A 227,178-nucleotide genomic window follows, 5' to 3' on the forward strand; every position below is an offset into this window, starting at 1 on the left:
GAAATGCGCGACCAGCTCAGCCAGTTTGCCGGCGTCGCTGTTGAGCATGTGGCCGGCCGCGGTGGCCTGTTCCACCATCGCCGCATTCTGCTGGGTCACCTGGTCCAGCTGGGTCACGCCGGTGTTGATCTCGTGCAGGCCGGTGGACTGTTCCGACGCGCCCTCGGCAATGTCGGAAACCAGCTGCGAGATATGGGCGACCTGCGACACGATGCTTTGCAACGCCTCGCCCGCCTTGCCGACCAGATCGACGCCACGCTCCACCTGTTTGGAGCTGTCGGAGATCAGCGTCTTGATCTCCATCGCCGCATCCGATGACCGCTGCGCCAGCGCCCGCACCTCAGAGGCGACCACGGCAAAGCCCTTGCCGGCTTCGCCCGCCCGCGCCGCCTCGACGCCGGCGTTCAGCGCCAGCAGGTTGGTCTGAAAGGCAATGTCGTCGATCACGCTGATGATCTGGCTGATATGGGTCGAGGACTGCTCGATCTCGGTCATCGCCGCAACCGCGCTTTGCACCACGGCGTCGCTGGTCTCGGCCTCGTTGCGGGCCTGCTGCATCGTCGCCTCGACGCTGCGCGCGCCCTCGGCGGCGGATTTCACGCTGGCCGTCAGCTCATCCAGCGCGGCGGCGGTCTGTTCCAGCGTTGCGGCCTGGCTTTCGGTGCGATGCGACAGGTCGTCGGAGGCCTGGCTGATCTCGGCGGCGCCGCTGCGGATGCTGCCAGAGGCCTCGATCACCTGCTGCACGGTGGCGTTCAGATTGCTGACGGTGCTGTTGAAGTTCTGCCGCAGCTGTTCGTATTCCTGCGGGAAGGTGTCCTCGATGGGCTGCGAAAAGTCGCCGTCTGCCAGCCGCACCAGACCATTGCTGAGGCTGTCGACGACCTCCTGCTGCTGACGCTGCATCTCGGCGCGCTCCTCTTCGGCGGCGCGGGCCAGTTTCAGGTCGTCCTGCATCGACAGGAGCGTCTTGCCGATCTTGCCGATCTCGTCGCGGCGCTGCGCGGCCTCGACCTCAGTGTCCAGATCGCCCCCGGCGACCGCTTCCATGTTGTCGCAGATGCGGTTGATCGGCTTGGTGATCGAACGCGCGAACAGCCAGCCCAGCAGGGACATGGCGGCCGCAAAGACCATGGAGACCAGCAGCAGCTTGTTGCGCTGCTGAACGGCCGGGGCCATCAGTTCCTGCCAGTCCTGTTCGGCAACAATTGCCCAATTGGCAAAGGCCAGCGGCAAGGGTTCGGAATACGCCAGAACGGTTTGACCGTTCAGCCCTACCGCCTGCGGCAAAACATGGATTTTTCCATCGAAGGCCTGGCGCATCTGAACGCTGTCGGGAAGCTCGGACAAAACCTGGTAGCCGCTGTCGAACCGCGATGAGCTGCGCGCCGTGCCGTCAGAACCTGCCAGATAAATCTGGGTGGTTTCGCCCATGCCTTGCGCATTGTTGACAATGGCACTCAGCAGATCCACCGGAATTTGGACCGCCAGCACCCCCACCGTGAGGTTCGCATCATTCACGACCGGCGCTGCTGCAAAACCGGCCGCCACCCCCTGGCTCGGCGCATACGGGGTCAGATCAGCGTAGAAAACCTCGCCTCTTTTGCCCTCGACGGCTTGGCGGTAGACATCGGCAAGACCGCTGTCCTGAAGCGGACCGGTCAAAATGTTGGCACCGAAGTCGTCTTCCTTGAAGACGGAATAGACGACATCGCCGGCCAGGTTGATCAGGAAGGCATCGTAGTAGCCCTTGCTTTCGATCAGGGTCTGGTAGGCGGGATGAAAGCTCTCGTGGTGCATATGATAGGGTGACTCGCCCGCGCCGCGTGCCAACAGGTGTTTCTTGCCGACCGGGTTGGGGTTGTCCTTGATGTATGCCTTGCGCAGGATCTCGCCCGGTTCCCCTTCGAGATCGTTCCAAGTCATGGTCAACCACTCGATGGCGGTCGCAGTGGAAGGAACCGCCGCCAGGGTCCGGACATCGGCCTGGATGGTGTCGAACAGGTTTGTAATCGAGTACTTCCGGTCCGCGACCATCGAGCGGAATTGGTCTTCGGCGCTTTGTCTCACGCTGTTTTGGGAACTGATCGTACTGATCGTCACGAGGACAGCCGTCATGGCCAGGCCAAAGCCGACAACAAAGAGCGGTAACCTGTAGGCAAGGTTGAGCGATTGAAACGCTTTCATTCGATTCTCCAAGGGTATGCGGGTCGGGCCACCGCAGATGTTCGTGCGGGGCAGATTGGCCAACAGTTCTTAATTTGCCGCTTACGCTGCCGCGATTTGCCTGGCCTGGGGGCGGTTTCCGCCGCGCGCCTCCGCCCTGAAACCCGGATTGATACTTTCAGGAAGCCTTCGCGAGGGTGGCCGGTCAGGCGCGCGCGCGAGCCGTCGCGCCGATTCGCAGGCGCCGGGGTTCGACGTTTATTCGACCGGCGTCCGGCACCGCTAAAAATTGATCGGATTTCGCCGAATGGATTGCGCGTATTGTCCTTATGAATCCCTGCTGCGGCGCTGTAACCGGCAATCAAATGTTAAGGCCCGCTGCCTATGACTGTCTGCATCGAAATCGAAATGATCGCCGACAACGGGGGTGCGAATCGCCGAAATGACAACGGAAACGCAAAAGCACAATTTGGATCTGCCGAACGCCTTTGCAGAGCTCGACCCATTGGTCGCCTTCCTGCAGGGAGCGCGATCCAAGGCGGTCGAGATTGACTGTAGCCGTGTGGCCCTGATGCCCTCGCGCTGCCTGCAACTCCTGCTTGGCGCCGAGCAGCAATGGCGCTCCGAGGGCGTCGGCTTCTCGGTCACCAATATCACCGAATCCTGCCGCAAGTCCCTGACCCTTCTGGGGCTGGAGCCCAACCGCTTTGAAGACGAGGAAACAGCATGAAGACCAAAGTCCTGGCAATCGACGATTCCCGCACCATCCGGAATCTGCTGGCCGCAACCCTGGAAGAGGCCGGATTCGAGTATCACTGCGCTGTCGACGGCCGTGAGGGCGTGGACATGTACCCAGACGTTGATCCGGATGTGGTCATCACAGACATCAACATGCCCAACCTCGACGGTTTCGGCGTGATCGAGGAGCTGCGTGGCCATGACATCAATTCCAAGGTGCCGATCCTGGTGCTGACCACCGAAAGCGCGCCCGAGTTGAAAGCCCGCGCCCGCGGCGCCGGTGCCACCGGCTGGATCACCAAACCCTTCGACGACGCCTCGCTGATCTTTGCGCTGAAGCGCGTGACCGGAGCTGCGGCCTGAGATGTCGGGGTCGATTCAGGATACCTTCTTTGAGGAGTGCGAAGAGCTCCTTGAAGCTACGGATGAGGGGCTGACCGCTATCGAAGGAGGCGATCACAACCCCGAAGTTGTCAATGCAATCTTCCGCGCCGTGCACTCGATCAAAGGTGGCGCAGGTGCATTTGGGCTAGATGATCTGGTGGCTTTTGCGCACCGGTTCGAAACTGTCTTTGACGAAGTGCGCGCCGGCCGGATGGAGCTGGACGAGAAGCTGATTCAGCTGCTCCTGCGCTCCAGTGACCACCTGTCAGCGCTGGTCGAAGTGGCCCGCGATGGCGGTCAGGTTGATGAGGCGCATCACGACACACTGCTTGCGGCGCTGGATGAATATATCCCCGAAGGCGAGGAAGACCTCTCCTTTGAGCCCATGGGCCTTGGCGGCCCGGCCCCGATCGGCGATCTGGGCGGTTTTGCTGCCGCGCCGGTGGTGCCGCAGGAGGAAACCTACCGGATCCGCTTCCATCCTCTCAAGGAGATGTATGGTACCGGCAACGAGCCGTTTTTCCTGTTCCAGGCGCTCAGGGATATGGGCGAGCTGACCGTCACGCTGGACGAAAACGAACTGCCCGGTTTTGACGCGATGGATGTCAATGACAGCTATCTCGCCTGGGATCTGGTGCTGGTCACCAAGGAGCCGCGTTCGGTTGTTGAAGCTGTCTTTGAGTTTGTCGAAGGCCTGTGCGAGCTGTCCATCGCTGGCGATCACGACGCGGAGGCCGAGGCGAGAGCTCTTGCCGCCTTGGACGCCATGTTCAGCGCCCCGCCCGCGGATGGCGCCGCCCTGCCCGACCCGCTGCCGGAAGCAGAGTCCGGGTCAGCTGCCGCCCCTTTTGAGCCGCCGGTCCCCGCACCAGAACCCGAAGCCGCACCGGCAGCCGCCGTGGAAAAGGCATCGGCCCCGAAAGCCGAGAGCGGCAAACAGGAGCAGCGTGGCGGTCCCAAGCCAACGCTCCGTGTCGAGCTTGAGCGGGTGGACCGGCTGATCAATGCTGTCGGGGAGCTTATCATCAACCATTCGATGCTGGCGCAGCAGATTGCCAATCTGAATGTGGCGGATCTGCGCGATGTCGAGACCGAGCTGGAAGGCTTCAAGAATCTGGCCCGCGACATCCAGGAAGGTGTCATGGCCATTCGTGCGCAGCCGGTGAAACCGCTGTTCCAGCGCATGGCCCGGATCGTGCGGGAGGCCTCAGCCGCCACCGGCAAGACCTGCAAGCTGGTCAACGAAGGCGAGAACACCGAAGTCGACAAAACGGTGATCGAACGGCTGTCCGACCCGCTGACGCATATCCTGCGCAACGCGGTCGACCACGGCATCGAAAAGCCCGAGGACCGGGAAGCGGCGGGCAAGCCCGCCACCGGCGAGATCCGCCTGTCGGCCTCGCACCGGTCCGGTTCGGTCTGCATCGAGATCAAGGACGACGGCGCCGGTGTGAACCGGCCGCGCGTCAAACAGATCGCGATCGAAAAGGGGCTGATCCCGGAAAACGCCGAGCTGACCGATAGCGAAATCGACAACCTGCTGTTCATGCCCGGATTTTCCACCGCCAAGGAGATCTCGAACCTCTCCGGCCGCGGCGTCGGGATGGATGTTGTAAAAAATGCGGTCACCGGACTTGGCGGGCGCATCAACATCTCCTCCGCACCGGGCAAGGGCTCGACCTTTACCATCATCCTGCCGCTGACCCTGGCAGTGATGGACGGCATGGTGGTGTCGGTGGCCGACCAGACCATGGTGGTTCCGATCACCTCGATCGTGGAGACCATGCGCGGCAGCGACGACATGATCAACAATCTGGGCGCCGACGGCACCCTGCTGTCGATCCGCGGCAACTTCGTGCCGATCTGCGATGTCGCCGGTGCCCTGGGGTTGTACCGGACCAGCGAGCAGCAGGCAGGCGTCTATCTGCTGGTGGAAACCGAAACCGGCCAGCGCTGCGCCCTGGCAGTGGATGACATCCACGACCAGCGCCAGGTGGTCATCAAGAGCCTCGACGGCGTCTGCGGGGAAATCCCCGGTGTCGCCGCCGCAACCATCCTCGGAGACGGCAAGATCGCCATGATCCTGGACCCTGAAAGCATCATTGCGGCCTCGCCCACGGCAGCCGCCTTTGACACCGAGCGGAGACTGAGCAATGCAAGCTGAAGTTAAGCAAACCGACCAGGAAGTGAAGCACGCCGAACACAGCGAGTTTGTCAGCTTCACCGTGGCGGGCCAGGCGTTCTGCCTGAAAATCACCCAGATCCGCGAGATACGACGCTGGTCGCCGGTGACCATCCTGCCGCATGCCCCCGCCGATGTGCTGGGGGTGATGAACTTGCGCGGCGCGGTGATCCCGATCTACGACCTGTCCGCCCGCTTCGGCCTGCAGCAGACCGAAGCCAGCGAGCGCAACGTGGTGATCGTCGTCTCGGTGCATGGCAAGCCCGTGGGTCTGCTGGCAGAATCGGTGTCCGAGATCATCTCGATCAATCCCGACGATATCCAAGACACGCCGCCAGTCGATAGCCGAAACACGATGGAGTACATCCAGGGCATCATCTCGCATGATGACACCATGGTGCGCATCATCAATCTGGATGCAGTGATTTCGGCACCGGAGCAAGTACTGCCGTGAGCGCGGAGGGTTCCATCTCCCCTGCGGCCGAAGGGTTTACGCTGTCGGACCAGGATTTCGAAGCCGTTGCGCAGTTTGCGCACAAGCACTTCGGCCTGGCGATGGCGAAAAGCAAGAAGCCTTTGGTGTCGTCGCGGCTGGCGCGCAAGCTACGCAAGCGCAACATCACCAATTTCAAGGACTATCTTGCCTGTCTGGATGGCCCCAATGCGGAACAGGAGCGCAGCGGGCTGCTGTCACTGCTGACAACGAACGTGACCCACTTCTTTCGGGAGCCGCATCATTTCGAGACCCTGCGCAACGATGTGCTGCCGGGGCTGATCGAACGCGCCCGTAGCGGCGGGCGGGTGCGGATCTGGTCGGCGGGTTGCTCCAACGGGCAGGAACCCTATTCCATCGCCATGACGGTGCTGGAGCAATGCCCCGAGGCGGCGCGTCTGGATTTCAAGATCCTGGGGACGGACATCGACCCTGTGGTGGTGCGCACGGCCCAGGCCGCGCAATACCCCGAGGACGAGCTGGCGCAGATCGATGCGAAGTATCGCACCTTGCTACCCGCTCGCGATGCCGAAGGGCGACTGCCGGACAGCCTGCGCCAGATGATCACATTTGGGGTGCTGAACCTGATTGAACCGTTCCCATTCCGTGGGAAGTTCGATGTTATCTTCTGCCGGAACGTTGCGATCTATTTCGACAACCCGACCCAGCAGAAGGTCTGGAGCGCCTTTCAAAACGTCCTCAACCCGGGCGGTTACCTCTTCATCGGTCATTCCGAGCGCATGTCAGGCCCGGCAGCGCAGCACCTGAAGACGGCCGGGATCACAACCTACCTAAACTCACCCGCAGGCAGGACAAACTGACCGCGGCTGCAAGCAGAGCAGAAGGAAAGAAAAATGAGCTTGAAAGACTCACTTCGCGTCATGGTGGTGGATGATATGTCGACCAGCCGAGGGATCATCACGCAGAGCCTCGACGAAATCGGCATCAAGAACTACATGGTCGAAAACTCTGGCCAGGGCGCCTATCAGAAACTGGTTCAGACCCCGGTCCATATGGTGCTGTCCGACTACAACATGCCGGGCATGGATGGTTTGGGCCTGCTGAAGGCGCTGCGCAGCCATCAGGTGACCCAGCGCGTTGGCTTTATCCTGGTGACTGGCAAACCGACACCGGAGATGATCCAGGTTGGAAAACAGCTTGGCCTGAACAACATCGTCCGCAAACCGTTTACGGTGGCGACGATGAAACAGGCCATCGAACAGGTCGTCGGGCGGCTATAAAGATGGAGCGTCCCGGCAAAGCCCTGAGCGAACTTTGCGCCGCATCGGCGTGGGAAATGGAGCAGCTGGGGCGCCAGATGCAGGCCTTGGAAGACGTTGTTCTCGACGTGCTGGAGCGGGGCACCGCCCCAACCGGCCAGGAGCTGCGATCCTTACAGGATTTTGATCTGGTGATTCAGACATTGGCTGGACTCTCGGGCTTTTACAAACGTGTGCAGGCCCAGGCGGAAAGCTCCGGACCGGCCGACCTTCCCGCGGCTGCGGCTGGCGTCACGCTGGAAAAGCTGCGCGACCGGCTCCGCGCCGCCAGTGACATGGCCAATACCTGATGATCGCGTTCCCGCCCGACACCGGGCGGGGCTGCACGACCGTGCATCGCAGAAATTTCTGTTCCTTTGCCAATTCGGCAGACTACACTGGGCACAGCACGCACAGCCAGTCCGGATGTATCGATGTTGTTCCTGTTTCGATCCCTGTTTTGCATTGCAATCCTGATGACGGCCGCGGTCGCGCAGGCCAGCAGTGATCGTATTGCCCTGGTGATCGGGGTCGCGGACTACCGGTTCCTGCCCCCGCTTGAGAATACCCGCAATGATGCCGTTGCGATGGCCGATACCCTCGAAGGTATTGGCTTCGACGTCAGCCTGGCGCTGGACCCCGGCACCCGTGATATTGAGCGGATGCTGGACGAGTTTGCTTTTCGCTCCGAGGTTGCAGACCTCGCGCTGGTCTACTTTGCCGGCCACGGTATCGAGGTTCAGGGCGAGAACTTTCTGATCCCAGCCGACGCCAAGGTGACCAGTAACCGGGATGTTCAGCGCCAGTCGTTGTCCTTGAAACAATTGCTGGCCGCGGTGGACCGGGCCCGCAAGATGCGTATCGTGATCCTCGATAGCTGCCGCGATAATCCGTTGGGCGATTCCATCGTGCTGGACCAAACCAGCGCGCCGCAAGGCGAAAGCGCACAAACCACGCGTGGCGGCGGCGGCATGGCGCCCGCGGATCCCGACCGCGGCACATTGGTCGCCTTTGCCGCCAGGGACGGCCAGGTGGCGCTGGATGGTAGCGGCAGCAACTCACCCTACGCCACTGCGCTGATGGAAAAGATGGTGCAGCCGGGGTTGGAGATCAGCCTGATGTTCCGCCAGGTGCGCGATCGTGTGTTGGAAACCACCGCCAATTTGCAAGAACCACATACCTATGGCTCGCTCACCGGTGTGCCGTTTTATCTCGCCGGCCCGGGCAAGGACGATGCGCCGGTGGCCGTGGCGGACGCCTCTGAGGCTTGGGCCGCACTGAAACCGGATCAGGAGGAGCAGCTTCTGGCCCTTGCCGAACTGGGCGATACGCGGTCCATGCTGGGGCTTGCCTATATTCGGCTTAATCCAAATCAGGGTCGTTTCGACCCCGCCGCGGCGGTCAGCTTTCTACAACGCGCCGCCAGTGCCGGCTCGCCCGAGGCGCAGTTCGAACTGGCAAAGCTATATGAGCGCGGCACCGGTGTTGCCGCGGACCCGGCGAAGGCGCTGGAGCTGTATCAGGCCGCTGCGGCACAGGATTTCGCCGATGCGATCAATGATCTGGGCTTTCTGCACTATCAGGGCGGGCTGGGCTTGCCCGCCAACCCGCAAAAGGCGCTGCGCCTGTTTGAACGTGCCGCCGACCTGCGCCACCCGCAAGCGCAGTTCAACTTTGCCGCGTTGATCGACGATGGGCTGATCCCGTCAAAAGGCCCCAAGGAATCAGCCCACTACCTCTATGCCGCATTGCGCAGTGGCAGTGCGGACGTGCTGAACTTGTTGAGCGAACGCCCCAATATGTTCACCCCGCAAACCCGCCGTGCGCTTCAGGAAAAACTGAAGGAGAACAGTTTTTACGCTGGCGCAATCGACGGCGACTTCGGGCCCGGCACCCAGCGCGGCATCCGCCAGGCTTATGGGCTGGAAGGCTGACCCCCGCAGGGCCACCACTTGCCGCGGTTTCGCCCGCGCCCCTCAGGCCGCTTTCACAACAGCCCGTCGGCAATCCAACTGTCCAGCTGGCGGCGGCTTATTTCGAAATGCATGCTGTCCTCTCGTCGGAACCCTGCGCCCCAGACCCAGCCCTGATCATAAAAGAAATCCGCCATGATGGTGAGCCCCAGCTGAGTCTTGCCATCCGTGAAATTGTCCAGCTTCCCATCAATGTTCAGATCCACAGCCAAGCCGTAGCTGTGCGTTGAAAGGGAATTGGTGGTGCCACGAATGCGGCGCACGCAAAGCGCGCCGGCGGTATTTATGCGCGCATAAAGATCGGGATCCGCCTGACGGATGTTTTCGAAGACCACTTTCAGGCTTTCGATTGCCGGGCGAAGCATGCTGACCCGGATCGGCCCGACCTGCTCTGTGACCAGTTTGTTTTTCAGCGCGGGGTTGGTCATTGATTGGCACGTATCGTTCAGGTCCTCTCGCGGTAGACCCAGCCTTTCGGTCAGATACCGCCCCCCCGTCACCCGAAGCCCGCGGTTCACGTTCAACCGGTCGGCAATCAATACGACCTGCGCATAATCCAGATCCGTGCCTCCCGTCTGGTTCCAGATTGCGGCCTCACCTGCCGCGTCATCGGTAAAAGGGCTTGTGGCGCCCGTCCCCCCGACCGGCAGGTTTGCGATCTGGCTCTGCAGCTCCGTCATGCGCGCTTGCAGGTCCTCAATCTGCTGCCGCAACATCTCTATCTCGATCCGTGCGGTTGAATCGACGCCGCCCGCACTCTGATAGTCCTCCTCGCTCAGCAGCCAGCTAAGCGCAAACCATATCGCCGGGGCCAACATCAGGCCGATGGCAATAATAACAGCTGGCAGAACCCGCATGTTTCCTCCCGGAGCAGTTTCGTTCATTTCAATCTCTGCCTGCCACTAGGTAAACCCCCTTAATGCAACTTGTCGGGAACAGCGTTGTTTTTTCCTACGCTTCGGCCACCGCCGCCATTGGCAGGTTGCAGGGGCTGGTATAAGCTGACTGTCATGTTGTAACGGTAGGGGAGGGCGCTGAGCATGATCCGCCTGATAAGTATTTTTTGCACAGCTCTGAGCGCGGGTCTGATTTTGGCTCCGATTGCTCAGGCGCAATCCGCCAGCGATGAACTGTCGGTGGAAGAGATAACCGAAGCCTTCAAGAAACAGAAAACCAGAGGCCTGGTCATTGTGCCAGGCAATGATAGCGCGACCGATACGGCTGCTGAGAACACCGCGACGGTTGCTGCCGCCGCGGAGGAATACAGCCCTGTCGACCGCCAGACCCAGATCAACGTCCAAATTTCTTTTGATTTCGACAGCGCCGCGCTGCGCGAGGATCAGGCCCCCAAGCTGGCCAATATGTGCCAGTCGATGAAGCTGATGGATGGAACCGTGTTTCAGATCATCGGGCACACCGACAGCTCCGGCTCGGCTGCCTATAATGAGCGGCTGTCATTGCTCCGTGCCCAGGAAGTGCGCCGCCACCTGATCAGCTCCTGTGGGGTGCCCGAAGATAAGCTCAAGGCGATCGGTATGGGGGAAACGGCTCCGTTCGATCAGAACAACCCCCGAGCAGATGAAAATCGCCGCGTTGAATTTCAGGCCCTGGGCTGACCTCAGCTTGAGCGCCCGCGTCACATGACAGGCCAGGGAGACCTCCATGCTTGAATCGCGCCCTGGCGACCTGTTTCAGCCGGGTGATTTGCTGAACAATACCTACCGGATCGAAGGCTTGTTGGGTCGCGGCGGCACCTCCGATGTTTACAAAGCACGATCAGAGATCTCCGGAAATCTCGTGGCGCTGAAGGTTTTGAAACAGGAACTGGCCGCCAATGAGGATTTCACCGTCCTGATGGCGCGCGAGGAAAACATCCGGGAAATCCGCCACGCAGCGGTGGTGCGCTACTCCGAGAACCACCGCACACCGGATGGGCACATCTATCTGCTGATGGATTACGTCGACGGTCCAGGGCTGGACAAACGGCTGAAACAAGGGCCGATGGCCGCCGAGGATCTGCTGGTAATCTGCCGCCGCGTGGCTGAGGGATTGCAGGCGGCACATGCGCGTAACATCGTGCACCGCGACCTCAGCCCGGACAACATCATCCTGCGCGGCGGCGATCCGGCCGAGGCCGTCATCATCGATTTCGGCATCGCCAAGGATACCAACCCCGGCGCGCAAACCATCGTCGGAAACGAGTTCGCCGGCAAGTATTCCTATGCCGCACCCGAACAGATGAGCGGCAACACCGATGCGCGCTCTGACATCTACTCCTTGGGTGCGCTGCTGTTGGCCAACTTCCGCGGTGAGGCTCCGCAACTAGGCGCAAACCCGATGGAAGTGGTTGAGAACAAACAAAAGCCACTGAACACGGAAGACCTTCCTGAACCGTTCAGGTCCCTGATTGATCGGATGTGCGCCCCCGATCCCGCCGATCGGTTCCAGACCGCAGGCGAAGTTCTGGAGTTTCTTGATACCACCAATACCGGCGCATGTGCGGACCCTGGATTGGCCGCGCTGGCGGAAGAGGAAGCCACTGTCATCGTGCCGCACACCGTCCGTACCGCACCGCCGTCGGGCCATCCGCCTGCGGACAAGGGCGGCAGGCGCCGTACCGGCTTGTGGATGACCCTGGCTGTTCTACTCCTTCTGGGCGGCGGCGGAGTCGGCGCCTATTTTTCCGGCGTGCTGGATGGGGTAATAGGACCTCGCTATCCGGTTGCGCAGCCCTATTCGCTCATCGCGGAAAAACCTGCGGACGGGCCGGTGCAAATCGTTGGCAACGTGCCATCGGAAACCCTGCGCGACGCCCTTTTGGCGGTGTCGCCGGAAGCCGATCTGACCCTTGCCAGCGGCGAGATTGCCGACAGCTGGGGAGCGGATGTGCTGAATGTCGTCGAACCGCTGGATGGGCTGCGCGAATGGCGGTTGGTCGTCAGCAACAACCGAGCCAGGCTAACCGGGACGACCGATGACACCAATGTCGCTGAACTGCTGAACAGGCGCTTTCGCGATGGCTTGCCCGGCGCCTTGGAGGGCGATGTGGATATCCGCTTCGAGCTGCCCATGCTCCCGGTCGCAGAGGTCACCGCGGTGATAAACGACCTTGCTGATTGCGGTCCGCTGATCCGTAACGGAAATGGCCAGTTCGACGGCTATGCGCCGGGTGATCCAATTATGATCAGCGGCCGCGTGGCCAGCACGGCAACGCGGCTGGAGCTGTTTGACGCGCTGCGCACACTGGCCCCAGATCGACAGGTGGTGCTGGATGTCGAAGTCCTGAACGACCCACTATGTGTGATCGAGCAGCACTTGCCGAAGGCCCCATCAGGCGGCACCGGGGTGCAGTTCTCCGTCGGCGGCGACACGGTGGAACCGAACCCGTCGGGACGGTTTTTTGTCGGTGAAAACCCAGTAATTGACGTGGTTTTGCCCGACGACGTCACCGACGGGTTTCTGACCGTGTCAATCCTGGATGTTTCGGGCAATGTGTTTCACCTGCTGCCTAATATCACCCGTAACGAACATGCCGTTGCCAGCCTGCGGGACGGGGCCCCTGGTGAAGTTCCCGTCCGCGTGGCCTATAGCCTGAAAGAGGCCGCCAATAATGGTCGGCTGGCGTTCAAGGTCGATGACAGCACCCTGGGCAAAAGCAAGGTTCTGGTGCTCCATTCCAGCGCACCGCTGTTCGAGGGCATGCGCCCCACATCAGAAAGTGCCGTGGGCTTTGCCGAGGCACTGGAGGCCAGCTACGAGGCCGATTCCAGCCGGATCCTCTCGTTGGACAGCCGTATCTTGGTGACCACGGAGCCCTGAAACCGCAACACCACTCCGCAGTGCGTCAACTGTCACGCTGTGAACAACCATGCCCCCAGCCGGTTGCCCACCCACGGGCCTGTCATACAACGTCGATCACCACGACGGTGATATTGTCGGCGCCGCCACCGGTTAGCGCGATCTGGATCAATCTGTCCCCGACTGTCTCCAGCGGCGTATTGCTCAGCTCAGCCTCCAGCATCTGGAACGTTGCATATTTGGTCAACCCGTCAGAGCAGACCAGAAACCGGTCACCGGGCCGCGTATCTCCGCGTATCTTGTCAATTTCCAGATCCTCGCCCACGCCGACAGCCCGTGTTATCGCATTGGCCTGCGGATGCTGATCCGCCTCGTCCCAAGTCATCTTTCCCGACAGGACATAATCCGCCACAGCCGAATGATCGACGCTCAGCAAGTCTATATGCCCATCGCGGAGCCGGTAGATGCGGCTGTCACCGGCCCACAGCCCGACAAAGTGCTGGTTGGCAATAATCAAGGCTGCCACGGTCGACCCGATCGTGCCGCCGCCGCGTGTCTCCGCTTCGGCGCGAATGGCGTTGTGAGCAGCCATGATCGCATCTCGTAGCGCCCGCATTCTGGCCGCCGGCTCCAGCCCGATCGGAATTGTGGCAACGGCGTCGGCAATCAAACGACTGGCAAAATCACCGGCGTCATGCCCCCCCATGCCGTCGGCCACCAGCCAGATGTCGTGCTCTGGCAGCGCCAAAACCGCGTCTTCGTTGATCTTGCGTTTCAACCCTACGTGGGTTTTTGCGACATAGCGAAATTTTCCCATTTGGTTTGTCATGACAGTGTCGCCCCGTTCCAGATCGGCGCCCCAAGATCAAACAAGCCCATCGCCGCCGGACCGGCGGGCAAGCCCGGACAGGCCAACGTGCGAAGCTTGCCGCCCAAGCACGCGGACCACAGGCTGCACCCCCGAAGCCGCGACTCCGACTGCCCGGTGACGACTTCGATGTCGGCCAACGGCGCTCCGCCCGCGGAGCCGACCAGCCTCAATCCGTGGCACTCCGCGACGGGATTACCACCTGGTGGGTCCGGCAGCGGGCAGGCGGCCAAGGCCGCAGCAAAGCTTTCGCGGGTCATTGTGTCCTCCAGCGCATTCAACGCCACCTCCTCCAGCTGAGCGAACATGCGCGCCCGCAGAAAGTGTGTCTCGCCCGCCGCGCCCGGCGAGCGCTCCGCCAGCATCAACGTCAGCGGATAGCGGCGCCCCACCCGATCAACAGATGGCATCAGAACCCCCATGACCGGCCATGCACCTGCCAGCCCTGCCGGAAGGCTGAACCGCCAGATGGGTGCCGACATGTAATGCGCATCAAAGTCGGCCCCATAGGCCCCCTGCCCCTCCAGCATAACCTGTTGCAGCCAACGATCCCAAACCCGCACAAATCCCGCAGGAGGGTTCAAGCGCAAGAAATCGCCGACCGCGGGCATTTTTCCAAAGGCACCGTATCCCGGCATCACATCGACTTCGGACAGCTGAATTTCGCCATCGCCGGCAGGGCAAAGGGGTTGATGACCGACCCCGATTGCAATTCGAACAGGGCCAGCCGTCCGCCGACGCGGAAATTCACCCGACGGCGGTCCGACACATTGGTACGCCGCACCTCGGCTGCGTCCAACAGCCGGAACCAGGCCCAAGGCCCGTCACGCGACATCACGTTTTCCGCGTCACGTTTCTTTGGCAGCAAGGTGATCCGCGCCAGGCCCACGGATCCCGGCCAGGTCACCGCCACTGGCGTTGGCGCGCCGGAGCGGTGGTTGTAAGCGACCTTGGTACCGTCAATCTCCAGCAGCACCTCCTTGGCCTTGGGATCCAGCGCGTTGACCGTAATCTGAAAGTTCACCGCAGGCTGGGTGCCGCCAGCAAAAAACGCCTCCTTGATCTCCGACGCATATTGCATTTGTTGCAGGACCGCCGGACTGATCCCCAGATCCACGTCATTCACTCGTTTCCAGGCCCAGGGACGACTGCGGGTATCGACATACTTCATCAGCTGCTCGTTGAAGAAACTGTCGATCATGCCACCCGGCGCGAACAGCTTGGCAAAATCCGCCATCGCCACATCAGCGCGGGCCGCACGGTTGAACGGATACCGATTGGCAAGAGCCTGTTCGCAAAATGGCAATACGGTGGCCTGCCAGCGGGCATTGATGGATGCTCGGGTACCTTCTGATGTGATCCCGGACGATCCGGCGGAGATCTGAGTGGCCCAGCGGGGAAGCGGCCCACCCAGGCGACTGGCGGTCTGCTGGAACTGCAACAGCGCCTGGCCGCTCTGCCCGCCTGTTGCCACGCCGGAAAAGGACATTTTGTTCAGCTCTTGGTATACCAATTGCAACTGCCCCATCAAATTGTCCAATTGCGAGGGTTGGCCTTCAGGGCGATTGACCAGGTCATACAGCCACTGGAAACGCTCTTGGACATAAGCGCCAGGAGGTTTGGCCGGCTGCCCCGGCGCGTTCTCCGCCGAGCTGACCAACGCCTCCAGCAGGATCTGGCCCTGGATCGACAAGGTCGAACGGGCTTCGATCGCCGCCACGCTCTGCGCACCGGCGCTTAGCGCGCCTGCATCCAGCACGGACTTGTCCTCATTCAGGCGGGTCTCATTGCTGATCTCCGTCAGGATGTTGACGATGGGAGAGGTCGGACCGGACAGGACATTGGTCACTTCCACCGCGTGTGACAGCGATTCCAACGGGACGATATCGATATCTCCCAGCATCTGATCGTAGCGACTGATGAAGTCGTTGTAGTAAAGGTCCAGCACATCACGGCTGAGCTTGAGCAGAACCGCCTCATTCTGGGAGGCCTCGTTCCGCTCTCCCAGCACCCAAGCCTCACGGTGGACCCGTTCAGCCACGCTCACGGCCTCCGGCAGGAACACTGTGTGGAACCCGTCGTAAGTGAAGATGCCTTCGATTCCCTCGTTCAGAGCCTTGCCAGAGCTGCGCACCAAGACCCGCTTGACCGAAGGCCCGCCGACATCGGTGAGCCGCCATTTCGGCAAGCTGCTGGCCTTCTGCGAATTCAGAATGCCGTTGTAGACCCGCTGCGCCAGAGGCATTTCCGACAGTATGTTCTGCGCCTGTTCGATCAATGGGCCGTTCAGGGCGATCTCCTCCATCGGTTGCGACAGCAATGCATTCAGATGGTCCATCAGATCAGCGCGAAGCTGACTGCGGGCGATGCCTGGATAGGCGATGTTTTCCCAGTCCAGCCGCATCCACTCCTGAACGAGATCGGGGTTCATCGGTCCTTGAAGTCCTAGCATCAGATAGATTTTCAGCGCTTCGTACAGGGTGTCGGGATTGTTTATATTGCCTTCGATCTGCTGTTCCAGCCGCACCAGCAACCGTGGCAACAGCCGCTGGTTCAACGCCGCACGGTAGGTCTGCGCCGCTTGGGTGCCGATAACCTCGCCCTGATACAGGCCATAGGTCATCGCCCGCTCAGGCTCAGGATCCGACAGCACCGGGTTGCCCGGCATGTCCCGCAAGTTGTTGAGAGCCGCGGCCACCGGCACGAGATCGGTATCCCCAACCGGACTGGGGGGCAGCTGGGCCGCCGCCGCCTGGTAGGCGGACACCTGGCCTTCGGCGCGGGCGATAAGATCGGTATTCATCAGGTAGGAACGGACCCAAAGCGCGCCCATGGCAATCGCCAACAGAACGGTGGCCGTGATTGCAATTCGCCGGGTCCATCTATAGCGGCGTTCTACCTTGTCGTCCGCCGAAACCAGCCCAGCCTCGGGAAACATCACCCCTTCGAACAGCCGCGTCAGAAAGAAACTGCGCCCGGTGCCCTGCCCGGTGCCAATCGCCTGTCGCCCAATGCCGAATGTCTGCGCCATGCCCAGCATCAGCCGGTCGATCGGCGTGCCCTCCTGCGTGCCAGAGGTGAAATACACCCCGCGCAGCATCTGCCGTTGCTCATACCGGTTGTCCTGGAACACCTCCGTCAGGAACTCGCGCGCCACCCCGCGCATCGAGGCCACCTGCGCGGGGAAACCTGCGATCAGCGCGCGGCGCTGATGGTCGGTCTCATTCTGCATCTTCTCCAAAAGTTGCGCGTTGACCTGACCCAGCAACAAGCCAAATTCCTCATCAAAGCCAACAAACGGCGGCTGCTCCTTCTTGCCCTTGGGCAATGGCAGCGTGAAGCCCCAGACCTGTTCGCGGTCTTCCTTGCCCAGAGAGTCGTGGAACTCCTGAAAGCCGGCGATCAGGTCCGCCTTGGTGAACAATACATAGACCGGAAAGAGCACTCCCAGCCGCTCGCGCAGCTCTCCCAGGCGGCGACGAACAGCAGCGGCATGGCTTTTCTGGGTGATCTCGTCCTGCAAGGACAGATCCGACAGCGAAATGGCAATAATCGCGCCGTTGATCGGCTGCCGCTTGCGGTATTTCTTAAGAAGGCCGAGAAAGCCCAGCCAAGCGGCAGTGTCGGCCTCGACGTCGCTTTCCTGGGTGGTATAGCGGCCGGCGGTGTCGATCAGCACGGCTTCGTTGGTGAACCACCAGTCGCAGTTACGGGTGCCGCCAACGCCGCCGATGGCAGCCTTGCCCATTTTCTCCGCCAGCGGGAACTGAAGTCCCGAATTGACAATCGCAGTGGTTTTGCCCGCGCCCGGCGGACCGATCATGATGTACCAGGGCAGGTCATTCAGATGGCGGCGACCGCCCTTGGACTTGCGCAGCTCTTTCATGGCGTCCTTGAACTTGCCGCGCAGCTCGCCGATTTCTTCGGACAGCACGTCATCCTCGGACGTGTCGACCGCCTCGGCGATCTCCTCGGTCATCTCCTTGTCCTTGCGGCGGCGACGCCAGAAAATGAGGGCAGCAACGATGACGTACAACAGTAAGACAACACCGATAGCGATCAGACGCGTCCCGACCCCATCAAACGGGCGCCAGGTCTCGCTGCCGATGAACGGGGAAAAGTACCATATGCAGGCCGACAGCACCGCCGCCAGGATCAGCAGGATCGTGTAAATCGACCGAAACAGGGGACCGATGTAGCGACGGATCATCCTTCAACCTCCTGAACCAGCAGAATTTCGATCCTCCGGTTCTTGGCCCGCCCGGCGCGGGTGCCATTGTCTGCAATCGGTTCCTTGTCGGCGCGGCCCTCGGCCGACAGCCGGTCCGTATCGGTCATCACTCTGGCCATGCCAGCCATCACCGATTTCGCCCGCGCCAGCGACAGCGCCATGTTGGACGGAAACCTCGAGGAGCGGATCGGCACATTGTCGGAATGTCCGGCCACGATAATTCGCCCTTTCTCGTCATTCAGCGCCGCGGCAACCCGGTTCACCGGAGAACGGAATGCCGTGCTCAGCTGGTCAGAGCCGGAGCCGAACATCCCAGAGCCCGCCAGACGGATAATCAGCGTGTTGCCCTTCTGGAAAACCTGCACGATGCCGTCCTTGATCTCCGGCTCCAGGAAGCCGGACACTTTGGCCACCTGCTCCTCTGTCGTGGGGGCGGGCGGTGGCGGCGGTGGCGGCGGTGCCCGCCGCTCCAACGCCACACGCGGGCCGGAATCGATGATCGACAGCTGTCCGACGACGTTTTCGGTCTGGTTCGACAGCATCCAGCTGAGAACCAGGAACTGCAGCGCCAGCACCGCACAGGCGGTGGCAAGAGTGATCCAGACCAGCCGCCACACGGACAGCGCCTTGAACGGCTTCACAAGACCTTTCCAATGCGGCGACAGATCGCGCTCGATCGGGCCGCGCTGGTTGCGGATGATCCGCGCCAGGGCGCCGCGGATCTGCAAGTGTTTCTCAGTCCCGCCCTGTTCGACCCGCAATCGGCCCTCGAACCCCAGCGAGAGGCACATATACAGAAACTCCAGCATGTCGATATTCGCGCCCGGCTCCTTCTCCAGCCGCGCCAGCAGGTCATAGAAGCGATCGCCGCCAACAACCTCGCGGTGGAAGGTGGCCACCATCGACTGCAACCCCCAGGAGGATTGCCCGCCCCAGGGCGTATTAAGCACCACGTCGTCCAGGGTCGCGCACAAGGCATAGCGGGCAACCTTCACGGTCTGCGCCGATACCCCTGCTTGCAGGGCCCGATTTTCGAAAGCACGAACCTCGGCCACCACGTTTTTGCGCAAGCCGTCCGGGTCCATGTGCTGGGCACGGTTGCGGATGCGCGAAATCAGCGCAAACAAGGTCGAGGCGCAGGCGGTCAGCTGGTTCATCCCGGTCAGCGCCATCTTCGGCGCCTTGGCCCCACCCGGTGACTGCTGTGGTTTAGGCGCAGCCGCCTGCGGCACGCCATAAGCATCCAGACCAGCTTCGCCAGCAGCGGCATCGGGTTGTTCAGACACAGGCTGCGCCGTCGACACCTGCGGCTGCGCTGAGGCCGAACGACGTCCGCCGGGGTTCGGCTTGATCACCGTCTTGTCGGTATCCCCCGGCTCGGCAAAGGGATCGTCATAATCAGCCATCTCAGCGCCTTCCCTTATGCGTTACGGATCGCCCAAAGCTCCATTTTGAGCCCCGGATACTGGCCAGACACATGGACCGCGATGCCACCCGACGTGGTCATCTTGCGCCAATAGGGGCTGTCTGCATCCAACTCGAAATACACCACGCCGGAATGATAGGGGATCTGCCGCGGTGCCACCGGCAAGGGGCGCAGAGTGATGCCCGGCAACGCGGAGTTCACCAACTGGCGGATTTCTTCCACCGGTCCGATCTTGGCCTGCCCCGAGAAATGCTTGCGCACGTCCTCCGCCGGAATGTCTGCACCGACGGCAAGTACGAACCCTGCATTGCCTAGCAATTTGCGGTCAGCAATGACCCCGACGGAGATTCCGTACTTGCGCGCCTCCAGCTTGATCGGGATCGCAGTCTGCTCCAGCACCGAGCTGAGGTATTGGCGCAGCACCCGTATCACCGGCGCGAAACACGCCATCAGGTTGTCATGGGTATAGGGAGGAAATTCGGGAGCCTGTTTCTCCGTCGACATGAAAACCGACAATTCCCCGGCCAGCCCCGCACAGATGGTGAACAGGCGTTCAGGGTGCAGATTCTCGATGTTGCGCAGGTGGCCCACCTGCGGCAGCATCCGGTTGACCACCGCCAGCAGCATGAAATCCGATACATCCGCGACCCCGCGGGCGCCGCCTGCCTCTGACAGGCGGCCTGCCAGCGCCTCCATCCGGTGCGACAAAAGCCCCTCCAACTCGCGCAGAAACCCGGCGAGCGCAGGCGCGGCGCGAATATCCAGACAAGAGGGTATAAACGCCTGATCCAGAACGATCTCCTTGTCGGGGCGCACCTCGATGATGCGGGCCACCGGGATCGCCAGCAGGTCCGCCAGATCGTCTACCTCCAAGGCGAATTGCAGCCGCATTTTGCCCACGTCCAGACCCACCGGCTTACGCTCGGTGGAGGTGACATCCGTGACCTCCACCTTGTGCGGTCGCAACCGGCTGGCCGACCGTTCCGCACCGCTGAGATCAACCTCTGTCGCTCCCTGGCGGCGCTGTGGCACGGTCAGGTAGACAATGCAGTCCTTGACGGTTGAGGGCACCTCCATCGCAGGCGGATGCGGATCCGCCATCGGCACACGGAACACAGTGCCGTCATGGGTCAGCCCCTCGCAAGATTTCACTGTGAACTGACCGATCTTGAGGGCCTCATGATCGATTTCCAGTCCGCTGACACCCCATGCATAAGGGCTGAGCCGCCGCGCAAGCCCGGCTACCAGCGCCTCGGTATAGCGGTCGGACTGTTGAAAATGATGCGGCTGCAGAAACAGCCCTTCCGTCCAAAGTACCTTGCTGTCCCAGGACACCGGGATCTCCTCTTACTTGCTGGCGCACCTCAGGCCGTGCCGCCGATCATTCCTTGAGCCTGTCCAACTGTTCCTTGTAAGCCCGCGCAAATTCGCGGCTGAACAGGTCCTGAAAATCATTCTCAGCCTGGTCGGAAATCTCCGAATACAGCTGCGCGTAGACATCCCAATAGCGCGCTTTCTTGCCGCGCAAGAGATCGGTGAAGCCGCCTTTGTCTTCGATCTGCGCCTCCAGAGCCTTGGGATCGAGGCGTTTCAGAACACCTTTCAGTGCCGCTTCCATGCCCGTGACCATCGCGACCTCATGCGCCTTGATGTCCCGCAACGCCTCCTCGGCCGCGGTTTCAGGGCTGAGGTAACCCTTGGTCACCGGGCGTACCATGGCCTCGATCGCCTGCTCCGGCGTGATGGAAAATTTGAGCGGATTGTTCCCGCCCGCGGAAATCATCGTCTGGTCGATGCGAAACTCCGATTTGATCGATGTCCGCGTCATGAGGATTTCGCGCAAGCCCGTGACAAGCGTTTTCATCACGCGGCCTATGCGAGCCATCGTGCTGGCGTGATCCGCTGGAGCGATGGTGATCTCTGCTCCCGCCCCGTTGAGGAAGGCAGCAACCGCATCCTGCGATGTGCCCGGCGGAGGGGCAGCGCCCGGAGATGCCGCCGGGTCAGGGTCCTGAAACGGCGGGAGCTCGCGAGGGGGCGTCGGCGGCGCCTCTGGCGGCGGTGCAACGGGCGGCACTTCCGAGGGCGGCGGAGGCACTTCGCGCGGAGGTTGGGCTGGCGGCGGGTCCTGCGGTGGCGGCGGGTTTTCCGGTTCCCCGATACCCGACAGAAAATCATCATCCCAATCATCCGGGATCACGCTGGTTTGCGCCGCCGGGGCGGCGAAACCGTCCGAGGCCGACGGATTATGCTGGGCGAGGCTGGCTCCCGCGCCCTCTCGCCCATCACTCGGTTTCTGAAAGAACGGATCCTCCTCCTCTCCCAGCGGTGGCAGCAACTCGTCAATCGGATCTACCGGGTTCAGTTGGGCAGGCCCCTTTGGCCCTTCCCCCAGAAGATCGTCCAGAAAATCCCCCCCCGGTCCTGCGTCCTCCAGCAATTGCAGTGGATCGGGGGCATTGGCGGCATTGCCGGGCGAGACCGCCCCCTGCGCCGCCGGGGCGGCGATCATGTCGTCCAGCCCTGCCAGTTCATCGGCGATTTCCACCACCAGTTCATAGTTCCCGATACATAGAACGTCCCCATTGTTGAGCGGCGTCGGCGTGCGCCCCAGCGGGATCTTGGAATAGTTCAGAAAGGTGCCATTCGCGCTGAGGTCGACCACCACCACATTGCCGTTGTGATCCTCGATCACGAAGTGATTGCGCGACAATTGCTGATCCGGGTCCGGCAGAACCAGATCACAACCAGCACCGCGCCCCACCGTAAGGCTGGGGCCACGCATCGGAACGGGTGCGGCATTGCCGGGCATGGCGCCTGAACTTTGAAACTTCAGTGTCACTCCCATTGCTGCGGTCACCCTCCCACCAACACGGTGAATTCACCCAAGGTTATCATCCCGCCGCAGGCGGTGTTGTCCATCACCCGCGCCGCTGGCATGTTGTTGATCAGAACGGTCATGGACCCTTTGATGATCGGATGCGGCGGCACGGCGGTGCACAGATCGCCCAGCCTTGCAGCCGGTTTCTTGCCCACCAGCACCGTGACCGCGCAGGGCGGCAGGATTGGCGTTGGCACCGGCAGCAATGGCGGCGGTGGCGTTGACGGCAGCATGCAGGCATGCAGATCAGCCAGACGGGCCTGAGGCATTCCCATGACTTCTGTCCTCCCCTTCAGGTCTCTGTGGCCGGTTCCGGCACCTTGACCATCTGGCCATTGCCGCCGCGCGCGATGTCCAGCGCACGTTCCACCAAGACACCGGCATGTTCTTCAAACCTATCAGACAATTGCCCCAAGGCTACCATATTCATGGCAAAGGCGGCGGCCTCGGATGCGCCTGCGGGGGCCGGGTATTGGTTCAACTCTCCCGGTCCGAGGGTGCCCGCCGCATAGAGCACCGCCAACGCGCAGTTCACCGTGTCATCATCGACATAGGCATGGTCCAGGGTGATCCGGGCCTTGTCGCGGTTTTCCTCGTTGGGGTCGAAAACCCATGTCTCAGAGGCTGTCAGAGAGGGCGGATCCTTGTCCGAGCGCGGTCCGATGTAATCGCGCGCCGCAAGGCAAGCCCACCATACCCGCTCCCTCGGCGGCAGAAGAACCGCGAGGGTGCGCAAAATGTCCACCAGGGCGCCTTTGTGGTCCAACTCCTCCAGCACCACACCGGCCGGCGCCGTGGGCGGCGCCTCCAGTGGCGTTTTGAGGATGACGTTTGCCCGCGACAGCAGCTTGGCCACCGGGTCGACAGGCATTTTCACCAGCTTTTCAAATCTTGCCGACATCCGCACCACCTAGTTGATCATCGTGAAGCCACCCTTCAGGGTCAGCAACGCCTCGCCCTTCACGGTGGTCATCGGTGCTTTGGCCTCGATCATGCCGGTGCCTTCGATTTTGATCATCGGTCCCTTGATCGACACGCCCGAATTGTCGATCTTGACCTCCGAGGCGCCCACGGTCAGCTTGATTTCCTGACCGGCGCTCATCGCGATCTTGCCTGCCGTCACATCGACGGTCAGATCGCCCAGAGACACTGTTTCACTGTGGTTGCCCTGGGCAATCGTTTCGGTCAGGTTCCCGGTGTCAACGTCCAAGGTCATGTTGCCGGTCTGAATGGTCTCGGATTTGTCACCCTTCTCCACCACTTCGGTGCGGTCGCCCTCATGCACCGTTTCGGTCATGTGCTGCTGAACCGTAAAGACATAGCTCTTTTCGTCCGCGTTGGTCACTTCGGGGTCGGGCGCATCCATGCCCACCGTCACCGTCGAGCGGTCCTTGACCAGCATCTGATGGTCTTTCTCCGCCTGGACCCGCATCAGCTCGCTGTCTTTCTTGTCGTCGAACATCAGCTCGTTGTAACCACCCCCGCCCTTGGACGAGTTGGTCTTGATCCCCAGCTGGGTCTGGTCGTCCGGGTATGTGTAGGGCGGCATGGTTTCCGCGTTATACAACATACCGGTGCAGATCGGCCGGTCCGGGTTGCCGTCCTCGAACTGGATCACCACTTCCTGGCCGATCCGAGGAACCGCCACCATCCCCCAGTTCTTGCCCGACCAGGGTGTCATCACCCGCACGAAGCAGGATGAGGTTTCATTGTCCTTGCCCTCTCGGTCCCAATGAAACTGGATCTTGATGCGGCCATGTTCATCGGTCCAGATTTCCTCGCCGCTCTTGCCGACGACGGTGGCGGTCTGCAAACCCTGCACCTCGGGCCAGGGTGTAACCAGCGGCGCGCGGAACTGATCCGCCTTGGAAATCGCCGAAAAGGTGCCCGCGTAGACATCGTGAGCCATTTCCTCCGGCACGTCCATGTTGCGCGGCTTCAAGTCCCGCCGCATCGCCTTGCCCTGTTCAGATGGTTTCTTCTGGGTCTCGCGCTCGCCATAATCCCACGCCACCTTGATGTGGTGCTCCGCGTCGGTCACCAGATATTCCCGGTTGTTCTCCTTCACCGGGTGCCCCTGCATCTTGAAGGTATACCCGGTGCCGAGTGTCGCCACGCTCGACGCTCCGCGCCAGCGCTTGTGGCGGATCGCCTCCGCTTCCATCTGGACCCGCGCCCGCTTGGCGCCCAGTCCGTCTTCCTTGCGGTAATGCCCCTGATAGTCATAGACCTCGTAGTCCTTGTAGGCGTGCTTGCCCTTGGGAATGGCCGACGGCGCCTTGAGATCCGCGGTTGGCGTCAGAAAGTCAAAGTCGTTGAGTGTCACCTTGCCACGGGTCAGGCGTTCCTCGTGGGTCCATTCTGAAATATGCTCCTCACGCCGCCTGTCGTGGTCGTCGCGGGCGTGAAATTCGATCTCGGCGCCACCCTGAACCTGGGCATGGCCGCTGATGCCATCACACAACACCAGTTTTTCCGGACTACCGGGGCTGCTGGTGCTGTCGAAGTAGAAGTAAATCCCCTCTTCTTCCATCAGCCGGCAAAGAAAGGCGTAGTCGCTCTCGCGGTATTGCAGGCAATACTCGCGCGCGGTGTAGCTGTCGCTCAGCTTATCGGTAAAGTCGCTGAAACCGTATTCGCTGAACAACTGCTTGATGATATCCACCGTGGACTTGTCCTGAAACACCCTCAGATCGCTGGTGCGGGTCAGCAACCAAAACCAGGGACGAACCTCCGCCACATACATTTCGTACCCGTTGCGAAATCCCAGATACTCAACTGAGACACAGAGCCCGGAAAACTGCTGCTCTGTCTCCGGGTTGCGCATGACATGCACATTCATCCGCTTGCCAACCAGATCCTCCAGCTTGGGCTGGGCCTTGGTTGCGGCAAATTCGATGGTGGTCTCTGTCAGCTTGTTCAGTCCTTCGCGGACAATGGCACGGCTCATCATCAGGCCGTCGGAACTGTAACTCCCCGACATCCAGGCGAGGTCATTCTCATGGCCCTTGCTTACAACCATGTCTCCTCCTTTCCGCTGCGCGGACGGGACCGAGGTCCAACGGCACTGCGTTCAATCACTTGCATCATAAATCTTCCAACAGCGCGGCCAGCTCCGCGTCCATGTCCTCGTCGCCGCCATCGTCGCCACCGTCGCCGTCCTGGAATGACGACAGCAGCTCGTCCAGACCGTCATCCTCCCCGTCATCCTCCAGACCCAGATCCGACAGATCCAGCTCAGCCGCGTCCTGGCCGGTGTCCGCCGCATCTCCCGCCTCAGGCTGTCGCGCTTCGCGCGGGTCCGCTGGCGAGGGCTCCGGTGCGGGCACGCCTGTCCATGGCCCCAGGATCTCTTCCCCCTTCATCGAGTTGAAGGACGTCAGTCGCAGTTCGTCTCGTCCCTTGACCGCGCTCACCGCCATGATGCCACGTTCCTGCGCAAGCGTGATTTTATCGAGGTCGATATTGCGCTCCGTGCAGGGCAACGCCACCTGGTCGCCGAACCTGTCAGTCACGTAATGATAAGGCATGCCGCCGAGGGTCATGATCTGTCCCAGCTGCATTGACGGACCGTTCTGTTTGAAAGATCGCGCCAACAGGATCGCCACAAGCACTACCGGATTGGCCCAGAGCATACCCTTCAGACCCTCGCGCTCTGTGAACTCTTCGAAATCAAAGGTGTGACAGGGGTCGCTCTTCTGCCCATAGGGACGGCGCAGCAGGAAGCGCGGGCTGACCAGCCCCAGGTGCCCGGCCTCTGGCATCTGCCGCAACGTGTCCCAGGCTTCCGCGACCAACCGAGGGCGTTCGACCTTGGGCACCGTCAGAAATTCCGGGGAAATTCCTGCAAAGAACGGCGCATCCACATGCGCCGCCACCCGCGCGATCCGGCCCAACAGTTCGGCGTGGGGCGGGGTTTCCTCGAACTGATACATACCGATCAGCGCCGAATAGCCGCCGCGGCCATTGTCCTCGTCCAGCGGCTCCTCCGTCAAAAGCCGCACCAGCCCGGTGCCAGACAGGTCAGCATTCGCGGCCAGATCCGCCGCCAGTTCCTCGGCCGAGATGTCATAAAGCATTACGTCCAGCGTGTCGTCATCCTCGATCGAGCGCGCGATCAGATCCAATGACCGCCACTGTGCCTCCAGCAACTGAAACTCCGGGTGATGCAGCACCAGCCGCATCGCATCCGACAGCGCCTCGTCCACGGCAGTCTGCATCGCCGCCGCATCTGGGTCCGGCAGAGCGCGGACATGGGGGCCGACAACGCGCGCCAGCAGGTCCTCCACCGGCGAGGGCTCCCGCAGCGAATTGCCGCTGTCACCGATCAGTTTCTGAAAGGCGCTGAGACGCCGGTCTGCCGGCACCGCGTTTCCCGCCGACGTCCTCTTGGGTGCCCGCGCCCGCGTGCCGTGTTTCTCGGCCCAGGCTCTTAGGGTCGCGGCGGCATGGTCGGCAGTCGCGCCGCTTTGCAGCTGTTTGCGCAGCCCCGAAAGCTCCGAGAAGATCGCAACATTCTCATAAAGCTCATCCGGGTGCAGAGCGTCCAAGTCCGCCAATTTCACCGCAATGCCGGCACCGCCCTTTCCGATCGGCAGTACCAGTTCCGTGGCAAAGCCTTCGATCACGTCATCGACAGTGTCTGCATCCAAAAGGATCGCCCGGCGCGTCGCCAAGGCCTCCCCGGTTTCCAACAGCCCCTTGGCTGCGCGCCCGGAGAAATCTCCCAGCACCGCCAACCGAAAGCGCTTGCGCGCCAGCTTTTGCGGCTCGGGCCGTTCCGCCGCCAGCGTACCATAGGCAAATTCCGGGCCCCGTGACAGATCAGACATCTGCGCTGTGGCGTCCGCTTCAGCACTACCTTCATTGGCATCAATATCCAGGTCGCCCGACAGAGCATCGAGATCATCGCCGGTTCCGCTGTCCTCATCCTCATCCTCATCCTCATCCAGATCTGTCAGCAAATCCTCCAGGTCCAAATCACTGTCGTCGTCTGGCGCAGCATCGGTTGCCATTTCTCCCAGCAGCGCCTCCAGATCGCCATCCTGCGCAGTCGCTGTGCTTTCCGCTTCGACATCGGCCTCCAGATCTGTCAGCAAATCGTCCAGACCCAAATCACTACCGTCGTCTGGCGCAGCATCAGTTTCCAGAGCTCCCAACAGCGCATCCAGATCGCTGTCCGCCGCCGCCGCTGTGTTTTCCGCTTCGGTATCCGCCCCCAGATCTGCCAGGAGATCATCGAGGGTTTCTGCACTCTCGCCCTCGCCCACTTCGCCCAATAGCGCATCGAGAACATCGACGGCATCCGTCGTGCCCGAATCCACTTGCTCCACCGTGGGCGCGTTCTCGCCTTCCTCGCCAAGCAGCTCCGCCATATCGGCTTCCTCAGCAGTCTCAGTCCGCGCATCGCCTGCCGGCATCAAGCTCTCCAGCGCGGCTTCTCCCGCTGTTGCGGCTTCTACCTGCGGCCCCTCGGCGCCGAGATCCGCCAACAGATCATCTAGAGTTTCAGCTTCGTCCTCTGTCTCGGCCAGCGGCTCCAGCGTGTTCAAGGCGTCATCAGGGTCCGGCTCCTCCACGGTGTCTTCAGTGCGCTCCAACTCACCGAGGATCACGTCCAGATCGTCCGTATTCTGCGCATCTTCTTTGGGCTGCGCTGCTGACAGGTCCGCTAGGACATCCTCGGACCGGTCAGGTTCGTCCGGCGCAAACTCCGCGGCCGCGAGGCTTTCCAATGTCTCATCAAGCGCGCGCCCGGCATCCGCCTGCTGGGGAACCTCCCACGCCAGCGTTCCCAAGAGCGCGTCCAGATCCTCGACCTCCTCTGGATCGGATGGCGCGGACTCTGCCAGATCATTCAGAACCGAGGTTGCGTCGTCATCGTCATCCGCCTCTGGCATCGCGGCCCCGGCCAGGCTGTCCAGCGCAGCGGCGGCGGGATCATCGCTGACCGCCTCCGGCGCCTCGTCACGTTCGACGGCAGCCAGGGTTTTCAAGGTTTCAGCCGTGTCGTCCTCACGCTCCGGAGTGGAACCGCTTTCAGCCAGCGCATCCAGAATGTCGGTGGGGTCTGCAGCATCCGTATCCGGCTCTGGCCCGCCGCCCTGGGGAAGCGAAGACAGCGCCGTTTCAGTTTGATCGGGACCTTCTGACACGTCCGGGGCGGTGCTTTGTAACCCGGCCAGCACCTCGGCCGAGCTGTCGTCGCCAGGACCCTCCTCCGGGGTGTGCGATCTCAGCACGTCCAGCACATCATCCGCCGTGTCTGCCGCCTCCTGCGGCAGCGCAAGGTCACGCAGACTGTCCAGCGCCGCAGCATTTTCGGAATCCTGCGGCGGCGCGGAGACCGCCGCGAGCAAACCGGGGTCGTTCAGGATCGCTTCAATCAAAGCCTCGGCGCCGCTCTTGCCGTCCATATAGGCCATCAGGTTTTGCAGTTGGGAGCGCGCCTCCAGCAGCGGACGCAGGGCGTCTACCTTGGCGGCAATGGCACCGGGAGAAAAATCCGACATGCTTTCGAATGTGAGATCCACCGCCAGATTGCCCTCTCCGGTCAGCGTGTTGGGCACAGAAAAGGCCGCCCGAGGCGCCAGAGCCTTCATGCGTTCGTCGAAGTTGTCGACGTCGATCTCCAAAAACTTTCGGTCTGCCACCGCCGGCTGTTCCACTCGCGAGTTGCAGGTCAGATCGCTCATCACCCCCATGACGAACGGCAGTTGAACCTTTTTTTCGGAGCCATAAAGCTCCACGTCGTATTCGATCTGCACCCGCGGCGCGCGGTTGCGGGATATGAATTTCTGCGAACTGTCAGCCATTACCCTGCCCTCTCAACTGCGCGACCTCTGACCGAAGAGCTTTGATTTCTTCGTGCAGGGCCAGAACATGTGCATCCACCACGTCGGTTTCCGATTTCACCAGATCGCGTAGTTTCTCAAACTCGGCCTCGGCTTCCGCTTCCACCGCCGTTTGCATGGTGTTCACCAAAAGGCCGATGAACAGGTTCAGCACTGAAAAAGCCGTAATCACGATGAACGGAACGAAGAAGGCCCATGCAAATGGGAAAGCTTCCATCACCGGGCGCACGATCCCCATCGACCAGCTTTCCAGCGTCATGATCTGGAACAGCGAATACAACGACCGGCCCAGGGTTCCGAACCATTCGTCAAACATGGCGCCGTACATCATCGTCGCCATCACCCCGAACACGTAAAACACGATCGAGATCATCACGATCACCGCGCCCATGCCCGGCAGCGCGTCAAGCAGTGCCTGCACCACCGCACGCATCTGCGGGATAACCGACAATAACCGTAGCGCCCGCACCACCCGCAGCCCGCGCAATGCCGACAGCCCCTGGCTGTCCGGGAACAGTCCGAAGGAGACCACCATCAGGTCAAAGATGTTCCAGGCCGAGGCAAAGAAGCGCAGCCCGTAGGCAAAAAGTTTCAGAGCCAACTCCAGCACAAAAATGGTCAGAACGGCAGTATCGATCACATCCAGAAGCCCGCCAGCATGCGCCCGCATCGCGGCAGACGTACCCAGACCCAGAGTGATGGCATTGAAAATGATGATGCCCAGAATGGCATTGGTCACCCACGGGCGCTCGACGAATTCGCGGGCCCTGTCCCGAAGCGTCACGGTCGTTTGCGCGCTGCTGTCCAATGTGCTTCTCCAGCCGGTCTTTCCAAGTGGCCGGGCGCCGCCTGTTGCGCCCGGCGGTGGTCTTTCAGTTCAGGCAGCGTCGAACACAGTTCCGTCCAGCGCCTTGCTGGTTATCTTGTCATAGGCATAACCACCGGCCGCACCGCCCACGCCAAGTGCCAGATCCTTCGCCCCGGTGGCGATCGAGTTGCCATCAATCGGCGACAGTGCCAGAGCAGCAAACTTCAACCCTTCGCGGAAAACCTTCAGCGCCTTCGGGTCCTTGATCGTCAGGGCCTTCACCCGCTTCATCAGGTCCTTGATGTTGTTGGCCCAGCCGCGTGCTTCGGCATACATCGTCTGGATCTTGTCGATGGCTTTCTGAACCTCGGCATAGTTGCCCGCCAACGCCGCATCCAGCGCCTTGCTGACCATCACCAACTGCGTTTTCTTATCCTTCACCGGGTGCTTCTTCAGCTTCTTGCCAACCTCGGCGAGAAACTCTTTCTTCAGCTTTTCCTGCTCCTTCAGGATCTTGTTCAGGGTTTTCGACAGGTCATGCATTTTAACGATCATCTGGGCATATTTTGCCTTCAGCGTATCCGCCGCATCCTCCACGGTCTTGACCGACGGCTGCGATATGCCGAGGAATTCCTGAAACACTGCTGCTGAAACCTCGTTGGTGGCATTCAGCGCCTTGTTGGAGGCCGCTTTTTCCACCACCAACAGGTTCTTGACCAGGATTGTCTTGGACTGGTCGATGTTGATCGCCAACTTGCCGATATCCTTTGCCAGCGAGACGCCGGATTTGATCAGGCCCATAATTCCAAAAACCGCACCTGCACCGCCCGAAAACGGCGAGGTCGCCATCGCCGCGATACTCACCGCAAGCCCGGCCAGGGTGCCCCCGATCGACACGCCAACCTTGATCTTGAACTTGGACCACTCTTTTTTCTTCTTCTGTAGACTGGTCCAAGCCTTCAGGACGGCCAGTTCCGCCGCCTTTTCGCCGACCTTGATGTCGTTCTTGATCGCGTCGTTCAGCCCTTTCAGCTGTTTTTCCATGTCTTTCTTGTCGGCGCCCTTGCTGACCATCTGAACAAAGGCCTTGTCAAAAACCTTGCACTTCTTCTCGATGGTATCACGGGTCTGCTCGAAAACTTCGCTGGCGGCGGCATGGAACTCCTGCTGCAGCAGCGGGTCCTTCTCGACGCCCTTTTCCATCTTCTTGTCCAGCTCGACCACGACCTTGAAGGACAGTTTGGGCGGCTTGACCGTTTCCAGCCCCGAAGCGCCGATATCGACGTTCTTCATGTCCATGACAGTATGCTTAACCATATAAATTGCTCCCGCTAATTACCCTGTGCTCTCGTCAATCAAATCCGTAGGTGAATGCGCCCTCCGTCACGTCCACGGCCACGCGGCGCACCTGCGCGCCGTCCATCAGGCGGCGCAGGAACTCGTTGGAAATCTCCGGCAGCATGGTGTTGGTGACAATCGCGTCGATCATGCGGCCGCCGCTGTCCAGCTCCTGACAGCGGTTGACGATTTCCTCGACCACGGCGTCCGAATATTCGAAAGGCACCCCATGCGCCTCCTGTACCCGCTTTTGAATGCGGCCCAACTGCAGCTTGGTGATCTGGCCAATCATCTCCGGGCTGAGCGGGTAATAGGGGATCGCCACCAGCCGTCCCAACAACGCGGGCGGAAAGACCTTCAACAGCGGTTCACGCAGGGCCTTGGCCATGCCGTCCGGATCCGGCATCAGCTCCGGGTCGGCGCATAGATCCATGATGGTTTCCGTACCGACGTTGGAGGTGAGCAGGATCAGCGTGTTCTTGAAATCAATGATGCGGCCCTCTCCGTCCTCCATCACGCCCTTGTCGAACACCTGAAAGAAAATCTCATGCACATCGGGGTGCGCTTTCTCGACCTCGTCCAGCAGCACGACGGAATAGGGCTTGCGCCGCACCGCCTCTGTCAGAACGCCGCCTTCACCATAGCCGACATAGCCCGGCGGCGCACCTTTCAAGGAGCTGACTGTGTGGGCCTCCTGGTATTCCGACATATTGATGGTGATCACGTTTTGCTCACCGCCGTACAGGACCTCGGCCAGCGCCAGCGCGGTCTCGGTTTTACCGACGCCAGAGGTGCCCGCCAACATGAACACCCCGATCGGCTTGTTCGGATTGTCGAGCCCCGCGCGGCTTGTCTGGATACGCTTGGCGATCATCTTCATCGCGTGATCCTGGCCAATCACCCGTTTTGCCAAACGTTCCTCAAGGTTCAGGATCGTCTCGATCTCATCCTTGACCATGCGGCCCACCGGGATGCCGGTCCAGTCGCCGACGACGCCGGCAATGGCCTGATGGTCGACAATGGGCAAAATCAATGCGCTGTCACCCTGCAAAGCGTCCAGCTCGGCGTTCTTGTCCTTCAGCTGCTGCATCAATGCCGCGCGCTCGTCCTCCGGCGGCTGGCTGTCGGCGGCGCCCTCCGCGCCGTCCTGTCCAGCATCGGGCGCAGCGTCAACGGGCGCGGCCCCCTCCCGCAGCTTAGCGCGCAGGTCCAGGATTTCCTGCACCACCGCCTTTTCCTTGTCCCACTGGGCCGTCAGCCCTTGCAGCCGTTCCTCCTCGCTCTCCTTTGCGGCTTCAGCCAATGCGCGCCGTTCTGCTACATCGTACCCTGCGGTTTCATCGCGGCTGATGATCTCCAGCTCCGTGGTCAGCGCCTCAATTCGACGCTGGCTGTCGTCCACCTCGGCAGGTACTGCGTGCTGGCTGACCGCGACACGCGCGCAGGCGGTGTCCAGCAGGCTGACCGATTTGTCTGGCAGCTGGCGTGCGGGGATATAGCGCGCCGACAGGCTCACCGCCGCCTCGATTCCTTCGTCCAGCACCTGAACGCGGTGGTGATTTTCCAACATCGAAGCAATGCCGCGCATCATCAGAACCGCTTTCTTGATACCCGGCTCATCAACCTTGACCACCTGGAAGCGGCGAGTTAGGGCGGGGTCTTTCTCAATGTACTTCTTGTACTCGGCCCAGGTCGTGGCCCCGATGGTACGCAGCGTGCCGCGCGCCAGGGCCGGCTTCAACAGGTTTGCCGCGTCGCCAGTGCCAGCCGCGCCCCCTGCCCCCACCAGCGTGTGGGTTTCATCGACGAACATCACGATCGGCACCGGGCTGGCCTGCACCTCGTCAATGACCTGGCGCAGGCGGTTTTCGAACTCGCCTTTCATGCTGGCACCGGCCTGCAACAGGCCAACATCCAGCATCAAGAGCCGCACATCCTGCAAGCTGGGCGGTACGTCACCACGGGCAATGCGCAGGGCAAAGCCCTCGACCACCGCGGTCTTGCCCACACCCGCCTCGCCGGTCAGGATCGGGTTGTTCTGCCGCCGTCGCATCAGGATGTCGACGATCTGGCGGATTTCCTCGTCTCGGCCGACGATCGGGTCAATCTCGCCGGTGCGGGCCTGTTCGGTCAGGTCGGTGCAGAACTGCTGCAGCGCTTCACCCTTGCCCATGGCCCCCGGCGACATCGCACCGGACGCTTCGCCCGGCTCCGCGCCGCCGCCGCTGACGTTGGAGCCGTCCTGCGCGCCCAGTCGTTCCTCGGGCGACCCATCGGTGGCCTCAGCAAAATGATCGGCCAGATCATCCGCGCCGATCTTTGCCAGTTCTGGCGACATCGAGGACAGGATATTGCGCAATGCCGGAGTCTTCAGCATGCCCAGAAGCAGATGCCCGCTGCGCACCTGTCCCGAAGAATAGAGCAACGACCCCCAGACCCAGCCGCGTTCCATCGCATCCATCAGATGATCCGACAGGTCCGAGATAGTCGAGGCCCCCCGCGGCAGCATATCCAGCGCACGCGTGAGTTCAGCAGCGATCTTGCCGGTGTCCAATTTGTAATGCTGGATAATCCGGTGCAGATCACTGTCTTGCTGGGCCAGTAGCTGATGCAGCCAGTGCACCAGCTCGACATAAGGGTTTCCGCGCATCTTGCAGAACACGGTTGCGCTTTCAACGGCCTGGTACCCCAGCTTGTTCAGCTTGCCGAACAACGCCACACGGCTAATCTCGGTCATCTCAAATCCCTCCCTCTACTCGCTCATCCGTCTCGGCGCTCGACCCCGGATACAGGTACAAATCGCTCGCATCCGGCTGGTCCGCATCCGGGTCGGGCCGAGAGCGGATCCAGCTGGTATGGCCCAGCCGTGTTCCGCCCCCCAAAGACGCGCGCGGCACCTCATCCCCCGCCAGGATAAGGTTCACATCCCAGTCCAGAAAATCGCCGGCATAAGACCGAACAATCGACCGCAGTCGGGTCAGCGCGGCTCCGCCCGGCAGCAACCGCTCATAATCCTTGAGTACCAGCGGTCCGATGCGGATGCGGAATTTCGCAGAGCGGCTCCAGACCTTGGTGCCGATGCTGGTGCTCCGTCCCAACGCGCCAAAACCCAGCCCCCAACGGTCGTCCGGCTCCAACTCCAGCCAGCTGCCGACAAACTCCTCCAAATGCACCGGCACCCCGAAAAAGGCGGACAGGATCGAGACCAGCCCTTCGGGGTTCTTGGCACCTTTGGCCAGGTGGCCCGCAAAATGCAGCTTGGCCAGATCCGGCATTTCATCCCGGTTGCCGAATTTGAACCCGTTGTAGCCGATCAGCGACGCGATCTTGCGCGCCATCGGATCATCAGCCCGGTCAAAACTGGCGGCGGGCGATCCTTGGGTCCAGGCCCGGTACAACAGGCTCATCATCCGGTGCGTCAGCATGTCGGCAAAGGCCACCATTGTCGGATCACGATGATTGCGTTTTCGGTCGCGGGCGTATTCGGTCAGATGCAGTGGCAACGGCCCTTGCGGTCCGAACAGGCCAAAAAACCGGTTGGTCAGAACCGCGGGTCTGCCATCCGCTGCCGGATTGAAATCGGCAATGGTTGTGGGCGGAAACGCCAGCTCGGCCTCTTGACCAAGGCGCAACCTATCTTCGCGTGGTCGGCGGCTCTCGCCGAGGCGCGGGGCTTCGGAAAAATGCGCCTCCAATACCCGGAGCGCCTGAAAAACATGGTGTTTTTCGGGCTCTCTGGCCAGGCGACCATAGAGGCTCAGATCATCCGGCCCAGGCCGGTTTCCGGTTGCCATCTGGCAATTTCCCCGCGTTTCTCGGTTGTCAGGACAGTCTCCGTGAAAGAATTGATGCTGGCGTATCCGCGAAAGAACCGTTCCAGCACGGCCCCCAGTGCGTAGATGTTGCTGCCCTCGAAAAAGCTCTCATCAAAGCCAAGGGTGATCTCCAGCCCGCGCACGGCAGTCGAGAGGATCTCGTCGCTCATCCGGCGCACGATAGGGCGTGCGCCCACCGACAGGATCCCTTCCAGCTGTTTTTCGGTGACCCGGTCGCCCAGTGGCGCATAAAGGCCAACCAGCTCGCGCAGTGCCTCCGCCGACTGGCCCTTACCGGTGTCGGCAATCGAAACATAATTGAGACTGAGATGCGAAATCAGCCGCCAGGCCGTGTCGCCCTGGGCCAGCGTCGGATGCGGTCGCGTGGGGGAGACCGGCAAGGTCACTTTCAGGACCGGACCACCTTCGGGCAGGTGAAACACGTCGTCGTTTCCGGTGGCCAGCAGCATCGGCAGATCGCGGTTGGTACACAGCGCATTCACGGCCAGCTGCTCCAGCCCGGCGGCATAGGGCGCCTGCGCCCGGTCCACCAGGGTCACAAAGACCTCCGAGCCGAGATAGGAGCTGCGTACCCCGCGCAGCCGTTCCTTTTCGGACCGCTGACGCATGCGACGTTTGACCGTGTAATAGGCCGGGTGGGTTTCACCGGCAGCGGTGAAATCGCTGGCCGAATAAAACGGACGAAACACCACGTCATTTGCGCCCTCGCCGCTGATGCCGACCACGTTTTGCAGGGCATAGATCTCAAAATCCAATCCGGCGGTGCGGTTGGGAATGACGTGATGTTCGGTATCCATCGGCGTGATCCGCACCCGGTCACAGCGTTTCTCGAACAGATTGACCGCAGGCACCGCGTTCAGCTGAAACACCTCCGGCACCACGATCGGGGCAATTTCCGGCATGCCTTCACGCAAAAGGATATAAATGTCGACCTCATTGCCCGCGGATTTCTCCAGGCCCGCCCGCAGCCCCTGCAATTCGACAAATCGAAACCGCTCCGGCATTGCAAAATACTCCTGCAACAGCCGGTAGCCTTCGTAGACGCGGCGTGGCAGGGGCAGCAGCGCCTCATTCGGGCCGAACCCTTTTTGCACCACTTTGGCCCCGCGCAGAGGCAAATGCCAATCGGCCCGCCGGTCGGTGGAGCGCGCAACGATTCCCTGAACCTGGGTGCAAAGCAGCTCCAGCAGCGGCCAGCTGTTGCCCGCAGCGCCGGACAGGTACAGCGACAGGTGGTCCATCTCCAGCTTGTTGATCGGGTCGCCATCTATACGCTTGAGCCGCAGTCGGATCCCGGCCCGCGCGTCATAGCCTGTTGCCACGCCCGCAGCGACCAGTTCACCGCGCCCATCGATGTATTGCGCTTCGGAAATCTTGATCGGCCACATGGTCAGATCGGCGGCGGTTCGAAAATCGCAGGGGGTCTGCTCCCCTTCGGTCAGTCGCGAGCGCAGGGTCGAGCCCCGCGGCAGCACATAGCCGCTCTTGATCGCCGAGTTTGCGGTGTCCGGCTCAAACGCCGCGATCATCATCGAGGGGGTCGGTGCCAGGTAATGGGGGTAGATGATTTCCAGCAGGTTGGAGGTGAAATTCGGGTATTGCAGTTCCAGCTCTAACTGCACCCTTGCCGACAGAAAGGCGACACCTTCCAGCAGGCGTTCCACATAGGGGTCCAGAACCTCGACCCCTTCCATGCCCAGCCGGGCAGCGATCTTGGGATAGGCGGCGGCAAATTCCGCGCCCATGTCACGCAGATAATTCAACTCGTTTTCATAATGGGTCAGCAGCCGCGTATCCATGTCAGCGTGCCCTTTCCATTTCGACCTCGCCAGTGGTCAGATCGACCTTGCTGCGCAGATACAACTCCATCGGCATTGGCTGCGCCCACATGTCGGCCCGGATTTCCAGCCCCACGGTCATCTCGGTTGCATCCGTGCCATCCTGCAAGCGGACATCAACCGATCCGTCGATAATCCGCGGCTCGTAGGTGGCAATGGCCTGCCTGATCGAGCGTCGGATCGCTTCGGCCTTCTCGGAGGTGGAGGCCTCGCCCGCCACTTCGCGAAGGCCAAAATTCAGAACCGACTCCGACACCGAGGGAAAACGTTCCGCGTCAAAGTGGCTCTCGCCGTTCTGCGTGTTCAACAGCCAAGACAGATCCCGCTGGATGATCTCGCGCAGACGCACAAGGTCGATCACCCGGCTTTCGCGGGTTTCTTTCAGGTCGCCGGGCGCATTGTCGGTCAGGCGGTCCAGCAGCGAGGGCTGCAGGCGCTCGGCCAGTGTCTTGTCAGCCATTCTCTATTTCATGCCCATCCATCCGCAGCGAACGTACATCCATGATGGCAATATCCTGTTCGCCAATCGTCAGCAGCCGCTGGCCAAGACCAGTGTAGGTTTCCTCTCCGGCATCCTGCCAGACCGTCGCACGCGCCAGCATCGACAGCCCGTCGGCCTGCTCGCTGCCCGGGTAGCGGGTGGGGATCATTGCCGCCACCGCACCGCCGCCTGCCAGGGTCAAGGTGCCCGCAGTCCAGACGGCATCCCGCAGGTCACAGGGTTCGTCAGCTTCAAACGAAACGATCTGCGAAAAAGGCAACCAATAGTATTTGCCGTTCACGACCGCTTCCAGCACCGGGCCAAGCCGCATGTCTGCATCGGCAATCCAATCGAACCGCGTGCCGTTGATCACTCCCGAACTGGTCGGTGCTGCGTCAAACGCCTGCTGGCGCAGCGCGGCGGCCTGTTTGGGATTGCCCTGCGCCAGCAGTTTCTGCGCCTCGATCAGATGCGCCAGCCAGGACTCCGGCTCGCCCAGGATCAACGGAGACTTCTCCCCGGCAAAGACCTTCTCGCGGTAGACCTCACAGATGATCGCCTCCCGGTAGGCCTGCGCCATCATGGTGGCCCCCTCATCCAACCCGGCCGCGGCCTTCAGCTGGGCAATCGCCCGGTTCCAATCCCCCAGCACGCACAGCAGCTGAAACAGGAAGACCCGCAGTTTCGCGTTGCTCGCATCGGCGCGAACCTTGGCCTGCAACGCCTCCAGCGCCGCCCTGGGATCACCAGCTTTGAGATGCTCTTCCGGGGTCATGAGGCCTTACTCCGCGACTGGGACTGATTGCAGCGGTCCGCTGCAGGACGCCACCCCCAGGGCGCAGCGGCCCAAGGGTGGCGGCCGTTCTTATTCGACCTTGCCGGTCTGAACGTTCCAGGTGAAGTTCGGCTTCTGCGCGCTGAGCTTGCCGGACTTCTGGTCGGTCGCCTTATATTCATGCACGATCGAGGCATAGGCCATTGACCAGGTTTCTTCCGGAATGCCGTCCTCGCTGGAGGAGATCGCGTAGCTGTCGATCACTACGTCCTTCAGGGTCCAGGTCGAATAGGCCTGCAAGCCTTCCGACGCGCTTTCCCCCGACCGGCACCAGAACATTTTGATTTCCGGGCGCACCGTGCCGTTGGCCACCGCCAGCGCCAGATCGTTGGACGCCTTGCCCATCTGGGAGGTGACCTCGATCTTGCCGAAATTCGAGTTGGCGTGCATCCGCTGGGTGGAGCCCAGATCGGTCATTTCAACCGCGCGCTCCACGTTCCAGCTGGCCGATTGGATGACGATCATCTTCTCGAAGCCGGTTACCGTCGAGTCGCCCGTAATGTCCTTGATCTCGATAAACATATTCGCAGCCATGGCTGTATCCTTTCACAATAGATTTGCGCGTCGTTCCGGTCTCAGGAGACATTGGAGTGGAAATTAGCCTCCTTTTTCCGAGGGCAGCTTCGATACCAGACGGAGGGAGACCGAAAGTCCTTCCAGTTGGTAGTGCGGCCGGAGAAAGAACTTCGAGCTGTAGTAGCCCGGATTGCCCTCAACCTCCTCCACCACCACTTCGGCCGCGGCCAGAGGCTTGCGCGCCTTCTGGTTTTCCGAAGAGATGTCCGCATTGAAGTCGACGTAATTGTTGATCCATTCCTGAAGCCAGGACTCCATGTCCTGTCGGCTTCGGAAGGAGCCGACCTTATCCCGCACCATGCATTTCAGGTAATGCGCAAAACGGCAGGTGGCGAAGAGGTAAGGCAGCCGTGCGCTGAGATTGGCATTGGCGGTTGCATCCGGGTCGTCATATTCGGCCGGCTTGTGCAGCGATTGGGCGCCGATGAAGGTCGCAACATCGGTGTTCTTGCGGTGAATCAGCGGCATCATGCCGTTCTTCGCCAGCTCCGCCTCGCGCCGGTCATCAATTGCGATTTCCGTGGGGCATTTCTGATCGACGCCGCCGTCGGTGGTCGGGAAGGTGTGGCTGGGCAAATTTTCCAGCGTGCCACCGCTTTCGACCCCGCGGATACGCGAGCACCAGCCGTACATCTTGAAGGAGCGGGTGATGTTGACAGCCATGCCGTAAGCCGCGTTGACCCAGCTGTATTTCTCGCTGGTGGCGCCGGCGGTGTCTTCTTCGAAGGCGAACTCCTCGACCGGGTCGGTCTTGGAACCATAGGGCAGACGGCCCAGGAAACGCGGCATCGCCAGGCCGACATATTTGGCGTCCTCGCTGTCACGCAGGCTGCGCCAGGCGGCATATTCCGGGGTCTGGAAGATTTTGGTCAGATCCCGCGGGTTCGACAATTCCGCCCAGCTGTCCATTTGGAACAGGGTCGGTTTGGCACCGGTGATCAGCGGTGCATGCGCGGCGGCTGCGATCTTGGACATCTCGCCCAACAGTTCGATGTCCGGCGGCGAGTGGTCGAAATGGTAATCGGCAACGAGCGATCCATAAGGCTCGCCGCCCAGCTGGCTGAACTCCTCGGTATAGATCTTCTTGAAGATCGGCGACTGGTCCCAGGCCGTGCCCTTGAATTTCTTCAGGGTCTTCGACATTTCCTTCTTGGTGATCGGCAGCACCCGAATTTTCAGCTGCTCATCGGTCTCGGTGTTGTTGACCAGGTAATGCAGACCGCGCCAGGCGCTTTCCAGCTGCTGAAAGTCCTCATTATGAAGGATCAGGTTGACCTGCTCGGTCAGTTTCTTGTCGATTTGCGCCACGATGCTTTCGATGGACCGCAACGCGTCGTCTGAAATCAGCGCCGAATTGGCCAGCGCCTGTTCGGCCAACGTCTTGACCGCGCTTTCAACGGCCGTCTTGGCCTGGTCCGACTTGGGGCGAAATTCCTTTTGCAGCAGGTTGGCAAATTCAGCCGAACCAAAAGCGGCTTCACCGGCAGCGGCTTCCGCCTGGAGTTCTTCATCAGCCATCTTTGTCCTCCCCTATTACTCTTCGCTCTCGGCATCGCTGCCGGGCTTGGGCTGTGCGGCCAGGGTTTTCAGCAGGCTCGGATCCTGGATAATCTTCGAGATCAGATCCTCTGCGCCGGTCTTGCCATCCATGTAGGTCATCAGGTTGCTGAGCTGGCTGCGAGCCTCCAGCAGTTCACGCAGCGGCTCCACCTTGGCGGCGATAGCGGCAGGTTTGAAATCGTCCATACTCTCGAAGGTGATGTCGACCGCCAGATTGCCCTCGCCGGTCAGCGTATTCGGCACGGTGAACGCCGCCCGCGGCGCTAGGGATTTCATCCGGTCATCGAAATTGTCGACGTCGATTTCCAGGAACTTGCGGTCCGCAACCGCGGGCTGTTCGACCTCGGATTTGCCGACAAGGTCGCTCATCACCCCCATCACAAACGGCAACTGCACCTTCTTTTCGGCGCCATACAGCTCCACGTCGTATTCGATCTGGACCCTTGGTGCCCGGTTGCGGGCAATGAATTTCTGTGAACTTCCGGCCATCTAGGTCTCCTTACTCGTCTTGCATGCATGGGTGCCGCGACCAGTGCCGCAGCGACAGGGCCCATGTTTGTCAGTCGTCGTCGTCGATGCCTCCGATCAGGTGGACGTTGTCCACCCCCTGCGGCGCCATGTCGTTCATGATGGTGAGGAAATCAGCCCCCACCAACCGTTTGGCTCGCTCCAGCAGCAGCGGCAGCGGGCTGGAAGGCTCCGCGCGGCGGTAATACCCGATGATCCGATCCAGCGCGTTGGACACGTCAGCAGGCGAATTTATCGTCCCCGGTGCAGCCGCCGCCGCCCGGCCCCCAACCGCCGAGGGCTCTGCCTCGCCAGTGTCGTCAGCCACCTCGTCACCACGGTCATCGGCGGCGGTTTCACCGCTCAGTTCGCCATAGTCGCGCATCCGCTTGGCGATCTGTTGCAGCAGTTTAATCAGGGCCCCGAGGTCAGGCCCCTGCCCCGGCGTCTGTTCGTCAAACACCCCCGATATGGCCCGCAGATTGTCTGCCGCCGTTTCGACCGCCTGCAACCGTGTCCGCACCACATCCGCATCGCTGTCCTGGAAAGCCGCGCCGATGGTGGACCTGTCGGGCACGTGTTCCATGTTCGTCGGCGCCGCGATCAGCCCTTCGGCGATCTCGATGTCGCGAAAACAGAAGCGTCCAAAGCCGCGGCTCTCACTCAACGGGGCGCGGCGCACCGACCGGTACACGGGCGACGGGCCGCCCATGCCGTCGGGCTGGCCGCAAAGATCCTGAATTGCATTGATCCGCATCGTCGGATCACCGTCATCTTCGTCCAGCTCCGGATGGCACGTCGCCCAATAGGTTTCGAGACACCCGCGGATATAGGTGGTCACATCGGCGAACCCGGTCAGCCCCTCGGTATGCAGCAGAGCATCCCCCAGAAACACCGCCGCGCGCAGATCGTGGCTGCGCTCCAGAACCTCTTGCGCCTTTTTCTGAACTTCACGGTAATCGGGGTCCGTGGCCTCGATCTTTTCGTCGCCGACCACGGACTCTTCACCGGGTTGGGCCGCCAGCTCCATCTCTGTGAAAGCCGGATCATATTCGAGATTATCGCCGCTGGGTGCGTCGTCTCCTTTGGACTGCAGTAACACTGCCGGATCCATCTATCCCCCCGCTATACCAACCGCTTTGCGGTCTAACTAACGTAACGTTAAGAACCCCCGCTCTTGTTTGCCCAAGCGGTTAAGGCTGCCCAATCTCAAACTAAAAACTTGACCCCAAGTGAGCCTTATCGGCATCCTCAAGTCAAATGTTTTCACAGATTGTCATGGTCTGGTTGTGATGAGTGTTCAGCAAATTACCGGCAAGGACGTCAAAATTCTCGTCCGAGAAGGCGCCAAAAAACGCATGAGTTTCGCATTTTGCCAGGACCAGAGCAAAGACCCGTTGCTGATGATTCAGCCCGGCAAAAAGCCCGAAGCTCTGCGCGCACCGCTGAAGCAACAAGGCGGCGCGGCACCAATGGCCTGGGGCACCTATGTGGTGCGCAACGGCGATATGGAAATGATCTGCGAAAGCGCTCCCGCGCGCATGGTCACCGAGCTGAAAAGGTTTCTTAGGCGCAACAAGCCCAAGGTGAACGTGCTGTTCTATGACGATGGCGGCAACCTTCTGGACAGTCTGAAACCCGAACCCGCCGGGGATCAGCAGACGGAGAAGACCGCTGCAGACATCGCCGCCCCCGAAATCGACCAAGATGCCATTGCGCCCCTGAAACGACGGCTGAAGCGCATACAGCTCCGTATTTCGCTGGCTCCGGGGGCGCTGGAACTGAAACTCAAACGCGCGCTTGCCAAGGCCGTCGGCCTTATCAACGACGGACGCCTGCAGGAGGCTGAGACGATGGTCGTGGTGATCGAACGCGCCGTGGCCCGTATCGGCCAGGACCGCGAGGGCGAGGCCGCCTCGATGCAACGTGCTCAGCGGGAAATGGACCAGCGGTCCCTTGGTGCCCAGGTCAAACGCGCCCAGTCATTGCAGGCCAATGTCGCCCGCGCGCCGGGCCCTGCACGCGACCGTCTGGGCCGCGCCCTGCACGTCGCCGCGCGTCACCTGAAACGCCGCGACCTCGACTCGGCCCGCGCCGCCATGGACAGGATCGAAAAGGCGTTGACCAGCCTTGTCTGACCTCTTGCCAATCCGCACGTCGCGGGCTGGCAACACTTACATCGCACCTCGGAGACAGTGATGCCCGTGACCCGCCTGCTGACTGCCCTCATCCTCACCTGCCTGCCACTGGCCGCCGCCTCGCAGACCGCTATGCTTCGGGTTGAACTGAACAAGACCGAAGACATCGACGTCGGCGGGTGCCGGGCATTCTTTCTGTTTCGCAACCAGACCGGAAAGAGCTTCGAAGCCTTCGAGATGTCACTGGCAATTCTTGACGGTTCGGGCGTGATCGACCGGCTCTTGTCGGTTGACGCCGCGCCCCTGCCCGTTCAGCGCACCACGCTGAAACTATTCGAAATACCGGACATCGCCTGCGGCGACATCTCGGAAATTCTCCTGCATGACATCACGGCCTGCCAACCCCAGAACGAGGAACAGATGGACTGCTTCCCGCTTCTCGAGCTCGGCTCCCGCGCCGCCGCTCAGCTGGTCAAGTAAGCCATGAGCGGAACCTGGAATATGCTCGGCACCGGCGGGCCCGTGATCGTGACCCTGGCGCTGATGTCGTTGCTGTCGCTGACGGTGATTGCCGTCAAACTGATTGAGCTCTGGCCGGTGCAGTCCGGCACTGCGGCCCGCGAACAGGCGCTGACCCAATGGCGGGATGGCGACCGAAAACAGGCGCAGGATAGCCTTGCAGGGGGTAAGTCCCCTGCTGACCGGGTGATGCGCTTTGCCATGCAGGCAATTCAGGACGGGTTGCGCGGCCCGCTGTTACAGGATGAGCTTGCCCGGCGGGGCAACGAAGAGGTGAGCCGGATGAACAGGCTCATCCGGCTTCTGGAGCTCATCGCCATGGTTTCTCCCCTTTTGGGCCTTCTGGGCACCGTGCTTGGTATGATCCAGTCCTTCCAAGAGTTGGAACTGGCGCAAGGCGCCGCCAATGCATCGGTGCTGGCCGGCGGGATCTGGCAGGCGCTGCTGACCACCGCCGCGGGCTTGCTGGTCGCCATCCCGGCCGCCGTTGCCGCGGGCCTGTTCGCCGCCCGGATCGACGCCGCGGCCCAAACCATCGAAAGCGCCGCAGGCCGCCTGTTGATGATAGACGGGTCGCGCTGACGAAAGGGGCAATCGCCATGAGGATCAACCGGCCAGCACGCCCCCGCGCCCTGATCTCGCTGGTGCCGATGATTGATGTGATGCTGATCCTTCTGGTGTTCTTCATGGTGACGTCCACCTATTTGAACCTCGACATGATCCCGGCGGTGAAACCCAGCGGGCAAGGTGCAACTCAAGCCTCTGCGCCCACCGCAGCGACCCTGTTGATCCGGCTGGGCGCTGACGGCATGCCGGTATTGCGCGGTGCTGCGCTGGATGCTCAAAACCTTCGCGCCACCCTCTCTGCGGCGGTGGCGGAGGACCCGCTGATGCAGGTGGTCGTTCTCCCCTCTGGTGCAGCGCAGACACAGGCGTTGATCACCCTGCTCGACGCCGCGGCGCTGGCGGGCGTCACGCGTCTGCGGGTGTTGCGACTGGAGGCGGGGCAGTGAAACTCAACCGCCCGGTTCGCACCGCCCAGTCCGAAACCATCATCGCGCTGATCGATGTGGTGTTCTTTCTTCTCGTGTTCTTCATGCTGATCGGTCGGATGGACGCCACCGCCCCATTCGATGTCCAGCCCGCGACCGCTGTCACCGGGCAGGACATGCCGGCGGGTGGCCTGACGCTGGCGGTTTCCGCTGACGGCGCACTGGCCCTTGACGGCATTGAGATCTCCCGTGCCACGCTGTCCGCCGCACTGTCCGAGCACTTGGGGAACAGTGCCGAACTGCGTCTGCGCATCAACGCCCACAAGGCCGCAGAACTGCGCCAGGTGCTGCCGCTGGTGACCGAAGCAGAAGCGCTGGGGTTCTCCGATGTTGTGCTTGTCGTCACCCCGGACTCGGGGGGATGAGGCACGCTGCTGCCACATGGCCGCTGGGCCTTGCCATATCGGTTCTGGTACACGCCGGAGGCGCCGCCGCCCTGCTGCTTTCGCTGGTCCCGGACCCGCCGCAGCAGCAGCCTGCCCCGCAGAGCCGTCTGAATCTCGAGGCGCACCGCGTCCCGCGTTCGACCGCAGTGCCGCAGGCGGCGAAGGGACCGCAAGCGCGTGAAAGCAGGGCGCAGGGCCAACGACTGGCCTCGGAACGGATTCCGCGTTCCAACGCCGCTGCCAGCGCGCCGCAAAGCCAGGCACTGGCCCCGACACCGCCGCCGACGTCACCGCTCGCAAGCGCCCGCGCAGAGTCGGACGCGGCCCTCTCGGTTCCTGCTGCGGGCCGCAGGATCGACGGCGTCGCGGCGTTGTCGCAACACGTGCGCCCTGCCCGCCCGCGACCGAAGCCCGCGCGGGTTTCCCCCGCCACTGCCACGGCTCTGCCAGAGGCCGTGACAGTGGCGCAGCCAACAGCGCAAGCCGTGGCCAAACCCGAACCGCTGGCACCGGTATTGGCGGCGCTGCGCCCCCAACCCGCCGCTGCACCGGAAATGACCACAGCCACGGCGGCGACGCCGACCGCAGCGTCGCTCCCCGCCACCGCCCCATCACTGCAGGTGGCATCTGCCGCCATACCGGATGCGCCACGCATCAAGGCGGCATTGGCCTTTCAGGGCGGCGGCGAAGACATCGACCCGGTCTCGCTAGCCGCGTTCCAAAGTTTCATGCAGCCCGGCGATGCCACTACTGGCGGCGATCCGCTGCGCGACGGTGTCTCCGGCATTCTGGGCGCTGTTCCCTGCGCGCGGCTACAGGCTAGCTTTGTCCCGGAAACGGCGACGCTGGAAATCCGTGGACACTTGCCCGAAGACAGTCTCAGGACACCGGTGCTGGCCGCACTTCAAACGCAGATGGGGGACGATATCGCCGTGTCTGACAAGATGCGGCTGTTGCCCCGACCGCAATGTGGTGCCCTGGCAGGGATCGCCACCATCGGCTTGCCACAAAGCACGGATCAAATGACCAACCCGTTGCTGATCGGCGATGACGCCCATGCGCGGGTTCTGGACTATTCCGGCGGTGATCGACTGTTCTTCGACCTGACCGCACCGGACTACGCGGCCTATGTCTATGTCGATTACTTCGATGCTGAGGGCACAGTTCTGCACCTCCGCCCGACTGGGTCTGAACCGATGGCATTGTCCCCGGCAAAAAGCGCGCTGCGCGTCGGCACCCGCGCCCCCGGCGACCCGGGCCTGAACCTGACCATCGGCCCGCCCTATGGCCAGGAAATCGCCGTTGCATTCGCCGCCTCACACCCGCTTTATGGCAGCCGCAGACCTCTGACAGAACCGGCTGGTCCCTACTTGGACTTTCTCCGCGCCCGCGTGGCGGAGACGCGTGCGAAGCACCCCGATTTCAAGGGCGAATGGGTCTATTTCCTGATCACGACACGGGCACCACGGGACGCTGACTGATGCGCCGCACGATAGGCATTACTTGCAACCGCCCGCGGCCCAGTTCTTCAACGCGCGTTTGAACGCACCGCCAAACGGGTGTTGCTTGCCAAGAGACCGCTGCATGTTGAGGCTCAGATAGGTATTCCCCTGCGTACACAGTCGCTCACGGGTCCATTGGTGGCAGTTGCTGCAAGACTGTTCCTTCCAGAGATTTTCGGGCAACCCCTCTATTGGCGGAAACACCGGGGCGCGGGTTACGGCCTCTGCCAGTGTCAGCCCAGAAATCGATGCCATTTCGCCGACCAATGGGCTGGTAAAGGTCACCTGTGCTGCCGGTTCAGGCGTCTCCCTAGCTACCCGGGCCACGGTCTCGGCCTCCGATGGCGCCGGTGTTTCTTCCTTCGGAGACCCCTCGTTCAGTTCTTCAGCCATCAGATCCGCCAGCAACGTGCGGGCCTCATCGGCAAACCGTCCCTGCCCGTAGCCACGCAGGAACAGCATGATCTGCATCGCATCACGCGACGACCGAACCGATTGCCAAACCTGCGCCTCTTCCGATTCTGCCGAACCCAATGCGACCGAAGGCGCGTGCGCCTCCGCCGGGGCGAAAACAAAATCACTGACCAAAGAGGACGTATCCCACGGGGTCTGCTTGCCTCGGCTTTGCTCGAGAACCGCGCGGCGGACCTGCTTGAAGGCCTGCTCAACCGGCTGCCCCGGCACGGTAATTTCGCGTGCCAGTGCCTGGGTGAAAGGGCTGTTCTGCCCCTCCCCGTCCAGCGCCACATCGCCCGGCGCCGTGGCATAGGCCAGGAATGTCCCGGTGGGTGCCTTCATTTCTGCGAGGCCACTTTCGTCCAGGTCCGGCACCGTTTCAAACGGGTTGTTGCGGCAGGCGTCGAGGATCACGATATTCGTACGGTTCCGGGCCGAGGCCATCTGGCGCAGGACTGACTGCGCCTCGATTGCCAGGAGATCCAGATCGGCGGCATCCGCCAGCGCCACATCCACCGGCAACAGATAGTTGCTGCCAAAGCTCTGCACACCGTGACCGGCGTAATAGAACAGCCCCGTCGCGTCTTCGCCCGCCTGACGCAGGCGACGTCCGAACTGCGCAATGCTGCGCTTCATCGCGATCTGGGTTGTGTTCTCTGCCAGCGTGACTTCAAATCCCAGGCTCTCCAACGTCGTCGCGATCAGGCGTGCATCGCGCACCGGATTATCCAGATGGGACACCGCGGCATAGTTCGAGTTGCCAATGATGAGGGCCAACCGCTCCTCCGCCCGCGCGCTGGTTGCTGGTGTCAGCAACGCGATTGCCAGTACCAAGAAGCTCAGCAATGCACCCAAGAACGGTGGTCGGCGGGTCCGGTACGTTCTGCTCTCCACTTTGTCGCTCCTGCTCAACGCCGCCCCAGAGGCGGAAGTCACTTAACAAGTGTATTCGTCTCTCAGGCTATCGCGCCCTTGCCTTTGCCAGCAAGTCTTCTGTTATCTTGAAGTGTCTGCCGGTTTGCGCGTGGCGCACCGGGGCGGCAATAACCAGTGAGGGCACCGGATGAAACGCTTAACCAATTATATTTTAACACTTTTCTTTCTTACGGCCAGCTCCGTTCTGGCCGCGGACCCTTTTGAACATGGGTGGCGACTGGATCCGGACACCTCGGCCATTCGCTTCATCTCCATCAAAAAAGGCAGCATCGCCGAATCCAGCCGTTTTGACGCCTTCTCCGGGGAAATCTCAGAAAAAGGAAATGTGAAAATCAATATCGCGCTGGATTCCGTCGATACATCCGTTGATTTACGAAACGTCCGTATGCGGTTTCTCTTCTTTGAGACCTTCACCTACCCGGAGGCGGTGGTGACGGCCACACTGGCCCCCGATCAGCTGACCGATTTGGCGGCGCTGCGGCGCAAGTTGCTGGACGTGCCCGTGACGCTGTCGCTGCGCGGCATCGAGTCCGCGATCACCGCACCGGTCGCGGTCACCGCGCTTGGCCAGGACCAGGTCAATGTCGCGACGGTACAACCGATTATTCTGCGACTTGAGGATTTTGGCCTGAATCCGGGTCGCGAAAAGCTGGAGGAGGCCGCCGGGGTCACAATTACACCTGTCGGGCTGGTCAGCCTGGATCTGACCTTCAACCGGAATGCGCCCGGCACCCCCCCTGTCCCCGCGGGAACAAATGAGGTCGGCGCGGCCACAGCGCTGGAAGTTAGTGGGGATTTCAGCCGGGAAGCCTGTACGGGGCGTTTTGACATTCTGTCGCGCAGCCGTAGCGTGAACTTTGCCCCCTCGACGGCACGGCTGAACGCCAACTCCCGCGACTTCCTCGACAGCCTGTCGGACATCATCCGCCGCTGTCCCGGGATGATCGTCGAAATTGGTGGCCACACCGACAGCCAGGGCAAGGCAGCTTGGAACATGCAGCTGAGCGAGCAACGTGCAGCAGCCGTGCATCGCTACCTGCTGGACAAAGCCATCCCATCCGACAGGCTGGTCGCGGTGGGCTATGGCGAGACCACACCACTGGTCTCCAACGACACGGTACAGAACCGGGCCAAGAACCGGCGCATTGAATTCAAGGTACTGAACTGACCGTCAAGAATAAGGCCCGGCGTCTCAGCCGGGCCTGACAGCGGTTGGGCACGGCCCGTTTGCATACAGCGTCAGCTGTCTTCCAAGGCCGCGAAGAACGCCGCAATGGCATCTTCCAGCTTGTGCCGATCAATCTCGGAAAAGTCGCGATCCATGGCCATCTCGATCTTCCCATCGCGGGCCTGACAGCGGACTGTCCCCGCGGGGACAATGCACCGCAGCGTGGTCTTGGCCAGCCCTGACCTCGGCGCTGCGGGGCTGCGGGGGGGCACGGGCCGCGCTTGTTCCACAAAGCCACGCAGCACAGCCAGTTCCGCCTCGGCCGTTTCAGCCTGCGCGGCGCGCAGGGCATCCCGCAGTGTTTCTGCGCTGTCAGGGTCTGCCTCCAACCGCTTGCGCAAGTCCAGCCCCAAGGCGCGTGGGATTGCATCGGCAAAGTTCAACGATTGGCCGATGGCCTCCAACAGCTGCGCGAAGTGCCGGATGTAAATCTTCTTCTGCCGTCCGGCAGACGCATAAAGGTGGTTTACAGCGTCTTCGACACTGTCGGCGCCGGTCTGGCTGTCCTCTGCATAGCGCAGCGCCAGCTGGGCCATTTCCGCAAAAGAGATGTCGCGGCGCACAAGGTTTTCGTCGACCATGCGGCGATACAGCGCCTGCAAATCGTCCCCGCGAGCCACCAGCCCGGCCGGAATCGTCGCGTAGATCTCATCATCGGTCTGTTCGCGAAGTTCTTGATAGGCCCGTATACGGCGGTAGCCCTGGATCAGCTCAAAGGAACCGTCGTCACGCTCCTCGACCCGGATCGGGTTCGACAGACCGACCGACATGATGGAGGCCTTCAGCTCTTCCAACTCCGGATCGCGCGTTTCATTGCGGTCGCGGATCAGCTTCTCCATGCGGATTTTATCAAGCGGGATCCGGTCAACCACCAGCCCCAGCTTTTTCAGCCGTACGAACTCATGCGCCAAACGGTCATTTTCCGCACGGATGTTCTGTTCCGCTTCGGCGCGCGCGCGCAGCGCATCGGCGTTTTCCGAAATTGCGGTCGCCATCGGCCCGCGCCTGCCTTCTGCCGGTTTCTCTGGATTCGCAGCGGTGCTGGAGGGTTTCGTCCCCGCGGGGACAGGGGTAGGGTCAGCGGGAAAATCGATGTCAAAAACTCTGCGCTTGCTCATGCCTCATCCTCCAGGTTCTCCCAGGCTTCCAGCGCGTAGGACTTGAACTCATCATAGGCCTGATCGAATGATCCCCGCGCCCGGCGCCAGGTCTCACGGGTCATGTCGCGGTAATCGATCTCGTAAATCGAGCTTAGGAAACGCCCGGACTGTTCCACCGCGCGGGTCATCTCGATCGGGTGCTCGGTCATCCGCCCCTCGAAAACCTTCATGAACGCCGAACGCATCGCCCGGTGCAGGTCATTGCCGGATTCATAGCGGGTCAGCAGAAAGCGCACATCCTGAAACACTTTGGGCAACGCGAATGTCCCCGCGGGGACAACCCCGTTAAACGCCGACAGATCCTCCAACGCTTCGGACAGCTGGCCAATAAATGACGTCGTGGAGTCATACTCCCAATAGCCCGGACCGGACGGGATGTAGAGCATGTCGGCGGCAAAGACCGCGTTCATTGACTGGTAGCCGATGGCCGGCGGGCAATCAAAGATCATCATGTCGTAGTCTTCGGCCGGCAACTGGTCGAGATACCGCGACACCGCCGCAAAGAAGGACCACTCCGGATTCAGATGGCGGTACTGCGCCGACGCAAATTCGACGAACGCCGCGTTGGCGCAGGACGGGATGATGTCGATGGTGGGCCAGCTGGTAGGTTTGACAAAGTCGCTGACCCGCAGATCCTGAAGCCCCATGCCGGTGATCGCCTCGGGCAGTTGGCGCTGGGGCAGGGCGGTGCCTGACTCGGCGCCTGACAATGTGGCGTTCATCCGTTCAGTCTCGCGCACAAGGTCGCGGGCCATGATGCCCCAGACGGTATAGTCCTCAGTAATATCGCTGAGCCCCATGGAATGCGACAGGGTGGCCTGCGGATCGAAATCAACGCAGAGCACCCGATACCCATCCAGTGCCGCGGCGTGGGCAAAATGCAGCGCGACGGTGGATTTGCCAGCGCCCCCCTTGAAGTTTGAAATGGCCACCCGCAGCGCCCGCTTGCCAGCCGGACGCTTGGGCAGCAGCGATTTGCGATTGATCTTGATGCGGCGGCGCAACTCGTTGATTTCATCAAGCGAATACCAGCGCTGGCGACCATCCTCTTCGACGTGGCCCTGCGGCAACGAAGGATCCGCTGACAGACGTCCGCGCAGGGTGGACTGGTTGACCCGGAAGATCAGCTCCGCCACCTCCCAGGATGAAAACCGCCGCAGCGTCTTTTCCATTTCCGGAGAGAACGTCTGCTGGCGAATCCAGCTTTGCATCTTGAGAGATTGGGCCTGCATTTTTGACAGGTCTTCGTGCGTAAACATCGCTGCTCCTTGCCTGGCACGTTGTTGTTATTGGCAGCGCGCCCGGACGGCGGACGCAAATTCAGCCTCAACATCCATTTACGCCGAATTTGCAAAAAACGCAAAAGCAAATATGATTTGTATCAGCGTCCTGTCCCCGCGGGGACACAGCGCCCGATGGCCCAGGAAAACATGGCCCCAAGCGATTCGCGCCGCAGCCGCCAAACGATTCGAATCACGGGCTTTTTCCTGGAGACCAACGCCAGATTTTGGGGGACAAGCCCAGTAGGCACACTGTGTATAGGGGGACATTTTTGCCCTATTAGGGGACAAACTAGACGTCCCCCTATACCATTGATACCCATTTTTCATTGGAAAAAGGGTTTGGGACTGAAATCAATTTAGCTCAGTCCTTGACAGAATCGCATTCCCGGACGCAAATCAGATACAACGAGCAAATAGCGTTGAGTTCGGACCATCCACCAACGCAAATGGCGAAACGCCAGACGACTTGAGGCAGCCTATTCCCGCACATAATAGCGGGAAACCAAGAAACGGGGGCAGCAATGCTTGCCAAACGGCCTGCGGGGCGAAATGCCTCTGCGCTGAAATACGACATCCTCACGGCGATGGGGGCTTTTGCGCTGGGTCAGGCCAAAGGCCCGCAAAGGCTGGTGTTGCGTTTCATGACCCTGATGACCGCCCGCTATAACTGGCAGCGGGATGAACTGGCGGTCGGACAGCGTGAGATCGCCCGGCTCTGGAGTGTTGATGAGCGCACCGTGAAGCGCGAGATGGCGAAACTGCGCAGCATGGGTTGGCTGGTGGTCAAACGCCAGGGCGCGCGCGGTCGGGTGACGGAATATGGCATCGATCTACCCCGTGTCCTGCATGATACTGAAAGCCGCTGGGCCGCTGTTGGTCCTGATTTCGAACACCGGATGAAAGCCGATGATGCACCATCGGCAAATGTGGTGCCATTGCGCCCCGACGTCGCGCCCGCGGCGCCGGATGTCTCTGACGGTCAGGAATGGAGCCTGGCCAAAGCATTGCTGCATGCCGAGGATCCGGCGAACTACGCCTCCTGGGTGCAGGCGCTGAAACGGTCGGGCAGGGCAGGGGGACGGCTGGTGTTGACCGCGCCGAGCCGCTTCCATGCCAATTACGTGATGGCACACCTGATGCCACGCCTGCTGGCAGCCTGTCGCGATGTGGACGGTGACATTTCCTCAATCGTGATCGAAACGTGACCCCGACTTGCAGGCGATAGCGGTTGAACCATCCTGGCGTCGCGCATTATGTGCGGCTTGCAGGCAATAGGAGCGGCAGGGACATGAGCGGCGCGCAGGAAAAGATATGTGTCATCGGGCTCGGCTATGTTGGCCTGCCACTGGCCGCGGCATTCGGCCGTCACCGCGACGTGATCGGATTCGATATCGACCCTGGCCGCATAGCCGAGCTGCGTGACGGTCGCGACCGGACACGTGAACTGGACCCCGAGGAACTGACCTCTGCGCGGCATTTGCAGTTTACTTGTGATCCGGCAGACATCGCTGATTGCGGCATCTATATCGTGACGGTGCCGACCCCGGTGGATGCCAGCCACCGGCCGGATCTGTCGCCGCTACTGGCGGCCTCAGCTGTGGTTGGCGGTGTGTTGAAACCCGGTGATCTGGTGATTTACGAGTCGACAGTCTACCCCGGCGCAACCGAGGAAGACTGCGTGCCGGTGCTGGAAGCACGGTCCGGGTTGACCTATAATGTCGACTTTTTCGCGGGTTACAGTCCTGAAAGGATCAACCCCGGAGACAAGGCGCGGCGGCTTCGCGACATCATCAAGGTCACTTCCGGCTCGACGCCGCACGTGGCGGAGCGCGTAGATGCGCTTTATCGCGAGGTCGTCGCAGCGGGCACCCACAAGGCCGCCAGCATCCGGGTGGCCGAAGCTGCCAAGGTGATTGAAAACAGTCAACGCGACATCAACATCGCGCTGGTCAATGAGCTGGCAAAGATCTTCAACCGGATGGGAATTGACACGCAGGCGGTGCTGGAGGCAGCGGGCACCAAGTGGAACTTTCTACCGTTCCGCCCCGGTCTGGTCGGCGGCCACTGTATCGGCGTCGACCCTTATTATTTGACCCACAAGGCGGAAAAGCTGGGCTATCACCCCGAGATTCTACTGGCCGGACGGCGGCTGAATGACGGCATGGGCGCCTACGTCGCCGGTGAGATGGTCAAGGCCATGCTGAAACGTGGCCTGCCGGTTGCCGGTGCACGTGTGCTGGTCATGGGGCTGACCTTCAAGGAAAACTGTCCCGACCTGCGCAACACGCGGGTGATCGACGTGGTGCGCGGGTTGGAGGACTACGGCGTCACCGTCGATGTTTATGACCCCCATGCCGCTCCAAACGAAGCGCAGGCGGAATATGGGATCGCACTGGTCGAGACGTTGGAGCAGCGGCACTATGCCGGGGTTGTGCTGGCCGTGGCCCATACCGAATTTCGAGAGATGGGTGCCAAAGCCATCCGGGAACTTGGCGCGGAGGGAGCGCTGGTCTACGACCTGAAGTACCTGCTGGACCAGAGTGAGGCAGACCTTCGTCTGTGATCGCAGTTCCGTCGCGCCAGAGACCAGAATGGTGTAGAATGCTGTCTCCAGAAAATCTGCGAGGAGCCACATGGTCGACACTCTGCAAGGCCGCTGTCTGTGCGGCGCGGTCAGGATCGAGGTTGCGGGTGCGCATGATCCGGCGTCCGGTGCCTGCCATTGCCGCATGTGTCAGCGCTGGACCGGCGGTGTGTTCCTGTGTTTCGAAGCGGCGGCCGAGGCGGTGACCGTTGAAGGCCCGGTTCGCCGCTATCACTCCTCCAGCTTTGCCGAGCGCGCGTTTTGTGCAACCTGCGGCTCACACCTGTGGATGCGGGATCTGCATGGGGAGCGAACCGCCTATGACTTGATGCCAGGGTTGTTCGACGCGGCACTGGCCTGGCCCTTGCGCTCGGAGATCTACGCCGACCGGGCAATGGCGGCTGTTGCGTTACAGGGCGATCACCCTCGGATCCGCCGCGAGGCGTATGAAGGTGACAACCCTTTCGTCGATGGCGACGGAGAAGAGCGCGGTTAAAGCAACCTGTCCTCAAAGACGGGTACGCGGCAGTTTCGGACCGCTCCAGTAGGCACCGCTGTTCTGGCGCAAGGCGTCATAGGCCTCCATCCGGTTTTGCGTTTCCTGGCCGCCGGCCTCGATCAGATGGGTCAAAAGACACTCCAGTACCGCCATTGCGCCGCCAATGGCACCAAAGGGATGCAGCGAATTGGCCGCGACTGCCAGAGTGTGATCGGCGCGGATACCGGGGGCGATGACCTCGCTGTCAGCAATCAGGATCACCGTGGCGCCGCGTTCGCCCGCAAGGCGCAACGCCTGGATGGTGCCGGCAGAGTAAGGCGCAAAGGTCAGTGCAATCAGGCAATCCTGCGCGCCAATATCCACCAGATCGTCCAAAGCGGCCCCCATGTGGCGGGGCACCAACTCCAGCGTCGGCAACGCCATGCGGCCGACGTAGTGAAAATAATAGGCCAACGCATAGGACGACCGGGTGGCTGTTACATAGCTGCGCCGCGCCCCGAGCAGGGCGGCGGTAATCGCCTGGGTGCGTTCAGCGGTCATCAGACGCAGCGACCGCGACACGATGTTTATCTGGTTGCGCGCCGCGTCTGCCTGCATCTGGCCGACGGTGCCTTGCCGCGCCATTGCGTCCAGCCAGTCGGACCCCAGATCGGTGTCCCGAGCGGTCGTCAATGCCGCCCGGAACGGCGCCCGAAAACTGTCGTAGCTATCATAGCCAAGTCCCTGTGCCAGGCGCACAAAACTGTTCGCGCTGATCCCGGCCTTGCGGGCGGAGTCCCGCACTGTGTCCAGTCCAAAGTCGCCGGGGTTGTCGATCACGTATTTGGCTGCGGCTTTGAGCCGTGGCGGCAGTTGCTCCATGCGCTCCTTCAGGTGCTGAAGGAGACGGGCGGTCTTATGCGGTGCGAGATGCGGGTCCATTAACGCATCAGAACAGATGTGCGACGAATAGCAATAGCAGAACGCATGTCTTCATTCGGACAGGGTGCACCATAGCGGACTTTGCGTCGCCGGCTGTAGAATCGAAAACTGCCCCCGAACCGATTCGGCGCGGGGGCAGTCGTGCTGAATGGTGGTGCGCAGTTCGGGGTTTACGCTGAAATGACCTTCAATTCGGAGTCTGCCTCCAGCTCGATACTGCCGTCGTCGCTGACGGTAATTTTGTCGCCATGGTTCAGGTTGTTCAGACCTTTGCAGGCGACCAGCATCAGGATGTCCTTTTCACGCGCAACAATTGCCATATGGCTCAGCCACCCGCCGACTTCGCTCAACACTGCACCGGAGCGTTGAACCCAGGGTAGCCAGGCTGGGTTGATCATCCGACAAACCAGGATGTCACCATCCCTGAAATCAGCAAAGGCCGCGGGATCGATGACGCTGTTGTCTTCCATCCAGAACACGCGGGCCGTCATGCTGCCGCTGCCGGACACACAGGTTCCGCTCAGGTCGCCGTCGCCGGTTTGAACGGCAGTGCCGAGCGACAGCATTTCGCAGTCGCGCAAGCTCAGCGACACGGCGGTGGGCGCGGACTGTTTGCGCAGTGCTTCGGTGTCGGCGCGGGCTTCGGCAACCGCGCGCAAGGAGGCAGCGTTGGTCCAGTCGCCGGACAGCACCTCCTCAAAGGTGAGGCTGAACACAAGATCTCCCAACCCGCTGATTTCACCGAGCGCCAGCAACGCCCGACGCAGTTCCGCCAGAATGCGCAGGGCCTCGTGTTTGGCTTGCTCTTTCAGGTCTTGGTACGCGATGGCGAGGCTGATGACATTGTCCAGCTCATCCGGGAGGTTGGCGGGGGTCGGCACCCCGCCGATAGGTGCCACGGTCCCGACCAACAGCGAGTTCAGTAAACTCGGCGCTTCGCTGTAGCGGGGCGACGAAAGCTCGTAGTCAAAGATCGATCGGTGCCCCATAAGCCGCAGCGCGCGCGTCTCGGCATCCTTGCCGGTGCAAGAGGCCAGCAGGCTTGAGGGCGCGTTTGGTAGCTCGGCATGCATCAGATGGGCGCGCAGCGCGGGGTCACCCGCGGTGGCCGCACTGGCCTCTCCCATGGTGAAACCGGCCAGAATGTTGATTTTCTCGGCCTCCAGATAAATGTCATGAACAAACAACTGGCGCAGCGTGGCTATGCTTTCGATCAGTTTGGCCTGCGGAAGCGCCGCATAGTTCATTGCCTGCCAGACCGCCAGTTCGTCTGTCAGCCTTGGCATCACCTCGTTGCGGAAGTGCGCGATCATCGGCCGGGCCTTCCTGCGCAATTGCTTGGCCTTCGTGGCTGTCAGCTTCAGGGTCATGTCCTGTTTCAGGGCCACATCGACATAGGTCTTTCCGAACAGGTTGACGAGATGGCCATCGCGCCCCTCAGGCAGACCGTAGGGAACACCCAACTCACGGCAGGCGAGGTCGACGCTGCCGCCGGGGGCCCATAGCGCGCTCATCAAGGAAAATGACAGCGGGGTGGGGCGGGGCAGAACCTCCGACATCTCATCCTGTTCCAGAATGGTCTGGTCCGGATCGGCGTCCGCGTAGCGGTCGAGAAGGTCACGCCATTCGGCCAGTCGGACCCGCTCTTGCTCGCTGCCCAGCGACAGGGTGGTAATGTCGCGACTTTGCACGATCTGGAACTGGCCGTTTGCATAGGCCCATTCCACGTCCTGCGGCGCGCCAAACTTTTCCTCGATACGTTTGCCCAGGGTCAGCAGCGGGCCCATGTTTAGGGTCTGGTCCTGCCCAGGATCGGCAGGCAGCCCGGTGTAGCGGCCAAAGCGCAGCGATGTCGGAGTGACGCGGCCTGATACCAGATCTTCGCCGCAGCCCCTGACCCATTCTATCATGCTCATACCGGGGGCCGTCGGGTCCTGGGTAAACAGGACGCCTGCGTATTCCGCCTGCACCATTTCCTGCACCACGATATTGCCCTGACTGCTGCTGTCGCCCTCCGCCGCATAGCTGGCGGCGCGGTCGGAGGAAAAGCTGGCCACCACTGCGTCCAGAGCTGCGCGCATCGTTTCAACGGTTACATCCAGAACGGAGTCGAACACGCCGGCAAAGCTCTGATCGGCGCCGTCTTCGTTGCTGGCAGAGGAGCGCACAGCCACCGGCCTGCCGCCTGCGAGTTGAAAGACCTGCGCCGCGAATGCATCTTTCTGCGTATCCGTCATGGCGCGATAATCCTGAATGGCATCCGTGCGCAGGATGACGCCGCCGGGCACGGGCAGGCCCGCGTTTTTCAACAATGACAGGCGCAGCGCCTTGTTGCCGGCCTCTGCCAGTTCTTCGGTATAGCCCATGGGAATGACACCGCGGGGCAGCCTGGCCAGTTGGGCCTGATGCGCGCGGCGCGCACAGGACCCAGCCAAGCTGCGGTGCAAGCCCGTCACATAGGCCCGTTGCGCCAGCAGCAGCGTCAGGCTGAAACAAAGGTAGATATTGGCAGCGCCCGACAGGCTGAAGACCATGGCAAACAGCGCGGGCAGGCCGAGCACCATCCACAGCTGTTTCTGGCGCTTGGTCTTGGCCACAGCCCAGAGCAAGTACACGGCCGCGAGGGCGCAGAACAGAATTGGCATGACAAACAGCGGATCAGGCGCGCCCAGATCGGGCATCCACAGGAATGGCGTCCCGAGGCTGGTGCTGGCCTGTTGCGCGGCAGAGACCCCCAGCATCATCACCGGCAGGAACAGCAGCGCGGTGAGATTCTTCATGGGGGTCAGGCCTTTGTCGGCATAAAATGCCTGAACGGCCCGCGCCTTGCGCACGGGATCATCAGCCAGGCGCACTTTCAGCGCCTTCAGTTCATCGGCGGTCGCAGCTGTGATGAGCTGGTCACGTTCCGATTTCAGCGCAACGGGCAGCACAAGGATGCGTGTGATGATGGACAGCCCGAGAAGGCCGAGCAGGATATGGCTGCGTTCATGCACCCACAGAAGGGCGGTGGACAGGGCGGAGATCGCCTGATCCCAAAGCCCTGTTTGCTGGTCGGCCAGCCAGTCCTGCACATGCGGTTTGGGCGCAGGCGCGACGAAATATTCCCATGGCAGGGTGTAGCGACCTCGAAAATCAATGCCTTGCTGCGACAGCTCCAGCCCCAGGACCTGGCTCATGAAGCAGCTGCGACGGTCATAGCAAGCGGCTATCGTGGGCTTTTCGGGGTCCAGCGCAGCGATTTTCTGCATTAGATCGGCGGTTGTCATCTTGCGAATCGGGATGTTGATGGCGCCGGGCAGGCGGCCCGCAGCAAAGTCTCCGGGATAGCGGGTATCAACGATTTGCAGGTCTTCGGTCGCCAGCAAAGATTTGAAGTCATCGGTGCTCAGCAACACGTCCTTACCCGGATATTCGGGGATCGCACGCAAATCGGACAAGGATTTCACGTCCTTGTCGGAAAAGTCGCGCCCTTCGACGATCCATTTCTCGATACCGCCCTTGATGAAGCTGCAATCGATGCCCATCGCCGCAAGCCGGGCGCAGGTCTCGGAGCTGCGGTTGCCGTTGTGGCAGAACAACACGACCTTTTGTCCGGGCTGCACCGGGCGACTTTGGAGAAAATCCGGAAACCGGATGTGGGTCGCGCCAGGCAGGGTGCCCATGGCATTTTCACCGGTCTCGCGGATGTCATAGAACAGTGTCGTGCCATCCTCCAGCGCCGCGGCGGCGTCGGCTGTGCTGATCCCCAGTGGGTGGTCTTCCTGCTTGGAGAAGCTGGTCTCCTTGAGGCTGCTGTCCTTGATGGCGGTGCCGTCGAACTGGGCCGGCCGGGTCAGCGTTGCCTGGAGACGCGTCAGCTCTGCCTGCTTGTACGTTGAGTACTGCCAATAGTTGCCCGCTGTCAGAGCCACTACCACCAGCGCCAGCCCAAAGATCAGCTTGACCGGGTAGCGCGCCGCCGTTTTGCCCTTCTTGGGCGTATAACCCAGCTTTGCGGCGACTACGGCCCCAAGTCCGGAAATCATGGCAATCCCGACAGCAAACACCTGCGACAAGGAAGATACCGACCCGATGACAAGTTCAGGGGAGGGGATGGCAAGCGCCGCCACCGGAAGAGTCGAAAAAAGCGACGCAAGAACAAGAAGCTGGGTTTTGTTCTTGCGGTTCAGCTTGGACGGGCGGGACATAAGCGGAGTTTTCACAGCGGTTCCTGCTGAGCCATGGAAGACTGGCGGTTTGAATTGTGGCGAATTTGTCTAAAAGATTACGTAATTATTACTGAACCATTAACATAATATCCGGAGGATAAAAGAAGCGCAAATTTTTCCGATAAAATTTGGTGCGTTAACATTGTCTTTTTTGCAATGTGAGATGAAACAGAGGTCGATGGTCATGCGATGCGTTGGCCACGGTCTGTTAGGAGACATATCCCGTGAAGCTGTTTCAGTTGCTCCGCCCTGTTCTATCTCTTGTCTGCGGGCGGGGGCGATTGGCGCTGTGTCTTGCAGCGGCGCTGGTGCAGGTGGCTCCGCTGCAGGCGGACACCGAACTGGTGTTTGGGACCTACGCCGCGGACAAACCGACCGCGACGGTCCGCCAGTATCAACCCTTTTTGTCCTTCCTGTCTGAGCGCATGACCGAAAGACTGGGCGAACAGGTCACGATCCGATTGACAATTGCCAAGGAATATGGCGAAGGCATCCGGCAGCTGGCCGCGGGGGAGGTCGATTTTGCCCGGTTCGGCCCTGCCTCCTATGTCCATGTGATGAAGGAAAACCCGAACATCCGCATTGTTGCGATCGAGTCCAAGGACGGCGGCAAGCGGTTCAATGGGGTGATTGTGGTCCACGCCGATAGCCCGGTTCAGTCGGTTGCAGAGCTGGCGGGTCGGAGTTTTGCCTTTGGCGATGAGCTGTCGACGATCGGGCGCTACCTTGCACAGGAATATCTGCTGGAAGCGGGTATCAGCAGCGCGGAGCTGACAGAGTTTGCCTATCTCGGCCGCCATGACCTGGTCGGCGAAGCCGTTGGCGCGGGCAAGTATGCAGCCGGGGCGCTGAAGGAAAGCACCTACAAGAAATTGGCGGCAAAGGGGGTGCCGATCAGGGTCCTGGCCTCCTTTGAGAACGTGACCAAACCCTGGTTGGCCGCTGATGACATGGCGCCTGAGGTGCTGGAGGCGATGCGCCAGGTCATGCTGTCCTCGGAGAACGAGGACCGCGTGCGGGAGATTTCCAAGAACGGCTTCCTGACCGGGGCCGATACGGATTACGACATCATACGCCGGGCGATGGAGCGCAGCCTGGCATTCTGAGGCAGCTACGACGGCGATGAAACATACAAGCATCCTTTTCCAGATCGTATTGTCCCTGTTGGTCGTGGCCACAGTGGTCGGTCTGGCCGTGGGTGAACTGGCCAAGCGTCAGGAGGTGCACCGCCTGGAGAAGCATCTCGAAGAGAACGCCGACATGACGGTGTCATTGCTGAGCGGTCTGATGTTGGAGTCCATCATCGTGCAGGATGTCCCGGTGCTGGAAAGCGGGCTGACCGAGGCCGTCACCCGGATGCCGCAGCTCCTGGCCATCGAGATCCGCAATCCGTCGGGCCGGGTTCTAGGCTCCGCGGCGGTACCCGGTCAGGAAAATTCCGACACATATGTGATGTACGAGCGTCCTATCGAACTGGAGGGGGCGTCTTTCGGGACGATGGTCGTCAAGTGGTCCACCCGAGACGGCGAGGCCCTGGTGCGCGCCAGGGTGCGTCAGATCATGGTCTGGACTGTGGTGCCGGTGCTGGCGTTGTCGCTGCTGGTGTTGCTGCTGGTGAATGTGCTGGCTCTGCGCCCACTTCACCGTATCCACAAACGAATGTCAGGGGCCATCGCAGGGCTGCGCAGCCCGATCCGGCGGTTGCCATGGTATGCCTCCCGCGAGTTTCAGGCGCTGGATTTTTCCGTTGGCGTCCTGGAGGAAACCTTTGCGGAGCGCGATGAGCGCGAATATGCGATGGAGCAGGCGCGCGAGGCCGCCGACATTGCCAACCGGGCCAAATCCGAATTCCTTGCCAATATGAGCCATGAAATCCGCACACCGATGAACGGGGTGATTGGCATGGCGGAACTGTTGCAGGAAACCCCGCTCGACGATGACCAGAAGTTGTACTCTGAAACCATCGCAAAGTCGGGGTCAGCGCTGCTGACGATCATCAATGATATTCTGAACTTCTCCAAGATCGAGGCTGGAAAGGTTGAGCTCGCCCAGGCGCCGTTCAATCTTCAGACGGCGCTGGAGGACGTAGTCACCTTGCTGTCACCGCGCGCGGCCGAAAAGGGTGTTGAGATCACCATGCGCTATGACCCGGCTCTGCCCGAAGTGTTCGAGGGGGACGCGGGCCGGATCCGCCAGGTGATTACCAACATCGCCGGTAATGCGGTCAAGTTTACCAGTGAAGGATATGTCTACATCGATGTGACCGGCCGCCCGGGTCCGGACGGCCGGTATGCGCTGCGGCTGCGAATCTCCGACACCGGTATCGGCATTGCGCAGGAGCGTTTGGGTCGGATCTTCCGGGCCTTCGAACAGGCTGATTCCGCCGCCACCCGCAATTTTGAAGGCACGGGCCTGGGTTTGGCGATTTCCGCGCGGCTGCTGGAGTTGATGGGTGGGACCGTCAAGGTGAATTCCGAACCGGGCAAGGGGTCCGAGTTCGTGCTGGAGATCCCGCTGCCGGAAGGTGGTGCGCTGGAGACACCGAAATCGGACTGCAAGATCAACCTCTCGGGGCATTGCGGGCTGGTGGTCGATGATCTGGAACTGAACAGAACGATCCTCTCCGAACGGCTGAGCAGCTGGGGCGTGCAGTCGGTCTGCGCAGCCTCAGCCCGCGATGCGCTGGAAATCCTTTCGGATTCGCAGCTCACCGGGCGCCGGTTTGACTTCATCCTTCTGGATTTCCAGATGCCGGAGGTTGATGGGCGCGAACTGGCGGAACGTATTCGCGCCCTGCCGGAGTTTCGTAACGTTCCCGTCGTCATCCTGTCATCGGTTGAACATGCTCTGAACCGCAGCGAATGCGATAGCATCGGCGCCTGCGAGTTTGTACTCAAACCGGTACGCGCCGCCCAGCTGCGGCAGGTTATTTCCCGCATGCTGAAGGGCGTGGAGACAGACGCGGTGCGGCCAGTTGGCGCCGACGCGCAGCTGGCCGCAGAGGGCAAGATGGTCCGTGTGCTCCTGGCGGAAGACAACCGGACCAACCAGGTGGTCGTGACCAAGATGCTGAAAGATTATCAGCTTGATATCCGCATTGCCAAAAATGGCGTCGAAGCTGTCGAGATGTTCCGCGTCCAGCGCCCCGACATTGTGCTGATGGACATGATGATGCCGGAGATGGACGGTTTGGAAGCCACGGCTGAAATGCGTCGGATAGAGGCGAATGCAGGCGACGACAGCTGCCCGATTGTGGCGCTGACCGCCAATGCGCTGCGAAGTCATCAGGAAAAATGCCTGCGGGCCGGCATGGATGATTTTTTGAGCAAGCCGATAAACAAGAAAGCGTTGATCGATACCATCCGAAAATGGACCGGTGTCGAGGATCGGGGCGCGCTGCAAAGCACCGGAACTTGACGCGCGCGCAAGCCCGGTGTTGGGTATCTTCTCTCTGAGAGGCGGGTGCAGGCGTCCTCGGAAAAGCCTTGGGGATAACACGCTCCTGTTCAGCCGCGGGGACGGAGCAGAAGCCCTCCCAGGCTACAAGCGGCAAAGAAAGCTGCGGCCAGGCAAACGATGCTGGGGCCGGCCGGGGTGTCGAACACAAAGGCCAGCTGCAAGCCACCGGTGGCGGCCAGCATCCCCAACACTGCGGCAACAATGGCCATGCGCTCAGGTGTGCGGGCGAAGGGACGGGCGGCAGCTGCCGGGATCAAAAGCATGGCCGCGATCAGCAAAACCCCCACAACCTTGATGGCGACCGCGACAACCAGCGCCAGCGCCAGCGTTAAAACCATCTGCTCGCGGCGTGGATCGATACCGGCGGCATGAGCAAGGTCGGGGTTCAGCGTTGCGGTCAGCAAGGCCGACCACCGCCACCACAGCAGAAAAAGAACCAATAGGGCGCCGCTCCAGATCACCGCAAGGTCGCCGCGCCCAACGGCAAGAATGTCGCCGAAAAGATAGGCCATCAAATCAATCCGCACCCCGGACAGGAACGACACCGCAACCAGGCCAAAGGCGAGTGAGGAATGCGCCAGCACCCCCAACAACGTGTCCATCGCATAGCCGCGCCCGGCCAAGGCCGACACCGTGGTGGCCATCGCCATCGCCATCGCCAACACCCCGGCGAAGATCGATACGTCAAAACTGAGCGCCAGCGCCACACCCAGGATCGAGGCATGTGCGGTGGCATCGCCGAAATAGGCCATCCGCCGCCAGACCACGAAACACCCCAGCGGCGCCGCAGCAAGCGCCACGCCGATGCCTGCCAAAGCGGCGCGGATCAGGAAATCGTCGAGCAGGTCCGTCATTCTGCGGCCTCTTGCGGTTGGCCATGGGAACAGCCCTGCCCATCGTGGTCGTGACTGTGGTTGTGTTCGTGCCGATACAGCGCCAGCGCACCTTGGGTGCCGGTGCCAAACAGGGCGCGATATTCCGGGGCGGAGGCGACATGCTCCGGCGCGCCCTCGCAGCAGACGTGCCCATTGAGGCACACAACCCGGTCCGAGGCCGCCATCACCACATGTAGCTCGTGACTGACCATCAGCACCGCGCAGCCCAGTTCCTGTCGGACTTTTGCGATGCGCTGGTAGAACGCAGCTGAGCCAGGCTGGTCCAAACCCTGCGTGGCCTCATCCAGGATCAGCAGTTGGGGGTCGCACAACAAAGCGCGCGCCAGCAAGACGCGCTGAAACTGACCGCCGGATAAATCCGACATCTGCCGCGCGGCCAGGTTCTGCGCGCCTGCCTGGTCCAGCGCTTCCTGTGCGCGGCACGCGCTGACCCGCTGCGGCAGGCTGAGAAAGCGGCGCACCGTCAACGGCAGCGTCGGGTCGATATGCAGCTTTTGCGGCACATAACCAATGCGCAAACCCGGCGCCCGCTGCACCGTGCCCGCCGACGCGCGTTGCGCACCGATGATGCTGCGCAGAAGCGTTGATTTGCCCGACCCGTTCGGGCCCACCACGGTTACGATCTCGCCCGGGTCGATTTGCAGGTTTACACGGGACAAAACCGTGTTTCCGCCGTGGCGCACGGACAGGTTTTGCAGGGAAATCAGGCTCATGCGGGGGGAGCCTTCTGGCATTTGGGGCACAAGCCCTCGGCCTCTACCACCGCGCGCTCAATGATGAAGCCCGCGTCGCGAGCGGCTTGTCCCAGCTGCCCCTCGGCGGGTTCGCGCTGGGTTTCGGCAACCGCGTCGCAGGCGCGGCAGATCAAAAAGGACGCAGCGTGGCTTTCGCCCGGATGGGTGCAGGCAATAAAGGCATTCAGCCGCTCGATTTTGTGCGCAAAGCCGTTCTTTACCAGGAAATCCAGTGCCCGATAGGCCACAGGCGGCTGCGACCCCAACCCTTCTTCGCGCAGTTTGTCCAACACCTCGTAGGCGCCGAGCGCCCGGTGCTGCTGCAGCAGGATTTCCAACACCCGTCGCCGCACCGGAGTGAATTGCAGCCCGTTGGTCTGACAAAAGCGATCGACCGTGGCGATGCAGTCGTGGATGCAGCTCTTGTGGTCGTGCGGGGCAAAGCCGATGGGGTCCATGGCGCCAGATCCTTTGGGACAGGTGATTTGCCTCTTGATATGTTATGTTATGACGTTTATCAACTGCGTGATGTTATAAGATTACATGGGGCCGATATGCGGATTGCAGGCAGGAAGAAGATTGGTGCGGCAGCAGTGGCACTGCTGGCGGGGGCAGGCAACTCTTGGGCGGAGGTGCCACAGGTGGCTACCGATATTGCACCGGTGCACGGCTTGGTCGCGCGGGTGATGCAGGGGCTGGGCGACCCGGCGCTGGTTGTGCCTCCGGGTGCCTCGCCGCATGGCTATTCCCTGCGCCCCTCGCAGGCGCGGGCACTGGATCAGGCGGACCTGGTATTCTGGCTCGGCACACCGCTGACCCCCTGGCTGGCTGGCCCGCTGGAGGAGTTGGCCACGGATGCCCATCGCGTTGAGTTGTTGAAAACCGCGGGCACCACGGTGCTGCCCTTCCGCGAAGGCGCGCGGTTCGAAGCCCATGATCATGATGAGCATGACGACGAACATGGCGAAAAGGACCATGGGGACCACGACGACCATGGGCATGGCGATGACCATTCGGATCACGCAGGCCAAGACCATGGCCATGATGACCATGACGGTCACGGGCATGATGACCATGGCCACACCGATCACGACCATGCGGAACACGGCGATGACGGGCACGATCATGAAGAGCACGCTGACCATGGTCACGACGATCAGGGTCACGCGGATCACGAGCATGATGACCATGGTCATGCCCATCACGGTGATGACCCGCATGCCTGGCTGCTGCCGAGCAATGCGCAGGCCTGGCTCGACGTGATCGCGGCGGAACTGTCAGAGGTGGATCCGGAGAATGCAGCCACCTATCGCGCCAATGCGGATGCAGGTAGGCAGGAGATCGCCGCTGCCGTCGAGACTGTTACCCAGCAGTTGGACGCCTTCCGCGATCGGCAGTTCATCGTGTTCCACGACGCCTATCAATACTTTGAGCAGGGCTTTGACCTGTCCGCGGCAGGGGCGATTTCCCTAAGCGATGCAACCAAGCCGAGCCCGGCCCGGCTGGCCGAGGTGCGCGACGTGGTGGCGGAGCTGAACGTGTCCTGTGTCTTCTCGGAACCCCAGTTCAATCCAGGACTGGTGGCCACGGTGCTGGACGGAACCGGTGCTGGCACCGCGGTGCTCGATCCGCTGGGTGCCGGGTTGGAGCCGGGGCCGCAGTTCTACCCGGCACTGCTCAGCCAGTTGGGGACGGCGATCGCCGGATGCAAGTAACACTCTGAGACAGGGGAGCGGGCCGCAGTTGCCCGCTCCTTTTACCGGTTGCCAATCAGGTGGGTCAGCGTGGCACCGGTTTCGTAGTAGGCGCTGCGCAGCCCGGCACAAGGTAGCCTGTGGTCTTGGGTCAGCGGCACGGGCAGAGACGCCGGATCGCCACTCAGCAGCGCGTCAGCCATTGCGGTACCAAACAGGGTGCCAGGACCGATGCCGCGACCGGAATATCCAAAGCAGGCGTAGCCGTCCTTCAGGTCCAGGATCTTCGGCAGGTGTTCGGTGGTCATGGCAATCCGCCCATGCCAGTGATTGCGCAAGGCGATGTCGCCCAGTTCCGGAAAAACAGCCGCCAACTTGCGGCGCAGCCAGCTGCGGTGCAGGGCGCTGCCCACATGATTCAGTGATCCCATGCCGCCGATCACAAGCCGCCCGGCCTGATCCAGCCGCCAGGACGACATCACCAATGCGGTGTCCCAACACCCCTCGCGTCCCGGCAGGATCTGGTCGCGCAGTACAGCCGGAAGCGGGTCGGTCGCGGCCTGGAAATAATGCACCGGAATCAACTGCGGCGCGTCATAGCCGGGAATGGCGCGGGCATAGGCATTCGTTGCCATAATCAGTTGGCGGGCGCGGATCTGGCCGCGCGGCGTGGTCACGCGCCAGCCTCCCGCGTCGCGGCTTAACCCTGTGGCGGGGGTATGGCAGGCCAGCTTCGCGCCGGCCTCGGCGGCGGCGCGGGCCAGGCCGCGGGCATAGGCCATCGGCTGGATGGTTCCTGCGCGCGGGTCGAACAGCGCGCCATGCACCGCCCTGCTGCCGACCCGCGCTTGAGCCTCGCCGCTGTCCAGCAACGTGACCGGCGCGCCGATCGCAGTCAATTGAGCGTGGCGCCGGTGCAGATCCTTCATACCGGACGGAGCATGGGCGCAGTGCAATGTGCCCCGGTGCATCGGCTCGCAGGCGATACGGTGCTTCTCAATTAGCGAAAACACCATGTTCGGGGCCTCGGCCAGCCGCGCCGACAGGCGGTTGCCTGCTTCTGCGCCCAGGTGGGCGTTGATGTCCTCGGGCGGCAGCCAGAGGCCGGCGTTGACCAGCCCTACGTTGCGGCCGGACCCACCGCTGCCGATCTCACCAGCTTCGATCAGCTGCACCGACGCGCCCCGTTCGGCCGCCCGCAGCGCCGCCGCGCAGCCCGTATAGCCACCGCCGATCACCGCCAGATCGACCGTGACCTCCCCGGACAGGTCCGGGAAGGATGGGGTTTCCTGACAGGTTTGTTGCCACAGGCAGGATGCCAGATCAGATGTCAAACGTGATCCCCTGAGCAAGCGGCAGCGCGCGTGAATAATTCACCGTGTTGGTCTGCCGACGCATGTAACCTTTCCAGGCGTCGGAGCCGCTTTCACGTCCGCCGCCGGTTTCCTTTTCGCCCCCAAAGGCGCCGCCGATTTCAGCGCCGGAAGGACCGATGTTCACATTGGCAATACCGCAGTCCGAGCCCGCTGCCGAGAGGAAAAATTCGCATTCGCGCACATCGGTCGAGAAGATGCAGGACGATAATCCCTGGGGGACTTCGTTCTGCATTTCAATGGCTTGCTCCAGATCTTTGTATTTCACAACGTAGAGGATCGGCGCAAAGGTCTCCGTGTGCACGATAGCACTCTGCGCAGGCATCTCGACGATCGCCGGATGGGCATAAGCCGCATCGCTGTGGCTCTGTGCGAGCGCCTGTCCGCCGCCATGGATGGTGCCGCCTTCGGACTTGGCCTGCTCCAGCGCGCTTGTCATCGTGTCGAGCGCGGCGCGGTCGATCAGCGGGCCGACCAGAGTGCCGTCTGCCAGCGGGTCGCCGATCGGCAGGCCCTCGTAGGCCTTGATCAGTCGCGGGATCAGCGCGTCGTAGATGTCTTCATGCACGATCAGGCGGCGCAGAGAGGTGCAGCGCTGACCCGCGGTGCCCACGGCAGAGAACACGATGGCGCGCAGGGCCATTTCCAGATCAGCCGAGGGGGCGACGATCATCGCGTTGTTGCCACCAAGTTCCAGAATGGTGCGGCCCAGACGGCGCGACATGTCAGCGGCGACCGCCTTGCCCATCGGCACAGACCCGGTGGCAGAAATGATGGCAACATCATCAGAGGCCGTCAACACCTGGCCCAGATCGCGTTCGCCGATCAGCACCTGGATCAGCCCCTCCGGCGCGTCGTCGCCAAAGGTCGCCATGGCGCGGTCGCAGATCTTCTGCACTGCCAGCGCGGTGAGCGGCGTCTTTTCCGACGGTTTCCAGATCACCGGATCACCGCAGACCAGCGCCAGGGCCGCATTCCAGCACCACGGCGCCACGGGAAAGTTGAAAGCGGTGATGATGCCGCAGGTGCCCATCGGGTGCCAGCTTTCGCGCATCGCGTGGCCGGGGCGCTCCGACGCGATGGTCAGACCATAGAGCTGGCGCGACAGGCCGACGGCAAAGTCGCAGATGTCGATCATCTCCTGCACTTCGCCCAGACCCTCCTGATAGATCTTGCCGCATTCCAGGGTGACCAGTCGGCCCAGGTTTTCCTTTTCCCGGCGCAGCTCGTCGCCCAGCAGGCGCACCAATTCGCCGCGGCGTGGGGCGGGCACCGCGCGCCAGGATTTAAAGGCGGTCTTGGCGGCGGCGATGCGGGTTTCTGCGTCCGCCACGCTGTGCATCTTCAACCGGGCGATTTCACTGCCATCCACCGGCGTTGTCACGGAAAGATGCCCGCCGGTGAGTTCACTTTCGGTCAGGCCAGCAGCGGCGAGGATTTGGGAATGGGACATGGTGTGTTCCTTGTGATGCGAAGGCGTGTCATGAGGAAAAATCAGGTGGCGTCTTTCGCTCAGCTTTGCCAAACATAGCTATGATATAGAAATTGCACCGGTCGCGCGGGATTGCTAATGAAAGTAAATCCTGACCTCATGAGTTCTTATCATATGATCGCGCCGCGTCGCTTCCTGCCGTCCATCCCTTCTCTGCTGGCGCTGGAGGCGGTGGACAGGCTGGGCAGTGCTTCCGCCGCGGCGGAGGATTTGTCGCTGACCCAAAGTGCGATCAGCCGTCAGTTGAAACAGCTGGAGGAGCAGATGGGCGTGGACCTGATTGCCCGCGACCAGATGCGCATGCAGTTGACACCCGCGGGTGCAGGTTTCGCGCGGGAGGCGCGGGCAATCCTCACACGGCTGGCGCAAGCTTCGGTCAAATTGCGCGCCAATCCGGACGGGGGCAGTCTGACCTTATCGATCCTGCCGTCCTTTGGACTGCACTGGCTGGCGCCGCGACTGCGAGATTTTGCCGCGCTGCATCCGGGTATCACCGTCAACCTGCACACCCACAACCTGCCGTTTCAATTTGATGCGGGCAGCGCCCAGGCGGCGATCCACTACGGCGTGCGGGACTGGCCGGGCGTCGCCTATATGCCTTTGATGCCAAAGCATGTGTTGCCGGTCTGCGCGCCGGGGCTGATGGCAAAGTCGGCGGACAGCGCTGCGGCGCTGCTTGACTATCCGCTCCTGCATCTGGAAACCCACCCCGACTGCTGGGAGCAGTGGTTCCGGCTGCACGACGTTGCAGCACCCAAGCTGAAGGGCATGTTGTTCGACCAGTCCTCGGCGATGACGCAGGCGGCTGTGCATGGGCTGGGGGTGGCCCTGCTGCCGAATTTCCTGGCCGAGAACGAAATTACCCAAGGTCGGCTGATGCTGGCGATGCAGGGCGCGGCTGTTCGCCTGGGGGAGTATTTCCTGGTGTGGCCCGCCGAACATGCAGAGGATTACCCGCTGATCAAGTTTCGCGAGTGGCTGACTACGCAATTAGAACAGGAGGTTTGAGATGCGGCTCCCGAGCTTGACACATCTGCGCTGTTTCGAAAGCGCGGCCCGCCATCAAAGCTTTACCGCCGCCGCCGAGGAGCTGGGCCTGACCCAGAGCGCGGTCAGCAAGAAGGTCAAGGAGCTGGAGGCGGACCTCGGCTTTGACCTGTTCCAGCGCGTAGGGCGCGGTGTGGTGCTGACGGCGGCTGGGCAGGGGCTGTCCGCAGATCTGGAGTTGGATCTGGCCGGCCTGCGCGCCACCCTGCAAAAGGCGGCCGCCGCAGGGGCGGGGCGCTCGGCGCTACGGTTGGCGGTGTTGCCCGGCTTTGCGAACCATTGGCTGATCCCGCGGCTTCCGGATTTCTTTGATCGCCATCCAGAGATCGAGCTGAGTTTTTCCACCCGGTTGGAGCCCTTTGATTTCGCGCGTGAAAACTTTGACCTTGCGGTACATTTCGGGTTCGACAACTGGCCGGGCACCCAGATGACGCCGCTGTTTGGCGAGGAAATGGTACCGGTCTGCGCCCCCGGTTTCCACGCGGCCCATCAGCTGCGGCAGGCTGGAAACCTGGCGGCTGTACCGCTGCTGCATCTGGACAGCCGCGCAGGCGCCTGGGCCGAGTGGTTTGAACGCGCGGGTCTCGACGGGCCGCCGCGACAGGACGGGCGCTACTTCGATCAGCATTCCATGGTGATTGCCGCGGCAGCGGCCGGATTGGGTGCGGCGATCGTACCCTATGACATGGTCGCGCGTGACATCGCCGCTGGCACGTTGCTGCGCATTGACGGCCCCGCCCTGGTGTCGCGTAAGCGGTACTTTCTGGTTCGGCCACACGGGCCGCTGCCGGAGGCCGCGCAAAAGCTCGACGGCTGGATACGCAGGCAACTGCGCCTCAGCGCCCGGTGACGCCATCCGCTAGGCGGTATGAGGAAACGGAATGGGTGCTGTCCCAAACAGCAGCTGTTTCAGGCGCCTCTGCCGTTTCATGCTGAGGGCGCCATCCATCCAGCAGGGAGCCTTCGTTCATGGCCCAATTCCGCCGCGCCCGCCGTCTTGACCCAATCGGGGTTTCCGAAATTCTGACCATCGGTGCCCGCGCGGCCAAGATGAAGCGTCAGGGCGCGCCGGTCATCATCCTGGGCGCGGGAGAGCCGGACTTTGACACGCCGGACCACATCAAGACCGCTGCGGCGGACGCGATGCAGGCGGGCGAGACGAAATATACCGCTCTTGGCGGCTCGGACGCGATGAAGCGGGCGATCCAGGAGAAGTTCAAACGTGACAATGGATTGGACTATGATCTGGACCAGATCATCGCCGGTACCGGCGCCAAGGAGATCCTGTTTGATGCCTTCATGGCCAGTCTCGATCCAGGCGATGAGGTCATCATTCCGACACCGTACTGGACCTCTTATGCCGACATCATCCGCATTGCGGGCGGCGAGCCGGTTTTGGTCCCCTGCGGCAGTGACGTCGGCTTCCGCCTGTCGGCGGCGCAGCTGGACGCGGCGATCACGCCGCGCACCCGCTGGCTGCTGCTGAATTCACCTTCGAATCCGGCAGGTGCGGGCTATGGCGCGGCGGACTATCGGCCGTTGCTCGATGTCTTGTTGCGCCACCCGGATGTCTGGCTGATGGCTGACGACATGTATGAGCATATCACCTATGACGGGTTCGATTTTGTCACCCCCGCCCAATTGGAGCCGCGGCTGAAAGACCGGGTGCTGACCGTCAATGGGGTCTCCAAGGCCTACGCGATGACCGGATGGCGGCTGGGCTATGCCGGTGGCCCGCGCGACCTGATCGCGGCGATGAAAGTGGTGCAGTCGCAGTCGACATCGCATCCTTCATCGATCAGTCAGGCGGCTGCGGTGGCAGCTTTGACCGGTCCGCAGAACGTGCTGGCGGAACGCCGTGCCAGCTTTGAGGCACGGCGGGATCTGGTGGTGGAGGCGCTGAACGGCATGGAGGGCATTAGCTGCCCGGTGCCGCAAGGCGCATTTTATACCTTTGCCAATTGTGCAGGCGTTCTGGGCAGACGCACGCCGGAAGGGACGGTTCTGGAAACCGATGTGGATTTCTGTGCCTATCTGCTGGAACAGCACTATGTGGCGGTGGTGCCGGGGCGGGCCTTTGGCATATCGCCCTATTTTCGGATTTCTTATGCCACCTCGCAGGCTGAGCTTCGGCAGGCGTTGGAGCGGATTGAAACCGCTGTGGCGGCGCTGGTCTGAACCCGAACGGTTCTGCATGGGCGTCAGCACACTCGGCCGCGTGTCGGAGGTGACGGATATTACTGGGCCTGATACGCTGGGCGTGCGGTCATATAAGACATAGATGCCTATGCGGTATTCGGTTGTGGCGCACACGGAAGTGCAGACGCGGGTCAGATTCTCTAACGGGTCGGTTATTGGTGTCGTGGCCGAATTTGTTGATCCCGCCTGCCGGAGCGGTGCATGCAATCAGCGGCACCAGCGCAGTGGCCTGGGTAAGCTGGTTCCCGGTGATATCCATCACGCTGCCGACGACCAGCAATAGCCCGATGATGATCGCGTAACGGTTGTTCGAAAGCCTCAGCACCGTGCCGGAAAATTGCTGCGGGCCGCGATGCTAACGTTGGGGGATGTCATGTTGCTGGTCTCCGCCAGCGGCGACGTAAATGCCATAATCGGCGCACCGGAAATTAACGCCGGTTTCGGCGCTACGACACTTTGCATCACCCGGCCCGGAACCCGGTTTGCCGCGGCCTGCACGGTGCCCATTTGGCTGGACATGCCCACGGATCGCGACATCCACAAACCTAACGCCGCGCGTTATATGCAAATGATCGTAGTGGAGGCGCTGACAATGGCGGCGGCGCGGGTGTTGGTAGAGACCACGGAATACCTGCGCCGCATCCACGCGTCTCTCATGGCCTACCACGGTGGCACTGGGCCGCCGCCGCCGGGCGGCTAAGCCCGACTTCTGCGGGCGTTCAGCTCAGAATGCGCCGGGGGCGCATTGCAGACAGACCAGCCCCTCGCTGCGCCAGAAATCGACGACGCAGGCGCGGTCGTCGAACACGATCCAGGGGTCGAACCCGTCGAGCCGCATCTGTTGCAGCAGATCCCGTTTCACCTCCGGGTCGCTCAGCCCGTCGGCGTCGCCGGGGCGCAGGTAGATGCCGTCATAGGGCAGGTCGTTTGCATGCAGCCAGGCCACGGTCTGCGCGACCCAGCCTGCAGGGCGGCCAGAGCACATGACGATCTGTTCGCCACCGGCTTTCAGCTGACGAAGCACGCGCGCCACCGGCGCGATCACCGCGGTTTCGGCCATGGCATCGTGGAAGGCGTCCCAATGTTTTTGCGGCCCATGGACCAGCGGACCCACCCGCTGGGCGTCGAATTCTGCCAGCGTGCCGTCGATATCGAATACGGCACAGGGGCGGCGCGCTGGCGTGTCAAAGCTCATCTATAACTTCCTCATGGGTCAGGGGGGCGCCACCGGGCAAGGGGCGGTAAAGGATAGGGCGCGCATTGGGCGCGCGGGCGCCGGTGCCGGGTTGGCCGGTCAGCAGCCGGGCGGCGCGAATAACGCCGGAGTGGCAGACGATCACCGGCAGCGCCGGTCCGGCCTGCTGGACGCAGGTGGTGAGTGCGGAATGGACGCGCAGGATCATGTCGCGCCAGCCTTCCCCGTCTTGTGGTGTGTCCGTACGCGGGGGCAGGTCGGGCAGGGGGCGGCCTTCGAATTGGCCCCAGTCACGTTCCCGCAGCCCGTCCAGCGAAACTGCGACATGCTGCGGAAATCCCAGGTGGGCGGTGTCGCGCGCCCGTGTCATCGGGCTGGTGAACAAGGTCAGTGGATGGGACCAGTTCAGTTCCGCCAGCGCACGGGCCTGGCGGCGGCCCGTGTCTGTCAGCGCCACGTCCAGGCGGCCAGCGATAATGCTGTCGCGGTTGGCCGTGGTCTCGCCGTGGCGGATCAGGCAGAACCGGCGCGGCGGCAGCGCGGGCAGACCCTTCATCACAGCGCCACCGTTTCATGCAGGAACACTTGTGCATCAAAACCGGGCTCCAGCAGGTAATCCTCTGGCAGGGTGCAAAACGCGGGCGCGAAACGCCGTGCGCCGAGGCGGCGGATCATGGTGATCTGATCCGGCAGCGGTGGATGCACGTTCCATCGACAAAAATGGCCGCCCTCGACGGCCTCGATGCCGCGGGCATGGGCGGTCATGTGGCCGGTAAAGATCACATGCGCGTCGCGTCCCAGCCGACCGCTCTCGCGCCAGGCGCGCACATAGGCCCAGGCCGCGCCGCCATCTGCGTTGGGGGTATCGCAGATCAGAAAGCGGGCCGCGTCCAGCGGGCCGCGCTCCAGAAGCGGCGCAATCTCTTGCGCGCCGGGAGCAACCCCGCCGGAGGTCAGTGCCGCGCGCAAGGCGGTGGCGCATTCCGGGTCCAGCAGCACCGCTTCGGGGCCAAAGCGGCGCATCAGATGCAAAGCCAGCTCGCCCGCCCGGCCCGAGGGCGGCACCGGCAGCAGGATCTGCCCCGGCAGGCTGTCGATCAGTGCGTCCAGCTCGGCCAGCCGCTGGGCCTGCGGCACCGGGTTCAGATGGTAGGAACAGTCGATAATCGCGGTCTGCGCAGGCGGCGGCGTGTCAAAGGCGAACCAGCTGGATTCCTCTGACCAGTCGCCGGAATAGAACAGCCCGCCGCCGAGATCGAAGTGGAACCACACGCCGCCAAGCGCATGGCCGTTGCGCCCGGTGGTCAGGCGCACGCCGTCCAGCAGGGTTTCGCCCTGTTCCGGGAGCTCATGCACCTGCGCCGAGGGCGGCAGCGCCTGGGCGGTGCGGCGGGTGGCGTGGATCGGCAGGCCTGCCTCTACTGCGTAGGCCGCGCCGCCGATGTGGTCGACATGGTCATGGGTGACAAAGACCGCGTCGACTCCCTCCAGCCAGGTTGGGTCAAACTTGGCGTTGGCCTCGGGGCCAAATCCACAGTCCAGCAGCCAGCGCTGGTGTCTGGTGTCCAGCCGCATCGCGGCTGGCCCTTTGTCTCCGATGCCGGAGAGAACGGTGATGGTGCTCATTTGTCTTTCCAGGTCAGGCGGCCGCAAAGGCCCAGGGGGAGGTCAGCGTCAATCCGATCTGGCTGCCGGGCGCGTACCGGTTGCTGCTTTGGGCCACCAGCGCATCGCCGCTCGTGGCCACCAGGTCCAGCCGGTAGCGCCCCCCCAGATAGGTGACACGCTCGACCCGCGCGCGGATATCGCCGGTTTCGGCGATGGCGAGGTTTTCGGGCCTGAGGCAGGCTAGTGTCGGGCTGGGGCTGTCGGTTTCCACCGGCAGACGGGTGCCCAGCAGGCTGGCTTCGCAGCCGGCGCCGTCACGGCTGGCGCCTGTCAGCGGCACCACTGTGCCGTCGCCGATGAACTCGGCGACGAAGCGGCTGCGCGGTCGGGCATACAGCGCCTCCGGCGTGTCGAGCTGGACCATCCGGCCCTCGTTCATCACGGCGATGCGGTCAGCCATCGCCATCGCTTCGCCTTGATCATGGGTGACATAGACCATCGTCGCGCCGGTGCGCTGGTGGAAGTCGCAGAAGACGTCCTGCATCGAGGCGCGCAGGGCCACGTCCAGATTGGCCAGCGGCTCATCCAGCAGCACCGCGGTGGGGTCAGAGACCAGACAGCGCGCCAGCGCCACCCGTTGTCGCTGGCCGCCCGACAGGTCTGATGGCATCCGGTCGGCATAGGCGTGCAGTGCAGTGGCCTCCAGCGCGGCGTCAATGCGGGTGTCGCGCTGTGCCTTTGATAGTTTGCGGATCTCCAGCGGGTAGCCAATGTTGCGTCGCACGCTCATATGGGGCCACAGCGCGTAAGACTGGAACACGAAACCGATGTTGCGGTTTTCGGGTGCCACGTGGCGACCGGTCGCGGCATCGGCCACCTCCTGCGCGCCGATGCGGATGCTGCCCTGGGTCGGCTGCTCAAACCCGGCCAGCAGCCGCAACAGGGTGGACTTGCCGCAGCCCGAGGGGCCGAGCAGGGCGAGAAACTCGCCGTCTTGCACCGTAGTGGTGACGGATTGCAGCGCCGGGGTCTTGTCAAAATGCTTGGCGAGTCCGGTGAGGGTCAGCTCTGCCATGGGACAACTCCTTTGGGCAGGTGGCGGGAGGTCAGCTGGATCACCGCCATCAGGAACATGACAACCAGCACGATGGTCATGGCCACAGCCGAAGCCATCACCGTCTCGCCGCTGTCGTCGAGGTTGAAGATCACCACGCCCAGCGTTTCGGTTCCCGAAGACCACAGGAGCGCCGAGACGGTGAGTTCATTGAAGGCGGTGAGGAACACCAGAATCGCGCCTGCCGCGGCGGCGGGGGCCGAGAGCGGCAGAATGATGTCCCGCAACCGCCGCCACAGCGGCGCACCGGCAGCGCGTGCGGCCTCGTCCATGGCGGGATCCAGTTGCCGCAGGCTGGATTGCACCGGGCGGAACATCACCGCAAGGAAGCGCGCGAGATAGGCCAGAAAGATGATCCAGATCGTGCCGTAGAGCGTGGCATCGGTGAAGGGCAGGTTGATCAGAAGAAGGATCATGGCAATCGCCAGCACCACACCGGGCAGCGCATAAGGCAGGTCCAACAAACTGTCGAAAACCTGCCCCACACGGGTTTTGTGCCGCTCCATCAGCCAGGCCAGCGGCAGGCACAGGGCCATCAACAGAACCGCCGCACCGGTCGACAGCAGGAAGGAGTTCGCAAAGGCGCGACGAGTAGCGGGCTGGCGCAACAGTGCCTCGTGCCAAGCGTCCAGCGACAGGGTGTCCAGCCGCAGCGGGACACCATAGGCGGGCACCAGAGAGGTCGCCAGCAGCCCCGCCATCGGCAGCACTAGGATTGCGGCGATCACCAGCCACAGGGTCATTTCGACTGGCAGCCGGGCGCGGCCCAGCGGGATCATCAGCGCGCGGCCGCCGCTGCCGGTCAGATGCAGCCGTTGGCGGCGCTGGAAGAACCGCTGCAGCAGGATGCCCGCGATGGCGACGGCGCCGATCAGCATAGCCAGCACCGCAACCTCGGCCAGCACCGCGGTGCCTAGTCCCGCCAGCCGCTGGTAGATCAGTGTCGGCAGGGTGGCATAGCCCGCCGGAATGCCCAGCATGGCGGGGATGCCGAAATTGCCAAGGGCTGTGACAAAGGTGATCGCGATGCCCCCCAGCAGGCTGGGCAGGGTCAGCGGCAGCACCACCTGCCACCAGATCCGCAGCCCGCGGGCGCCGGAAATGCGGGCGGCCTCCACCGCGTCCTGCGGGATCGCGCGCAGCCCGGCGCGCAGGGTCAGAAAGATGATCGAAGTATGCTGGATGCCTAGGAGCAGGATGATGCCGCCGGGGGAATACAGGGGCTGCGGCGCGCCAAGGGGCGGTGCCAGACCCAGCGTTTTCAGGAAGACCGACGACGGTCCCATCACCTGGGTCCAGGACAGGGCGGTGATCTGCGGCGGGATCATCATCGGGATCATCAGGCAGAACACCAGCGCCGCCTTGCGCCGCAGGTCGGTGAGCGCCACCAGGAAGGCAAAGACGCCGCCGATCAGGACCGATATCACGGTCCCGAGGCCCGCCGTCACCAGTGAATGCCACAGCGCCGCGCGGGTCGCGGGTTTCGCCAGCACGTCTGCCAGAAAGCCGGGGTTGAGGCTTCCGCCAGCAGTCAGCCCTTCGTGAAACAACCGCGCAACCGGCGCCAGCGTGACCAGAATGGCCAGCCCCAGAACCAGCGTCAGCAGCCGGTCCTCGGACCGGCTGCTGCAGGGGTATGTGAGCGTCCGTGTCATTCCGCGCCAAAGAGATCAGCGAATTTTGCCTTGTTGCTGTCGGCGGCCTGCAATGCCGTGGCCGGGTCGAAGGACATCAGTTTGATCTCTTCGCGTGCCGGGAAACCCTCGGGGACGCCCATGCCATTGCGGGCCGGGATATAGCCCATGTCCAGCACCAGTTTCTGGCCTTGCTGCGACAGCACGAAGTCGACGAACTTCTGAGCCGCATCGACATTCTTGGCGGTCTCCAGAATGGCTACGGGTTCAGTCACGTAGGATACGCCTTCCTCGGGGAAGACAAATTCCACCGGTGAGCCGTCGGCCTTGTTGCGGATCGCGAGGAAGTCGACCACGACGCCATAGGGTTTCTCGCCCGAGGCAACCGCCTTGAAGGTGCCGCCGTTGCCGCCTTGTGCGCGCGCCTCGTTGGCGGCCAGATCGCCGTAGTAATCCCAGCCCAGTTTTTCGTCACCCGTCAGGGTCGCCAAATGGATCAGCGCGGCGCCGGAATAGAGCGGCGATGGCATCGCCAGCTGGCCTTTCAATGCCGGATCCGCCAAGTCTCCCCAGGAAGTGGGCTGGCTGGCGGCACCGGTGTTGTAGACGATGCCGGTGGTGATGAGCTTGGTCGAATGATAATAACCGTCAGCACTGTAAAGCGCCGGATCATAGGCCTGCGCCTCGGGCGACTGATAGGCTTTCAGGTGGCCTGCCTGGGCCATGCCTTCCAGCGTCACAGTGTCGGCGATCAGCAGGACGTCGGGCTGCGGGCTGCCGGCTTCGATCTCAGCGGTCAGGCGGGCCATCAGCTTGGTGGTGCCATCGCGCACCCAGTCGACCTCGATGCCGGGGTGGGCGGCCATGAAGGCGTCGACGGTCTTTTGCGCATCCGCGTTGGGCTGCGACGTGTAAAGGGTCAGGGTGTCAGCAAAGGACGCCGTGGTGGCGAGGGCCAGGGTGGCGGCGGACAGAAGGGTTTTCATCCGAAATCTCCGGTTTTGGCTTTCGTTCGAAAGTTATCGCGCCGCCGTTATTTCCGAAGTCTGAAACCGTTTTGTGACGATTTTCCAACAATATTATTAACTTGCCCTGTCGATCTGGCGCTTGCTAGGACACGGCGCGGCGTGCCCATTTTCAAAGGAAAACCGATGCGCAAGGAGGACATGACACGGCGGCGCGATGCGATTATCGCGCTTTTGTGCGAGGTAGGAGAGCTGTCTGCTGCAGCGCTGGCCGCGCGTCTGGGTGTGTCGGTGCAGACCATTCGCAGCGATCTGCGGCAGCTGGACGAGGCCACGCTGGTGCAGCGGCGCAGCGGCGTTGTGCGATTGCGCCAACCATCGGAGAACATCGGCTATGCGCCCAGAGCCAGCTTGGCGCGGGCGGAAAAGCAGCAGATTGCCATAGCGGTGCGTGACTTGGTCCCGAATGGCGCCCGGCTGGCGCTTGGCACCGGTTCCACGGTCGAGACCTGCGCGCGGATGCTGGCGGCCAGCCGCGCGGGGCTGTTCGTGGCCACCAACAGCCTTCACGCGGTCATCGCCCTGCAAGGTGCCAGAGACGTCCGGGTTATGCTGGCCGGCGGTGCGGTGCGGCTCCGCGACCTTGATGTGATCGGGGCCGCTTCCGAGAGCTTTTTTGACGGGGTGCTGGCCGATATCGCGGTCTTTAGCTGTGGCGGGCTGTCATCGTGTGGCGAGGTGCTGGATTACAACGCGGAGGAAATCGCTGCCCGTAGAGCGGTTGTGGCCTGCGCCCGCCGCAAGGTGCTGGTGATGGAGGCCGCCAAACTGGGCCGCGATCTGCCTTTCAGCAAACACCATGTGTGGGAGTACGACGTGGTAGTCACCGGTGCCGATCTGCCGCAGCATTTGCAATCGCGCTGCGCCGCCGCTGACTGTCTGGTGATCCGAGTTTCCGACTCCAAGGCATCCCCAGTCTAGCTGACGAGGCCAGCTCCGCACCGCGAGATGCCTTGAGCCGCCCTCGGGGGCATCGTATTGCGCGGAATCATGATTATGGTATGTCTCTGATTCTGCGGCGATCGGATGCTTCGGTACGGGACACTGAGGTCACGCGGCGCCTTTTACGGGCTGTCCCGCCACGTAGGTCTGTGCGATTGCGCGGTCATCGCCCAGCATCTGTAGCACGAACAGCTCTTGCGACAGGGTTTCGGCGCGCTGCATGCGCAGATCCATCGCCGGTGTGGCGCGGGCGTCCAACACCACGATGTCGGCCTCGGTCCCGGCCGCGAGCGTGCCAATCCGATCGGCCAGCCCCAAGGCCAGCGCGTTGCCACGGGTGATCCAGTGAAAGGCGCGCAATGGGTGCAGCGGCTGGTTCTGCAATTGCAGAACCTTGTAGCCCTCGTTCAGGGTTTGCAGCATGGAGTAGCTGGTGCCAGCGCCGATATCGGTGGCAATGGCATTGGTGATACCGCGTGCGCGCAACCCAGCGTCATCAAAAAGACCGCTCCCCAGGAACAGGTTCGAGGTCGGGCAGAACACGGGCTTGGCACCGGTTTCAGCCAGCGCATCGATCTCGCGTGGCTTCAGGTGGATCGAATGGCCCAGCAGCATCTTTTCGGTCAGCAGCCCGTGCGACTGGTAGACGTCCAGATAGTCGCGCGCCTGTGGGTACAGCTCGGCAGTATAGGCGATCTCGTCATGGTTCTCCGATAGATGCGTCTGTACGTAGCAATCGCGATGCTCTTGCACCAGCGCGCCCGCCATCTCCATCTGCGCCGGGGTGGAGGTGATGGCGAACCGCGGTGTAATCGCATAGAGCCCGCGACCGCGGCCGTGGTATTTCGCAATCAGCGCCTTGGTGTCGTCATAACCGCTGACAGGTGTGTCCAGCAGACCGTCGGGGGCGTTGCGGTCCATCATCACCTTGCCGCCGATCATCCGCATGTTGCGCGCGGCGGCGGCGTCGAAGTAGGCCTCGGCCGAGGCCTTGTGGACGGAACAATAGGCGACGGCGGTGGTGGTGCCATGGGCGGTCAGCAGATCCATAAACCGCCCGGCCATTTCGGCGCTGTGGCCTTCATCGGCAAAGCGGGTCTCTTCGGGGAAGGTATAGGTGTTCAGCCAGTCCAGCAGCTGCGCGCCCCAGCTGGCAATCACCTGCACCTGCGGGAAGTGCAGATGGGTATCGATGAAGCCGGCCATCAGCAAATGCGGGCGGTGGTCGATCACCTCTGCCGCCGGAGCTTGCCGGGAGAGATCGCCGTAGCTGCCCTTCGCCAGGATCATGCCATCTGCGACCAGCAGCGCGCCGTCTTCGATGTAATCATAGGCGCCGGTGTCCTGCGGGTCCTGCGGTTCGTCGCAAAAATCCAGCACCCGTCCGCGCAACAGCGTCTGTTTCGTAGTCATATGTCTGATGTCCTTGGGTTTCAGACAGGGGGCACACGGCCCCCCGTCCCTTGTCATCTGGGGTTATTCGCCTGCGGGAAGATGCGGCACATGGGGCTGGCTGTCGTCCGGTTCCTGCGCTTCAGCCTTGTGGAAAAGCGGGTAGATGAACAGGAACCCGGCCGCGATCAGATAGCCAAGTGCGATGCCGCTGAACGCTGGCCAATGCAGGCTGGCGGAGTGGATCACCCCGACCAGCGACATCATTGCCGCCGCAAGCGCGAAGCCGCCCGCATTGCGGAAATCACCGTCGATCACACTGGCAACAATGGCTCCCCAGATCAGCCCGGTCAGAATGGCACCTTGGCTCAGCGCCAGATGACCCTCGTAATGCGCGCCTTGTTGCAACAGCGCGGCGGTGAGCTCCGGATCGCCCAGTTGGGCCATGCCGGTGGCGCCCAATGCGCCCAGTGCACCGGCCATCGCGCCCCATTTCACCATCAGGAAGGCCGAGACATGCGGCATCATCGCAATGGTCACTGCGGCGATATGGTCAGTCTTTACCGAATGCGCGGTATTGGTCACCAGGCTGAGTGCCACGAACACAAGCACTGGCGCGGCCGCTGCCACGGGGATCAGGTTGTTGAGAAACGCCAGCAGGCCACAGAAGGCGGCAAAGGGGATCACCAGGCCGACGCCGATGATGTAACCCGAGCGTGCGCCCATGCGCTTATAGGCCGGGTGGCCAATATAAGCGGTGGTCGGAAAGGGCGAGCCAAAGACCGCACCGATCATGGTGCCGACGCCATCCGTTACCTGGCACAGTCCGACCGGGTAGTGATCGCCCGCTGCCTCGGCGCTTTCGACGTTGTTCATGGTTTCGATGAAGTTGTAGATCTGCACCGGCACCAGAACCAGGAACAGCTCCGGGTTGGCGAACAGGTGTTGGATGCCCGCGATCAGGTCACCGAAGTAGGGGATCGGCAAATAGACGCCGACGCCGTCGAAGGAGACCGAGGCCTCGCCCATGCCGAGCGCAACAACGGTGCCGACAATCAGCGCCAAAAGGCCCGCGGGAATGTTGAACGGAAGACGGTGGCGGCCGACCAGCCCCCACAGGATGATGATCATCGAGGCAAAGCCGACGAACGGGTTCTCAAAAATCGTTGCCAGCGGCACAGTGCCGATGAACACCAGAGCGATGCCGCACAGCGTGCCGAGCATACCCGCACGCGGGGTCACGCGCTTGAGCCAGGGACCGACGATGGCGCCCATCGCGGCGACGATGCCGCCCATGAAGCCCGCACCGATGCCCACCTGCCAAGCCAGCATCGCGTCATTGGTGGACCAATAGATCGGCCCGATTACGCCGAACAGGTAGACGAACATCACCGGAGTCGAGATACCATAGGGCAGCGCGGTCACGTCGCGGCCCTGCTTCTCGGCCACACGTTTGGCCAGCCAGGTATAAACCGCGATTCCGGCGAGAATTGCCACTGCGGCGCCGGGCACGATGCGGCCGAACACGATCTCAGCCGGCATGTTGAAGACAAACTGACAGATGCCCGAAAGGACGATCAGGTTGATTAGATTGTCGGTGAACAGCGCCCAGAATGCACTGAAGTCATTCCGCGCGAACAGTTTGTACGTATAGCTCCGCCCTGTGGTCATGGCGGCCTCCTCCTGTCAAAGAGGACGCAGTCCTTAGCGGCTGATTTCCTCAGCCGTGTTTCCCTCTGCGTCCGGTTGGCTGCCCGAATGGGGCAGGTCAATGCTCCGTGTTGGAGCGGACGCGGCAGGTTCATAGGTCAGATCAGCGATCACCTCTGCGGCCACGAAGGCCGCGATGACGCTGGGCCGCTTGTCGCGGCTACCGCTTGCCCCAATGGGGCAGATGAGACGGTCGGTTGCCAGACCGTCGCAATGGTCCCGGCACCAGCGGCGGAACTTCTCCCGCTTGGTGGCCGATCCGATCAGGCCGACATAAGCCGCATCGCCGCGCTGCAGGGCAGCGGAGGTCAGCAGGAAGTCGAGCGCATGATCGTGGGTGAGGACGACAAAGGCGCTGCCCGCCGGGGCAGTGGCGATGTCGATCTCGGGAATGGCGCTTTGGCGGATCTCCACATCAGCGTTGCACAGGGCCAGTTCTTCGGCGCGCTGGTCGATCAGGATGCAGCGCACCGGCAGGTGCTGGAACAGATCCGCCAGCGCGCGGCCAACGTGGCCTGCGCCCATCACGTAGACGTGCGGCAGGGCGGCCTGCGCCGCCTGCTCCTCGGCGAGGGCGCAGTCGCGGTCGGCCTGGCGCATCTGCGCCAGCGTCAGTTCCACCCGTCCGCCGCAGCACTGGCCAATTTCCGGCCCCAACGGCACATCCAGAGTGTCGCTGATCACATGAGTTTTCAGCATCTTCCGGGCGTGGTCGATGGCGATGTATTCCAGCTGGCCGCCGCCGATCGTGCCCCACAGACCCTCTGGTGCCACATACATGCAGGTGCCCGCCTCGCGCGGGGAGGATCCCCGAACGCGGCTCAGGCAGACCTGCACCACATGTTTGTGGCTGGCCAGAAAATCTTGAAGGGTGGCGCGGCGGCGCATGGTTCAGCCCTGCCCCTTGAGGGTTTCGATCGCCATCAGCACGCGCTCGGGCGTGGCGGGCGCGTCAAGGCGCGGGCATATCTTGTAATCCGCAGTGCTGGCCACGGCCATCGACAGCGCCTCGAATACCGAGATTCCCAGCATGAAGGGTGGCTCTCCCACGGCCTTGGACCGTTTGATCGTGCGCTCCTTGTTGACCGACCACTCGGCAAGCTGGGTGTTGAAGATGCGCGGCCGATCAGAGGCCAGCGGGATTTTGTAGGTCGAAGGTGCATGGGTGCGCAGGCGGCCTTCCTTGTCCCACCACAGCTCTTCTGTGGTCAGCCAGCCCATGCCCTGAATGAACGCGCCTTCCACCTGGCCCTTGTCCAGGATCGGGTTCAGCGAGCGGCCCACGTCATGCAGGATGTCGGTGCGCTCGACCTGGTATTCGCCGGTCAGCGTGTCAATCGACACCTCTGAACATGCGGCGCCGTAGGCGTAATAGAAGAATGGCCGCCCCTTGCCCGCTGCGCGGTCCCAGTGAATCTTGGGCGTCTTGTAAAAGCCCGCCGCCGACAGGTGCACGCGGGCCATGTAGGCCTCTTTCACCAGCGCATCAAAGCTCACAACCTCCGTGCCGATGCGCACGCGGTTTGGCAGAAATTCGACCTCTGCCTCGGACACGCCCCATTTTTCAGCCGCGAACTTGGTCAGCCGGGCAATGATCTGCTCCGCTGCGTCCAACGCCGCCATGCCGTTGAGGTCCGACCCCGAGGACGCCGCGGTGGCCGAGGTGTTGGGAACCTTCTCGGTGGTGGTCTTGGTGATCTTGATGCGTTCGAAATCCACCTGAAAGGCATCGGCAACCACTTGCGCCACCTTGGTGTTGAGGCCCTGCCCCATCTCGGTGCCGCCGTGGTTCAGGTGGATCGAGCCGTCATTGTAGACGTGGATCAGGGAACCCGCCTGGTTGTACCAGGTCGCCGTGAAGGAGATGCCGAATTTGACGGGGGTCAGGGCAATGCCCTTCTTGATGATCCGAGATTGCTCATTGAAGGCGATGATCTCTTCGCGGCGTTTGCGATACTCGGAGCTTTCCTCAAGCTCGCCGATCAGCCGGTCGAGAATGTTGTCCTCCACCTTCTGGTGATACGGTGTGAGATCGCGACCGTCTTCGCCATAGAAGTTGGCCTTGCGCACGTCCAAGGGGTCCTTGCCCAGGGCATAGGCGATCTCTTCGATCATCCGCTCCGCGACGATCACCCCCTGCGGCCCGCCAAAGCCGCGGAAGGCGGTGTTGGAGACGGTGTTGGTCTTCATCGGACGGCTTTTCAGCAGCACATTGGGGTAGAAATAGGCGTTGTCGGCGTGGAACAGCGCGCGGTCGGTCACTGGCCCGGACAGATCCGAGGAATACCCGCAGCGCGCGGCAAAGCCGCCTTCGACCGCCTGGATGCGCCCCTCGGTGTCAAAAGCAACATCGTAATCCACCACGAAATCGTGGCGCTTGCCGGTGGCGGTCATGTCCTGATCGCGGTCGGGGCGGATCTTGACCGGGCGGTTCAGCTTTTTCGCGGCAATGGCAGCCACCGCGCAGAACAGGTTCATCTGGCTTTCCTTGCCGCCAAAGCCGCCGCCCATGCGGCGCACGTTGACGGTGACGGCGTTGTTCGCCACGCCCAGAACATGCGCCACCATATGCTGCGCTTCGCTGGGGTGCTGGGTGGAACAGTGCACAATCACATCCTCATCTTCGCCGGGGAGGGCAAAGGCGATGTGGCCTTCCAGATACATGTGATCCTGGCCGCCGATGGTCATCTGCGCCTGAATGCGATGAGCGGCATCTTTGCGGCCTGCCTCGACGTCGCCGCGTTGCAGTGTCAGCGGATCGGTGACCATCGGATAGCCCGCGTCCTGCGCCTGCACCGGGTCCAGCGCGTGCGGCAGCACCGCATAGTCCACTTGCGCCAGCTCCGCGGCTCGACGGGCGGCATCGCGGGTCTCGGCAATCACTGCAAACAGCGGCTGGCCGTGAAATTCGACCTTCTTGGTCGGGAACACCGGCTCGTCTTTCTTGCCGGTAGGGCTGATGTCATTGACGCCTGGGATATCCTCGGCGGTCAGCACGTCGACCACGCCGGGGGCGGAGCGCACGGCCGATAGGTCCATCTGGCGCAGGTCTGCATGGGCCACGGTAGACACACCCAAATAGGCGTGCAGCGTACCGATGGGCTCTGCGATGTCGTCGGTGTATTCGGCGCGGCCAGTGACGTGCTTGATGGCGCTGTCGTGCTGGCGATCCTGAGACACGGCGCCGCTGATGGTCTGATGGTCTTTCATCGTAAGGTCTCCTCAGGCGACGGCCAGCCGGACGGCGCCGGGCTTGTCCGCATCGTGTTCCAGAAAGAAGCGGCGCAAGAGGTTGCTGGCGCTCAGGCTTCGGTACTCGGCAGAGGCGCGCCAGTCGCTCAAGGGGGTGAAATCCTGTTTCACCGCTTCTGCTGCCGCGTCAAATGCGGCCTCGCCCCAAGGCTGACCCACCAGCGCGGCTTCGGTGCGCGCTGCACGTTTGGGAGTGGCCGCCATGCCACCGAACGCAATTCGGGCTGAAGTAATGACGCCATCGGCCACAGTGACGCTGATGCCCGCCGCAACCGAGGAAATATCCTCGTCCCGCCGTTTGGAGATTTTGTAGGCGGCGTCGATCTGCCCCGCAGCCGCGCGCGGAATGCGGATGCTGGCAACGAAATCGCCGGGCTCGCGGTCCTGCTTACCGTAGTCGATGAAGAACTCCTCCAGCCCCAGCGTGCGGCTGCCGCCCTGTTTCTGCAAGGTAACCTCGGCCCCCAATGCGATCAGCACGGGCGGCGTGTCGCCGATAGGCGAGCCATTGGCGATGTTGCCGCCGATCGTGCCCATGTTGCGCACCTGCCAGCCGGCAATGCGGTCCCAGTAATCGCCTAGATGCGGGAACGCTTCGCGGATCGCCGTCTCGCTTTCCGTATAGGTGACGCCGGCGCCCATGGTCAGCGCGTCGTCCGTCAGTTCAATCGTTTTGAGGTCTTTTAGGTGAGAGACAAACACCACCGGTGAGATCGGCTTCATGAACTTGGTCACCCAGAGACCGACATCTGTGGACCCAGCAACGATGGTTGCCTTGGGGTTCTGCGCAAGCACCTCGGCCAGATCGGTCACATCCAGCGGCAGGATGGCGCGGTCGTCCTCGGGACCGGTGACGACGCGGGTCTTGGGCTCGATTGCTTTCAGCTGTGCCGTCAGCGCCGCACGCTCGGTGTTGAGGTAGTCGTTGGCGGGGGTGCCGTATTGGTTCACCGCAAGTGCTGCCTTCACGATCGGCTCGTAGCCGGTGCAACGGCAGAGGTTGCCCTGCACGGCGGTTTCGACCTGTGCTTCAGATGGCTGAGGGGTTTGCATCCACAGCGCGTAAAGCGACATCACGAAGCCGGGGGTGCAGAAGCCGCACTGGCTGCCGTGGTAGTCGACCATCGCCTGTTGCACCGGGTGCAGTCGGCCCTTGGGGCCGGAGAGGTGCTCGACCGTGATCACGTGGCAGCCGTTCAGCGAGGCGAGGAAACGGATGCAGGCATTGACCGTTTCAAACCGCAGCGCGCCGTCCTGAAGGCGGCCCACCAGCACGGTGCAGGCGCCGCAATCGCCCTCGGCGCAGCCTTCCTTGGTGCCGGTCAGCCGCTGCTCCAGCCGCAGGAAATCCAACAGGGTCGTGGTCGCCTTCGCGTCCTTGACCGTAACCTCCCGCCCGTTCAGCACTAGGCGAATGTCGTTTTGATGTTCCATCTGGCCTCCAAGTCGTCGCTAGACAGCATGTTCTGCGTTGCTGTATTTTTACACTTTTCGACTGCCTCGGTTAACGGCTGCATTCGCGAAAAGCTTTCAACACCCTGTTGAAAATGTTTAGGCTAAAGCCTGTCGGAACAGGCTGTATCAGCGGCGCCGATCACGCAACGCAGCTTTCCCGTTCCGCCCGTGAAAGGCTCCGTAAAGGACTGTCATCAATGTCTTATCTCGAATCTCTGCGCGTTTTTGTCCGGGTCGTCGAACTCGGCAGTATCACCTCTGGGGGACGGGATCTGCGGCTGACGCCCGCAGTCGCCAGCAAGCGGATCAAGGAGCTGGAGAAACATCTGGGCGTTCGGCTGTTCAATCGTACCACACGATCGCTGACCCCAACAGAGGTCGGCCAGCTGTTTTACATCGAAGCCAAGAAGGTGCTCGAATCAATCGAGGACGCGGAAACGGTCGTGTCGCACTTCTCCGAAGCGCCACGCGGGGTGATCCGTGTGACGGCGCCCCTGGGCGTGGGCCGCCGTATCATCGCGCCTTTGGTCCCCGGCTTCGCCGAGACCTACCCCGCCACTGAAATCCGCATGCGCATGTCAGACCGCAAGGTGGACATCCTGGCGGATGGTCTTGATGTGGCGTTTTTCATCGGCACGCCGCATGATTCCACCCTGAAGATGCGTAAGATCGCCGATTGCACCCGCGTGCTATGTGCGGCGCCGAACTATCTGGAACGGCACGGCACGCCGCAGACACCCGACGATCTGCTGAGCGGCCATAACTGTCTGTTGCTGCGATATCCGCGGTCGCCGGAATACTACTGGACGCTGTCCACGGCGGACGGTCCGCGAAAGTTGGAGGTCGCTGGGCGTTTTGATGCCGATGACAGTGACGTGCTGACCGCCTGGGCGCTGGACGGGCACGGCATCGTCAACAAGCCGCGGTTCGATGTGGCCCAGCATCTGCGCAGCGGCGCGCTGGTCGAGATCCTGGCCGACACCCCGCCGGAGCCAACAGTGTTCGGCTGTCTCTATCCGCACCGCAAACTGCAAGATCCGAAAGTGCGCCTGTTCGTTGATTACGCGGTGAAACACGGGCTGGCCGCCTTCCGCCGGATCGAGTCCGGGCAGTAGCGCGTTACGCGCCGAACTGGATCATCTCGCGGATTTTCCGGGCTTTTTCAAAATGGTCCAGCTTATGCGTCATGATCCACCATGTTGCCGCTTCCATCAGCAGGTCCGGGTCATCGTTCCTGTTGCGAAAGAACGCATAGAACGACAGGCCAACGCCCTCGCCCTTTTGCGCGATTTTCTTTTCACAGATAGCAAGTGCAGTCTCTCGGAGGCTTTGTCGCATGGCGGTCCTGTTGGCATCGAAGTCTATTTGGGCGGATGCGGGCGGTTTAAGCGAGCGGCCCGGCCCGCGCCATGCAAAAATGGCCCCGCCGCAAGGGCAGGGCCATTTTGATCGTGTTTGGACCGTAGGCTCAGTTTGCGGCCAGCGCGAACGGCAGATCCCTGGAGGCGCTGGCATACCAGCGACGGATCAGGGCGCGCTCGTCGTCTTCCATGTGGGTCACATTGGCGGGCGGCATGGCGACGGTGGCCCCGGCCTGTAGGTAGATCTCCTTGGCGTATTTCGCCACATCGGCCGGTGTCTCCAACAGCACGTTCTTGGGCGCGCGGCGGATGCCTTCGTAATAGGGCTCCCGCGCGTGGCACATGGCGCAGCGACCCGGCACCACGTTCATCACATCCTCGAAATGCTGGTTGCTGGCAAAGACCTGCTCCGACTTGGTCAGCGCTCGCGCCTCAGAGTCCTCGTAGGTGTCCTGCTGCAGCGGTGCCTGGCTGAGGATCATGATGCCGATAAACAGAAGCGCGGTCACCGGCCAGGTCCAGGTCGGGTTGGAGGTGCCCGCGTGGTTGCTGTTGAAGTAGTGACGGATGGTCACCCCCATCAGGAACACGAGCGCCGCGATCAGCCAGTTGTACTCGGTGGCAAAGGCCAGCGGATAGTGGTTGGACAGCATCAGGAACACAACCGGAAGCGTCAGGTAGTTGTTGTGGGTCGAGCGCAGCTTGGCGATCTTGCCGTATTTGGCGTCCGGCGTGCGGCCTTCCTGCAAATCCTTCACAACGATGCGCTGGTTCGGCATGATGATGAAAAACACGTTTGCCGTCATGATTGTCGCGGTAAAGGCGCCCAGATGCAGCATCACGGCACGGCCGGTGAAGATCTGGTTGTAGCCCCAGCCCATGGCAACCAGCAGCACGAACAGTAGCACCATCAGGAAGGTGGGCTTCTCCCCAAGCGGCGATTTGCACAGGAAGTCATAGACCAGCCAGCCGATGCTCAGCGACGCACCGGAGATCAGGATGCCCTGCCACAGCGCCAGATCCGCCTTGGTGGAATCGATCAGGTACAGCTCCCCACCGGCCCAGTAGACGATCATCAGCAGCCCCGCCCCCGACAGCCAGGTGGCATAGCTTTCCCATTTGAACCAGATAAGGTGGTCCGGCATGTTTTCCGGCGCCACCAGGTACTTCTGGATGTGGTAAAAACCGCCGCCGTGGACCTGCCATTCCTCGCCATGCGCGCCAACCGGCAAATGCGGAACTTTCCGCAAGCCAAGGTCCAGTGCGACAAAGTAAAAGGACGACCCGATCCACGCAATGGCGGTGATGACATGAAGCCAGCGGACCGCAAAGCCCAGCCAGTCCCACATGATCACAAGCTCTTCCATTGTTCTCTCCTCGTAAGCTTTGGCAAGGACACTAGAGCATGCCGCTATTTTCATGTATTAGGTAAAAAGTCCAAGCTGTTTCAAAATAACACAAAGAATATCCGCATGGCGTATCTCGACAATATCCGCACCTTTGTCCGGGTCTACGAGCTTGGCAACATGTCCGCCGCGGCGCGTGACATGCGGATTTCGGCGGCCGTGGCCTCGTCGCGGATTTCCCAGTTGGAAGAGCACCTGAACGTGCGGCTGTTTCAGCGCACAACACGGCTGCTGAACCCGACCGAACAGGGCAATCTGTTCTATCGTGGCGCGGTCAAGATCTTGGAGGCGGTGGACGAGGCCGAGGCCGACATCAGCAGCGTCACCCAAACCCCGCGCGGCACGCTATATGTGGCGGCGCCCTTGGGGCTGGGTCGGCGCCTGATCGCACCGGCGGTGCCGAAATTCAAGGATGCCTATCCGCTGATCTCTATCCGCCTGCGGCTGTCGGACCGCAAGCTGGATCTTGCCGCGGAGGGACTGGACGCGTCGTTTTTTCTGGGCGTGCCCGAGGATTCAAACCTCCGCATCCGTAAGATCGCCGATTGCCCGCGGGTGTTGTGCGCCTCGCCGGACTATATTCGGGCCCGCGGTCAGCCGCGGACCAGTGATGAGTTGAAAACCGATGCGCATGACTGCTTGAACCTGCGCTATCCGGGCGCGCCGGAATTTCAATGGCCGCTGCGCAACGGCGACGGGGTCAAGCGAGTGACTGTAACGGGACCGTTTGAATCGGACCATGGCGACGTGCTGACCAGCTGGGCGCTGGAGGGGCACGGGATCATTCTGAAACCGGTGTTTGAAATCTCAGAGCATCTGGCCTCTGGTCGGCTGGTGCCCGTGCTGCAATCTGAGCCGCCGGTGCCGATTCAGATGGCCTGTCTTTACGTCCACCGCCGCCACCAGGATCCCAAGGCGCGGCTGTTCATGGATTTCATGGTGGACCATATCCTGGCCTCGTTGCCGCAGGAGTAGCCACAACAAAAAGCCCGCCCCGGTTGCCCAGGGCGGGTACCGCTGGCAGCTGCCATGCGGGAGGAGAGGTGTGGGGTCAGCTGCCGCGGTAGGTGGAATACCCAAAAGGCGACAGCAGCAAAGGCACATGATAATGGCTGTCCGCCTCGCTGATGCCGAAGCGCAGCGGCACCTGATCGAGGAACAAGGGATCTGCGCCCGCCTGGCCTGATGCCCGCAGGTAGTCACCGGCGTGGAAGACCAGCTCATAGGTGCCGGTGGCAAATTCGCTGGCGGGCAGAATCTGCTCGTCCGTGCGGCCATCGTCATTGGTTTTCAGGCTGCGCAGCAGGCTACGGCTTTCTCCCTCAACCCGGTAAAGATCGATTTTCAGCCCTTCCGCCGGGCAGCCGCGGGCGGTGTCCAGCACATGGGTTGTCAGAAATCCGGCCATGACGTGTTCCTCTTCGTTAGGGTTTGTTCAAATATGCGCCGATCCGCCCAGACCATACAGAAAGAAAGGCCAAAAAGTTCTTTCAAAAATTTACTGAAAGCCTGGGCTGATTGTTTTGCTCTATACCTAAGAAAAAGACAGGAGACCTGACGTGACGCGCTACCCTCGTGATTTGCGCGGATACGGTGCCAACGCACCCGACCCGCAGTGGCCCAATGGTGCCAAGGCCGCCGTGCAATTTGTTCTCAACTATGAAGAGGGCGGTGAAAACTGTGTGCTGCACGGGGACGCCGCATCCGAGGCGTTTTTGTCCGACATCCCAGGTGCCGCGCAGTGGCCGGGCCAGCGCCATTGGAATATGGAATCGATCTATGAATATGGCAGCCGCGCCGGGTTCTGGCGGCTGCACCGGCTGTTCACCGGCGCGGGCATCCCGCTGACCATCTACGGCGTTGCCACTGCGCTTGCCCGCAGTCCCGAGCAAGTGCAGGCGATGAAGGACGCGGACTGGGAGATCGCCTCCCACGGGCTGAAGTGGGTCGAACACAAGGACATGCCCGAAGACGAGGAGCGTGCCACAATCGCCGAAGCCGTACGCCTGCACACCGAGGTTGTGGGCGAGCGCCCGCGCGGCTGGTACACCGGTCGCTGCAGCTCCAACACCGTGCGCCTCGTGGCTGAGGAGGGTGGGTTTGACTACGTCTCTGACACCTACGACGACGACCTGCCCTATTGGCTGGACATGGACGGGCGCGATCAGCTGATCATCCCTTATACGCTGGAAGCCAACGACATGCGCTTCGCCAATTCGCCGGGTTGGATCACGGGCAAGCATTTCTTTCAGTACCTCAAGGATGCTTTCGACGTGATCTATGCCGAGGGCGAGGCCGGGGCGCCGAAGATGATGACCATCGGCCTCCACTGCCGTCTGGTGGGCCGTCCGGGCAAGATTGCCGGTCTGAAGCGCTTTATCGATTATATCCAGGGCTTTGACGGTGTCTGGTGCCCGCGGCGCATTGATATTGCGGAGCATTGGGCGAAGACGCATCCGCCGGTGAAAGGCGCGCGCCCCAGCCAGATGGCGCGGGAGGCCTTTGTTGCCAAGTTCGGCTCCATCTTCGAACACTCCCCCTGGATTGCGGATCGGGCGTTTGATCTTGAGCTGGGTCCGGCACATGACTGTGCCGCAGGGGTTCACAATGCGCTGTGCCGTATCTTCCGCACCGCCAGCGAAGACGAACGCCTTGGCGTGCTGACCGCGCACCCGGATCTGGCAGGCAAACTGGCGGCGGCGGGTCGCCTGACCGCCGAGAGCACCTCGGAACAGTCCAGCGCCGGGCTGGATATGCTGACGGATAAGGAACGCGAGACTTTCACCCAGCTCAACACTGAATATGTGGAAAAGCACGGCTTCCCCTTCATCATCGCCGTGCGCGATCACGACAAGGCCTCTATCATGGCGGCCTTTGGGCGCCGCATCGGCAATGATCGCAAGACTGAGTTCGCCGAAGCCTGCCGTCAGGTGGAGCGTATCGCCCAGTTCCGCCTGCAGGATCTGCTGCCATGAGCCGGAAGGTGACCACTGTACCGCTGACGGCGGCGGCGTTTGCTCCCTTTGGCGAGGTGATCGAAGTCACCGGCCCGCCAGACAAGATCATCAATCAGGGCATGTGCGGCCGCCATCACGATCGGGCAACACTCGACTTCGGGGCCGGTGGCCGGGCCGGCATCAGCCTGTTTGACGCCAAGGCCCGCCAGCTGCCCTATTCGCTGGACATGGTGGAACGCCATCCGGACGGCAGCCAGGCTTTTATCCCGGTCAGCGGGGTGCCGATGCTGGTGACCGTGGCCGAGAATGCTGATGGCGTGCCGGTCAACCCGCGTGCGTTCGTCAGCCAGCCGGGGCAGTCTATTAATCTGCACCGGGGCGTCTGGCACGGGGTTTTGGCCCCGCTGGGTGCGCCGGGCCAGTACATCGTCGTCGATCGCATCGGCGACAGCCCCAATCTGGAAGAACACTGGTTCACGGAGCCATTTACCGTGGTTTCGGGCTGACTGTTCAGCCTGACCGCACAACCCGAAGCCGCCACAAAAACAAGAAGCGGCAAGATCCCCATGACCGACAGGAGACCCCCATGGCCGATACTTCCATCGGAACGCCAGAACAGCTGCGCGATCCCAACTACACCCCGCCGTTGCACAAGGCGATCCCGCTGGGCATCCAGCATGTTCTGGCGATGTTTGTCTCAAACGTCACACCCGCCATCATTGTCGCCGGCGCGGCCGGCTTCGGCTTTGGTTCCAACTCGCCCGATTTTCCGGAACTTCTGTATCTGATCCAGATGTCAATGCTGTTTGCTGGTCTTGCGACGCTGTTGCAGACCCTCACCCTGGGGCCGATTGGCTCGGCGCTGCCGATTGTACAAGGCACCTCCTTCGCGTTTTTGCCCATCATGATTCCGCTGGTTGCGGGCAAAGGCGTCGACGGTCTGGCCGCCCTGTTCACCGGTGTCATTATCGGCGGCATTTTCCACGGGCTGCTGGGCACGGTGATCGGCAAGATCCGCTTTGCCTTGCCGCCGCTGGTGACCGGACTGGTGGTCACCATGATCGGCCTGGCGCTGGTCAAGGTCGGCATTCAATACGCCGCGGGCGGGGTTCCGGCCATCGGCACGCCAGAGTACGGCTCCTTGTTGAACTGGTCCGCTGCCTTGGTGGTGATTGTTGTCACCTTGGGGCTGAAGTTCTTCACCAAGGGGATGCTGTCGGTGTCGGCGGTCCTGCTGGGGCTGATCGTGGGCTATATCTATGCGCTGATGGTCGGCATGCTGAGCTTTGAGGCGATCTCCGGATCCTGGGAGCGCGCCGCTGCCTTTGCCCTTCCGCAGCCGTTCAAATACGGGTTTGAGTTCTCGGCCGCCGCAGTCATCGGCTTCTGTCTGATGAGCTTTGTCTCAGCGGTGGAGACTGTGGGCGATGTGTCCGGGGTGACCAAGGGCGGCGCAGGCCGCGAAGCCACCGAGGAAGAAATCGCAGGTGCCACCTATGCCGATGGTGTGGGCACGGCTGTCGCCGGTCTGTTCGGCGCCTTCCCAAACACCTCGTTCAGCCAGAACGTGGGCCTGATCGCCATGACCGGTGTGATGAGCCGCCACATAGTGACCTGCGGAGCGATCTTCCTGATCATCTGCGGACTGGTGCCCAAGGTGGGCGCGGTGATCCGCACCGTGCCGATCGAGGTGCTGGGCGGCGGCGTCATCGTCATGTTCGGCATGGTGGTCGCGGCGGGCGTTTCGATGCTGTCCGATGTGGACTGGAACCGCCGCAACATGGTGATCTTTGCCATCGCGCTGTCAATCGGCCTGGGCCTGCAACTGGAGCCCGGCGCCTTGCAGCATATGCCAGATACCGCGCGCATTCTGTTGACCAGCGGCCTGCTGCCCGCGGCGCTGATTGCGATCGTGCTGAACCTGCTGTTGCCGCAGGACCTCGCCGGAGAGTCGACCGAAGAAGTCTCGGGAGGGTTGAGCGGCCACGGCCGTGGATCCTTGCCGCATGAAGATCACGCCTGACCTCGGCCAGACATCTGCAAAAACAATGGACGCCGGCCCCGAAGGGGGCCGGTTTTTTCCATGTCTGCGTGCAAGGCCCGCTGCTGCGGAACCGTCAGGCCTTGCCCGTAAGGGTGGCACCAGCTGCAACGCATGTCATGATGTCAGCCCGGGCTTGTTCCGCCGAATGGCTCGACGACGATGGCCGACATGCCCCCCCCCCCAAGCGCTCGGTCTGCCAGTCGGAAAAAAACAGGAGAGAGGTTCGCCTCTCTCCTGTTACGCCGCCATGCGGAGTCTTCGCGAAGTGATCCCGACGGAAGTTAGAAGTCGACCTCAATCGCGACGCCCTGTGCCACCGCCAGCTCTACAACGCAAGCCGCAACCGCCAGGTCCTGCAGCCCGACGCCGGTGCCGTCAAATAGGGTGATCTGGTCGTCCGCGATCCGTCCCGGGGCGGTGCCATTGATAACCGCGCCGATTTGGCCGACATCAGACTTCTGGATCAAGCCTTGGCCCACCGCATGCTGCGCCTCGCCGATGGAAATCGACTGCGCCACTTCGTCGGTGAATACATCCGCCTTGACCAGCAGCTGGGGATCGACCTCTTGCTTGCCCTTGGTATCCGTGCCCATGCAGGCGACGTGGGTGCCGGGGCTGACCTGATCCGCCTTAAGGATGGCGTCAAACGACGAGGTGATGGAGATGAGCACATCCGCCTCACGCAGACCGTCCAGTTCAACCGCCTCGAAGGGCAACCCCGCCTCGTCCGCGACCTCTTGCAGATTGGGCAGCATTTCCGGATGCAGGTTCCAACCGATGACTTTCTCGAATTCGCGCTGTTCCAGCGCGGCGCGCAGTTGGAATTTGGCCTGATGGCCTGCGCCGATCATGCCGATTACCTTGGCGTTTTTGCGGGCGAGGTGCTTGATCGACACCGAGGAGGCCGCAGCAGTGCGCAGCGCGGTCAAGAGGTTGCCGCCGACCATCGCCTTCACCTTTCCGGTGTCGGGGTCGAACAGGAAGACGGTGGATTGGTGGTTGATCAGCCCACGCTTTTCCAGGTTGTTCGGCCAGTAGCCTCCCGCCTTCAGGCCCAGGGTCAGCCCGGCGCGGTCAAAGCCGCCCTTGAATCCATACAGCGCGTCCTCATGGCCGATCGCCTCGCGCACGACGGGAAAGTTATAGGCGTCGCCTGCAGCCATGGCGGCAAAAACCTTCTCGACCGCGTCAAAGGCGGCTTTGCGGGTCATCAGATCACCGATTGCCTGTTCTGGAACGATATACATATTTGTTTCTCCTCAACAAAAATAGGCGGAGGGCGGCAAGCGCACCTCCGCCAGTCTGGGGATGGGGTTGGATCAGTATGCTTTGCCGCGGGCCGAAACCGGCCAGACGCATTCGACCTTGCCGCCGCGTACGCCGACGTACCAGTCGTGCACGTTGGCGGTCGGGTCGCAGTGGCCGGGCACCAGGCGCAGCTTTTCGCCCACCTTCAGCACGCCGTCCGGATCGGCGACCACGCCATGCTCGTCCGAGCATTTGACGTATTCCACATCGTCGCGGCCAAAGATGAAGGGCAAGCCGCTGTCGACCGACTGTGCCTTGAGGCCGGCATCCACGATCGCCTTGTCAGCCTTGGCGTGGCTCATCACCTGGGTCAGCAGGAAGAAGGCGTTTTCCCATTCGCCCTGGTCGATCCGCTTGCCATCCTTGTCCAGGATGCGGCCGTAATCCGCGTCCATGAAGGCGTAGGAGCCGCACTGCAACTCGTTGTAGACGCCGGAGTTCGACTCGAAATAGTAGGAGCCTGTGCCGCCGCCGGAGACCAGCTCGCATTCGATGCGTTCCTTCTTCAAGCCTTCGACCGCATCGGCAACCTGCGCGATGGCGATGTCCAGCTTGGCTTTTCGGTCATCGAAGCTGTCCATGTGCTGCATCGCGCCCTGATAGGCCTGGATGCCGGAGAACTTGAGGTTTTCAGCCGCGTTCACGGCCTTGGCGATCTCCACCACCGCCTCGGTGGTGGTCACGCCGCAGCGGCCTGCACCGCAGTCGATCTCGACAAAGACTTCGAGCTCGGTGCCGTGCTTCTGCGCTGCTGCCGACAGGTCGGCGACGTTGTCCAGATCGTCGACGCAGACGATGGTGCGCGCGCCCAGTTTGGGCAGGCGGGCCAGACGGTCGATCTTCTGTGCATCCCGCACCTGGTTCGAAACCAGAATGTCCGTGATGCCCCCGCGGGCAAAAACCTCGGCTTCAGAGACCTTCTGGCAGCAGACGCCAACCGCGCCGCCGAGTTTCTCCTGCAGCTTGGCCACGTCCACCGATTTGTGCATCTTGCCGTGCACCCGGTGACGCATGCCGTGCGCCTTGGCGTAGTCGCCCATCTTCTTGATGTTGCGCTCCAGCGCGTCCAGATCCAGCACCAATGCCGGGGTCTGGATGTCGGCTTCGTCCATCCCCGGAACCGCCGGCACGTCGTAGCCGACTTCGAGCTGATCGAAATTTGTCTGTGCGTTCATTGTGATATTCCCCAGTTTAACTGTTCATCCAAGGCAGCTTGTCGAGGTCGACATTGCCGCCGGTGACGATCAGGCCCACGCGTTTGCCCGCGAAGGCGTGTTTGTTTTTCAGAATGGTCGCGAGCGGCACCGCGCTGGAAGGCTCCATCACGATGCGCAGGTGCTTCCAGATCAGCTTCATCGCGTCGACGATCTCTGCATCCGAGGCGGTGTAGATCTCGCTTACGTGGTTGCTAACGAAGTGCCAGGTGAGATCCTTTAGCGGTACGAGCAGCCCGTCGGCCACGGTCTTGGGCGCATCATCGGCAATGATGTAGCCCGCCTTGAAGCTGCGGTAGGCGTCGTCGGCCTGTTCCGGCTCCGCCGCGATCACCTGGGTTTCCGGCGCCAGCGTGGCCAGCGTCAAGCACGTGCCCGAGATCATGCCGCCGCCGCCAATGGGGGCGACGACCATGTCGAGGCCGTCGGTCTGCTCCACGAATTCCTTGGCGCAGGTGCCCTGGCCGGCGATGACGCGATGGTCATTGTAGGGATGAACAAAATCGCCGCCGGTCTCCGCCTGCACGCGGGCAAAGGTCTCCTCGCGCGAGCTGGTCGAGGGCTCGCACTCGGTGATCTTGCCGCCGTAGCGTCGCACGGTGTCCTTCTTGGCCTGCGGCGCGGTGCGTGGCATGACCACGTTGCAGGGAATGCCGCGCAGCATCGCCGCATAGGACAGGCAGGAAGCATGGTTGCCGGAGGAATGCGTGGCAACGCCCTTGGCGGCCTGCGCCTCGTCCAGCCCGAACACCGCGTTGCTGGCGCCGCGAACCTTAAAGGCACCCGGCTCCTGAAAGTTCTCGCATTTGAAGAACAGTTCGGCGCCAGTCAGCTCGTTCAAATAGGCCGAGGTGCGCACGGGGGTGCGTCGGATATGCGGCTGGATGCGCTCATGCGCGGCCAGCATGTCCTCATACGTGGGGATATACATTGCGGTATCCTTCATCAGGCGGCAGCCTTGGCGCTGTTTGCGGTGCTGCCGCGGTAGTAGTCCTGCGCAGCCGCCACGCCTGAGCCCAGCGGGATGTTCAGGCCAAGATCGGCCATGACCATTTCAGCGGTGGCTATGCCCGACAGCGCCATCACGTCTGTCAGGCTGCCCAGATGGCCGATCCGGAACACCTTACCCGCAACCTCGCCCAGGCCGGTGCCAAAGGCGACGCCATATTTCTCGGCCGCGAGGCTGACGAACTTGTTGGCGTCAAATCCATCCGGCGTGCGGATGGCGCTGACGCTGTCTGAGTAGACCTCCGGCGACACGGCGCACAGCTTCAGACCCCAGGCGCGCACCGCGGCGCGCACGCCTTCGGCAATCCGGTGATGGCGGGCAAAGACATTGTCCAGCCCTTCGTCCAGCAGCATACCACAAGCCATGTTGAGACCGTTCAGCAGGCCGACAGAGGGTGTGTAGGGATAGGCGCTGTTGGCATAGCCTGCGGCCATGTCCTTGATATCGAAGAAGGTGCGCGGCAGGGTCGCGGTCTTGGCGGCGTCCATCGCTTTGGGCGAGAAGCCGACAATAGCCAGACCCGGCGGCAGCATGAAGCCCTTCTGCGACCCTGCCACGGCAATATCGACGCCCCACTCGTCCGTGCGGAAATCCATCGACGCGATCGAGGACACGCCATCCACAAACAGCAGCGCCGGGTGGTTGGCGGCGTCCAGCGCGCGGCGGATCGCGGCGATGTCGGATTTCACGCCGGTCGCGGTTTCATTGTGGGTGGCCAGAACCACCTTGATCTGGTGACCGGTGTCTGCGGTCAGGATTTCCTCGTAGCGGTCAGCTGGGATGCCCTGTCCCCAGGGGGTTTCAACGATCTGAACGTCCAAACCGTGGCGCTGGCACATGTCGATCCAGCGGTGGCTGAACATACCATTGCGCGCGGCCAGAACCGTGTCGCCAGCGCTCAGCGTGTTGGTGATCGCGGTTTCCCAGCCGCCGGTGCCGGTCGACGGAAACACAAAGATTTCAGCGCTTTTACTTTTCAGAACTTTCTTCACGCCAGACAGCGCCGGGTGCAGTATCTGTCCGAACAGCGGCGAGCGGTGGTCCAGCGTCGGCATGTCCACCGCTTTGCGCAGCGCTTCGGGCATATTGGTCGGACCGGGGATGAAAACCGGGTTTTGAAAGCTCATGTCGTGCCCTCCTGTGGCGATTTCCTCCACCTTAATCCGTGGACGTCCGCAGGGAAACTTTTTTGAAAAAAGATTTCATAATGATGCTAAGTCGAAGATTTATGCATTAATTCAAGGGCTTTAGTTTTTTCACTGTACAGAATATGTTTTCACTATTATCCATAAACTGCTATCGGAATTGTCTTGGGGAGGCTTGGACATGCCGCAGGCACCGCGCCGCAAGGGCCGCCCGAAGGGATTCAATGCCGCGAGCCAGCCCGCCACGATCCAATCGTTGGACCGGGCCCTGGACGTGCTGGATGCGCTGGCCGGGGCCAGCGGCATGACGCTGACTGAGCTGGCGACGTCGCTGGACCAGTCGGCGGCCACGATGTACCGGGTTTTGTCGACACTTGAGGCGCGCCAGATCATCGAGATGGAGCCGCACAGCCAAACCTGGCATATCGGCGCGATGGCGTTCCGACTGGGGTCTGCGTTCCTGCGCCGGTCCGGCGTGATCGAGCGGGCTCGGCCGGTAATGCGTGAGCTGATGGAGGCGACCGGCGAGACCTCTAACCTGGGCATTGAACGCGGCGGCGACGTGATGTTCGTGAGCCAGGTGGAAACTCATGAGTCGATCCGAGCGTTTTTCCCGCCCGGCACGACCTCTCCCATGCATGCCTCGGGCATCGGCAAGGCGCTGCTCAGCTGCTACGCAGACGATCAACTGACCCGGTTTCTGCGTGGACGGACATTGGAGCGGTTCACGGCGAAAACCCTGATCTCTGCCGATGCCGTGCGAGCCGATCTGGCGCAAATACGCCAGCGTGGTTGGTCTTTCGACGATGAGGAAAAATCCCCCGGAATGCGCTGCGTGGCGGCGCCGGTTTTTGGCATGCAGGGCGAGGTGCTGGCGGGGATTTCCATCTCCGGGCCGACCGCGCGGATGCCCGATGGCGGAATCAGCGGCATTGGCAATCTGGTCAAGGACGCAGCGGCGAAGCTGTCACACGGGCTGGGCGCCCCGTCCGACTGACAGCGCGCCGCCCCCGCGAGATGTAAGACGCCCCGGATCCAGCAAGGTTCCGGGGCGCGTTGTCGGCTCGTGGCGGGACCACCGCGTCAGCGTTGCGGCGCCAGCGGCATGTGGCGGTTCACGTCCTTGTACAGCAAGTAGCGGAACTTGCCCGGTCCGCCGGCGTAACAGGCCTGCGGGCAGAAGGCGCGCAGCCACATGTAATCGCCGGCCTCGACCTCGACCCAGTCCTGGTTCAGCCGGTAGACGGCCTTGCCCTCCAGCACGTACAGCCCGTGTTCCATCACATGCGTCTCGGCAAAGGGGATCACCGCGCCGGGTTCAAAGGTGACGATAGTCACATGCATGTCGTGGCGCAGGTCATTGGGATCAACGAAACGCGTAGTGGCCCATTTACCTTCCGTTTCCGGCATCGGTGTCGGGTCGACGTGGTTTTCGTTGGTGACGAACGCCTCCGGGGCGTCAAGTCCGGCAACCGCCTGATATGCCTTGCGGACCCAGTGGAACCGGACCGGCGCCTTGCCATTATTACGCAGGTTCCAGTCGGCGTCTGGCGGCAGATAGGCATAGCCACCCTCCTCCATGTCATGCGCGGTACCGTCGATGGTCAGCGTCATGGCGCCCTGCACGACGAACAGCACCGCTTCGGTGCCCGGTTCGGTTTCCGGCCGGTCGCTGCCGCCGCCGGGCTGCACCTCGGCGATATACTGAGAGAAGGTCTCGGCGAAACCGGACAGCGGCCGTGACAGTACCCAAAAGCGGGCCTTTTCCCAGAACGGCAGCAGGCTGGTGACGATGTCGCTCATGGTGCCCTTGGGGATCACCGCATAGGCATCGGTGAACATGGCACGGTCGGTTAGCAACTGGGTCTGCGGCGGCAGCCCGCCCTCTGGTGCGTAGTAGGATCGTTTGGTCATCGGCTGCCTTTCCTGCTGAAGTGCTGATCTATTGATAGACGCCTGCCGCAAGCAACCGAACTTGTTTCCGTATCAAGGATACCTGAAGGATCGTTTTGCTATTTTTGAAGGTGCCGACCTAGTGACCGCTGCCGATGTCCTCGGGTGCGATAGACACGGTCTTGATTACAGCGTGGCAGCTGGCCCCTTCCGCCAGCGCCAAAGCCGCGGCGGAACGCCGGGTCACACGGGCGAGCACCCGGCCGGCAGGGGTCTGTAGAGACACCATGGCGCCGGGGCCGCTGCCGGTTCGGATATGTTCCACGGTCCCCGGCAGGATGTTCAGCGCCGAAAGACCAACGGGGCGCTGGCGGGACAGGATCACGTCATGTGCCGCGATGCGAACGCGCACGCAGGTGCCGGGTGCGCGACTGATCTGCGGCAGAAACAGTGGCAGCCCGCCCGCGTCCAGCTCTGTCAGACCATCATCGTGATGGCGGCGCACCTGCGCTTCCAGCAGCGCGCCTGCGGCTCGTACCCCTGCGGGAGTGACCGCAGGATCGCCCAGAACGCTGGCGGCAGTGCCCTGACGGCTGACCCGACCATCCTGCAGAACCACGACGGTTGTTGCCAGTCGTGCCACCTCGGCGGCAGAATGGCTGACATAGAGCATCGGGATACCGATCTCGTCCCGCAACCGTTCGAAATAGGGCAGGATTTCGGCCTTGCGGGCCTCGTCCAGCGCCGCCAGCGGTTCGTCTGCTAGAATCATCTGCGGAGCCGACAAGAGGGCGCGGCCGATGGCGACCCGTTGCTTTTCTCCACCGGATAGTCCGCCCGGCCGCCGTTGCAGCAACGCTGTGATGCCCAGCAAATCCACCACCCGATCCAGACTTTCGGGCCTGCTCTCCCGCGGTGCGAACTTCTGGCCGTACAGCAGATTTTGCCGGACGCTCAGATGTGGAAACAGCCGCGCTTCCTGGAACACATAGCCCATCCGACGCTTGTGCGGCGGCAACCATTGGCGCTGCGTCGTGTCTGCCAGCACCACGTCATCCAGGACAACCCGCCCGCTGTCCGGTCTCAGCAGTCCGGCCACCGCTTGCACCACCGTCGTCTTGCCCGTGCCGGAACGCCCGAACAGCACCGTCACCCCCGGCGGGGCCTCAAACCGGACATCCAGCGCAAAGCCGGGCAGGCGATGTTTTATATCAACCGAGAGCATTCATCGTCCCCCGACCTTGGCAGCGACCCGTCTGCCCAGCCACTCGGACAGCAGCAGTGCCACCAGCGCGATGGCAATGGACACCAGTGTCAGCCGCAGCGCCGCGCTGTCACCGCCAGGCACCTGCAGAAAGGCATAGATCGCTGACGGCAGCGTCTGGGTCTGTCCCGGAATGCTGGACACAAAGGTAATGGTCGCGCCGAACTCGCCCATAGCCTTGGCAAAGCCCAGCACGCCGCCAGCCAGCACGCCGGGCAGGATCAGTGGCAGGGTTACGGAGAAAAAGACCCAGAAGCGCGACGCGCCCAGCGTGGCGGCGGCTTCCTCCAACTTGGGGTCAACCGCCTCAATCGACAAGCGGATGGCGCGCACCATCAGGGGAAACCCCATGATGCCGGCCGCCAGCGCCGCACCGGTCCAGCGAAAGGCAAAGACCACGCCAAGTTCCTGCAACGCACCGCCCAATGGCGTTTTTGGTCCCAACGCCATCAATAACAGGTAGCCGGTCACAACGGGCGGCAGGATCAGCGGCAGATGCACCAATCCGTTGACGATGTGTTTGCCTGGGAACTGTCGGCGGGCCAGCGCGTGAGCGACGAACACTGCCAAAGGTAGCGCCAATGCCGTCGCCCAAAACGACACCCACAGGGACAGTTTCACGGCCTGCAACTCCTGCGGGCCAAGCCATGGGCTGTCTGGGCTCACGGGCGCGGCGCCTTGAATCCGTGGCGGAGGAAAAGTGCCTGGCCGTCCGGACCGCTCAAGAATTCGATAAAGGCGGCAGCCGTGTCTTGTTGCCCGGCGGCCACGACGGCGATGGGATAGACGATCGGTGGGTGGCTGTCTGCGGCGAAGGTGGCGATGATCGATACGCGCGGATCTGCCTGCGCGTCCGTGGCATAGACCACCCCCATGGGTGCGGCACCGGCGGCCACCAGCGCCAGGGCCGACCGCACATTCGCGGCCTGTGCCACCTTGGGGGCGAGGCTTGACCACTGGCCGATCGTCTTCAGCGCGGCTTTGCCATAGATCCCGGCCGGGACCGCATCGACCAACGCCATGGCCAAGCGCCCTTCGCCAAGCACGCTGGACAGATCCTGCGTCGCCAAATCCAGCGGTGGTGCAGTGCTGCCATGGGCGATCAGCACCAGTTCGTTTGTCGCCAGGTTCCTGCGCGAGCCATCGGTAAGGAGCCCTTCTTCTTGCAACAGGTCCATCCAGGCACGATTGGCAGCGATGAACACGTCGGCGGGCGCGCCAAGCTGTATCTGTCGGGCCAGAGCTGACGAGCCGGCGTAGGACAGCACGACTTCTTCGCCGGTTTGCGCCGTGAATGCAGCCGCCGCCTCATCCAGCGCGGTCTTGGTGCTGGCCGCGGCAAAAACGGTAATCCGCGCCTGCCCGGCGGCTGGCCATCCACACAACAACACCAATGCAATCGCGAGCCCCCAGCAGAGCGGCGGCAAGAGACGGAAAACCTGCAAAGGCGGCTGATGTTTGGTCATTTCCCCATAGGAATTAGCCGCGCGGGCGGCCACGGGCAATCTGAAATTGCCCGATCGGACGCGTTGGCAGCCGCCATGCTACTGCCAGCGCCGCCCTCAGAACAGGTCTACCACACCTGCGCCAGCAGCTGCCGGGGCCGGGGCCGGGGCGGCCGCGGCACGCTGCTCCAGTTCGCCCAGCTGGCGGTCGTCCTGCACATGGGTCTGCTGCGCCGCCCCAGAACATGGGTGGAACCGCACTCGCCGCGCGGATGTGCCACCGACGCTAGACGAGATGCAAGGAATGCCCTCATCGCGCAGGAACCGTTGCACAAAATCAGCATTGGCTGCACCGATGTCCGACAGGTTGACCGACATCTTGGCACCGCCAAAAACCTTGGCCTTGAGGTTGGCTCTCACGGCTCCTTTTTTCATGATCCCGTTGATGAGCAGTTCCATCGCATGGATGCCATAGCGTGCGTTGGCGGCGCCGCCACCACGGGCGTTGGCCAGCAGAAAGTGGTTCATGCCCCCGACACCCCGGTCAGGGTCATAGATGCAGGCCGCGATGCAGGAGCCCAGCACGGTGGAGAAGACGGTCTTGGGATCTGTTGTGACGCGATAATCCCCTTGCAGGACGGTCACTGGCTTTGTATTGGCGAAAACGTTGGTCAAGGCTATTTCGTCCCTTCCTGCGAACCGATCAGACCTTGCTGGCCTGAAGAAGTGTGCTGGCCATCCGGGCCAGCGGTACCTGCTGCTGGGCTGCGCCCATCTCCCAGGCGACCCTGGGCATGCCGTAGACGACCGAGGATTTTTCGTCCTGGGCAAAGGTCTTGGCACCAGCCTTGCGCAGCTCTAGCAAGCCGCGAGCGCCATCCTGTCCCATCCCGGTCAGAATAGTGGCAACAACATCCTTTCCATATGGCACTGCAGAGGTGAACAACGCGTCAACAGACGGCGTGTGACCGGAAATATCCGGCCCTTCCTTCAATCGCAGGCGACGCGGCGCGCGGTTGCTCAGCCCCATATGCCGACGCTGACCCGCCGCGACGTAGACATAGCCCGGCTCCAGCGTCAGCCCATCCTCCGCCGCGCGCACCCGTGCGGGGCAGATCCGGTCAAGAAGCGAGACAAGGCCAGAACCGAAGTTCTTGCCCGTATGCTGTACAATCAGCGTCGGTGGACAGTCGAAGGGGAACCCGACCAAGACGTTGCGCAAAGCCTCGACACCACCAGTGGATGAGCCGATCAGGATCATCTTCTTGCTGCCCGCAGCAGTGGCCGCGGGACGGGCGGCAGTCCCCGCCGCCGCGCCCATACCACGACGCGGTGCTTTCACCATCATGTCGAAATACTGGGCAAACTGGCTGGGATGGTCGGCCTTGGTCAATTCGAAGATACCCGCGCCCACGTCGAGCAAAGGCGACGATTTTCGTGCAGGTGTCGCCCCTTGCGTGTCCATCACGGACACCCAGCGGGTGTCCATGGCAGAGAACAGCGCCATCATCATCTCGAATTCAGGCAGTTTGGTGAAACCGTCTTCGACGAAGGCAAATACAGGCTGCGCGGCCTCGGCCTGATTGTAGGCCATCATGAGGTTATTGGCCAAAAAGACCTTCATGCCCGGATAGGCTTGTTCCATGTAGCTTCGCAGCGTCATGGCAAAGTTTCGGTCCGTGGTTATGATCAAGAGGTTCTTCGAAGACAATGGGTTCCCCAATCTCGTTGCAGTGCCGCGGGATTGGGCGACACAGATTGCCATGGTCAGAGAACGCCGCCGCCAATGCGGCAGCGTCCCCGGCTAAGGTTCAAAAGTTCTGCCAGAAATCGCGGGCGGCATTGCCCTGGGCCGCGACCGCCACCTGGGCCGTGCTGGCAGTGATCGTCCGGTGGTCAGCCTGCTGCGCTCGCGGCGCCGGCGTGCCGCCCGGCTTTGTCGGGCTGGTCAGTATGGCGGAATGCGGAGCGTGACCGATGACGCGGAAATGCGCGACCAGCTCAGCCAGTTTGCCGGCGTCGCTGTTGAGCATGTGGCCGGCCGCGGTGGCCTGTTCCACCATCGCCGCATTCTGCTGGGTCACCTGGTCCAGCTGGGTCACGCCGGTGTTGATCTCGTGCAGGCCGGTGGACTGTTCCGACGCGCCCTCGGCAATGTCGGAAACCAGCTGCGAGATATGGGCGACCTGCGACACGATGCTTTGCAACGCCTCGCCCGCCTTGCCGACCAGATCGACGCCACGCTCCACCTGTTTGGAGCTGTCGGAGATCAGCGTCTTGATCTCCATCGCCGCATCCGATGACCGCTGCGCCAGCGCCCGCACCTCAGAGGCGACCACGGCAAAGCCCTTGCCGGCTTCGCCCGCCCGCGCCGCCTCGACGCCGGCGTTCAGCGCCAGCAGGTTGGTCTGAAAGGCAATGTCGTCGATCACGCTGATGATCTGGCTGATATGGGTCGAGGACTGCTCGATCTCGGTCATCGCCGCAACCGCGCTTTGCACCACGGCGTCGCTGGTCTCGGCCTCGTTGCGGGCCTGCTGCATCGTCGCCTCGACGCTGCGCGCGCCCTCGGCGGCGGATTTCACGCTGGCCGTCAGCTCATCCAGCGCGGCGGCGGTCTGTTCCAGCGTTGCGGCCTGGCTTTCGGTGCGATGCGACAGGTCGTCGGAGGCCTGGCTGATCTCGGCGGCGCCGCTGCGGATGCTGCCAGAGGCCTCGATCACCTGCTGCACGGTGGCGTTCAGATTGCTGACGGTGCTGTTGAAATTCTGCCGCAGCTGTTCGTATTCCTGCGGGAAGGTGTCCTCGATGGGCTGCGAGAAGTCGCCGTCTGCCAGCCGCACCAGACCATTGCTGAGGCTGTCGACGACCTCCTGCTGCTGACGCTGCATCTCTGCGCGCTCCTCTTCGGCGGCGCGGGCCAGTTTCAGGTCGTCCTGCATCGACAGGAGCGTCTTGCCGATCTTGCCGATCTCGTCGCGGCGCTGCGCGGCCTCGACCTCAGTGTCCAGATTGCCACCGGCGACCGATTCCATGTTGTCGCAAATCCGGTTGATGGGTTTGGTGATCGAACGCGCGAACAGCCAGCCCAGCAGGGATACGGCCAGGGCGCAGGACAACGAGACGAGCAGCATGATCTGGCGCTGCTGCGCGGCCGGGGCCAGCAGCTCGCTGTGGTCCAGCTCGGCAACTACAGTCCAGTTGATGTCGCGGAAGGCCACGGGCGCGGTCACGGCGGCGACGGTGCGGCCGTCCGGTTTTTGAACTGCGGGGTAAAAGCGGGCGGCTGCGTCGTCAGCGGCAAGGGCCGTCTCGAAATGTGACTGCTGTGGCAGTTCTTCCAGAACCGCATGGCCATTCTCCAGCCGCGAACGGGTACGGGCCTTGAGGTCTGTGCCGATCAGATAGGTGTCGAGGGTCTGCTTGTCGCCGCCAGAATTGGAGGTGATGCGGGTGATGTCCCCGACAGTGATCTGCACGACAAACACCCCGATAAACCGGCCAGCTTCATCTACGATCTGGGTTGCCGCAAAGGCCGCGGGCGCCTGGCCGCTGGGCTCATAGGCGGCAATGTCGGAGAAATAGACCTGCTTGGCATCGCCCGAGACGGTCTTTTGAAAGACCTCTCCCAGACCGGAGCTTTTGTAAGGCCCGGACAACAGGTTGCTGGTGTAGTCGTCCTCCTGGGTGGCGGAAAAGACGACATCGCCGTCAGGGCTGATCAGCGCCACGTTGTAAAATCCCATCCGTTCTATGATGCGCTGGAACGGCGGCAGGTTGCGGTTGAAATGCACATCATACGGCGACGCTGCGGAGGCGAACATCGCCAGGTTTCCGACCGCCGCCTTGTCCGCACCAGCGCGTGTCGACCAGGTGACGTGGAGATCCTTGACCGCCTTGGCGGTGGACGGCACCGAGGCAATGGTCAGCGTCGCCGCCTCGACGCCCTTGAGGTAGGAGTGCAACGCCAGCTCCCGGTCTCGGACCAGCGACATCATGAAGTTTTCCGCATCTGCAACCACGCTGCGCCGGAAATAAGTGGTGCTGACTGCGATCAGGACGACCGTCAGTGTCAGGGCGATGAAGACGATCAGCAGCGGCAGCTTGTGCGCGAGTTTCAGAGACTTGAACATGGATACCTAAACTCCGGCGGATGGGCGCCCGGCGGGTGTCGGACCCGTCGGAGCAGAAAACGCAAATTTCCAGTCATGAAGTCACAGGAAGGTGAGGGAGACGTTAACCGGCTGCGGATCGGTCAAATTGACTCTATTTTGCGGTTGCCGATGGCGTCGCGGCAGTGCCCTGACCGGGCGAGTTGTTAACCATTTCGGTAGCCCGATCCGAACGCCCTGTGGATGCACTGCGTTAAGATTTCCGTCGCACGCAGCGTGCCGGGCGGGCGCTTTGCGGGCAGGATTTCACGAATCGGCGAGGTCTGTTCGGCGAAATCCGACCCGATCTGGCGCGCCTGCCGCGAGTTTTTCTGACGCGTTCTTAGGTGTTTGCACGAGTTCGGAAGGTTTTCCGCGGTTTTTCTCGCAAAACGACGAAGTTTTTTGCCATGGTTGAGCATCAATGCGTGCGGCGTTGGGGGATTGTTAACGCCGTCGCAATCGGGACGTGTTTTCGCCACGAGGCCGCAAGTTTCTGTCTCAATTCGGCCTTGGACCTGAATGACGATGCCCCGGTGGGAAGCTGGAGTGAATGATGAAGCTTTTATTTGCTGCTATTGCGGCGTGCCTGACATTGGGGCTGCCAACCGGCGTCACGGCACAGAACGCGCCGTCGGAATTTCAAACGGTCGACGGCTGGCAGGCGGTGGGACGGCTGAATATCGCCAACCGCAGCATGTGTACCGGGGCCTTGATCGCGCCGGATCTGGTGCTGACCGCGGCGCATTGCCTTTACGACCCGCGCAGCGGCGCTGCAGTTGATCCGACGTCAATCCGGTTTGAGGCCGGGCTGTCCGGCCGCGAGGCGATAGCCCTGCGACAGGTGGTCCGGGCAGTGAAACATCCGCAGTATCGCTATCGCCCGGATGGCAGGCATCAGATCGGCAGCGATCTGGCTGTTCTGAAACTGGATCGCCCGATCAGCAGCCGTCGCATTCGGCCATTGACCGTTTCCGGCGGTGCCGAGCGGGGTGATGTACTGGGGGTGCTGTCCTATACGGCCCGACAGGCGACGCACCAGAACCTGCAAAACTATTGCAGCGTCCTGGCCCGCCAGAGCCGCACCCTGGTGATGTCCTGCCTGGTGGAATTCGGGGCCTCTGGTTCGCCGGTTCTGGCGATGCGCCCCGGCCAGCCGCCGCGACTGGTGTCGGTGATCTCTGCCAAGGCGGCGATGGGGCGGCGCAAGGTGTCAATCGGCACCGCCTTTGACACCACGCTGCGCGAGCTGGTGCGCCGGGCCGGCTGAGAGCGAGACCGGCGCACGGTGGCGCGCTGGGTCACGGCTCGCGCAGTGCTTCGCGGGATTTGTACAAGGGCTTCAGCAGATATTGCAGGACGGTCTTGGAGCCGGTCTGCAACTCCGCGGTTGCCCGCATGCCGGGGCGGATTTCGATCGTCTGCTGGCGTTCGGTAAAGTCGGCTTTGTTGACCCGGACCGTCACCCGGTAATATGGTTCGGCGCGCGGGTTGCGCTCGTCCTCGAACGTGTCGGCGGACACGAAATCCACCTTGCCACGCAGCGCGCCATAGATGGTGTAGTCATAGGCCGACAGCTTGATTGTGGCGTCCTGGCCGGGCTGCACGCTGGCGATGTCCTCAGGCCGGACGCGCGCCTCGACGAACAGTTCCTCGCCCAGCGGAATGATTTCCAGGATTTCCTCGCCAGGACGGATCACGCCGCCGATCGTGGTGACGGCCAGGCTGTTGACGATGCCGGCCATGGGCGAGGTGATGATGGTGCGGTTCAGCTGGTCCACCGCCAGTCGCTGCTCCTGGCGCAGGGTGGTGATCTCGCGCAGGGTCTTGGAGTATTCCTCGGCCTGCTCCAGTTCTGCCTGGGTGCCGATCTCGTTGTATTTGGCGCGGGCGTCGGTGGCGGCCTTACGGGCCTTGTTGACCTCGATCAGCGCCACGATCTTCTGCTTGTAGAGCTGTTCCATATTGGCCAGCTCGGCATTCAGCTGGTCCATGATCTGACGGGCGCTGTCGCGACGGCTGGTGAAGTCGGTCTGCCGGGCGGTCAGCAGGCCGCGTTCCGAGGCCAGAATGCCGGGGGAACGCTGCGCGAGCGGGTCGGGCACGGTGAATTCAAACGCGCCCTTCATCTGCGCTTCCAGCCGGTGGCGTTTGATCTCCAGCGCGTCAAGCTGGTTCTGCAGCTCGTCCGCGGCGGTGCGGAACTTGGTGTCTTGCAGCTTGGCCAGCACCTGTCCTGCGCTGACCACGTCGCCTTGTCGTACGTGCAACTCGGCCAGGATGCCGCCTTCGAGGTTCTGCACGATCTGCGCACGGGAGGAGGACACCACCTGGCCTTCGCCGCGCACGATTTCGTCGATCGAGGCAAAGGCGGCCCAGATCAGGAACACCGCGACTGCCGCCACTGCCAGATAGATGATGCGGCTGGCGCTGCGCGGGGCTTGGGCATTGCCGTAGGGGTCGTGCAGATCCAGGGTCATTTGCCCTCTCCGGCGGCCAGATGCGCCAGAACCTGATCGCGCGGACCGTCCACCACCATGCGGCCCGATTGCAGGATCAGGGTGCGGTTGGTCAGCGACAGGATCGGCATCCGGTGGGTGGCGATCACCGCCGTGCGGCCCTCCAGCCAGCTTTCCAGACGGCTGACAAGCGTGCGCTCCAGCGTCTGGTCCAGCGCCGCGGTGGGTTCATCCAGCAGCACCACCGACGGGTTCTGCAGCCACAGTCGCGCCCAGCCGATGGACTGGCGCTGGCCGATCGACAGCCCGTGGCCGCCATCGCTGATTTCCAGGTCCAGACCTTTGTGGTGGCTGCGCACATGCGCGCCGAGGCCTGCGAACTCCAGCGCTTCCATCAGCCGGTCGTCGTCGCGCTCCAGCTGATTGAGGTTCAGGTTGTCGCGCAAGGAGCCCGCAAACAGCCGCACGTCCTGGCTGAGGTAGCCGATGCCTGCCCGCAAATCGCGCGGGTCGATCTGCGCCATGTCGGTGCCGTCCAGCAGAATTCGGCCGCGGTCGGGGGCATAAAGCCCCGATAACAGCTTCAGCAGCGTCGATTTGCCAGAGCCATTGACCCCCAGCACCGCAACTCGCTGACCGGGCGTGATGGCAGCGGCCTGCACATCCACGGTGGGCGCGGCGTCGTCCTCGTAGCGGAACAGGATCTCGCGCAGCTCGAACCGGCCCTGGATCTTCTGGCGGCGCAGATAGGTGCGTTCCTTTTCCTTCTCCTGCGGCGCGTTGGCGATGGCGTCCAGCCCTTCGAGCGCTGCCTTGACGTTGCTCCACCGCGCGAGGGTGGCGGCGAACTGGGTCAGCGGCGCCAGGGTGCGGCTTGTCAGGATGCCCGTGGCGATGATGGTGCCAACGGTGAACTCGCCGGCAAAGACCAGCAGCGTGCCCAGCACCACGGCGGTGATATAGGTGGCCTGCTGCACGCCCTGCGACCAATAGGTGAGGGCACTGGACAGCTTGCGCTGCTCGGTCGCGGAATGCGAGGACAGGGTGTTCAGCTCATCCCAGAGGCGCAGCACGCGCTCTTCGCCGCGCTGGGTTTTCACGGTGTCCAGTTCGGTCACTACCTCATGCAGCAGGCGGCCCGCCTTGGCGTTGGCGCCCTGGGTCTGCCGGGTGAAGGCAATCATCTTCTTCTGCATGAAATAGGCAGGCAGCAGCATCAGGACGCCGCCGATGACGATGACCCAGACAACCGGCCCCGCGATGGAGGCGACCAGCAGCAGGAACACAGCGATAAACGGGATGTCCGCGAGGGTTGAGATGGTGGATGAGGTAAAGAACTCCCGCACCGAGCCGAAATCGCGCATCGCGGCAAACAGCCCCGAAGGCGGCAGCGGCTTCTTGTCAGAGCGCATGCCGATCAGGCGGCGCATCAGGTTGTGCTGCACCGACAGTTCGATCTGGCGCCCCGCCGCATCGGTCAGCCGCGCACGGGCGAGTTTCAGCAGCGCCTCCAGCGCGATGGCCAGAAAGGCGCCGATCGCCAGCACCCACAGGGTGGCATGGGATTGATGCGGCACCACGCGGTCATAGACCTGTAGGCTGAACAGCGCGACAGACACCGCCAGGATGTTGGCGACCAGCGAACCCAGCATGATCTCGCCCACCTGGCGGCGGTATTTCGGGAATTCGCTCCAGAACCAGTGGCCCGGGTCGAGCTGCGGCGTGTGACGGGCTGCCATCTGGCTGAGCGACGGCCGCGCCGACAGCACGGTGCCGGTAAAATACGGGGCAAATTCGCCCAATGTCACCTCTGTGCGGTTGTCGGCGCAGGAGGTGTCATAGATCGTCAGAACGTCTTCGGCCTGGCTGAGCACCAGAACGCATTGGCCGCCCGACATCACGGCCAGGGCGGGCCACAGGGCCGGGGCAAGCGGCTGTTTTTCAAGAATCTTGGGCTGCAACCCTGTGGATTGCACGGCCTTGGCCAACGTGTGCAGTGACAGATCGCCCGGTGTCTCACGCCACAACAACGCGGCGATGTCGCTGACCGGCACTTCGCTGCCCTTCAGCGCGGCGAGGGTGGAGATCAGGCTGGCGCGGTGCTGGATTCGCGCCGCGGCCCCCTCCAGAAGGGTACCGACCTCGGGCTGCGCGTCCGGCGCTTTCGGGTTCGACCCCGCCTTTGCGCCGATCTTCTTGCCCGACATGGTGCCCGTCAATGTGCCCGTCAGTGTGCGGGGGGCAGCGTTTGGCCTGGCATCGGCCGTGGTGGCGGGTTGCGGGGCGGCGGATGACGGGGAAAAGGCCGGGCTCTGCGACGCCGGTGCTGGCGGTATGGCGCCGTTTGTCGTCGGAGCCTGCGCTGCGCCCGCGCTTTTGCCGGACGCGGGTACGGCCCGCAGCACCGGCTTTCTGCCAGTGGCGGGGGCGGCGTGGGCCGGTTTTTGCGGTTTGTCGGTCAAATCTTGTCCCCATCGGCCAGCAAGCCCAGATCCCGTGCCAGTTGCAGCTGGATCAGCACGGCCTCGTATTTCGCGTCGATATAGGCCTGCTCGCGGCGCACCAGTTCCTCATAGACCTGGATCACTTCCATCACCGGGCGCTGGCCGGCCTCGAACTGCTTCTGGAACAGCTCATAGGTCTCGCGGCTGCGGCGCACCAGCGCGGCCGTCTCTGCCTCCTGACGCTGGTATGAGGCGATCTGCTGCACCTGACGGCTGTAGGCGCGCCGTGCGGCTTCTTCGGCCTCGCTCACCTGTCGTTTTGCGGCTTCCTTAGAGGCCTCCAGCGCGCGCATCGCCGCCGGTGTGCCCAGACCCAGCGGTTGCGCCATGCCGAGCGTCAGCCCGACGCCGGAGCCATCCGTGGTCACATTGCCCGCGCCGGAGATCTGCGGCAACAGCCCGGCGCGGCCTGCCTTGGCCTCAGCGATCGTGCGATCCGCCTCGGCGCTGGCCTTCAGAACCGACAGGTACTGCACCTGTTCGGGAGGGGTAGAGATGCCCAGATGCGACGGCTTGCGGTCAAAGCTCTGGCCGGTCATTGCCTGCAATTCAGCGCGCGCGGTGGCTGCATCGTCGCGGGCGGTGGCGGTGGTGGTGCGGATGCCGCTGATCTTGCTGTCGACCACATTCAGGTCGGAATGGTCGGACACGCCGCCATCAACGCGGCCTTGCACGATGCGGCGAAATTCCTGCATGCGGCGCAGGGCGCGTTCGCCATAGGCGGCCTTTTCATCGCCACGCAGCGCGGCGGCATAAAGACCCACGGCGGTTTCCACCCGGCTGTTCATGTCCTGCGACAGGTTTACGGCAGCCACCTCGACGTCGGCGGCGGCAAATGCACGCTCTGCCTTGCGGCGGCCATTGTCGAACAGCACCTGTTCGATCAGAAGCCCGGCGACGACATCACCGAGATCGGTCAGGCTCACCGAAGGGCCAAGCGTGGGCAGCCAGTTCTTGGAGGCGGCTTCGGCCCGCAGCTTGGCGCTGATAAGCTCTGCCTCCGCGGCGCGCGCAGAGGCGGCGAGGGCGGCTTCGGCCACCTCGCCATAGGCGCCGTGATCCGGCAGCAGCGAACGCCGTTCCTGCAATGTCTGGATCACCTGCGACGCGGCGTCGCCACTTTGGGTGAAATTGCTGCGGGGGGACGGATCTTCGGCGTCCTTGGCGGCGAACATGCCGATGTGGGCGCAGGCCGACAGGCTGCACATCACTGTGATGGCGCAAAGAAAGCGTCCCGGTTGCATCCTGCCCCTTGCCTTTGTGGTCCGGCCTCGTGGCCCGGCGGTGTTTACTGCTGTTCGGCGTGGCGGCCCGGCAACCGCGGAAGGGTGCCGGGCCGAAGGCTCAGATCACGGTGTTGATTTCTTCGTTTACGATCACCGTCGTGCCATCATCTCCAAGGGTGTAGACGTTGTAGGTCTCGTTGTTGATGGTCTGGCTGCCGGTGGCGGTTGCATCGGTCAGCGTCAGCGTGTCGTTGTCGGTGCCGTGTACCACCAGCGTGTCGGAATTGCCGGACAGCGCGTTGATGTCTGCCGCTGTCAGGGTCAGATCGACGTTGTCGGCGTGGACCAGGTTCAGCTCGTCGATGTTGAACTGCGACAAGCCTGCATGGTCCAGCACCCCGGCTCCGGCGCCGTCTTCCAGCACCACCAGGGTGCCAGAGCTGTTGTCGGCGCTGTCCACACGGTTGACAACCAGATGCGAGCCATCCGGCACGTCGTTGTCGAATTCGAACAAGGTGCGCCCGTTTCCGACATCGGTTTCGGTGCCGCTCAGCGCGTCGACCGCACCAGCGTCAGTCAGCTCGTGGGCGGTGTCTCCGGCCTCGAAGTCCTCGTTAAAGAAGCCGCTGATGGCGGTGCCGGTGTCGATCACGTCGCCGATGTCCGGCGCATCATAGTCAGTGTCGACGCTGAAGCTTTCGGTCAGGGGCTGGGTGTTGCCCGCCGCATCCGTGGCAACAATCTGGGCCGAGGCGTCATAGGTGCCGGTCGCCAACTCGCCAGAGGCGAAGGTGGCACTCCAGTTGCCGCTGGCATCCACGGTGGCCGCGTGGGTCACGCCCTGGATGGTGACTTCGACGGTGGAGCCGGGCTCCACGGTGCCGGTCATGGTCAACCCGGCGGCATGTTCGGCCAGGTTCAGCACGTCGTCGGCGGTCTGCTCGGGCGCGACGGTGAAGGGGGACACTTCGGTGTCGATCGCCAGCGTGTCTGTGATCGTGTCGATGTTGCCCGCCGCGTCTGTGGCCGTGACCACGACATCGGCGTCATAGCTGCCCTCGGGAATGTCGGCGGCGGCAAAACTGGCGCTCCAGTTGCCGTTTGCATCCACTGTCGCGGCCGTGGTGGCGGTGCCAAGCTGCACCATGACGGTGGAGCCGGGTTCCACCGTGCCGGTCAGAGTGACGCCGTCGCTGTGCTCTGTCTCGTTGACGATATTGTCGCCCTCGATGCTGCCGGAGGCGAGCGTCAGCGGGTCCACCAGCGTGTCCACATGCAGATCCGCGGTTGCGGTGGCACTGTTGCCGGCCGCGTCGGTGGAGGTCACGCTGACGGTGGTGTCGTATTCGCCAGCGGGCAGCGAGCCCGCTTCGAAGGTGGCGCTCCAGTTCCCGTTGGCATCGACGGTGGTGGTGCGGGTGACGCCTTCCACAGTCACGCTGACCGCGGCGCCAGCCTCGCCGGTGCCGGTCAGGGTCAGCCCGGCAGCGGATTCGGCGTTGTTGAGGATGTCGTCCCCGCCCGCCTTGCCGCCATCGATGGCGACGGCCGTGGTGGTGTCGACATGGATGGTGCCGGTGGTGGTTTCGCTATTGCCAAAGCTGTCTGTCGCGGTGACGGACACCTCGGACTCGTACTCGCCCGCGGCAATCTCCGAGGAGGCAAAATCGGCGCTCCAAGTGCCGCTGTCGGTGGCGGTGACGGTGCGGGTGACGCCCTGAAACGTGACCTCAACCGTGGCACCGGCCTCGGCGGTGCCGGTCAGGGTAACGCCATCCGCGGCCTCGGCGGCGTTGATCATGTCGTCGCCACCGGCCTGGCCTGCGTCAATGTCGACGTCGACCACGGTGTCGATCACCACGGCCGGGCCGTCGAGGTCGAATTCATACCCGTCGGGATCCACCACATGCACTTCGGACTCGTAGTTGCCATCCGCGGGCAGGTCCTCGACCGGGATGGTCACACCCCAGGTGCCGTCTTCCTCAACCGTGGTGGTGACTTCGGTGGTGCCGACGGTAACAGTCACATCGGAACCGGGCGCGCCGGTGCCGGTGATGACCACCGGGTCGGTTGTGGAGCCAGAGACCGGGTGGGTGGCGTCGGGATCGTCAACGGTCGGGTAGATGCCGTTGGGCGGACCGCCGCCATCGTCGCCGCCACCGCCGCCGCCGCCACCAACAAGAACCGCGGCACCGGCCACGCCCGCCGCGGCCCCAGCCGCGCCAAGGCCACCGAACAACGGTGCGGCCAGCGGGGCCACAACCGGTTCGATCCGGTCCACATCCAGGAACACCATCTCGTCATAGGCGCTCCACTTGCCGGACAGATCCAGCGGTTCGTAGGTGGCAAACAGCATGCCGCCGGATTTATCCTCCAGCACCACTTCGACGAATTGGCCTTCCTCGCTGAGAAACAGGTTCTTGGCACCGGTTTCGCCGTAGCCGTAGAAGTCTTGCAGCACCAGTTCCTGGCCATTGGCCAAGGTGATGTGAAGATTGCTACCCTGGCGGGAATAGCTTTCGATATCGGCAGGGTTGAGGTTCAGCGAGATGTCCTTGGCGCCGGCGGCTTCAATGCGCGCGGGGCTGCCTTCGGAAGAATTCCCATGCTGGGTAGTGCCCGCCATGTTGCGGGTGATAAATGCGACAGTGCTCATGTGTACCGCTCATCTGTTCGCTACGCCGCCGGAAATGCCGGTCCGCGCTGCGTGGTTGCGTTGCCTGTGTCTTGCCCATCGACCGTCTAATGCGGCCATTTAACGGCCATACTGTGATGAATTCGGCCGCTCTGTCCAGTCTCGCAGTGCAGGTGCGGGGGGCATTTTGGCTGAAACCGTGTCCTCACTGCCGCAGATTCTCTAGGCTTTTCCGCGATTTTGCGCTGTGGTCACGTTGGGTTCGGGGCGTTGCAGGGGCGTGCGGTGGAGCGGGAATGCCTCTGTCGCAAATGGCCTGTCCGACCGTGGTACGCCGAGTGGAGAGGCTGCCTTCAAGGTGCTGCCGCCGCGCCGCAGCGGTGCGATTGCCGCGGGCTGGTCGCTGCAATGTGAGGAAAATTTCCCATAAAAGTTTCTGGCAATTAATTAAAAGTACACCACTTTCAGATAGTATGGAGTTCGTAATTGGTGTAAGCTCGAATGTAAGTAACATGACGCCGAACGCCCTGGCACGCCGGGCGCAGGTCGCCGCCAAGAGCGGCCAGCCGGACGTAGAACGCCAGCAGCGGCGCTGAGCAGAAATCAGAATTCTAACACTGACGCGGACACCCATGCCCACGTGCTGGGCACTGTCTGTCCGTGCGCGAACCAGAACGCCAGGAGGACCGGCGCCAGCTAACCAGGAGGCTTGATCCACGATGAAAGACATTGCCGAACTTTTTGCAGAGCAGTACGGCGAAACGCGCGAGCAGGAAATGCCGCTGCAGGAGTATCTGAACGCCTGTCGCGACGATCCCAGCCTGTATGCCAACGTCGCCGAGAGGATGCTGAAGGCAATTGGGCAGGAGGAGTTGATCGACACCTCCAGGGACTCGCGGCTGGGGCCGATCTTTCAAAATCGCACCATCAAGCGCTACAGCGCGTTTCACGATTTCTATGGGATGGAAGACACCATCGAGCGGATCGTGGGCTACTTCCGCCATGCCGCGCAGGGTCTGGAGGAGCGTAAGCAGATCCTATACCTGCTGGGCCCGGTCGGCGGGGGCAAATCCTCGTTGGCCGAACGCCTGAAACGTCTGGTCGAGGAACAGCCGATCTATGTGCTGAAGGCGGGCGATCAGGTCTCGCCGATCTTCGAAAGCCCGCTGGGTCTGTTTGATCCGGTCCGCATGGGCAAGGTGCTGGAAGAGGAATACGGCATCGCCCAGCACCGGCTGCCGGGGCTGATGTCGCCCTGGGCGGTGCAGCGTCTGGATGAATTTGACGGCGATATCAACAAATTCTCTGTTGTGCGCATTTATCCGTCGCGGCTGCGTCGGATCTGTGTCGCCAAGGTGGAGCCGGGCGACGAGAACAACCAGGATATCTCCACCTTGGTTGGCAAGGTCGACATCCGTCAGCTGGAGCATTTCAGCCAAGACAACCCGGACGCCTACAGCTTCTCTGGCGGGTTGAACCGTGCCACGCAGGGGGTGCTGGAATTCGTCGAGATGTTCAAAGCCCCGATCAAGATGCTGCACCCGTTGCTGACCGCGACCCAGGAAGGCAACTACATGGGCACCGAAAGCTTTGGTGCGATCCCGTTCAACGGGCTGATCCTGGCCCACTCAAACGAAAGCGAATGGCAGTCATTCAAGAACAACAAGAACAACGAGGCCTTCATTGACCGGGTGTCCATCGTCAAGGTGCCCTATTGCCTGCGCGTCTCGGACGAGACCTCGATCTACGAAAAGCTGATTGAGAACAGTGAGCTGCGTGAGGCACCCTGCGCGCCGGAGACGCTGAAGATCCTCAGCCGTTTCTCGGTGCTGACGCGGCTCAAGCCGCATGAGAACTCGAACCTCTACTCAAAGATGCGGGTCTATGACGGCGAAAGCCTGAAAGACACCGACCCCAAGGCCAAGACGGTGCAGGAATATCAGGACCGCGCCGGGGTGGACGAGGGGATGAACGGGATTTCCACCCGCTTTGCCTTCAAGGTGCTGTCGACCACGTTCAACTTCGACACCAATGAGGTGGCGGCGGATCCGGTGCACCTGATGTACGTGCTGGAACAGATGATCAAGCGCGAGCAGTTCCCGCAGGAAATGGAGCAGAAATACCTGGAGTTCATCAAGACCGAACTGGCGCCGCGCTATGAGGAGTTCATCGGCAATGAAATCCAGAAGGCGTACCTCGAAAGTTATACCGAATACGGCCAGAACGTCTTTGACCGCTACATCTCCTACGCCGATGCCTGGATCGAGGAGCAGGATTACAAAGATCCCGACACCGGCCAGCTGTACAACCGCGAAGTGCTGGATGCGGAACTGAGCAAGATCGAAAAGCCGGTTGGCATCGCCAATCCCAAGGACTTCCGCAACGAGGTGGTCAAATTCGCGCTGCGCCATCGTGCAAACACCGGCAAGAATCCGGCGTGGAACTCTTATGAAAAACTGCGCGACGTGATCGAAAAGCATATGTTCTCGCAGGTTGAGGAGCTGCTGCCGGTGATTTCCTTTGGGTCCAAGAAGGACAGCAAGACCGAAGGCAAGCATCAGGAGTTTGTCGAGCGCATGCGGGGCCACGGCTATACCGACCGCCAAGTGCGGCGTCTGGTCGAATGGTACATGCGGGTCAACAAGGCGGGCTAAAGAGGAGCGCTGTGCAACATGCATCATTTCATCGACAGGCGCGCCAATCCAAAGGGCAAGAGCCTCGGGAACCGGCAGCGGTTCCTGCGGCGGGCCCGTGAGAACATCAAGGAGCGCGTCGACAAGTCGGTCCGAGGCAAGTCGATCCAGAACGGCAGCGGTGTCCCGGACGAGGGTGAGAAGGTCACCATCCCCACGCGTGGGCTGAAGGAGCCGCGGTTCTTTCACTCCTCCAAGGGGGGGCTGCGCCGCCACGTGCTGCCCGGCAACAAGGATTTTGTTGTCGGCGACACCATCAAACGGCCGCAGGGCGGCGCCGGGGAGGGCGGCCGCAAGGCGTCTGAGGACGGCGACGGAGATGATGAGTTCTCCTTTACCCTGACGCAGGAAGAATATCTGGAGATCCTGTTCGAGGGTCTGGAACTGCCGGATCTGGTGGAAAAAGCCACGGTGGAGACCGAGACAATAGGCACCCGCCGCGCAGGCCTGACCACCGCGGGCACGCCCAACAATCTCAATCTTGTGCGCACCATGCGCAACTCGTTGGGGCGCCGTATCGCCTTGCAACGCCCCACAACCAAATCCCAGCGCGACCTGGAAGAGCAGATTGCCGAGCTGGAGGCGCTGCAGCACCGCACCCCGCCGCAGGAAGAGGTGCTTGAGACACTGAAAAAGCGGCTCGAAGGCATCATCCGAAAGCGCAAGGTGGTGGGCTACATCGACCCGCTGGACCTGCGCTACGACACTTTCGTGCCGGAAAAGATCCGCAACTCCCGCGCGGTTGTGTTCTGCCTGATGGATGTCTCAGGCTCCATGCAGGAGCGCGAGAAGGATCTGGCGAAACGCTTCTTCCTGCTGCTGCACCTGTTCCTGGAACGCTGCTATGAGCACACCGAGCTGGTGTTCGTGCGCCACACCCACCACGCGCAGGAGGTGGATGAGGAAACCTTCTTCTATGCCCGGGAAACGGGCGGCACCATCGTGTCGACCGCGCTGGAGAAAATGAAGGAGATCGTTGAGGAACGTTATCCGCCGGACGAGTGGAACATCTACGGCGCGCAGGCGTCGGACGGAGAAAACTTCGGCAATGACTCGGTGCGCTGCAAGAATCTGCTGCTCAAGGATCTGCTGCCGGTCTGCCAGTTCTATGCCTATCTGGAGATCGTCGACGAGGCCGCCGAGATGCTGCTGAACAACCCCGAAGCCGGGGAGGATCTGTGGCAGAACTACCGTGAGGTGAAAGCGCAAGCGCAGCATTTCGAAATGCAGCGGGTCTCGCAGCCGGGCCACATCTATCCGATTTTCCGGGAGTTTTTTCTCCCCAAGGTGAAAGGGGCGCAGAATGCAGGCAGCTGACAAGGCGCGCAAGCCGCTGTTCGACGGGCCGGAGTGGACCTTTGAACTGATGGAAAAGGCGCGCGACGCGATCGAGGAGATCGCGCTGGGCGACCTCGGACTGGATGTGTATCCCAACCAGATCGAAATCATCTCGGCTGAGCAGATGCTGGATGCCTATTCCTGTGTTGGCCTGCCGCTGATGTACCAGCACTGGTCCTTCGGCAAGCATTTCGCCCGCGACGAGGCGCTGTACCGCACAGGGCGGCAGGGGCTGGCCTATGAGATCGTCATCAACTCCAATCCCTGCATCAGCTACAACATGGAAGAAAACACCATGGCGATGCAGACGTTGGTGATGGCGCATGCGGCGTTCGGGCATAACCACTTCTTCAAGAACAACTATCTGTTCCAGCAATGGACCGATGCGTCGGGCATTCACGACTACCTGGCCTTTGCCAAGAACTACATCTCCGCCTGCGAGGAACGCTATGGTCTCTCCGCGGTGGAGGAGGTGCTGGACGCCGCCCACGCGCTGCAATCACAGGGGGTGTTCCGCTATGGTCGCCCGCCCAAGCCCACCACCGAAGAACTGGTGGCGATGCAGAAGGTGCGAGAGGGTTATGAAAGCGGCCAGAGCGTGCTGGACATCTGGACCGACAGCACCATGGGGCGCGAAAAGCTGGAGGAGGTCGAAGACAGCTCCTTTGCGGCGCGGCGCAAGCTGATGAATTTGCCACAGGAAAACCTGCTGTATTTCCTGGAAAAGCACAGCCCGGTGCTGGAGCCCTGGCAATGCGAGATCCTGCGCATCGTGCGCATGCTGGCACAGTATCTGTACCCGCAGAAACAGACCAAGGTGATGAACGAAGGCTGCGCGACCTTCGTGCATTATTACATCATCAACAAGCTATACGAGCAGGGGCAGATCACCGAAGGCGCCTACATGGAGATGCTGCACAGCCACACCAATGTGGTGATGCAGCCGGAATACGACGACCCGCGGTTTTCGGGCATCAACCCCTATGCGCTGGGCTTTGCAATGATGCAGGACATCCGCCGCATTTGTCAGGACCCGACGGAGGAAGACCGCGAATGGTTCCCCGATTTTGCCGGCAACCCGGACTGGCGCGGCGTGTTGCGAGATGCCTGGGCGAACTACCGCGATGAAAGCTTCATCCAGCAGTTCCTGTCGCCGCATCTGATCCGTAAATTCAAGCTGTTCACCCTGACCAATGACGCCGAACTGCCCAATTTGGTGGTCAGTCAGATCCACAACCGGGCCGGCTACAAGGCGATCCGCCGGGATCTGGCCAAGCAATATGACCTGGCCTATCTGGAACCGGACATTCAGGTGACGGATGCCGACCTGCGTGGCGACCGCGAGCTGAAACTGACCCACACGGTGCGCGACGGCATCCACCTGGAAGAGGACGAGCAGGAAGAGGTGTTGCGGCACCTGCGTCGCCTCTGGGGCTATGATGTCAGTCTGGACGCGGTGGAATCCTCCCGCGAGGACTGAGACAGGTCCGCCGCCGTGATCTGAGGGGCCAAAGGCTGCCCCGCCAAGAAAAAACGCAGGCCGCGGGGCCTGCGTTTCTCGGTTTCAGTAGATGCGGCGGATCAGAATTGCACCACCGCACGGATCGACTTGCCCTCGTGCATCAGCTCGAAGCCTTCGTTGATCTGGTCCAGCGTCAGCTTGTGGGTGATCATCGGGTCGATCTCGATCTTGCCGTCCATGTACCAATCGACGATTTTCGGCACATCGGTGCGCCCCGACGCGCCGCCAAAGGCGGTGCCGCGCCAGCTGCGGCCGGTGACCAGCTGGAAGGGGCGGGTCGAAATCTCGGCTCCCGCAGGTGCCACGCCGATGATGATGCTTTCGCCCCAGCCCTTGTGCGCGGCCTCCAGTGCGGTGCGCATCACGTTCACGTTGCCGGTGGCGTCAAAGGTGTAATCGGCGCCGCCCTTTGTCAGCTCCACCAGATGGGCCACCAGATCGCCGTCCACTTGGGACGGGTTGACGAAATCGGTCATGCCGAATTTCTCGGCCATTTCCACCTTGCCGGGGTTCAGGTCGACGCCGACGATCTGGTCGGCACCGGCCAGCCGCAGGCCCTGGATCACGTTCAAGCCAATTCCGCCGAGGCCAAAGACAATCGCACGGCTGCCGATCTCTACCTTGGCGGTGTTGATCACCGCGCCAATGCCGGTTGTGACGCCGCAGCCGATATAGCAGACCTTGTCAAACGGCGCGTCCTCCCGGATTTTCGCCAGCGCGATTTCCGGCACCACGGTGTGATTGGCAAAGGTCGAGCAGCCCATGTAGTGATGAATGGGGGTGCCATCCAACATCGAAAACCGGGTGGTGCCGTCGGGCAGCAGACCGGCGCCCTGGGTCGAACGGATCGCCTGGCACAGATTGGTTTTTGGGTTCAGGCAGTATTCGCACTCGCGGCATTCGGGCGTATAGAGCGGGATCACATGGTCGCCGGGTTTGAGGCTGGTGACCCCTTCGCCGACCTCAATGACAACACCTGCGCCTTCATGGCCCAGAATGGCCGGAAAGATTCCCTCCGGGTCGTCGCCGGAGCGGGTGAATTCGTCGGTGTGGCACAGGCCGGTGGCCTTGATCTCGACCAGAACTTCGCCCGCCTTCGGGCCTTCGAGGTTCACGTCCATGATTTCAAGCGGTTTGCCGGGGGCAACCGCAACGGCGGCACGGGTGCGGATCATGTGAGCTATCCTTCGTCTGTCATACGGTGGGTGGGCCGCCGCGGGGCGGGCCGGGAATTTCTGCCAGGGGCGGAGCCGTGGCGGCCGGATGTCTCAGCGTTACATTCGGGGCCGATCCGGCGCAAGCAGTCGCCGCCAGTCTAGCAGCCTCGGGTGGCGACGCTTTGCCCCGAATGCGACCGCCGGGCGGCAGTCCACGCCATTTCAGCCCACGCAGCCTCGACTTCGGTGGTTTTCAGGAGTCTCAAAAAAGTTTCCAGTTTTGGGAAAGAAAGTGGCCCAGGCCTCTTGACCTTCCTCTGACTGGAAGCCCCATATCCCGTGTCATAGCATCTAGACCAGCAGGTTTGCCATGACAGAACTCAGCACATATTCACTTCAGGTATCCGGGCTCAGCTGTGCGGGCTGCGTTGGCCGTGCAGAGCGCGCCTTGGCCGCGGTGGAGGGCGTCAGCGCGGCCTCGGTGAACCTGGCCAATGCAACCGCCCGCGTTGAGGCAGCACCGCAGGTGCCGCTGGAGGCGCTGACCCATGCGCTGGCGCAGGCCGGCTATCCGGCGGCACAAAGCGAAGTCACACTGCGGATTGAAGGCATGACCTGCGCGTCCTGCGTGGGCCGGGTCGAGCGTGCGTTGCAGGCAGTGCCGGGGGTGGTTTCGGCCAGCGTCAACTTGGCGACCGAAAGCGCGCAAGTCGCCTATCTGCCGGGTCTGGTTCAGATGGCGCAGTTGATGCGCGCGGCAGAGGGGGCCGGTTATCCGGCTTACTTGGCTGAGGAGGCCGCGGATGCGTCCGCAGCCGCCGACCAGCGCCGCCGAGAGGACGCCGCGCGGCTGTCGCGGCAGGTACTGGTCGCGGGCCTTCTGACCCTGCCGGTGTTCCTGATCGAAATGGGCGGGCACATGGTGCCTGCTCTGCACCACTGGGTGGCCGGCAACATCGGTTTGCAAAACAGCTATCTGATGCAGTTCGTGCTGACCTCCGCGGTGCTGGCGGGGCCGGGTCGGCAGTTTTACACCAAGGGCGTGCCGACGCTGCTGCGCGGCGCGCCGGACATGAACGCCCTGGTGGCGCTGGGCACAGCGGCGGCCTATGGGTTTTCGGTGGTCTCCACCTTCGCGCCGCAGTTGCTGCCTGCAGGCACCGCCAACGTCTATTTCGAAGCCGCAGCGGTGATTGTGGTGCTGATCCTGACCGGACGTTATCTGGAGGCGCGCGCCAAGGGCCGTACCGGGGCGGCCATTCGCAAGCTGGCAGGCCTTCAGCCCAAGACTGCATTGGTGCTGCGCGACGGCGTGGCGGTGGATGCGCCTGTGGCCGAGATCGCCGCCGGAGAGCTGATCCGCACCCGTCCGGGAGAGCGGATCGCGGTGGACGGAGAGGTGGTCTCTGGCAGTTCCTACGTGGATGAGAGCATGATCTCTGGCGAGCCGGTGCCGGTGGCCAAGACGCCGGGCGACGAGGTGACGGCGGGCACTGTCAACGGCAACAGCCTGCTGGAGTATCGCGCAACGCGGGTGGGCCAGGACACGGTGCTGGCGCAGATCATTCGAATGGTGGAACAGGCGCAGGGTGCCAAGCTGCCGGTGCAGGCGTTGGTTGACCGGATCACCCTGTGGTTTGTTCCGGCGGTGATTGCGGTGGCGGTGGTCACGGTGCTGGCCTGGGAGTTGTTTGGTCCGGCGCCGTCCCTGCCGCTGGCGCTTGTGGCCGGGGTCTCGGTTCTGATCATCGCCTGTCCCTGCGCGATGGGGCTGGCGACGCCGACCTCGATCATGGTTGGCATTGGCCGGGCCGCGCAGATGGGGGTGCTGTTCCGCAAGGGCGACGCGCTGCAGCGGCTGCAGGAGGTCAAGGTGGTGGCGCTGGACAAGACCGGCACGCTGACCGAAGGCCGCCCGGCGCTGACCGAGCTGATCTGCGCCGAAGGCTTTGACCGCGCGCAGGTGCTGCGGCTGGCAGGCGCGGCAGAGACCGGATCCGAACACCCCATCGCCCAGGCCATCGTCGCCGAGGCAGGCAGTGGCCTTCCGGACGTGGAGCGGTTTGAGGCCATCCCCGGCTATGGCCTGCGGGCTATGGTCGAAGGGCTGGAGGTGCTGGTGGGCGCTGCCCGGCTGATGGCACGCGAGGGCATTGATCTCGGTGCATTGGAGGTCGAGGGCCAGCGGTTGGCAGAGCGCGGCGAGACACCGCTGTTTGCCGCCATCGGTGGCCGTGCCGCGGCGGTGATCGGGGTGTCGGACCCGATCAAGACGGGCACGCCGACGGCGATCCGGGCGCTGCATGCGCAGGGGCTGAAGGTGGCGATGATCACCGGCGACGCCGAACCGACGGCGCGGGCAATCGCGGCGCGGCTGGGCATCGATATCGTGCGGGCGGAGTGCCTGCCTGCGGACAAGGTGTCCACCATAGAGGCATTGCGCCGTGACCATGGCGCGCTGGCCTTCATCGGCGACGGCATCAACGATGCGCCGGCGCTGGCCGCGGCGGATGCGGGGATCGCCATTGGCACCGGCACCGATGTGGCGATCGAGGCGGCGGATGTGGTGCTGGTCTCGGGCGATCTGCGCGGCGTGGTCAACGCGCTGACGGTCAGCCGCGCCACCATGCGCAACATCCGCCAGAACCTCGGCTGGGCCTTTGGCTACAACGTGCTGCTGGTGCCGGTGGCGGCGGGGGTTCTGTATCCGTTCGGCGGGGTCATGCTGTCGCCCGCGCTGGCGGCGGGGGCGATGGCGTTGTCCAGCGTTTTTGTGTTGTCGAACGCGCTGCGCTTGCGCCGCCTGAAACCTGCTATAGATGTGGAGGGAACCGGGACACCGGCCACGCATGAGGCAAAGCAGGAGGCGCGCGCATGAACATCGGGGACGTATCCAGCCGCTCTGGCCTGCCGGCCAAGACGATCCGCTATTACGAGGACATCGGGCTGATCCGGCCGCATCGCAGCGCCAACGGCTACCGCTGTTTCGAAGAGAAAGACCTGCACAAGCTAGCCTTTTTGGGCCGGGCACGGGCGCTGGGCTTTACCATCGAGGATTGCCGCACGCTGATGGCGCTGTATGAGGACGACAGCCGCGCCAGCGCCGATGTGAAACAGCTGGCGCTGGAGCATCTGGCCAAGATTGAGACCAAGATCGCGGATTTGCAGGCGATGCGCGACACGCTGCACGAGTTGGTGACCTGCTGCGCCGGTGACAACCGGCCCGACTGTCCCATCCTCAAGGATCTGTCCGGCGAAGATACAGCCGCCAAGGGCTGATCGTCTGTGGCCCGGCCTTAGGCGCCGGGCCACATGATTGTGAGTGTTCAGGCGGCGCGCAGCCCCAGGATGTCGCGCGCCTGCTGCCATGTCGCCACGGGGCGTTCGTATTTTTCACAGAGCTCCGCTGCGCGTTTCACCAGTGCCGCATTCGACGGCGCCAGCGTGTTGCGGTCCAGCCGCATGTTGTCCTCCAGCCCGGTGCGGGTGTGGCCACCGGCGGCGATGGACCATTCGTTGACCTGGATCTGCCCGGCCCCGACACCGGCACCGCACCATTCGGCCTCGGGCGCCAGCCGCTGCATGGTTTTCACGTAGTAATCAAATACATCGCGGTCCACCGGCATGGCGTTTTTCACGCCCATCACAAATTGAACGTACAGGGTGCCGGCAATGCGCCCCTCGCGGTTCATCTTCACCGCCTGGTGGATGTGCGACAGATCGAAGGCCTCGATTTCGGGCTTGACCTCATACTTGCGCATTTCACCCGCCAGCCAGTCGACCAGATCGGGGGAATTCTCATAGACCCGCGTCGGGAAGTTATTCGACCCCACCGACAGCGACGCCATGTCGGGTCGCAGGCTCAGCATGCCGCCGCGCTCGCGCCCCGCACCGGAACGCCCACCAGTGGACAGTTGCACAATCATGCCGGGGCAGTGCTGTTGCAGACCTTCCAGCAAACGGGCGAATTTCTCCGGGTCAGAGGTCGGCGTCTCGTCGTCGTTGCGCACGTGGCAATGGGCGATCGTGGCGCCGGCCTCGAACGCCTCATGGGTGCTTTCGATCTGTTCCGAAATGGTGATCGGCACCGCCGGGTTGTTGGCCTTGGTCGGAACTGAGCCGGTGATGGCCACGCAGATGATGCAGGGCTTTCCCATCGGTCTATCCTCTTGTCTAGATGTCAAAAAATACGGTTTCGCCATCGCCCTGCAAGCAGATGTCAAAGCGATAGACCACGGTGCCGTCGGCCTCATCGCGGCGGGCGATCAGGGTTTGGCGGCGGTGTTCCCATTCGATCAGGTTCAGCACCGGATCGGCGGCGTTGGCCTCGGCTTCATCATCGAAATACAGCCGGGTGTTCAGGCCGACGTTGATGCCGCGGGCGACGATCCACAGGTTGATATGCGGCGCCATCAGCTGCCCGTTGCGGCCCGGTACAGGGCCGGGTTTCACGGTGTCAAAACCCCATGTGCCGGTGTCGAAATCGGTGATGACGCGGCCCCAGCCGCGAAAGCCGTCCTCGACCTCGCCGGGATGTTCGGGATGGGCATAGATGCCGTCTGCATTGGCCTGCCAGGCTTCCAGCAGCACGTCCTTCACCGGCGCGCCGGTGCCGTCGGTGACCAGGCCTTCGACGCGGATGCGCTCGCCGCCGGCGTTGGGGCCTGCGATTTCCCAGCCCAGTTCCCGCTCATAGATGTCAAACCCGGCAGCCCCCGGCGCGAGGCCGATGTGGACATAAGGCCCGGCGGTCTGCGACGGGGTTTCCTTCAGGTACTCAAACGGGCGCATCATCAGTTTCCCTCCGGCCGGTTTTCGAACATGGTCGAACGCCGCCCGCGCAGCACGATGTCGAAGCGGTAGGCGATTGTGTCCAGCGGAATGGTGGCGTTCATGTCGAGCCGGGCAATCAGCATATCCACCGCCTGCGGGTCGGCAATCGACTGGACAATCGGGCAGCGCGGGATCAGCGGGTCGCCCTCGAAATAGAGCTGCGTGATCAGCCGCTGGGCAAAACTGGTGCCAAAGACCGAGACATGGATATGCGCGGGCCGCCAATCGTTCACCCGGTTGCGCCAGGGGTAGGCGCCGGGCTTCACGGTGCGGAAGCTGTAGCGCCCCTCGCTGTCAGTCATCACCCGGCCGCAGCCGCCGAAATTCGGGTCCAGCGCGCCGAGGTAGCCGTCCTTCTTGTGGCGATAGCGTCCGGAGGCATTGGCCTGCCAGATCTCCACCAGCGTGTCCGGCACGGGCCGCGCGTTTTCGTCCAGCACCCGGCCATGCAGAATGATGCGCTCGCCCACAGGGCTTTCGCCGGGCTTGGCGAAATTGGTCAGAAGATCGTTGTCTCCGGCATCAATGTCGCCATGGCCGAACGTGGGGCCGGTAATCTCGCTGGCGGTGTTTTCCAGGCTGATCAGCGGCAGCCGCGGGGAGCGGGCGACGGATGTCTTGTAGGCCGGGGCCAGGGCTGGCGGGTGCCAGTCCCGGTCGCGTTGATAGAACTCTACCTGTTTGGGCATCTGTGGCTCCCTCATTGCTCAGCTTCGGCGGCCATTTCGGCGTAGGTCCGTTTGGCCAGCTTCAGCGCGTGATTGGCCCTTGGCACCCCAGCATAGATTGCCACGTGCTGGAAGGCCTCGATGACATCCGTCTGGCTGGCGCCGGTGCGCGCGGTGGCGCGGATGTGCATCGGGATCTCGTCGAAATTACCGGTGGCGGCCAGCAGGGCCAGGGTCAGCATCGAGCGTTCACGCCGGGAAATTTGATCAGAGGCCCAGACCGTGCCCCAGGCAGATTCGGTAATCAGATCCTGAAACGGCTGGTCGAGCGGGGTGGCGGCGGCGGTCGCGCGGTCCACATGCGCGTCTCCCAGAACCTCGCGCCGGACCTGCATGCCCCGGCTATGGCGATCTTGCGTCATGGCTGTCTCCCTTGCATGAGAGATATATTGCATATCACTTGCGTTCTGTATAATGCGCAGAATGTCATAAAGTAATACTGGAATTGTTATGCGTTTGCCCGCCGCCTTGAAACTCCGCCATCTGGAAGTCTTTGTCGAGGTGGCGCGCAAGACGAGTGTCACCCAGGCCGCGCAGGCGTTGGGCATGAGCCAGCCGGCGGTGACCCGCGTCCTGCGCGAGCTGGAGGAGGTCTGCGGCAAACCGCTGGTGGAGAAACACGGACGCGGCATTCGGCTCAGCGGTTATGGAGAGCTGTTTGCCGACCATGCAGCGCGCAGCCTGGCACTGGCGCGGGACGGGGTGGCGCTGCTACGCAGCATGGGGGAGGCCGACGGGCCGCGGATTGCGATCGGGGCGTTGCCGACGGTCGCGGCGGATCTGGTGCCTGACACACTGGCGACGCTGCGCCGCGACGGCGCGCCGGGCCGTTTCCTGGTGACCTCGGGCGACAATCAGTATCTGGTCGACCAGCTGCGCCGTGGTGCGTTGGACGTGGTGGTGGGGCGGATGCCCGCGCCCGAAACCATGGCGGGCGTCAGTTTCGATCCGCTGTACCGGGAGCGGGTGGCGGTGGTTGTGGCGCGGGATCATCCGCTGGCGAGGCTGGATCATGTGCCCGCCACCGCGATGGAGGATTATCCGGTGCTGATGCCCTCGGAGGGGTCGATCATCCGCCCCTTTGTCGAGCGGATGTTTCTGGAGCAAGGGCAGAGCATGCCGCGGTTTCCGATCGAGACCGTGTCTTCGACCTTGGGGCGGCGCTTTGTGTTGGCGCACAAGGCGATCTGGATCATCAGCCACGGTGTGGTGCGGCCGGATCTGGCGGCCGGCAGCATGGTGGCGCTGCCTCTGGACACCGGCAGCACGCTGGGGCCGGTGGGCCTGTGCATTCGCCGCGACCATCAGCTGTCAGCGGCGGCGCAGCGGTTTTGCAGCCTGCTGCGCCAAACCTGCGTCGCCCAGGGGCTATAGGGCGCGGTTGCAGCCTTGCCCGCTGGCGTCGCTGTCATAGATCTCCAGCCCCTGGCCCACAGCGCCCGTTCGCTTGTTCTACAGTCGCGGCCGCGGACCAGGTGGGGCGCAGATCCAGGTCTTTGGCGGTTTCCGTGCGCAGGGTCATATGGCCGCATTCGGCGGCATGGACCCGGCGCTGGGTTTCTCTGGTTTTCTGTTTGTCAAATCGTCAGATCTTGATGGATGCGGGCGAGTCGCTTGGCGGCACCCGACGGGGCTTCCTCGGCAGGGACCGCGATCAGCCGGGCGCGGTAGATGTGCTCATGCAGGATGCTGGTCACCTCGGTGCAGGACGGCAGCAGTCGGGCTGTCACGCCGCGCCACCGGGCGGGGTCGGAGTCAGTCGCTGCCTGCCGCTGGCGGGGCGGTTTTCTTGGCGGCGCTGCGCATCCGGGTGAAACTCATGGAGATATGGGCGCGCTGGATCAACGCCACGGCCTCCATGTCGCCCAGCTCCATCGCGGCCAGCAGGTCTTCGACCTCGCCGCCGAAAATGCGGACTTCCTCGTTCAGGTCAATGATCGAGGCAAAGACCGACTGTAGCCAGATCCGGGTGGTCTGGTAGTAAAGCCGCTCTGACACCTCTCTCAGGGGCAGGTTGTCGGTAATGTTCAGCAGGGCCTGAAACAGCGCCATGTTCAGCTCCGCAAAGCAGCGCGGCTCCGGGGCATTGATCAGCGCCTTGGCGCGGGCCGAGAGGTGACGGACCTCGGCCAGCAGGCTGGCGCTGGGAGCGGCGGGGGACAGGCGGCCGGTCAGCTCCGCCAGCTCCATGCGCAGCCGGTAGGTCTGCTCCAACTCGTGGATGTCGGCGTCGGTGACGATGGTGCCGACCCCCTGCACCGAGCGCAGGAGGCCCTCGCATTCCAGACGCACCAGCACCCGCCGCAGGGGCGTACGTGAGACGCCGAATTCCTCGGCCAGCGCGGTCTCCGACAGCCGGGTGCCGGGGGCATAGTCCAGTAGGCAGATCCGGTTGCGGATCTTGTGGTGCAACCGGTCGAACCGGTCGCGCGCCGAGGCTTCGGAGGTGTCATGTCTGGGGAGGGTCACGGTCCTGGCCTTTGTATTGGCGGGCAATGTAACGCCCCAACAGCCGAACTGCAAAGCCCGGGCTGCCGTCGGCCTTTTGCGGTTACACCAGCTTGGCTGACAGCCGTTCCAGCATGGCCAGACAGTGTGACATCTGTTCGACGCTGACAAATTCATCCGGCTTGTGGGCCTGTTCGATGGAGCCGGGACCGCAGACCACCACGCTCATGCCGAGGCTCTGAAAGATTCCGGCCTCGGTGCCGAAAGAGACCACGTCGGCGTGGCGGCAGCCGGTCAATTCCATCACGATGTCGCGTGCCTCGTTTTCGTTCATCGGTTGCAACCCGTCGATCTCTCCGATCACCTCCGTGTGGATGTCCGCCTGTGGATGGGTTTGGCGCATCTGTGGCAGCAGTTCCTGCTGGCACAATTTGTGCAGCGCAGTGTTGACGTAATCCGCGTCGCGCGGATGCACCGGGCGCATCTCCCAGTCCACGCGGGCCTTGCCGGGGATCACGTTGTGGGCCACGCCGCCGACCAGCGCGCCGGTGTTGATTGTGGTCCAGGGCGGGGCGAAGCGGCTGCCCGCAGGTGCGCGGGTTTGCAGCTCTGCCTTCAACTCCAGCAGCTTGGCGACATAGCGCACCGCGTATTCCACCGCGTTGACGCCGAGGTCGGGGCGGCTGCCGTGGCCCTCCAGCCCGGTAAAGCGGGTGGTGTATTCGTGGCAGCCCTTATGGCCTTCGATGATCTGCATCATCGTCGGCTCGCCGATGATCGCCACCGCCGGTCGCAGGTCGCGCTGCTGCAGCGCGCGGGCCAGCGCGCGGGCGCCGAAGCAGCCGATTTCCTCGTCATAGGTAAAGGCGAAATGCACCGGGCGCTGCAGCTCCATGCGGGCATAGCGCGGCGCCATGGCGGCGGCAGCAGCGATGAAGCCTTTCATGTCGCAGGCGCCGCGACCGTACCAGTTGCCATTCCGCTCCGCCATCGCGAAGGGGTCGCTGGACCAGTCCTGATCGGTCACCGGCACTACGTCGGAGTGGCCCGACAGGACGATGCCGCCGTCGCGCTCCGGTCCGAGGGTGGCAAACAGGTTGGCTTTGGTGCCGGTTTCGTCGTGCCAGATGTCCACCCGCGCGCCGCAGCCGTGCAGGTGGTCGGCCAGGTATTGTATCAGCCCGAGGTTGCTGTCAGCCGACACCGTCGGATAGCTGATGAGGTCGCGCAGCAGCTGCCGCGTGTCTTCCAGAACGCACATCTAGATCAGCCCTTCACGAACAGCTGGCGTTCGACGTTACACAGCGCCTCGGCAGGGCCTTCGGGGCTGATGACGATGGTTTCCGTGGTTTCCAGCCCCCAGTTGTCGAGCCACAGCCCCGGCATGAAGTGAAATGTCATGCCCGGTTGCAGCACCGTGTCATCGGTGGAGCGCAGCGACACCGTGCGTTCACCCCAATCCGGCGGATAGCTGAGCCCGACAGGGTAGCCGCAGCGGCCGTCGCGGTCGATTCCGGCCTTGGCCAGCTCGCGGTTCAGCGCCTTGGCGATGTCGCTGGCGCGGTTGCCGGGGCGGGCGGCCTCCAGCCCCGCCTCCAGCCCGGCGGTCAGCGCCTTGGAGGCGTCGAGCATGTATTGCGGCGGCTTGCCCAGAAACACCGAGCGGCACAGCGGCGCGTGATAGCGACGGTAGCAGCCGGACAGCTCAAAAAAGGTGATCTCGCCCTGCTTCATCCGGTCGCCGTTCCAGGTCAGATGCGGGGCGGTCGCATCCAGACCTGAGGGCGCCAGCGGCACGATCGCCGGATAGTCGCCCCAGTCCTCTCCGTCACCCATCAAGGCTGCATGGGAAATATCCGCGACCAGTTCGTTCTTGCGCAGGCCGGGTTCGGCGCGTTCCAGCGCCAGCCGCACGATCTTTTCCGAAATGCGGGCGGCCTTGCGGATGAACGCCATCTCCTCGGCCGATTTGACGCCGCGCTGCCAGTTCACCAGCGCGGTGGCATCGGCAAAGAAGGCGTTCGGCAAGGTGGCGGTCAGCACCGCATGCGCCTTGGCCGAATAGTAGTAGTTTTCCATCTCGACGCCGATGCGGGCCTTATCCTGTCCCATCTCGCACAGCTTCTGCGCCAAATCCTGCATCGGGTGGCGACTGGTGGACTGGACGTAGCTGTCATCGTAGGCGAGCACCTGCTCGTCCTCCATCCATACCGTGCGGCGCGCGCCGTTGGCGTCCATTTCGCGCCCCCACCACAGCGGATCGCCCTCCAGCCCCAGAAGCACGCCCTGATGCACGTAGAAGGACCAGCCGTCATAGCCGGTCAGCCAAGCCTGGTTCGATGGGTCGGTGACAAACAGAAGGTCGATCCCGGCCGTTACCATGGCAGCACGGGTGATGGACAGGCGGCGGTTGTACTCCTCCTGGCTGAAAGGCGCGTGTTCGATGGGCATTGGGACCTCGCAGGTAAGCAGGTGATTGTACGGCTTGTACACAGGCGCGAGTCGCGGGATGTGATGTACTCAGGATAGTTGCGTCGCAGCAGCTGTATCGTCAGTTTGCGACCCTCTACGGGTCGTATTTTGCAGTCGTATCACCTGTCGTGATTTCGGCTTGTGTACAGGTTGCCCGGAATGTGGGCATGGCGGCTTGCCAAGGATCACGCGGCAGGCAGCAGGTCACGGGGGTGGTTGACGGCGGCAGCGATCGGGGGAACTGTGCGCCCATGCAGTTGGATGACCGCGACATACGGATCTTGTCGGTGCTGTCCCGGGATGGGCGGATCACCAAGGCGGCCTTGGCTGAGCGGATCGGCCTGTCGCCAACCCCGTGTTGGGAGCGGTTGAACAGGCTGGAAAAGGCGGGTCTGATCGAAGGCTACGGCGCGCGGATCAACCTCAAGAAACTGGCCCCGCATGTCACCGTCTTTGTGGCGGCCGAGATTGCCGACCACACCGCCGCCAGCTTTCGCGCCTTTGAAAGTGCGATGCAGCGCTATGAGGAAGTCGTTGCCTGCTGGGCGCTGGGGGGTGGTTTTGATTACATCCTGCAAATCGTCACACGCGACATTGATGCGTATCAGCGGTTGATTGACGAGATGTTGGACGCCCGCATAGGCCTGTCGCGGTACTTTACCTATGTGGTGACCAAGCCGGTCAAAGGCGCGGGGATGCCTCCCCTTGAAATCCTGCTGTCCGGCAGGTGAATCCTCTGGTTTGCGGGGGAACTTTGGCTGAAATCTCTGTATGGGCCAGGCAATATCTTCTGTAGCAACAGGAGGTGAGGCATGTCTGATACAGCCCTATCCGCGCGTGCGGACATCCAAGACAAGGCGCTGGTGCGGTCTTTTTCTTATGTAAATGGCAAATGGGCTGTGGCCCACTCGGGAGAGACCTTCCCGGTCAGGGATCCTGCCACCGGCGCGTTTCTGGGGGATGTGACCTCGCTCAGCGCAGAGGAATCCTCTGCTGCGGTGGATGCGGCGCAGGCGGCATTTGCAGCGTGGTCTGGGCTGTTGCCACAGGCGCGGGCGGCGGTTTTGCGGCGCTGGTATGAGTTGCAGCTGGCCCATAAGGAAGATCTGGCCCGCATCATGGTGCTGGAGCAGGGCAAGCCGATCTCCGAGGCGCGCGGCGAGATCGACTATGGGGCCGATTTTGTGGAATACTACGCCGAGGAGGCCAAGCGCCCCAATATCGAAGGTGTCACCAGCCATCTGCCGGATGCAGAGATGGAGCTGTGGCGCGAACCGGTGGGTGTTGCGGCGCTGATCACGCCGTGGAATTTCCCTTCCGCCATGTTGACGCGCAAGGCAGCAGCGGCGCTGGCGGCAGGCTGTACCGTGGTGGCGCATCCCTCGGCGGAAACGCCGTTCAGCGCGCTGGCGCTGGCGGAGCTGGCTGAACGCGCCGGTATGCCGCCCGGTGTGTTCAACGTGGTGACGGGCAATGCGCCCACGGTGGTCGAACCCTGGACCCGCGATGCGCGGGTGCGGGCCCTGTCCTTCACCGGCTCAACCGAGGTGGGCAAGCTGCTGTACCGTCAGTCCGCCCAAACCGTCAAACGGCTGGTGTTGGAACTGGGCGGCCACGCGCCGGTTCTGGTGTTCCAGGGCGCGGATCTGGACACCGCCGTTGCAGAGACGGTCAAGGCAAAATTTGCAACGTCAGGTCAGGATTGCCTGGGCGCCAACCGGATTTTCGTGGAACGCCCGATCTACGAGGACTTCTGCAACCGCTTTGTGGCCGCTACCCAGGCGCTGACCGTGGGGGCTGGCATGGACGATCCTGACATTGGCCCGCTGATGAACGAACAAGCGGTGGAGAAGCAGCAGGCCCATGTGGCGGATGCGCTGGCGCAGGGCGCAAATCTGGCCTGTGGTGGTCAGCGACACCATCTGGGGCCGCTGTACTTTCAGCCCACCGTTCTGACGGATGTGCCGCCACAGTCCCGCATCCTGAACGAGGAAACCTTTGGTCCGGTGGCTCCGATCATTCCTTTCGACACCGAAGAGGAGGTGGTCGCGCGCGCCAACGACAGTGAATATGGGCTGGTGGCCTATGTGCACAGCCACGATCCGCGCCGCATCTACCGGCTGAGCCGGGCGTTGCAATTTGGCATGGTGGCCGTCAATCGCACCAAGGTCACCGGCGCGCCCATTCCGTTCGGCGGGACCAAACAATCCGGTCTGGGCCGCGAAGGCGCGCGGCTCGGAATGGAAGAATTTACAGAAATCAAATACATATGCCGCGACTGGGCATAGGGAGACGCAGGAAATGCTGAAGAACGATCAACTCGACCAATGGGACCGCGAGAACTTCTTTCACCCCTCGACGCATCTGGCGCAACACGCCCGCGGTGAGAGCGCCAGCCGGGTGATCCAGACCGCCGCAGGCGTGCATATCGAGGACCGAGACGGCACCAAGCTGCTGGATGCCTTTGCTGGTCTTTATTGCGTCAACGTTGGCTATGGCCGTCAGGAAATCGCCGAGGCCATCGCCGCGCAGGCCAAAGAACTGGCCTATTACCATTCCTATGTCGGGCATGGCACAGAGGCGTCGATTACCCTCGCCAAGATGATCCTCGACCGGGCGCCCGCGAACATGTCCAAGGTCTATTTCGGCCTTGGCGGCTCTGACGCCAATGAAACCAACGTCAAACTGATCTGGTACTACAACAACATCCTGGGCCGCCCGCAGAAGAAAAAGATCATCTCGCGCTGGCGTGGCTATCACGGCTCTGGGCTGGTCACCGGCTCGCTGACCGGACTGGAGTTGTTTCACAAGAAGTTCGACCTGCCGATTGATCAGGTGATCCACACCGAGGCGCCGTATTACTACCGCCGCGACGATCTGGACCAGTCTGAGGAGCAGTTCGTGGCCCATTGCGCGGCTGAGCTGGAGGCGTTGATCGAGCGCGAGGGCGCAGATAATATTGCGGCCTTCATCGGTGAACCGGTGTTGGGCACCGGAGGCATCGTGCCGCCGCCCGCAGGCTATTGGGCGGCAATTCAGGCGGTGCTGAAGAAACACGACATCCTGCTGGTCGCGGATGAGGTGGTGACCGGCTTTGGTCGCCTTGGGTCGATGTTCGGCTCCGATCATTACGGCATTGAGGCGGATATCATCACCATCGCCAAGGGCTTGACCTCCGCCTATGCGCCGCTGTCGGGGTCGATCGTCAGTGACAAGGTCTGGAAAGTGCTGGAACAGGGCACCGATGAGAACGGCCCCATAGGCCACGGCTGGACCTATTCCGCGCATCCCATCGGGGCGGCGGCCGGGGTGGCGAACCTTGATCTGCTGGATAAGTTGAACCTTATCTCCAACGCATCTGAAACCGGTGCCTATCTGAACACCACGATGGCCGAGGCGCTGGGCGATCACCCGCATGTGGGCGATATCCGCGGCGAGGGCATGTTGTGCGCGGTGGAATTTGTTCAGGACCGTGACAGCCGCACGTTTTTTGATGCAGCGGACAAGATCGGCCCGCAAATCTCGGCCAAGCTGCTGGAGCAGGACAAGATCATCGCGCGCGCCATGCCGCAGGGCGACATTCTGGGGTTTGCACCGCCGTTCTGCCTGACCCGCGAAGAGGCCGATCAGGTGGTGGCTGGCACCCTGCGCGCGGTCAAGGCCGTGTTGGGCTGACCCGACACCTGGGAAGATGAGTGCGGCGGCGGATGGCGATCCGCCGCCGTTCCCCGCTCCTGATTGACGCCGGTTCTTCGCGCCGGGTTCTTCATTCCATAGCCGTCCTCCGGCAGTGAACTGCGTGCCCGGCGGTGCCTGAGGGGGCTTGGGGAGCCTGTCCTGACCGTCAGCGCAACCGTTGGCCGCCCTCGTCAAAGTAATAGGCGCGGCTGGGGTCAAACCCAAAACGCGCATCCTGCCCCGCGCGGATGTCATGCTGGCCAAACAGGCGAATGGTCAGCGGAGTGCTGGGGGTTTGCAGGATCACATTGGTATCCCCGCCCAGCTGTTCCACGTGCGACACCGTGCCGGCAATCGGGCCGCCACCTTCCAAGCGGATGTCCTCGGGGCGGATGCCCATTTCGCGCGGGTCCTCGGGGGTCAGCGTCGCGGCGGGCAGGAAATTCATCGACGGCGCGCCGAGGAAGCCCGCGACAAAGCGGTTGGCGGGGTCGTTGTACAGGTCCATCGGGCTGCCGATCTGCTCCACCCGGCCATCGCGCAGCACCACGATCTTGTCGGCCAGGGTCATCGCCTCGGTCTGGTCATGGGTCACATAGATCATCGAGGCTGACAGCTGGCGGTGCAGATTGGCGATCTCGATCCGTGTGTTCATCCGCAGTGCAGCGTCCAGGTTCGACAGCGGCTCGTCAAACAGGAACAGCTTGGGCTGGCGCACGATGGCGCGGCCAATCGCAACCCGCTGGCGCTGGCCGCCGGACAGCTCCGACGGGTAGCGGTCCAGATAGGGCTCCAGCCCCAGCATCCGGCTGGCCTCGGCCACGCGCTCCTCGATCACCGCCTTTGACTGGCGTTCCTGTTTCAGGGCCAGGGTCATGTTGCCACGCACATTCAGATGCGGGTACAGCGCGTAGCTCTGGAACACCATGGCGATGCCGCGCTTGGAGGGTGGCGTCAGGTTGACCTGCTCGCCAGCAATGTGGATCTCCCCCGAACTGGCATCCTCCAGCCCTGCAATCACCCGCAGCAGGGTGGATTTGCCGCAGCCCGACGGGCCGACAAAGACCACGAACTCGCCGTCTTCGACGTCCAGGCTGATGTCTTTCAACACATGCACCGGGCCAAAGGACTTGTTGACGTTTCTCAGGGACAGGGCGGTCATTGGGCGGCCTCCTCAAGTGTGACAGGCTGGCCAGTGCGGATGCTGTGATCCGCAGCCAGGCAAATGGCAAGGGATTGAACGGCGTCGTTCATGTGCCGGGTCAAGTCGTGGTCGCCGATGATGGCGCGCAGCATGGCGTGCTGTTCGGCGTCGCACAGTTCCTGGTGGCCGGGTTCATCCGGCAGGTCGATGTGGCGGTCGCCCTCGGCGCGGTGCAGCAGGATGCTGCCCACACGGGTGTGGCCGTCCACGTCCGACGATCCCGCCTTGTCGGTTTCCGTGATTGAGACCGATCCGTTGGGGGTGATGATGTCTTTGACGAAAAATGCGGTTTCGGACATCATCGGACCCCATCCGGCCTCGTACCAGCCGGTTGAGCCATCTGCAAAAACCACCTGAAACTGGCCATAGTTGTACATGTCTTCAGCGATTTCATCCGACAGGCGCAGCCCCATGCCATGCACGCGCACCGGCTGGGCATCGGTGATCTGGCACATCACGTCGACGTAATGCACACCGCAGTCGACAATCGGGCTGGTGGTCCGCATCAGGGCCTTGTGAGTCTCCCACTCCGGCCCAGTCGACTGCTGATTCAGGTTCATGCGGAACACATAAGGGCCGCCCAGATCGCGGGCCTCGGCGATCAGGCGCTGCCAGCTGGGGTGGTGGCGCAGGATGTATCCCACCATCAGCTTGCGCCGGGTTTCCTGCGCGGTGGTCACGACCCGCCGCGCATCGGCCACAGTGGTCGCCAGCGGCTTTTCGACAAACACATGGGCCCCTGCCTGCATCGCCGCGCAGGCGTAGTCGGCGTGGCTGTCGGAGTAGGTGGCAATCACCACCAGATCCGGCTTCACCTCTGCCAGTGCTTGCCCGAAATCGGTGAACACGGGATAGCCCCGCAAGTCCCCGTGGTCGACGGTGCCGGAACGGTTTACCAGCCCGACGATCTCCGCTTCGGGGTGGTTGTGGTGGGCCAGCGCATGGGACAGACCCATGTTGCCAAGGCCCGCAATCAGAACCCGGATCATTTTACAGCTCCCGAAGTGATGCCGCGGATCAGCTGCCGCGAGAAGATGACATACAGAACCAGAACCGGCAGGATCGCCATGCTGAGCGCCGACAGAACCGCGTTCCAGTTGGTGACGAACTGACCGATGAAGACCTGGCTGCCCAGCGTCAGGGTCTTGGTTTCCTCGGCCGGGGCCAGGATCAGCGGGAACCACAGGTCGTTCCAGATCGGGATCATGTTGAACACCGCCACTGTCGCCATCGCCGGCCGCACCAGCGGCAACACCAAGCGAAAGAAGATGGTGTACTCGCTGAGACCATCAATGCGGCCCGCGTTTTTCAGGTCATCACTGACCTGTTTCATGAACTCGCTCAGGATGAACACCGCCAGCGGCAGACCTTGGGCCGTATAGACCAGGATCAGCGCCCACAGGGTGTTGACCAGACCTGAGGCCACCATCATTTCCAGGATGGCCACGGTGCCGATACGGATCGGAATCATGATCCCCAGCGCCAGATACAGCCCCAGCAAGGTGCTGCCTCGGAATTTATACTCGCTCAGCGCATAAGCGGCCATGGCGCCAAACAGCAGTACAAGGGTCAGGGATGCCACGGTGACAATCATCGAGTTCTGAAAGTACAGAAAGAAGTCGCCCTGTTTCATCACCGTCTGATAGCCGATCAGGCTGAAGCTGTCCGCATCCGGCAGCGCCAGCGGTTCGCGGAAGATCGCCTTGCGGGTCTTGAAGCTGTTGATCAGGATCACGAAAACCGGGAACAGCGCAATCAGCGTATAGAGGATCAGCGCGCCGTGCATGGCGAAGGTGTTGAGCGGGTTGGAGCGGGCTTTGTTCATGTCATCTGCTCCTTACAGCTGGTACCGGCGCATCCGGGTCTGGATCCCGAAGAGGTAAACACAGACCCCCACCAGGATGATCGCAAACATGGCGCTGGCAATCGCCGATCCCATGTGCGGATCCCCCAGTTGCAGCTGGAAACCAAAGAAGGTGCGATACATGAAGGTGCCCAGAATATCGGTCGAGAAATCCGGCCCCGCCAGCGCGCCCTGTGAAGCATAGATCAGGTCAAAGGCGTTGAAGTTGCCGACAAATGTCAGGATCGAGATGATCCCGATCGACGGCAGGATCAGCGGCAGCTTGATCTTCCAGAAGGCGGCAAACCCGGTGATTCCGTCAATCTCGCCGGCTTCCAGAACCTCTTCGGGGATCGACAGCAGCGCCGCATAGATCAGCATCATCGGGATGCCGACGAACTGCCACACCGAAATCAGCGCCAGCGTGGTCAGCGCGTATTCTTCCTTGCCCAGCCACGGGGCAAACAGAGATTTCAGGCCGACCGCATCCAGCATCGACGGCGCAATGCCCCAGATCGGCGACAGGATCAGTTTCCAGGCGAAGCCGACAATCACAAAACTGAGGATGGTCGGAATGAAGATGGCAGAGCGGTAGAGTGCCGCAAAGCGCAGACGCGGATGGCTCAGCAGTGCGGCCAGCGCGACGCCGATGGGGTTTTGTACCAGCATGTGCACGATGAAGAACCAGAAATTGTTGCCCAGGGCATTCCAGAATTGCTCCGACCAGATCGGGTCAAAAAACAGCGTCTGAAAATTGGCCAGCCCGGCCCAGACGCGCTCTTGGTCGATGCGCGTGTACAGCGCCAGCCGCAGCGTGTTGAACAGCGGAAAGATCATCACTGCGGTATAGATCAGCACGGCCGGGGCCAGGAACACGATGACATGCAGCCGCGGGCGGCGGCGCTTTCTGGCCGCCGGGCCGGAAGCGGCGGCGGTGTCCGGCGCGGCGGCGGCAAGTGCGCCGACCTGGGCCACGGGCTCCGGGCTGCCGCTGTGCGAGGGGCGGGGCATGGGCTGGTCCTCCATGTTGCAGGGGGTGCCGACAGGGTGCCGACAGGCTGGTCCGGCAGGGGCGCGGACCGGGCGATCGGGGCGATCGGGGTGCGGGGCGCATCGGACTGCGCCCCGCGGTCAGGTTACTTTTGCTGGGGCTCGTACCAGCTGGCCAGGCCGTCTTGCAGCTTCTGGCCCAGAGCCTCAGGCGTTTCGGTGCCCTTGATGGCGGCGACGGATGCGCCCCAGGTGTCGTTTTCCAGGTTCGGCGTGCCGCGCGACAGGATCTGATAGGTCGAGCGGATGGTGCTTTCGCACGTGTCGCGCCAGCTCAGGAATTCCTGTGCCAGCGGATCCTGCAATTCAACCGGCGCGCTGGACAGCGGGAAGAAGCCGGGCAGGGCGTTGGCAAAGATTTCCGCGAACTCTGGGCTGGCGACCCAGGTCAGGAAGGTCCGCGCCGCCTCAGGGGTGTCGGTGGCGGCGTTCATGCCGATGCCGATGTCGGTGTGATCCGAGATATAGCAGGTGTCGCCTGCATTCTGGACCGGCGGGTTGAACACGCCCATCTCAAAATCGGCCTGCGCGTTGAAGCCGGAGATCTCCCAGCTGCCCGCCGGATAGATGGCAGCGCGGCCTAGGGTGAACAGGTTCTGGCTGTCAGGATAGGTCTGCGCCTCATAGCCGTCGCCCAGATAGTCGGCCCATTTCGCTAGTGTCGCAAAGGGAGCGGTCCATTGTTCGTCGGTCAGCTTCTGCTCGCCCGCGATCAGTGCCAAGCGGCCTTCCTCGCCTTTCCAGTAGTTCGGACCAATGTTGTTATAGCCCATGGTGGCGGCTTCCCACTGGTCGTTGGTGCCCATCGCCATCGGGATATAATTGCCATCCTGCTTGATTGTCTCCAGCGCAGCAAAGAACTCTTCCTCTGTCTGCGGCTCTTCGATGCCCAGCTCGTTGAAGATCTCCTTGTTGTAGATGAAGCCGTGGATCACGCTGGCCATTGGCATGCAAAAGGAGGCCGAACCGTCATCGGTCTGCCAGGCGGATTTGGCCACATCGGGAAAGTTGTCCATCGCCTCCATATCGCTGAGGTTGGTCAGATGACCCGCCTCGTACAGCGCCAGCGAAGCGTCGAAGGGGCGGCAGGTGATCAGGTCTCCAGCCGAGCCTGCGTCCAGCTTGGAGTTCAGCACAGCATTGTATTCCGCCGGGGCGGAGGGGGTAAACTTCACCTTGATGCCGGGGTGCTTGGCTTCAAAGGCGGGGATGATCTTGTCCTGCCACAGCGCCAGGTCGTCGTTGCGCCAGCTTTCGATGGTCAGCGTTGCATCCTCGGCAAAAGCCGCCGGGGCGCAGAGCGCGGAGGTGGCCAGCATGGCAATCAGGAACTTGCGGTTCATTGTTTTCTCCCAGTTGTTTTTTCGTTGGTTCAGGTGGTTGGTTTCGTCAGCTGCTCCAGTGCCGGGCGCAGTCTGCCGCTGCTTGCCGACAACATTTTGGTGGCCTGCGCCAGTGTGGCGGCGCCCGCGCACATCAGGATGGCCGGTTTGACAGCGCCGCCCGCCGCCTCCAGTGCGGCGCGGGCCTGCGACTGCCCGGCGCAGGTGATCTGCGTCACGACCGCCTCGGCGCGGCTGCGCAGCTTGGCGTTCTCGGCGCGGAAATTGACCATCATGCCGTCATGTACATGACCCAGTTCAACCGCCATCAGGGTCGACAGCATGTTCAGCGCGATTTTCTGCGCGGTGCCCGCTCCCATCCGGGTCGAGCCGGAGACCAGCTCCGGTGCCGTGCGCAGCAGGATGGAGTGGTCGCTCAGCTCCAGCAGCGGGCTGCCGGGGTTGTTGGCAATGCCGACCACCGCCGCGCCGACGCTGCGGGCAATTCGTGCCGCTTCCAGCGTGTAGGGGGTGGTGCCGCTGGCCGAGACGGCAATGACGGTGTCGGCGTTGTTCAGATTGGCCAGCTGACCGGTCAGGTCGGCGGTGTCGTCCTCGGTGGCACCGGGCATATGGGCGCTTTGCGGCAGCCCGCCCGCCATCAGGATGTGCACCCGCGCTTCGTCAATGCCAAAGGTGCCGCCCAGCTCCATCGCATCCGCTGCGGCCATTAGGCCAGAGGAGCCGGCCGCCACATAATAAAGGTCGCCACTGCCGCCGAGGCTGCGGGCCATCGCCCGGGCACCGCCGCTGATCTCAACCAGTGTGGCCTGCGGGGTGCCTGCCGCCTGTTGCTGGCACTCGGCCAGGGCAGCGGCAATGGCAGGCAGCGGCCGGGTGTCCAGGTCTTCTGCCTGCGGGTGCAGCTGTTCGGTGGTCTGTGGCAGCACGGGAGATCCTCCTTGTTGCTGAATAAAATACCTATACAATACCATTTGTCCACGGTTAATTTTTCTGCGTCATTTTTGCTGGAATCTCGCGATGTTGGCGGTAACTGAGGTCGTTCTGGGTTATTTCGGCCTTCCATTGGCGTTAAAGGTATTATAAAGGTATTGCATGTTGACTTGTGAAATCACTCCAATTCTGGCCGTGGATGGTGGCGGTACCACTTGCCGCATTGCCTATTGCGCGGGCGGGCAGCGCCATGTCGTGGGCGTCGGGCCTGCCAATGTCGCCAGTGATTTTGACGGGGCAACGGCGCGAATCGCTTCCGGGCTGGAGGCGTTGGCGCGCGAGGCGAGACAGCCCTTGCAGGCGCTGTGCGACGTGCCTGCCTATCTGGGGTTGGCGGGGGTGACCGGTGAGCAGATGGCAGCGCGGGTTGCGGCGGCATTGCCCCTGAAGGTGCTGCGGGTGGAGGATGACCGCCGCTCGGCGCTGGTTGGTGCGCATGCGGGCGCGGACGGGGCCATCGCGCATTGCGGCACGGGCTCCTTTCTGGCGCTGCAACATGAGGCGGTGCAACGCTTTGCCGGCGGCTGGGGGGCGGTGCTGGGCGATGAGGCCTCGGCGCAGTGGGTCGGGCGCAAGGCGCTGGCGGCTGCGCTGTCTGTTGTGGATGGGGTGGCAAAGGGGACCGACCTGACCACGGAGCTGCTGCGCGAATTTGACGGTCCGGCCGGAATCGTCGCTTTTGCCGGGCAGGCGCGTCCTCATGAAATCGGTCAGATCGCCCGCAAGGTCACCGCCGCGGCAGAGGCGGGCGATGCAGTGGCCACTGCATTGTTGCGGGATGCCGTCGCGCAGTTGCTGGAGGTGCTGACGCGAATGGGCTGGACCCCGGATCTGCCCCTGTGCCTGACCGGGGGCATCGGGCCGCAGTATGCACCCTATCTGCCGGACGCGGCGCGCGCCGCGCTGATCCAGCCCCAAGGGGTGCCGCTGGACGGTGCGATCTCTCTTGCGCAGGCCTTTGCCGCGGAGCAGGAGACATGAGCGCCGCCGCTTTTCTGGCGCCCGATACCTGGCTCAATGAGGCTGGCGGCCCGCGCTATGTGCGGCTGCGTCAACGGCTGGAGGAGGGGATCGAAACCGGCATCCTGCCGCCGAACTCCTCGCTGCCGCCTGAACGCGAAATGGCCGAGATCACCGGCTTGTCGCGGGTCACCGTGCGCAAGGCCATCCAGGAACTGGTCAAGCGCGGTGCCATCGTGCAGCGGCAGGGCTCCGGTTCCTTTGTGCGGGAATCGGCGCCGCGGGTCGAACAGTCGCTGTCGCATCTTACATCCTTCAGCGAAGATATGCGGCAGCGCGGCATGGAGGTCAGCTCCAAGTGGCTGGAGCGCGGCGTGTTTCTGCCTTCCGCAGAGGAGGTTGTCACGCTTGGGCTGGAGCCGGAGGCCCAGGTCGCGCGGATTTGCCGCCTGCGGGAGGCCGGCGGACGCCCGATGGCGGTGGAGCGCGCGGCGCTGCCGCTGGACATCTTGGCCAACCCGCTGGCGGTACGCGATTCGCTCTATGAGCTGCTGGAGCAAGGTGGCCTGCGCCCGGTGCGCGCCATTCAGAAGATCTCTGCCGTCAATCTCGGCGCGGAGGATGCGGATCTGCTGGGCGTGGCCGAAGGGGATGCCGGTCTGCGCATCCAGCGGATCTCCTTTCTCGACAGTGGCCGCGTGGCCGAATTCACACGTTCGCTATACCGCGGCGATGCCTATGACTTCGTGGCGGAGCTGAGGCTCACCCCCTGATCCGAAAATCTGATGAAAAGGCTGCCAAAATGACCTCGACGACCACCCTGATGCGTCAGGAGATCGAAGAAATCCCCGTTGCCGCAGAGCGGCTTTTGACTGGTGGCGGCGCGGCGATTGCAGCCGCAGCCGACGTGGCGCGCGCGGGCGGGATGCGGTTCATGATGTCGGTCGCGCGCGGCTCCTCCGACCATGCCTGCACCTACCTCAAATACGCCAGCGAGCTGGTGCTGGGGCTGCCGATGGCCTCGGTCGGCCCGTCGGTGGCCTCGGTTTACGGCGCGGATCTGCACGTGGCGGGAGCGTTGTGCCTGTCGATTTCGCAATCGGGGCGGAGCCCGGACATCGTGCGGCTGACCGAAAGCGCGCGCGCCGCCGGCGCCAGCACCGTGGCCATCACCAATGATCCCAAATCGCGGCTGGCGGGCGCGGCCGAAGCCACCTTGCAGCTGCACGCCGGACCGGAACGCAGCGTTGCCGCAACCAAGACTTTCGTCACCTCCCTGATTGCCGGGCTGTGGCTGATTGCCGAGCTGAAGGGCGACAAGGACTTGCTGGTGGCCCTGCATAAGTTGCCGGAGCAGCTGGATGCCGCCACCCGCTGCGACTGGAGCGCGGCGGCAGCTTCCATCACCGGCAGTTCGTTGTTCACGCTCGGGCGCGGGCCGAGCCTGGCGATCTCAAACGAGGCGGCGCTGAAGTTCAAGGAAACCTGCCAGATCCACGCCGAAAGCTACTCCTCCGCCGAGGTGCTGCACGGCCCGGTCAGCATTGTTGAGGGCGGCTTCCCGGTCATTGCTTTTGCGGCGGCTGACGCGGCTGAGCCGCTGTTGGCGGAGGTCGCCGATGCGCTGGCTGCCAAGGGCGCGCAGGTTTTTGCGGTGAGTGACAAGGTCCAGCAGGCGCAGGTGCTGCCGCATGTGCGCACCGGACATTGGCTGGCGGATCCGATTGCGGCGGTCGTATCGTTCTACGCCATGGTGGAACAGGTGGCGGCGCAGCGTGGCATCAACCCGGATGCGCCGCGCCACCTCAAGAAAGTGACGGAAACGGTATGAGCGCACAGGCTATCCTCTATCGCGGCGGGCGGATCTTTGATGGCGTCCGGTTCCACGAGGACGCCGCGCTGCGGGTTGCGGCAGGCCGCATCGCCGCGCTCGGGCCGGAGGTCGGTGTGGGGGAGAGTGAGGTCGTCGATCTCGGCGGCGATATCCTGGCGCCGGGCTATGTGGATTTGCAGGTCAATGGCGGCGGCGGTGTGCTGTTCAACGCTGAGCCCACGGTGGAGGCGCTGGCGCGCATGGCAGCGGCACATCGTTCGCTTGGGGCGACCACGATCCTGCCGACGCTGATCACCGACACGGTGGACAAGACCCGCGCTGCCATTGCCGCCACCAAGGCGGCGATCGCGGCGGGGGTGCCGGGCATCGTCGGGCTGCATCTGGAGGGACCGCATCTGTCGGTCGCCCGCAAGGGCGCGCATGAGGCCGCTTTGGTGCGGCCGATGGAGGATGCTGACGTTGACATGCTGGTGTCCGCCGCACAGGCCTTGCCCGCGCTGAAGATGACCTTGGCCCCCGAAAGCGTTTCCGCGGCGCAGGTGCGGGGGCTGGTGGCCGCCGGAGTTGTGGTGTCACTGGGGCATAGCGATGCCGGTTTTGATACCTGTGTGGCCTACGCCAAGGCAGGGGCAAGCTGCGTCACCCATCTGTTCAACGCCATGAGCCAGCTGGGCAACCGCGAGCCGGGCCTGGTCGGCGCGGCCCTGGCGACACCGGGGTTGAACGCCGGATTGATCGCGGATGGCATCCATGTGCACCCGCAGGTGATCCGTGCCGCCTGGGCGGCCAAACGTGGTCCGGGGCGGATATTCCTGGTCAGCGACTCGATGTCGCCCGCTGGCACCGACCAGACCGAGTTTGAACTCACCGGGCGCAGGATCTCGCGCCGCGACGGGCGGCTGACCCTGGCGGATGGCACGCTGGCGGGCGCGGATCTGGACTTGACCACGGCCCTGCGGGTGCTGACGGCCGAAGCGGGCGTGCCGCTGGAGCAGGCTTTGGCCGCCGCAACCAGCGTGCCTGCCGATGTCATGGGGCTGGCCGGTGTCGGGCGGCTGCTGCCGGGCCGGTCCGCGGACCTCATCCGGATTCCTGGCGATCTTTCCTCGGTCCGGGTGCTGGGCTGACTGCGGACCTGTGGCCGGAGTTTGCGCACCGCACGACTGCAGGTGGTTGCAATTGCGCGGCCCTGCGGCAAGATGCCCGCGCAGCACGGCGGTGTCGACGGCTTGACTTGAGAGAGCGTTATCGATACCGTTATCGGTAACGTAAACACCTGCCCGCTTGCATTGGTTTCCCGGCGGAGGCATGTCACAATCAGCCGGGACGACGCGCCGGGTTGCAGGCATCCGCCAACCGGGGCACCCGCCAGGGCTGACAGAGGTTGAATCAATGGTTTCGCGTGTCATTCCCGTTGCGCCTTTTGACCTGGTGCTGTTTGGCGCCACCGGTGATCTGGCGCGCCGCAAGATACTGCCTGCGCTGTTCCACCGGTTTCAGATCGGCCAGTTCGGCGATGATTGCCGCATTATTGGCACCTCCCGCAGCGATCTGAGCGGCGAAGAGTTTCGCAGCCAGACTGCGGAGGCCATCCGGGATTTCGGCCAGGACGTGGAAACCTCCACCGCGGAGATTGACGCGTTCACCCAGCTTCTGGACTATGTTGCCGTCGACGCGCGCGGCACCGGTGGCTGGGATCAGATCCACGAAAAGCTGCGCGAGGATGCGGTGCGGGCCTTTTACCTGTCGGTGGGGCCGTCTCTGTTCCCCGACATCGCCCGCCGCCTCAGCGAGACGGGCATCGCAACGCCGGACAGCCGCATCGTATTGGAGAAACCCTTTGGCCATGATCTGGCCTCGGCGCAGCAGCTGAATGCGGCGCTGCGGGCGCATTTTCAGGAACAGCAGATCTATCGGATCGACCACTATCTGGGCAAGGAAACCGTGCAGAACCTGATGGCGCTGCGCTTTGCCAACTCGCTGTTTGAGCCGCTGTGGAACTCCTCGCATATCGACCACGTGCAGATCACCGTCGCCGAAAGTATCGGCGTCGAAGGTCGGGGCGAATATTACGATAAATCCGGCGCCATGCGGGACATGGTGCAGAACCACCTGATGCAGCTCTTGTGCCTCACCGCGATGGAGCCGCCCGCACGGTTCACCCCCAACGCGGTACGGGACGAAAAGGTCAAGGTGATCGAGGCGCTGCGCCCCGTACCACAGACCAGCATCGCCCGCGGCCAATACCGCGGCCGCAGCGATGGCGGCGCAGGCGACGGCTACCGCGACCACGCAGGCAACCCGGCCAGCCGCACCGAAAGCTATATCGCGCTGAAGGCCGAGGTCGCCAACTGGCGCTGGGCGGGCACGCCCTTTTACCTGCGCACCGGCAAGCGCCTGCGCGAGCGCGTCAGCGAGATCGCGGTGTTCTTTCGCGACCCGCCCCACAACATCTTCGAAGGCTCCGGCCCGGTGGATGGCAACGTGTTGGTGATCCGCCTGCAACCGGACGAGGGCATCACCCTGCGCACCACCATCAAGGATCCTGGCCCGGGCGGCATGCGGCTGACAGGGGCCAACCTGGACATGACCTTCGCCGAGGAACTGCCGGAATCCGGTCGCCCGCAGGACGCCTATGAACGTCTCATCATGGATGTGATCCGCGGCAACCAGACTCTGTTCATGCGCGGCGACGAGGTCGAGGCCGCATGGGCCTGGGCAGATCCCATAATCGGCGGTTGGGAAGACCGCGGCGAGGCGCCGCAACCCTATGACAGCGGCAGCGCCGGTCCCGATGACTCGCTGTTGCTGATCCACCGCGACGGCCGCCGCTGGCGTAGCATCGGCAACTGAACACCCGCAGCAGGACAGACACCGGAAAGGCATCTGACATGAGCTTGAACTCCACCTTGGCCGCGGTCACGGAACGTATCATCCGGCGCAGCGAAGAGACCCGCAGCACCTATTTGGAGCGGATGCGCGCGCAGGGGCGCAAAGGCCCGGCGCGGGCGCATCTGTCCTGCTCGGGGCAGGCGCACGCCTATGCCGCCGCTGGCCCGGACCAGTCTACCTTGGCGGAGGCCACCACCGGCCATCTGGGCATTGTCACCGCCTATAACGACATGCTGTCGGCGCATCAGCCGTTTGAAACCTATCCCACCCTGATCCGTGACGCGATCCGCGCGGCGGGTGGCACCGCACAGGTGGCTGGCGGCGTGCCTGCGATGTGCGATGGCGTCACCCAGGGCGAGGCCGGCATGGAGCTGAGCCTGTTTTCCCGCGACACCATCGCCATGGCCACCGGTGTTGCGCTCAGCCATAATGTGTTTGACGCGTCGGTCTACCTCGGGGTCTGCGACAAGATCGTACCGGGCTTGGTGATCGGCGCGCAGGCTTTTGGCCATGTGCCGGCCGTGTTCCTGCCGGCGGGGCCGATGACCAGCGGGCTCGCCAATGACGACAAGGCCAAGATCCGCCAGAAATTCGCCGCCGGCGAAGTCAGCCGCGCCGAATTGCTGAAGGCCGAGATGGCCGCCTACCATGGCCCCGGCACCTGCACATTTTACGGCACCGCCAACACCAACCAGATGCTGATGGAGTTCATGGGCCTGCACCTGCCCGGCGCCTCCTTTGTCAATCCCGGCACCCCCCTGCGCGAGGCGCTGACAGTGGAGGGCGCAAAACGCGCGCTGTCGCTCAGTGCGCTGGGCAACAACTACACCCCGGTCTGCGATGTGCTGGACGAAAAGGCCTATGCCAACGGGATTGTCGGGCTGATGGCCACGGGTGGCTCCACCAACCTGCTGATCCACCTGATCGCCATGGCGCGGGCCGGGGGCATCATCCTCGACTGGCAGGATTTTGCAGAGCTGTCGGACGTGGTGCCGCTGCTGGCGCGAGTCTATCCCAACGGGCTGGCAGATGTGAATCATTTCCACGCCGCAGGCGGGTTGGGGTACATGATCGGTGAGCTGTTGAAATCCGGCTACCTGCATCCCGATACCCGCACCGTCGCGGGCGAGGGGCTGGAACATTACGTGCAGGAACCCTTCCTGGGCGACGAGGGGCTGACCTTCCGCGCTGGCCCCAAGGAGAGCCTCAACGACAAGGTACTGCGCCCGGCCTCGGATCCGTTCCAGAAAACCGGCGGGCTGAAGCGGCTGACCGGCAACCTCGGCACCGCGGTGATGAAGGTCTCGGCGGTGGCTCCTGAACATCACGTGGTCGAAGCGCCCGCGCGGGTGTTCCACGATCAGGAGGAGGCCAAGGCCGCCTTCAAGGCAGGCGAGCTGGCAACGGGCGACGTGATCCTGGTGCTGCGTTTCCAGGGGCCAAAGGCCAACGGTATGCCGGAACTGCACAGCCTGACACCCTTCCTCGGCATCATGCAGGGGCGCGGCCAGAAGGTGGCCCTGGTCACCGACGGGCGCATGTCCGGGGCGTCGGGCAAGGTGCCTTCGGCGATCCACGTGGTGCCGGAGGCGCTGGATGGCGGACCGATTGCAAAAATCCGCGATGGTGACATGCTGCGGGTGGATGCCAAGACCGGCAGCCTCGAGATCCTCGACCCGACCGTGCTGGAGCGCGAGGCTGTCACTGCCGATCTGTCGTCTTATCAGCACGGCACCGGACGGGAGCTGTTCTCTCTTTTCCGCCGCTCGGTCGCATCGGCCGACCAAGGCGCAAGCGTATTTGGAGTATAAGAAATGGTCATGACCGCGAAAGAAGCCAGCCTGCGGACCTGCGAAATTTGTGCCATGGCGCCGATCATGCCGGTGCTGGTGGTTGATGATGCCGCCCACGCCCGTCCGCTGGCAGAGGCGCTGGTCGCGGGCGGTCTGCCCGCACTGGAGGTGACCCTGCGCACGGCGGCGGCGCTGGACGTGATCCGCGAGATGGCGCAGGTGCCCGGCGGCGTGGTCGGGGCTGGCACGCTGGTCACCCCCGCCGATGCCGAGGCCGCCAAGGCGGCGGGCGCGCAGTTCGGCGTCTCTCCCGGTGCCACCGATGCGCTGCTGGACGCCTGCGAGGAGATCGGCCTGCCGATCCTGCCCGGCGCTGCCACCGCCAGCGAGGCGATGCGCCTGCTGGCGCGCGGCTATGGCATGCTCAAGTTCTTCCCGGCGGAGGCGTCGGGTGGAGCGCCCGCGCTCAAGGCGATCGGCGCACCGCTGCCACAGATTTCCTTCTGCCCCACCGGCGGTGTCAGCCCGGCCAATGCCGACAGCTACCTGAGCCTGCCCAACGTGGTCTGCGCCGGTGGCAGCTGGGTCGCGCCCAAGGATCTGGTGCAGGCCGGTGACTGGGACGCCATCAAGCAATTGGCGGCTGAGGCCAGCCAGCTGGGCCGCGACTCATGACCGGCGCCTGGACCACGCTGGAACAGCTGCATACCGCCGCCTCGGGGCGTCTGATCCTGTCGCTGTTCGATGCCGACGCCGGGCGTTTTGACGGCTTTTCAGCCGAGGCAGACGGGCTGCTGCTGGACTACTCCAAGACCAACATCGACGCGGCCACCCGTGCCGCGTTGCTGGACCTGGCCGCGGCGACGGATGTCGCTGCCAAGCGCGACCAGATGTTTGCCGGTGGCATTGCCAACATCACCGAAGGCCGCGCCGTGCTGCACAGCGCCTTGCGCGCGCAGGGCGGCGATCCGCTGCCGGTCGACGGCGCGGATGTGCGCCCCGACATCGCGGAGATGCTGCAACGGCTGGAAGAGTTTTCCGAAGGCGTGCGCACGGGCGCCATCGCGACCCCGGCGGGGCGTAAATTCACCGATGTGATCAACATCGGCATTGGCGGCTCCGACCTCGGCCCGCTGATGGCGGTGCGCGCGCTGGCACCCTATCACGACGGGCCTCGCTGCCATTTTGTCTCCAACGTCGATGGCGCCCATGTGCGCGACACGCTGGATCGGCTGAACCCGGAAACAACGCTCATCATCATCGCCTCCAAGACCTTTACCACGGTGGAGACGATGACCAATGCCGCCACCGCCATCCGCTGGCTGGAAGGCGCGGTGGGCCAGCAGGCGTCCGGCCACCTGGCGGCCGTCTCCTCGGCGCCGGACAAGGCGGCGGAGCTGGGCATCACGGCAGACCGCGTATTCGGGTTTGCCGATTGGGTCGGCGGGCGTTATTCGCTGTGGGGGCCAGTTGGGCTGCCGATCATGCTGGCCATCGGGGCCGCAGATTTCCGCGACTTCCTCGCGGGCGGCGCGGCGATGGACCGGCATTTCTGCACCGCTGAGGCAGAGCAGAACCTGCCGCTGATGATGGCGCTGGTCGGGATCTGGCACAACAATATCTGCGGCTATGCCTCGCGGGCGGTGCTGCCTTATGACCAGCGGTTGGAACGGCTGCCCGCCTATCTTCAGCAGTTGGAGATGGAAAGCAACGGCAAGCGCACCAGGATCAATGGCGAAACCGTCGACCGTGCGACCTGTCCGATTGTCTGGGGGGAGCCTGGTACAAATGGTCAGCACGCGTTTTATCAGCTGCTGCACCAGGGCACCCAGATCGTGCCCGCCGAGTTCCTGATCGCTGCCGAAGCGCATGAACCGGACCTTCAGCACCACCACGACCTGTTGAAGGCCAATTGCCTCGCCCAGTCCGAAGCGCTGATGTGCGGCCGGTCGCTGGACGAGGCCCGCGCGCTTGCCGCCAACGCGACGCCCGCAGGCGGCATCGACAGCGAAACCCTGGCCCGTCACCGCAGCTTTCCGGGCAACCGGCCTTCTGTCACGCTGGCGTACCGCAAGCTGACGCCGTTTGTGCTGGGCCAGATCATCGCACTTTATGAGCACCGGGTGTTTGTCGAAGGCGCGATTTGGGGCATCAACGCGTTTGACCAATGGGGCGTCGAGCTGGGCAAAGAACTGGCAAATTCGCTGCTGCCGATGGTGCAGGGGGCGTCGGCCGAGGGCAAGGACGGCTCCACCCGCGGACTGCTGGACAAACTGTCGGGCTAGGCTGCGCGGCTGATGCGCCCTTATGCTGGCAAGGCGCAACCGCAGCACAGAAAAAGGGGGCGCATCGGTCGATCCGATGCGCCCCTGGTTGTTTGCCGACCCCGCCGCGGCGGGGCCGCACCGGATCAGGCCGCCAGATCGAAGCGGTCCGCCTCCATCACCTTGACCCAAACAGCGACAAAGTCGTGCACGAATTTGCCGACGCCATCATCCTGGGCATAGACCTCTGCAAGGGCGCGCAGCTGCGAGTTGGAGCCGAACACCAGATCGGCCCGGGTTGCCGTCCATTTCGGCGTGTCGGTGGCGCGGTCCCGGCCTTCATACAGCCCGTCCTCCGTGGGCAGCCACTTGGTGCCCATATCGACGATGCCCCGAAAGAAATCGGTGCTCAGAACCCCGACGCGATCGGTGAACACCCCATGGCGGCTGTCGCCATGGTTGGCGCCCAGCACCCGCAGCCCGCCCAGCAACGCCGTCATTTCCGGCGCGCCAAGCCCCAGCAGCTGGGCGCGGTCGACCAGCAGTTTTTCCGCCGGGATGCTGTACGTGCCCTTCTGGAAGTTGCGGAATCCGTCCGCTTCCGGCTCCAGCACGGCAAACCCCTCAATGTCGGTCTGCTCCTGGCTGGCGTCGGTGCGGCCCGGTGTGAACGGCACCTCGATCGGGTGGCCTGCCGCACGTGCGGCCTCTTCCACCGCGGCACTGCCCGCCAGCACGATCAGATCGGCCAGCGAGACTTTCTTGCCCGCCGTGGCGGTGGCGTTGAAATCGCTCTGGATCTGCTCCAGGACATCCAGCACACGGGCCAGCTGTTCGGGCTGGTTTGCCTCCCAGTCCTTTTGCGGCGCCAGGCGGATACGCGCGCCATTGGCGCCGCCGCGATAGTCCGAGCCGCGGAAGGTCGAGGCCGCACCCCAGGCCACTGAAACCAGCTCCGGCACCGTCAGGTCGGATTGCAGGATGCGGGTCTTCAGTTCCGCCACGTCACTGTCATCCACAAGCGCGTGATCGACAGCAGGCAGCGGATCCTGCCAGATCAGATCCTCGCTCGGCACCTCGTCGCCGAGATAGCGCGCTTTTGGCCCCATGTCGCGGTGGCACAGCTTGAACCAGGCGCGGGCAAAGGCATCGGCGAACTTCTCCGGGTTGGCGTGATAATCGCGCGAGATCTCTTCATACACCGGGTCCATGCGCAGCGACATGTCGGCGGTGGTCATCATTGGCGGGTGCATCTTGTTGGGGTCATGGGCGTCGACCACCATATGCTCCGGCTTCACGTCCTGCGCTTCCCACTGATGCGCGCCTGCCGGGCTTTTGACCAGCTTCCACTCGTAGCCGAACAGCACGTCGAAATAGCCCATGTCCCAATTGGTCGGATTGGGTTTCCAGGCGCCTTCAATGCCGCTGGTGGTGGTGTCACTGCCGTTGCCGACACCGTGGGTGTTGATCCAGCCCAGGCCCATGTGCTCGACATCCGCCATCTCGGGTTCAACCCCGACCAGACCGGCGTCGCCAGCCCCATGCGCCTTGCCAAAGGTGTGCCCACCGGCCACCAGCGCCACGGTTTCCTCGTCATTCATGCCCATGCGCGCAAAGGTGTCGCGCACATCAAAACCAGAGGCGATCGGATCCGGGTTGCCGTCCGGCCCTTCCGGGTTCACGTAGATCAGCCCCATCTGCACCGACGCCAGCGGGTATTCCATTTCGCGCTCGCCGGAATACCGGCTGTTGGGTTTGTCGCTGGTGGCCAGCCACTCGGTCTCCGAGCCCCAGTAGATGTCCTCCTCCGGTTCCCAGACGTCCGCGCGGCCGCCGCCAAAACCGAACACCGGCCCGCCCATGGATTCGATCGCGCAATTGCCCGCCAGGATCATCAGGTCCGCCCAGGAGATCCGGTTGCCGTATTTCTGCTTGATCGGCCACAGCAACCGGCGCGCCTTGTCGAGGTTGCCATTGTCCGGCCAGCTGTTCAGCGGCGCAAACCGCTGGTTGCCCGTGTTGCCGCCGCCCCGGCCATCGGCGCTGCGGTAGGTGCCGGCACTGTGCCAGGCCATGCGAATGAACAGACCGCCGTAATGGCCGTAATCCGCAGGCCACCAGTCCTGGCTGTCGGTCATCAGGGCGTGCAGGTCTTTCTTCACGGCCTCCAGATCAAGCTTCTTGAACTCTTCGCGGTAGTTGAAGTCGGCGCCCATCGGGTTCGACTTCGCCGCGTGTTGATGCAGGATCCGCAGATCCAGCTGGTTGGGCCACCAGTCCTGATTCCTGGTGCCGCCGCCGCGGGCGGTGTTATGCGCCGAGCCGTGCATTACCGGGCATTTTCCTGCGGGGGTGTTGCCGTCCATTTTAGTCTCCGATCGTGGCTGCATTTCTTGTTGCGATTCGTGTCAGGCGGCGGATCCGCTACTATCCCAAGCCTGTGCGACGTTCTGGAGAGACACTAGCAGAGGAAGTCGATTGGACTAAGTTGCATTTTCTCATCGCAGTGATAGGTATTTCCTATGATAAACGTGACTCTGCGCCAGATGCGCTATTTCGAGGCTTTGGCCCAGCACCGCCATTTCGGCCGCGCAGCGGACGCCTGCGCCGTGTCGCAGCCTGCCCTGTCGGTTCAAATCAAGGAGTTGGAGGAAATGCTGGGCGTGCAGCTGGTGGAGCGGGGGGCGCGTCAGGTGCGGCTGACCAGCCTGGGGGAGGATCTGGTGCAACGGGTGCGCGGCATCCTGCGCTCGGTGGATGAGCTGGGAGAGTTGGCGCGGGCCTCGCGCGACGGGTTGGCGGGGCGGCTGCGGATCGGGGTCATTCCGACCATCGCGCCCTATCTTTTGCCGGCCATCGTGGCCACGCTCGCCCGTGACCACCCCGAAGCCGACATCCGCATACGCGAGACTGTGACGCCGAAACTGCTCAAGGAACTGGGGGAGGGCAGGCTGGATACCGCCATAGTCGCCTTGCCGGTCTCGGAGCCGGCGTTTGAGGAGGTGGCGCTGTTCAGCGAGCGTTTCGTACTGGTGCGCCCGGACCGCGACGCGCAACAGCCGGTTCCCGGCCCGGAAGGCTTGCGCGAAATGCGACTGCTGCTGCTGGAAGAGGGGCATTGTTTTCGCGATCAGGCGCTGTCGTTCTGCAACATGCAGTCCGTCGCCCCGCGAGAGCTGCTCGACGGCAGCTCGCTGTCGACGCTGGTGCAGATGGTCGGCGCTGGCATCGGCGTGACGCTGATCCCCGAAATGGCGATCCCGGTGGAAACCCGCTCGGCGGCGGTGTCGGTTGCACATTTTGCCGATCCGCAGCCTGCGCGTACCATCGGCATGATCTGGCGCCGCAGCAACCCCCTTGCGCGGCAGCTGACCCAAGTGGCAGAGGTTGTGCGCGACACCGCCCAAACCCTGTACGGCGCGGCCCCGGCGCAGGACTGAAACCCTACCAGCAGGCGGGGCTGCCACGGACGCGGCGGGCGGGCAGGGAACTTTTCGCCAAATCCGGCCAGGTGGATGTTGACTCTGCCCCAGCCCCCTATATAAGCGCGGCTTCATTGGTGTTGGTGGCCCCCGCAAGGGGATGCCTGTCATGCCCGGATCCTGGATGCGGAGCAAGAGGACAACGCCCTTCGATTGTTGCAGAGGCTCCTGGAACAGGCGAACACAAACGGCGTGGCGGCGAAAGCAGCTGCAGCCCGGACAGTGGGACCCGGTTTTCGGAAACAGCTGCAACGCCCCTAAAGAAGGAGATCAGCCGTGACCAAACGCACGTCTGCCAAGTACAAAATTGACCGCCGTATGGGCGAAAACATCTGGGGCCGCGCCAAATCCCCGGTGAACCGTCGTGAATATGGCCCCGGCCAGCACGGCCAGCGCCGCAAGGGCAAACTGTCCGACTTCGGCATCCAGCTGCGCGCCAAGCAGAAGCTCAAGGGCTACTACGGCGACCTGACCGAAAAGCAGTTCCGCCGCATCTACGGCGAAGCCGAGCGTGTGAAGGGCGACACCGGTGAAAACCTGATCGGCCTGCTGGAGCGCCGCCTGGACGCGGTCGTCTACCGCGCCAAGTTCGTTCCCACCGTCTTTGCCGCCCGCCAGTTCGTCAACCACGGCCACGTGACCGTGAACGGCAAGCGCGTCAACATCCCCTCCTACCGTGTGAAAGAGGGCGACGTGATCGCAGTCCGCGACAAGTCCAAGCAGCTGGCCGTCGTGCTGGAAGCCGTGGGCCTGGCAGAGCGTGACGTGCCGGATTACCTGGAAGCCGACCACTCCAAGATGACCGCAACCTTCGTGCGCACTCCCGGTCTGGGCGACGTGCCGTACCCGGTCGTGATGGAACCGAACCTGGTCGTCGAATTCTACGCCAAGAACTAAGCTGCTGCCCCATCGGGCATCTGGCTGGAAGGGCTGTCCTGCGGGGCGGCCCTTTTTCGTGGCGGCAACGCGCCGGAACGTGGCGAAACGCAAGTTTCTTATGGTGGGCCGCGGCGGATGGCTCTACGCTTGGGTCAAAACCAGACCGGGAGTGTAGGATGAAATTCATTGCAGGGGCGGTCTCGGCCGCCGTAATCGCCTTCTCCGCCGCCGCTGCCTTTGCGGCCCCGCTAAAGCTGACGCCCGCGAGCCCACAGCCCGGGTCGGTCTCTCCAGGGCTGGCGGTGACCTATGCCTACCCGCAGGACGTGAAATCCCTGGCGCAGGCGGAATGGGCGCTGAAATCCTATGGCGAGCCCGGCCGCCCCATTGCCGGTCTCGACAATCGCGACACCGCCGAGGGCGAGCCGACCCTGACCTCCAAACGCGCGATGCATGTGGCGGCGCGCATCACCGGCTACGTGCGGCTGGACAAGCCAGGGGTTCACACCATCGATTTCCTGACCAACGACGGGCTGCTGGCCCGCATCGGCGGCCAGGTGGTCGGAAAGTTCGACGGCCGCCAATCCTGCGACAGCACCATCCAGACCGAGGTCGAGGTGCCAGCGGCGGGCTGGTATCCGGTGGACATCCTGTACTTTCAGCGGCTCGGTACCGCCTGCCTTCACATGCGCATGGGCCCCAAGGGCAAGCGCCCGTCATGGATGAAGGACAGTGCCTTCGGTCACTGATCGGCGCGCGCCGAACGACATTCGATGCCGCACCCTCTTTCTGGTTTGAAATACTCCGGGGGAGCGGCCGCAGGCCGCGGGGGCAGCGCCCCCATCCCTGCCTACAATGGCAGCGGTCGCGCCTCAGCAATCGCTTCCATCGCGAAATAAGACGTCACGCTGTCCAGTTCGACGCCCGCAATCAGGCGTTGATACACCCTGTCATAACTGGCCATGTCCTGGGTCACCACCTTCAGCTGATAGTCGTAATCGCCGCCGATGCGGTGAAAATCCACCACTTCGGGAATGGTCAGCACGTGGCGGCGAAAGCGCTGCAACCAGTCCGCCGAATGGTGCCGGGTGCGCAGCATTACAAACACCACCAGATCCAATCCCAGCGCCGCCCGGTCGATCCGCGCGGTGGAACCTTGCAGCAGACCCCTGTCGTTCAGCGCCTTCAGTCGTCGCCAGCAGGCATTCTGCGACAGCCCGACCTTTTCCGCCAGCTCGCGCTGGGACAGGCTGGCGTCCAGTTGTAGTGCCCGCAGAATGCTGCGGTCAATTTGATCTATCGTTTGACTCATCTGTAGATCATACGACACATAGTTGAAGCAAGCCACTCAGAGATTGATAAACTTTTTCCGCCTTCCGGCGTTCATGATGTCCCCGCAGCACAACGGAGGCACCACATGACCCTGTCCGCATTCAAGCACCTCATCGTAACCGCCGCACAGGACGGCAGCCTCGCGCAGGGGCTGATCGGCGAGGGCACGATGATCCCCGGTCTCGATGGCGAGGTGCCGCTGGTCTATGCCGATTACGTCGCCTCAGGTCGCGCCTTGCGCCAGGTTGAGAATTTCGTCGCCGACGCGGTGCTGCCCTTTTATGCCAATTCGCACACAGAGGCCTCCTACTGCGGCTCCCACATGACCCGCCTGCGCCGCGCGGCCCGCAGCGAGATCGCCCGCCTGACCGGCGCCATGGAGCAGGACGCGGTGATCTTCACCGGCTCCGGCGCAACTGCCGGGCTGAACCGGCTGGTCAGCCTGCTCGGTGTCAACGAGGCGGTGCGCCCGGTGGTCTTCGTCGGCCCCTATGAACATCACTCCAACATTCTGCCGTGGCGGGAAAGCAAAGCCACCGTTGTCGAAATCCCCGAGGCCGCGGAGGGCGGTGTTGATCTGGCAGCGCTGACGCGCGCGCTGTTGGATCATGCTGACAGCGATCTGAAAATTGGCAGTTTTTCTGCCGCCTCCAATGTCACCGGTATTCTCACCGACCCGGATCCCGTCAGTCGCCTGCTGCACGAACACGGCGCGCTGGCAGTCTGGGACTTTGCCGGTGGCGGCCCGTATTTGCCGATCGACATGGGCGCGCAGGGTGCCGCGCGCAAGGATGCCGTGGTGGTCTCTCCGCATAAGTTTCCCGGCGGCCCCGGCGCCTCTGGCGTGCTCGTCGTCAACAGCGCCGCGGTGCGCCGCCGCTGCCCGTCCTGGCCCGGTGGGGGCACCGTCAGCTTCGTGTCGCCCTGGCATCACGAGTACAGCCGCGACCTTGCCGCGCGGGAAGAGGCGGGCACCCCCAATGTGATCGGCGACATCCGGGCGGCCCTGGCGTTTTTGGTCAAGGAGGCCGTCGGCAAGCCCGAGATCGAAGCCCGCGAAGCACGCTATGCGCAGATGGCCTGGGACGGCTGGGCCGATAATCCGCGGCTGCGCATCCTTGGCCCCCGCGCGGCGCACCGGTTGCCGATTTTCTCCTTCCTGGTGACGGACGCCACAGGGACGCCGGTGCACCAGCAGCTTTTCACCCGCATGCTCAGCGATGTCTGTGGCATCCAGGCGCGCGGCGGCTGCGCCTGCGCCGGGCCATATGCGCACCGCCTTCTGGGCATAGGCGAGGCCGAATCTGCCGCCCTGTTCAACGATCTTCAGGCGGGTGAGGAAATGAAGAAGCCCGGCTGGGTGCGCTTGAATTTTTCCTACCTGATGTCGGAAGAGACCGCGCAATACATCATCGACAGCGTCAACGCGCTGAGCGCGCGCGCGGGCGACATCGCGCCGCGCTATGGTGCCGATCCCGAAACGGCGCGGTTTCAGGCACGGGTCGCCTGACGGTGGCGGTCGGGCCGGGGCGGAGGGGCGGCATCTTGGTGCTTCCCCAGCCCGCCTTGGCCCGTTATGACGGGCAGGAATTATCGGAGCCCGTATTATGACCAAACTCACACCGCAGCCCGGCATCATGGATATTGCTCTGTATCAGGGCGGGGCTGCCCATGTGGCGGGGGTGAGCAACGTGGTGAAGCTCTCCTCGAACGAGAACCCGCTTGGCGCCAGCCCGCGCGCGGTGCAGGCGATGCAGGACGCGGCGGCCAATATGCACCTCTATCCCAGCTCGGATCATGCAGCCTTGCGCCAGGCCATCGGCGAGGTTCACGGGCTGGCGCCCGAGCAGATCATTTGCGGCGCTGGAAGCGACGAGATCATCGCCTTTCTCTGCCAGGCCTATGCCGGACCGGGGGATGAGGTTCTGTTCACCGAACACGGCTTTGCCATGTACCGCATCAGCGCGCTGGCAGCTGGCGCCACCCCGGTGGAGGTGCCCGAGCACGAGCGCGTGACGGACGTGGATGCGCTGCTGGAAGGCTGCACAGACCGCACCCGTCTGGTGTTCATCGCCAACCCCAACAACCCCACCGGCACCATGATCAGCGCGGGCGAGGTCGCCCGGCTGGCCGATGGCATCCCCGCGGGCGCGCTTCTGGTGCTGGACGGCGCCTATGCCGAATACGTCGAAGGCTTCGACGGCGGCGCATCTTTGATCGCCGCGCGCAGCAATGTGGTGATGACCCGCACCTTTTCCAAGATCTACGGACTGGGCGGTGCGCGCATTGGCTGGGCTTATGGCCCGCGTGAGATCATCGACGTGCTGAACCGCCTGCGCGGCCCCTTCAACGTCTCCAGCACGGCACTGGCCGGGGCAGAGGCCGCGGTGCGCGACACCGACTACCTCGTCCACTGCCGCGCCGAGAACGCCAAATGGCGGAGCTGGCTGGCCAATGCGCTGGCGGAACTCGGGGTGCCCTCGGATGTCTCCAGCACCAACTTCATTCTCGCCCGCTTCGGCAGCCAGGACGAAGCAGAGGCCTGCGACGACTATCTGCAATCGCAGGGTCTGATCGTGCGCCGGGTGGCGGGCTACAAGCTGCCCAACGCACTGCGCATCACCATCGGAGATGAGGCCGCTTGCCGCCGTGTGGCCGCCGCCGTGAAATCCTTTAAAGAGGGTCAGGCATGAGCGACCAGGTTTACGACCGTGTCGCGCTGATCGGGCTGGGGCTGATCGCCTCCTCGATGTTCTGGGCGATGAAGCGCGCTGGCCTTGCGGGCGAGGTCACCGGGTTCGCCCGCAGCAGCGAGACCCGCGAGACAGCCCGCCGCATCGGCCTGTGCGACCGCGTCTGCGACAGCGCGCGCGAGGCGGTGCAGGATGCCGATCTGGTGGTGCTTTGTGTGCCGGTGGGGGCGATGGGGGCCGTGATGGACGACATCGCACCGGTGCTGAAGCCGGGCGCGACGGTGTCCGATGTGGGCTCGGTCAAACGCCATGTCATCGACGCGGTGCAGCCGCGCCTTCCCGAGGGCGTGCATTTCGTCCCCGCTCACCCGCTGGCAGGCACCGAACACTCGGGCCCCGAATCCGGCTTTGCCGAACTTTTCGACAACCGCTGGTCGCTGCTGGTCCCGGTGGAGGGCACCGATCCCGAAGCCACCGCCCGCCTGCGGGCCCTGTGGGAGGGCATAGGCGCCAACGTCGATGAGATGGACGCCGATCACCACGATCTGGTGCTGGCAGTCACCTCGCACACACCGCATCTGATTGCCTATACGATGGTGGGCGTCGCCGACGATCTGCGCCGTGTGACCGACAGCGAAGTCATCAAATACTCCGCCGCCGGTTTCCGCGACTTTACCCGTATCGCCGCCTCCGATCCGACCATGTGGCGCGATGTATTCCTCACCAACAAGGACGCAACGCTGGAAATCCTGGGCCGCTTCACCGAGGAGCTGTTTGCCCTGCAGCGCGCCATCCGGACCGGGGACGGCGCGCACCTGCACGACTACTTCACCCGCACACGTGCCATCCGCCGTGGCATCATCGAGGCGGGACAGGACACCGACGCGCCGGACTTTGGCCGGGGTCAGAAGAAATGATCCGCGCGGGCGCGCTGCTGGCGGCGCTGCTGCTGGCGCCCGCCGCAATCGCGGACCCGCAGCCGCAGCCCGCCGCGGCGCCGATGCCGCAGGTTGCGCATGTAACGGAGGTGCTGTTCGGCCGCAAGAAACGGCGCGATGGGTCGGTCTGCGGCGATGTGGAGATACAGGGCGACGCCTTCGGCGAAGTGGCCGGTGCGCTGCCCGGCTGCGGCGCCAAGGATGCGGTTCGGGTGCGCGCCATTTCTGGCGTCCGGCTCAGCCAGGCGTCGCTGATGACCTGCGATACGGCCCGCGCGCTGAAGACCTGGATCACCCGCGAAGTGGCCACCGCCTTTGGTCGTCGCAACAGGGTGGTGGGCCTGCGGGTGGCGGCCCATTACGCCTGCCGCACCCGCAACAACCGCCCCGGCGCGAAGATTTCGGAACATGGCCGGGGGCGGGCGATCGACATCTCCGGCTTCACGCTGGAAAGCGGCGAGACGATCACCGTGCTGCGCGGCTGGCAAAAGCGCAAGACCCGCCGCAAGCTCAGGAAGATCTGGCGCGCCGCCTGCGGTCCCTTCAGCACCGTGCTGGGGCCAGAGGCGGACCGCTACCACCGCGATCACTTCCACCTCGACGTGGCCCGCCACCGCGGTGGCGCCTATTGCCGCTAGGTCTCGGGCGTCCTCTTGCCGAAATATCCCGACGCGCGAAGCAGAAGCTCGGATCCCTGGGACTGCAAACCGGCGCACCCACGGGGACGCTCCCGCGCCTGAAGATGCCCTGACGGGCCTATTACAGCCTTGGGCCCGGCGCGCTGCGCGCGCCTGTCCGCTTGCGGCGGGGCTGCGCCCACAGCCGGGCGGTTCAGCGCAGGATCAGACGGGGCGCCGGGCCCAGCGGCAGCGGGCCGAGCATCACCTGGTCGTCGGCAAAGCCCAGGGTAATGTCCAGATGCTGCGGGTTGCCACCGGCCTGCGCCAGAAGGCCCAGCACCCGCTCCGCCGAACGGCGCAGCGCCGGTGGCAGCACGCCGCCGCGTTCCGCCAACGACAGGATTTCGCGCCAGTTTTCTGCCCGCAAGGCGATGTCGCCCGTGGCGACACCCTGCGCGTCCACCGTCAACGCGCCGCTGGCCTTCAGCCGCAGCGCGCCCCACCGGGCCTCTGCCAGCGCAAGGTCGATGCGGCGGGGTTGCGGCCGTCGCTGTTCCAGCGCGCTGCGATCCCAGGGGCGGTCAAACGTCACCGCCGCTTGCAGCGTCAGAGTCTCCAGCGCCTCCGGAAGCTCCGGTCCGGCGGCCAGCCGCCGCCGCCAGTGTTCGCCGGGTACCATACCGCGGGCATGCGCCTGCACCTGATAGGTTTCAGGGCTTTCGGTCTGCACCATCCGCAGCTTCAGCGTTTGCGCCGCCAGCAGCCTGTGGTCGTCCATCGTGACCTGCCAGCGCCCGGACGTCAGCCCCAGCGTCTCCAGCGTCAGCGCCGTGCCGGGCGCAAGATGCAGCTGCGCCGTCAGATCCTGCGCCACAATCACCGCCGTCTGATCGAGATAGGACAGCCGCTGCGCCGTGTCCGCAAAGCGCAGAGTCAGCGCGCCCGGCCACAGCGCCGGGCTGTCCAGCGCCAGCCAGTCCGCGCGCCACGCTGTGCCGGTGCCGGGGTCGGCCAGCACGGGCCGACTGATCCGGGCGCTGTGGCGCCACGGATAGCCGCCCGTATCCAGCGTCGCGTATTCCGCCTGCCAGCCCTGTGCCCGCCGCGCCTCGAACCACGCGCCCAGCCCCGCGCGCAGGCCCCAGCCCGCCACCGCCCAATACAGGCTCCACAGCAACAAACCGGCAAGCAGCAGTTTCATCAGGCGCATTGCTTAACCTCTTTTGTCCGGAGTGGGATTGCTGTTTATAGGGGCAGAGCAGAAAGGGCCAGACAGCATGACGATGTGGGTATTCGGGTACGGATCGCTTCTTTGGAATCCCGGTTTTCCGGTGGCGCGGCGCGAGGTGGCGGTGCTGCATGGCTACGCGCGCTCCTTCTGCATGAGCTCGATCCACCACCGCGGCACCGAGGACCATCCGGGCCTGGTGCTGGCGCTGGATGAGGTCCGGGGCGCGCATTGCAAGGGGCTGGCGATGGCGGTGGAACCGGGCCAGGAGGCGCAGACCCTGACCTACCTGCGCGAACGCGAGCTGATCTCTTCCGCCTATGTGGAGCGAAACCTGGAGGTCGAACTGGCCGATGGCAGGCGGGTGACGGCGGTGACCTATGTGATCGATGCCGATCACGTGCAGTACTGCGGCGGCATGGGGCTGGAGGAGCAGGCCCGGATCATCGCCCATGCGGTTGGCGGGCGTGGGCCGAACACCGAATACCTGTACAATACCGCAGACCATCTGTCCGAAATCGGCCTGCATGACGTCGACCTTGACTGGCTGGCCCGGCGGGTGCGGGAAATCACCGCATAAAGCCTTGGCGCTGCAAGCACTTTGCTTATAGGCTGCAAGCGAGACAAGAGCAGACAACCGGTCAGGACCTAGGACGATGGCGCAGCCAGACCGCAAGACGCGGCCGCAATTCTCACAGCCGGTGCGGCAGATCATCATGATGCTGATCGCGCTGGGGCTTTCGGGCTTCGGCGCCTTTGTCGCCCTGCCGCGGGTACTGCCGGTGTTTGAGGCCAACCCCTGGCTCAACGGCTTTATCGTCTTTGTGTTTGTGATCGGCGTGCTGGCCTGCTTCTGGCAGGTGGTGCAGCTGATCGGCTCGGTGCGCTGGATCGAACGATTTGCGTCGGGCGACAGCCAGGAGCACCGCCGCCCGCCGTCGATGCTGGCGCCGCTGGCCTCCCTCCTGGCAACGCGCAGCGCGCGGATGCAGCTGGGCTCGGCCTCGACCCGCTCCATTCTTGACTCGGTCGCCAGCCGCATCGACGAGGACCGCGAGATCACCCGGTATATCGTCAACCTGCTGATCTTCCTTGGCCTGCTGGGCACATTCTACGGCCTCGCCACCACCGTGCCGGCGGTGGTCGACACCATCCGCAGCCTCGCGCCCCAAGAGGGGGAGGCCGGGCTGACGGTCTTCAACCGCCTGATGACTGGCCTCGAGGCGCAGCTGGGCGGCATGGGCGTTGCCTTTGCGTCGTCCCTGTTGGGGCTGGCAGGATCGCTGATCGTGGGCTTGCTCGAACTTTTTGCCGGCCACGGCCAGAACCGGTTCTACCGTGAGCTGGAGGAATGGCTGTCCTCGATCACCCGCGTCAGCTTTGCCTCGGGCGAGGACGGGGCGGGTGACAGCAGCGTGGTTTCACAGGTGCTGGACACCATGGCCGAGCAGATGGACGCGTTGCAGGCGATGTTTGCCGAAACCTCCGAAGGGCGCGCGGCGGTGGATCAGAAGCTGGGCGATCTGGTGGACACCATCCAGGACATGAACCGCCGCCAGGAACGGACCGGCTCCGTTACTGCGGCGCTGGACCGGGTGGCAGTGGGGCAGGAGGCGCTGACCGAAATCCTGCGGGCGCAGAGCGAGCAGGGCGGCATCGACGCCGAAAGCCGCATGCGGCTGCGCTCCATCGATGTGCAGATGCTGCGCATCCTCGAAGAGATTTCGGCCGGTCGTCAGGAAAGCCTGTCGGAGTTGCGCAAGGACATCGACCTGATGATCAAGGCCTTTGCCCGCCCGCGCGGATTGTCGCGCGGCGGTGTCTCCGACCGCAGCGCGGGGGAGTGATCCATGGCCCTGTCGCGGCGCACAGGACAGCGGTTTCAGGCGTCGATCTGGCCCGGCTTCGTGGATGCGATGACCGGGCTGCTTCTGGTGCTGATGTTCGTGCTGACCATCTTCATGGTGGTGCAGTTTGTGCTGCGCGAGACCATCACCGGCCAGGAAAGCCAACTGGATGAGCTGTCGGCAGAGGTGAGCGCACTGGCTGCTGCCTTGGGCCTGGAAGAACGCGAAAACCGGCGCTTGCAGGCGCGGATGGGGGCGCTGACCTCGACGTTGAACACCGCGCAGACGGATCTGGAACAGGCGCAGGGTCGAATTGCGGCGCTGTCCGCCGAACGCGACCGCCAGGCGGAGGAGCTGGCCGAGGCCACAACCCGCATCACTGATTTTGAGGCGCAGGTGGCGGCGCTGATTGCCAGCCGCGATGCGGTGCAGGCGCGGGTTGCGGACCTCAGCGCGGAACGCGACAGCCTACAGGCGGCGCGCGATGAATTGCTGAGCGAACAGGACGCCCTGAACGTTGCGCTGGCCCAGGCCCGCGATGAGCTCGACGCCGAGGCCGAAGCGGCCCGCCGGGCGGCCTCTGAGCGCGAGGCAATGGAGGCGCTGATCTCCAGCCTCGAAGCCGAAGGCGCGCAGCAGTCGGAACGGATCAGCGGCTTGCAGGAGCGGCTCGACGCGACCGAATCCGCCCGGTTGCTGGAAGCCGCTGCCGCCGAGGCCCTGCGCGAAAAATTGCAGGACGCCGATGCCGAGCTGACGGCGATGACCCTGGCGCTGGAGGCGCAGCGGCAGGAGGCGGAGGACACGCTGACCCTCCTGGCAGCAGCTGAGGCCGCGCGCAAACAGCTGGACGCGCAGCTGGCGCAGCTGGAAGCCGCGCGCGCGACAGCCGACAGTGAGGTGGCGCAGCTGTCCGCCGATCTGGCCGAGGCACGGGCGGCCCTGTCGGTGGCAGAGGCCGACGTGGATGAGCTGGACGTGCTGCGCCAGCGGCTCTTGGATGCGGTGGCGGCGCAAGAGACCGCCGAGGCCCGCGTGGCAGAGACCCTGAGTCGTGCCGAGGAACGTGAAGCCCTGTTGGCGCAAGCGCGCGAGACCCTGTCGCAGGAAAAAGCCGTGTCCGAGGAGGCGCGCCGCGAAACTGCGCTGCTGAACCAGCAGGTGGCGGCTCTGCGTGAACAGTTGGGCAGCCTGCAAGCGCTGCTGGATGATTATCAGGACCGCGATGCGGCGCAGCAGGTGCAGATGCAGAATCTCGGTCAGGATCTGAACGCAGCGCTGGCCCGCGCCGCATCGGAAGAGCGCAAACGCCGCTTTCTGGAGGAGGCCGAACGCAAACGCCTGGAAGCCGAGGCAGAGGCGCTGTCCAGCAAGGCGCAGGACCTGGAGCGCTACCGTTCTGAGTTCTTTGGCCGGTTGCGGGACCTTCTGGGCAATCAGGAGGGCGTACAAATCCAGGGGGACCGCTTTGTCTTTGCTTCTGAGGTGCTGTTTGCGCCGGGCAGTGCCACCCTGTCACCGGCCGGCAAGGTAGAGATAGCCAAGGTGGTGTCGATCCTGCAAAGCGTGGTGGCGGCGATCCCGCCGGAGATCAACTGGATCATCCGGGTGGACGGCCACACTGATGACACGCCGCTGGGCACGCATCCCAAGTTTGCCGATAATTGGGAACTGAGCCAAGGGCGGGCGCTGTCGGTGGTGCGGTACATGGTCGAGGCGCTTGGGGTGCCGCCGTCGCGGCTGGCGGCGAACGGCTTTGGGGAATATCAGCCGGTGAACACGGCAGGCACGCCCGAGGCCCGCGCCCAGAACCGTCGGATCGAACTGAAGTTCACCGAGAAATAGCGCGCCGACTCCGAGTGGCTGCGCCGCGGACCGACGGGACGGGCCGATTGGCGCGCCAGGAGGGAAAACTCGGCAGCAAACCATTTGGTGAAAATCACCGGGCGAAAATCACTGGCGCACATCAGCGGGCGCGCGGCGCACTGCCCCGCGGGGTGCAACCCGCTTCACTGTTGGAGACAGACTGCTCCGGTGCGGAGACAGAACACTAGTTACACACGGGTTGCGGCCCCGCCGGGCAGCAGGGCATGTCTAGATCTATTGCGTTTTCCAGGGGAAGCAAATCTGCGGCGCAAGGGGTGCGCTTCCGGTTTTGCCGTGGGCTCCCGCCAGGCGCACGACCCTGATCGGGCCGATTTGCCTGTTGGGCCGCGCAGCCGCCGGGGCTTGCGCCCCGGCGGCTGCGGAGGTGCCATACCGTGGCCGCGGCGCGGGTCAGCGCGGTGGGATGTCCATGCTGTGGGTGACGCTGTCGATCACCTGCCCGTTGCGCAGCAGCCGGGCGGTGCCGGTATAGTGGCCCGCAGGCCAGCTGCCGCCGCGCAGCCGCCGTCCGGCGGCGCGGAAGAATTGCGCTTGGTTGCGGTTCAGCGTCGCGCTTTGATCGACCAGCGCACCAGCGGGACCGGTCACGGACAGCACCAGCCTGTCCCCGGTGCGGCCCCCGTAGGCATAGGCCCAGAACACCAGCGCAGGCGCATCCGCGGCCAGCGGGGTCTGATCGGCGTCGCCCTGCTTGATCGTGTCATACTCCGGCACCGCGCTGCTGAAACCGGTCCCCAGCATTCCGCCGGGCTGATAGCTGGGCGCCGGCTCCGCCCACAGCGTGCCTTGCGCAGGCGCGCCACAGCGGTCCGGGCTGGCGGGCGCAAACGGATCCACCACAGCGCCATCGCGGCGCACTGACAGATGCAGATGGGGGAATTGGGTTTTGCCCGACAGCCCAACCGCGCCGAGCACATCGCCCGCGCGCACCTTCATGCCGCTTTGCACCCGGATCGAGCCGCGTTTCATGTGGCAGTACTGGGTCTCCCAGCCGTCGGCGTGGCGCAGAACGACGCCGTTGCCGCATTCCTTGCCCTTGATGGCGGCCCCGGTTTCATCCGTGGCATAGGTATCGGCCATCGAGTCGCGCACCCCGCGCACCACACCATCCGCTGCCGCACGCACCTGAACACCCGCCTGCATGTCAGACAGGTAGGGCAGGGCGATGTCGGTGCCCTTGTGCCCCTCATAGCTGAGGCTGCCGCAGGTGAAATCGGTGGCCTCGGGGCTGGGGTCATGGTCGACGAACTGCTGGATGTGGCAATCCTCGCCCAAGGTGCAGTCCACCGGAAACTGCAAACGGAAATCGCCCGCCGCGACAGGCGCGGCGAGCGTCATAGTTGCGATCAATGCCGTCAGGCGCATCACTCGGCGGTCAGCAGCGGCGGCTTGTCACCGGAAATGCGCGGCTTGCTCGGCCCTTCGAGACGGAGCTCCAGTTTGCCGTCCTTGATGCCGACCTGTACCACGCCGCCCTTGGTCAGCTTGCCAAACAGCAGCTCCTCGGCCAGCGGCTTCTTGATGTGCTCCTGAATGACCCGGCCCAGCGGGCGCGCACCCATGCGGTCGTCGTACCCCTTGTCGGCCAGCCATTCGGCGGCCTTGCGGGTCAGCTCGATCGAGACATTGCGGTCCATCAGCTGGGCTTCCAGTTGCAGCACGAATTTCTCGACCACTTGCAGGATCACCTCTTTTCCCAGCGGAGCGAAGGAGATCACGGCATCCAGACGGTTGCGGAACTCCGGCGTAAAGGTGCGCTCGATCGCGGCGGTGTCTTCACCCTCGCGGCGGTCGCGGCCAAAGCCGATGGCGGCTTTCGCCATATCCGACGCACCGGCGTTGGAGGTCATGATCAGGATCACGTTGCGGAAGTTCACCGTGCGGCCGTTGTGGTCAGTCAGCTGGCCGTTGTCCATCACCTGCAACAGGATGTTGTAGACGTCCGGGTGGGCTTTCTCGATCTCATCCAGCAGCAGCACGCAGTGCGGGTGCTGGTCGACACCATCGGTCAGCAGGCCACCCTGGTCGAACCCGACATAGCCCGGAGGCGCGCCAATCAGGCGCGAGACCGCGTGCTTCTCCATGTATTCCGACATGTCAAAGCGCAGAAGCTCCACGCCCAGCTGGTCCGCCAGCTGCTTGGCCACTTCGGTCTTGCCGACACCGGTGGGGCCTGCAAACAGGTAGTTGCCGATCGGCTTCTCCGGTTCGCGCAGGCCCGCGCGGGCCAGCTTGATGGCGCTGGACAGGGCGGTGATGGCATCGTCTTGGCCAAACACCACGCGCTTCAGGGATTTCTCCAGATCCTTCAGCACCTCGGCGTCGTCTTTCGACACGTTCTTGGGCGGGATGCGGGCGATCTTGGCGACCACGGCCTCGATCTCCTTGACGCCGATGGTCTTGCGGCGCTTGGCCTCCACCACCAGGTGCTGCGCGGCGCCGGCCTCGTCGATGACATCGATGGCCTTGTCCGGCAGCTTGCGGTCGTTGATGTAACGCGCCGACAGCTCCACCGCGGTCTTGATCGCATCGCCGGTGAACTTGATGCCGTGGTGGTCCTCGAAATAGGGTTTCAGCCCTTTCAGGATCTCGATGGAATCCTCCACCGTCGGCTCGTTCACGTCGATTTTCTGGAACCGGCGCGACAGGGCGCGGTCCTTCTCGAAATGCTGGCGGAACTCCTTATAGGTGGTGGAGCCCATGGTGCGCAGCTTGCCGCCCTGCAACGCAGGCTTCAGCAGGTTCGACGCATCCATCGCACCGCCGGATGTCGCACCGGCGCCGATCACGGTGTGGATCTCATCGATGAACAGAACCGCGTCGCGGTGGTCCTCCAGCTCGGTGACCACGGCCTTCAGGCGTTCCTCGAAATCACCGCGGTAGCGGGTGCCGGCCAGCAGGGCGCCCATGTCGAGCGAGTAGATGGTGGTTTCCGACAGAACCTCAGGCGTTTCGCCAGCCACGATCTTGCGCGCCAGCCCTTCCGCGATGGCGGTCTTGCCGACACCGGGGTCCCCCACCAGCAGCGGATTGTTCTTGCGGCGGCGGCACAGCACCTGAATGCAGCGCTCCACCTCCTGGTCGCGACCGATCAGAGGGTCGATGTCACCGTCCCGCGATTTTGCATTCAGATCAACGCAGTACTTCGCCAGTGCCGATTCTTTCTTCTCGCCCTCGGTGGTGGCGGTCAGCCCGTCGTCCTCCGGCTCGGAAGCGCCGGAAACCGGGCGCGCCTCGCCATAGGCGGGATCCTTGGCCACACCATGGGCAATGAAGTTGACCGCGTCGTAGCGAGTCATTTCCTGGTCCTGCAGGAAATAGGCCGCGTCGCTTTCACGTTCGGCAAAGATGGCGACCAAAACATTGGCACCCGTCACCTCGGTGCGGCCGGAGCTTTGCACATGGATGGCGGCGCGCTGGATCACCCGCTGGAAGGCGGCGGTGGGCACGGCTTCGGAGCCATCCACGTCGGTGACCAGATTTGCCAGGTCCTCATCCACGAATTCCACCAGCGCGGATCGCAATTCGCTCAGGTCGACGCTACAGGCGCGCATCACGCGGGCGGCGTCGGGTTCGTCGATCAGGGCCAGGAGCAGATGCTCCAGGGTTGCGAATTCATGACGGCGTTCATTCGCCAGCGCCAGCGCTGCGTGAATGGCCTGTTCCAGGGTGCTCGAGAATGAAGGCACGGGCGTGCTCCTCTGATCTTGGGTTGGCCGGTGGAGCGGTATTAACCAACTCCTCAGTTCAACCATGTGCTTATAAGGTTAGAGTTTGGTTGATAGAGCGCCGGCTTCAAGGTCTTTTCTTCATTTTGCGGTCACATTTATTTTGGCCCTGTTGCGCGCGGATACCGCCTGTTTCTGTCAGAAATCATCCTTGCGTTTGCGAATCTCTGCAAAAACTTCTGCGTCTTCAGCAGCTTCCATGCCCAATGCAGCGCGGATCGCGGGGTCGTGCGGGCGCAGGAAGGGATTGGTGTCCAGTTCCAGTTGCAGCGAGGAGGGCACCGTGGCGCGGCCTGCCTCGCGGGCTGTGGCGATATCGTCGAGGCGGGCCTGCAACGCCGGGTTGCCGGCATCAATCGTCGCGGCAAAGGCGCCATTGGCTTGGGTGTATTCGTGGCCCGAATAAACCATGGTCTGCGGCGGCAGTGCTGCCAGTCGCGACAGGCTGGCCCACATCTGCTGAGGCGTGCCCTCGAACAGGCGGCCGCAGCCCAGTGCCATCAGGCTGTCGGCAGTGAAAACGGCCTCAGTGCCGGGCAGGTAAAACGCCACATGGCCGACCGTGTGGCCCGATACGTCCCAGACATGCACCGTCTCCCCCATCAGCGAAAAGCTCTCGCCGTCGCGCACCATCTGGTCCAGCGGCGGCAGCCGGTGGGCATCGGCGCTGGCACCGATCACCTTGGCACCATAGGTCTCGCGCAGCGCCGCCACCCCGTCCACGTGGTCCCAATGATGATGGGTCAGCAGGATCCAGTCCAGCCCCCAGCCGCGCGCCGACAAGGCCGCCTTCACGGCCTCAGCCTCGGGCGCATCGACCAATGCGGTTTCACCCGACTTGGGATTATGGATCAAAAAGGCATAGTTATCCGACAGGCAGGGCAGGGTGATGATCTCAAGAGGCATGGTCATTCGCCTTTACATTGCTAAACTGACCTCAGATTGGCCGAAGCAGCAGGCGCCCGCAATGCATCTTGATGTTCAGGATCTCAGGAACTTCTATTACCGCAGCACGCTGGGCCGGGCGGCGCAGGCGTCGATCCGTGGGCGTCTGCAACAGCTGTGGCCAGAGGCCGCCGGGCTGACGGTGGCGGGCTTCGGCTTTGCCGCGCCGCTCCTGCGTCCTTACCTGCCCGAGGCGCGCCGGGTGATGGCGCTGATGCCGGGCCCGCAGGGGGTGATGCAATGGCCGGCCGGTCAGCCCAATGTCTCGGTGCTGTGCGAGGAAACCAGCTGGCCGGTGGAGACCGGCCGCATCGACCGGCTGGTGCTGCTGCACGGGCTGGAGACCTCGGAGCGGCCGGGCAAGTTGCTGGAAGAATGCAGTCGGGTCCTGGGGCCAGGGGGGCGGGCGATCTTCATCGTGCCCAACCGGGCGGGCCTGTGGGCGCGGTCGGACCTGACACCGTTCGGCTTTGGCCGCCCCTATACGTTGCGCCAGCTGGAGGGGCAGCTGCGCGATCACGACTTCACCATCGAACAGCACACCGCCGCGCTCTACCGGTTGCCCAGCAACAGACGTTTCTGGCTGAAGTCCGGCGCGATGCTGGAACGCATGGGCAACCGTTTGCCCGCGATGCTGGCGGGGGGCGTCTTCATGGTGGAGGTCAGCAAGCACACCCACCCGCAAAAGGGCCACATTGTCCGCCCGCGCGCGCCGAACCCGATCCGGGTGCTGGAGGGCTTGTCGAACCCGCTGCCGGAACCGGCCTGAACCTGCCCCGATTTGGTTTCCCAAAATCCGCGTTGCTCTGAAAGGGGGGCTGACGCGGGGCTGCGGCGGCGCTGGTGTAACGATTTTGCGGCGGATTCGGCCGTTCGGAATCGCGAATTGCTGAGGTTCCGTGGCAGTTTTTGCGGAATATATTGCGGTCAAAGGGCCGCACTCGCCGCAAGTGTTTGAAAACTTGGGGAACTCGCATTCTTTCAATACCGTTATAGACAGTTGATAGGTCGCATCCGCTCTGCTAGACCCACGCTGATTTCAACGCCCCGCTGCCTAGGGCGGGCTGACTCACGCCCCCGGACGCCGTCTGTTGCCAGGCATGCCAACCGGGGCCAAAAACATATCGGAAGGGTGGACGTGTCCGAACCAGCTTCGATTTCTGCAGGCATTGCTGCGCGCTATGCCACCGCGGTGTTCGACATCGCGGAAGAGAACAAGGCGCTCGACAGCCTTGAATCCAGCATCAATGATCTGGCAGCCGCGCTGGCTGACAGCGACGACCTCAATAGCCTGATCCGCTCTCCGCTCATCTCGCGCGAGGAGCAGGGCGCCGCGATCACCGCCGTGGCAGACAAGATGGGGCTGGACCCCGTCCTGCGCAACACCCTGGCGCTGATGGCCGACAAACGCCGCCTGCACGTGCTGCCCGCGCTGCTTGACGCGCTGCGTGCCCGGCTCGCTGACGCCCGCGGTGAAGTCACCGCCGAGGTGACCTCCGCCAAGGCGCTGACCAAAGCCCAAAGTGAAAAGCTGGCCAAAACTCTGGCGGCGCGCGTGGGCAAGAAAGTCACCATCAATGCCACCGTCGATACCTCCATCATCGGCGGACTTGTCGTTAAAGTGGGCTCGAAGATGATCGACAGCTCGATCCGCTCCAAGCTCAACTCCCTACAGAATGCAATGAAAGAGGTCGGATAAATGGGTATCCAAGCAGCAGAGATTTCTGCGATCCTGAAAGACCAGATCAAGAATTTTGGTCAAGAAGCCGAAGTGGCGGAAATCGGCCGCGTGCTGTCCGTCGGTGACGGTATCGCGCGTGTCTACGGCCTCGACAATGTTCAGGCCGGCGAGATGGTCGAATTCCCCGGCGGCATCATGGGCATGGCGCTGAACCTCGAAGCCGACAACGTCGGTATCGTGATCTTCGGCTCCGACCGCGACATTAAAGAAGGCGACACTGTCAAGCGCACCAACTCCATCGTGGACGTGCCGGTTGGCAACGGTCTGCTGGGCCGCGTTGTGGACGGTCTGGGCAACCCGCTGGACGGCAAGGGCCCGATCACCGACGTCACCCGCGGCATTGCCGACGTGAAGGCGCCGGGCATCATCCCGCGTAAATCGGTGCACGAACCGATGGCGACCGGCCTGAAATCCGTCGACGCGATGATCCCCGTTGGCCGTGGCCAGCGTGAGCTGATCATTGGCGACCGTCAGACCGGCAAGACTGCGATCGCGCTCGACACCATCCTGAACCAGAAGTCGTACAACGACGCTGCTGGCGACGATGAGTCCAAGAAACTGTACTGCGTCTACGTCGCCGTGGGCCAGAAGCGTTCCACCGTGGCGCAGCTGGTGAAGAAGCTGGAAGAAACCGGCGCGATGGACTACTCCATCGTGGTGGCCGCAACCGCGTCCGACCCGGCACCGCTGCAGTTCCTGGCCCCCTATGCCGCAACCGCAATGGCGGAATTCTTCCGCGACAATGGCCGCCACGCGCTGATCATCTATGATGACCTGTCCAAACAGGCCGTGGCCTATCGTCAGATGTCGCTGCTGCTGCGCCGCCCGCCGGGACGTGAAGCCTATCCGGGTGACGTGTTCTACCTGCACTCCCGCCTGCTGGAGCGTTCGGCCAAGCTGAACGAAGACTTTGGTGGTGGTTCGCTGACCGCGCTGCCGATCATCGAAACCCAGGGCGGCGACGTGTCCGCGTTTATTCCGACCAACGTGATCTCGATCACCGACGGTCAGATCTTCCTGGAAACCGAACTGTTCTACCAGGGTATCCGCCCCGCCGTGAACACCGGTCTGTCGGTGTCGCGTGTTGGCTCCTCGGCCCAGACCAAGGCGATGTCCTCCGTGGCCGGCCCGGTGAAACTGTCGCTGGCCCAGTACCGCGAAATGGCGGCCTTTGCCCAGTTCGGCTCCGACCTGGATGCCGCCACCCAGCAGCTGCTGGCCCGTGGTGCGCGCCTGACTGAGCTGATGAAGCAGCCGCAGTACTCGCCGCTGACCAACGCGGAAATCGTCTGCGTCATCTTTGCCGGCACCAACGGCTACCTCGACAAGGTCGACGTCAAGGACGTGGGCCGCTACGAGGCTGGCCTGCTGAGCCACCTGCGCGGCAAACATGCCGACCTGCTCGCCGACATCACCGAAAACGATCGCAAGGTGAAGGGCGAGCTGGCTGACAAGATCAAGGCTGCGCTGGACGAGTTCGCCGCTAGCTTCGCTTAAGGGGAGGATGAGGCTATGCCGAATCTCAAGGACCTTAAAAACAGGATCGCGTCGGTCAAATCGACCCGCAAGATCACCAAAGCCATGCAAATGGTGGCCGCGGCGAAACTTCGCCGCGCCCAGGAGGCTGCCGAGGATTCCCGTCCCTATGCCAAGCGGTTCAATGCCGTGATGGCGGGGCTGGCGGCCTCGGTTGGTGGCAGCGATACCGCGCCCAAGCTGCTGCGCGGCACCGGCTCGGATCAGGTGCAGCTGCTGGTCGTGATGACTGCCGAGCGCGGTCTGTGCGGCGGCTTCAACTCGAACATTGCCAAGCTCGCCCGTCAGAAGGCGGCGGAGCTGAAGGCCGCGGGCAAGACGGTCAAGATCCTGACCGTTGGCAAAAAGGGCCGCGACGCCCTGAAACGCGACCTGGGCGATGACTTCATCGGCCATGTGGACCTGAGCGAGGTCAAGCGGGTTGGTTACGCCAATGCGCAGGACATCGCCAAGGGGATCCTCGCCCGCTTTGATGCGGATGAATTCGATGTTGCCACGATCTTCTACGCGGAGTTCGTCAACGTCGTGACCCAGATCCCCACCGCACAGCAGATCATTCCGGCCACCTTCGAGCCGTCGGAAGAAGAAGGCACGGGCGCGCTTTATGACTATGAGCCAAGCGAAGAGCAGATCCTTGCGGACCTGTTGCCGCGTGGCGTGGCGACCCAGATCTTCTCGGCACTGCTGGAAAACGGTGCATCCGAACAGGGTGCACGGATGAGCGCGATGGACAACGCGACCCGCAACGCGGGCGAGATGATCGACAAGCTGACCATCGAGTACAACCGTTCCCGTCAGGCCGTGATCACCAACGAGCTGATTGAAATCATTTCGGGCGCTGAGGCGCTCTAAGAGACAACCGGAGACCAACAAATGGCACAAGCAAAAGGCAAGGTGACCCAGATCATCGGCGCCGTTGTGGACGTCCAGTTTGACGACCAACTGCCCGCAATTCTGAACGCGCTGCACACCGAGAACGACGGCAAGACCCTCGTTCTCGAGGTGGCTCAGCACCTCGGCGAAAACACCGTCCGCACCATCGCGATGGACGCGACCGAAGGTCTGGTCCGTGGTCAGGCGGTGCAAGACACCGGCGCGCCGATCTCGATCCCGGTCGGCAACGCCACCCTGGGCCGCATCCTGAACGTCGTCGGCGAACCCGTTGACGAAAAAGGCCCGGTCAACGCCGACGAAACCCGTGCGATCCACCAGCCCGCACCGGAATTCAACGACCAGTCCACCGAATCCGAGGTTCTGGTGACCGGCATCAAGGTCATCGACTTGCTGGCGCCTTACGCCAAGGGCGGCAAGATCGGCCTGTTCGGCGGTGCCGGCGTGGGCAAGACCGTTCTCATCATGGAACTGATCAACAACATCGCAAAGGTGCACTCGGGCTACTCCGTGTTCGCCGGTGTTGGCGAGCGGACCCGTGAAGGCAACGACCTGTACTGGGAAATGATTGAATCCAACGTGATCAAGCCGGACAACCTGGAAGAATCCCAGGTGGCCCTGGTCTACGGTCAGATGAACGAACCTCCGGGGGCGCGTGCCCGTGTGGCGCTGACCGGCCTGACCCTGGCCGAGCAGTTCCGCGACCAGTCCGGCACCGACGTTCTGTTCTTCGTGGACAACATCTTCCGCTTCACCCAGGCCGGTTCCGAAGTGTCGGCTCTGCTGGGCCGTATTCCTTCGGCGGTGGGCTACCAGCCGACCCTGGCGACCGACATGGGCGCGATGCAGGAGCGCATCACCTCCACCAAGAACGGCTCGATCACCTCGATCCAGGCCGTCTACGTTCCCGCGGACGACCTTACCGACCCGGCCCCGGCAACCACCTTTGCCCACCTGGACGCGACCACCGTTCTCAACCGTGCGATTTCGGAACTCGGCATCTACCCCGCTGTGGACCCGCTCGACTCCTCCTCGCGCCTGATGGACCCGCAGATCGTTGGCGAAGAGCACTACAAAGTGGCTTCCGACGTTCAGCAGATCCTCCAGCGCTACAAGTCGCTGCAGGACATCATCGCGATCCTCGGCATGGACGAACTGTCGGAAGAGGACAAGCTGACCGTTGCGCGTGCGCGTAAGATCCAGCGTTTCCTGTCCCAGCCGTTCGACGTGGCAAAGGTCTTCACCGGCTCCGACGGTGTCCAGGTTTCCCTGGAAGACACCATCGCCTCGTTCAAGGCAGTTGTGGCCGGCGAATACGACCACCTGCCCGAAGGCGCCTTCTACATGGTTGGCGGCATCGACGAAGTGATCGCCAAAGCCGAGAAAATGGCTGCGGAAGCCGCCTAAGAATGGATTTTCCCCCGCGCCCTTTGCCGGGGGCGGGGGAACCCTGAAAGGAGGCCCAAATGGCACAAACGATGCAATTCGACCTCGTGAGCCCGGAGCGGAGCCTGGCTTCGCTGCAGGCAAGCGCGGTTCTGATCCCCGGAGCCGAGGGTGACATGACGGCGATGCCACAGCATGCGCCGACCATCACCACCCTGCGCCCCGGCGTGCTGAAGGTCGAAAGCCCGGAAGGCAATTCGGAGTATCTGGTGACCGGTGGTTTTGCCGAAATCGCGGGCGACAGCCTGTCGGTTCTGGCCGAACGCGCGATCCCGATGGCCGAGATGGACCGCGATCAGATGAACGCGCTGATCGAGGAAGCCCGCGAGATGTACAAGACCGCGAAAGAGGAAGACCAGCCCCACGGCCTGGTCGAGGACGCAGCCAAGCTGCTGGCCGATATGGAAGCCCTGGGCACCCATATGTCCCTCTGATCCAGCGCGGATTGGACGATTCTGAAACCGGCTCCCGCAAGGGGGCCGGTTTTTTTGTTGGTCGGTGGGCTGGCCGATGCGCTGTGTTTCCGTGGCCAAATTCTGCCCGTCCGGCGAACCTTAAGCCGGCTTTTTGCGATCATTGACGATTTCTGGGCGCCATCTCATTCTTCAGGCACCCGTAGAAGGAGACCAATGCACAGAGGCTTCGATTGAACCGCAGGCAGCGGTATCGCTTGGCACCGTCACTGCCGAACCTCTTTGCATTCTTTCTATGGAAGTATCATGGAAAATCTAAATATCGTGATCCGTCCGTTCGACGCAGGAACGGACATGGAGCGACTCTCGGGCATCTGGCTCGACGCATCCTTGAAGGCGCATCCATTCATAGGCAAGCTGCGGCTACTGGCGCAGCGCGAGCTGATCGAGGAAGAATATCTTCCGAGCTCGGAAACATCGGTCGCCTAAAGTGCCGGCCAACCCATCGGGTTCAACAGTCTGTTGGGTGGTCATATCGGCGGGTTTTTCGTGTCCCCGACCCGGCAGAGCATGGGCGTGGGGCGCAAGCTCATCGCGCGCGCCTTGTAGCGCGAAGGTGGGCCTTCGCTTGAGGTCTACACCGGCAACGAACAGGCAGTGCGTTTCTGCACCTCCTTCGGTTTCAGGGAAGGGACCCGGCGCGATGTGGATGATTTCGGTTATCCGTTCGAGACTGCAGCCCTGAATTTGAACTGCGGACCAAAGAACCGGGCGGGAGCTTTCCTGCCCGGTTGCATCATACGAACAGCGCAGCCTCCGCGCGGTGGTAGGCCAAGGCTCCCATGCCCCGTATATTTTCGAACCTTTAACGCAATTCTCATCAATTTTCTAAAAATTACCCTGCAACATATGCTCCCAAGATGCAGGATTCTCCGTGACCGACTGGACCTCCGGCTATGTCGCCGACATCGACTACACCCACGACTTCCACAGCCAGCTGACACCCGCGGGCCTCGCCTTCTGCGCCACCGCGCAGGGCCATCGCCATGGGCTGGGCCAGCCGCGGCTGGCCTATTGCGAACTGGGCTGCGGGCAGGGGTTTTCCGCCAATCTGCTGGCTGCGGCCAATCCGCATATCGATTTCCACGCCATGGACTTCAGCCCCGCCCATATCGCCGGCGCCCGTGAACTGGCGCAGGAAGCTGCACTGGACAACGTGCAGTTCCATGAACGCTGCTTTGCCGACTTCGCGGAGACTGAAGGCTTGCCGGCCAGCTTTGATGTCATCGCGCTGCACGGGGTGTTCAGCTGGGTCTCGGCCGAGAACCGCGAACACATCCTGCGATTCATCGCCGATCGGCTGAAACCGGGCGGACTGGTCTATGTCAGCTACAACGCGATGCCGGGCTGGGCGGCGGCGCTGCCGCTGCGCCAGATGCTGCTCGGCCATGTGGAACAAGCCAGCGGCCCGCTGCCCGCCCGCATCCAGGAGGCGCTCAGGCACGCGCGCCAGTTGCAGGAAGTCGGGGCCGGGGTGTTTTCCAAGAACCGGCAGATGGGAAAACGCCTGTCGCAGATGCAGAAAATGCCGGTCAACTACCTGGCGCATGAATACTTCAATGCCGATTGGTCACCCTTCTATTTCGAGGATCTCAGCGCCGCCATGGGCCAGGCCAAGCTTGAGTTCCTCGGCGCCGCCAGCCCGCTCGACAACCGCGACGATGTCCGTTTCACCGCAGATCAGCAGGCGCTGCTGGCGGCCGAGGGCGACCCGACGCGCCGCGAGGGTCTGCGCGACCTGCTGCTGAACGAGCATTTTCGCACCGACATTTTTGTAAAGGGCAAGCTGGCACATACGCCGCGTGGCGAAATCGGCGGCTGGTTCGAAACCCCGCTGGCGCTGACCCGCGGCTACAGTGGCGGCAAGCTTGAATTCCAACACCGCGGGCAGACCCTCGCGCTGGAGCCTGCAAATTACGCGCCGGTCCTCACCGCTCTGGCGCAGGGGCCGGCTACCGTGCGCGCTCTGCTGGATCAGGGGGTGTTCGGCACCATGGAATGGGGCAGCATCTGCCGTATGCTGACAGTCCTGATTGGCACCGGCTGTCTGGCGCCCTGCCTGCCGCAGGACGATCTGGCACAGCGCGGCGCCAGCTGCCAACGCTTCAACATGGCGGTGTGCAAACGGGCAGTAGACAGCGACACCCTGCGCTTTCTGGCCTCGCCTGTCACCGGCGGCGGGGTGGCGCTGGACCGGTTTGAACAGCTGTTCCTGCTGGCCCGCAGCGAAGGCGAGCAGACCCCCTCCGACTGGGCCGCGCTGGTCTGGCGTATCCTGGCCCCGCAGGGCCAGCGCCTGCAACATGAGGGGCGCGTGCTGGAAAGCGACGCGGAAAACCTCGCCTTGCTGCGCGCCCGCGCCGGCAATTTTGCGGCCCGCCGCCTGCCGATCCTGACCCGTCTGGGGGTGACGCTGGACGCACCGGGTACAGCCACCGGCCAGGCCACCAGCGCAGCCGCCTGAACCGGCCTCGCAGGCCCGGCGGAGCCCGGGCCTGCGGCATTAGCAATTTGAAAATCTGTCGTCGCTAGACAGGTTTGCGCAGACCCTTTCACTGACAGGAACCGAAACGTGTCCTTTGAAGATCGCACGCTGGCCCCGCAAACCAGAGGCCGAGAGGCCGCCTTTGCCCTGGATGAAGTGTTTTTCTCCCGAACCGATGCCCGTGGTGTCATCCTGGCCGGCAACACGGTGTTCAGCCGGGTGTCGAAATATGCGCTGGAGGACATGCTGGGTGCGCCGCACAAGCTGATCCGCCACCCGGACATGCCGCGCGGCGTGTTCCAGCTCTTGTGGGACACCATCCGCGACGGCGGCACCGTTGGCGCCTATGTCAAGAACAGGGCCAGCGACGGCAGCTATTACTGGGTGTTTGCCGTCATCACCCCTTGCGAAGGGGGCTACCTGTCGGCCCGGATCAAACCCTCCAGCCCGCTGCTGAAGACCATGCAGCAGGAGTACGCCCAGCTGCGCCGCGCCGAGCAGAGCGAAGGCCTGGAACCCAAGGACAGCGCCGACCGGTTGCTGTCGCGGCTGCGGGAGCTGGGCTATGCCACTTACAATGACTTTGCCGGTCACGCCCTGGCCGAGGAGCTGGTGGCCCGTGACGCCGGGCTGAACCGCCCCGCGGATGAGCGCATCGTCGAACGCCGCGCCATGTTCGCCACCGCCGACAGGTTGGTGCAGGAAACCGAAGGTCTGGTGCAGGATTTCGAATCCATGCGCACCATCCCCCACAACCTGCGTGTGATCGCCTCGCGGATTGAGCCTGCGGGTGGACCGGTCACCGTGCTGTCGCAGAACTACAGCGCCATGTCGCGTGAGATGGCCAGCTGGTTCGAGGCGCATGTCTGGGGCAAGGACAGCAATTTCCGTGCCATCAAGGGCACGGTCACTGCCGCCATCTTTGTCGAGGGGCTGGCCCGCATACTGACCGAATGTGATCGCCAGCTGGACCAGGAAGACAATGCCACCGCCACCGCCACCGCCATCGACATTGCCCGCGAACAGGGAATTCTGGCGCAACTGACGGCGGAGCAGGTTGAAAAGGCCGGCAGCAGCCTGCGCGACGTGCGGTTCGAGGCCGGACGCATCCAGAAGGCCTGCCTGACGCTGCACCGCCATTTCATGGCGCTGACCACCACGCGGGTTCTGTGCAAGATCGAATGCGCGCGGTTGGGCAACGTCGGCGAGTCGCTGAACTCGATCATTGATGAGCTGGGCCAGTTCCAGGACCGGATCTCCGCCCGGCTGGAGGAAATCACCCAGCTCAGCACCGCGCTCAGCGCTGAGGAGAGCTGACAGCGTCCCAGCCCCAGGTGCCGCGCCACCGCCAAAGGCGGCGGGCTCCGCAGCGGATAACTGCGGCGCATGGCAACACCTTTTTTACCGCTGCGCGTATTCCTGCTGATTTTCGCCGGACGACAGGCTAGCATGCCGGGGCAGGTGTGGTGGTCGAGACGTGGAATGAAGAGATTGCGAAATCCCCGGACGGGGATCCTTCAGGGGGATGCGGTGGTGTTCTCCGATTTCGAGGACGGCGGAGAGATGTGGACCGGCACCGGCCCGCGTGAACGGCGATGCCGGGTGCAATTTTCTGAGAGCTTCGCAAGCCCGCCCGCCGTGCAGGTCTCCGTCTCGATGTGGGACATGGACACGTCGGCGGCGATCCGGGCGGAACTGGTGGCAGAGGACATCACCCGCGACGGTTTTGACATCGTCTTCCGCACCTGGGCCGACAGCCGCGCCGCCCGGCTGCGTGCCGCCTGGATGGCAATTGGGGATCTGCCTTTTGCGGACGACTGGGACGTCGATTAAACCACCGCCGTCAGCCGTCCCGCGCGCAGAAGCCTTTGAAACTTGGGGCATTCCAGGTGGCTTGGCGCCGGGCATTCCGCAACATGCCGCAGCGCATCGCGCAGGATCGCCAGCTCCTCGATCTGTGCCTCCAGCGCATCGGCGCGGGCGCGCAGCTGATCGCGCGGCAGCTCCGGCTGGCCCTTCTTTCCGAACATCCCGGCAATGTCCTGCAACGAAAACCCCGCCGCCTTGCCCAGGGTGATCAGCGACAGCTGCAACAGCACCTCCGGCCCGAACTGACGCCGCAGCCCGCGGCGCCCGGCGGCGGTTATCAATCCGATCTCCTCGTAGTACCGCAGGGCCGAGGGGGCCACGCCGGACCGCTTGCTGACCTCGCCAATATCCAGAAGTTTCATCCTTGACCTCAAGCTAACTTGAATTGGCAGAGTGCCAGCCTTCACGGAAAAGGACAAGGAAACTCCCTGATGACGACGGAAAACGGTGCGCTTTGGCGCGATCCGCGTGCGGTTGCGCTGCTGATGGCGGCCAGCCTGACGGTGATGGCAAATGCCACCATCAGCCCGGCGCTGGCGGGGCTGGAGCGGGAATTTGCCGCCCGGCCAGATGCGGGTCTCTTGGTGCGGCTGCTGGTCACCGCGCCTTCGCTTGCGGTGGTGCTGATGGCGCCGCTGGCAGGGTGGCTGGCCGACCGGGCCGGGCGGCGGCGGGTGTTGCTGGCCGGGGTGGCGCTGTTTGTGCTCTGCGGCACCGCCGGCGCCTATCTGCCGGGGCTGTATGCGATTCTGGTCAGCCGCTTTGGCCTGGGGATCGCGGTGGCTCTGATCATGACCGCGCAGACCGCGCTGATCGGCGATTATTTCACCGGCGCGCGGCGGCACGCGCTGACCGGATTGCAGATCTCGGCGCGCAATTTCGGCGGGCTGCTGTTCATCGGTCTTGCGGGTCTGGCGGCAACGGCGTCACCACGGTTGCCGTTCCTGATTTACGCGCTGGCGCTGGTCTGCCTGTACGCGGTCTGGCGCCACGTAGCCGAACCGACCCGCAGCCAAGCGCCGCCGGCTGAAGGGGAAGCGGCAGGCCATCCGGCCTGGCTGGCGCTGGTGCTGGGGGTCTCGGCGCTCCAGATGCTGACCAATGGTCTGTTCTTCATGATGCCGACGCAGCTGCCGTTCTTTTTTGAAACGCAGGGGCTGAACAGTGCCCTGATGACCAGCGCTGCGCTGGGGCTTCTGTCGCTGTGCGGTGGCCTCGCGGCGCTGTTTTACGGCCGGTTCAAGGGAGCGTGTTCCCATGCGGCGATCTTTGCCATGGGGTATGCCGCGTTGGCTTGCGGCCTGCTGGTGCTGTCGCAGCAGGGCAGTGCGGGGCTGTCGCTGCTCGGGGCGATGGTGGTGGGGGTCGGATATGCCACCGTGTCACCCGGCTTTGTGGCCATTGCGCTGGCGCTGGCACCTGCGCGCCGCCGCGGCACTGCCGGGGCGATCCTGACCGGCTCGGTGTTTCTGGGGCAGTTCCTGTCGCCCGTGGCCAGCACGCCTGCCATCGGGCAGTGGGGCTATGGCGGTACCTTCGCCGCGGCGGCGGGCGTGGCGGCGCTGCTGTCGGCTGGCGCGGCCCTGGCTGCGCTGCACCGCCGCCGCCGCCGCCGCGGCGCTGTTGCCTGACACCCCATACACAACGAAAAAGCCCCGCAAATCTGCGGGGCTTTGCAAGAGCGTTCGTTGCGGGCAGCCTCAGCCGCCGTTGCTGTAAAGACTCTCGTAGATTGGCACCAGCGTCTTGTCCTCGAACAGCGACGACACGGAGGTGCCGTGCCAGATGTTCAGGATCGCCTGGGTGAACAGCGGCGCGGTGGGCAAGATGCGGATGTTGGGCGCGGCGGCCACGGCCTCGGTCGGCTGGATGGAATCGGTCAGCACCAGCGACTTCATCACCGAATTGGTCACCCGCTCCACTGCCGGGCCGGACATGACGCCGTGCGTGATATAGGCGTGCACTTCCTTGGCACCGTTGTCCAGCAGCACTTGCGCGGCCTTGCACAGCGTGCCGGCGGTGTCGCACATGTCGTCGATGATCAGGCAGATCTTGTCCTTCACATCACCGATCACGGTCATTTCAGCCACTTCGCCGGCCTTTTCGCGACGCTTGTCGACAATCGACAGCGGCGCGTTGATCCGCTTGGCCAGCTCACGCGCACGGGCCACGCCGCCCACGTCCGGGCTGACGACCATCAGCTCGTCCATGCGGTCCTTGAACTGGTTTTTCACATCCAGCGCAAAGATCGGCGAGGCATAGAGGTTGTCCACCGGAATGTCGAAGAAGCCCTGGATCTGCGCCGCGTGCAGGTCCATGGTCAGCACCCGCTCGATGCCGGCACCGGTCAGCATGTTTGCCACCAGTTTGGCCGAAATCGGCGTGCGCGCCTTGGTGCGGCGGTCCTGACGGGCATAGCCAAAGTAGGGGATCACCGCGGTGATCCGCTGGGCCGAAGACCGGCGCAGCGCATCGGAGATGATCAGCAGCTCCATCAGGTTGTCATTCGCCGGGTTGGAGGTCGGCTGGATGATGAACATGTCCTCGCCGCGGACGTTTTCGTAAACTTCGACGAAGATTTCCCCGTCGTTGAACCGCTCCACGCGGGCATCGACCAGACCCTGGTCAACGCCACGGTGCATGCTCATCCGGCGGGTGATGGCTTGGGCAAGAGGAAGATTGGCGTTCCCAGCAATCAGCTTGGGTTCGTTCAAGGTCGGCATTGGCTGTGATCCCCAGGCAGCAATGGCAATGTGTCAGATTCGTGATATTGAACCCCGCTTATCATGCACTTACCCTCGCGCAAAGTTATTACCGGGAGAAACAACCGATGGCAGCCGTGGATTTTTACTTCTCAACCCTGTCGCCCTTTACCTATCTGGCCGGCAGGCGCCCGTGGGAGATTGCCGCGCGCCATGGCGTGACGCTCAATCTCAAGCCGCTGGACATTCTAGCGCTGTTTCCGCGCACCGGCGGCACCCCGCCCGCGCAGCGCCACCCGGCGCGACAGGAATACCGCATGATCGAAATGCAGCGCCAGGCGGCCGCCCTGGAGATGCCGATCACGCTCAAACCGGCCCATTGGCCCACCAATGCCGCCCCGTCGTCCTATGCGATCATCGCCGCCCAGGCGGCGGGCAACGGCGATCTGGCGCAGCTGGTCACCGCGATCCTGGCGGCCTGCTGGGCGCAGGAAAAAGACATTGCCGAGGACGCGGTGATCCGCGCGTGCCTTGAAGGCGCCGGCTTTGACCCTGCGCTGGCGGACAGCGGGCTCCTGGCCGGCGCGGAAACCTATGCGCAAAACCTCGAGGATGCAGTCACCGCTGGCGTCTTTGGCGCGCCCTTCTGGGTGACGGCGGACGGCGCGCGCTTCTGGGGTCAGGATCGGCTGGCGGCACTGGATGCGCATCTGGCCGGAGCGGCAGCGTGAAGGATATGCCGCAGGGGATCTTTGCGCGCACCTTCGGGCAGGGGCCGCGACCCTTGCTGGCGGTGCATTGCTCGCTGGCCCATTCCGGTGCCTGGCGCGGCCTCGCCGCGGTCATGGAGCAGGAGGTGACCCTGACCGCCTATGACATGCTCAGCCACGGGCGCAGCCCGGACTGGGACGGGCAGGGCAATTACCAGCTGCTGAATGTGGCAGCGGGCCTTGCACAGCTCGAGCCCTTGGCGCAGGCGGGGCCAGTGGACGTGATCGGCCATTCCTTTGGCGCGACGGTGGCGCTGCGCATGGCAATGGCGCGGCCCGACCTGGTGCGCAGCCTGACCCTGATCGAACCGGTATTGTTTGCCGTGGCCCGTACCGACGATCCGGGACTGCTGGCCGCGACCGAGGCCGAGAGCCGACCCTTCGATGAAGCCTTTGCTGCGGGTGAGCTGGAGCGCGCCACGCGGCTGTTCAACCGCATGTGGGGGCCGGGCCATCCCAAGTGGCCGGACCTGCCCGAGACCTCGCGAGCAGCAATGATGCGGGCGATGCCGGTGATCCCGGCCAGCCACGCAACCCTTTATGACGACGAAAACGGCACCCTCGCCCCCGGCGCGCTGGAGCCGGTAACGATGCCGGTGCAGCTGATCTACGGCAGCAAGAGTCCTGCGGTGATGGCGGTGATCGCCCGCGGGCTCAGCCGTCGTCTGCCGCAGGCACAATGCGCCGCGATGCCCGGGGCAGGGCATATGCTGCCGGTGACCCACCCACAACAGACGGCGTCGCTTCTGCGCCGGTTCTGGCGGACCTAAGGCCCGCCAGCGCGCCCCCCCGGCCCAAGGAGCCGGGCGCGGCGTCAGCAATTGATGGTGCGGGTCACCACCTCGCGGAAGAAATCAATCTTGCCGCCCGTCTCATGCGACAGGATGAAGGTTTCGCTCTGCACCTCGCAGCCGCGCAGCCCATAGTGAAACCGCTGCTGAAACCGGGTCTGGTGCCAGCCATCCCCCAGTGCTGTGCTGTCCAACCCGGTGATGGTGGTGCCTTGTGGAAATACCTCCTGGCCCAGCCGGGCCAGCACCGCGCCAAAGCCGTGCAGATCCCGCGCCTGTTGCCAGCTTGTGTCGGCCTCGTCGCGGTAGTGATCGATGCGAAAATCGACGTCCGGCGCGATCAGTGCCATCAGCGCCGGGTCTCCGGCCTCGAACAGGCGCAGCAGGCGGTCGATCAGCGGCGCTTCGGCGGCGGGTGCCGTCAGTGCGGGGGCAGTCTCAGTCATGGTGTGTTCCTCAACAGTTGCCGCCGCAGGCTGCCAGTTCCTCTGGCTATATAGAATTGCTGTAGTGACTATAATCGCTATAGTCATGACCTATGACAGATCTCGCTCCCTTGCGCTATTTTCACGCCGCCTATGAGGCCGGCACCTTCAGTGCTGCCGCACGGTTGAGCCGGGTCAGCCAGCCGACGGTGTCCGCGGCCATTGCCCGGCTGGAGGCGCAATATGGTGGCAAGCTGTTCCTGCGCGGCGGCGACGGGCTGACCGCGACGGCGCTGGGGCATGAGTTGTACCAGCAATCGGCGGCGGTGCTGGCGCAGTTGCACCGGATGCAGCAGCACATGGCGGGGCGGGCGGCGCGGTTGGTGCGCGTGCATTGCCAGCCCGACATCTTCCCGGCGCGGTTCCAGCCCGGTCTGCGAGCGCTGCGGCAGCAAGGGGCGGTGACGCTGCAGTTCACGGAGGAGGCCGCGCGTGCCGATCTTCTGATGTGTTCACAGGACTGCCTGCCGCGCGGTTTTGCCTTTCGCGCGCTGTGGCAGGACAGCTATGGTGTGGCCCTGCCGCTGGGCCATCCGCTGGCCGGGCAGGCGGCGCTGACGCCGCAGGATCTGGGGAATGAGGCGCTGATCGCCCGGCCCTATTGCCCCGCTGCCGATCAGGCACTGCGCCAGGCGGAGGGGTTGTTCGCCACCGCCGCCGAGGCGGTGCATGACGCCCAGCTGCTGGAGCTGGTGGCGGCGGGTCTGGGCATTGCGCTGGTGCCGGTGTCGCACGGCCAGGCGCACCCCGGCATCACCGTCACCCCGCTGACGCTGGCAGAGCCGGTCACCCGGCAGGTGGGGCTGGGCTATCGCAGAAACAGTTTCGCGGCCGGACTGGCGCGCAACTTTACCGCCACCTGACGGCTACAGCAGCGCGAGGAAGGTGTCGATCTGTTCATGCGGCACAGACCAGTCGCAGACAAAGCGCGCGGTCACCATTTCGTCCTCCGGCCCCTCCATGCCGCCATCCCACAGGTGATAGGCAGCACCGGCCTCGAACAGGCGGCGGTGGGTGGCGCGGGGCAGGGCCGCAAAGATCATATTGGCCTGCACCGGGTGGCTAAACTCGGCCCCCACCGCGGCCAAACCCGTGGCCAGCCGCGCGGCCTTGGCATTGGCGGCGCGGGCGTTGTGCAGCCACAGATCATCGCTCAGATAGGCCAGCATCTGCGCCGACAGATAGCGGTGTTTGGAGAACAGATGCGCGCCGCGCTTGCGGCGGTACTCGAACTCCTCGGCGCGGGCCGGATCAAACAGCACCACCGCCTCCACGCCCAAACAGCCGTTCTTGGTGCCGCCAAAGGACACTGCCTCGACGCCCGCCTTCCAGGTCATCTCCGCCGGGGTGCAGTCCGATGACACCAGCGCATTGGCAAAACGCGCGCCGTCCATATGCACCGGCAGGCCAAAACTGCGTGCGACATCGCCCAGCCCGTTGAGTTCTTCAACCGTGTAGACGGTGCCAAACTCGGTCACCTGCGACAGCGACACCGGGCCGCGTTTCGGTCCATGCACGCCGCGGTTTTCCTCGCCCTCCAGTGCGGCCCGCAGATCCTGCGCGGTCATCTTGTCGGCCTCGCAGACGGTGGTCAGCTTGGCCCCGCCGCTGAAGAACTCCGGCCCGTTGCATTCATCCACGTTGATATGCGCCTGCCGGGTACAGAACATCGTCTGCCAGGGCTGGCACAGCGCCGACAGCGCCAGCACATTGGCGGCAGTGCCGGTGGCCACCAGATAGACGGCCGCCTCGGGGGCCTCAAAAATCTCGCGGATGCGGGCGGTGACCTGCTCCATCTGCACATCGGCCCCATAGCCCATGGCATAGCCCTGGTTGGCCGCAGCCAGCGCATCCAGGATCTGCTGCGGCACCGGGCCGGAATTGTCAGAGGCGAAATGCATGGCACATACTCCTTGCGTATAAGGCGTGATCTGAAATCAGGTTGGCTCGTCGATGATGTGGTCTTCCCACTCATCCTCGGAAATCTCAAACTCGGAAACGGTCCAGCCACGCACCGAAACACCGGCCTCATGCACGCTCTCAGGCGTGCCGGTCAGCAAGGGGTGCCATTCGGGCAGCGGCTTGCCCTGCCACAGCAGCCGGTAGGCGCAGGTCTCGGGCATCCAATAGGCATGGGTGTCGAGGTTCTCGGGCTTCAGCACGATGCATTCCGGCACGAACTGATGCCGGATCGGATACTGCGAGCAGCGGCAGGTGCTGTCATCCAGCAGACGGCAGGCCACACGGGTCAGCGCCACGTCGCCGCTCTCCTCGTCCTCCAGCTTGTTCAGGCAGCATTTGCCGCAGCCGTCGCACAGCGCTTCCCATTCCTCTTGGTTCAGCTTGTCCAGCGGCTTCTTCTCCCAGAAGCGCTGGCTCAGACCGGAACGGTCGATCACGTCCTTGCCCCGTTTCATAGCGCTGCCAGAAGGTCGCGGGCGCGGGCGCAATCCGCGTCCATCTGTTCGATCAGCGCATCCAGCCCGTCGAACTTCAGCTCGGGGCGCAGGAACTCCACCAGCCCGACCGACAGGGTGGCGCCATATAGGTCGCCTGAGAAATCAAACACATAGGTTTCAATATTGGGCACCACGCCGCCAAACATCGGCCGAACCCCGACAGAGGCGGCACCAAAGTAGCTGCCCTTGTGCGGACCGTCCAGCACGTCAACCAGCACCGCATAGACGCCAAAGCGCGGCTGATGCAGCCCGTCGATCGACATATTTGCGGTGGGAAAGCCCAGCTCGCGGCCGCGCTGCTCGCCGCCAATCACCATGCCTTCGATGCGGTGCCAATGGCCCAGCATCTCCTTGGCGTCGCGCGGGCGCCCCTCGCTCAGCGCATTGCGGATCGCGGTGGAGGAGACCGCATGTTCGGAATACTCCATCAGCGGCGCAATGGTGACGCCAAAGCCGTATTGTTCGCCGAACCGTTTCAGATCCTCGGCATTGCCTGCGCGCGCCTTGCCAAAGCAGAAGTCAGCCCCCACCACCACATGGCGCAGACCGAGCCCCTTGGCGATCACGTCGCGGGCGAATTCCTCAGGTGTCAGGCTGGACAGGGCGGTGTTGAAATTCAGCTCATATAGCCGCGCCACCCCCAGCTTCTCCAGCCGATGCGCCCGCGCATCAGCACGCATCAGCCGGAACGGCGGGCTGTCGGGGGCAAAATACTCGCGCGGATGGGGTTCAAAGGTCATCACGCCAAGCGGCGCATCGGGGGCCGCCTTGCGGGCCAGCTCGATCACCGACTGATGGCCCAGGTGCACGCCGTCGAAGTTGCCGATGGCGACGGTGGCGCCCCGGTCCTGATCTTCGACGAATTGATAATCTCTGACGATACGCATGGCGCATGCCTATCCGCAGCCGCCCGCCGGTTCAAGCGGCCAGTGACGGCGCAGGACGCGGGCCGGGCGGATCGGTCCAGGACGCTAGGTGTTGCGCCGCCGCCGAACGCGGCCTTCACGCGATCCTTACGCGGCAGAGCCATACTGCCTGCCGATCGATCACCCGCCATGGCCCGCAGGCCATGATACCAAGCGCAGGGCGAACTGTGTGGCCGCCCGCGTATCACCCGGAGACCGGCCCCGATAAAAAGGGGGTCGTTCAGGAACTCCTGTCCGAGCAGGCCCCGAGGGGTCTGTCCACCTCCACCCGGCGGCGCCGCCATCCTTCACGGGATCCGCGCACACAGCTTGAAATGGCGCAGACCAGATGCGCAAAACCGCCCGGGACCAATGGCCCCCCGGCGGACGAAACTGATGCGTGCAGGCACCCGAACGGCTGCCAGGGCCGTTTCTTTCTGGTGAAAACTACTCTGGGGGTGAGGCCCGGCACGGGCCGAGGGGGCAACGCCCCCGATTGGCGGCGGCTGCGCCCGACCAGCCGACTGACGGGCGCTTCGGCTCAGTCGAACTTGCGCGACGGCGCCAGCACCATGGCCTCGCCTTCCAGCACCTTCTTGCCATCGACGATGCAGCGGCAATTCAGCTTGACGCGGCGCTTGTCGATCACGATGTCGGTGACCTCGACCTCTGCCAGCACCATGTCACCGGGGCGCACCGGGGCCAGGAACTTCAGCGACTGGCTCATGTAAATGGTGCCATGGCCGGGCAGCTGCTCGCCGATCACCGCCGAGATCAACCCCGCGGTCAGCATGCCATGGGCAATGCGGCCCTCAAAGATGGTGTCCTGCGCATAGGCGTCATCCAGATGCACCGGGTTGCGGTCGGTGGAGACCTGCGCGAATTTCTCGATGTCCTCGTCGGTGATGGTTTTGCGCAGATAGCGCACCATCCCCATCTCGATGTCCTCAATGCAGATGGTGCCGCGCGGCATGTTGTCCAACATCCGGTCCTCCCGTCGTCCCGCCCGGGTGCCGTTGTGGCCGCAGGCGTGTTGAAATATTTGCGCGCAAAATTGCTCGCCTGCGCAACTTTATTACTTTGCAGTTGCAGAAAATCAAGGGGTTTCTCAAATCAAAACCCCCGCCAGTTGCGGCGGGTGCGGGGAAGTCTGACCGTTTTCGTGACGCGCTGCGGTATTACCGCAGGAAACCAATGGCATAGGTCGGGGCGGATTGCTCCTTCTCCAGGAACGCCTCCAGCGCATCGGGTTCGGGCTGCGTGTCGGTCTTGGTCTCCCGCGCGGCCAGGCCGCCGGTGATGAACAGGGAATCGATGCCTTCGCCCATCGCGCCGGCCACATCCGTGTGCGGGCCGTCACCAATGGCCAGAATGTCGCCATCCGCGATGTCATGGGCCAGATCCGCCAGGCGACGGCGTGCCAGGTCATAGATCGGCGGATGCGGTTTGCCGAAATACAGGCTCTCGCCGCCCATTTCCGTGTACAGCCGCGCCAGCGCGCCGGCGCACCATTCGCGCGTCTCGCCGCGGTCCACCACGATGTCGGGATTGGCGCAGAGCAGCTTCAGTCCCATCTGCTTGGCATAAAGGAAATCGGGGCGGTTCACATCCGGGTGGGCCTGGGTGTCAAACGGCCCGCAGCAGACGATGCCCTCGGCTTCCTTCAGCGGCACGCGGGTGATCTCCACCGGGTCGTGGATCACGTTCAGCGGCTCGAAGAAGCCTGCGTCACGTTCCCATTCGCCCATGAAGTAAACCTTGTTGCCAACCGCGCCGGTGAACATTGCCGCCCGCGCGCTGTCGCCGGAGGTGGCGATGGTGTCATAGGCATCGTCCGGCACGCCAAACTCTCCCAGCTGCGCGGCCACGCCAGCGCGGGGTTTGGGCGAATTGGTCAGCAACACCACGATGCCCCCCTGCGCGCGGTAGGCCTGCAACGCCGCGACAGCCTCGGGAAAGGCGGTGATACCGTTGTGCACGCAGCCCCACAGGTCCACGAACAGCGCCTTGTAACGGCTGGAGACGTCGGCGAGGGAATTGATGATCTGGGTCATGGGCGATCTCCTGAGGCGGTTTCCCCCGCTTATGCCCGAGCCGCGCCCGCAATGCCATGGGGCAACCGCTTTCGCCGCACCCGCATTGCCGCTAAACCCATGCCAGGGAGAGACCACCGCCCCGCCGGGGCAACCGGAGAAACATGATGGCAAAACCAATTCATTCGATGATCCGCGTGCTGGACGAGACGCGCGCACTGGCCTTTTACAAGGCGGTATTCGGCATGGAGCTGCGCGACCGGTTCGATTTCGAGAGCTTCAGCCTGATCTACCTCGCGACCGACGAAAGCCCGTTTGAGCTGGAGCTGACGGTCAACAAGGGGCAGGAGACGCCTTACGAGCTGGGCAACGGCTATGGTCATCTGGCCTTTGCGGTCGAGGACCTCGAAGCCTCCCACGCCGCGGCAAAGGCGGCCGGTTACGCGCCGCGCGACATCGTCGAATTCAAGCCTGACGGGGAAAATATCCTGGCGAAGTTCTACTTCATCGCCGACCCGGACGGCTACCAGATCGAGGTGCTGCAGGCGGGCGGGCGCTACCGCTGAGAGGCCGATAACGCAGTCTGAGTAAAGGCGCCCCGCGGGGCGCCTTTTTGCAGATGGTGGCACAGCCGACCGCGATGCGCGCCGCGAGGACACCGATTCTTGATTGGCCGTTAAACTAAGTGTTTTGAGCGAACACTCAATAAAGGCTAGAGACCGTGCTGCGGCACCGGAGCCGTTTCATCCCCTACACGCATTCACGGGCACCTTATGTGCGGGCCAAGAGGCGTGCGGTGACTGTCGCCAACTCTAGCCTAAGAGCAAAGCTGACCCGCATCGCAGCCTCGCGAGAAAATCAGAAAGAACACAACGGCATGATGACACCTCACTTCTTCAGAAACCTGATGTTGGCCGGTTTGGCCGGCGAAATTTCGTTCGAGATCTACGCATGGCTGATCTCGCCACTGTTGTTCGGTGTTTCTCTTGCTCCTGCGAACCTGGTTGTTGCCCTTATTAAGTTGGCTTTGGGAGCCACTGTGCCGTATTGGGTCGGATTCCTCGTCCACTTCATGATCGGTGCCGCCGGGTTTGCAGCGTTCGTGTGGTTGACGCATCTTGTGTCGCGGACCAACCTTATCCTGTCAGGTGCAATCGCCGGGTTTATTCTGTGGTTTGTGGCCCAGGGTCTTCTTGCCCCAGTCGTCGGGCGCACGTTCATGATGGGTTTCGGCGCCTACACGCAGTCTTCTTTTATCGGGCATGTCGGAATGGCTAGTGTGATGGGATTTGTCATGCTCGCGCTCCAATCGCGGCGGGATCACGCTGGAGCCTGAGTGCTGCCAAGACCAAAGCTGGGACAAATCAGAAGCGCACTTCCGCTTTTCCCGCTGAGAGGACGTTTAAAAAAGGCTCCCGAAGATTGCTTCGGGAGCCTTGGCTCAACATGCTGCCGCACGCAGAACTGGTATCGTCGCGGGCTGCGTCAAGCCCTGCAAAGGGCTGACCCGGCGGGGTGCCCTTTGCCTCAGGTGGCGGCGGTTGCCGCTCAGACCTTCAGGTTCGGGATGATCTGCTTCTTGCGTGACATCACACCCGGCAGCACCACGGTGTCGCCATCGGCGTCCGCGTCAAAGGATTTCTTGGCCACACTCTTCACCAGATCGTTCGGGACCAAGAGGGTGGCTTCCTCGTTCAGGATGTCGACCACGAACAGCAGAACCTGATCGACGCCGTCTTCGGCCGCCACGGTGGTCATCGTCTCCATCAGCGAGGCCTTGCGGTCCAGCACCACGGCCGGCGCGGTGGTTTCCAGCACGGAGACACGGAACTTGGTGCCGTCGACCTCGTATTCCTTGGAATCCATGCGCAGCAGCTCTGCGTCGGAGAAGGACGACACATCGGATTTCGCGGCAAACATCTCGGCGGCATAGTCGGCAATGGTGATGCCCAGATCCGCCGCCAGCTTTTCGGCCACGGCCTTGTCATGCGCGGTGGTGGTGGGCGAGCGGAACTCCAGCGTGTCGGATAGGATGCAGGTCAGGGCGGCACCCTTGATCGCCTCGGGCATCTTGGCGGCGTCGTCACCCATCAGGTCCACCATGATGGTGGCGGTGCAGGCCAGCGGGCGGATGGTGATGTCGATCGGGCCTTTGGTTTCCAGGCCGCCGACCAGCTTGTGGTGGTCGATGATAGCCTGCACGTCGGCGCCGTTGATGTTGGCGGGCAGCTCGGCCGGGTTGTTGGTGTCGACGATCACGACCGCGGCGTCATCGGCCACGTCCTCGATGATCGCGGGCTTCTCAAAGCCCCAGCGCTCCAGCATGAACGCCGCTTCGGTGTTCGGCTCGCCCAGCAGTTTGGGCTCGGCGGCGACGCCTTTCACCTCGTTCAGGTACCAGGCCCAGATAATCGGGGAGCCGGTGGAATCGGTATCGGGGGATTTATGGCCGAAAACTTGAATGGTCATGGGCTGTCCTGTTCACTCATCTGACATGAAATAGGGGAGATTTGCGCGCCTTATAGAAAGGCTGCGCGCCGGTGTCATCCCATAACTCTTATGTGCCGCAATGCAGCGCCGATTTGCCGCCGCTTGTCTCGCTGCGGGCTTGGGCCTAGGGTCGCACGCAAACGGGGCAGGGGCAGACATGGTGCAGACATCCGAGGCGCTGAAGATCGACGTCGGTCTCTTTGCCCATGACGAGGGCGCGGGCATCGCCGCCATGCTGGACGGGCTGGCGCAGCAATCGCTGCTGCAGGGCGGCGCGGATGTGCGCCTGCTGCTGCTGGCCAATGGCTGCCGCGATGACACCGTTGCACAGGCGCGCGCCGCCATCGCCGCCAGCGCGCTGGCGGGCCGGGCGGAGGTTCTGGACCTGCCGGAGCCTGGCAAGAGCCGCACCTGGAACCGGTTCACCCATGATCTGTCGCGCAAGGAGGCGGATCTGCTGATCTATTGCGACGCCGACATCCGCTTTGCCGATGCCTCCACCTTGCAGCAGCTGGCCGACTTCATGCAGGCCAACCCGCAGCTGGCCGCCAGCAGTTCCTTCCCGGTCAAGGATCTGGCGCTGGCCGAGCGCCGCCTGTCGCTGGTCGAAAAGCTGATCGTTTCCGGCGGCAGCCGACCCGAGGATGTGCGCAGCCACATCTGCGGCCAGTGCTATGTCGCCCGCGCCGAGGCGGTGCGCGCGGTCCATATGCCCGCTGGCCTGCCAGTGGAGGACGGCTATCTGCGCGCCATGCTGCTGACCCGAAACTTCACCGCGCCGGAGGATCTGTCCCGCATCGATGCCAGCCCGGCTGTCTGGCACATCTATGAAAGCGAGCGGACCCTGGCCGCCCTGATCCGGCACCAGACCCGCATCGTTATCGGCGGTGCGGTCAATCTGGCGCTGTTTGACCACCTGCGCCAGCTGCCCCGCGATCAGCGCCCCGCAACCCTGCGACAGGCGGCAGCGCAGTCGGGCTGGCTGCATGACATGCTGGCAGCCGCGCTGCCGCGGGCGCCCTGGGGCTGGGTGCCGGTGCATTTTCTGGTCAAACGCAGCGCCGCGCTGCTGCAAACGCCGGGGGCGCTGCGGCCCGGACGGCTGGCAAAACTGCTGGCCGGGCAGGGGTTCGATCTGCTGGTGTGGCTGCTGGCGCAATGGCGCATGGCCCGCGGCAGCGGCGCCGGGTACTGGTAAGCGACCGGGCAGGGCGGTGCCTTTGCGACGCGCGCCGCATTGCCAATCGCGCGGCATCCTGCCAGTCAGGGCGCATGGAACGCGAGGATCAGCTGTATGCGCCGGTGAAGGCGCTGCTTGAAGCCCAGGGCTATGCCGTCAAAGGCGAGGTGGGCGCGGTGGATGTGATGGCTGTGCGCGGCGAGGAGCCGCCGGTGATTGTCGAGCTGAAGCTGCGGTTCTCGCTGTCGCTGTTCCATCAGGCAATTGCCCGGCTGGCGGTGAGCGATCACGTCTATATCGCGGTGCCGCGCCCCGGCGGGCGGCAGGCGCGGCGGATGCTCAAGGACAATCTGGCCCTGTGCCGGCGGCTGGGGTTGGGGCTGATTACTGTGCTGGCCGATGGCCGCGCCGAGGTGCATTGCGATCCCGGCCCCTACAGTCCGCGCAAATCCAAGAAGAAACAGCAGCGCCTGCTGCGCGAATTTCAGACCCTGCGCGGCGACCCCAACGCGGGCGGTGCCACCCGGCACGGGCTGGTCACCGCCTACCGTCAGGATGCGCTGGCCTGTGCCGCCCATCTGGCCACGGTCGGTGCCTGCAAGGGGGCGGAGGTCGCCCGCGCCACCGGTGTCGCCCGCGCCACCCGGCTGATGGCCAGCAACCACTACGGTTGGTTCGAGCGGGTGGCCACCGGCATCTACCAGCTGACGGACGGCGGGCGGCAGGGGCTGGCAGACTGGGCGGGCAGCTGGGAGGACGACTGATCCGCCGCGCCCCCCGATCCCGCAGTGAAGGGATGCATTTTTTCTGCTGATTCCGTGTTGACAAGGCCGGGGTGCATTCCTAGCTTCCCCTCGTTAGCACTCACCGGGTGTGAGTGATAACGGCTCCGGTCGCCGCCCCATACTGCGGGCGCATCGGGGTGCAAAAGATAACAACCTTTGAGCCTTTAAGGAGCTGCAAAGATGGCATTGAAACCGCTTCATGACCGCGTGCTGGTGCGTCGCACCGAGAGCGAAGAAAAAACCGCAGGCGGCCTGATCATCCCTGATTCCGCCAAGGAAAAGCCGAGCGAAGGCCAGGTCGTCGCAACCGGCGAAGGCGCGCGCAAGGACAGCGGCGAGCTGATCGCCATGGCCGTGAAAGAGGGTGACAAGATCCTGTTCGGCAAATGGTCCGGCACCGAAGTCACCGTCGACGGCGAAGAGCTGCTGATGATGAAGGAAAGCGACATCATGGGCATCATCGAGTAAGCCGCCCGGCTGCTCTGATCCCAAATCTCGCTGACAACCACAGAATTTCTCTAGGAGAGTGAACAATGGCTGCTAAGGACGTCAAATTCGACACCGATGCCCGCAACCGTATGCTGAAAGGCGTCAACATTCTGGCTGACGCCGTGAAAGTGACCCTGGGCCCCAAAGGCCGCAACGTGGTTCTGGACAAATCCTTCGGCGCACCGCGCATCACCAAGGACGGCGTGTCCGTGGCGAAGGAAATCGAACTGGAAGACAAGTTCGAGAACATGGGCGCCCAGATGGTGAAGGAAGTTGCTTCCCGCACCAACGACGAAGCCGGTGACGGTACCACCACCGCAACCGTTCTGGCCCAGGCCATCGTCAAAGAAGGCCTGAAGCAGGTTGCAGCGGGCCTGAACCCGATGGACCTGAAGCGCGGTATCGACCTGGCCACCGCCAAGGTTGTCGAAGGCATCAAAGCCTCCGCCCGCGCCGTGAAAGACTCCGACGAGGTTGCGCAGGTTGGCACCATCTCCGCCAACGGCGAAGCTGAAATCGGCCGCCAGATCGCTGACGCGATGCAGAAAGTCGGCAACGAAGGTGTCATCACCGTCGAAGAGAACAAAGGCATGGAAACCGAGACCGACGTGGTCGAGGGCATGCAGTTCGACCGCGGCTACCTGTCGCCCTACTTCGTGACCAACGCTGACAAGATGATTGCAGAGCTGGATGACTGCATGATCCTGCTGCACGAGAAGAAACTGTCTTCGCTGCAGCCGATGGTTCCGCTGCTGGAGCAGGTGATCCAGTCGCAGAAACCGCTGCTGATCATTGCCGAAGACGTCGAAGGCGAAGCGCTGGCGACCCTGGTTGTCAACAAGCTGCGCGGCGGCCTGAAAATCGCAGCCGTCAAGGCACCGGGCTTCGGCGACCGCCGCAAGGCCATGCTGCAGGACATCGCGATCCTGACCGGTGGCCAGGTGATCTCCGAAGATCTGGGCATGAAGCTCGAGTCCGTCACCATGGACATGCTGGGCACCGCCAAGAAGGTCGAAATCACCAAGGACGAAACCACCATCGTCGACGGTGCTGGCGAGAAGGCCGAGATCGAAGCACGTGTTGCCCAGATCCGCACCCAGATCGAAGAGACCACCTCCGACTACGACCGTGAGAAGCTGCAAGAGCGCGTTGCCAAACTGGCAGGCGGTGTTGCCGTGATCCGCGTCGGCGGCATGACCGAAGTGGAAGTGAAAGAGCGTAAAGACCGTGTCGACGACGCCCTGAACGCCACCCGCGCAGCCGTGCAGGAAGGCGTGATCGTCGGCGGCGGTGTTGCCCTGGTCCAGGCCGGCAAGGCCCTGGAAGGTCTGGAAGGCGCCAACGCCGACCAGAACGCCGGCATCAACATCGTCCGCAAGGCCATCGAAGCGCCGCTGCGCCAGATCGCCGAGAACGCCGGTGTCGACGGTGCCGTGGTTGCAGGCAAGATCCGCGAATCCTCGGACAACGCCTTTGGCTACAACGCGCAGACCGATGAATATGGCGACATGTTCTCCTTCGGCGTGATTGACCCGGCCAAGGTGACCCGTACCGCGCTGGAAGACGCGGCCTCGGTTGCAGGTCTGCTGATCACCACCGAAGCCATGGTTGCCGACAAGCCCGCCAAAGAAGGCGCAGCTGCCGGCGGCGGCATGCCCGACATGGGCGGCATGGGCGGCATGGGCGGCATGATGTAAGTCACGCCATCCAACCGGATGACTTTGGGGGCTGCCTGAAAGGGCGGCCCCTTTTTCATTGCCCGAGGGCTGCGCCTGCCGAAGCCCCGCTTTGCGGGGCTGCCTCCGGCGGGCGTATTTCTGACCAGAAAGAGGCCCGGGCGGATCATCGCGGCGGGCCAGGTGCAAGGGGCGGCGGCACAAGGTAAGCCTCTGCGCCGCAAATGCGGGCGCAGCTCACCGACACAAAGAATTCACTGGCCCTGCGGCGCGGCGCGGGGTAGCCCCAAGCCTATGCGATTGTTTCTCCTCGTCTGCCTCACCATGCTGGCCTTCGCGGCCAATTCCATCCTCGGCCGGGCCGCGATTGCGGGGGGGCACATGGATGCCACCGGCTTTGGCCTGTGGCGGCTGGTCTCCGGCGCTGCGATGCTGGGCGTTCTGTGCGCCTTTCGCGGGCTGCAGCCCTGGAGCCGGGCGCGGATCCTGCGCTGGTCCTCGCTGTGGGGCGGTGCTGCGCTGACCCTCTATATGGCGGGATTTACCCTGGCCTATCAGGATCTTGATGCGGGGCTGGGGGCGCTGGTGCTGTTTGGTGTGGTGCAAGTGTCGATGTTTTTGTGGGGCGCGATGCGTGGCAGTCCCGTGACCGGGGTGCAGATGGCGGGGGCCTTGCTGGCCTTTGGCGGGCTGGCCTATGTGGTCTGGCCCGCAGAGGGCGCGGGTGTGCCGCTGACGGCTTCGCTCCTGATGGCGGCCAGCGGATTGGGCTGGGGGATCTACAGCCTGCTGGGGCGCGGCGCGCAGCAGCCGTTGGCGGCGACGGCGGTGAATTTCGCCTGGTCCAGTGTGATGATGCTGCCGGTGCTGCTGCTGGCGGGCGGCGGCACCGTGGTCAGCGCCTATGGCGTGGGCTTGGCGGTGCTGTCGGGGGCGGTTACCTCCGGCATGGGCTATGCGCTGTGGTACCGGGTGTTGCCGCAACTGGCGCCCGCAGTTGCAGCCACGGTGCAGCTGAGCGTGCCGGTCATCGCCATCCTCGGCGGTGCTGCCCTGCTGCATGAGCCGATCGGCCTGCGGCTGGTATTTGGCACTCTTGCAGTGCTGGGCGGCATTGCCCTGGTGGTGCGGCGCACGCCAAAGGCACGGCAGGCGGCGGCGGAGTAAGGGCAGGGGCTTTTCCCGCCTGCCAAATCCGCTTATCTGCTGCGCATGACCTCGCTTTTGAAACCCCTTGTCCTGTCCGTCTCCGCGCTGCTGCCGCTGCCTGCGGCGGCCGACTGCGTGATCCTTCTGCATGGGCTGGCCCGGTCCGAGACTTCCTTTGCCGTGATGGAGCAGGTGTTGCAGTCGCGTGGCTATGAGGTGGTGCGCCCCGGCTATGCCTCCACCGAAGCGCCGGTGGAAGTGCTGGCAGAGGCGACCTTGCCTCAGGCCTTTGCCGCCTGCGGCGCGCAGCAAACCCATGTGGTGACCCACTCCATGGGGGGCATTCTGCTGCGGCACTGGGTGCGGGAAAACCACCCCGACACCCTGGGCCGGGTGGTGATGATGGGGCCGCCGAACCAGGGCAGCGAGCTGGTTGACGAATTGGGCGACTGGGAGGTCTTTGGCCTCCTGAACGGACCCGCCGGATTGCAGCTGGGCACCGGCGCAGACAGTCTGCCGCGGCAATTGCCGCCTGTTGACTTCGCGCTGGGGGTGATCGCGGGAAACGAGACGCTGAACCCGTTGTTTTCCGCGCTGATCCCAGGCGCGGATGACGGCAAGGTCTCGGTTGACAGCACCAAGGTCGCGGGCATGCGCGCGCATTTGACGCTGCCGGTGACCCATACCTACATGATGAACAACCCACAGGTGATGGCCCAGGCGCTGCACTTCATCGAGACCGGCCGGTTCGACCCGGATCTGGGCTGGCTGGCGGCGATGGAGGAAATCATCACCGAGGCCTGTCAGCTGAATGGCGGTTGCACGGAGGAGACAGGCAAATGACCTTGGAACTGACCATGCAGGGCGGCGATGTGCTGCGGCCCGGCGGCGTGGAGCAGGGGGGCGAGCTGGCCATCGGCGGCGGCGTGATTTCCCAGGCTGTGATCGGTCGCAGGGTCGACCTCAGCGGCTACCTGCTGCTGCCGGGGATCGTGGATGCCCATGGCGACGGGTTCGAACGTCACCTGGCGCCGCGGCGCGGTGCGATGAAACAGATGGCCGAAGGCGTGGTGGCCGCCGAGGCTGAGCTGGCCGCCAATGGTATCACCACCGCCGTTCTCGCGCAGTTCTACTCTTGGGAGGGGGGCTTGCGCGGGCCGGAGTTTGCCGCACAGGTGTTTGAGGGCATCAAGGCGGTGCGCGCGCAGCTTGTCACGGATCTGATGCCGCAGCTGCGGCTGGAGATCCACATGCTGGACGACTACGCCAGCCTGCCGGCGCGTCTGGCCGACTGGCAGGTCCCTTATGTGGTGTTCAACGACCACTTGCCGCATGCGCGTCTGGCCGAGGGCAGGAAGCCGCCGCGGCTGACCGGGCAGGCGCTGAAGGCGGGGCGCAATCCGGACGTGCATTGGCAGATGCTCAAGGACATGCATGCGCGCCGCGACGAGATCCCGGCGGCGATGGAAACACTCTGCGCAGATCTGTCGGCGATGGACGTCCGGCTGGGCAGCCATGACGACCACCATGCCGCGGACCGGAGCCTGTGGCGGGCTCGCGGTGCGCGGATTTCGGAGTTTCCCGAGACGATGGAGGCGGCTGAAGCCGCGCGGGCCGGGGGCGACCATATCATCCTGGGCTCGCCCAACGTGGTGCGCGGTGGCTCGCACAAGGGCAATGCCTCGGCGCTGGAGCTGATTGCCATGGGGCTGTGCGATGCGCTGGCCTCTGACTACCACTACCCCAGCCCGCGCCGCGCGGCGCTGATGCTGGCGCGCGCGGGTCTGCTGGATCTGGACGGCGCCTGGCGGTTGGTGTCCGACGGGCCAGCCCGGATGCTGGGTCTGGAGGACCGCGGCACACTGGAGGCGGGCAAACGCGCCGACATCGTGGTGCTGGACAGGACAACCCAGCGTGTCGCCGCCACCCTGTCGGGCGGGCGTGTCAGCTATATGTCGGGAGATGTGGCAAGCCGCTTTCTCGGCTAGCGGGGAGGGGCGCCGCGCATCAGGCCGAATGGCCCTCTTTGCGGCGCGTGAAACCGGCGCGGCCGCTTTCACAGGCACGACCATATCGCGCCTGCGTTTCTTTCTGGTCGAAAATACTCCGGGGTTTGGGGCAGAGCCCCAATCCGTCACTCCTGCGGTTTGACCACCCTGTTCACATGCGCCATCTTGCGACCCGGCTTGGCCTCGGCCTTGCCATAGAGGTGCAGCGCGCAGTTGGCTTCCCTGGCCAGCTCCGGAATGCGATCCACGTCATCGCCGATCAGGTTTTCCATCACCACGTCCGAATGCCTCTGGCCGTCGCCCAACGGCCAGCCCGCGACCGCGCGGATGTGCTGCTCGAACTGGTCCACGGTGCAGCCGTTCTGGGTCCAATGACCGGAGTTGTGCACCCGCGGCGCGATCTCATTCACGATCAACCCCCGCGGGGTCACAAAGAGCTCAACCCCCAGAACGCCGACATAGTCCAGCGCGTTCAATATCTTGCCCGCCATCAGCACCGCATCCATGCGCTGCCCCTTGCTGAGGCGCGCAGGCACGGTGGTGGTGTGCAGGATACCCTCGCGGTGGACGTTTTCGCCGGGATCGAAACAGGCGATCTCCCCCGTGGTGCCGCGGGCCGCGATCACCGACACCTCGTGGCTGAAGGCGACGAACCCTTCCAGAATCGAGGGCGCGCCGGCCATGGCCGCCAGCGCCTCGGCGGCGTCTTCGGCGGCCTTGATGCGGGCCTGGCCCTTGCCGTCATAGCCGAACCGGCGGGTCTTCAGGATTGCCGGTGCGCCGATGTCAGCGAGGGCGGCATCGAGACTGGCCTGATCGGTGATATCGGCAAAGGGCGCGGTCTGCAGGCCGAGATCTTGCAGAAATGCCTTTTCGGTCAGCCGGTCCTGACTGATGCGCAGCGCCTCGCGTCCCGGGCGGATCGGCTTGTGCGATTCCAGGAGGTCGAGCGCGGAGGTGGGGATGTTCTCGAACTCATACGTGATCACATCGACCGAGGCGGCAAAGGCGCTGAGCGCTGCGGCGTCCTCGTAGCCGGCGGTGGTCACCCTGTCGGCGACCTGACCGGCGGGCGGGTTGAGCCCCGGTTCGAAGATGTGGGTTTTGAACCCGAGGCGGGAGGCCGCGACAGAGAGCATCCGGCCAAGCTGGCCACCGCCGAGGATGCCGATTGTGGCGCCGGGGGAGAGCATGTCAGTCATCGATCGGCTCCTGCGGGATGGAGGCCGAGAGCGCGTCGCGCCAGCTGTCCAGCCGCTGCGCCAGTTCGGCGTCCTGAAGCGCCAGAATGCCCGCGGCCATCAGCCCGGCGTTGGCAGCGCCAGCGGAGCCGATGGCCATGGTGGCGACCGGGAAGCCCTTGGGCATCTGTACGATGGAATAGAGCGAATCGACCCCTGACAGCGCCCGTGTCTGCACCGGCACGCCGACCACCGGCACGCGGGTCTTGGAGGCCACCATGCCGGGCAGATGCGCCGCCCCGCCAGCGCCGGCGATGATTACCTGCAACCCGCGCTCTGCGGCGGTCTTGCCATAGTCCCACAGCCGGTCCGGGGTGCGGTGGGCCGAGACGATCTTTGCCTCGTAGGAAACGCCCAGTTCATCGAGGATATTCGCGGCTTCCTTCATGGTGGGCCAGTCAGATTGGCTTCCCATGATGATGCCTACTTTGATGTCGGCCATCGGCTTGGCTCCTGTCACGGCTTGTGGAGCGCGCACTATAGGCAAAGTTGGGTTTTGCGCAATCCGGCTGACAGCGGATTCGCACGTCATTTGCGGCGATCATCCAGGGGCAGGCGCTTTGCCGCAGGTGGGGGAGGCTCCCGCCCGCGCGGGGATGCAGCCAAGCTGCACCGCCGCTGCGGTTGGGCGTCGCGCCGCGCGGATGCGCGGCGCGGGTGGCGCAGGGCAAGATCAGTCCCGCTGTTTCGGCAGGATCAGGTTCAGGATCAGCCCCACAACGCCGGACAGGCCGATGCCCGCGAGGGTGAACCCCTCGCCGAATTCCAGCGTCAGGCCGCCGAGGCCAATGATCAGCACGGTGGAGATAATCACCATGTTGCGCGCCTCGGACAGGGCGTCACCCAGCTTCGCCAGCACGCTGAGGCCGACCACGATGACCATGCCAAAGAGCAGGATCATGATGCCACCCATTACCGGCATGGGGATGGTCGCCAGCGCGCCCGACAGCTTGCCCACAAAGGCCAGTGCAATCGCGATCAGCGCCGCCCAGGTCATGATCGCGGGGTTGAAGGCGCGGGTCAGGGTGACGGCTCCGGTGACCTCGGAGTAGGTGGTGTTGGGCGGCCCGCCCAACAGGCCGGCGGCAGTGGTGGCAAGGCCATCGCCCAGCATGGTGTTCTGGATGCCGGGTTTTTGCATGTAGTTGCGCTTGGTCACGTTGGAGATCGCGAGAATGTCGCCGAAATGCTCGATCGCCGGGGCGATGGCGACCGGCAGGATGAACAGGATGGCCGCGAGGTTGAACTCCGGTGCGACGAACTGGGGCACTGCGAACCACGGCGCTGCGGCCAGCGCGGAGGTGTCGATCAGGCTGGCGCCGGTCACGGCCCCAAGCACCAGGGCGGCGGTGTAGCCTGCGGCAACGCCCGCTAGAATCGGGACGATGCGCATGATGCCGCGGCCCAGGATCGCCGTCAGCATGGTGGTGCCGAGCGAGATCGCGGCCAGCAGCAATGCGGTGTCGCGCGGCATGATCTGGGTGTCTCCGGCCAGGCCGGTGGCCATGTTCACCGCAACCGGCGCCAGCGACAGGCCGATCACCATGATGACAGGCCCCACCACGACGGGCGGCAGCAACCGGTGCAGGAAGCCGCTGCCGAAGGCGCGGATCGCAACGCTCAGCGCCACATACAGCAGCCCGGCCGCGGCCAGGCCGCCGGTGGTGGCGGCGACGCCCCAGGTCTGCACGCCATGGATGATCGGCGCGATGAAGGCAAAGGAGGACGCCAGAAACACCGGCACCTGGCCGCGGGTCACGATCTGGAAGATCAGCGTGCCAAGCCCGGCGGTAAACAGCGCCACGCTGGGATCCAGACCGGTCAGCAGCGGCACCAGCACCAGCGCGCCAAAGGCCACAAAGAGCATCTGGGCGCCGGCCAGCGCCTGCCGGGGGGAGAAAATGTAATCGGTGTCCTGCACGTCGGGCACCGGGGCGTGGTCGCGCGTGGCGGTCATGGGTCGGGCGTTCCTTGTCTGTCGTCGTTTTGTGGGTTGGTGGTTGTCTGGCTCCGTCCGGCACCTGCTGGCCAGCCCGGGCGGCGCGGAAAACCTTGCGGGTTCTAGAAAGAAGCGCGCGGTTTGACCAGCCTTGGTTTTGCACCGTAAAGCCCTGTCCGACCAGCGCATGGACGGTCCGGGTCGCGGTAGGGCGGCAGGGTATTTGCAAGGTTTTTCTGGTGGACCGGCGCGGCGGGCGGGGCCCATGCCGCTTGGCACGGCCGCGGCGCGCCGCAGGCGCGCTGCCGGGCCCAACGTCGGGCGGGCAGCCGGCTGCCCGGCACCGGCGGCGGGCGCGACCCGCTGTGGTTCTGGAATGGTGATGCCGCGTTCTGCGGCGCACACCCCGGCAACTTTGGCGCGGGGCTGGGCTGGGCTGCGCCGGGGCGCCGGCGCAGGCAAGGATCAGGCGATGATGTCCGGGGTCAGCCGGTCTTCGATCAGGGCGATCTTGTCCTTGAGGATGAGCTTTTGCTTCTTCAGGCGGCGGACTGTCAGCTGGTCGCTGCCAGCGCGGTCGTCGAGGGCGCTGATCGCCGCATCCAGATCGCGGTGCTGCCTGCGGAATACCTCCAGCTCAACCTTCAGGACCTCGTCGGTTTTCATCGACACATCTGTGGGTGCATTCATTGGCGACTCAAGCTTTGCGGATGAAGGAAGTGGAGGTGACGATACTTCGTTAACCTCTTTTCCGCTAGACCTATGCGCACATGGTCTTGTGAAACCAGCAGGAACTTCCCATATTCCTGTTGAGGCGGCTGCCGGGACCGGGGCCGCACCCTACCGTCGCTTTGGCATAAAGGACGAACGAACGTGTCGAAACTTACCTTGGCCTCCTACCCGCATATGCTGGGGTTTGAGCAATTGGAACGTCTTCTGGAACGCTCGGCGAAGTCGGGCAACGAAGGCTATCCCCCTTATAATATCGAACAGACCTCCGATCATTCCTATCGCATCACCCTGGCGGTGGCCGGGTTTGCGGAGGAAGATCTCGCAATCACCGTCGAGGATCGCCAGCTGGTGATCCGCGGCCGCCAGAGCGACGACAGCGACGGGCGGGTGTTTTTGCACCGTGGCATCGCGGCGCGCCAGTTCCAGCGCATGTTTGTGCTGGCCGATGGCGTCGAAGTCGGTGAGGCGGTGATGGAAAACGGGCTGCTGCACGTGGATCTGACCCGCGCGCGGCCCGAGACCGTGGTTCAGACCATCAACATCAGAAAGGGGTAAGGCAATGAACACACCGTTTGATTTCAGCCAGGGCTCCGGCCGGACCGTCTATGTCAAGGCGGTGGCGGTGGCGGATTTGCCCGAGGATGTACAGCAAAGCGCGGGCGGGCATGAACAGCTCTATGCCGTGCATGATTCCCAGGGCGGCCAGCTGGCGCTGGTGACCGATCGGCGCATGGCCTACGTGCTGGCGCGGCAGAACGACCTGACGCCGGTGGCGGTGCATTAAGCCTTGCCGTTGCTGCCGGGATGTTGACAGGCGGCGGCCCATACACATGATGCCAAAGGCGGGCGCGGGCCCGCCTTTTTTCTTGACCGCTGCTGAGGGAGCTGACCATGGCGCTATATGACTTTGACTGGGTGGACGCGTTTTCCGCCCGTGCCTTTGGCGGCAACGGCTGCGCCGTGGTGCATGGTGGGGCGGCGCTGCCGCAGGAGGTTTGCACCGCCTATGTGCGGGAAACCTCGCTGGTGGAATGCACCTTTACCGGCCCGTCGCAGGTGGCGGATGTGCAGGTGCGCTACTTTCTGGCCAGCCGCGAGATCCCCTTTGCCGGCCATCCCACCATTGCCACGGTGGCGGCGCTGCGCGACCGCGGGCTGGTTTCCGGCGATCGCATTACCCTGGAAACCGGCGCCGGTATCGTTCCGGTGACGCTGGACGGCGACCTGATCGAGATGACCCAGGTAGCACCGCAGTTCGGCCCCTTTGCCGACCCGGAGCTGGTGGCCGCTGCTGTGTCGTTGCCGCGGGAGGCCATCGTGGGGCGTCCGCAGAAGGTCTCGACCGGATTGCCGTTCTGCGTCACCGTGCTGCGCGACCGCGCCGCGCTGGAGGCGGCGACGCTGAACCTGGAGGCGTTGGCGCAGCTGGGGGCGTCGTTGGGGTCTGACGGGATCGACATGATGGAGCCGTTTCTGGTGACGCTGGAGGGGGCGACCTCGGCGGGTGACACCTTTGCGCGCTTGATCATGGCACCGCCGAGCCCGCCGGAAGATCCGTTCACCGGCTCAGCCACTGGCGCGATGGCGGCTTATCTTTGGCATCACGGTTTGATGGAAAAGGCCGCGTTCACGGCAGAGCAGGGCCATGGTCTGGGCCGCCCCGGCCAGGCGCGGGTGGCACGGGTTGGCGCGCCGGATGCCATCGAAGGCGTGCGGGTGGCCGGGGAGGGCTTCGTGCTGATGCGCGGCACGGTGGATCTGCCGCAGGCGGGCTGACGGCGCGTTGCGTCAGGCCTGCCAGGCCATGTCCGCAGGCAACCGCGCGGCGTGGCGGGCCAGCATCCGCCCATACAGGCTGTCCGGTGCCGGACGGTGGTTCGGGCGGGTCTTGTAGTGGACATGCAGCCCGGTGATCTCCGCGTCCTCTTCCAGCCGCCACTGCGCACCGGGGTCGAAGAAACGCGTGGTCTCATTGCCGTTCCAACAATAAAACGGCTTGGTGCCAAGGGCGTGGCCGGTCAGCCGGTGTTTCTTGATCAGTCGGGAAAAGGCATCGTTGCCATAGATGGTGATGCCCAGATCGCGGGGCGAGAACGGCTTGCCCTGCAGCCGCCACAGCGCGGGCTTCAGCACCCGCCTGCGAAAGCCCAACCAGTGCGGCATTAGATCCGGGTGGTCATAGACCCGGTTGTAATCGCGGATCATCTCTGCCTCCGGCGGCAGATAGAACACCGAAGCGCCGATGCGCTGACGGTCCTCCCAGGCGAAGAACGGCTTTTGCGGATCCACGTCGAACGGGCGGAACAGCAGCACGTCGCAGTCCAGCCACAGCCCGCGGCCCAGCTCCATCAGTTTCATGCGGAACAGGTCCGAATAGGAGACGATGCTCTGGATTTCGGCGCGTTCGGCACATCGCAGAGGCTTGAGGCGCGGGATCAGGCTGGCGGGCAGAATGTCCTCGGCCGGGCGCAGGGTCACACCGGGGGGCACGTTCTCCAGAGGGCCAAGATGATAAAGGTCGACCTCGAACCCGTGATCCAGCCAGGACGCAAGGCAAAGCGCACCCAGATTGTGGATGCGCCCGGAAATCCATAACGTCGCCAGCTTCATGCTTTGCCCCCCAACAGCTTGCCTGCAAGGGGCAGACCTACCGCAAAAGCGGGACAGACGGCAATCCGTTCCGCCCAAAGGGGCGGAACGGTGTGGTATGGTGTTGGTGGTCTGGTTCAGGCTCAGCCGGAGATCAGACCCATGCTTTCCAGCTTCAGCAGCACCTGGTGGGCGCAGTTGTCCACGTCTGTGCCTTCGGTCTCGACCCGCAGTTCCGGGTTTTCCGGCACGTCGTAGGGGTCGGAAATGCCGGTGAACTCCTTGATCTTGCCTTCGCGGGCCAGCTTGTACAGGCCCTTGCGGTCACGGCGCTCGCATTCCTCGATCGAGGTGGCGACATGCACTTCGAGGAAGGCACCGAACTGTTCCACGTCCTCGCGCACGGCGCGACGGGTGGTGGCATAGGGCGCGATCGGGGCACAGATGGCGATGCCGCCGTTCTTGGTGATCTCGCTCGCCACGTAACCGATGCGGCGGATGTTGAGGTCACGGTGCTCTTTCGAGAAGCCCAGCTCGGAGCTGAGGTTCTTGCGCACGATGTCGCCATCCAGCAGGGTCACCGGACGACCGCCCATTTCCATCAGCTTGACCATCAGCGCGTTGGCGATGGTGGATTTGCCGGAGCCGGAGAAACCGGTGAAGAACACGGTGAACCCTTGCTTGGAGCGCGGCGGCTTGGTGCGGCGCAGTTCCTTGACCACCTCGGGGAAGGAGAACCACTCGGGGATTTCCAGACCTTCGGCCAGACGGCGGCGCAGTTCGGTGCCGGAGATGTTGAGGATGGTGACGTTGTCCTTGTCCTCGATCTCGTCGGCGGGCTCGTACTGGGCGCGTTCCTGCACATAGACCATGTGCTTGAAGTCGACCATCTTGATGCCGATTTCTTCCTCATGGGCGCGGAACAGCTCCTGCGCGTCATAGGGGCCGTAGAAATCTTCACCGGCAGAGTTCTTGCCGGGGCCTGCGTGGTCGCGGCCAACGATGAAGTGGGTGCAGCCGTGGTTGGCGCGGATCAGACCGTGCCAGACAGCCTCACGCGGGCCGGCCATGCGCATTGCCAGGTTCAGCAGGCTCATGGAGGTGGTGGCGGCCGGGTACTTGTCCAGAACCGCCTCGTAGCAGCGCACGCGGGTGAAGTGGTCGACGTCGCCCGGCTTGGTCATGCCGACAACCGGGTGGATCAGCAGGTTGGCCTCGGCTTCGCGCGCGGCGCGGAAGGTCAGCTCCTGGTGGGCGCGGTGCAGCGGGTTGCGGGTCTGGAAGGCCACGACCTTGCGCCAGCCCAGCTTGCGGAACAGCGCGCGCAGCTCGTTCGGGGTGTCGCGACGGCCGCGGAAATCATAGTGGACCGGCTGCTGGATGCCGGTGACCGGACCGCCCAGATAGACCTTGCCCGCCTGGTTGTGCAGGTAGTTTACCGCCGGGTGCGCGTCGTCATCGGCACCAAAGACCTTCTCGGCCTCGCGGGCCTTGTTCGGCACCCAGTTGTCGGTGACGGTCATGGTTGCGAGGATCACGCCTTCCTGGTCGCGCAGCGCGATGTCCTGGCCCACTTCCAGCTTGGACGCGAAGTCTTCGGACACATCGAGGTTGATCGGCATCGGCCACAGGGAGCCGTCCGCCAGGCGCATGTTTTCGACCACGCCGTTGTAGTCTTCCTCGGTCAGGAAGCCGTTGAGCGGGTTGAAGCCGCCGTTCATCAACAGTTCCAGGTCGCAGATCTGGCGCGGGGTCAGGTCCCAGCTGACCAGATCGGCGGCTTCGACTTTCAGCTTCTGCGCGCTTTCGTAGGAGACATAGAGCTCAGGGATGGGAGCCAGGTTGCTTTGCATTGGATGGGTCCTGTGCTTGAGGGGGGGCAGGCCGCTGGCGGTGCCGGTGAGTTCCGCGTGCAGCGCATAGTATTCAGCGAGCTTGCGGGAGAGGAAACGGTCGGTGAGCCGCAGTTTTTCAGTCGCGCCGCGGGTGGTGAGCGTATAGGCAAACCGCTGCCGTTTATCCGGGCCGGGGCGGTGGGAGACGGTGATCAGCCCGGCCTCGGCGGCGGTGCGCAGCTGCGTGTTCAACCGTCCCAGCGAAATCCCCAGCGCCGCGGCGGTGGCCCGCTGCGGCGCATCCGGCGCCGCATCCAGCTGGCGCAGCAGTCGAAAGAGCAGGTCTTCCTCTTCCGGGGTGGATGGGGTTTCAAGGATCGGCACGGGCGGCAGCTCTGTTAATGTGTGTTCACGGGTGAACGCTCTTGCATGGAATACTGCCGGAGCAAAGGGGAAATTGCCCGCATTCGGCGATTTCCCGCCGCGTTGCATGGCTGCAACGCAGCGCAGCCCGGCCAGTGGGAAAATATTCTGCCCGGGGCTGAGATCGTGGGACGGAAGTGGCGCTGGCGCGACGCCAGGGGCGCGCGCCAGCACAAAGATTTTTTTGGTGCGTTAACGGGCCGCGGCCAAGATCCGGGGCAGGGCGGCGGCCTGCTGCACCGGCAGCGCCGCCAGCGAATCACTGACCCCGCGCAGGCGCATCTGTTGCAGGGCGAACCGCTCCGGCGCATAGCCCGCCGCCGCCAGCAGCTGGGCCGAGACCAGCAGCTCCACCTGCAAGGGTTTGGTCTGTGCCTCCAGGCGGCTGGCGGTGTTGACGCTGTCGCCGATGATGGTGGTCGGGGCATGGGAGGCGCTGCCGATTTCGCCGAGGACCAGCTCTCCCAGATGCAGGCCGATGCCGATGCGCACCGGGCCTTCGCCCTCGGAGGCGAGCTGGGCGTTGAAGCGTTCCAACGCGGTACCGATGGCGGTGGCGGCCTCTAGCGCGGCCTGGGCCGAGGGGTGCGGGCCGGGGGCCTTGAACACCGCCAGAAGCCCATCGCCGAGGTATTTGTCGACGGTGCCGCCGGCCCCGGTGATGGCGGGCACGATGGCGTCGAAGAAGCGGTTCAGCAGGAACACCACATCATAGGGCAGCTGGCCCTCGGTGCGGGCGGTGAAGCCGCGCATGTCGAGAAACAGGATCGCCAGCTGCTGTTCGCTGCCCTGGCTGGCGTGGGCGCGGCCGGGACGGCCATCGGGGCGAAATACGCGGGCGACCGTCAGCGGCGCCTGGGGGCGGATCTGGCAGGCCAGCCGCATGTTCGCGGGGGCGTCGACCCGCGCCAGGCTGCGGGCCTCTGTGGCATCGGGCGGCGGCAGCTGATCGGCGCCGTCTTCGACCACCACGCGGCAGGTGGTGCAACGCCCCTTGCCGCCACAGAGGGCGGTATGGGCCACCCCGTTGGCGCGTGACATCTCCAGCAGGGTCATGCCGCGGCCACCGCGGATTTCCGGGCCGTGGACATAGCGGATGCGCACCGCGCGCCGCCGCCGCAGCAGCCTGCGCAGCAGGAAGGTGGCGGCGCTGAGGCCCAGCAGCAGCCAGAACAGTGCCAGCCAGGTGGTCTCGACCCTCAGCATCTGGGCAAAGGCGTCGCGGCTGGGCCAGTTAAAGTCCGCCATTAGGGCGGCGCGCTGGCTGCCCTCGACAAACAGGCCATAGATGCGGCGCCCCTCTGTCAGCAGCCCGGCAAGGGCAAAACCGGGGACAAACACTGCCAGCCCCGCCATCCAGGGGATCATCGGTCGCCACCAGCGGGTCAGGCGCAGCCAGTAGTGCAGCCCGATGCAGCCGTGGATCCAGACCGCCAGCAGCAGCGCCGACTGCTGCCAGACCTCGGGCGAGTTCCACATAAGCACGATGACATAGGGCATTGCATCCTTGGTGTCGTGGATCTCATGCGCGTAGCGGGTGTAGACCAGATGGCTGAGCAGCTGTAGCGGGATCATGAGACCCAGCACGGTTTGCAGCGCCTGGCCCCGGCGCATCGACAGGCTGTGCCGCCGGGCCAGGTCCCAAAGCGCCAATCCCGCATGCAGGATCAGCGCGGCATAGAGGATCAGACTGCCCAGAGGGCTGCGGCTGACCAGCCTGCGGATGTCTTGGAACTGCGCCATCCAGTCTGGCGACAATAGCCCCAGGCCGATGTTGATGAAGTGGAAAAAGGCGTATGTGAACAGCACCAGACCTGTGACGATCCGGGTGCGGCTGATCCAATTGCCCTGCCAGAGTGCGCTCGCCAAGCCGGGTCCCCCATCGCGCTGCCATTGGAGGGCAGGGTGCCGGGCGGTGCCGCGGGGGTCAAGGCGGCGTTCAGGCTGGCGGTGTGGACGGTGGGCGGGTGGTCAGGCTATGCAGAAGCTGGCTTTCCTGCGGTTTCAGCAGCATCCGCGCCGCCGGGTAGCCGGCGCCGCCGACGCGGGCCAGATCGGGAAACAGTTCCAGAATTTCGCGCCGGGTGGCGGCGCCGCCGTCGGCCAAGAGCCGCGCGCCGGGCTGGAAGCTCTCGCTCCACAGGCCGTCGGACAGCACCAGTTGGTGCTGAGCAAACAGCAGATGCACATAGGTGGTGGCGGGGACCGGTTGGCGGCTGATCCGCTCCTGCGACAGCAGATGGTTGGCGGCGGCCAGCGCTTCGGGTTCGCCGAACAGCATCTGGCAGTCGGGGCCGTCCAGCAGCAGCCGGTGCTGCGGCGACACCCAAAGGTCGCGCGCGGGGCAGCCGGGGCCAAAGGCGTGCGCGGCAATGCGCACCGGTTGCAGGTGCGGGCAGCGCCGTATCCAGTCCGCCCCCACCTGGCGCAGGCCCACCCATAGCAGGGGCTGATAGCCATTGTCGCGGGTCAGCACCAGATCACCGGGGCGCAGACGTTCCACCGGCCGCAGGCCCGTTTGGGTGGCGATGCGGGTGCCGGTTACGAAACAGGGCACAAAGCGGGGCCGCTCGCCACTGCCGTAGTTGCTGCCCGTCAGCTTCTCGTAACGGCCGCCGTGCATCAGCGGGGCGGTGCTGGCAAAGCCCCAGGGGATGTCGGAGCCGTCCGTGTCGCGGCCATAGAGGCTGACGGTGATGACCGGGCCGAAGGTGTCGCCATCGGCGTTAAGCTGTTGCAGGTGCATCAGGGATTGGGCGGAAACGGCGCTGCCTGCGGGCACCAGTGTGCCGCCCTCGATCACGTGCTGGCCGCCGGTCAGGCCGGATTCGAAACTGCTGGCGCGTCCGGCGCTGTCGTGCAGGCGGATCTGCTGCGCGGGCTGGCTGGCGTCAAATTCGAAAACGGTGCCGTCGGGTGTCTGGGGGTTGCCGCGCACAGGGCTGCGTGCCGTCAGCTGGGGGGAGCTGGCGGCGACGGTCAAGGCGTTGACCGGATAGGCGTGAAACGTGCGAATGGCCATGAGGCCCCCGGGCAGGACGTGGTTGCTTGCCACTGTTGTGCCGCAGGTGCTGCTAAGGCGGGGTTAAAGCCCGCTCAGGCCAGGGGATTTCCAAGGTGACCGGGCTCGGCATTCGACTACTGGCGCGAAGCCGGGAGGGAGTGGCTCCCCCGCTGGCGGGCAGCGGGGGAGCCGGTATGTCAGTCGTCCTTTTCGGCCAGGAAGCGTTCGGCGTCCAGCGCTGCCATGCAGCCCATGCCGGCCGAGGTCACCGCCTGGCGATACTTGTGGTCGGTCAAGTCGCCCGCGGCAAAGATGCCGGGGATAGAGGTCTCGGTGGTGCCGGGCTTTACCTTGACGTAGCCGCCGTTGTGCAGCTCCAGCACGTCCTTGACCAGCTCGGTCGCGGGGGCGTGGCCGATGGCGACAAAGACGCCCTTGCAGGGGATCTCTTTCAGCTCGCCAGTCTGCACGTTCTTGACCACCACGCCCTCGACCCCCAGCGGGTTGTCGGTGCCGACGACCTCTTCCAGCGTGTGGAACCACAGGGTTTCGATCTTGGGGTTCTTCAGCAGGCGGTTCTCCAGGATCTTCTCGGCGCGCAGCTCGTCGCGGCGGTGGATCAGGGTCACCTTGGAGGCGAAGTTGGTGAGGAACAGCGCCTCTTCCACGGCGGTGTTGCCGCCGCCGATCACCACGATTTCCTGACCGCGGTAGAAGAAGCCGTCACAGGTGGCGCAGGCCGAGACGCCGAAGCCCTTGAACTTCTCTTCGCTCTCCAGCCCCAACCATTTGGCGCGTGCGCCGGTGGCCAGGATCACCGCATCCGCGGTGTAGGTGGTGCCGCTGTCGCCCTTGGCCACAAACGGGCGCTGGGCGGTGTCGAGCGAGGTGATGTAGTCGCCGATGATCTCGGTGCCCATCGCCGCTGCGTGCTCTTGCATGCGCACCATCAGGTCGGGGCCCTGCACCTCGGTGTCGCCGGGCCAGTTTTCGACCTCGGTGGTGGTGGTCAGCTGGCCGCCGGGCTCGATCCCCTGGACCAGGATCGGTTCCAGCATGGCACGGGCGGCATAGACCCCCGCAGTATAGCCCGCAGGCCCGGAGCCGATGATCAGGACCTTGGTGTGGCGCGTCTCGCTCATGTGTGTTCCCCACGTAATGCAGCATGGCGGGCTGGCCGCCGTCAGGCAAAGCATATAGCGCCCGCCATCGCAGGCTTAAACCCCCCAGACAGCCGGGGCGGGCCGCAGGGGCGCGCGGCCCGGGCTGCAATTGCCGCTTGTACCTTGGGCAGGCAAAGATTATTGCGCGCCGATGAAAGATAATTGCGCAGCCCTGTGGCGGTGCTATAAGAAACGCAAACGCTGAGAGGAGTCTCCCCCATGGTCACAACCCGTCTCGATCCGATTGATCGCAAGATTCTGTCGGAACTACAGGCAGATGGGCGGATGACCAACGTGGAGTTGGCCAAGCGGGTCGGCATTTCCGCGCCGCCCTGTCTGCGCCGGGTGCGCGCGCTGGAGGAGGCGGGGCTGATCCATGGCTACCACGCCGATGTGAACGCGCGTGAGCTGGGGTTCGAGGTTCAGGTGTTCGCCATGGTCGGGCTGGAGAGCCAGGCCGAGGCGGAGCTGAGCGCCTTTGAGGAGAAATGCCGCAGCTGGCCGCTGGTGCGGGAGTGCCACATGCTGAACGGCGAGGTGGATTTCATCCTGAAGTGCGTCTCGCCCGATCTGTCGACCTTTCAGAGCTTCCTGACCAGCGACCTTCTGACCACGCCTAATGTGGCCAGCGTCAAGACCTCGCTGGTGATCCGCGGCGCCAAGGATGAGCCGGGCGTGCCGTTTGAGGTGCTGGAGGAGCGGCTGGCCCGCGAGGCCTGAGCCTTCCGGCGGTACCGCCGGGCGATCCGAGATCCGTTCCGCAGATATCCCTGCCCCCGACCGGTGCTGACCGGTCGGGGGCGATCCGTGCAACCGGCCGTTACAGGATGGCAGAGCCGCTGCGGTTGCCCTTGTCGGCGCGTGGATGCGCCAGCGGGCCAAAGTCGCGGATGCTGTCGGCGTGCAGGAACATGTTCAAGAACAATGTCTTGATCGGATGACTGGCCAGCTTCAGCGCCTCCGTGCCGGGGTGATAGGTTTCAAACTCCAGTCCGCCGACAGTAATCACCGCGTGGCGCCGCAGGCAGAGGTGGTACATGTCCACAGGTGTCGGCGGCGCCGTTTCAAAGATGTTCATCCCGTCGCAAAGCTCGGTCGCCGGGGTTAGCAGCGGGCTGCCGCCGGCGGTGCTGCGCAGCAGCCGGGCCGCCGGGCCGACCACCAGGCTGGAGCTGGGTTTCTGCAATCCCATGCTGTCGGCCATGAAGCTGGTCAGCGGGTGGCTGCGCCCTTTGCTGCCGGGGCGGCCGGGCAGCAGATTTGTATGGCCGATCCACAGCAGGGTCTGTGGCTCGCCGTCGCGGGTCAGCAGATGGTCGCCGGGCAGCAGATCCTCGACCGCGATCGGCCCTTCGGTGGTTTCCACCTGCGAGCCACGGGAAAAGGCGGCGAAGGCCTCCTCGAACAGCGGCAGCGCCGGGGCGATGTGGCGGGTTTCGGCAATGCCGCCATCGGGCAGCAGGCAGGCGACCTCGAACCGGCGCAGCTGCGGCTTGCCATGGGCGCGCAATGCGGCAGGGTCTTGCAGGAATGCGGTGGCCTCAGCCGCGTTGGCAGCAGCTTGTTGCAAGGAATGCGGAATGCTCATGGCGTGCAGGACTCTCCTCAGGCGAATGGTCCTCGGCATCGGCCCCCACCGATGCGCGGGACGGGGTAAATCGTGGTTTTCAAATTCGGTCGGGCAAAAGGCCGATTGGCCAAAACCCTTTTTCAATTGCGGTAACGCGCGCTGCGGCGCGAAGGTTTCAGCGCCGGTCAGATGCCCCGGCGACGGTTTGTTCCGCTGGCGCAACAGCGCCGTTGGAAAACCGCCACCGGGGCACCCGTCCCCGGCGTTAACCCGTTTTGCGCCCTGCGGTCTGCCGCGCCCGCCGGGCTGCGGCGGACCAGGGCAGTGGCGCGGTCTCTTCGCGTTCGGCAGCGCGCAGGATCGCGGCAATGAAACGCGTGTTCCTCTTCATGGTCAGCTCCGTGGCCCGGCAGCGGCAGCGCTGCGATTACGTCTGGTCTGACCTCTTTATGGGTAATCTTTGCGCCGCGAATATGGCCTGCCGAGGGCATTTTTCACCAGCCGCCGTACAGCGCCGCCGCCTGCGACCGCATTGTGCGTCAGGTCGTCAATGGGCTGATTTCACATTGTAAAATCTCAGCCGCTTGCTGGGCGTTTGGGCGCGGGCCAGGGAAATGCGGCGGAAGTTTTCAGCTTTGGCCACATTTGACATGGTTAACGCGGGTTAGGGGTTGCGCGCTACAGCCGGATGCAGGCGATCAGGCGGCCATAGTCGGCCTCCTTGGCGTGGGTGGCGCGGCGGTAGGAATAGAACCGGGCCGGGTCGGCGTAGGTGCAGTGGCGGGTCCATTCGGCGGCGCCGACACCGGCCGCGCGCAGCTTGTGCAGCCCTAGGCCGGGCAGGTCGAACTGGTAGCGGCCGCCCGCGCCATTGGCAAAGAAGCGGGCAAAGCCCGCATCGCGGGACATGAAATCGTCAAAGAATTCCGGGCCGACCTCATAGGCGCGTTGCGAGATGCTGGGGCCAATGACCGCAGCGGTGTTTTCGCGCTGCGCTCCGAGTGTTTCCATGGCCGCAAGTGTCGCCTCCAGCACCCCGTCGAGGGTGCCGCGCCAGCCGGCGTGGGCGGCACCGATGACGCCGGCCTGCGGGTCGGAAAACAGCACCGGCTGGCAATCGGCGGTCAGGATCGACAGCGCCAGGCCCGGCGTATCGGTGACCATCGCATCTGCCCGCGGTCGCACGTCCGAGGCGTCGGTCACCACATGCACATCGGCGCTGTGGACCTGGTTCACCGCGCAGAGGTTTTCGGGCGCGACCTCCATCGCGGCGGCGACGCGGGCGCGGTTGATATGCACCGCCTCGCGCTGGTCCGTAGACCCGAGACCGCAGTTCAGCCCCTGAAACACCCCGGAAGAGGCGCCACCGCGACGGGTGAAGAACCCGTGGCGGACCGGGCCAAGAAGATCAGAGGTGAGAATTTCCAGTGTCATGGGTTCAGTCCTGGCGGCGGTGCGGCCTGCGGCGGATAGAGGCCGATAATCTTGAACAGGTTTCCCATTTCCGAGGGGTGCGTCAACCGCCGATGTGCGGCGATCAGAGACTCCAGCGCCTCACCGCTGAGCGGGGCCGCCAGTGTGCACGCCCGGTCGGTGATGCCGAGCCGCTCGAGGAACACGCCCTGCGGGGTGAGGCGTGTGTGGGCGCAACCTGCGGTTTTTGCAGCCATCGCCAGCACTTCGAAATCCACATGCGCGGTCAGATCGGCGGTGCCGGGATCTGCCAGCACCTCGGCGGGGGCATGGGCGCGCAGGGCTTGCAGCGTGTCCCCCAGCGCCCGCCAATCGCCGTAGTCCACAATCAGCGCCGTGCCGCCGTGGCTGGCGATTCGGCGCGCGATGGCGGCGGTGATCGGGGCGGCGGCTTCGCAGAGTTCGACCAGATCGCCGTCCTGCGTGTCCGCCAACCGATCCGTCAGCGCAGGTTGCGGCGTGGCGGCGCCCAGCCCAAAGGCCAGCGCGCCGCTGTCGGACAGGCCGATGCGGCGCTCGCACCAGCCATTCCCGCTGCGGAGAAACTGGCGAATGGGCAGAGCGTCGAAGAATTCATTGGCGATCAGGAACAGCGGCTGCTCGGGCAGGGCGTCGACATGGTCGTGCCATTGCGGGGCATAGCCCGCCAGCGCGTCGGCCTGTGCCTTTCGCAGGGTTGGCGAGGCCTCCACCAGGTGCAGCTGCATTGCGGCGTGAAAGCCGGGCACGGCGCGGGTGGCGCGCAGCAGATCTGTCATCAGGGTGCCGCGACCGGGGCCAAGCTCAGCCAGGGTGAAGGCCGCGGGCGCCCCCTGATCCAGCCAGCTTTGCGCCAGTGCGAGGCCCAGCAGTTCACCGAACATTTGGCTGATTTCCGGCGCGGTGGTGAAATCGCCCTTGGCCCCCAGCGGGTCGCGAGTGGTGTAGTAGCCAAAGCGCGGATGCAGCAGGCAATCAGCCATGTAGTCGGCGACCGACATCGGTCCCTCTGCCCGGATGCGGGCGCTGAGATGATCGGTCAGGCTCATGCGGTGCGGGGCTCCGGTTGGCGTGCACGCAACAGGAAGAACAGGCCGATGGCAATCATCGGCAGCGACAGCGCCTGGCCCTGGGTGAGGCCAATGCCGTCGATATGCCAGGCCAGGCCCAGCGGGTTGCCGGGGGTGACGAACTGGGCATCGGGCTGGCGGACAAACTCCACCGCGAACCGGGCGAGGCCATAGCCCGCCAGAAACATGCCCAAGATGCGCCCCGGCGCGTGCAGGGCATTGCGGCGCCAGACCATATACAGCAGCAGCGTGCCGAGGATCAGACCCTCCAGCGCGGCCTCATAGAGCTGCGAGGGGTGGCGGGCGCAGAGCTGCCCCAGCGCCTGGCCGCAGTCTTGGGCCAGCCGACCGGGAAAGGCGACGCCCCAGGGCAGATCGGTGGGACGGCCCCAAAGCTCGGCGTTGATGAAATTGGCAAGCCGCCCCAACAGCAGGCCGGGGGCCACCACATGGGCCACCAGATCGGCCATTTGCAGGCGCGGAATCCTGTGGCGGGCGGCGTAGATCCAGGCGGCCAGCACCACGCCGAGCAGCCCGCCGTGAAAGGCCATGCCGCCCTTCCAGATTTGCAGGATCTCCACCGGGTTCTGCACGTAATAGCCGGGGTTGTAGAACAGCACCGAGCCGAGCCGACCGCCAAGGATCACGCCGAGGATGACCCAGGTCAGCAGATCCTCGACCTGTTCGGGCTTCATCGGGGGCTGCTGGGCGGGCCACAGGCCGGGGCGGCGCAGGGCGGCCACTGCCAGCCGCCAGGCGATGACGATCCCGACGATATAGGCCAGCGCATACCATCGCAGCGCGAACTCGAAGGAGCCGAGGGAGATTGAAAAGATCTCGGGCGAGAGGTCGGGGAAGGGGATCAGGGCCTGCATGCGGGATGAATGCCTTTGTGCGGTTGGGGAAGTCAACGGCTTGCAGCCGCGCCGATGGTTGCCCATATAAGGTGCAACCCTGTCACGGAGAAGACGATGCAGAGCCGCAACAAGATCCTGGACGACATTTCCCAGCTGATGACCAATGCGATGGGCGTGGCCCAGGGCGCCAAGGACGAGGCGGAAACCGCGATGAAAGGCATGCTGGATCGCTGGCTGGCCGACCGCGACTTCGTCACCCGCGAGGAGTTCGACGCGGTGCGCGCCATGGCGCAGAAGGCACGTGAGGAAAACGCGGCGCTGAAGGCCCGGCTGGACGCGCTGGAGGCCTCTGACAAGAGCTGACCCCTGGCGTCGCCGACGCTGCCGGAGCCGACAAGGCCCCATGGGCCGGACGTTACGGATTGCCATCAACCCGCTGCGGCGCAGGCTGTAGCGGGTTTTTCCGTGCCCGGCGCCGTCAGCGGGGCGCTGTCCTAGGGTAAGGCGCAAGATATGGGCGGCGATCCGCGCTAGCATTTCCCAGTTCTGGCCGGCATCTAGGGGGCTGTGGATAGTTCATCCACAAGTTATTGCAGTTATCCCCCAAATAAAGGGTTGCCAGAACTCTCATTCCGAACCACCATATCTAGTAGGGAGCGGGGATGCCTCCCCGAGCCTCAATATAAAAACTGGCCGCAGGGGGCGCTGCCACGCCCGTCAGGGTCAGGGATCAAGAGAGGTGGAAACATGGCACTATCCGAGCTTCAGCTGGAAGAGGACGTCCATCCCATCGACATCGTCGAACACCTGGCTTCGCATCACGATTGGGATTTCGACCGGGTCGGGGACGACCAGATCGCCATGTCGGTCGAAGGCCAGTGGCGCACCTATTCGCTGACCCTCGCCTGGTCCGGCTATGAGGAATGCCTGCGGCTGGTGTGCAGCTATGAGATGGAGCCGCCAGAGGCGGAGCTGCCGCGGCTTTATGAGCTGATCAACTGCATGAACGACCAGTGCTGGGAGGGCGGCTTTACCTATTGGGCCGATCACAAGCTGATGCTGTTCCGATATGGTCTGATGCTGGCGGGCGGCCAGATGCCGAGCCCGCAGCAGATTGATGCCATGTTGACGGCGGCGGTGGCCAATGCCGAGCGCTATTACCCGGCAATCCAGCTGGCGGTCTGGGGCAAGCGCAAGCCGGCGGATGCCTTGCAGGTCGCCATTGCAGAGGCCTACGGGCGGGCGTAAACCTAGCCCCGAACCTGACAATCAAGGGGAGGGGTTACACCATGGACATGACTGAGATTGCCGCGCGGGGGCTGGTGCTGCTGGGCTGCGGCAAGATGGGCTCGGCAATGCTGGCCGGGTGGCTGGAGGGCGGTTTGCCTGCCAGTGCGGTCTGGGTGGTCGACCCCAACCCGTCGGACTGGCTGCAAGGCACCGGTGTTCACATCAATGGAGAACTGCCAGCCGCACCGGGCATCGTGCTGATCGCCGTGAAGCCGCAGATGATGGGCGAGGCGCTGCCCACCCTGCAAAGCTATGGCAATGGTCAGACGCTGTTCATCTCGGTGGCGGCGGGCACCTCTATCGCGACATTTCAGAACATCCTGGGGGCTGAGACCCCGATCGTGCGGGCGATGCCCAATACACCTGCCGCCGTTGGCCGTGGTATCACCGCGCTGATCGGCAACGCCCATGCCGGCCCCAGGGATCTGCAACGCGCCGAAGGGCTGTTGCAAGCGGTGGGGCAGACCGTACAGCTGGAGAGCGAGAGCCAGATGGATGCGGTGACAGGCGTCAGCGGCTCGGGTCCGGCCTATGTGTTTCACCTGATCGAAACCCTGGCGGAGGCCGGCGTGGCGCAGGGGTTGCCCGCTGAGATGGCGATGAAGCTGGCCAAAGCCACCGTTGCGGGCGCCGGTGCGCTGGCAGAGGCTGCGGAGGAAGACCCCGGCCAGCTGCGTGTCAATGTGACCAGCCCCAATGGCACCACCCAGGCGGCACTGGAGGTGCTGATGGACGAGGCCGACGGTTTCCCGGCGCTGCTGAAGCGCGCGGTTGCGGCGGCGGCGGACCGCTCGCGGGAGCTGTCGCGTGGCTGAGATTTCCTTTGATGATTTCATGAAGGTCGACATCCGCGTGGGCGAGATCGTGCGTGCGGAACCCTACCCGGAGGCGCGCAAGCCCGCGATCAAGTTGTGGGTGGATTTCGGGGGGGAGCTGGGCGTCAAGAAAAGCTCGGCCCAGATCACCGCGCATTACACGCCGGAGGCTTTGCTGGGCAAGCAGGTGCTGGCGGTGGTGAACTTCCCGCCGCGCCAGATCGGCAAGTTCATGTCGGAAGTGCTGGTGCTGGGCCTGCCCGATGCGGAGGGTGAAATTTATCTGGCCGGGCCGGATGGCAAGGTGCCGCTGGGCGGAAGGATGCATTGAGATGAAGCTGTTGATTACACGGCCGATGACGGCCTCTGTTGAAGCGCGGGCGCGCGAGGCGTTTGCTGACGTGGAGATCCGTCACAGCACCGAGGTCATGCGCGAGGCGGACATGCTGCGTGCGCTGGCCGAGTTTGACGCGGTGGTGCCGACGCTGGGCGATCTGTTCTCGGCGGAGATCTTTGCCAAAGCGGGCACGCCGCGGTGCAAACTGCTGGCCAATTTCGGTGTTGGCTATAACCATATCGACGCCGAGGCCGCGCGGGCGGCAGGAGTCGAGGTGACCAACACGCCCGGCGCCGTGACCGATGCCACCGCGGATGTGGCGATGACGCTGATGCTGATGTCGGCCCGCCGTGCCTCGGAAGGGGAGCGGCTGGTGCGCGGCGGTGGCTGGCAGGGCTGGCATCCGACCCAGCTCTTGGGGCTGCACATGACCGGTAAACACGTGGGCATTGTCGGCATGGGGCGCATCGGCCAGGCGATTGCCCGGCGCTGTCATTTTGGCTTTGGCATGTCGGTGTCTTATGTGGCGCGGTCGGACAAGACGCTGGAGTTTCCGGCTGCGCGCGCCGACAGCCTCGCGGCCCTCGCGGCGGCGGTCGATCTCCTAGTGGTGGCAGTGCCCGGCGGCGCCGAGACCCGGCATCTGATTGATGCGCAGGTGCTGGCGGCGATGCCGGGCCATGCGCATCTGATCAATATTGCGCGCGGCGAGGTGGTGGACGAGGCGGCGCTGATCGCCGCGCTGCAGCAGCGCCGGATCGGCGGTGCGGGGCTGGATGTCTATGAGTTCGAGCCAGAGGTGCCACAAGCGCTGCGTGATCTCGACAACGTCACCTTGCTGCCGCATCTGGGCACCGCCACCGAGGAGGTGCGCAGCGCCATGGGCCATATGGCGCTGGACAACGTCGCGGCCTTTGCGGCGGGCGCGGTGCCGCCAAACCGCGTCTGAGCGGTCCGCTCAGACGTCTTTGGGCTAGTCGCGGCGTTCATCCCAAGCTGGATCGTCCCGCTTGATCTTGCGGGTCATCCAGACACCGGCGGGCCAGGATGCAAGCGCGGCGATGGCGACGCACACGGCAATGGATTGCCATGAATAAAAGCCCAATGTGAACGCGGCGATGATCAGTGTACCTGCGATGCAGGCCCCTGCCAGGCTGGCTATGTGAAAGCGCAGCCTGCCGGCAAGTGGATCGCGGACGGGCATGTGGGCCTCCTTTGGACGTGTCGGTTGCCCAAGTATAACACAAAACGGCCGGTCCGGGTTCCCGGGTCGGCAGACGTCTAGTCCGCCGCCATCGCCTGGCGCCAGTGGCGGCGGCACAGAGAGACATAGGTTTCATTGCCGCCGATCTGGACCTGGTTGCCGTCGGTGAGCACCCGGCCCTCATCGTCCTGTCGCACCACCATGGTGGCCTTCTTGCCGCAATGGCAGATGGTGCGCACCTCGCGCATCTCATCGGCCAGCGCCAGCAGCGTAGCGGAGCCGGGAAACAGCTTGCCCTGGAAATCCACCCGCAGCCCATAGGCCAGCACCGGCACCCGCAGGTCATCGACCACGCAAGCCAGCTGCCAGACCTGCGCGGGAGAGAGGAACTGGGCCTCGTCGACAAAGACCGCCGCCACCGGTCCCTGCGCCAGCCGCTGTTCGATGCGCACGAAGAGGTCGTCACCCTCGGCGAAGGTGTCGGCTTCCTGGCCGATTCCGATGCGGGAGGCGATTCTGC

At 63.6% G+C, this 227,178-nt stretch carries 203 protein-coding genes and 2 pseudogenes (1 of these 205 only partly in view); 95 read left to right on the plus strand and 110 right to left on the minus strand.

All coding sequences use genetic code 11. The features are described from left to right. Window positions 1-2,187: methyl-accepting chemotaxis protein (locus AC0IPL_RS05175; RefSeq protein ID WP_474272593.1), on the minus strand; the 2,187-nt coding region annotated here is incomplete at its 3' end. A gap of 421 nt (window positions 2,188-2,608) precedes the next feature. Between AC0IPL_RS05175 and AC0IPL_RS05180 the strand changes: the two genes are divergently transcribed. From AC0IPL_RS05180 to AC0IPL_RS05215, 8 genes are all read left to right on the plus strand, one after another. Beyond that, window positions 2,609-2,896, plus strand: coding sequence for an STAS domain-containing protein (locus AC0IPL_RS05180; protein WP_474272594.1), 288 nt, complete (start codon window positions 2,609-2,611; stop codon window positions 2,894-2,896). Then, window positions 2,893-3,267 (plus strand): response regulator, encoded by a 375-nt coding sequence (locus tag AC0IPL_RS05185; protein ID WP_474272595.1) that lies wholly within the window; start codon window positions 2,893-2,895, stop codon window positions 3,265-3,267. The genes AC0IPL_RS05180 and AC0IPL_RS05185 overlap by 4 nt, the downstream gene beginning before the upstream one ends. A 1-nt stretch (window position 3,268) precedes the next feature. After that, window positions 3,269-5,452 carry a chemotaxis protein CheA gene (locus AC0IPL_RS05190; RefSeq protein WP_474272596.1) on the plus strand — a complete coding sequence of 728 codons (2,184 nt, stop codon included), beginning with the start codon at window positions 3,269-3,271 and terminating at the stop codon, window positions 5,450-5,452. Then, complete coding sequence (locus tag AC0IPL_RS05195; RefSeq protein ID WP_039135497.1) at window positions 5,442-5,924, plus strand: chemotaxis protein CheW; 483 nt, start codon at window positions 5,442-5,444, stop codon at window positions 5,922-5,924. The genes AC0IPL_RS05190 and AC0IPL_RS05195 overlap by 11 nt, the downstream gene beginning before the upstream one ends. Then, window positions 5,921-6,784 (plus strand): CheR family methyltransferase, encoded by an 864-nt coding sequence (locus AC0IPL_RS05200; RefSeq protein WP_474272597.1) that lies wholly within the window; start codon window positions 5,921-5,923, stop codon window positions 6,782-6,784. The genes AC0IPL_RS05195 and AC0IPL_RS05200 overlap by 4 nt, the downstream gene beginning before the upstream one ends. A gap of 33 nt (window positions 6,785-6,817) precedes the next feature. After that, window positions 6,818-7,204, plus strand: a complete 387-nt coding sequence (locus AC0IPL_RS05205; protein WP_474272598.1) for a response regulator — start codon at window positions 6,818-6,820, stop codon at window positions 7,202-7,204. A gap of 2 nt (window positions 7,205-7,206) precedes the next feature. Beyond that, window positions 7,207-7,533: a hypothetical protein gene (locus AC0IPL_RS05210; protein ID WP_474272599.1), complete on the plus strand. Its 327-nt coding sequence runs from the start codon at window positions 7,207-7,209 to the stop codon at window positions 7,531-7,533. A gap of 123 nt (window positions 7,534-7,656) precedes the next feature. Then, a complete protein-coding gene (locus tag AC0IPL_RS05215) occupies window positions 7,657-9,156 on the plus strand; it encodes a caspase family protein (protein ID WP_474272600.1) in 1,500 nt (499 codons plus the stop codon). A gap of 53 nt (window positions 9,157-9,209) precedes the next feature. On the opposite strand, the gene AC0IPL_RS05220 is transcribed toward AC0IPL_RS05215, so the two are convergent. Then, a complete protein-coding gene (locus AC0IPL_RS05220; protein WP_474272601.1) occupies window positions 9,210-10,052 on the minus strand; it encodes a M15 family metallopeptidase in 843 nt (280 codons plus the stop codon). A 183-nt stretch (window positions 10,053-10,235) separates the two neighbouring features. On the opposite strand from AC0IPL_RS05220, the gene AC0IPL_RS05225 reads away from it, so the two are divergent. Beyond that, entirely contained in the window at window positions 10,236-10,811 is a 576-nt protein-coding gene (locus AC0IPL_RS05225) for an OmpA family protein (RefSeq protein WP_474272602.1), read from the plus strand. A gap of 46 nt (window positions 10,812-10,857) precedes the next feature. Next, a complete protein-coding gene (locus tag AC0IPL_RS05230; RefSeq protein ID WP_474272603.1) occupies window positions 10,858-13,014 on the plus strand; it encodes a serine/threonine-protein kinase in 2,157 nt (718 codons plus the stop codon). 82 nt (window positions 13,015-13,096) lie between these two features. On the opposite strand, the gene AC0IPL_RS05235 is transcribed toward AC0IPL_RS05230, so the two are convergent. The 22 genes and pseudogenes from AC0IPL_RS05235 to tssA form a co-directional block, all read right to left on the minus strand. After that, window positions 13,097-13,810, minus strand: a complete 714-nt coding sequence (locus AC0IPL_RS05235; RefSeq protein ID WP_474272604.1) for a PP2C family protein-serine/threonine phosphatase — start codon at window positions 13,808-13,810, stop codon at window positions 13,097-13,099. Between the two features lie 8 nt (window positions 13,811-13,818). Further along, window positions 13,819-14,451: a type VI secretion system-associated protein TagF gene (tagF, locus tag AC0IPL_RS05240; protein ID WP_474272605.1), complete on the minus strand. Its 633-nt coding sequence runs from the start codon at window positions 14,449-14,451 to the stop codon at window positions 13,819-13,821. Window positions 14,452-14,498: 47 nt separating this feature from the next. Beyond that, entirely contained in the window at window positions 14,499-18,071 is a 3,573-nt protein-coding gene (gene tssM, locus AC0IPL_RS05245) for a type VI secretion system membrane subunit TssM (RefSeq protein ID WP_474272606.1), read from the minus strand. Beyond that, a complete protein-coding gene (gene icmH, locus AC0IPL_RS05250; RefSeq protein WP_474272607.1) occupies window positions 18,068-19,498 on the minus strand; it encodes a type IVB secretion system protein IcmH/DotU in 1,431 nt (476 codons plus the stop codon). The genes tssM and icmH overlap by 4 nt, the downstream gene beginning before the upstream one ends. Before the next feature lie 14 nt (window positions 19,499-19,512). Then, the gene (tssK, locus tag AC0IPL_RS05255) at window positions 19,513-20,853 is read right to left on the minus strand and encodes a type VI secretion system baseplate subunit TssK (RefSeq protein WP_474272608.1); all 1,341 of its coding nucleotides are present in this window, start codon (window positions 20,851-20,853) and stop codon (window positions 19,513-19,515) included. Between the two features lie 46 nt (window positions 20,854-20,899). Beyond that, window positions 20,900-22,366, minus strand: coding sequence for a type VI secretion system-associated FHA domain protein TagH (tagH, locus tag AC0IPL_RS05260; protein WP_474272609.1), 1,467 nt, complete (start codon window positions 22,364-22,366; stop codon window positions 20,900-20,902). 8 nt (window positions 22,367-22,374) lie between these two features. Beyond that, window positions 22,375-22,674 (minus strand): PAAR domain-containing protein, encoded by a 300-nt coding sequence (locus AC0IPL_RS05265; RefSeq protein ID WP_474272610.1) that lies wholly within the window; start codon window positions 22,672-22,674, stop codon window positions 22,375-22,377. 17 nt (window positions 22,675-22,691) lie between these two features. Further along, window positions 22,692-23,300 carry a DUF6931 family protein gene (locus AC0IPL_RS05270; protein WP_474272611.1) on the minus strand — a complete coding sequence of 203 codons (609 nt, stop codon included), beginning with the start codon at window positions 23,298-23,300 and terminating at the stop codon, window positions 22,692-22,694. Window positions 23,301-23,309: 9 nt separating this feature from the next. After that, window positions 23,310-25,421 carry a type VI secretion system Vgr family protein gene (locus AC0IPL_RS05275; protein WP_474272612.1) on the minus strand — a complete coding sequence of 704 codons (2,112 nt, stop codon included), beginning with the start codon at window positions 25,419-25,421 and terminating at the stop codon, window positions 23,310-23,312. 64 nt (window positions 25,422-25,485) lie between these two features. Continuing rightward, complete coding sequence (locus AC0IPL_RS05280; protein ID WP_474273186.1) at window positions 25,486-28,299, minus strand: type VI secretion system contractile sheath domain-containing protein; 2,814 nt, start codon at window positions 28,297-28,299, stop codon at window positions 25,486-25,488. Between the two features lie 414 nt (window positions 28,300-28,713). Continuing rightward, window positions 28,714-29,214: pseudogene (tssB, locus tag AC0IPL_RS05285) on the minus strand (type VI secretion system contractile sheath small subunit); the annotation flags it as partial. Next, window positions 29,207-30,061 carry an ion transporter gene (locus AC0IPL_RS05290; protein WP_474272613.1) on the minus strand — a complete coding sequence of 285 codons (855 nt, stop codon included), beginning with the start codon at window positions 30,059-30,061 and terminating at the stop codon, window positions 29,207-29,209. The gene AC0IPL_RS05290 and the pseudogene tssB (AC0IPL_RS05285), both read right to left, overlap by 8 nt. Before the next feature lie 69 nt (window positions 30,062-30,130). Further along, the gene (locus AC0IPL_RS05295; protein ID WP_474272614.1) at window positions 30,131-31,378 is read right to left on the minus strand and encodes a hypothetical protein; all 1,248 of its coding nucleotides are present in this window, start codon (window positions 31,376-31,378) and stop codon (window positions 30,131-30,133) included. 34 nt (window positions 31,379-31,412) lie between these two features. Continuing rightward, a complete protein-coding gene (gene tssH / locus AC0IPL_RS05300; protein ID WP_474272615.1) occupies window positions 31,413-34,136 on the minus strand; it encodes a type VI secretion system ATPase TssH in 2,724 nt (907 codons plus the stop codon). Between the two features lies 1 nt (window position 34,137). Next, the gene (tssG, locus tag AC0IPL_RS05305) at window positions 34,138-35,193 is read right to left on the minus strand and encodes a type VI secretion system baseplate subunit TssG (protein WP_474272616.1); all 1,056 of its coding nucleotides are present in this window, start codon (window positions 35,191-35,193) and stop codon (window positions 34,138-34,140) included. Further along, window positions 35,157-37,034, minus strand: a complete 1,878-nt coding sequence (gene tssF, locus AC0IPL_RS05310; RefSeq protein ID WP_474272617.1) for a type VI secretion system baseplate subunit TssF — start codon at window positions 37,032-37,034, stop codon at window positions 35,157-35,159. Before tssF ends, tssG begins: the two co-directional genes overlap by 37 nt. Before the next feature lies 1 nt (window position 37,035). Beyond that, on the minus strand, window positions 37,036-37,533 hold the full coding sequence (gene tssE / locus AC0IPL_RS05315) for a type VI secretion system baseplate subunit TssE (RefSeq protein WP_474272618.1): 498 nt from the start codon (window positions 37,531-37,533) through the stop codon (window positions 37,036-37,038). Further along, window positions 37,526-38,329: a type VI secretion system accessory protein TagJ gene (locus AC0IPL_RS05320; RefSeq protein ID WP_474272619.1), complete on the minus strand. Its 804-nt coding sequence runs from the start codon at window positions 38,327-38,329 to the stop codon at window positions 37,526-37,528. The genes tssE and AC0IPL_RS05320 overlap by 8 nt, the downstream gene beginning before the upstream one ends. 90 nt (window positions 38,330-38,419) lie before the next feature. After that, window positions 38,420-38,923, minus strand: a complete 504-nt coding sequence (locus tag AC0IPL_RS05325; RefSeq protein WP_474272620.1) for an Hcp family type VI secretion system effector — start codon at window positions 38,921-38,923, stop codon at window positions 38,420-38,422. Between the two features lie 63 nt (window positions 38,924-38,986). Further along, the gene (gene tssC, locus AC0IPL_RS05330; protein ID WP_474272621.1) at window positions 38,987-40,483 is read right to left on the minus strand and encodes a type VI secretion system contractile sheath large subunit; all 1,497 of its coding nucleotides are present in this window, start codon (window positions 40,481-40,483) and stop codon (window positions 38,987-38,989) included. Window positions 40,484-40,498: 15 nt separating this feature from the next. Further along, the gene (gene tssB, locus AC0IPL_RS05335) at window positions 40,499-41,014 is read right to left on the minus strand and encodes a type VI secretion system contractile sheath small subunit (protein ID WP_474272622.1); all 516 of its coding nucleotides are present in this window, start codon (window positions 41,012-41,014) and stop codon (window positions 40,499-40,501) included. A gap of 70 nt (window positions 41,015-41,084) precedes the next feature. Further along, window positions 41,085-42,146, minus strand: coding sequence for a type VI secretion system protein TssA (gene tssA / locus AC0IPL_RS05340; RefSeq protein ID WP_474272623.1), 1,062 nt, complete (start codon window positions 42,144-42,146; stop codon window positions 41,085-41,087). A gap of 244 nt (window positions 42,147-42,390) precedes the next feature. Here tssA and AC0IPL_RS05345 point away from each other — a divergent pair, with 244 nt between their 5' ends. The 6 genes from AC0IPL_RS05345 to AC0IPL_RS05370 are packed head-to-tail and all read left to right on the plus strand — an operon-like array spanning window position 42,391 to window position 46,608. Beyond that, on the plus strand, window positions 42,391-43,170 hold the full coding sequence (locus AC0IPL_RS05345) for a hypothetical protein (RefSeq protein WP_474272624.1): 780 nt from the start codon (window positions 42,391-42,393) through the stop codon (window positions 43,168-43,170). Window positions 43,171-43,230: 60 nt separating this feature from the next. Beyond that, a complete protein-coding gene (locus AC0IPL_RS05350) occupies window positions 43,231-43,650 on the plus strand; it encodes a hypothetical protein (protein ID WP_474272625.1) in 420 nt (139 codons plus the stop codon). Between the two features lie 3 nt (window positions 43,651-43,653). Then, entirely contained in the window at window positions 43,654-44,271 is a 618-nt protein-coding gene (locus AC0IPL_RS05355; protein WP_474272626.1) for a MotA/TolQ/ExbB proton channel family protein, read from the plus strand. A gap of 17 nt (window positions 44,272-44,288) precedes the next feature. Next, on the plus strand, window positions 44,289-44,702 hold the full coding sequence (locus AC0IPL_RS05360) for an ExbD/TolR family protein (protein ID WP_474272627.1): 414 nt from the start codon (window positions 44,289-44,291) through the stop codon (window positions 44,700-44,702). After that, window positions 44,699-45,106 (plus strand): ExbD/TolR family protein, encoded by a 408-nt coding sequence (locus tag AC0IPL_RS05365; protein ID WP_474272628.1) that lies wholly within the window; start codon window positions 44,699-44,701, stop codon window positions 45,104-45,106. Before AC0IPL_RS05360 ends, AC0IPL_RS05365 begins: the two co-directional genes overlap by 4 nt. Continuing rightward, window positions 45,103-46,608, plus strand: coding sequence for a DUF4384 domain-containing protein (locus AC0IPL_RS05370; protein ID WP_474272629.1), 1,506 nt, complete (start codon window positions 45,103-45,105; stop codon window positions 46,606-46,608). The genes AC0IPL_RS05365 and AC0IPL_RS05370 overlap by 4 nt, the downstream gene beginning before the upstream one ends. An 18-nt stretch (window positions 46,609-46,626) precedes the next feature. Here AC0IPL_RS05370 and AC0IPL_RS05375 read toward each other — a convergent pair whose 3' ends face one another. Beyond that, complete coding sequence (locus tag AC0IPL_RS05375) at window positions 46,627-47,979, minus strand: caspase family protein (protein ID WP_474272630.1); 1,353 nt, start codon at window positions 47,977-47,979, stop codon at window positions 46,627-46,629. Between the two features lie 169 nt (window positions 47,980-48,148). On the opposite strand from AC0IPL_RS05375, the gene AC0IPL_RS05380 reads away from it, so the two are divergent. Next, complete coding sequence (locus tag AC0IPL_RS05380; protein WP_474272631.1) at window positions 48,149-49,189, plus strand: OmpA family protein; 1,041 nt, start codon at window positions 48,149-48,151, stop codon at window positions 49,187-49,189. A gap of 71 nt (window positions 49,190-49,260) precedes the next feature. Here AC0IPL_RS05380 and AC0IPL_RS05385 read toward each other — a convergent pair whose 3' ends face one another. Together AC0IPL_RS05385 and AC0IPL_RS05390 are read right to left on the minus strand one after the other, a co-directional pair. Then, on the minus strand, window positions 49,261-50,367 hold the full coding sequence (locus AC0IPL_RS05385) for a ParB/RepB/Spo0J family partition protein (RefSeq protein WP_474272632.1): 1,107 nt from the start codon (window positions 50,365-50,367) through the stop codon (window positions 49,261-49,263). Continuing rightward, a complete protein-coding gene (locus AC0IPL_RS05390; RefSeq protein ID WP_474272633.1) occupies window positions 50,364-51,668 on the minus strand; it encodes an AAA family ATPase in 1,305 nt (434 codons plus the stop codon). Before AC0IPL_RS05390 ends, AC0IPL_RS05385 begins: the two co-directional genes overlap by 4 nt. A 545-nt stretch (window positions 51,669-52,213) precedes the next feature. Between AC0IPL_RS05390 and AC0IPL_RS05395 the strand changes: the two genes are divergently transcribed. The 3 genes from AC0IPL_RS05395 (at window position 52,214) to AC0IPL_RS05405 (ending at window position 54,772) form a co-directional block, all read left to right on the plus strand. Continuing rightward, a complete protein-coding gene (locus tag AC0IPL_RS05395; RefSeq protein WP_474272634.1) occupies window positions 52,214-52,897 on the plus strand; it encodes a DnaA N-terminal domain-containing protein in 684 nt (227 codons plus the stop codon). 83 nt (window positions 52,898-52,980) lie between these two features. After that, a complete protein-coding gene (locus AC0IPL_RS05400) occupies window positions 52,981-54,255 on the plus strand; it encodes a nucleotide sugar dehydrogenase (protein WP_474272635.1) in 1,275 nt (424 codons plus the stop codon). A 70-nt stretch (window positions 54,256-54,325) separates the two neighbouring features. Next, a complete protein-coding gene (locus AC0IPL_RS05405) occupies window positions 54,326-54,772 on the plus strand; it encodes a GFA family protein (protein ID WP_474272636.1) in 447 nt (148 codons plus the stop codon). 12 nt (window positions 54,773-54,784) lie between these two features. Here the strand turns inward: AC0IPL_RS05405 and AC0IPL_RS05410 are convergent, their stop codons facing one another. Beyond that, window positions 54,785-55,696, minus strand: a complete 912-nt coding sequence (locus tag AC0IPL_RS05410; protein WP_474272637.1) for a MurR/RpiR family transcriptional regulator — start codon at window positions 55,694-55,696, stop codon at window positions 54,785-54,787. A gap of 170 nt (window positions 55,697-55,866) precedes the next feature. Next, window positions 55,867-59,886, minus strand: coding sequence for a PEP/pyruvate-binding domain-containing protein (locus AC0IPL_RS05415; protein WP_474273188.1), 4,020 nt, complete (start codon window positions 59,884-59,886; stop codon window positions 55,867-55,869). Between the two features lie 302 nt (window positions 59,887-60,188). Here AC0IPL_RS05415 and AC0IPL_RS05420 point away from each other — a divergent pair, with 302 nt between their 5' ends. Continuing rightward, window positions 60,189-61,013, plus strand: a complete 825-nt coding sequence (locus AC0IPL_RS05420) for a PhnD/SsuA/transferrin family substrate-binding protein (RefSeq protein ID WP_474272638.1) — start codon at window positions 60,189-60,191, stop codon at window positions 61,011-61,013. Between the two features lie 16 nt (window positions 61,014-61,029). Further along, window positions 61,030-63,324 carry a response regulator gene (locus tag AC0IPL_RS05425; RefSeq protein WP_474272639.1) on the plus strand — a complete coding sequence of 765 codons (2,295 nt, stop codon included), beginning with the start codon at window positions 61,030-61,032 and terminating at the stop codon, window positions 63,322-63,324. Between the two features lie 89 nt (window positions 63,325-63,413). On the opposite strand, the gene AC0IPL_RS05430 is transcribed toward AC0IPL_RS05425, so the two are convergent. The 3 genes from AC0IPL_RS05430 to AC0IPL_RS05440 are packed head-to-tail and all read right to left on the minus strand — an operon-like array spanning window position 63,414 to window position 65,454. Beyond that, on the minus strand, window positions 63,414-64,220 hold the full coding sequence (locus tag AC0IPL_RS05430) for a metal ABC transporter permease (RefSeq protein ID WP_474272640.1): 807 nt from the start codon (window positions 64,218-64,220) through the stop codon (window positions 63,414-63,416). Continuing rightward, on the minus strand, window positions 64,217-64,975 hold the full coding sequence (locus tag AC0IPL_RS05435) for an ATP-binding cassette domain-containing protein (RefSeq protein ID WP_474272641.1): 759 nt from the start codon (window positions 64,973-64,975) through the stop codon (window positions 64,217-64,219). Before AC0IPL_RS05435 ends, AC0IPL_RS05430 begins: the two co-directional genes overlap by 4 nt. Continuing rightward, the gene (locus tag AC0IPL_RS05440) at window positions 64,972-65,454 is read right to left on the minus strand and encodes a transcriptional repressor (protein WP_474272642.1); all 483 of its coding nucleotides are present in this window, start codon (window positions 65,452-65,454) and stop codon (window positions 64,972-64,974) included. Before AC0IPL_RS05440 ends, AC0IPL_RS05435 begins: the two co-directional genes overlap by 4 nt. A 96-nt stretch (window positions 65,455-65,550) precedes the next feature. Between AC0IPL_RS05440 and AC0IPL_RS05445 the strand changes: the two genes are divergently transcribed. After that, on the plus strand, window positions 65,551-66,711 hold the full coding sequence (locus AC0IPL_RS05445; RefSeq protein WP_474272643.1) for a zinc ABC transporter substrate-binding protein: 1,161 nt from the start codon (window positions 65,551-65,553) through the stop codon (window positions 66,709-66,711). A gap of 41 nt (window positions 66,712-66,752) precedes the next feature. Here the strand turns inward: AC0IPL_RS05445 and AC0IPL_RS05450 are convergent, their stop codons facing one another. After that, complete coding sequence (locus AC0IPL_RS05450) at window positions 66,753-68,024, minus strand: NAD(P)/FAD-dependent oxidoreductase (RefSeq protein WP_474272644.1); 1,272 nt, start codon at window positions 68,022-68,024, stop codon at window positions 66,753-66,755. After that, complete coding sequence (amaB, locus tag AC0IPL_RS05455) at window positions 68,014-69,516, minus strand: L-piperidine-6-carboxylate dehydrogenase (RefSeq protein ID WP_474272645.1); 1,503 nt, start codon at window positions 69,514-69,516, stop codon at window positions 68,014-68,016. Before amaB ends, AC0IPL_RS05450 begins: the two co-directional genes overlap by 11 nt. Window positions 69,517-69,654: 138 nt before the next feature. On the opposite strand from amaB, the gene AC0IPL_RS05460 reads away from it, so the two are divergent. The 4 genes from AC0IPL_RS05460 to AC0IPL_RS05475 all read left to right on the plus strand — a co-directional run bounded on the left by AC0IPL_RS05460 (window position 69,655) and on the right by AC0IPL_RS05475 (window position 73,501). Next, a complete protein-coding gene (locus AC0IPL_RS05460) occupies window positions 69,655-70,563 on the plus strand; it encodes a LysR substrate-binding domain-containing protein (RefSeq protein WP_474272646.1) in 909 nt (302 codons plus the stop codon). A 1-nt stretch (window position 70,564) separates the two neighbouring features. Then, window positions 70,565-71,452 (plus strand): LysR substrate-binding domain-containing protein, encoded by an 888-nt coding sequence (locus tag AC0IPL_RS05465; RefSeq protein WP_474272647.1) that lies wholly within the window; start codon window positions 70,565-70,567, stop codon window positions 71,450-71,452. Window positions 71,453-71,571: 119 nt separating this feature from the next. Then, window positions 71,572-72,780 (plus strand): pyridoxal phosphate-dependent aminotransferase, encoded by a 1,209-nt coding sequence (locus tag AC0IPL_RS05470; protein ID WP_474272648.1) that lies wholly within the window; start codon window positions 71,572-71,574, stop codon window positions 72,778-72,780. Window positions 72,781-73,174: 394 nt separating this feature from the next. Then, a complete protein-coding gene (locus tag AC0IPL_RS05475; protein ID WP_474272649.1) occupies window positions 73,175-73,501 on the plus strand; it encodes a hypothetical protein in 327 nt (108 codons plus the stop codon). A 24-nt stretch (window positions 73,502-73,525) separates the two neighbouring features. On the opposite strand, the gene AC0IPL_RS05480 is transcribed toward AC0IPL_RS05475, so the two are convergent. Genes AC0IPL_RS05480 through AC0IPL_RS05505 form a run of 6 tightly spaced genes read right to left on the minus strand, consistent with a single transcriptional unit; the run spans window position 73,526 to window position 79,338 of the window. Beyond that, window positions 73,526-73,996, minus strand: coding sequence for a phosphatase domain-containing protein (locus tag AC0IPL_RS05480; RefSeq protein WP_474272650.1), 471 nt, complete (start codon window positions 73,994-73,996; stop codon window positions 73,526-73,528). Next, window positions 73,986-74,552, minus strand: coding sequence for a histidine phosphatase family protein (locus tag AC0IPL_RS05485; protein WP_474272651.1), 567 nt, complete (start codon window positions 74,550-74,552; stop codon window positions 73,986-73,988). The genes AC0IPL_RS05480 and AC0IPL_RS05485 overlap by 11 nt, the downstream gene beginning before the upstream one ends. Further along, the gene (locus AC0IPL_RS05490) at window positions 74,552-75,622 is read right to left on the minus strand and encodes an MBL fold metallo-hydrolase (protein ID WP_474272652.1); all 1,071 of its coding nucleotides are present in this window, start codon (window positions 75,620-75,622) and stop codon (window positions 74,552-74,554) included. Before AC0IPL_RS05490 ends, AC0IPL_RS05485 begins: the two co-directional genes overlap by 1 nt. A 13-nt stretch (window positions 75,623-75,635) precedes the next feature. Further along, the gene (locus AC0IPL_RS05495) at window positions 75,636-76,679 is read right to left on the minus strand and encodes an ABC transporter ATP-binding protein (protein ID WP_474272653.1); all 1,044 of its coding nucleotides are present in this window, start codon (window positions 76,677-76,679) and stop codon (window positions 75,636-75,638) included. Next, window positions 76,667-78,373: an ABC transporter permease gene (locus AC0IPL_RS05500; protein WP_474272654.1), complete on the minus strand. Its 1,707-nt coding sequence runs from the start codon at window positions 78,371-78,373 to the stop codon at window positions 76,667-76,669. The genes AC0IPL_RS05495 and AC0IPL_RS05500 overlap by 13 nt, the downstream gene beginning before the upstream one ends. Further along, a complete protein-coding gene (locus AC0IPL_RS05505) occupies window positions 78,370-79,338 on the minus strand; it encodes an ABC transporter substrate-binding protein (protein WP_474272655.1) in 969 nt (322 codons plus the stop codon). Before AC0IPL_RS05505 ends, AC0IPL_RS05500 begins: the two co-directional genes overlap by 4 nt. 165 nt (window positions 79,339-79,503) lie before the next feature. On the opposite strand from AC0IPL_RS05505, the gene AC0IPL_RS05510 reads away from it, so the two are divergent. After that, on the plus strand, window positions 79,504-80,298 hold the full coding sequence (locus AC0IPL_RS05510) for a DeoR/GlpR family DNA-binding transcription regulator (RefSeq protein ID WP_474272656.1): 795 nt from the start codon (window positions 79,504-79,506) through the stop codon (window positions 80,296-80,298). 129 nt (window positions 80,299-80,427) lie between these two features. Here AC0IPL_RS05510 and guaD read toward each other — a convergent pair whose 3' ends face one another. From guaD to xdhA, 5 genes are all read right to left on the minus strand, one after another. Continuing rightward, the gene (gene guaD, locus AC0IPL_RS05515) at window positions 80,428-81,732 is read right to left on the minus strand and encodes a guanine deaminase (protein WP_474272657.1); all 1,305 of its coding nucleotides are present in this window, start codon (window positions 81,730-81,732) and stop codon (window positions 80,428-80,430) included. A 63-nt stretch (window positions 81,733-81,795) separates the two neighbouring features. After that, entirely contained in the window at window positions 81,796-83,382 is a 1,587-nt protein-coding gene (locus tag AC0IPL_RS05520) for a xanthine/uracil/vitamin C permease (RefSeq protein WP_474272658.1), read from the minus strand. A gap of 33 nt (window positions 83,383-83,415) precedes the next feature. Next, window positions 83,416-84,309, minus strand: a complete 894-nt coding sequence (gene xdhC, locus AC0IPL_RS05525; protein ID WP_474272659.1) for a xanthine dehydrogenase accessory protein XdhC — start codon at window positions 84,307-84,309, stop codon at window positions 83,416-83,418. Between the two features lie 3 nt (window positions 84,310-84,312). Continuing rightward, on the minus strand, window positions 84,313-86,631 hold the full coding sequence (xdhB, locus tag AC0IPL_RS05530) for a xanthine dehydrogenase molybdopterin binding subunit (RefSeq protein WP_474272660.1): 2,319 nt from the start codon (window positions 86,629-86,631) through the stop codon (window positions 84,313-84,315). A 12-nt stretch (window positions 86,632-86,643) separates the two neighbouring features. Beyond that, on the minus strand, window positions 86,644-88,107 hold the full coding sequence (xdhA, locus tag AC0IPL_RS05535) for a xanthine dehydrogenase small subunit (RefSeq protein WP_474272661.1): 1,464 nt from the start codon (window positions 88,105-88,107) through the stop codon (window positions 86,644-86,646). A 218-nt stretch (window positions 88,108-88,325) separates the two neighbouring features. Between xdhA and AC0IPL_RS05540 the strand changes: the two genes are divergently transcribed. Then, on the plus strand, window positions 88,326-89,243 hold the full coding sequence (locus AC0IPL_RS05540) for a LysR family transcriptional regulator (protein WP_474272662.1): 918 nt from the start codon (window positions 88,326-88,328) through the stop codon (window positions 89,241-89,243). Between the two features lie 4 nt (window positions 89,244-89,247). Here AC0IPL_RS05540 and AC0IPL_RS05545 read toward each other — a convergent pair whose 3' ends face one another. Together AC0IPL_RS05545 and AC0IPL_RS05550 are read right to left on the minus strand one after the other, a co-directional pair. Continuing rightward, a complete protein-coding gene (locus AC0IPL_RS05545) occupies window positions 89,248-89,466 on the minus strand; it encodes a DUF6500 family protein (RefSeq protein WP_474272663.1) in 219 nt (72 codons plus the stop codon). A gap of 130 nt (window positions 89,467-89,596) precedes the next feature. Continuing rightward, window positions 89,597-90,856 (minus strand): urate hydroxylase PuuD, encoded by a 1,260-nt coding sequence (locus AC0IPL_RS05550; RefSeq protein ID WP_474272664.1) that lies wholly within the window; start codon window positions 90,854-90,856, stop codon window positions 89,597-89,599. 105 nt (window positions 90,857-90,961) lie between these two features. Between AC0IPL_RS05550 and AC0IPL_RS05555 the strand changes: the two genes are divergently transcribed. Next, entirely contained in the window at window positions 90,962-91,870 is a 909-nt protein-coding gene (locus AC0IPL_RS05555; protein WP_474272665.1) for a LysR family transcriptional regulator, read from the plus strand. A 76-nt stretch (window positions 91,871-91,946) separates the two neighbouring features. On the opposite strand, the gene uraH is transcribed toward AC0IPL_RS05555, so the two are convergent. Beyond that, complete coding sequence (uraH, locus tag AC0IPL_RS05560) at window positions 91,947-92,303, minus strand: hydroxyisourate hydrolase (RefSeq protein WP_474272666.1); 357 nt, start codon at window positions 92,301-92,303, stop codon at window positions 91,947-91,949. Window positions 92,304-92,454: 151 nt separating this feature from the next. Between uraH and puuE the strand changes: the two genes are divergently transcribed. From puuE to AC0IPL_RS05575, 3 genes are all read left to right on the plus strand, one after another. After that, window positions 92,455-93,870: an allantoinase PuuE gene (puuE, locus tag AC0IPL_RS05565; RefSeq protein WP_474272667.1), complete on the plus strand. Its 1,416-nt coding sequence runs from the start codon at window positions 92,455-92,457 to the stop codon at window positions 93,868-93,870. Continuing rightward, window positions 93,867-94,358 (plus strand): ureidoglycolate lyase, encoded by a 492-nt coding sequence (locus AC0IPL_RS05570; RefSeq protein WP_474272668.1) that lies wholly within the window; start codon window positions 93,867-93,869, stop codon window positions 94,356-94,358. Before puuE ends, AC0IPL_RS05570 begins: the two co-directional genes overlap by 4 nt. Window positions 94,359-94,438: 80 nt before the next feature. Beyond that, window positions 94,439-95,875, plus strand: coding sequence for a nucleobase:cation symporter-2 family protein (locus AC0IPL_RS05575; protein WP_474272669.1), 1,437 nt, complete (start codon window positions 94,439-94,441; stop codon window positions 95,873-95,875). A 302-nt stretch (window positions 95,876-96,177) separates the two neighbouring features. Here AC0IPL_RS05575 and bhcD read toward each other — a convergent pair whose 3' ends face one another. The 4 genes from bhcD to bhcA all read right to left on the minus strand — a co-directional run bounded on the left by bhcD (window position 96,178) and on the right by bhcA (window position 100,554). After that, a complete protein-coding gene (gene bhcD / locus AC0IPL_RS05580) occupies window positions 96,178-97,143 on the minus strand; it encodes an iminosuccinate reductase BhcD (RefSeq protein WP_474272670.1) in 966 nt (321 codons plus the stop codon). Between the two features lie 72 nt (window positions 97,144-97,215). Further along, entirely contained in the window at window positions 97,216-98,379 is a 1,164-nt protein-coding gene (gene bhcC / locus AC0IPL_RS05585; RefSeq protein WP_474272671.1) for a 3-hydroxy-D-aspartate aldolase BhcC, read from the minus strand. A gap of 16 nt (window positions 98,380-98,395) precedes the next feature. Further along, window positions 98,396-99,364, minus strand: a complete 969-nt coding sequence (bhcB, locus tag AC0IPL_RS05590; RefSeq protein WP_474272672.1) for a beta-hydroxyaspartate dehydratase BhcB — start codon at window positions 99,362-99,364, stop codon at window positions 98,396-98,398. Continuing rightward, a complete protein-coding gene (gene bhcA, locus AC0IPL_RS05595) occupies window positions 99,364-100,554 on the minus strand; it encodes an L-aspartate--glyoxylate aminotransferase BhcA (RefSeq protein WP_474272673.1) in 1,191 nt (396 codons plus the stop codon). The genes bhcB and bhcA overlap by 1 nt, the downstream gene beginning before the upstream one ends. Window positions 100,555-100,753: 199 nt before the next feature. Between bhcA and bhcR the strand changes: the two genes are divergently transcribed. Further along, window positions 100,754-101,569: an HTH-type transcriptional regulator BhcR gene (bhcR, locus tag AC0IPL_RS05600; RefSeq protein ID WP_474272674.1), complete on the plus strand. Its 816-nt coding sequence runs from the start codon at window positions 100,754-100,756 to the stop codon at window positions 101,567-101,569. Window positions 101,570-101,655: 86 nt separating this feature from the next. Here bhcR and AC0IPL_RS05605 read toward each other — a convergent pair whose 3' ends face one another. From AC0IPL_RS05605 to AC0IPL_RS05640, 8 genes are all read right to left on the minus strand, one after another. Next, entirely contained in the window at window positions 101,656-102,486 is an 831-nt protein-coding gene (locus AC0IPL_RS05605; RefSeq protein ID WP_474272675.1) for a bifunctional allantoicase/(S)-ureidoglycine aminohydrolase, read from the minus strand. A 118-nt stretch (window positions 102,487-102,604) separates the two neighbouring features. After that, window positions 102,605-103,690, minus strand: a complete 1,086-nt coding sequence (modC, locus tag AC0IPL_RS05610) for a molybdenum ABC transporter ATP-binding protein (RefSeq protein ID WP_474272676.1) — start codon at window positions 103,688-103,690, stop codon at window positions 102,605-102,607. Then, a complete protein-coding gene (modB, locus tag AC0IPL_RS05615) occupies window positions 103,691-104,395 on the minus strand; it encodes a molybdate ABC transporter permease subunit (RefSeq protein WP_474272677.1) in 705 nt (234 codons plus the stop codon). Beyond that, window positions 104,392-105,195, minus strand: coding sequence for a molybdate ABC transporter substrate-binding protein (gene modA / locus AC0IPL_RS05620; RefSeq protein WP_474272678.1), 804 nt, complete (start codon window positions 105,193-105,195; stop codon window positions 104,392-104,394). The genes modB and modA overlap by 4 nt, the downstream gene beginning before the upstream one ends. A gap of 96 nt (window positions 105,196-105,291) precedes the next feature. Beyond that, on the minus strand, window positions 105,292-105,849 hold the full coding sequence (locus tag AC0IPL_RS05625; protein ID WP_474272679.1) for a chemotaxis protein CheD: 558 nt from the start codon (window positions 105,847-105,849) through the stop codon (window positions 105,292-105,294). A 28-nt stretch (window positions 105,850-105,877) separates the two neighbouring features. Next, window positions 105,878-106,819 (minus strand): CheB methylesterase domain-containing protein, encoded by a 942-nt coding sequence (locus tag AC0IPL_RS05630; RefSeq protein ID WP_474273190.1) that lies wholly within the window; start codon window positions 106,817-106,819, stop codon window positions 105,878-105,880. A gap of 166 nt (window positions 106,820-106,985) precedes the next feature. Next, window positions 106,986-109,307, minus strand: coding sequence for a methyl-accepting chemotaxis protein (locus AC0IPL_RS05635; protein ID WP_474272680.1), 2,322 nt, complete (start codon window positions 109,305-109,307; stop codon window positions 106,986-106,988). 185 nt (window positions 109,308-109,492) lie between these two features. After that, window positions 109,493-109,807 (minus strand): hypothetical protein, encoded by a 315-nt coding sequence (locus AC0IPL_RS05640; protein WP_474272681.1) that lies wholly within the window; start codon window positions 109,805-109,807, stop codon window positions 109,493-109,495. 71 nt (window positions 109,808-109,878) lie between these two features. Between AC0IPL_RS05640 and AC0IPL_RS05645 the strand changes: the two genes are divergently transcribed. Continuing rightward, on the plus strand, window positions 109,879-110,595 hold the full coding sequence (locus AC0IPL_RS05645) for a trypsin-like serine peptidase (protein WP_474272682.1): 717 nt from the start codon (window positions 109,879-109,881) through the stop codon (window positions 110,593-110,595). 31 nt (window positions 110,596-110,626) lie between these two features. Here AC0IPL_RS05645 and AC0IPL_RS05650 read toward each other — a convergent pair whose 3' ends face one another. From AC0IPL_RS05650 to AC0IPL_RS05665, 4 genes are all read right to left on the minus strand, one after another. After that, window positions 110,627-111,805 (minus strand): HlyD family type I secretion periplasmic adaptor subunit, encoded by a 1,179-nt coding sequence (locus AC0IPL_RS05650; protein ID WP_474272683.1) that lies wholly within the window; start codon window positions 111,803-111,805, stop codon window positions 110,627-110,629. After that, window positions 111,802-113,991 carry an ATP-binding cassette domain-containing protein gene (locus AC0IPL_RS05655; RefSeq protein ID WP_474272684.1) on the minus strand — a complete coding sequence of 730 codons (2,190 nt, stop codon included), beginning with the start codon at window positions 113,989-113,991 and terminating at the stop codon, window positions 111,802-111,804. Before AC0IPL_RS05655 ends, AC0IPL_RS05650 begins: the two co-directional genes overlap by 4 nt. 251 nt (window positions 113,992-114,242) lie before the next feature. Further along, a complete protein-coding gene (locus tag AC0IPL_RS05660) occupies window positions 114,243-115,532 on the minus strand; it encodes a TolC family protein (protein ID WP_474272685.1) in 1,290 nt (429 codons plus the stop codon). 100 nt (window positions 115,533-115,632) lie between these two features. Beyond that, entirely contained in the window at window positions 115,633-118,170 is a 2,538-nt protein-coding gene (locus tag AC0IPL_RS05665) for an Ig-like domain-containing protein (protein WP_474272686.1), read from the minus strand. 698 nt (window positions 118,171-118,868) lie between these two features. On the opposite strand from AC0IPL_RS05665, the gene AC0IPL_RS05670 reads away from it, so the two are divergent. Genes AC0IPL_RS05670 through AC0IPL_RS05680 form a run of 3 tightly spaced genes read left to right on the plus strand, consistent with a single transcriptional unit; the run spans window position 118,869 to window position 123,660 of the window. After that, window positions 118,869-120,803: a PrkA family serine protein kinase gene (locus AC0IPL_RS05670; protein ID WP_474272687.1), complete on the plus strand. Its 1,935-nt coding sequence runs from the start codon at window positions 118,869-118,871 to the stop codon at window positions 120,801-120,803. 18 nt (window positions 120,804-120,821) lie between these two features. After that, the gene (locus tag AC0IPL_RS05675) at window positions 120,822-122,159 is read left to right on the plus strand and encodes a YeaH/YhbH family protein (protein WP_474272688.1); all 1,338 of its coding nucleotides are present in this window, start codon (window positions 120,822-120,824) and stop codon (window positions 122,157-122,159) included. Further along, on the plus strand, window positions 122,146-123,660 hold the full coding sequence (locus AC0IPL_RS05680) for a SpoVR family protein (RefSeq protein WP_474272689.1): 1,515 nt from the start codon (window positions 122,146-122,148) through the stop codon (window positions 123,658-123,660). The genes AC0IPL_RS05675 and AC0IPL_RS05680 overlap by 14 nt, the downstream gene beginning before the upstream one ends. A gap of 101 nt (window positions 123,661-123,761) precedes the next feature. On the opposite strand, the gene AC0IPL_RS05685 is transcribed toward AC0IPL_RS05680, so the two are convergent. Next, entirely contained in the window at window positions 123,762-124,877 is a 1,116-nt protein-coding gene (locus tag AC0IPL_RS05685; protein WP_474272690.1) for an S-(hydroxymethyl)glutathione dehydrogenase/class III alcohol dehydrogenase, read from the minus strand. A gap of 352 nt (window positions 124,878-125,229) precedes the next feature. Between AC0IPL_RS05685 and AC0IPL_RS05690 the strand changes: the two genes are divergently transcribed. Continuing rightward, window positions 125,230-127,737, plus strand: coding sequence for a heavy metal translocating P-type ATPase (locus AC0IPL_RS05690; RefSeq protein ID WP_474272691.1), 2,508 nt, complete (start codon window positions 125,230-125,232; stop codon window positions 127,735-127,737). Beyond that, window positions 127,734-128,138, plus strand: coding sequence for a Cu(I)-responsive transcriptional regulator (cueR, locus tag AC0IPL_RS05695; protein ID WP_474272692.1), 405 nt, complete (start codon window positions 127,734-127,736; stop codon window positions 128,136-128,138). The genes AC0IPL_RS05690 and cueR overlap by 4 nt, the downstream gene beginning before the upstream one ends. Window positions 128,139-128,185: 47 nt before the next feature. On the opposite strand, the gene AC0IPL_RS05700 is transcribed toward cueR, so the two are convergent. From AC0IPL_RS05700 to pcaC, 4 genes are read right to left on the minus strand one after another with little or no spacing between them, the layout of a single operon-like run. Further along, complete coding sequence (locus AC0IPL_RS05700; RefSeq protein WP_474272693.1) at window positions 128,186-129,016, minus strand: 3-oxoadipate:acetyl-CoA acetyltransferase; 831 nt, start codon at window positions 129,014-129,016, stop codon at window positions 128,186-128,188. Window positions 129,017-129,032: 16 nt separating this feature from the next. Continuing rightward, window positions 129,033-129,653 (minus strand): protocatechuate 3,4-dioxygenase subunit alpha, encoded by a 621-nt coding sequence (pcaG, locus tag AC0IPL_RS05705; protein ID WP_474272694.1) that lies wholly within the window; start codon window positions 129,651-129,653, stop codon window positions 129,033-129,035. Further along, window positions 129,653-130,381, minus strand: a complete 729-nt coding sequence (pcaH, locus tag AC0IPL_RS05710; RefSeq protein WP_474272695.1) for a protocatechuate 3,4-dioxygenase subunit beta — start codon at window positions 130,379-130,381, stop codon at window positions 129,653-129,655. The genes pcaG and pcaH overlap by 1 nt, the downstream gene beginning before the upstream one ends. An 11-nt stretch (window positions 130,382-130,392) precedes the next feature. Then, window positions 130,393-130,782 (minus strand): 4-carboxymuconolactone decarboxylase, encoded by a 390-nt coding sequence (gene pcaC, locus AC0IPL_RS05715; RefSeq protein ID WP_474272696.1) that lies wholly within the window; start codon window positions 130,780-130,782, stop codon window positions 130,393-130,395. Window positions 130,783-130,870: 88 nt separating this feature from the next. Between pcaC and pcaQ the strand changes: the two genes are divergently transcribed. Further along, window positions 130,871-131,794: a pca operon transcription factor PcaQ gene (gene pcaQ, locus AC0IPL_RS05720; protein ID WP_474272697.1), complete on the plus strand. Its 924-nt coding sequence runs from the start codon at window positions 130,871-130,873 to the stop codon at window positions 131,792-131,794. A gap of 203 nt (window positions 131,795-131,997) precedes the next feature. Here the strand turns inward: pcaQ and AC0IPL_RS05725 are convergent, their stop codons facing one another. From AC0IPL_RS05725 to AC0IPL_RS05740, 4 genes are all read right to left on the minus strand, one after another. Then, window positions 131,998-132,150, minus strand: coding sequence for a hypothetical protein (locus tag AC0IPL_RS05725; RefSeq protein ID WP_474272698.1), 153 nt, complete (start codon window positions 132,148-132,150; stop codon window positions 131,998-132,000). Window positions 132,151-132,175: 25 nt separating this feature from the next. Beyond that, window positions 132,176-132,889 carry a GntR family transcriptional regulator gene (locus tag AC0IPL_RS05730; RefSeq protein ID WP_474272699.1) on the minus strand — a complete coding sequence of 238 codons (714 nt, stop codon included), beginning with the start codon at window positions 132,887-132,889 and terminating at the stop codon, window positions 132,176-132,178. Window positions 132,890-132,971: 82 nt separating this feature from the next. Continuing rightward, entirely contained in the window at window positions 132,972-134,129 is a 1,158-nt protein-coding gene (gene argE, locus AC0IPL_RS05735; protein WP_474272700.1) for an acetylornithine deacetylase, read from the minus strand. Window positions 134,130-134,134: 5 nt separating this feature from the next. Beyond that, window positions 134,135-135,319 (minus strand): M24 family metallopeptidase, encoded by a 1,185-nt coding sequence (locus AC0IPL_RS05740; protein WP_474272701.1) that lies wholly within the window; start codon window positions 135,317-135,319, stop codon window positions 134,135-134,137. Between the two features lie 272 nt (window positions 135,320-135,591). Between AC0IPL_RS05740 and AC0IPL_RS05745 the strand changes: the two genes are divergently transcribed. The 3 genes from AC0IPL_RS05745 (at window position 135,592) to AC0IPL_RS05755 (ending at window position 139,015) form a co-directional block, all read left to right on the plus strand. Continuing rightward, complete coding sequence (locus AC0IPL_RS05745; protein ID WP_474272702.1) at window positions 135,592-136,071, plus strand: Lrp/AsnC family transcriptional regulator; 480 nt, start codon at window positions 135,592-135,594, stop codon at window positions 136,069-136,071. Between the two features lie 81 nt (window positions 136,072-136,152). After that, on the plus strand, window positions 136,153-137,628 hold the full coding sequence (locus AC0IPL_RS05750) for an NAD-dependent succinate-semialdehyde dehydrogenase (RefSeq protein ID WP_474272703.1): 1,476 nt from the start codon (window positions 136,153-136,155) through the stop codon (window positions 137,626-137,628). 13 nt (window positions 137,629-137,641) lie between these two features. After that, the gene (locus AC0IPL_RS05755) at window positions 137,642-139,015 is read left to right on the plus strand and encodes an aminotransferase (RefSeq protein WP_474272704.1); all 1,374 of its coding nucleotides are present in this window, start codon (window positions 137,642-137,644) and stop codon (window positions 139,013-139,015) included. 169 nt (window positions 139,016-139,184) lie between these two features. Here AC0IPL_RS05755 and AC0IPL_RS05760 read toward each other — a convergent pair whose 3' ends face one another. The 6 genes from AC0IPL_RS05760 to AC0IPL_RS05785 all read right to left on the minus strand — a co-directional run bounded on the left by AC0IPL_RS05760 (window position 139,185) and on the right by AC0IPL_RS05785 (window position 145,387). Further along, window positions 139,185-140,180 carry an ABC transporter ATP-binding protein gene (locus AC0IPL_RS05760; protein WP_474272705.1) on the minus strand — a complete coding sequence of 332 codons (996 nt, stop codon included), beginning with the start codon at window positions 140,178-140,180 and terminating at the stop codon, window positions 139,185-139,187. Then, window positions 140,177-141,211, minus strand: coding sequence for a Gfo/Idh/MocA family protein (locus AC0IPL_RS05765; RefSeq protein WP_474272706.1), 1,035 nt, complete (start codon window positions 141,209-141,211; stop codon window positions 140,177-140,179). The genes AC0IPL_RS05760 and AC0IPL_RS05765 overlap by 4 nt, the downstream gene beginning before the upstream one ends. After that, window positions 141,208-142,047 (minus strand): carbohydrate ABC transporter permease, encoded by an 840-nt coding sequence (locus AC0IPL_RS05770; protein WP_474272707.1) that lies wholly within the window; start codon window positions 142,045-142,047, stop codon window positions 141,208-141,210. The genes AC0IPL_RS05765 and AC0IPL_RS05770 overlap by 4 nt, the downstream gene beginning before the upstream one ends. A gap of 12 nt (window positions 142,048-142,059) precedes the next feature. Further along, entirely contained in the window at window positions 142,060-143,076 is a 1,017-nt protein-coding gene (locus AC0IPL_RS05775) for a carbohydrate ABC transporter permease (protein WP_474272708.1), read from the minus strand. Between the two features lie 125 nt (window positions 143,077-143,201). Beyond that, entirely contained in the window at window positions 143,202-144,458 is a 1,257-nt protein-coding gene (locus AC0IPL_RS05780) for an ABC transporter substrate-binding protein (RefSeq protein WP_474272709.1), read from the minus strand. 29 nt (window positions 144,459-144,487) lie between these two features. Then, window positions 144,488-145,387, minus strand: coding sequence for an N-acetylmuramic acid 6-phosphate etherase (locus AC0IPL_RS05785; RefSeq protein ID WP_474272710.1), 900 nt, complete (start codon window positions 145,385-145,387; stop codon window positions 144,488-144,490). Between the two features lie 166 nt (window positions 145,388-145,553). Between AC0IPL_RS05785 and AC0IPL_RS05790 the strand changes: the two genes are divergently transcribed. The 8 genes from AC0IPL_RS05790 (at window position 145,554) to pgi (ending at window position 155,215) form a co-directional block, all read left to right on the plus strand. Further along, a complete protein-coding gene (locus tag AC0IPL_RS05790) occupies window positions 145,554-146,432 on the plus strand; it encodes a glucosamine kinase nucleotide-binding domain-containing protein (protein ID WP_474272711.1) in 879 nt (292 codons plus the stop codon). Continuing rightward, a complete protein-coding gene (locus AC0IPL_RS05795) occupies window positions 146,429-147,184 on the plus strand; it encodes a GntR family transcriptional regulator (RefSeq protein ID WP_474272712.1) in 756 nt (251 codons plus the stop codon). The genes AC0IPL_RS05790 and AC0IPL_RS05795 overlap by 4 nt, the downstream gene beginning before the upstream one ends. Window positions 147,185-147,213: 29 nt before the next feature. After that, a complete protein-coding gene (locus AC0IPL_RS05800; protein ID WP_474272713.1) occupies window positions 147,214-148,242 on the plus strand; it encodes an SIS domain-containing protein in 1,029 nt (342 codons plus the stop codon). Beyond that, window positions 148,239-149,372 (plus strand): N-acetylglucosamine-6-phosphate deacetylase, encoded by a 1,134-nt coding sequence (nagA, locus tag AC0IPL_RS05805; protein ID WP_474272714.1) that lies wholly within the window; start codon window positions 148,239-148,241, stop codon window positions 149,370-149,372. Before AC0IPL_RS05800 ends, nagA begins: the two co-directional genes overlap by 4 nt. 265 nt (window positions 149,373-149,637) lie before the next feature. Continuing rightward, on the plus strand, window positions 149,638-151,098 hold the full coding sequence (zwf, locus tag AC0IPL_RS05810) for a glucose-6-phosphate dehydrogenase (RefSeq protein ID WP_474272715.1): 1,461 nt from the start codon (window positions 149,638-149,640) through the stop codon (window positions 151,096-151,098). 38 nt (window positions 151,099-151,136) lie between these two features. Further along, window positions 151,137-152,948 (plus strand): phosphogluconate dehydratase, encoded by a 1,812-nt coding sequence (edd, locus tag AC0IPL_RS05815; protein WP_474272716.1) that lies wholly within the window; start codon window positions 151,137-151,139, stop codon window positions 152,946-152,948. 3 nt (window positions 152,949-152,951) lie between these two features. Continuing rightward, entirely contained in the window at window positions 152,952-153,605 is a 654-nt protein-coding gene (gene eda / locus AC0IPL_RS05820; RefSeq protein WP_474272717.1) for a bifunctional 4-hydroxy-2-oxoglutarate aldolase/2-dehydro-3-deoxy-phosphogluconate aldolase, read from the plus strand. Beyond that, on the plus strand, window positions 153,602-155,215 hold the full coding sequence (gene pgi / locus AC0IPL_RS05825) for a glucose-6-phosphate isomerase (RefSeq protein WP_474272718.1): 1,614 nt from the start codon (window positions 153,602-153,604) through the stop codon (window positions 155,213-155,215). The genes eda and pgi overlap by 4 nt, the downstream gene beginning before the upstream one ends. Before the next feature lie 125 nt (window positions 155,216-155,340). On the opposite strand, the gene katG is transcribed toward pgi, so the two are convergent. Then, window positions 155,341-157,560 carry a catalase/peroxidase HPI gene (gene katG / locus AC0IPL_RS05830; RefSeq protein WP_474272719.1) on the minus strand — a complete coding sequence of 740 codons (2,220 nt, stop codon included), beginning with the start codon at window positions 157,558-157,560 and terminating at the stop codon, window positions 155,341-155,343. Window positions 157,561-157,716: 156 nt separating this feature from the next. Between katG and AC0IPL_RS05835 the strand changes: the two genes are divergently transcribed. From AC0IPL_RS05835 to AC0IPL_RS05845, 3 genes are all read left to right on the plus strand, one after another. After that, on the plus strand, window positions 157,717-158,634 hold the full coding sequence (locus AC0IPL_RS05835) for a LysR substrate-binding domain-containing protein (protein ID WP_474272720.1): 918 nt from the start codon (window positions 157,717-157,719) through the stop codon (window positions 158,632-158,634). A 318-nt stretch (window positions 158,635-158,952) separates the two neighbouring features. Next, a complete protein-coding gene (rpsD, locus tag AC0IPL_RS05840; RefSeq protein WP_474272721.1) occupies window positions 158,953-159,573 on the plus strand; it encodes a 30S ribosomal protein S4 in 621 nt (206 codons plus the stop codon). 158 nt (window positions 159,574-159,731) lie between these two features. Beyond that, window positions 159,732-160,304, plus strand: coding sequence for a PA14 domain-containing protein (locus tag AC0IPL_RS05845; RefSeq protein ID WP_474272722.1), 573 nt, complete (start codon window positions 159,732-159,734; stop codon window positions 160,302-160,304). Between the two features lie 101 nt (window positions 160,305-160,405). Here the strand turns inward: AC0IPL_RS05845 and AC0IPL_RS05850 are convergent, their stop codons facing one another. Continuing rightward, window positions 160,406-160,867 carry an Lrp/AsnC family transcriptional regulator gene (locus tag AC0IPL_RS05850; RefSeq protein WP_474272723.1) on the minus strand — a complete coding sequence of 154 codons (462 nt, stop codon included), beginning with the start codon at window positions 160,865-160,867 and terminating at the stop codon, window positions 160,406-160,408. A 105-nt stretch (window positions 160,868-160,972) separates the two neighbouring features. On the opposite strand from AC0IPL_RS05850, the gene AC0IPL_RS05855 reads away from it, so the two are divergent. The 4 genes and pseudogenes from AC0IPL_RS05855 to AC0IPL_RS05870 form a co-directional block, all read left to right on the plus strand. Next, window positions 160,973-162,397, plus strand: coding sequence for an aminotransferase class V-fold PLP-dependent enzyme (locus tag AC0IPL_RS05855; protein ID WP_474272724.1), 1,425 nt, complete (start codon window positions 160,973-160,975; stop codon window positions 162,395-162,397). Between the two features lie 97 nt (window positions 162,398-162,494). Further along, window positions 162,495-163,580 (plus strand): histidinol-phosphate transaminase, encoded by a 1,086-nt coding sequence (gene hisC / locus AC0IPL_RS05860; protein ID WP_474272725.1) that lies wholly within the window; start codon window positions 162,495-162,497, stop codon window positions 163,578-163,580. Further along, on the plus strand, window positions 163,577-164,497 hold the full coding sequence (locus AC0IPL_RS05865; protein WP_474272726.1) for a prephenate/arogenate dehydrogenase family protein: 921 nt from the start codon (window positions 163,577-163,579) through the stop codon (window positions 164,495-164,497). Before hisC ends, AC0IPL_RS05865 begins: the two co-directional genes overlap by 4 nt. Further along, window positions 164,479-165,156 (plus strand): annotated as a pseudogene (locus tag AC0IPL_RS05870) (extensin-like domain-containing protein); the annotation flags it as partial. The gene AC0IPL_RS05865 and the pseudogene AC0IPL_RS05870, both read left to right, overlap by 19 nt. A gap of 193 nt (window positions 165,157-165,349) precedes the next feature. On the opposite strand, the gene AC0IPL_RS05875 reads toward AC0IPL_RS05870, so the two are convergent. Further along, on the minus strand, window positions 165,350-166,348 hold the full coding sequence (locus AC0IPL_RS05875; RefSeq protein ID WP_474272727.1) for a DUF2125 domain-containing protein: 999 nt from the start codon (window positions 166,346-166,348) through the stop codon (window positions 165,350-165,352). Between the two features lie 67 nt (window positions 166,349-166,415). Between AC0IPL_RS05875 and AC0IPL_RS05880 the strand changes: the two genes are divergently transcribed. The 3 genes from AC0IPL_RS05880 to AC0IPL_RS05890 all read left to right on the plus strand — a co-directional run bounded on the left by AC0IPL_RS05880 (window position 166,416) and on the right by AC0IPL_RS05890 (window position 170,058). After that, entirely contained in the window at window positions 166,416-166,946 is a 531-nt protein-coding gene (locus AC0IPL_RS05880; protein ID WP_474272728.1) for a gamma-glutamylcyclotransferase, read from the plus strand. Window positions 166,947-167,022: 76 nt separating this feature from the next. Beyond that, a complete protein-coding gene (locus AC0IPL_RS05885) occupies window positions 167,023-168,213 on the plus strand; it encodes a biopolymer transporter ExbB (protein WP_474272729.1) in 1,191 nt (396 codons plus the stop codon). A 3-nt stretch (window positions 168,214-168,216) separates the two neighbouring features. Continuing rightward, entirely contained in the window at window positions 168,217-170,058 is a 1,842-nt protein-coding gene (locus tag AC0IPL_RS05890; protein ID WP_474272731.1) for a peptidoglycan -binding protein, read from the plus strand. A gap of 432 nt (window positions 170,059-170,490) precedes the next feature. On the opposite strand, the gene AC0IPL_RS05895 is transcribed toward AC0IPL_RS05890, so the two are convergent. From AC0IPL_RS05895 to gloB, 3 genes are all read right to left on the minus strand, one after another. Then, window positions 170,491-171,465, minus strand: a complete 975-nt coding sequence (locus AC0IPL_RS05895) for a M23 family metallopeptidase (protein ID WP_474272732.1) — start codon at window positions 171,463-171,465, stop codon at window positions 170,491-170,493. Continuing rightward, window positions 171,465-173,789, minus strand: a complete 2,325-nt coding sequence (gene clpA / locus AC0IPL_RS05900) for an ATP-dependent Clp protease ATP-binding subunit ClpA (RefSeq protein WP_474272733.1) — start codon at window positions 173,787-173,789, stop codon at window positions 171,465-171,467. Before clpA ends, AC0IPL_RS05895 begins: the two co-directional genes overlap by 1 nt. A 177-nt stretch (window positions 173,790-173,966) precedes the next feature. Further along, entirely contained in the window at window positions 173,967-174,740 is a 774-nt protein-coding gene (gene gloB / locus AC0IPL_RS05905; RefSeq protein ID WP_474272735.1) for a hydroxyacylglutathione hydrolase, read from the minus strand. Between the two features lie 55 nt (window positions 174,741-174,795). On the opposite strand from gloB, the gene AC0IPL_RS05910 reads away from it, so the two are divergent. From AC0IPL_RS05910 to AC0IPL_RS05960, 11 genes are all read left to right on the plus strand, one after another. Continuing rightward, on the plus strand, window positions 174,796-175,542 hold the full coding sequence (locus tag AC0IPL_RS05910; RefSeq protein WP_474272737.1) for a methyltransferase domain-containing protein: 747 nt from the start codon (window positions 174,796-174,798) through the stop codon (window positions 175,540-175,542). A 369-nt stretch (window positions 175,543-175,911) separates the two neighbouring features. Then, entirely contained in the window at window positions 175,912-176,472 is a 561-nt protein-coding gene (locus AC0IPL_RS05915; protein WP_474272739.1) for a F0F1 ATP synthase subunit delta, read from the plus strand. Beyond that, a complete protein-coding gene (atpA, locus tag AC0IPL_RS05920) occupies window positions 176,473-178,011 on the plus strand; it encodes a F0F1 ATP synthase subunit alpha (protein ID WP_474272740.1) in 1,539 nt (512 codons plus the stop codon). Window positions 178,012-178,026: 15 nt separating this feature from the next. After that, the gene (locus tag AC0IPL_RS05925) at window positions 178,027-178,902 is read left to right on the plus strand and encodes a F0F1 ATP synthase subunit gamma (protein ID WP_474272741.1); all 876 of its coding nucleotides are present in this window, start codon (window positions 178,027-178,029) and stop codon (window positions 178,900-178,902) included. A 21-nt stretch (window positions 178,903-178,923) separates the two neighbouring features. Continuing rightward, window positions 178,924-180,348 carry a F0F1 ATP synthase subunit beta gene (gene atpD, locus AC0IPL_RS05930; protein WP_474272742.1) on the plus strand — a complete coding sequence of 475 codons (1,425 nt, stop codon included), beginning with the start codon at window positions 178,924-178,926 and terminating at the stop codon, window positions 180,346-180,348. Window positions 180,349-180,407: 59 nt separating this feature from the next. Next, complete coding sequence (locus tag AC0IPL_RS05935) at window positions 180,408-180,821, plus strand: F0F1 ATP synthase subunit epsilon (RefSeq protein ID WP_474272744.1); 414 nt, start codon at window positions 180,408-180,410, stop codon at window positions 180,819-180,821. 285 nt (window positions 180,822-181,106) lie between these two features. Next, a complete protein-coding gene (locus AC0IPL_RS05940) occupies window positions 181,107-181,289 on the plus strand; it encodes a GNAT family protein (protein ID WP_474272745.1) in 183 nt (60 codons plus the stop codon). A gap of 60 nt (window positions 181,290-181,349) precedes the next feature. Beyond that, the gene (locus tag AC0IPL_RS05945; RefSeq protein WP_474273191.1) at window positions 181,350-181,409 is read left to right on the plus strand and encodes a hypothetical protein; all 60 of its coding nucleotides are present in this window, start codon (window positions 181,350-181,352) and stop codon (window positions 181,407-181,409) included. A 325-nt stretch (window positions 181,410-181,734) separates the two neighbouring features. After that, a complete protein-coding gene (locus tag AC0IPL_RS05950) occupies window positions 181,735-183,324 on the plus strand; it encodes a methyltransferase regulatory domain-containing protein (RefSeq protein ID WP_474272747.1) in 1,590 nt (529 codons plus the stop codon). A gap of 108 nt (window positions 183,325-183,432) precedes the next feature. After that, the gene (locus tag AC0IPL_RS05955; RefSeq protein WP_474272748.1) at window positions 183,433-184,662 is read left to right on the plus strand and encodes a PAS domain-containing protein; all 1,230 of its coding nucleotides are present in this window, start codon (window positions 183,433-183,435) and stop codon (window positions 184,660-184,662) included. A 165-nt stretch (window positions 184,663-184,827) separates the two neighbouring features. Continuing rightward, the gene (locus AC0IPL_RS05960) at window positions 184,828-185,178 is read left to right on the plus strand and encodes an H-type lectin domain-containing protein (protein ID WP_474272750.1); all 351 of its coding nucleotides are present in this window, start codon (window positions 184,828-184,830) and stop codon (window positions 185,176-185,178) included. Here the strand turns inward: AC0IPL_RS05960 and AC0IPL_RS05965 are convergent. After that, on the minus strand, window positions 185,175-185,576 hold the full coding sequence (locus tag AC0IPL_RS05965; protein ID WP_474272752.1) for a helix-turn-helix domain-containing protein: 402 nt from the start codon (window positions 185,574-185,576) through the stop codon (window positions 185,175-185,177). The genes AC0IPL_RS05960 and AC0IPL_RS05965 overlap by 4 nt on opposite strands. Before the next feature lie 69 nt (window positions 185,577-185,645). Between AC0IPL_RS05965 and AC0IPL_RS05970 the strand changes: the two genes are divergently transcribed. Next, window positions 185,646-186,845, plus strand: a complete 1,200-nt coding sequence (locus tag AC0IPL_RS05970) for an MFS transporter (RefSeq protein ID WP_474272754.1) — start codon at window positions 185,646-185,648, stop codon at window positions 186,843-186,845. Window positions 186,846-186,914: 69 nt separating this feature from the next. Here the strand turns inward: AC0IPL_RS05970 and AC0IPL_RS05975 are convergent, their stop codons facing one another. Further along, entirely contained in the window at window positions 186,915-187,937 is a 1,023-nt protein-coding gene (locus AC0IPL_RS05975; protein ID WP_474272757.1) for a ribose-phosphate pyrophosphokinase, read from the minus strand. Between the two features lie 107 nt (window positions 187,938-188,044). Here AC0IPL_RS05975 and AC0IPL_RS05980 point away from each other — a divergent pair, with 107 nt between their 5' ends. Continuing rightward, window positions 188,045-188,647 carry a DsbA family protein gene (locus AC0IPL_RS05980; RefSeq protein WP_474272760.1) on the plus strand — a complete coding sequence of 201 codons (603 nt, stop codon included), beginning with the start codon at window positions 188,045-188,047 and terminating at the stop codon, window positions 188,645-188,647. Between the two features lie 5 nt (window positions 188,648-188,652). Then, entirely contained in the window at window positions 188,653-189,456 is an 804-nt protein-coding gene (locus AC0IPL_RS05985) for an alpha/beta fold hydrolase (protein WP_474273193.1), read from the plus strand. Between the two features lie 44 nt (window positions 189,457-189,500). Here the strand turns inward: AC0IPL_RS05985 and AC0IPL_RS05990 are convergent, their stop codons facing one another. Further along, on the minus strand, window positions 189,501-189,923 hold the full coding sequence (locus AC0IPL_RS05990) for a hypothetical protein (protein ID WP_474272763.1): 423 nt from the start codon (window positions 189,921-189,923) through the stop codon (window positions 189,501-189,503). 92 nt (window positions 189,924-190,015) lie between these two features. Between AC0IPL_RS05990 and AC0IPL_RS05995 the strand changes: the two genes are divergently transcribed. Beyond that, window positions 190,016-190,825 (plus strand): LysR family transcriptional regulator, encoded by an 810-nt coding sequence (locus tag AC0IPL_RS05995; protein ID WP_474272764.1) that lies wholly within the window; start codon window positions 190,016-190,018, stop codon window positions 190,823-190,825. Window positions 190,826-190,828: 3 nt separating this feature from the next. On the opposite strand, the gene AC0IPL_RS06000 is transcribed toward AC0IPL_RS05995, so the two are convergent. The 5 genes from AC0IPL_RS06000 to AC0IPL_RS06020 all read right to left on the minus strand — a co-directional run bounded on the left by AC0IPL_RS06000 (window position 190,829) and on the right by AC0IPL_RS06020 (window position 195,380). Then, a complete protein-coding gene (locus AC0IPL_RS06000) occupies window positions 190,829-191,863 on the minus strand; it encodes a threonine aldolase family protein (RefSeq protein WP_474272766.1) in 1,035 nt (344 codons plus the stop codon). 36 nt (window positions 191,864-191,899) lie between these two features. Continuing rightward, entirely contained in the window at window positions 191,900-192,379 is a 480-nt protein-coding gene (locus AC0IPL_RS06005; RefSeq protein ID WP_474272767.1) for a YcgN family cysteine cluster protein, read from the minus strand. After that, on the minus strand, window positions 192,376-193,308 hold the full coding sequence (locus tag AC0IPL_RS06010) for a bifunctional riboflavin kinase/FAD synthetase (protein ID WP_474272769.1): 933 nt from the start codon (window positions 193,306-193,308) through the stop codon (window positions 192,376-192,378). Before AC0IPL_RS06010 ends, AC0IPL_RS06005 begins: the two co-directional genes overlap by 4 nt. Before the next feature lie 559 nt (window positions 193,309-193,867). Continuing rightward, entirely contained in the window at window positions 193,868-194,311 is a 444-nt protein-coding gene (locus AC0IPL_RS06015; RefSeq protein WP_474272771.1) for a MaoC family dehydratase, read from the minus strand. 193 nt (window positions 194,312-194,504) lie between these two features. Next, window positions 194,505-195,380: a TIGR01459 family HAD-type hydrolase gene (locus tag AC0IPL_RS06020; protein ID WP_474272773.1), complete on the minus strand. Its 876-nt coding sequence runs from the start codon at window positions 195,378-195,380 to the stop codon at window positions 194,505-194,507. A 146-nt stretch (window positions 195,381-195,526) separates the two neighbouring features. On the opposite strand from AC0IPL_RS06020, the gene AC0IPL_RS06025 reads away from it, so the two are divergent. Both AC0IPL_RS06025 and AC0IPL_RS06030 read left to right on the plus strand, forming a co-directional pair. Beyond that, entirely contained in the window at window positions 195,527-195,925 is a 399-nt protein-coding gene (locus tag AC0IPL_RS06025) for a VOC family protein (RefSeq protein WP_474272774.1), read from the plus strand. 230 nt (window positions 195,926-196,155) lie between these two features. Beyond that, window positions 196,156-196,695: a hypothetical protein gene (locus AC0IPL_RS06030; RefSeq protein ID WP_474272775.1), complete on the plus strand. Its 540-nt coding sequence runs from the start codon at window positions 196,156-196,158 to the stop codon at window positions 196,693-196,695. A 212-nt stretch (window positions 196,696-196,907) separates the two neighbouring features. On the opposite strand, the gene AC0IPL_RS06035 is transcribed toward AC0IPL_RS06030, so the two are convergent. Next, window positions 196,908-197,828 (minus strand): manganese-dependent inorganic pyrophosphatase, encoded by a 921-nt coding sequence (locus AC0IPL_RS06035; RefSeq protein WP_474272777.1) that lies wholly within the window; start codon window positions 197,826-197,828, stop codon window positions 196,908-196,910. Window positions 197,829-198,006: 178 nt separating this feature from the next. Here AC0IPL_RS06035 and AC0IPL_RS06040 point away from each other — a divergent pair, with 178 nt between their 5' ends. The 7 genes from AC0IPL_RS06040 (at window position 198,007) to AC0IPL_RS06070 (ending at window position 205,116) form a co-directional block, all read left to right on the plus strand. Then, window positions 198,007-199,047 carry a glycosyltransferase gene (locus tag AC0IPL_RS06040; RefSeq protein ID WP_474272779.1) on the plus strand — a complete coding sequence of 347 codons (1,041 nt, stop codon included), beginning with the start codon at window positions 198,007-198,009 and terminating at the stop codon, window positions 199,045-199,047. A gap of 74 nt (window positions 199,048-199,121) precedes the next feature. Next, complete coding sequence (locus AC0IPL_RS06045; RefSeq protein WP_474272780.1) at window positions 199,122-199,793, plus strand: DUF2161 domain-containing phosphodiesterase; 672 nt, start codon at window positions 199,122-199,124, stop codon at window positions 199,791-199,793. Between the two features lie 201 nt (window positions 199,794-199,994). Continuing rightward, entirely contained in the window at window positions 199,995-200,282 is a 288-nt protein-coding gene (gene groES / locus AC0IPL_RS06050) for a co-chaperone GroES (protein WP_474272782.1), read from the plus strand. A 65-nt stretch (window positions 200,283-200,347) separates the two neighbouring features. Next, on the plus strand, window positions 200,348-202,000 hold the full coding sequence (gene groL, locus AC0IPL_RS06055) for a chaperonin GroEL (protein ID WP_474272784.1): 1,653 nt from the start codon (window positions 200,348-200,350) through the stop codon (window positions 201,998-202,000). 273 nt (window positions 202,001-202,273) lie between these two features. After that, complete coding sequence (locus AC0IPL_RS06060; protein WP_474272785.1) at window positions 202,274-203,146, plus strand: DMT family transporter; 873 nt, start codon at window positions 202,274-202,276, stop codon at window positions 203,144-203,146. Window positions 203,147-203,191: 45 nt separating this feature from the next. Then, the gene (locus AC0IPL_RS06065; protein WP_474272786.1) at window positions 203,192-203,971 is read left to right on the plus strand and encodes an esterase/lipase family protein; all 780 of its coding nucleotides are present in this window, start codon (window positions 203,192-203,194) and stop codon (window positions 203,969-203,971) included. Then, window positions 203,968-205,116 (plus strand): alpha-D-ribose 1-methylphosphonate 5-triphosphate diphosphatase, encoded by a 1,149-nt coding sequence (locus AC0IPL_RS06070; protein ID WP_474272787.1) that lies wholly within the window; start codon window positions 203,968-203,970, stop codon window positions 205,114-205,116. The genes AC0IPL_RS06065 and AC0IPL_RS06070 overlap by 4 nt, the downstream gene beginning before the upstream one ends. A 146-nt stretch (window positions 205,117-205,262) precedes the next feature. Here the strand turns inward: AC0IPL_RS06070 and AC0IPL_RS06075 are convergent, their stop codons facing one another. From AC0IPL_RS06075 to AC0IPL_RS06090, 4 genes are all read right to left on the minus strand, one after another. Then, window positions 205,263-206,339: a 5-(carboxyamino)imidazole ribonucleotide synthase gene (locus AC0IPL_RS06075; protein WP_474272788.1), complete on the minus strand. Its 1,077-nt coding sequence runs from the start codon at window positions 206,337-206,339 to the stop codon at window positions 205,263-205,265. Then, window positions 206,332-206,820: a 5-(carboxyamino)imidazole ribonucleotide mutase gene (gene purE, locus AC0IPL_RS06080; RefSeq protein WP_474272790.1), complete on the minus strand. Its 489-nt coding sequence runs from the start codon at window positions 206,818-206,820 to the stop codon at window positions 206,332-206,334. Before purE ends, AC0IPL_RS06075 begins: the two co-directional genes overlap by 8 nt. A gap of 231 nt (window positions 206,821-207,051) precedes the next feature. After that, a complete protein-coding gene (locus AC0IPL_RS06085; RefSeq protein ID WP_474272792.1) occupies window positions 207,052-208,335 on the minus strand; it encodes a uracil-xanthine permease family protein in 1,284 nt (427 codons plus the stop codon). Between the two features lie 447 nt (window positions 208,336-208,782). Next, window positions 208,783-209,007 (minus strand): YdcH family protein, encoded by a 225-nt coding sequence (locus tag AC0IPL_RS06090; protein WP_474272794.1) that lies wholly within the window; start codon window positions 209,005-209,007, stop codon window positions 208,783-208,785. Between the two features lie 183 nt (window positions 209,008-209,190). Between AC0IPL_RS06090 and AC0IPL_RS06095 the strand changes: the two genes are divergently transcribed. From AC0IPL_RS06095 to AC0IPL_RS06105, 3 genes are all read left to right on the plus strand, one after another. Next, window positions 209,191-209,604 (plus strand): Hsp20 family protein, encoded by a 414-nt coding sequence (locus AC0IPL_RS06095; RefSeq protein ID WP_222455096.1) that lies wholly within the window; start codon window positions 209,191-209,193, stop codon window positions 209,602-209,604. 4 nt (window positions 209,605-209,608) lie between these two features. Continuing rightward, window positions 209,609-209,833 carry a DUF1150 family protein gene (locus AC0IPL_RS06100; protein WP_474272795.1) on the plus strand — a complete coding sequence of 75 codons (225 nt, stop codon included), beginning with the start codon at window positions 209,609-209,611 and terminating at the stop codon, window positions 209,831-209,833. A 107-nt stretch (window positions 209,834-209,940) separates the two neighbouring features. After that, window positions 209,941-210,825 carry a PhzF family phenazine biosynthesis protein gene (locus tag AC0IPL_RS06105; RefSeq protein ID WP_474272796.1) on the plus strand — a complete coding sequence of 295 codons (885 nt, stop codon included), beginning with the start codon at window positions 209,941-209,943 and terminating at the stop codon, window positions 210,823-210,825. 12 nt (window positions 210,826-210,837) lie between these two features. Here AC0IPL_RS06105 and AC0IPL_RS06110 read toward each other — a convergent pair whose 3' ends face one another. The 5 genes from AC0IPL_RS06110 to trxB form a co-directional block, all read right to left on the minus strand. Beyond that, window positions 210,838-211,659 (minus strand): hypothetical protein, encoded by an 822-nt coding sequence (locus AC0IPL_RS06110; protein ID WP_474272798.1) that lies wholly within the window; start codon window positions 211,657-211,659, stop codon window positions 210,838-210,840. 122 nt (window positions 211,660-211,781) lie between these two features. Further along, window positions 211,782-213,851 (minus strand): bifunctional sulfate adenylyltransferase/adenylylsulfate kinase, encoded by a 2,070-nt coding sequence (locus AC0IPL_RS06115; RefSeq protein WP_474273195.1) that lies wholly within the window; start codon window positions 213,849-213,851, stop codon window positions 211,782-211,784. A gap of 237 nt (window positions 213,852-214,088) precedes the next feature. Next, the gene (locus tag AC0IPL_RS06120) at window positions 214,089-215,765 is read right to left on the minus strand and encodes an adenylate/guanylate cyclase domain-containing protein (protein ID WP_474272799.1); all 1,677 of its coding nucleotides are present in this window, start codon (window positions 215,763-215,765) and stop codon (window positions 214,089-214,091) included. A 70-nt stretch (window positions 215,766-215,835) separates the two neighbouring features. Continuing rightward, window positions 215,836-216,918: a Hint domain-containing protein gene (locus AC0IPL_RS06125; RefSeq protein ID WP_474272800.1), complete on the minus strand. Its 1,083-nt coding sequence runs from the start codon at window positions 216,916-216,918 to the stop codon at window positions 215,836-215,838. A 179-nt stretch (window positions 216,919-217,097) separates the two neighbouring features. Further along, the gene (trxB, locus tag AC0IPL_RS06130; RefSeq protein WP_474272801.1) at window positions 217,098-218,042 is read right to left on the minus strand and encodes a thioredoxin-disulfide reductase; all 945 of its coding nucleotides are present in this window, start codon (window positions 218,040-218,042) and stop codon (window positions 217,098-217,100) included. A 240-nt stretch (window positions 218,043-218,282) separates the two neighbouring features. Between trxB and AC0IPL_RS06135 the strand changes: the two genes are divergently transcribed. Further along, window positions 218,283-218,783, plus strand: a complete 501-nt coding sequence (locus AC0IPL_RS06135; protein WP_474272802.1) for an Lrp/AsnC family transcriptional regulator — start codon at window positions 218,283-218,285, stop codon at window positions 218,781-218,783. A 100-nt stretch (window positions 218,784-218,883) separates the two neighbouring features. Here AC0IPL_RS06135 and AC0IPL_RS06140 read toward each other — a convergent pair whose 3' ends face one another. The 5 genes from AC0IPL_RS06140 to lgt form a co-directional block, all read right to left on the minus strand. Further along, entirely contained in the window at window positions 218,884-219,651 is a 768-nt protein-coding gene (locus tag AC0IPL_RS06140; RefSeq protein ID WP_474272803.1) for a Hint domain-containing protein, read from the minus strand. Window positions 219,652-219,898: 247 nt separating this feature from the next. Further along, the gene (locus AC0IPL_RS06145; protein ID WP_474272805.1) at window positions 219,899-220,024 is read right to left on the minus strand and encodes a hypothetical protein; all 126 of its coding nucleotides are present in this window, start codon (window positions 220,022-220,024) and stop codon (window positions 219,899-219,901) included. A gap of 287 nt (window positions 220,025-220,311) precedes the next feature. Further along, window positions 220,312-221,067: a peptidoglycan editing factor PgeF gene (gene pgeF, locus AC0IPL_RS06150; protein ID WP_474272806.1), complete on the minus strand. Its 756-nt coding sequence runs from the start codon at window positions 221,065-221,067 to the stop codon at window positions 220,312-220,314. Further along, window positions 221,064-222,134: a class I SAM-dependent methyltransferase gene (locus AC0IPL_RS06155; protein WP_474272807.1), complete on the minus strand. Its 1,071-nt coding sequence runs from the start codon at window positions 222,132-222,134 to the stop codon at window positions 221,064-221,066. Before AC0IPL_RS06155 ends, pgeF begins: the two co-directional genes overlap by 4 nt. Continuing rightward, window positions 222,131-223,030, minus strand: a complete 900-nt coding sequence (gene lgt / locus AC0IPL_RS06160) for a prolipoprotein diacylglyceryl transferase (protein WP_474272808.1) — start codon at window positions 223,028-223,030, stop codon at window positions 222,131-222,133. Before lgt ends, AC0IPL_RS06155 begins: the two co-directional genes overlap by 4 nt. Before the next feature lie 96 nt (window positions 223,031-223,126). Here lgt and AC0IPL_RS06165 point away from each other — a divergent pair, with 96 nt between their 5' ends. From AC0IPL_RS06165 to AC0IPL_RS06185, 5 genes are all read left to right on the plus strand, one after another. Next, window positions 223,127-223,375, plus strand: a complete 249-nt coding sequence (locus AC0IPL_RS06165; RefSeq protein WP_474272809.1) for an accessory factor UbiK family protein — start codon at window positions 223,127-223,129, stop codon at window positions 223,373-223,375. Between the two features lie 384 nt (window positions 223,376-223,759). Next, the gene (locus tag AC0IPL_RS06170) at window positions 223,760-224,260 is read left to right on the plus strand and encodes a type III secretion system chaperone family protein (protein ID WP_474272811.1); all 501 of its coding nucleotides are present in this window, start codon (window positions 223,760-223,762) and stop codon (window positions 224,258-224,260) included. Window positions 224,261-224,301: 41 nt separating this feature from the next. Then, window positions 224,302-225,117, plus strand: a complete 816-nt coding sequence (proC, locus tag AC0IPL_RS06175) for a pyrroline-5-carboxylate reductase (protein ID WP_474272813.1) — start codon at window positions 224,302-224,304, stop codon at window positions 225,115-225,117. Next, complete coding sequence (locus AC0IPL_RS06180) at window positions 225,110-225,448, plus strand: tRNA-binding protein (protein WP_474272815.1); 339 nt, start codon at window positions 225,110-225,112, stop codon at window positions 225,446-225,448. The genes proC and AC0IPL_RS06180 overlap by 8 nt, the downstream gene beginning before the upstream one ends. Window position 225,449: 1 nt before the next feature. Continuing rightward, the gene (locus AC0IPL_RS06185) at window positions 225,450-226,403 is read left to right on the plus strand and encodes a 2-hydroxyacid dehydrogenase (protein ID WP_474272817.1); all 954 of its coding nucleotides are present in this window, start codon (window positions 225,450-225,452) and stop codon (window positions 226,401-226,403) included. A gap of 24 nt (window positions 226,404-226,427) precedes the next feature. Here AC0IPL_RS06185 and AC0IPL_RS06190 read toward each other — a convergent pair whose 3' ends face one another. Together AC0IPL_RS06190 and AC0IPL_RS06195 are read right to left on the minus strand one after the other, a co-directional pair. Next, window positions 226,428-226,658 carry a hypothetical protein gene (locus AC0IPL_RS06190; RefSeq protein WP_474272819.1) on the minus strand — a complete coding sequence of 77 codons (231 nt, stop codon included), beginning with the start codon at window positions 226,656-226,658 and terminating at the stop codon, window positions 226,428-226,430. Window positions 226,659-226,735: 77 nt separating this feature from the next. After that, window positions 226,736-227,178: the 3' portion of a thymidine kinase gene (locus AC0IPL_RS06195; protein ID WP_474272822.1), read on the minus strand. It continues 139 nt past the right edge of the window; only the last 443 of its 582 coding nucleotides appear in the window; its start codon lies beyond the right edge, outside the window; it ends in the stop codon at window positions 226,736-226,738.

It is taken from the genome of Leisingera sp. SA32, assembly GCF_056033425.1.

What these genes read in the sequence shown, in the direction of transcription:
- AC0IPL_RS05180 (WP_474272594.1), top strand. Translation starts at nt 2,609, where the DNA reads ATGACAACGGAAACGCAAAAGCACAATTTGGATCTGCCGAACGCCTTT.
- AC0IPL_RS05185 (WP_474272595.1), top strand. Translation starts at nt 2,893, where the DNA reads ATGAAGACCAAAGTCCTGGCAATCGACGATTCCCGCACCATCCGGAAT.
- AC0IPL_RS05190 (WP_474272596.1), top strand. Translation starts at nt 3,269, where the DNA reads ATGTCGGGGTCGATTCAGGATACCTTCTTTGAGGAGTGCGAAGAGCTC.
- AC0IPL_RS05195 (WP_039135497.1), top strand. Translation starts at nt 5,442, where the DNA reads ATGCAAGCTGAAGTTAAGCAAACCGACCAGGAAGTGAAGCACGCCGAA.
- AC0IPL_RS05205 (WP_474272598.1), top strand. Translation starts at nt 6,818, where the DNA reads ATGAGCTTGAAAGACTCACTTCGCGTCATGGTGGTGGATGATATGTCG.
- AC0IPL_RS05210 (WP_474272599.1), top strand. Translation starts at nt 7,207, where the DNA reads ATGGAGCGTCCCGGCAAAGCCCTGAGCGAACTTTGCGCCGCATCGGCG.
- AC0IPL_RS05215 (WP_474272600.1), top strand. Translation starts at nt 7,657, where the DNA reads ATGTTGTTCCTGTTTCGATCCCTGTTTTGCATTGCAATCCTGATGACG.
- AC0IPL_RS05220 (WP_474272601.1), bottom strand. Translation starts at nt 10,052, where the DNA reads ATGCGGGTTCTGCCAGCTGTTATTATTGCCATCGGCCTGATGTTGGCC.
- AC0IPL_RS05225 (WP_474272602.1), top strand. Translation starts at nt 10,236, where the DNA reads ATGATCCGCCTGATAAGTATTTTTTGCACAGCTCTGAGCGCGGGTCTG.
- AC0IPL_RS05230 (WP_474272603.1), top strand. Translation starts at nt 10,858, where the DNA reads ATGCTTGAATCGCGCCCTGGCGACCTGTTTCAGCCGGGTGATTTGCTG.
- AC0IPL_RS05235 (WP_474272604.1), bottom strand. Translation starts at nt 13,810, where the DNA reads ATGGGAAAATTTCGCTATGTCGCAAAAACCCACGTAGGGTTGAAACGC.
- tssM (WP_474272606.1), bottom strand. Translation starts at nt 18,071, where the DNA reads ATGATCCGTCGCTACATCGGTCCCCTGTTTCGGTCGATTTACACGATC.
- icmH (WP_474272607.1), bottom strand. Translation starts at nt 19,498, where the DNA reads ATGGCTGATTATGACGATCCCTTTGCCGAGCCGGGGGATACCGACAAG.
- tagH (WP_474272609.1), bottom strand. Translation starts at nt 22,366, where the DNA reads ATGGGAGTGACACTGAAGTTTCAAAGTTCAGGCGCCATGCCCGGCAAT.
- AC0IPL_RS05265 (WP_474272610.1), bottom strand. Translation starts at nt 22,674, where the DNA reads ATGGGAATGCCTCAGGCCCGTCTGGCTGATCTGCATGCCTGCATGCTG.
- AC0IPL_RS05270 (WP_474272611.1), bottom strand. Translation starts at nt 23,300, where the DNA reads ATGTCGGCAAGATTTGAAAAGCTGGTGAAAATGCCTGTCGACCCGGTG.
- AC0IPL_RS05275 (WP_474272612.1), bottom strand. Translation starts at nt 25,421, where the DNA reads ATGGTTGTAAGCAAGGGCCATGAGAATGACCTCGCCTGGATGTCGGGG.
- AC0IPL_RS05280 (WP_474273186.1), bottom strand. Translation starts at nt 28,299, where the DNA reads ATGCCAGAGGCGGATGACGATGACGACGCAACCTCGGTTCTGAATGAT.
- AC0IPL_RS05295 (WP_474272614.1), bottom strand. Translation starts at nt 31,378, where the DNA reads ATGGTTAAGCATACTGTCATGGACATGAAGAACGTCGATATCGGCGCT.
- tssH (WP_474272615.1), bottom strand. Translation starts at nt 34,136, where the DNA reads ATGACCGAGATTAGCCGTGTGGCGTTGTTCGGCAAGCTGAACAAGCTG.
- tssG (WP_474272616.1), bottom strand. Translation starts at nt 35,193, where the DNA reads ATGGCAACCGGAAACCGGCCTGGGCCGGATGATCTGAGCCTCTATGGT.
- tssF (WP_474272617.1), bottom strand. Translation starts at nt 37,034, where the DNA reads ATGGATACGCGGCTGCTGACCCATTATGAAAACGAGTTGAATTATCTG.
- tssE (WP_474272618.1), bottom strand. Translation starts at nt 37,533, where the DNA reads ATGGCTGACAAGACACTGGCCGAGCGCCTGCAGCCCTCGCTGCTGGAC.
- AC0IPL_RS05320 (WP_474272619.1), bottom strand. Translation starts at nt 38,329, where the DNA reads ATGACCCCGGAAGAGCATCTCAAAGCTGGTGATCCCAGGGCGGCGCTG.
- AC0IPL_RS05325 (WP_474272620.1), bottom strand. Translation starts at nt 38,923, where the DNA reads ATGGCTGCGAATATGTTTATCGAGATCAAGGACATTACGGGCGACTCG.
- tssC (WP_474272621.1), bottom strand. Translation starts at nt 40,483, where the DNA reads ATGGCTGATGAAGAACTCCAGGCGGAAGCCGCTGCCGGTGAAGCCGCT.
- tssB (WP_474272622.1), bottom strand. Translation starts at nt 41,014, where the DNA reads ATGGCCGGAAGTTCACAGAAATTCATTGCCCGCAACCGGGCACCAAGG.
- tssA (WP_474272623.1), bottom strand. Translation starts at nt 42,146, where the DNA reads ATGGATCCGGCAGTGTTACTGCAGTCCAAAGGAGACGACGCACCCAGC.
- AC0IPL_RS05345 (WP_474272624.1), top strand. Translation starts at nt 42,391, where the DNA reads ATGAGTTTCGCATTTTGCCAGGACCAGAGCAAAGACCCGTTGCTGATG.
- AC0IPL_RS05350 (WP_474272625.1), top strand. Translation starts at nt 43,231, where the DNA reads ATGCCCGTGACCCGCCTGCTGACTGCCCTCATCCTCACCTGCCTGCCA.
- AC0IPL_RS05355 (WP_474272626.1), top strand. Translation starts at nt 43,654, where the DNA reads ATGAGCGGAACCTGGAATATGCTCGGCACCGGCGGGCCCGTGATCGTG.
- AC0IPL_RS05360 (WP_474272627.1), top strand. Translation starts at nt 44,289, where the DNA reads ATGAGGATCAACCGGCCAGCACGCCCCCGCGCCCTGATCTCGCTGGTG.
- AC0IPL_RS05370 (WP_474272629.1), top strand. Translation starts at nt 45,103, where the DNA reads ATGAGGCACGCTGCTGCCACATGGCCGCTGGGCCTTGCCATATCGGTT.
- AC0IPL_RS05380 (WP_474272631.1), top strand. Translation starts at nt 48,149, where the DNA reads ATGAAACGCTTAACCAATTATATTTTAACACTTTTCTTTCTTACGGCC.
- AC0IPL_RS05385 (WP_474272632.1), bottom strand. Translation starts at nt 50,367, where the DNA reads ATGAGCAAGCGCAGAGTTTTTGACATCGATTTTCCCGCTGACCCTACC.
- AC0IPL_RS05390 (WP_474272633.1), bottom strand. Translation starts at nt 51,668, where the DNA reads ATGTTTACGCACGAAGACCTGTCAAAAATGCAGGCCCAATCTCTCAAG.
- AC0IPL_RS05395 (WP_474272634.1), top strand. Translation starts at nt 52,214, where the DNA reads ATGCTTGCCAAACGGCCTGCGGGGCGAAATGCCTCTGCGCTGAAATAC.
- AC0IPL_RS05400 (WP_474272635.1), top strand. Translation starts at nt 52,981, where the DNA reads ATGAGCGGCGCGCAGGAAAAGATATGTGTCATCGGGCTCGGCTATGTT.
- AC0IPL_RS05405 (WP_474272636.1), top strand. Translation starts at nt 54,326, where the DNA reads ATGGTCGACACTCTGCAAGGCCGCTGTCTGTGCGGCGCGGTCAGGATC.
- AC0IPL_RS05410 (WP_474272637.1), bottom strand. Translation starts at nt 55,696, where the DNA reads ATGGACCCGCATCTCGCACCGCATAAGACCGCCCGTCTCCTTCAGCAC.
- AC0IPL_RS05415 (WP_474273188.1), bottom strand. Translation starts at nt 59,886, where the DNA reads ATGTCCCGCCCGTCCAAGCTGAACCGCAAGAACAAAACCCAGCTTCTT.
- AC0IPL_RS05425 (WP_474272639.1), top strand. Translation starts at nt 61,030, where the DNA reads ATGAAACATACAAGCATCCTTTTCCAGATCGTATTGTCCCTGTTGGTC.
- AC0IPL_RS05430 (WP_474272640.1), bottom strand. Translation starts at nt 64,220, where the DNA reads ATGACGGACCTGCTCGACGATTTCCTGATCCGCGCCGCTTTGGCAGGC.
- AC0IPL_RS05435 (WP_474272641.1), bottom strand. Translation starts at nt 64,975, where the DNA reads ATGAGCCTGATTTCCCTGCAAAACCTGTCCGTGCGCCACGGCGGAAAC.
- AC0IPL_RS05440 (WP_474272642.1), bottom strand. Translation starts at nt 65,454, where the DNA reads ATGGACCCCATCGGCTTTGCCCCGCACGACCACAAGAGCTGCATCCAC.
- AC0IPL_RS05445 (WP_474272643.1), top strand. Translation starts at nt 65,551, where the DNA reads ATGCGGATTGCAGGCAGGAAGAAGATTGGTGCGGCAGCAGTGGCACTG.
- amaB (WP_474272645.1), bottom strand. Translation starts at nt 69,516, where the DNA reads ATGTCCCATTCCCAAATCCTCGCCGCTGCTGGCCTGACCGAAAGTGAA.
- AC0IPL_RS05460 (WP_474272646.1), top strand. Translation starts at nt 69,655, where the DNA reads ATGAGTTCTTATCATATGATCGCGCCGCGTCGCTTCCTGCCGTCCATC.
- AC0IPL_RS05465 (WP_474272647.1), top strand. Translation starts at nt 70,565, where the DNA reads ATGCGGCTCCCGAGCTTGACACATCTGCGCTGTTTCGAAAGCGCGGCC.
- AC0IPL_RS05470 (WP_474272648.1), top strand. Translation starts at nt 71,572, where the DNA reads ATGGCCCAATTCCGCCGCGCCCGCCGTCTTGACCCAATCGGGGTTTCC.
- AC0IPL_RS05475 (WP_474272649.1), top strand. Translation starts at nt 73,175, where the DNA reads ATGTTGCTGGTCTCCGCCAGCGGCGACGTAAATGCCATAATCGGCGCA.
- AC0IPL_RS05480 (WP_474272650.1), bottom strand. Translation starts at nt 73,996, where the DNA reads ATGAGCTTTGACACGCCAGCGCGCCGCCCCTGTGCCGTATTCGATATC.
- AC0IPL_RS05485 (WP_474272651.1), bottom strand. Translation starts at nt 74,552, where the DNA reads ATGAAGGGTCTGCCCGCGCTGCCGCCGCGCCGGTTCTGCCTGATCCGC.
- AC0IPL_RS05490 (WP_474272652.1), bottom strand. Translation starts at nt 75,622, where the DNA reads ATGAGCACCATCACCGTTCTCTCCGGCATCGGAGACAAAGGGCCAGCC.
- AC0IPL_RS05495 (WP_474272653.1), bottom strand. Translation starts at nt 76,679, where the DNA reads ATGGCAGAGCTGACCCTCACCGGACTCGCCAAGCATTTTGACAAGACC.
- AC0IPL_RS05500 (WP_474272654.1), bottom strand. Translation starts at nt 78,373, where the DNA reads ATGACACGGACGCTCACATACCCCTGCAGCAGCCGGTCCGAGGACCGG.
- AC0IPL_RS05505 (WP_474272655.1), bottom strand. Translation starts at nt 79,338, where the DNA reads ATGAAAACCCTTCTGTCCGCCGCCACCCTGGCCCTCGCCACCACGGCG.
- AC0IPL_RS05510 (WP_474272656.1), top strand. Translation starts at nt 79,504, where the DNA reads ATGCGCAAGGAGGACATGACACGGCGGCGCGATGCGATTATCGCGCTT.
- guaD (WP_474272657.1), bottom strand. Translation starts at nt 81,732, where the DNA reads ATGACTACGAAACAGACGCTGTTGCGCGGACGGGTGCTGGATTTTTGC.
- AC0IPL_RS05520 (WP_474272658.1), bottom strand. Translation starts at nt 83,382, where the DNA reads ATGACCACAGGGCGGAGCTATACGTACAAACTGTTCGCGCGGAATGAC.
- xdhC (WP_474272659.1), bottom strand. Translation starts at nt 84,309, where the DNA reads ATGCGCCGCCGCGCCACCCTTCAAGATTTTCTGGCCAGCCACAAACAT.
- xdhB (WP_474272660.1), bottom strand. Translation starts at nt 86,631, where the DNA reads ATGAAAGACCATCAGACCATCAGCGGCGCCGTGTCTCAGGATCGCCAG.
- xdhA (WP_474272661.1), bottom strand. Translation starts at nt 88,107, where the DNA reads ATGGAACATCAAAACGACATTCGCCTAGTGCTGAACGGGCGGGAGGTT.
- AC0IPL_RS05540 (WP_474272662.1), top strand. Translation starts at nt 88,326, where the DNA reads ATGTCTTATCTCGAATCTCTGCGCGTTTTTGTCCGGGTCGTCGAACTC.
- AC0IPL_RS05545 (WP_474272663.1), bottom strand. Translation starts at nt 89,466, where the DNA reads ATGCGACAAAGCCTCCGAGAGACTGCACTTGCTATCTGTGAAAAGAAA.
- AC0IPL_RS05550 (WP_474272664.1), bottom strand. Translation starts at nt 90,856, where the DNA reads ATGGAAGAGCTTGTGATCATGTGGGACTGGCTGGGCTTTGCGGTCCGC.
- AC0IPL_RS05555 (WP_474272665.1), top strand. Translation starts at nt 90,962, where the DNA reads ATGGCGTATCTCGACAATATCCGCACCTTTGTCCGGGTCTACGAGCTT.
- uraH (WP_474272666.1), bottom strand. Translation starts at nt 92,303, where the DNA reads ATGGCCGGATTTCTGACAACCCATGTGCTGGACACCGCCCGCGGCTGC.
- AC0IPL_RS05570 (WP_474272668.1), top strand. Translation starts at nt 93,867, where the DNA reads ATGAGCCGGAAGGTGACCACTGTACCGCTGACGGCGGCGGCGTTTGCT.
- AC0IPL_RS05575 (WP_474272669.1), top strand. Translation starts at nt 94,439, where the DNA reads ATGGCCGATACTTCCATCGGAACGCCAGAACAGCTGCGCGATCCCAAC.
- bhcD (WP_474272670.1), bottom strand. Translation starts at nt 97,143, where the DNA reads ATGTATATCGTTCCAGAACAGGCAATCGGTGATCTGATGACCCGCAAA.
- bhcC (WP_474272671.1), bottom strand. Translation starts at nt 98,379, where the DNA reads ATGAACGCACAGACAAATTTCGATCAGCTCGAAGTCGGCTACGACGTG.
- bhcB (WP_474272672.1), bottom strand. Translation starts at nt 99,364, where the DNA reads ATGAAGGATACCGCAATGTATATCCCCACGTATGAGGACATGCTGGCC.
- bhcA (WP_474272673.1), bottom strand. Translation starts at nt 100,554, where the DNA reads ATGAGCTTTCAAAACCCGGTTTTCATCCCCGGTCCGACCAATATGCCC.
- bhcR (WP_474272674.1), top strand. Translation starts at nt 100,754, where the DNA reads ATGCCGCAGGCACCGCGCCGCAAGGGCCGCCCGAAGGGATTCAATGCC.
- AC0IPL_RS05605 (WP_474272675.1), bottom strand. Translation starts at nt 102,486, where the DNA reads ATGACCAAACGATCCTACTACGCACCAGAGGGCGGGCTGCCGCCGCAG.
- modC (WP_474272676.1), bottom strand. Translation starts at nt 103,690, where the DNA reads ATGCTCTCGGTTGATATAAAACATCGCCTGCCCGGCTTTGCGCTGGAT.
- modA (WP_474272678.1), bottom strand. Translation starts at nt 105,195, where the DNA reads ATGACCAAACATCAGCCGCCTTTGCAGGTTTTCCGTCTCTTGCCGCCG.
- AC0IPL_RS05630 (WP_474273190.1), bottom strand. Translation starts at nt 106,819, where the DNA reads ATGGAACAAGCCTATCCGGGCATGAAGGTCTTTTTGGCCAATAACCTC.
- AC0IPL_RS05635 (WP_474272680.1), bottom strand. Translation starts at nt 109,307, where the DNA reads ATGTTCAAGTCTCTGAAACTCGCGCACAAGCTGCCGCTGCTGATCGTC.
- AC0IPL_RS05645 (WP_474272682.1), top strand. Translation starts at nt 109,879, where the DNA reads ATGATGAAGCTTTTATTTGCTGCTATTGCGGCGTGCCTGACATTGGGG.
- AC0IPL_RS05650 (WP_474272683.1), bottom strand. Translation starts at nt 111,805, where the DNA reads ATGACCCTGGATCTGCACGACCCCTACGGCAATGCCCAAGCCCCGCGC.
- AC0IPL_RS05655 (WP_474272684.1), bottom strand. Translation starts at nt 113,991, where the DNA reads ATGTCGGGCAAGAAGATCGGCGCAAAGGCGGGGTCGAACCCGAAAGCG.
- AC0IPL_RS05660 (WP_474272685.1), bottom strand. Translation starts at nt 115,532, where the DNA reads ATGCAACCGGGACGCTTTCTTTGCGCCATCACAGTGATGTGCAGCCTG.
- AC0IPL_RS05665 (WP_474272686.1), bottom strand. Translation starts at nt 118,170, where the DNA reads ATGAGCACTGTCGCATTTATCACCCGCAACATGGCGGGCACTACCCAG.
- AC0IPL_RS05670 (WP_474272687.1), top strand. Translation starts at nt 118,869, where the DNA reads ATGAAAGACATTGCCGAACTTTTTGCAGAGCAGTACGGCGAAACGCGC.
- AC0IPL_RS05675 (WP_474272688.1), top strand. Translation starts at nt 120,822, where the DNA reads ATGCATCATTTCATCGACAGGCGCGCCAATCCAAAGGGCAAGAGCCTC.
- AC0IPL_RS05680 (WP_474272689.1), top strand. Translation starts at nt 122,146, where the DNA reads ATGCAGGCAGCTGACAAGGCGCGCAAGCCGCTGTTCGACGGGCCGGAG.
- AC0IPL_RS05685 (WP_474272690.1), bottom strand. Translation starts at nt 124,877, where the DNA reads ATGATCCGCACCCGTGCCGCCGTTGCGGTTGCCCCCGGCAAACCGCTT.
- AC0IPL_RS05690 (WP_474272691.1), top strand. Translation starts at nt 125,230, where the DNA reads ATGACAGAACTCAGCACATATTCACTTCAGGTATCCGGGCTCAGCTGT.
- cueR (WP_474272692.1), top strand. Translation starts at nt 127,734, where the DNA reads ATGAACATCGGGGACGTATCCAGCCGCTCTGGCCTGCCGGCCAAGACG.
- AC0IPL_RS05700 (WP_474272693.1), bottom strand. Translation starts at nt 129,016, where the DNA reads ATGGGAAAGCCCTGCATCATCTGCGTGGCCATCACCGGCTCAGTTCCG.
- pcaG (WP_474272694.1), bottom strand. Translation starts at nt 129,653, where the DNA reads ATGATGCGCCCGTTTGAGTACCTGAAGGAAACCCCGTCGCAGACCGCC.
- pcaH (WP_474272695.1), bottom strand. Translation starts at nt 130,381, where the DNA reads ATGCCCAAACAGGTAGAGTTCTATCAACGCGACCGGGACTGGCACCCG.
- pcaC (WP_474272696.1), bottom strand. Translation starts at nt 130,782, where the DNA reads ATGACGCAAGATCGCCATAGCCGGGGCATGCAGGTCCGGCGCGAGGTT.
- pcaQ (WP_474272697.1), top strand. Translation starts at nt 130,871, where the DNA reads ATGCGTTTGCCCGCCGCCTTGAAACTCCGCCATCTGGAAGTCTTTGTC.
- argE (WP_474272700.1), bottom strand. Translation starts at nt 134,129, where the DNA reads ATGTGCGTTCTGGAAGACACGCGGCAGCTGCTGCGCGACCTCATCAGC.
- AC0IPL_RS05740 (WP_474272701.1), bottom strand. Translation starts at nt 135,319, where the DNA reads ATGCCCATCGAACACGCGCCTTTCAGCCAGGAGGAGTACAACCGCCGC.
- AC0IPL_RS05745 (WP_474272702.1), top strand. Translation starts at nt 135,592, where the DNA reads ATGCAGTTGGATGACCGCGACATACGGATCTTGTCGGTGCTGTCCCGG.
- AC0IPL_RS05750 (WP_474272703.1), top strand. Translation starts at nt 136,153, where the DNA reads ATGTCTGATACAGCCCTATCCGCGCGTGCGGACATCCAAGACAAGGCG.
- AC0IPL_RS05755 (WP_474272704.1), top strand. Translation starts at nt 137,642, where the DNA reads ATGCTGAAGAACGATCAACTCGACCAATGGGACCGCGAGAACTTCTTT.
- AC0IPL_RS05760 (WP_474272705.1), bottom strand. Translation starts at nt 140,180, where the DNA reads ATGACCGCCCTGTCCCTGAGAAACGTCAACAAGTCCTTTGGCCCGGTG.
- AC0IPL_RS05765 (WP_474272706.1), bottom strand. Translation starts at nt 141,211, where the DNA reads ATGATCCGGGTTCTGATTGCGGGCCTTGGCAACATGGGTCTGTCCCAT.
- AC0IPL_RS05770 (WP_474272707.1), bottom strand. Translation starts at nt 142,047, where the DNA reads ATGAACAAAGCCCGCTCCAACCCGCTCAACACCTTCGCCATGCACGGC.
- AC0IPL_RS05775 (WP_474272708.1), bottom strand. Translation starts at nt 143,076, where the DNA reads ATGCCCCGCCCCTCGCACAGCGGCAGCCCGGAGCCCGTGGCCCAGGTC.
- AC0IPL_RS05780 (WP_474272709.1), bottom strand. Translation starts at nt 144,458, where the DNA reads ATGAACCGCAAGTTCCTGATTGCCATGCTGGCCACCTCCGCGCTCTGC.
- AC0IPL_RS05790 (WP_474272711.1), top strand. Translation starts at nt 145,554, where the DNA reads ATGTTGACTTGTGAAATCACTCCAATTCTGGCCGTGGATGGTGGCGGT.
- AC0IPL_RS05795 (WP_474272712.1), top strand. Translation starts at nt 146,429, where the DNA reads ATGAGCGCCGCCGCTTTTCTGGCGCCCGATACCTGGCTCAATGAGGCT.
- AC0IPL_RS05800 (WP_474272713.1), top strand. Translation starts at nt 147,214, where the DNA reads ATGACCTCGACGACCACCCTGATGCGTCAGGAGATCGAAGAAATCCCC.
- nagA (WP_474272714.1), top strand. Translation starts at nt 148,239, where the DNA reads ATGAGCGCACAGGCTATCCTCTATCGCGGCGGGCGGATCTTTGATGGC.
- zwf (WP_474272715.1), top strand. Translation starts at nt 149,638, where the DNA reads ATGGTTTCGCGTGTCATTCCCGTTGCGCCTTTTGACCTGGTGCTGTTT.
- edd (WP_474272716.1), top strand. Translation starts at nt 151,137, where the DNA reads ATGAGCTTGAACTCCACCTTGGCCGCGGTCACGGAACGTATCATCCGG.
- eda (WP_474272717.1), top strand. Translation starts at nt 152,952, where the DNA reads ATGGTCATGACCGCGAAAGAAGCCAGCCTGCGGACCTGCGAAATTTGT.
- pgi (WP_474272718.1), top strand. Translation starts at nt 153,602, where the DNA reads ATGACCGGCGCCTGGACCACGCTGGAACAGCTGCATACCGCCGCCTCG.
- katG (WP_474272719.1), bottom strand. Translation starts at nt 157,560, where the DNA reads ATGGACGGCAACACCCCCGCAGGAAAATGCCCGGTAATGCACGGCTCG.
- AC0IPL_RS05835 (WP_474272720.1), top strand. Translation starts at nt 157,717, where the DNA reads ATGATAAACGTGACTCTGCGCCAGATGCGCTATTTCGAGGCTTTGGCC.
- AC0IPL_RS05845 (WP_474272722.1), top strand. Translation starts at nt 159,732, where the DNA reads ATGAAATTCATTGCAGGGGCGGTCTCGGCCGCCGTAATCGCCTTCTCC.
- AC0IPL_RS05850 (WP_474272723.1), bottom strand. Translation starts at nt 160,867, where the DNA reads ATGAGTCAAACGATAGATCAAATTGACCGCAGCATTCTGCGGGCACTA.
- AC0IPL_RS05855 (WP_474272724.1), top strand. Translation starts at nt 160,973, where the DNA reads ATGACCCTGTCCGCATTCAAGCACCTCATCGTAACCGCCGCACAGGAC.
- hisC (WP_474272725.1), top strand. Translation starts at nt 162,495, where the DNA reads ATGACCAAACTCACACCGCAGCCCGGCATCATGGATATTGCTCTGTAT.
- AC0IPL_RS05865 (WP_474272726.1), top strand. Translation starts at nt 163,577, where the DNA reads ATGAGCGACCAGGTTTACGACCGTGTCGCGCTGATCGGGCTGGGGCTG.
- AC0IPL_RS05875 (WP_474272727.1), bottom strand. Translation starts at nt 166,348, where the DNA reads ATGCGCCTGATGAAACTGCTGCTTGCCGGTTTGTTGCTGTGGAGCCTG.
- AC0IPL_RS05880 (WP_474272728.1), top strand. Translation starts at nt 166,416, where the DNA reads ATGACGATGTGGGTATTCGGGTACGGATCGCTTCTTTGGAATCCCGGT.
- AC0IPL_RS05885 (WP_474272729.1), top strand. Translation starts at nt 167,023, where the DNA reads ATGGCGCAGCCAGACCGCAAGACGCGGCCGCAATTCTCACAGCCGGTG.
- AC0IPL_RS05890 (WP_474272731.1), top strand. Translation starts at nt 168,217, where the DNA reads ATGGCCCTGTCGCGGCGCACAGGACAGCGGTTTCAGGCGTCGATCTGG.
- AC0IPL_RS05895 (WP_474272732.1), bottom strand. Translation starts at nt 171,465, where the DNA reads ATGCGCCTGACGGCATTGATCGCAACTATGACGCTCGCCGCGCCTGTC.
- gloB (WP_474272735.1), bottom strand. Translation starts at nt 174,740, where the DNA reads ATGACCATGCCTCTTGAGATCATCACCCTGCCCTGCCTGTCGGATAAC.
- AC0IPL_RS05910 (WP_474272737.1), top strand. Translation starts at nt 174,796, where the DNA reads ATGCATCTTGATGTTCAGGATCTCAGGAACTTCTATTACCGCAGCACG.
- atpA (WP_474272740.1), top strand. Translation starts at nt 176,473, where the DNA reads ATGGGTATCCAAGCAGCAGAGATTTCTGCGATCCTGAAAGACCAGATC.
- AC0IPL_RS05925 (WP_474272741.1), top strand. Translation starts at nt 178,027, where the DNA reads ATGCCGAATCTCAAGGACCTTAAAAACAGGATCGCGTCGGTCAAATCG.
- atpD (WP_474272742.1), top strand. Translation starts at nt 178,924, where the DNA reads ATGGCACAAGCAAAAGGCAAGGTGACCCAGATCATCGGCGCCGTTGTG.
- AC0IPL_RS05935 (WP_474272744.1), top strand. Translation starts at nt 180,408, where the DNA reads ATGGCACAAACGATGCAATTCGACCTCGTGAGCCCGGAGCGGAGCCTG.
- AC0IPL_RS05940 (WP_474272745.1), top strand. Translation starts at nt 181,107, where the DNA reads ATGGAAAATCTAAATATCGTGATCCGTCCGTTCGACGCAGGAACGGAC.
- AC0IPL_RS05960 (WP_474272750.1), top strand. Translation starts at nt 184,828, where the DNA reads ATGAAGAGATTGCGAAATCCCCGGACGGGGATCCTTCAGGGGGATGCG.
- AC0IPL_RS05965 (WP_474272752.1), bottom strand. Translation starts at nt 185,576, where the DNA reads ATGAAACTTCTGGATATTGGCGAGGTCAGCAAGCGGTCCGGCGTGGCC.
- AC0IPL_RS05970 (WP_474272754.1), top strand. Translation starts at nt 185,646, where the DNA reads ATGACGACGGAAAACGGTGCGCTTTGGCGCGATCCGCGTGCGGTTGCG.
- AC0IPL_RS05975 (WP_474272757.1), bottom strand. Translation starts at nt 187,937, where the DNA reads ATGCCGACCTTGAACGAACCCAAGCTGATTGCTGGGAACGCCAATCTT.
- AC0IPL_RS05980 (WP_474272760.1), top strand. Translation starts at nt 188,045, where the DNA reads ATGGCAGCCGTGGATTTTTACTTCTCAACCCTGTCGCCCTTTACCTAT.
- AC0IPL_RS05985 (WP_474273193.1), top strand. Translation starts at nt 188,653, where the DNA reads ATGCCGCAGGGGATCTTTGCGCGCACCTTCGGGCAGGGGCCGCGACCC.
- AC0IPL_RS05990 (WP_474272763.1), bottom strand. Translation starts at nt 189,923, where the DNA reads ATGACTGAGACTGCCCCCGCACTGACGGCACCCGCCGCCGAAGCGCCG.
- AC0IPL_RS05995 (WP_474272764.1), top strand. Translation starts at nt 190,016, where the DNA reads ATGACAGATCTCGCTCCCTTGCGCTATTTTCACGCCGCCTATGAGGCC.
- AC0IPL_RS06000 (WP_474272766.1), bottom strand. Translation starts at nt 191,863, where the DNA reads ATGCATTTCGCCTCTGACAATTCCGGCCCGGTGCCGCAGCAGATCCTG.
- AC0IPL_RS06005 (WP_474272767.1), bottom strand. Translation starts at nt 192,379, where the DNA reads ATGAAACGGGGCAAGGACGTGATCGACCGTTCCGGTCTGAGCCAGCGC.
- AC0IPL_RS06010 (WP_474272769.1), bottom strand. Translation starts at nt 193,308, where the DNA reads ATGCGTATCGTCAGAGATTATCAATTCGTCGAAGATCAGGACCGGGGC.
- AC0IPL_RS06015 (WP_474272771.1), bottom strand. Translation starts at nt 194,311, where the DNA reads ATGTTGGACAACATGCCGCGCGGCACCATCTGCATTGAGGACATCGAG.
- AC0IPL_RS06020 (WP_474272773.1), bottom strand. Translation starts at nt 195,380, where the DNA reads ATGACCCAGATCATCAATTCCCTCGCCGACGTCTCCAGCCGTTACAAG.
- AC0IPL_RS06025 (WP_474272774.1), top strand. Translation starts at nt 195,527, where the DNA reads ATGGCAAAACCAATTCATTCGATGATCCGCGTGCTGGACGAGACGCGC.
- AC0IPL_RS06035 (WP_474272777.1), bottom strand. Translation starts at nt 197,828, where the DNA reads ATGACCATTCAAGTTTTCGGCCATAAATCCCCCGATACCGATTCCACC.
- AC0IPL_RS06040 (WP_474272779.1), top strand. Translation starts at nt 198,007, where the DNA reads ATGGTGCAGACATCCGAGGCGCTGAAGATCGACGTCGGTCTCTTTGCC.
- AC0IPL_RS06045 (WP_474272780.1), top strand. Translation starts at nt 199,122, where the DNA reads ATGGAACGCGAGGATCAGCTGTATGCGCCGGTGAAGGCGCTGCTTGAA.
- groES (WP_474272782.1), top strand. Translation starts at nt 199,995, where the DNA reads ATGGCATTGAAACCGCTTCATGACCGCGTGCTGGTGCGTCGCACCGAG.
- groL (WP_474272784.1), top strand. Translation starts at nt 200,348, where the DNA reads ATGGCTGCTAAGGACGTCAAATTCGACACCGATGCCCGCAACCGTATG.
- AC0IPL_RS06060 (WP_474272785.1), top strand. Translation starts at nt 202,274, where the DNA reads ATGCGATTGTTTCTCCTCGTCTGCCTCACCATGCTGGCCTTCGCGGCC.
- AC0IPL_RS06065 (WP_474272786.1), top strand. Translation starts at nt 203,192, where the DNA reads ATGACCTCGCTTTTGAAACCCCTTGTCCTGTCCGTCTCCGCGCTGCTG.
- AC0IPL_RS06070 (WP_474272787.1), top strand. Translation starts at nt 203,968, where the DNA reads ATGACCTTGGAACTGACCATGCAGGGCGGCGATGTGCTGCGGCCCGGC.
- AC0IPL_RS06075 (WP_474272788.1), bottom strand. Translation starts at nt 206,339, where the DNA reads ATGACTGACATGCTCTCCCCCGGCGCCACAATCGGCATCCTCGGCGGT.
- purE (WP_474272790.1), bottom strand. Translation starts at nt 206,820, where the DNA reads ATGGCCGACATCAAAGTAGGCATCATCATGGGAAGCCAATCTGACTGG.
- AC0IPL_RS06085 (WP_474272792.1), bottom strand. Translation starts at nt 208,335, where the DNA reads ATGACCGCCACGCGCGACCACGCCCCGGTGCCCGACGTGCAGGACACC.
- AC0IPL_RS06090 (WP_474272794.1), bottom strand. Translation starts at nt 209,007, where the DNA reads ATGAATGCACCCACAGATGTGTCGATGAAAACCGACGAGGTCCTGAAG.
- AC0IPL_RS06100 (WP_474272795.1), top strand. Translation starts at nt 209,609, where the DNA reads ATGAACACACCGTTTGATTTCAGCCAGGGCTCCGGCCGGACCGTCTAT.
- AC0IPL_RS06105 (WP_474272796.1), top strand. Translation starts at nt 209,941, where the DNA reads ATGGCGCTATATGACTTTGACTGGGTGGACGCGTTTTCCGCCCGTGCC.
- AC0IPL_RS06110 (WP_474272798.1), bottom strand. Translation starts at nt 211,659, where the DNA reads ATGAAGCTGGCGACGTTATGGATTTCCGGGCGCATCCACAATCTGGGT.
- AC0IPL_RS06125 (WP_474272800.1), bottom strand. Translation starts at nt 216,918, where the DNA reads ATGGCCATTCGCACGTTTCACGCCTATCCGGTCAACGCCTTGACCGTC.
- trxB (WP_474272801.1), bottom strand. Translation starts at nt 218,042, where the DNA reads ATGAGCGAGACGCGCCACACCAAGGTCCTGATCATCGGCTCCGGGCCT.
- AC0IPL_RS06135 (WP_474272802.1), top strand. Translation starts at nt 218,283, where the DNA reads ATGGTCACAACCCGTCTCGATCCGATTGATCGCAAGATTCTGTCGGAA.
- AC0IPL_RS06140 (WP_474272803.1), bottom strand. Translation starts at nt 219,651, where the DNA reads ATGAGCATTCCGCATTCCTTGCAACAAGCTGCTGCCAACGCGGCTGAG.
- AC0IPL_RS06145 (WP_474272805.1), bottom strand. Translation starts at nt 220,024, where the DNA reads ATGAAGAGGAACACGCGTTTCATTGCCGCGATCCTGCGCGCTGCCGAA.
- pgeF (WP_474272806.1), bottom strand. Translation starts at nt 221,067, where the DNA reads ATGACACTGGAAATTCTCACCTCTGATCTTCTTGGCCCGGTCCGCCAC.
- AC0IPL_RS06155 (WP_474272807.1), bottom strand. Translation starts at nt 222,134, where the DNA reads ATGAGCCTGACCGATCATCTCAGCGCCCGCATCCGGGCAGAGGGACCG.
- lgt (WP_474272808.1), bottom strand. Translation starts at nt 223,030, where the DNA reads ATGCAGGCCCTGATCCCCTTCCCCGACCTCTCGCCCGAGATCTTTTCA.
- AC0IPL_RS06165 (WP_474272809.1), top strand. Translation starts at nt 223,127, where the DNA reads ATGCAGAGCCGCAACAAGATCCTGGACGACATTTCCCAGCTGATGACC.
- AC0IPL_RS06170 (WP_474272811.1), top strand. Translation starts at nt 223,760, where the DNA reads ATGGCACTATCCGAGCTTCAGCTGGAAGAGGACGTCCATCCCATCGAC.
- proC (WP_474272813.1), top strand. Translation starts at nt 224,302, where the DNA reads ATGGACATGACTGAGATTGCCGCGCGGGGGCTGGTGCTGCTGGGCTGC.
- AC0IPL_RS06185 (WP_474272817.1), top strand. Translation starts at nt 225,450, where the DNA reads ATGAAGCTGTTGATTACACGGCCGATGACGGCCTCTGTTGAAGCGCGG.
- AC0IPL_RS06190 (WP_474272819.1), bottom strand. Translation starts at nt 226,658, where the DNA reads ATGCCCGTCCGCGATCCACTTGCCGGCAGGCTGCGCTTTCACATAGCC.